138 protein-coding genes, 1 tRNA gene, 18 pseudogenes and 1 other annotated feature (1 of these 158 running past the window's edge) are annotated in these 162,616 nt (G+C 51.8%); of the genes and pseudogenes, 86 read left to right on the top strand and 71 right to left on the bottom strand.

The window, feature by feature from the left end:
• Together AAYN39_RS16745 and AAYN39_RS16740 are read left to right on the top strand one after the other, a co-directional pair.
• Window positions 1-91 (top strand): annotated as a pseudogene (locus AAYN39_RS16745) (hypothetical protein); the annotation flags it as partial.
• Between the two features lie 121 nt (window positions 92-212).
• Entirely contained in the window at window positions 213-1,439 is a 1,227-nt protein-coding gene (locus AAYN39_RS16740) for a DUF3748 domain-containing protein (RefSeq protein WP_000809957.1), read from the top strand.
• A gap of 1 nt (window position 1,440) precedes the next feature.
• Here AAYN39_RS16740 and AAYN39_RS16735 read toward each other — a convergent pair whose 3' ends face one another.
• A complete protein-coding gene (locus AAYN39_RS16735; protein ID WP_001675643.1) occupies window positions 1,441-1,773 on the bottom strand; it encodes a YceK/YidQ family lipoprotein in 333 nt (110 codons plus the stop codon).
• 242 nt (window positions 1,774-2,015) lie between these two features.
• Window positions 2,016-2,089 (top strand) — a sequence feature (ROSE (Repression Of Heat Shock gene Expression) occurs in the 5'-region of heat shock genes and acts as an RNA thermometer to modulate expression.).
• On the opposite strand from AAYN39_RS16735, the gene ibpA reads away from it, so the two are divergent.
• The 6 genes and pseudogenes from ibpA to AAYN39_RS16705 all read left to right on the top strand — a co-directional run bounded on the left by ibpA (window position 2,083) and on the right by AAYN39_RS16705 (window position 6,558).
• A complete protein-coding gene (ibpA, locus tag AAYN39_RS16730) occupies window positions 2,083-2,496 on the top strand; it encodes a small heat shock chaperone IbpA (RefSeq protein ID WP_001532742.1) in 414 nt (137 codons plus the stop codon). Its footprint overlaps the feature before it by 7 nt.
• Before the next feature lie 109 nt (window positions 2,497-2,605).
• Window positions 2,606-3,034, top strand: coding sequence for a small heat shock chaperone IbpB (gene ibpB / locus AAYN39_RS16725; RefSeq protein WP_001766501.1), 429 nt, complete (start codon window positions 2,606-2,608; stop codon window positions 3,032-3,034).
• Window positions 3,035-3,227: 193 nt separating this feature from the next.
• Window positions 3,228-4,889: a putative transporter gene (locus AAYN39_RS16720; RefSeq protein WP_001279783.1), complete on the top strand. Its 1,662-nt coding sequence runs from the start codon at window positions 3,228-3,230 to the stop codon at window positions 4,887-4,889.
• A gap of 442 nt (window positions 4,890-5,331) precedes the next feature.
• A pseudogene (locus AAYN39_RS16715) lies at window positions 5,332-5,679 on the top strand (YidH family protein).
• Window positions 5,669-6,031, top strand: a complete 363-nt coding sequence (locus AAYN39_RS16710) for a DUF202 domain-containing protein (RefSeq protein ID WP_001113457.1) — start codon at window positions 5,669-5,671, stop codon at window positions 6,029-6,031. Before AAYN39_RS16715 ends, AAYN39_RS16710 begins: the two are co-directional and overlap by 11 nt.
• Complete coding sequence (locus tag AAYN39_RS16705) at window positions 6,028-6,558, top strand: radical SAM protein (RefSeq protein ID WP_000147843.1); 531 nt, start codon at window positions 6,028-6,030, stop codon at window positions 6,556-6,558. Before AAYN39_RS16710 ends, AAYN39_RS16705 begins: the two co-directional genes overlap by 4 nt.
• 81 nt (window positions 6,559-6,639) lie before the next feature.
• On the opposite strand, the gene dsdA is transcribed toward AAYN39_RS16705, so the two are convergent.
• Together dsdA and dsdX are read right to left on the bottom strand one after the other, a co-directional pair.
• Window positions 6,640-7,962, bottom strand: coding sequence for a D-serine ammonia-lyase (gene dsdA, locus AAYN39_RS16700; RefSeq protein ID WP_000427786.1), 1,323 nt, complete (start codon window positions 7,960-7,962; stop codon window positions 6,640-6,642).
• Between the two features lie 17 nt (window positions 7,963-7,979).
• The gene (gene dsdX, locus AAYN39_RS16695) at window positions 7,980-9,317 is read right to left on the bottom strand and encodes a D-serine transporter DsdX (RefSeq protein ID WP_000543313.1); all 1,338 of its coding nucleotides are present in this window, start codon (window positions 9,315-9,317) and stop codon (window positions 7,980-7,982) included.
• A 225-nt stretch (window positions 9,318-9,542) separates the two neighbouring features.
• Here dsdX and dsdC point away from each other — a divergent pair, with 225 nt between their 5' ends.
• Together dsdC and AAYN39_RS16685 are read left to right on the top strand one after the other, a co-directional pair.
• A complete protein-coding gene (dsdC, locus tag AAYN39_RS16690) occupies window positions 9,543-10,466 on the top strand; it encodes a DNA-binding transcriptional regulator DsdC (RefSeq protein WP_010989264.1) in 924 nt (307 codons plus the stop codon).
• 63 nt (window positions 10,467-10,529) lie between these two features.
• On the top strand, window positions 10,530-11,615 hold the full coding sequence (locus AAYN39_RS16685) for a cellulase family glycosylhydrolase (protein ID WP_000238915.1): 1,086 nt from the start codon (window positions 10,530-10,532) through the stop codon (window positions 11,613-11,615).
• Here the strand turns inward: AAYN39_RS16685 and emrD are convergent.
• The 4 genes and pseudogenes from emrD to AAYN39_RS16665 all read right to left on the bottom strand — a co-directional run bounded on the left by emrD (window position 11,542) and on the right by AAYN39_RS16665 (window position 14,082).
• On the bottom strand, window positions 11,542-12,726 hold the full coding sequence (emrD, locus tag AAYN39_RS16680; protein ID WP_000828742.1) for a multidrug efflux MFS transporter EmrD: 1,185 nt from the start codon (window positions 12,724-12,726) through the stop codon (window positions 11,542-11,544). The two genes, AAYN39_RS16685 and emrD, sit on opposite strands and share 74 nt — an antisense overlap.
• 202 nt (window positions 12,727-12,928) lie before the next feature.
• Window positions 12,929-13,789: pseudogene (locus AAYN39_RS16675) on the bottom strand (DMT family transporter).
• A 92-nt stretch (window positions 13,790-13,881) separates the two neighbouring features.
• Window positions 13,882-13,971 carry a type I toxin-antitoxin system toxin TisB gene (tisB, locus tag AAYN39_RS16670; protein ID WP_000117642.1) on the bottom strand — a complete coding sequence of 30 codons (90 nt, stop codon included), beginning with the start codon at window positions 13,969-13,971 and terminating at the stop codon, window positions 13,882-13,884.
• Window positions 13,968-14,082 (bottom strand): annotated as a pseudogene (locus AAYN39_RS16665) (hypothetical protein). Before AAYN39_RS16665 ends, tisB begins: the two are co-directional and overlap by 4 nt.
• A gap of 522 nt (window positions 14,083-14,604) precedes the next feature.
• Here AAYN39_RS16665 and ivbL point away from each other — a divergent pair.
• The 3 genes from ivbL to ilvN all read left to right on the top strand — a co-directional run bounded on the left by ivbL (window position 14,605) and on the right by ilvN (window position 16,792).
• Window positions 14,605-14,703, top strand: coding sequence for an ilvB operon leader peptide IvbL (gene ivbL / locus AAYN39_RS16660; RefSeq protein ID WP_001541152.1), 99 nt, complete (start codon window positions 14,605-14,607; stop codon window positions 14,701-14,703).
• Window positions 14,704-14,809: 106 nt separating this feature from the next.
• Window positions 14,810-16,498: an acetolactate synthase large subunit gene (ilvB, locus tag AAYN39_RS16655; protein WP_000168445.1), complete on the top strand. Its 1,689-nt coding sequence runs from the start codon at window positions 14,810-14,812 to the stop codon at window positions 16,496-16,498.
• Window positions 16,499-16,501: 3 nt separating this feature from the next.
• Window positions 16,502-16,792 carry an acetolactate synthase small subunit gene (gene ilvN, locus AAYN39_RS16650; protein WP_001171826.1) on the top strand — a complete coding sequence of 97 codons (291 nt, stop codon included), beginning with the start codon at window positions 16,502-16,504 and terminating at the stop codon, window positions 16,790-16,792.
• A 1-nt stretch (window position 16,793) separates the two neighbouring features.
• Here the strand turns inward: ilvN and AAYN39_RS16645 are convergent, their stop codons facing one another.
• The gene (locus AAYN39_RS16645; RefSeq protein ID WP_000448638.1) at window positions 16,794-17,579 is read right to left on the bottom strand and encodes a DeoR family transcriptional regulator; all 786 of its coding nucleotides are present in this window, start codon (window positions 17,577-17,579) and stop codon (window positions 16,794-16,796) included.
• Window positions 17,580-17,892: 313 nt separating this feature from the next.
• On the opposite strand from AAYN39_RS16645, the gene rbsK reads away from it, so the two are divergent.
• The 15 genes and pseudogenes from rbsK (at window position 17,893) to AAYN39_RS16570 (ending at window position 32,932) form a co-directional block, all read left to right on the top strand.
• Complete coding sequence (gene rbsK, locus AAYN39_RS16640) at window positions 17,893-18,813, top strand: ribokinase (protein WP_000350272.1); 921 nt, start codon at window positions 17,893-17,895, stop codon at window positions 18,811-18,813.
• Window positions 18,814-18,843: 30 nt separating this feature from the next.
• On the top strand, window positions 18,844-20,160 hold the full coding sequence (fucP, locus tag AAYN39_RS16635) for an L-fucose:H+ symporter permease (protein WP_000998359.1): 1,317 nt from the start codon (window positions 18,844-18,846) through the stop codon (window positions 20,158-20,160).
• Window positions 20,161-20,171: 11 nt separating this feature from the next.
• Window positions 20,172-21,185, top strand: coding sequence for an aldose 1-epimerase family protein (locus AAYN39_RS16630; protein WP_000213217.1), 1,014 nt, complete (start codon window positions 20,172-20,174; stop codon window positions 21,183-21,185).
• 153 nt (window positions 21,186-21,338) lie between these two features.
• On the top strand, window positions 21,339-21,929 hold the full coding sequence (gene uhpA / locus AAYN39_RS16625) for a transcriptional regulator UhpA (RefSeq protein WP_000633674.1): 591 nt from the start codon (window positions 21,339-21,341) through the stop codon (window positions 21,927-21,929).
• Window positions 21,929-23,431, top strand: coding sequence for a signal transduction histidine-protein kinase/phosphatase UhpB (gene uhpB / locus AAYN39_RS16620; protein ID WP_001091255.1), 1,503 nt, complete (start codon window positions 21,929-21,931; stop codon window positions 23,429-23,431). The genes uhpA and uhpB overlap by 1 nt, the downstream gene beginning before the upstream one ends.
• A 9-nt stretch (window positions 23,432-23,440) precedes the next feature.
• Window positions 23,441-24,769 carry an MFS transporter gene (locus AAYN39_RS16615; protein WP_000948180.1) on the top strand — a complete coding sequence of 443 codons (1,329 nt, stop codon included), beginning with the start codon at window positions 23,441-23,443 and terminating at the stop codon, window positions 24,767-24,769.
• A 142-nt stretch (window positions 24,770-24,911) separates the two neighbouring features.
• Entirely contained in the window at window positions 24,912-26,303 is a 1,392-nt protein-coding gene (gene uhpT / locus AAYN39_RS16610; protein ID WP_000879212.1) for a hexose-6-phosphate:phosphate antiporter, read from the top strand.
• Between the two features lie 192 nt (window positions 26,304-26,495).
• Window positions 26,496-26,948 (top strand): DUF1198 domain-containing protein, encoded by a 453-nt coding sequence (locus AAYN39_RS16605; RefSeq protein ID WP_001519640.1) that lies wholly within the window; start codon window positions 26,496-26,498, stop codon window positions 26,946-26,948.
• 352 nt (window positions 26,949-27,300) lie between these two features.
• On the top strand, window positions 27,301-28,044 hold the full coding sequence (locus tag AAYN39_RS16600; RefSeq protein ID WP_000854956.1) for a GntR family transcriptional regulator: 744 nt from the start codon (window positions 27,301-27,303) through the stop codon (window positions 28,042-28,044).
• Between the two features lie 17 nt (window positions 28,045-28,061).
• Window positions 28,062-28,535 (top strand): annotated as a pseudogene (locus tag AAYN39_RS16595) (PTS sugar transporter subunit IIA).
• Window positions 28,532-28,819, top strand: coding sequence for a PTS sugar transporter subunit IIB (locus AAYN39_RS16590; protein WP_000041396.1), 288 nt, complete (start codon window positions 28,532-28,534; stop codon window positions 28,817-28,819). The pseudogene AAYN39_RS16595 and the gene AAYN39_RS16590 overlap by 4 nt, the downstream one beginning before the upstream one ends.
• A 75-nt stretch (window positions 28,820-28,894) precedes the next feature.
• Window positions 28,895-30,253 carry a PTS galactitol transporter subunit IIC gene (locus tag AAYN39_RS16585; protein WP_000997823.1) on the top strand — a complete coding sequence of 453 codons (1,359 nt, stop codon included), beginning with the start codon at window positions 28,895-28,897 and terminating at the stop codon, window positions 30,251-30,253.
• Entirely contained in the window at window positions 30,246-31,730 is a 1,485-nt protein-coding gene (locus AAYN39_RS16580) for an FGGY-family carbohydrate kinase (RefSeq protein ID WP_001113563.1), read from the top strand. The genes AAYN39_RS16585 and AAYN39_RS16580 overlap by 8 nt, the downstream gene beginning before the upstream one ends.
• A 62-nt stretch (window positions 31,731-31,792) precedes the next feature.
• Window positions 31,793-32,653 (top strand): annotated as a pseudogene (locus tag AAYN39_RS16575) (class II aldolase).
• A gap of 9 nt (window positions 32,654-32,662) precedes the next feature.
• Window positions 32,663-32,932, top strand: a complete 270-nt coding sequence (locus AAYN39_RS16570; protein WP_000621026.1) for an HPr family phosphocarrier protein — start codon at window positions 32,663-32,665, stop codon at window positions 32,930-32,932.
• A 90-nt stretch (window positions 32,933-33,022) separates the two neighbouring features.
• Here AAYN39_RS16570 and AAYN39_RS16565 read toward each other — a convergent pair whose 3' ends face one another.
• Window positions 33,023-33,346 carry a DNA-binding transcriptional regulator gene (locus tag AAYN39_RS16565; RefSeq protein ID WP_001274842.1) on the bottom strand — a complete coding sequence of 108 codons (324 nt, stop codon included), beginning with the start codon at window positions 33,344-33,346 and terminating at the stop codon, window positions 33,023-33,025.
• Window positions 33,330-33,688: pseudogene (locus AAYN39_RS16560) on the bottom strand (type II toxin-antitoxin system RelE/ParE family toxin). Before AAYN39_RS16560 ends, AAYN39_RS16565 begins: the two are co-directional and overlap by 17 nt.
• A gap of 215 nt (window positions 33,689-33,903) precedes the next feature.
• Between AAYN39_RS16560 and nepI the strand changes: the two are divergent.
• Window positions 33,904-35,097 carry a purine ribonucleoside efflux pump NepI gene (gene nepI, locus AAYN39_RS16555; protein WP_001004798.1) on the top strand — a complete coding sequence of 398 codons (1,194 nt, stop codon included), beginning with the start codon at window positions 33,904-33,906 and terminating at the stop codon, window positions 35,095-35,097.
• Between the two features lie 59 nt (window positions 35,098-35,156).
• Here nepI and AAYN39_RS16550 read toward each other — a convergent pair whose 3' ends face one another.
• Together AAYN39_RS16550 and AAYN39_RS16545 are read right to left on the bottom strand one after the other, a co-directional pair.
• On the bottom strand, window positions 35,157-36,539 hold the full coding sequence (locus AAYN39_RS16550) for a glycoside hydrolase family 1 protein (protein WP_001270464.1): 1,383 nt from the start codon (window positions 36,537-36,539) through the stop codon (window positions 35,157-35,159).
• A gap of 105 nt (window positions 36,540-36,644) precedes the next feature.
• Window positions 36,645-36,938 carry a YicS family protein gene (locus AAYN39_RS16545; protein ID WP_000824217.1) on the bottom strand — a complete coding sequence of 98 codons (294 nt, stop codon included), beginning with the start codon at window positions 36,936-36,938 and terminating at the stop codon, window positions 36,645-36,647.
• 196 nt (window positions 36,939-37,134) lie between these two features.
• On the opposite strand from AAYN39_RS16545, the pseudogene dagR reads away from it, so the two are divergent.
• From dagR to AAYN39_RS16505, 8 genes and pseudogenes are all read left to right on the top strand, one after another.
• A pseudogene (dagR, locus tag AAYN39_RS16540) lies at window positions 37,135-39,934 on the top strand (transcriptional regulator DagR).
• Between the two features lie 221 nt (window positions 39,935-40,155).
• Window positions 40,156-40,581, top strand: coding sequence for a PTS sugar transporter subunit IIA (locus AAYN39_RS16535; RefSeq protein WP_000214106.1), 426 nt, complete (start codon window positions 40,156-40,158; stop codon window positions 40,579-40,581).
• Between the two features lie 10 nt (window positions 40,582-40,591).
• A complete protein-coding gene (locus tag AAYN39_RS16530; protein WP_001284295.1) occupies window positions 40,592-41,077 on the top strand; it encodes a PTS system mannose/fructose/N-acetylgalactosamine-transporter subunit IIB in 486 nt (161 codons plus the stop codon).
• 145 nt (window positions 41,078-41,222) lie between these two features.
• Window positions 41,223-41,972, top strand: a complete 750-nt coding sequence (locus AAYN39_RS16525; protein WP_000380259.1) for a PTS sugar transporter subunit IIC — start codon at window positions 41,223-41,225, stop codon at window positions 41,970-41,972.
• A complete protein-coding gene (locus AAYN39_RS16520) occupies window positions 41,969-42,829 on the top strand; it encodes a PTS system mannose/fructose/sorbose family transporter subunit IID (protein WP_001526325.1) in 861 nt (286 codons plus the stop codon). Before AAYN39_RS16525 ends, AAYN39_RS16520 begins: the two co-directional genes overlap by 4 nt.
• Window positions 42,830-42,832: 3 nt before the next feature.
• Window positions 42,833-43,942, top strand: coding sequence for a D-glucosaminate-6-phosphate ammonia lyase (gene dgaE / locus AAYN39_RS16515; protein WP_000188469.1), 1,110 nt, complete (start codon window positions 42,833-42,835; stop codon window positions 43,940-43,942).
• A complete protein-coding gene (locus tag AAYN39_RS16510; protein ID WP_001186143.1) occupies window positions 43,929-44,672 on the top strand; it encodes a 2-dehydro-3-deoxy-phosphogluconate aldolase in 744 nt (247 codons plus the stop codon). The genes dgaE and AAYN39_RS16510 overlap by 14 nt, the downstream gene beginning before the upstream one ends.
• A gap of 235 nt (window positions 44,673-44,907) precedes the next feature.
• Entirely contained in the window at window positions 44,908-45,849 is a 942-nt protein-coding gene (locus AAYN39_RS16505) for an Rpn family recombination-promoting nuclease/putative transposase (RefSeq protein WP_000749532.1), read from the top strand.
• Between the two features lie 42 nt (window positions 45,850-45,891).
• Here AAYN39_RS16505 and AAYN39_RS16500 read toward each other — a convergent pair whose 3' ends face one another.
• Window positions 45,892-46,794: an EamA family transporter gene (locus AAYN39_RS16500; protein WP_000535970.1), complete on the bottom strand. Its 903-nt coding sequence runs from the start codon at window positions 46,792-46,794 to the stop codon at window positions 45,892-45,894.
• A 505-nt stretch (window positions 46,795-47,299) separates the two neighbouring features.
• On the opposite strand from AAYN39_RS16500, the gene AAYN39_RS16495 reads away from it, so the two are divergent.
• The 5 genes and pseudogenes from AAYN39_RS16495 to cigR all read left to right on the top strand — a co-directional run bounded on the left by AAYN39_RS16495 (window position 47,300) and on the right by cigR (window position 51,734).
• The gene (locus AAYN39_RS16495; RefSeq protein ID WP_000392697.1) at window positions 47,300-47,995 is read left to right on the top strand and encodes an MgtC family protein; all 696 of its coding nucleotides are present in this window, start codon (window positions 47,300-47,302) and stop codon (window positions 47,993-47,995) included.
• A gap of 219 nt (window positions 47,996-48,214) precedes the next feature.
• On the top strand, window positions 48,215-50,941 hold the full coding sequence (gene mgtA / locus AAYN39_RS16490; RefSeq protein WP_000131278.1) for a magnesium-translocating P-type ATPase: 2,727 nt from the start codon (window positions 48,215-48,217) through the stop codon (window positions 50,939-50,941).
• 21 nt (window positions 50,942-50,962) lie between these two features.
• Entirely contained in the window at window positions 50,963-51,055 is a 93-nt protein-coding gene (mgtR, locus tag AAYN39_RS16485; RefSeq protein WP_001082117.1) for a protein MgtR, read from the top strand.
• A 12-nt stretch (window positions 51,056-51,067) separates the two neighbouring features.
• Window positions 51,068-51,154: a magnesium transporter protection protein MgtU gene (mgtU, locus tag AAYN39_RS16480; RefSeq protein WP_252515021.1), complete on the top strand. Its 87-nt coding sequence runs from the start codon at window positions 51,068-51,070 to the stop codon at window positions 51,152-51,154.
• 101 nt (window positions 51,155-51,255) lie between these two features.
• Window positions 51,256-51,734 (top strand): annotated as a pseudogene (gene cigR / locus AAYN39_RS16475) (anti-virulence regulatory inner membrane protein CigR).
• Between the two features lie 322 nt (window positions 51,735-52,056).
• Here cigR and AAYN39_RS16470 read toward each other — a convergent pair.
• Window positions 52,057-52,737: an isochorismatase family protein gene (locus AAYN39_RS16470; protein WP_000106461.1), complete on the bottom strand. Its 681-nt coding sequence runs from the start codon at window positions 52,735-52,737 to the stop codon at window positions 52,057-52,059.
• Between the two features lie 784 nt (window positions 52,738-53,521).
• Here AAYN39_RS16470 and AAYN39_RS16465 point away from each other — a divergent pair.
• Both AAYN39_RS16465 and AAYN39_RS16460 read left to right on the top strand, forming a co-directional pair.
• A pseudogene (locus AAYN39_RS16465) lies at window positions 53,522-54,378 on the top strand (transcriptional regulator).
• Between the two features lie 10 nt (window positions 54,379-54,388).
• Window positions 54,389-54,853, top strand: a complete 465-nt coding sequence (locus tag AAYN39_RS16460) for a hypothetical protein (protein WP_001521985.1) — start codon at window positions 54,389-54,391, stop codon at window positions 54,851-54,853.
• 94 nt (window positions 54,854-54,947) lie between these two features.
• On the opposite strand, the pseudogene misL reads toward AAYN39_RS16460, so the two are convergent.
• From misL to AAYN39_RS16445, 3 genes and pseudogenes are all read right to left on the bottom strand, one after another.
• A pseudogene (gene misL / locus AAYN39_RS16455) lies at window positions 54,948-57,817 on the bottom strand (intestinal colonization autotransporter adhesin MisL).
• A 74-nt stretch (window positions 57,818-57,891) separates the two neighbouring features.
• The gene (locus tag AAYN39_RS16450) at window positions 57,892-58,509 is read right to left on the bottom strand and encodes a helix-turn-helix transcriptional regulator (RefSeq protein ID WP_000984810.1); all 618 of its coding nucleotides are present in this window, start codon (window positions 58,507-58,509) and stop codon (window positions 57,892-57,894) included.
• 756 nt (window positions 58,510-59,265) lie between these two features.
• Window positions 59,266-59,376: pseudogene (locus AAYN39_RS16445) on the bottom strand (transposase); the annotation flags it as partial.
• A gap of 409 nt (window positions 59,377-59,785) precedes the next feature.
• Here AAYN39_RS16445 and AAYN39_RS16440 point away from each other — a divergent pair.
• Window positions 59,786-59,914, top strand: a pseudogene (locus AAYN39_RS16440) (transposase); the annotation flags it as partial.
• Window positions 59,915-60,226: 312 nt separating this feature from the next.
• Here AAYN39_RS16440 and rhuM read toward each other — a convergent pair.
• From rhuM to AAYN39_RS16425, 3 genes and pseudogenes are all read right to left on the bottom strand, one after another.
• The gene (rhuM, locus tag AAYN39_RS16435; protein ID WP_000389730.1) at window positions 60,227-61,255 is read right to left on the bottom strand and encodes a RhuM family protein; all 1,029 of its coding nucleotides are present in this window, start codon (window positions 61,253-61,255) and stop codon (window positions 60,227-60,229) included.
• A 91-nt stretch (window positions 61,256-61,346) separates the two neighbouring features.
• Window positions 61,347-62,177 (bottom strand): annotated as a pseudogene (locus AAYN39_RS16430) (DUF4942 domain-containing protein); the annotation flags it as partial.
• Window positions 62,178-62,325: 148 nt separating this feature from the next.
• On the bottom strand, window positions 62,326-62,922 hold the full coding sequence (locus tag AAYN39_RS16425) for a retron system putative HNH endonuclease (RefSeq protein WP_000173551.1): 597 nt from the start codon (window positions 62,920-62,922) through the stop codon (window positions 62,326-62,328).
• A gap of 561 nt (window positions 62,923-63,483) precedes the next feature.
• On the opposite strand from AAYN39_RS16425, the gene AAYN39_RS16420 reads away from it, so the two are divergent.
• The gene (locus AAYN39_RS16420; protein WP_000120781.1) at window positions 63,484-63,828 is read left to right on the top strand and encodes a hypothetical protein; all 345 of its coding nucleotides are present in this window, start codon (window positions 63,484-63,486) and stop codon (window positions 63,826-63,828) included.
• 317 nt (window positions 63,829-64,145) lie between these two features.
• Here the strand turns inward: AAYN39_RS16420 and AAYN39_RS16415 are convergent.
• Window positions 64,146-64,240 (bottom strand) — tRNA-Sec (locus AAYN39_RS16415).
• Between the two features lie 287 nt (window positions 64,241-64,527).
• Between AAYN39_RS16415 and AAYN39_RS16410 the strand changes: the two genes are divergently transcribed.
• Together AAYN39_RS16410 and yicI are read left to right on the top strand one after the other, a co-directional pair.
• A complete protein-coding gene (locus AAYN39_RS16410) occupies window positions 64,528-65,910 on the top strand; it encodes a glycoside-pentoside-hexuronide family transporter (RefSeq protein ID WP_000834259.1) in 1,383 nt (460 codons plus the stop codon).
• Between the two features lie 11 nt (window positions 65,911-65,921).
• Window positions 65,922-68,240: an alpha-xylosidase gene (gene yicI / locus AAYN39_RS16405; protein WP_000703001.1), complete on the top strand. Its 2,319-nt coding sequence runs from the start codon at window positions 65,922-65,924 to the stop codon at window positions 68,238-68,240.
• Window positions 68,241-68,342: 102 nt separating this feature from the next.
• Here the strand turns inward: yicI and AAYN39_RS16400 are convergent, their stop codons facing one another.
• A complete protein-coding gene (locus AAYN39_RS16400; protein WP_000766661.1) occupies window positions 68,343-70,052 on the bottom strand; it encodes an AsmA family protein in 1,710 nt (569 codons plus the stop codon).
• A gap of 120 nt (window positions 70,053-70,172) precedes the next feature.
• Window positions 70,173-71,564: a xanthine/proton symporter XanP gene (xanP, locus tag AAYN39_RS16395; RefSeq protein WP_000115428.1), complete on the bottom strand. Its 1,392-nt coding sequence runs from the start codon at window positions 71,562-71,564 to the stop codon at window positions 70,173-70,175.
• A gap of 226 nt (window positions 71,565-71,790) precedes the next feature.
• On the opposite strand from xanP, the gene gltS reads away from it, so the two are divergent.
• Window positions 71,791-72,996: a sodium/glutamate symporter gene (gene gltS / locus AAYN39_RS16390; protein WP_000462255.1), complete on the top strand. Its 1,206-nt coding sequence runs from the start codon at window positions 71,791-71,793 to the stop codon at window positions 72,994-72,996.
• A gap of 35 nt (window positions 72,997-73,031) precedes the next feature.
• Here gltS and recG read toward each other — a convergent pair whose 3' ends face one another.
• From recG to gmk, 5 genes are read right to left on the bottom strand one after another with little or no spacing between them, the layout of a single operon-like run.
• Window positions 73,032-75,113, bottom strand: a complete 2,082-nt coding sequence (recG, locus tag AAYN39_RS16385; protein WP_000016758.1) for an ATP-dependent DNA helicase RecG — start codon at window positions 75,111-75,113, stop codon at window positions 73,032-73,034.
• 5 nt (window positions 75,114-75,118) lie between these two features.
• Window positions 75,119-75,808, bottom strand: coding sequence for a tRNA (guanosine(18)-2'-O)-methyltransferase TrmH (gene trmH / locus AAYN39_RS16380; protein WP_001068431.1), 690 nt, complete (start codon window positions 75,806-75,808; stop codon window positions 75,119-75,121).
• 4 nt (window positions 75,809-75,812) lie between these two features.
• Entirely contained in the window at window positions 75,813-77,924 is a 2,112-nt protein-coding gene (spoT, locus tag AAYN39_RS16375) for a bifunctional GTP diphosphokinase/guanosine-3',5'-bis pyrophosphate 3'-pyrophosphohydrolase (RefSeq protein WP_000280498.1), read from the bottom strand.
• 18 nt (window positions 77,925-77,942) lie between these two features.
• On the bottom strand, window positions 77,943-78,218 hold the full coding sequence (rpoZ, locus tag AAYN39_RS16370; RefSeq protein WP_000135058.1) for a DNA-directed RNA polymerase subunit omega: 276 nt from the start codon (window positions 78,216-78,218) through the stop codon (window positions 77,943-77,945).
• A gap of 54 nt (window positions 78,219-78,272) precedes the next feature.
• Window positions 78,273-78,896, bottom strand: a complete 624-nt coding sequence (gene gmk / locus AAYN39_RS16365; RefSeq protein ID WP_000046966.1) for a guanylate kinase — start codon at window positions 78,894-78,896, stop codon at window positions 78,273-78,275.
• A gap of 256 nt (window positions 78,897-79,152) precedes the next feature.
• Here gmk and ligB point away from each other — a divergent pair.
• Window positions 79,153-80,837 (top strand): annotated as a pseudogene (ligB, locus tag AAYN39_RS16360) (NAD-dependent DNA ligase LigB).
• On the opposite strand, the gene AAYN39_RS16355 reads toward ligB, so the two are convergent.
• On the bottom strand, window positions 80,834-81,451 hold the full coding sequence (locus AAYN39_RS16355; protein WP_000924333.1) for a trimeric intracellular cation channel family protein: 618 nt from the start codon (window positions 81,449-81,451) through the stop codon (window positions 80,834-80,836). The pseudogene ligB and the gene AAYN39_RS16355 sit on opposite strands and share 4 nt — an antisense overlap.
• A 247-nt stretch (window positions 81,452-81,698) precedes the next feature.
• The gene (locus tag AAYN39_RS16350) at window positions 81,699-82,583 is read right to left on the bottom strand and encodes an HARLDQ motif MBL-fold protein (RefSeq protein ID WP_001083227.1); all 885 of its coding nucleotides are present in this window, start codon (window positions 82,581-82,583) and stop codon (window positions 81,699-81,701) included.
• Window positions 82,584-82,656: 73 nt separating this feature from the next.
• On the opposite strand from AAYN39_RS16350, the gene AAYN39_RS16345 reads away from it, so the two are divergent.
• Window positions 82,657-83,559, top strand: a complete 903-nt coding sequence (locus AAYN39_RS16345; protein WP_001050861.1) for a LysR family transcriptional regulator — start codon at window positions 82,657-82,659, stop codon at window positions 83,557-83,559.
• 49 nt (window positions 83,560-83,608) lie between these two features.
• Here the strand turns inward: AAYN39_RS16345 and AAYN39_RS16340 are convergent, their stop codons facing one another.
• A complete protein-coding gene (locus tag AAYN39_RS16340; RefSeq protein WP_000621352.1) occupies window positions 83,609-84,472 on the bottom strand; it encodes a YicC/YloC family endoribonuclease in 864 nt (287 codons plus the stop codon).
• A gap of 125 nt (window positions 84,473-84,597) precedes the next feature.
• On the opposite strand from AAYN39_RS16340, the gene rph reads away from it, so the two are divergent.
• Together rph and pyrE are read left to right on the top strand one after the other, a co-directional pair.
• On the top strand, window positions 84,598-85,314 hold the full coding sequence (rph, locus tag AAYN39_RS16335; RefSeq protein ID WP_001247078.1) for a ribonuclease PH: 717 nt from the start codon (window positions 84,598-84,600) through the stop codon (window positions 85,312-85,314).
• 78 nt (window positions 85,315-85,392) lie between these two features.
• On the top strand, window positions 85,393-86,034 hold the full coding sequence (gene pyrE, locus AAYN39_RS16330; protein ID WP_000806169.1) for an orotate phosphoribosyltransferase: 642 nt from the start codon (window positions 85,393-85,395) through the stop codon (window positions 86,032-86,034).
• 77 nt (window positions 86,035-86,111) lie between these two features.
• Here the strand turns inward: pyrE and slmA are convergent, their stop codons facing one another.
• The 3 genes from slmA to coaBC all read right to left on the bottom strand — a co-directional run bounded on the left by slmA (window position 86,112) and on the right by coaBC (window position 88,472).
• Window positions 86,112-86,708 carry a nucleoid occlusion factor SlmA gene (gene slmA, locus AAYN39_RS16325; protein WP_000818596.1) on the bottom strand — a complete coding sequence of 199 codons (597 nt, stop codon included), beginning with the start codon at window positions 86,706-86,708 and terminating at the stop codon, window positions 86,112-86,114.
• 107 nt (window positions 86,709-86,815) lie between these two features.
• The gene (gene dut, locus AAYN39_RS16320; protein WP_000976078.1) at window positions 86,816-87,274 is read right to left on the bottom strand and encodes a dUTP diphosphatase; all 459 of its coding nucleotides are present in this window, start codon (window positions 87,272-87,274) and stop codon (window positions 86,816-86,818) included.
• On the bottom strand, window positions 87,252-88,472 hold the full coding sequence (gene coaBC / locus AAYN39_RS16315) for a bifunctional phosphopantothenoylcysteine decarboxylase/phosphopantothenate--cysteine ligase CoaBC (protein WP_000050173.1): 1,221 nt from the start codon (window positions 88,470-88,472) through the stop codon (window positions 87,252-87,254). Before coaBC ends, dut begins: the two co-directional genes overlap by 23 nt.
• Before the next feature lie 175 nt (window positions 88,473-88,647).
• Between coaBC and radC the strand changes: the two genes are divergently transcribed.
• The 4 genes from radC (at window position 88,648) to mutM (ending at window position 90,862) form a co-directional block, all read left to right on the top strand.
• On the top strand, window positions 88,648-89,313 hold the full coding sequence (gene radC, locus AAYN39_RS16310; protein ID WP_000380129.1) for a DNA repair protein RadC: 666 nt from the start codon (window positions 88,648-88,650) through the stop codon (window positions 89,311-89,313).
• A 217-nt stretch (window positions 89,314-89,530) separates the two neighbouring features.
• Window positions 89,531-89,767 carry a 50S ribosomal protein L28 gene (gene rpmB, locus AAYN39_RS16305; protein ID WP_001519051.1) on the top strand — a complete coding sequence of 79 codons (237 nt, stop codon included), beginning with the start codon at window positions 89,531-89,533 and terminating at the stop codon, window positions 89,765-89,767.
• A gap of 20 nt (window positions 89,768-89,787) precedes the next feature.
• A complete protein-coding gene (rpmG, locus tag AAYN39_RS16300; protein ID WP_001051798.1) occupies window positions 89,788-89,955 on the top strand; it encodes a 50S ribosomal protein L33 in 168 nt (55 codons plus the stop codon).
• A 97-nt stretch (window positions 89,956-90,052) separates the two neighbouring features.
• Complete coding sequence (mutM, locus tag AAYN39_RS16295; RefSeq protein ID WP_001114515.1) at window positions 90,053-90,862, top strand: bifunctional DNA-formamidopyrimidine glycosylase/DNA-(apurinic or apyrimidinic site) lyase; 810 nt, start codon at window positions 90,053-90,055, stop codon at window positions 90,860-90,862.
• A gap of 27 nt (window positions 90,863-90,889) precedes the next feature.
• On the opposite strand, the gene coaD is transcribed toward mutM, so the two are convergent.
• A complete protein-coding gene (coaD, locus tag AAYN39_RS16290) occupies window positions 90,890-91,369 on the bottom strand; it encodes a pantetheine-phosphate adenylyltransferase (RefSeq protein ID WP_001171888.1) in 480 nt (159 codons plus the stop codon).
• An 8-nt stretch (window positions 91,370-91,377) separates the two neighbouring features.
• Entirely contained in the window at window positions 91,378-92,655 is a 1,278-nt protein-coding gene (gene waaA / locus AAYN39_RS16285; protein ID WP_000891584.1) for a lipid IV(A) 3-deoxy-D-manno-octulosonic acid transferase, read from the bottom strand.
• Window positions 92,656-93,063: 408 nt separating this feature from the next.
• Between waaA and rfaQ the strand changes: the two genes are divergently transcribed.
• The 11 genes from rfaQ (at window position 93,064) to AAYN39_RS16230 (ending at window position 103,271) form a co-directional block, all read left to right on the top strand.
• Window positions 93,064-94,134, top strand: a complete 1,071-nt coding sequence (gene rfaQ, locus AAYN39_RS16280) for a lipopolysaccharide core heptosyltransferase RfaQ (RefSeq protein ID WP_071525109.1) — start codon at window positions 93,064-93,066, stop codon at window positions 94,132-94,134.
• Window positions 94,131-95,255 (top strand): glycosyltransferase family 4 protein, encoded by a 1,125-nt coding sequence (locus AAYN39_RS16275; RefSeq protein WP_001261571.1) that lies wholly within the window; start codon window positions 94,131-94,133, stop codon window positions 95,253-95,255. Before rfaQ ends, AAYN39_RS16275 begins: the two co-directional genes overlap by 4 nt.
• Window positions 95,248-96,045: a lipopolysaccharide core heptose(I) kinase RfaP gene (gene rfaP / locus AAYN39_RS16270; protein WP_000229818.1), complete on the top strand. Its 798-nt coding sequence runs from the start codon at window positions 95,248-95,250 to the stop codon at window positions 96,043-96,045. Before AAYN39_RS16275 ends, rfaP begins: the two co-directional genes overlap by 8 nt.
• A 40-nt stretch (window positions 96,046-96,085) precedes the next feature.
• A complete protein-coding gene (locus AAYN39_RS16265; RefSeq protein WP_010989266.1) occupies window positions 96,086-96,469 on the top strand; it encodes a hypothetical protein in 384 nt (127 codons plus the stop codon).
• A gap of 23 nt (window positions 96,470-96,492) precedes the next feature.
• A complete protein-coding gene (locus tag AAYN39_RS16260; protein WP_000526100.1) occupies window positions 96,493-97,161 on the top strand; it encodes a polysaccharide pyruvyl transferase family protein in 669 nt (222 codons plus the stop codon).
• Between the two features lie 59 nt (window positions 97,162-97,220).
• Window positions 97,221-98,300 carry a lipopolysaccharide 1,6-galactosyltransferase gene (gene waaB, locus AAYN39_RS16255; protein ID WP_000704702.1) on the top strand — a complete coding sequence of 360 codons (1,080 nt, stop codon included), beginning with the start codon at window positions 97,221-97,223 and terminating at the stop codon, window positions 98,298-98,300.
• Window positions 98,301-98,305: 5 nt separating this feature from the next.
• A complete protein-coding gene (waaO, locus tag AAYN39_RS16250) occupies window positions 98,306-99,319 on the top strand; it encodes a lipopolysaccharide 3-alpha-galactosyltransferase (protein ID WP_000088491.1) in 1,014 nt (337 codons plus the stop codon).
• Window positions 99,320-99,336: 17 nt separating this feature from the next.
• On the top strand, window positions 99,337-100,347 hold the full coding sequence (gene rfaJ, locus AAYN39_RS16245) for a lipopolysaccharide 1,2-glucosyltransferase RfaJ (protein WP_000376863.1): 1,011 nt from the start codon (window positions 99,337-99,339) through the stop codon (window positions 100,345-100,347).
• 22 nt (window positions 100,348-100,369) lie between these two features.
• Window positions 100,370-101,068 carry a lipopolysaccharide core heptose(II) kinase RfaY gene (gene rfaY / locus AAYN39_RS16240; RefSeq protein WP_000582822.1) on the top strand — a complete coding sequence of 233 codons (699 nt, stop codon included), beginning with the start codon at window positions 100,370-100,372 and terminating at the stop codon, window positions 101,066-101,068.
• 149 nt (window positions 101,069-101,217) lie between these two features.
• On the top strand, window positions 101,218-102,027 hold the full coding sequence (waaZ, locus tag AAYN39_RS16235) for a 3-deoxy-D-manno-oct-2-ulosonate III transferase WaaZ (RefSeq protein WP_000536021.1): 810 nt from the start codon (window positions 101,218-101,220) through the stop codon (window positions 102,025-102,027).
• A 98-nt stretch (window positions 102,028-102,125) separates the two neighbouring features.
• Window positions 102,126-103,271: a lipopolysaccharide N-acetylglucosaminyltransferase gene (locus AAYN39_RS16230; RefSeq protein ID WP_000591814.1), complete on the top strand. Its 1,146-nt coding sequence runs from the start codon at window positions 102,126-102,128 to the stop codon at window positions 103,269-103,271.
• A gap of 56 nt (window positions 103,272-103,327) precedes the next feature.
• Here the strand turns inward: AAYN39_RS16230 and rfaL are convergent, their stop codons facing one another.
• From rfaL to rfaD, 4 genes are read right to left on the bottom strand one after another with little or no spacing between them, the layout of a single operon-like run.
• Window positions 103,328-104,542 (bottom strand): O-antigen ligase RfaL, encoded by a 1,215-nt coding sequence (rfaL, locus tag AAYN39_RS16225; RefSeq protein ID WP_000958453.1) that lies wholly within the window; start codon window positions 104,540-104,542, stop codon window positions 103,328-103,330.
• A 39-nt stretch (window positions 104,543-104,581) separates the two neighbouring features.
• Window positions 104,582-105,535, bottom strand: a complete 954-nt coding sequence (gene rfaC, locus AAYN39_RS16220) for a lipopolysaccharide heptosyltransferase RfaC (protein WP_001264610.1) — start codon at window positions 105,533-105,535, stop codon at window positions 104,582-104,584.
• Window positions 105,535-106,581, bottom strand: a complete 1,047-nt coding sequence (gene rfaF, locus AAYN39_RS16215; RefSeq protein WP_000699210.1) for an ADP-heptose--LPS heptosyltransferase RfaF — start codon at window positions 106,579-106,581, stop codon at window positions 105,535-105,537. Before rfaF ends, rfaC begins: the two co-directional genes overlap by 1 nt.
• 2 nt (window positions 106,582-106,583) lie before the next feature.
• Entirely contained in the window at window positions 106,584-107,516 is a 933-nt protein-coding gene (gene rfaD, locus AAYN39_RS16210; protein WP_000587771.1) for an ADP-glyceromanno-heptose 6-epimerase, read from the bottom strand.
• Between the two features lie 202 nt (window positions 107,517-107,718).
• Between rfaD and kbl the strand changes: the two genes are divergently transcribed.
• From kbl to AAYN39_RS16195, 3 genes are all read left to right on the top strand, one after another.
• The gene (gene kbl / locus AAYN39_RS16205) at window positions 107,719-108,915 is read left to right on the top strand and encodes a glycine C-acetyltransferase (protein WP_001213794.1); all 1,197 of its coding nucleotides are present in this window, start codon (window positions 107,719-107,721) and stop codon (window positions 108,913-108,915) included.
• Window positions 108,916-108,924: 9 nt separating this feature from the next.
• Window positions 108,925-109,950, top strand: a complete 1,026-nt coding sequence (gene tdh, locus AAYN39_RS16200) for an L-threonine 3-dehydrogenase (RefSeq protein WP_000645995.1) — start codon at window positions 108,925-108,927, stop codon at window positions 109,948-109,950.
• A gap of 494 nt (window positions 109,951-110,444) precedes the next feature.
• Window positions 110,445-111,479, top strand: a complete 1,035-nt coding sequence (locus tag AAYN39_RS16195; RefSeq protein ID WP_000798185.1) for a glycosyltransferase — start codon at window positions 110,445-110,447, stop codon at window positions 111,477-111,479.
• Here AAYN39_RS16195 and AAYN39_RS16190 read toward each other — a convergent pair.
• The 3 genes from AAYN39_RS16190 to gpmM are packed head-to-tail and all read right to left on the bottom strand — an operon-like array spanning window position 111,466 to window position 115,269.
• Window positions 111,466-112,428 (bottom strand): divergent polysaccharide deacetylase family protein, encoded by a 963-nt coding sequence (locus AAYN39_RS16190; protein ID WP_001135520.1) that lies wholly within the window; start codon window positions 112,426-112,428, stop codon window positions 111,466-111,468. The two genes, AAYN39_RS16195 and AAYN39_RS16190, sit on opposite strands and share 14 nt — an antisense overlap.
• A gap of 3 nt (window positions 112,429-112,431) precedes the next feature.
• The gene (gene envC, locus AAYN39_RS16185) at window positions 112,432-113,691 is read right to left on the bottom strand and encodes a murein hydrolase activator EnvC (RefSeq protein ID WP_230374039.1); all 1,260 of its coding nucleotides are present in this window, start codon (window positions 113,689-113,691) and stop codon (window positions 112,432-112,434) included.
• A gap of 33 nt (window positions 113,692-113,724) precedes the next feature.
• Entirely contained in the window at window positions 113,725-115,269 is a 1,545-nt protein-coding gene (gene gpmM, locus AAYN39_RS16180; protein WP_000116577.1) for a 2,3-bisphosphoglycerate-independent phosphoglycerate mutase, read from the bottom strand.
• A 247-nt stretch (window positions 115,270-115,516) separates the two neighbouring features.
• Between gpmM and AAYN39_RS16175 the strand changes: the two genes are divergently transcribed.
• The 5 genes from AAYN39_RS16175 to cysE all read left to right on the top strand — a co-directional run bounded on the left by AAYN39_RS16175 (window position 115,517) and on the right by cysE (window position 118,714).
• A complete protein-coding gene (locus tag AAYN39_RS16175; RefSeq protein ID WP_001156179.1) occupies window positions 115,517-115,948 on the top strand; it encodes a rhodanese-like domain-containing protein in 432 nt (143 codons plus the stop codon).
• Between the two features lie 85 nt (window positions 115,949-116,033).
• Window positions 116,034-116,285, top strand: a complete 252-nt coding sequence (grxC, locus tag AAYN39_RS16170; protein WP_001273795.1) for a glutaredoxin 3 — start codon at window positions 116,034-116,036, stop codon at window positions 116,283-116,285.
• A gap of 43 nt (window positions 116,286-116,328) precedes the next feature.
• Window positions 116,329-116,796, top strand: coding sequence for a protein-export chaperone SecB (gene secB / locus AAYN39_RS16165; protein ID WP_000003370.1), 468 nt, complete (start codon window positions 116,329-116,331; stop codon window positions 116,794-116,796).
• Window positions 116,796-117,815, top strand: a complete 1,020-nt coding sequence (gene gpsA, locus AAYN39_RS16160; protein WP_001076596.1) for an NAD(P)H-dependent glycerol-3-phosphate dehydrogenase — start codon at window positions 116,796-116,798, stop codon at window positions 117,813-117,815. The genes secB and gpsA overlap by 1 nt, the downstream gene beginning before the upstream one ends.
• A 77-nt stretch (window positions 117,816-117,892) precedes the next feature.
• Window positions 117,893-118,714 carry a serine O-acetyltransferase gene (gene cysE / locus AAYN39_RS16155; RefSeq protein ID WP_001112114.1) on the top strand — a complete coding sequence of 274 codons (822 nt, stop codon included), beginning with the start codon at window positions 117,893-117,895 and terminating at the stop codon, window positions 118,712-118,714.
• Between the two features lie 82 nt (window positions 118,715-118,796).
• On the opposite strand, the pseudogene AAYN39_RS16150 reads toward cysE, so the two are convergent.
• Window positions 118,797-120,107, bottom strand: a pseudogene (locus AAYN39_RS16150) (MFS transporter).
• A 73-nt stretch (window positions 120,108-120,180) separates the two neighbouring features.
• Window positions 120,181-121,377, bottom strand: a complete 1,197-nt coding sequence (locus AAYN39_RS16145) for an L-talarate/galactarate dehydratase (protein WP_001218254.1) — start codon at window positions 121,375-121,377, stop codon at window positions 120,181-120,183.
• A gap of 318 nt (window positions 121,378-121,695) precedes the next feature.
• Here AAYN39_RS16145 and AAYN39_RS16140 point away from each other — a divergent pair, with 318 nt between their 5' ends.
• Window positions 121,696-122,700, top strand: coding sequence for a LacI family DNA-binding transcriptional regulator (locus AAYN39_RS16140; RefSeq protein ID WP_001537635.1), 1,005 nt, complete (start codon window positions 121,696-121,698; stop codon window positions 122,698-122,700).
• A gap of 67 nt (window positions 122,701-122,767) precedes the next feature.
• Here the strand turns inward: AAYN39_RS16140 and trmL are convergent, their stop codons facing one another.
• The 8 genes and pseudogenes from trmL to AAYN39_RS16100 form a co-directional block, all read right to left on the bottom strand.
• Window positions 122,768-123,241: a tRNA (uridine(34)/cytosine(34)/5-carboxymethylaminomethyluridine(34)-2'-O)-methyltransferase TrmL gene (gene trmL, locus AAYN39_RS16135; protein ID WP_000932331.1), complete on the bottom strand. Its 474-nt coding sequence runs from the start codon at window positions 123,239-123,241 to the stop codon at window positions 122,768-122,770.
• A gap of 64 nt (window positions 123,242-123,305) precedes the next feature.
• Window positions 123,306-124,496 carry an FMN-dependent L-lactate dehydrogenase LldD gene (lldD, locus tag AAYN39_RS16130; RefSeq protein ID WP_000587027.1) on the bottom strand — a complete coding sequence of 397 codons (1,191 nt, stop codon included), beginning with the start codon at window positions 124,494-124,496 and terminating at the stop codon, window positions 123,306-123,308.
• Window positions 124,493-125,269 (bottom strand): transcriptional regulator LldR, encoded by a 777-nt coding sequence (gene lldR / locus AAYN39_RS16125; RefSeq protein ID WP_000636695.1) that lies wholly within the window; start codon window positions 125,267-125,269, stop codon window positions 124,493-124,495. Before lldR ends, lldD begins: the two co-directional genes overlap by 4 nt.
• The gene (lldP, locus tag AAYN39_RS16120) at window positions 125,266-126,921 is read right to left on the bottom strand and encodes an L-lactate permease (protein ID WP_001055299.1); all 1,656 of its coding nucleotides are present in this window, start codon (window positions 126,919-126,921) and stop codon (window positions 125,266-125,268) included. Before lldP ends, lldR begins: the two co-directional genes overlap by 4 nt.
• Window positions 126,922-127,219: 298 nt before the next feature.
• Window positions 127,220-130,123 (bottom strand): annotated as a pseudogene (gene sadA, locus AAYN39_RS16115) (trimeric autotransporter adhesin SadA); the annotation flags it as partial.
• Window positions 130,124-130,216: 93 nt separating this feature from the next.
• Window positions 130,217-130,297 (bottom strand): annotated as a pseudogene (locus tag AAYN39_RS16110) (ESPR domain-containing protein); the annotation flags it as partial.
• Window positions 130,298-130,340: 43 nt separating this feature from the next.
• Window positions 130,341-131,024, bottom strand: coding sequence for a DUF3251 domain-containing protein (locus AAYN39_RS16105; protein WP_000277586.1), 684 nt, complete (start codon window positions 131,022-131,024; stop codon window positions 130,341-130,343).
• A 487-nt stretch (window positions 131,025-131,511) separates the two neighbouring features.
• Window positions 131,512-131,874 carry a YibL family ribosome-associated protein gene (locus AAYN39_RS16100; protein ID WP_000665687.1) on the bottom strand — a complete coding sequence of 121 codons (363 nt, stop codon included), beginning with the start codon at window positions 131,872-131,874 and terminating at the stop codon, window positions 131,512-131,514.
• 290 nt (window positions 131,875-132,164) lie between these two features.
• Here AAYN39_RS16100 and AAYN39_RS16095 point away from each other — a divergent pair, with 290 nt between their 5' ends.
• A complete protein-coding gene (locus AAYN39_RS16095) occupies window positions 132,165-132,371 on the top strand; it encodes a hypothetical protein (RefSeq protein ID WP_001062561.1) in 207 nt (68 codons plus the stop codon).
• A 9-nt stretch (window positions 132,372-132,380) separates the two neighbouring features.
• Here the strand turns inward: AAYN39_RS16095 and mtlR are convergent, their stop codons facing one another.
• The 3 genes from mtlR to mtlA form a co-directional block, all read right to left on the bottom strand.
• Window positions 132,381-132,971: a mannitol operon repressor MtlR gene (gene mtlR, locus AAYN39_RS16090; RefSeq protein WP_000193201.1), complete on the bottom strand. Its 591-nt coding sequence runs from the start codon at window positions 132,969-132,971 to the stop codon at window positions 132,381-132,383.
• Window positions 132,968-134,116, bottom strand: coding sequence for a mannitol-1-phosphate 5-dehydrogenase (mtlD, locus tag AAYN39_RS16085; RefSeq protein WP_000645390.1), 1,149 nt, complete (start codon window positions 134,114-134,116; stop codon window positions 132,968-132,970). Before mtlD ends, mtlR begins: the two co-directional genes overlap by 4 nt.
• Window positions 134,117-134,336: 220 nt before the next feature.
• Window positions 134,337-136,253, bottom strand: a complete 1,917-nt coding sequence (gene mtlA / locus AAYN39_RS16080) for a PTS mannitol transporter subunit IICBA (protein WP_000093287.1) — start codon at window positions 136,251-136,253, stop codon at window positions 134,337-134,339.
• A gap of 474 nt (window positions 136,254-136,727) precedes the next feature.
• Here mtlA and AAYN39_RS16075 point away from each other — a divergent pair, with 474 nt between their 5' ends.
• The 3 genes from AAYN39_RS16075 to selB all read left to right on the top strand — a co-directional run bounded on the left by AAYN39_RS16075 (window position 136,728) and on the right by selB (window position 140,673).
• Window positions 136,728-137,336 carry a glutathione S-transferase gene (locus tag AAYN39_RS16075; RefSeq protein ID WP_000766681.1) on the top strand — a complete coding sequence of 203 codons (609 nt, stop codon included), beginning with the start codon at window positions 136,728-136,730 and terminating at the stop codon, window positions 137,334-137,336.
• A gap of 98 nt (window positions 137,337-137,434) precedes the next feature.
• Entirely contained in the window at window positions 137,435-138,826 is a 1,392-nt protein-coding gene (gene selA / locus AAYN39_RS16070; protein WP_000200188.1) for an L-seryl-tRNA(Sec) selenium transferase, read from the top strand.
• Window positions 138,823-140,673, top strand: a complete 1,851-nt coding sequence (gene selB / locus AAYN39_RS16065; protein WP_000582376.1) for a selenocysteine-specific translation elongation factor — start codon at window positions 138,823-138,825, stop codon at window positions 140,671-140,673. The genes selA and selB overlap by 4 nt, the downstream gene beginning before the upstream one ends.
• A 284-nt stretch (window positions 140,674-140,957) precedes the next feature.
• Here selB and AAYN39_RS16060 read toward each other — a convergent pair whose 3' ends face one another.
• On the bottom strand, window positions 140,958-141,839 hold the full coding sequence (locus AAYN39_RS16060) for an ROK family protein (protein ID WP_001188270.1): 882 nt from the start codon (window positions 141,837-141,839) through the stop codon (window positions 140,958-140,960).
• 168 nt (window positions 141,840-142,007) lie between these two features.
• Here AAYN39_RS16060 and aldB point away from each other — a divergent pair, with 168 nt between their 5' ends.
• Window positions 142,008-143,546, top strand: a complete 1,539-nt coding sequence (gene aldB / locus AAYN39_RS16055) for an aldehyde dehydrogenase AldB (RefSeq protein ID WP_000183998.1) — start codon at window positions 142,008-142,010, stop codon at window positions 143,544-143,546.
• 117 nt (window positions 143,547-143,663) lie between these two features.
• Here aldB and AAYN39_RS16050 read toward each other — a convergent pair whose 3' ends face one another.
• On the bottom strand, window positions 143,664-145,619 hold the full coding sequence (locus AAYN39_RS16050; RefSeq protein WP_001101526.1) for a glycoside hydrolase family 127 protein: 1,956 nt from the start codon (window positions 145,617-145,619) through the stop codon (window positions 143,664-143,666).
• 263 nt (window positions 145,620-145,882) lie between these two features.
• Here AAYN39_RS16050 and AAYN39_RS16045 point away from each other — a divergent pair, with 263 nt between their 5' ends.
• Window positions 145,883-146,695 (top strand): AraC family transcriptional regulator, encoded by an 813-nt coding sequence (locus AAYN39_RS16045; protein ID WP_000891802.1) that lies wholly within the window; start codon window positions 145,883-145,885, stop codon window positions 146,693-146,695.
• Window positions 146,696-146,855: 160 nt separating this feature from the next.
• Here AAYN39_RS16045 and araD read toward each other — a convergent pair whose 3' ends face one another.
• From araD to yiaK, 10 genes are all read right to left on the bottom strand, one after another.
• Window positions 146,856-147,551 carry an L-ribulose-5-phosphate 4-epimerase gene (gene araD / locus AAYN39_RS16040; protein WP_000893174.1) on the bottom strand — a complete coding sequence of 232 codons (696 nt, stop codon included), beginning with the start codon at window positions 147,549-147,551 and terminating at the stop codon, window positions 146,856-146,858.
• On the bottom strand, window positions 147,545-148,405 hold the full coding sequence (locus AAYN39_RS16035) for an L-ribulose-5-phosphate 3-epimerase (RefSeq protein ID WP_001244034.1): 861 nt from the start codon (window positions 148,403-148,405) through the stop codon (window positions 147,545-147,547). Before AAYN39_RS16035 ends, araD begins: the two co-directional genes overlap by 7 nt.
• A complete protein-coding gene (ulaD, locus tag AAYN39_RS16030; protein WP_000089538.1) occupies window positions 148,398-149,060 on the bottom strand; it encodes a 3-keto-L-gulonate-6-phosphate decarboxylase UlaD in 663 nt (220 codons plus the stop codon). Before ulaD ends, AAYN39_RS16035 begins: the two co-directional genes overlap by 8 nt.
• On the bottom strand, window positions 149,057-150,553 hold the full coding sequence (locus AAYN39_RS16025) for an FGGY-family carbohydrate kinase (RefSeq protein WP_000074072.1): 1,497 nt from the start codon (window positions 150,551-150,553) through the stop codon (window positions 149,057-149,059). The genes ulaD and AAYN39_RS16025 overlap by 4 nt, the downstream gene beginning before the upstream one ends.
• A 3-nt stretch (window positions 150,554-150,556) precedes the next feature.
• Entirely contained in the window at window positions 150,557-151,543 is a 987-nt protein-coding gene (gene yiaO, locus AAYN39_RS16020) for a 2,3-diketo-L-gulonate TRAP transporter substrate-binding protein YiaO (RefSeq protein ID WP_000766344.1), read from the bottom strand.
• 11 nt (window positions 151,544-151,554) lie between these two features.
• A complete protein-coding gene (yiaN, locus tag AAYN39_RS16015; protein WP_000301825.1) occupies window positions 151,555-152,832 on the bottom strand; it encodes a 2,3-diketo-L-gulonate TRAP transporter large permease YiaN in 1,278 nt (425 codons plus the stop codon).
• Window positions 152,833-152,834: 2 nt separating this feature from the next.
• Entirely contained in the window at window positions 152,835-153,308 is a 474-nt protein-coding gene (yiaM, locus tag AAYN39_RS16010; protein WP_000832313.1) for a 2,3-diketo-L-gulonate TRAP transporter small permease YiaM, read from the bottom strand.
• Between the two features lie 138 nt (window positions 153,309-153,446).
• Window positions 153,447-154,379 (bottom strand): DUF4862 family protein, encoded by a 933-nt coding sequence (locus AAYN39_RS16005; protein ID WP_000794971.1) that lies wholly within the window; start codon window positions 154,377-154,379, stop codon window positions 153,447-153,449.
• A 23-nt stretch (window positions 154,380-154,402) separates the two neighbouring features.
• The gene (locus tag AAYN39_RS16000) at window positions 154,403-154,867 is read right to left on the bottom strand and encodes a YhcH/YjgK/YiaL family protein (RefSeq protein WP_000576062.1); all 465 of its coding nucleotides are present in this window, start codon (window positions 154,865-154,867) and stop codon (window positions 154,403-154,405) included.
• An 11-nt stretch (window positions 154,868-154,878) separates the two neighbouring features.
• Complete coding sequence (yiaK, locus tag AAYN39_RS15995) at window positions 154,879-155,877, bottom strand: 3-dehydro-L-gulonate 2-dehydrogenase (protein WP_000869006.1); 999 nt, start codon at window positions 155,875-155,877, stop codon at window positions 154,879-154,881.
• Between the two features lie 229 nt (window positions 155,878-156,106).
• Here yiaK and yiaJ point away from each other — a divergent pair, with 229 nt between their 5' ends.
• Window positions 156,107-156,907 carry an IclR family transcriptional regulator YiaJ gene (gene yiaJ, locus AAYN39_RS15990; protein ID WP_000081338.1) on the top strand — a complete coding sequence of 267 codons (801 nt, stop codon included), beginning with the start codon at window positions 156,107-156,109 and terminating at the stop codon, window positions 156,905-156,907.
• 116 nt (window positions 156,908-157,023) lie between these two features.
• Window positions 157,024-157,497: a 4Fe-4S dicluster domain-containing protein gene (locus AAYN39_RS15985; RefSeq protein WP_001078818.1), complete on the top strand. Its 474-nt coding sequence runs from the start codon at window positions 157,024-157,026 to the stop codon at window positions 157,495-157,497.
• Window positions 157,498-157,533: 36 nt separating this feature from the next.
• Here the strand turns inward: AAYN39_RS15985 and avtA are convergent, their stop codons facing one another.
• Window positions 157,534-158,784, bottom strand: coding sequence for a valine--pyruvate transaminase (avtA, locus tag AAYN39_RS15980; protein ID WP_000144384.1), 1,251 nt, complete (start codon window positions 158,782-158,784; stop codon window positions 157,534-157,536).
• Window positions 158,785-158,957: 173 nt separating this feature from the next.
• The gene (locus AAYN39_RS15975; RefSeq protein WP_000761327.1) at window positions 158,958-160,985 is read right to left on the bottom strand and encodes an alpha-amylase; all 2,028 of its coding nucleotides are present in this window, start codon (window positions 160,983-160,985) and stop codon (window positions 158,958-158,960) included.
• A gap of 315 nt (window positions 160,986-161,300) precedes the next feature.
• On the opposite strand from AAYN39_RS15975, the gene AAYN39_RS15970 reads away from it, so the two are divergent.
• Window positions 161,301-162,125, top strand: coding sequence for a protein bax (locus tag AAYN39_RS15970; protein WP_010989268.1), 825 nt, complete (start codon window positions 161,301-161,303; stop codon window positions 162,123-162,125).
• Between the two features lie 60 nt (window positions 162,126-162,185).
• Here the strand turns inward: AAYN39_RS15970 and xylR are convergent, their stop codons facing one another.
• Window positions 162,186-162,616, bottom strand: partial view of a D-xylose utilization transcriptional activator XylR gene (gene xylR / locus AAYN39_RS15965; RefSeq protein ID WP_000459824.1) — the end only. It continues 748 nt past the right edge of the window; 431 of the gene's 1,179 nt are visible here — the last part of the coding sequence; its start codon lies off the right edge, out of view — the gene reads right to left on this strand; the stop codon is at window positions 162,186-162,188.

Genomic DNA, 162,616 nt, shown 5'->3' with positions numbered 1-162,616 from the left:
GGCCTGGGAGATGATGCTGAAGCTGCTGCCGGCGGGTGACGCCCGGCGGGCGGTGATAGAGCGCAGTATCCGGCTGGCGCAGGAGAAATAAGACCCTGACGGCCCGGTGGCGTGGCGCCATCGGGCCTGGCTATCCCAACGATACGCTAAAGCCTGAAAGTGAAGCCCGTGTGCAGTATGATGACGAGCATCGTCTCTTATCAGGACATCCCATGAAACAAATCACCTTTACGCCGCGCCATCACCAGCTTACCAACACCAATACCTGGACACCTGACAGCCAGTGGCTGGTCTTTGATGTGCGGCCTTCAGGCGCGTCATTTACGGGCAAGACTATTGAGCGTGTCAATGTGCATACCGGCGACGTGGAGGTGATTTATCGCGCCGTGCAGGGCGCGCATGTCGGTGTGGTGACGGTGCATCCTGCCGACAATTACTATGTGTTTATTCATGGCCCTGAAAACCCTGATGAGACGTGGCATTACGATTTCCACCACCGTCGGGGCGTTATTGCAACGCCGGGGGGCGTGACTAACCTCGATGCGATGGATATTACTGCGCCGTATACTCCCGGCGCGCTGCGCGGCGGCAGCCACGTCCATGTATTTAGCCCGAACGGCGAGCTGGTGAGTTTTACCTATAATGACCACGTTCTGCATGAGTGCGATCCGGCGCTGGATCTGCGTAATGTCGGCGTGGCCGCGCCGTATGGGCCGGTAACGGTGCCAGTTCAGCATCCGCGCGAATACAGCGGTAGCCACTGGTGCGTACTGGTTAGCCGCACGACGCCTGCGCCGAGACCTGGCAGCGATGACATTAACCGCGCCTATGAAGAGGGCTGGGTGGGCAACCGCCAGATCGCCTTTATTGGCGATACGCTGTCGCTGACGGGCCAAAAAGTCCCGGAGTTGTTTATTGTCGATTTACCGTGTCATGAAAACGGCTGGAAACAGGCAGGCGACACGCCGCTGACGGGAACCGAATCAACAATGCCATCGCCGCCGTTGGGCGTAGTTCAGCGGCGTCTTACCTTTACTCACCAGCGTGTTTATCCTGGACTCACTAACGAACCACGCCACTGGGTACGCAGTAATCCGCAGGCGACGGCGATCGCCTTTTTGATGCGGGACGATAACGGCGTAGCGCAACTGTGGCTGATATCGCCTCAGGGAGGCGAGCCCCGGCAGTTAACGCATCATGCGACCGGCGTACAGTCAGCGTTTAACTGGCATCCGTCGGGTAAATGGCTGGGACTGGTGCTGGAAAATCGGATTGCCTGCTGCGACGCACAAAGTGGGAAGATCGACTTCTTAACCGCCAGGCACGACAACCCGCCGTCTGCGGACGCCGTCGTTTTTTCACCGGATGGGCGACACGTCGCATGGATGGAAGAGGTGAAAGGTTTCCGTCAGCTATGGGTGACGGAAACCGGGCGATAAATCAGGGAGGAGGCATCTTCGCCGGGGGGATGACGGCATTGGTCATTTTCGTCTCCTCCTCGCTTTTCTCGACGCGCGATCTTACCGAACTGTCTTTGCGGAAGATGTCCCACGGCAGAAGGATCGTATCCATCACGGCGGTAAACGGCATATCCAGGATGGCCAACGATTTGGTGCCCCAGTTTGTCTCATCGTTACCGATCATCGTAGCGCTGGCGCGCGTGCCAGGATAAGTACCCTCTTTACCGCCGGTGTGCGACATGACGCTTGAACAACCGCCTAATAAAAGCATCCCATTCCATATTATCAGCGTTAACCACACGTTTTTTATCATCACTCATTCATCTGTTGGTTGTCGTTATTTGCATGATGAGTTATAGCGATCCGTTGCTAAAAATAACATCACCAGTACGTGGCACTGTGGCGGTAATCGCACTTTAACAATCAGTGCTGTCCCAACCAGTCTATGCAATAGCCAATAAACTGCAAAAAAAAGTCGGATTAAAATACTTGAAAAGTACGTATTCAGACCCATTTATAAGACGTAGTGAATAGAAGGGCACGCCTGATGGGTGTTCTGGCAATCCTGGCCTGTCCATGATGGAAGGTCTGACATTCTCGCTGATTTCAGGAGTTTATGATTATGCGTAACTTTGATTTATCCCCGCTGTACCGTTCTGCCATTGGTTTTGATCGTCTGTTTAACCTGCTTGAAAATAACCAAAGCCAAAGTAATGGCGGCTACCCTCCGTACAACGTTGAGCTGGTAGACGAAAACCACTACCGCATCGCCATTGCCGTTGCCGGTTTCGCGGAAAGCGAACTGGAGATTACTGCCCAGGATAATTTACTGGTGGTAAAAGGCGCTCATGCGGACGAGCAGAAAGAACGTACTTACCTGTATCAGGGCATTGCCGAGCGTAACTTTGAGCGTAAGTTCCAGTTAGCGGAGAACATTCACGTTCGTGGCGCAAACCTGGTCAACGGGCTGCTGTATATCGAACTGGAGCGCGTGATTCCGGAAGCGAACAAACCGCGCCGTATCGAAATTAACTGATTCCGTCGGGTCGCGTTGCGCGGCCTGTCATCCCATGCTCGCCGTCAGGGAGCATATTCGCACGTAAAGTGTGAAGGTAAAAACTCGCTTCTTAGAAGGAGAAATGATTATGCGTAACTACGATTTATCCCCACTGTTGCGTCAATGGATCGGTTTTGACAAGCTGGCCAATGCGCTGCAAAACAGCGGCGAAAGCCAGAGCTTCCCGCCCTATAACATCGAAAAAAGCGACGATAACCATTATCGCATTACCTTAGCGTTAGCCGGTTTCCGTCAGGAAGATCTGGATATTCAACTGGAAGGCACGCGCCTGACGGTGAAAGGCACGCCGGAACAGCCGGAAAACGAGCCCAAATGGTTACATCAGGGCCTGGTCATGCAGCCTTTTAGCCTGAGCTTTACGCTGGCTGAAAATATGGAAGTTTCCGGCGCGACGTTTACCAACGGCCTGCTGTATATTGATTTAACCCGTAACGAGCCGGAAACCATTCCGCCGCAGCGTATCGCCATTAACGAACGCTCCGCATTAAATAGCTAATAAGCTCCTTGCCTTGCCCCGCCAGAGATGGCGGGGCTTTTTTGTGCCACGAAAAAGGGTAAGACGTTGCCGAAGTCAGGACGTCTGTGCGGTTTTGTAATATGAGAATGTGCGCCATGCTGTATATATGCCTTAACGGTTCAGTCATAATCCCTATAAATTGAAATGTTACTCACAGGGAAGAGAAGATGAGATGAGTGATATCGCATTGACGGTCAGCGTTCTGGCGTTGGTGGCGGTTGTCGGTTTATGGATCGGCAACATTAAAGTGCGCGGTGTCGGCTTTGGTATTGGCGGTGTGTTGTTCGGCGGTATTATCGTCGGCCACTTCGTCGATCAGGCTGGGGTGACGCTGAGCGGCGATATGCTGCACTTTATCCAGGAGTTCGGCCTGATCCTTTTTGTTTATACCATCGGCATACAGGTGGGGCCGGGGTTTTTCGCCTCGCTGCGCGTTTCCGGGCTACGTCTGAATCTGTTTGCCGTTCTGATTGTGATTATGGGCGGGTTGGTCACCGCGATTCTGCATAAAATTTTCGCTATTCCGCTGCCGGTAGTGCTGGGGATTTTCTCCGGCGCAGTCACCAATACGCCTGCGTTAGGGGCGGGTCAGCAAATCCTGCGCGATCTGGGAACGCCAGTGGATCTGGTAGATCAGATGGGGATGAGCTATGCGATGGCGTATCCGTTTGGCATCTGCGGTATTTTGCTCACCATGTGGCTGATGCGGCTGATTTTTCGCGTTAACGTCGAGGCGGAGGCGCAGAAGCACGAATCCTCTCTCGCTAACGGCCATTCATTAATTCAGACAATGAATATCCGTGTCGAGAATCCGAACCTCAATAATATGGCTATCCAGGATGTGCCGATCCTGAACAGCGATAAAATCATTTGCTCACGCCTGAAACGCGATGACACGCTGATGGTGCCGTCGCCGGGGACGATTATCCAGGCAGGCGACCTGCTGCACCTCGTCGGCCAACCTACCGACCTGCATAACGCGCAACTGGTGATCGGTAAGGAAGTGGACACCTCGTTGTCGACGCGCGGCACGGATTTACGTGTCGAGCGTGTGGTCATCACCAACGAAAAAGTGCTCGGCAAACGTATCCGCGATTTGCACTTTAAAGAGCGTTATGACGTGGTTATCTCCCGCCTTAACCGCGCGGGCGTTGAGCTGGTCGCCAGCAGCGACGCTAGCCTGCAGTTTGGCGACATTCTCAATCTGGTGGGGCGTCCTGCCTCGATTGATGCGGTAGCCAATGTGGTCGGCAACGCGCAGCAAAAACTCCAGCAGGTGCAGATGCTGCCGGTGTTTATCGGCATCGGATTAGGGGTTCTGCTTGGGTCAATCCCGTTGTTTGTGCCGGGATTCCCGGTCGCGTTAAAACTGGGGCTGGCCGGCGGGCCGTTGATCATGGCGCTAATTTTGGGGCGTATCGGCAGCATCGGTAAGCTGTACTGGTTTATGCCGCCGAGCGCCAACCTCGCGCTGCGTGAATTAGGCATCGTTTTGTTTCTGGCGGTCGTTGGACTGAAATCCGGCGGCGATTTTGTCGATACGCTGACACAGGGCGAAGGATTAAGCTGGATTGGCTACGGTATTTTCATCACCGCTATTCCGCTGATTACCGTCGGTTTGCTGGCGCGAATTTTTGCCAAAATGAACTACCTGACGCTGTGCGGGATGCTGGCCGGTTCGATGACCGATCCGCCAGCGCTGGCATTTGCCAACAATCTTCATGCCACCAGCGGCGCGGCGGCGCTCTCTTACGCGACCGTCTATCCGTTAGTGATGTTCCTGCGTATTATCACGCCACAACTGCTGGCGGTGATTTTTTGGGGAATGGGTTAGCGCCTGATGGCGCGTTGCTTATCCGGCCTATGCACTGTGTTAAATCCAGGCTGGATAACGCGCGCCGCACCGGTCACACTTCTGCTCTTCTTCTTATCTCTTTCCTCAATGAACGTGCTAATCAGCGTAATGGCAACGAGCATAATTCCAATTTTTTCAGTTAGTTATCAATCTTCATCGCCTTTTTTTTCGTCGCAACGGGTAGTTTTTCAGCTTTTAATTCGGCAATAATGCCTTTCCTGGCGGTGGCGCTGAAAAAGGTCGCAACTGAAATGAAAAATAGCGGCAATGAGCGCGGTTGCGCCGAAACACGTCACCAGTGAACTACAGTTATTTTGCAATAAGATTCCCTTGCTGCGGGATAATGTGAAGCATATCAGCAACAACGTGAGTGGTATTCTGAAAACGAACGGGAATACATAAGAACGTAAAAGGAGTCGTCATGAAGATTTCCCGCCTCGGAGAAGCGCCGGATTATCGCTTCTCACTGGCAAATGAGCGCACCTTTCTGGCGTAGATTCGCACCTCGCTGGGATTTCTGGCGGCAGGCGTCGGTCTTGATCAGCTCGCCCCGGATTTTGCCACGCCGGTGATCCGTGAACTGCTGGCGCTACTGTTGTGTCTGTTTGCGGGCGGCCTGGCGATTTATGGCTATCTACGCTGGTTACGTAATGAAAAAGCGATGCGCCTGAAAGAGGATTTGCCTTATACCCATAGCCTGTTGATCATCAGCGTTATTTTGATGATTGTCGCGGTGATAGTGATGAGGCTGGTACTGTATGCCGGATAGTCGTAAAGCCCGTCGGCAGAACGATCCGGGACTGCAACCGGAGCGTACGTCGCTGGCCTGGTTTCGCACGCTGCTGGGATACGGGGCGTTAATGGCGTTAGCCGTCAGGCACTACTGGCATCAGGCGGGGTTCTTGTTCTGGGTGTCAATCAGCGTTCTGGCGATAGTGGCGGTGATTCTTTGGCGTTATACCCTGAGTCGTAATTTGATGGATGTCGCGCATAGCGATTTTTCCGAAACTCATGTCATGCGTGACAAATTTTTGATCTCCCTCGCGGTGTTGTCGCTCGCAATCCTGTTTGCTGTTACCCATATTCGCCAACTTATTGCATTTATCGGGGATTTTATATGACAGGACGTCAGGACATTGTCGTGAGTAATGACCAGATTCAGGTCGTCGTAAATCGCCAGAATAGCCAGCGCCCTCAGCAACTGTACCGTAACTTACAACGGCTCGGCATTCGCAATGTCCATTTTATCCCATTGTTGGAACATGACCGGAACGGAATGTTGACCGAGGATTCATTGTGTTCAGCAGACTGGGGGCGGTTTTTAAATAGCGTATTTGATATTTGGGTACGTGAAGATATTCAGCGTATCTCGGTCCGCCTTTTTGATGAGACGCTACAGCAGTGGTGCGGCGGCAGGAATGGCGCTAAAACGCCGGACAAGGCGCCGCTAAGCGCTGAATGTCAGAAGTGCTCTTTATTACGATTTTGCGGCGGCGGATGCCCTGAGCATCGGGATAGCCAGGGGAAAAATCAGCTTTGCGAGGGCTACCAGACCTTTTTTAACTACTCCTCGCCGCATATGCGGGTGATGCGGGATTTACTGAAACAGCATCGCTCGCCGGAGGAGTTGATGGCGATGCTGCGTTAACGTCACAGGCCTGATAAGCGTAGCGCCATCAGGCGATGGCGTGCCGGATGGCGCTGCCGTCTTTCCGGCACTAAGCGAGTATTAGCGTCCTTTTGCCAGGTATTGTTCCATTTCATCCTCCGGCACCATGCCGCCCCCGGTTGCCCATATCAGATGCGTCGCGTTGCCGAGCTGCGTCTGACTGAATCCATGCCTTTGCTGATACGCGACGGAGGCGCAAATGCGCTGTGGCCCGGCCATCCCCGCCAGAGCTGATGGCTCCAGTCGAATTCCTTCCTCCTGCGCCAGCCAGCCCAGCATGTCATACATTGTTTGATCGTCTAAGGTATAGAGGCCGTCAAGCAGACGCTCCATTGCCCGACCAACAAAGCCCGAAGCGCGACCTACCGCCAGGCCGTCAGCCGCCGTCAGGTTATCAATACCGATATCTTGTACTGAGATGGCATCGTGCAGACCGGTATAAACGCCGAGTAACATGCAGGGTGAATGGGTCGGTTCGGCAAAGAAACAGTGGACGTTGTCGCCAAACGCCAGTTTCAGGCCAAAGGCGACGCCGCCAGGGCCGCCGCCAACGCCGCACGGCAGATAAACAAACAGTGGGTGGCTGGCGTCAACGACGCGTCCCTGCTGCGCGAATTGCGCTTTCAGACGCTGACCCGCTACCGCATAGCCCAGAAATAGCGTGCGAGAGTTTTCATCATCGATAAAGAAACAGTTTGGATCGGATTGCGCTGCTTTACGACCCTGCTCAACCGCCACGCCGTAATCATCTTCGTATTCCACGACCGTCACGTCGTGGCTACGCAGCTTCGCCTTTTTCCAGGCGCGGGCGTCGGCAGACATATGTACCGTCACTTTAAAACCGATGCAGGCGCTCATGATACCGATCGATAGCCCCAGATTGCCGGTTGAACCGACGGCGATACTGTACTGGCTGAAGAATTGTTTAAATTCCGGCGAAAGCAACACGCTATAGTCATCGTCGGTGGTTAACAGACCCGCCTCCAGCGCCAGTTTTTCCGCGTGCGTTAGCACCTCGTAGATGCCGCCGCGCGCTTTAATGGAACCAGAGATTGCTAGGTGACTGTCTTTTTTTAATAGCATTTCACCGTCGATCGTTTGCCCATACTCTTTTTCCAGCCGTTTTTGCATGGCCGGAATAGCGACCACGTCAGATTCGATTATGCCGCCAGCGGCAGCGGTTTGCGGAAACGCTTTTGCCAGATACGGCGCAAAGCGCGCCAGACGGTCATGGGCGGCGTTTACGTCCTGCTCCGTCAGGCCGACATACGGTAGACCTTGTGCAAGAGAGGTGGCGCCCGGGTTAAACCAGGTGGTTTCTTTGAGGGCGACCAGATCCTCGACCAAAGGATACCGGGCGATGAGCTTTAGTATGTTTTCCATAGTACGTCTCTTTACGATCAGATGATAAAGGAAAGCAGGAATGTGCCAGCCAGTGCAACGACAGATGCGATAAACGTGGCCGTCGTATAGTATTTAAACGTTTCATTCAGCGTAGCGCCGCAATACTGCTTGACCAGCCAGAACAGGGAATCGGTCACGATCGTGCAGCCAATGGTGCCGGAACCGATGGCAATAGCGATGATCTCCGGGCTAACGTCAGGATAGAGCGGCAGCATGGGCGCAACAATCGCGGTGGCGCCCATCATCGCCACCGTCGCAGAGCCGACCGCCGCGTGCAGAATCAGCGCTACCAGCCATGCCAGCAGAATCGGGTGCATATGCATATTTGAGAGGATCACCGCCAGCGTGTCCGCCAGTCCGCTACTTTTGAGAATGGCGTTGAACGCGCCGCCCGCGCCGATAATCAGCAGGATGTTCGCAATGGCGCCAAAGCCGTTTTCGGTGTGGGTAAGTAGCGCGCTCATACCCATATGCTGGCGCAGACCGAGTATGTAATACGCCACAAAGACAGCGATAAACATCGCGGTGATCGGATTACCGATAAACTCCAGCAGCGTATACAACGTGCCGTCTTTCGCCATATTCAGTTCAGCGACGGTTTTCACCAGCATCAGGCCAATCGGCAGCAGAACGGTAAACAGCGTTGCGCCCAGCGACGGCAGGGTGTTTTCGGCACGCACTTCAAGATCCGCAAACTCTGTCGGTACGGGCTTGAACGGCAGACGATTACCCAGAAACTTTAAGAACAGCGGGCCGCCGACCAATGAGGCCATCAGTCCGACCAGCAGACCGTAGACAATCACCGAGCCGATATCCGCCCCCAGTTTATTTGCGACAAACAGCGCAGCCGGATGCGGCGGTACCACGCAATGGACGGCCATCAGCGCGGTACACAGCGGAATGGCCAGCTTCAGCAGCGAGGTATGGGTCTTTTTAGCGATAGAAAACGCCAGTGGGATGAGCAACACGACGCCCACTTCCACGAACAACGTGATTCCGCAAATCAGCCCCACCAGTACCATGATCACGTCAGCAGAGAGCCAGCGGCAGCGCTGGAGCGTAAGCCCGATGCGTTCCGCCGCGCCGGAAACCTCCATCATTTTGCCGAGGATGGTGCCAAGACCGATAACGGCGGCCAGAAAACCGAGCGTACCGCCTATTCCGTTTTCTATCGCCGTGACCATCTCCAGCGGCCCTATGCCCATCATCGCGCCGACAAAGAAACTGGCGAGCAGTAACGCCAGGAAGGGGTGGAATTTAAACTTCACGATGGTCAATACGATTAACACGATGCTGATCAGCAGCGTGCTCACTACCCAGATTTGAGCGTGCATATCTCACCTACCCTGTGATTAATCTGTTCTTATTGGACAGAAAAACAGCACACCCTGACAAACGATATAATTTGCCATTCACATGATGTAAATTGAATCAACTATGTGATTTCCATCTAATATTGCCTTTATTTTGCGATATGGTTCATTTTACTTCATCTATGTGCGGATTTTTTCAGCGCGTTTTTTTACACTTCGGGAAATTAAAAGATGACTGAGGTTGCCATGGAACCCCTTCGCGATACCCGAAACCGCTTACTCAACGGCTGGCAGTTATCCAAACTCTATACTTTTGAAGTCGCGGCCAGACACCAGTCCTTTGCTCTGGCGGCAGATGAGCTGTCGTTAAGCCCCAGTGCGGTAAGCCATCGTATCAATCAACTGGAAGCCGAGTTGGGAATCCAGCTATTTGTCCGCTCTCACCGTAAAGTGGAGCTTACCCATGAAGGCAAACGGGTATTCTGGGCGCTGAAATCGTCGCTGGATACGTTGAATCAGGAAATCCTCGATATCAAAAATCAGGAACTGTCCGGCACGTTGACCGTGTATTCACGCCCCTCTATCGCCCAGTGCTGGCTGGTGCCCGCGTTGGGGGACTTTACCCGTCGCTATCCGTCAATTTCTCTCACTATGCTGACCGGCAACGATAACGTTAACCTACAGCGTGCCGGCATTGACCTGGCTATCTATTTTGACGATGCGCCGTCGGCGCAGCTCACGCACCATTTTTTAATGGATGAGGCGATTTTGCCCGTTTGCAGCCCGGATTACGCCCGTCGTTTCGCCTTGCAGGACAACCTGAATAACCTGCGGCACTGTACGCTCTTACACGACAGACAGGCGTGGAGTAACGATTCTGGCACCGATGAGTGGCACAGTTGGGCGCAGCATTTTGCGGTAAATTTGCCGGATTCATCCGGCATTGGCTTCGATCGTTCTGATTTAGCGGTGATTGCCGCGATGAACCATATTGGCGTGGCGATGGGACGTAAACGACTGGTGCAAAAGCGTCTCGACAGCAGTGAACTGATTGCGCCTTTTGGTGACATGAGACTGAAATGTCATCAGCATTATTATGTCACCACTCTGCCTGGCAGGCAGTGGCCGAAAATCGAGGCATTTATTCGCTGGTTGCAGGAACAGGTGTGAAGATTTATTACGCTTTGCCGCTACACCTGCCGGGAGTGAATATGCTAAATACGTGCTATCACCGTGGTAAAAATTTTAGGGGGCGTCGTGTTTAAACCGCTTATTGCCTCTCTCATACTGACCAGCGCGGTCGTCTATGCGAAACCGATGCCTTTGACGGCGGCGCGCTATGCGCAGCAGCTTGGCGTTGGGATGGATGTTGACTGGGCGCGAACGGAACGGGGTATTCGCGAGTTTGATCCGTTGGTCGTGCGGGATTTTAAGGCAAAAGGGTTAACGCATGTCCGTATTCGTGTGGCAGGCGCGCCGACGGAAGCGCGCCTCATCCATTTGCGTAAGCTGGTAGAGGCCTGCGAATACTATGGCGTCATACCCATTATTGCCTATCAGGCGGATGCGTATAAAACCGATCCCAGCGCCAGCCATGAAAAGGAGCTGATCAACTGGTGGAGCGTGGTCGCGCGCTATTTTGGTCAGACATCCCCGCTTCTGGGGTTCGATCTCATTTATGAGCCTGCCGACAAACTTAATCATAATATGGCGTCGCTGAATCGCGTATATGACAAAACCATCCGCCTGATTCACGCCATTGACCCACAGCGGATGATTTTCGTTGCCCCCCGCATGCGCGCCGCGCCGGAGGATTTATCGGCGCTTAAACTGCCGGCGCAAAGCCAGAACTATGTACTGGCGGAGTGGCACATCTTCCCGTGGGGACCCCTGAAAAGCGGCGGTAAATATCCGTGGACGTCAGGCACGACGGCGGAAAAAGCGGCGATTCGGGCACGGATTAATGCCGCGGTTCGCTGGCAGCATAAGACCGGCCATGCAAGCTGGGTGGGCGGATGGGCGCCGGGAGAGTCGATAAAAATGACGCCGATCGCTTCACAGTTCGCGTTTGCCCGTTTTATGGCCTGCGAGCTGAAAAAAGCGCATATTCCGTATGCGATAAACGCGGACACTCAGTTTTATGACGGCGAAGAAGGAGCGTGGCGTCCGGCGCAGGAGCCCCTGCTCAATGCGATGATCGCGCCGGAATGTGAAACGCCCGGCAAAAAGCCGGGCGAGGGGAATGTTAAACCGTCTGTCCCTGATGCGATATCCGTGACGCCAGCGGCAGCCAGCACGCCAAGATCAGCAATCCCATAAGGGTCATCAGCAATCCCAGACTGCCCTGACCGGTTTGCGGCAGCATTGCCGAAAGCCACGCCAGTACGCCGGAACCAATATTTTGCAGCCCGCCGACCAGCGCGCCAGCGGTGCCTGCGAGGAACGGAAACGGCTCCATCGCGCCGCTGGTGGCCAGTGGAAATAACATCCCGGCGCCGAAGAAAAACAGCGCAGCGGGGATGAGTAGCGTCCAGACGTTCATCACGCCAAACCAGCCGGGAATCCACATCATAAGGCCTGCCAGCAGACAGCAAATAACTGACTGCCACATCAGGGCTGAGAAGCGTTTATTCGGGCGTCCGGCAAACCAGGCGCCGAAGAACGCCGCCGGAATCGGCAGAATAAACAGAATGCTTACCACCATACTGCTGAGACCTAATACTGCTCCCATCAGCACGCCGGAACAGGCTTCAAAGACCGCAATGCCAGCCAGCCCGCCGATTAGCATCAGCAGGTAACAGTTAAATGCGCCGTTGCCAAACAGCGTCTTATAGCTGGCGATCAGCCGCGTACGCGGCGCGCCGGCGGGGCGGGTTTCCGGCATCCAGCGCGCCATGCTGAAGGTGACGCCAGCGCAAAGCACCAGCAGGAAAGCGTAACACGCGCGCCAGTTCCACAGGGTATCCAGCAGGCCGCCAATCAGCGGCGCTAACAGCGGGCTGACCAGAATCCCCATATTTAACAGGCTATTGGCATGACGAAGTTGCGTTCCTTCATACAGATCGCGCGGGAGCGTTCTCGCCATTACTCCGCCAACGCCGGTTCCCATCCCTTGCATGGCGCTGGCGGCAATCAACACCGTCAAACTATGCGTGGTCATGGCGATCAGAGTCGCTACCATAAAAATAGACATGCCGACGAGGATTACCGGGCGGCGCCCAACCCGGTCGGAAAGCGGGCCGTAAAACAGTTGCGAGACGCCGTAGGTCAGGAGGTAAGCAGCCATTACGCTCTGGACGGCGCCTTCCCGGACGTTTAGCGCTTGTGCCATATCGGCGATGGCGGGAATATAAATGGTTTGCGCCATCTGCCCTACGGCCACCAGTAACACCAACATCAACAACAAATTGACGTTTCTCTGCCTTTTCATTTCGCTGATTACTTTTCAAAAAAAGAAAAAATAAGAATAACTTGCTGCGCATTCCCATAAATGCGAGAGGAATCTATCACACCAGAAAAAGAAGGCCAGACAGCAACCAGCAATGGCAGACGAAGGAACGGCAGGATATGTAAACAAAAGCGGCAACAAATGTTGCCGAGAATGTGTTACGTCTGCAGCTGTTATTGGGCAATCATGACAGACGGAGTAAAATCGCCCCGAGGGCAATCCCGCCCGCCGCCACCAGACGTAGCCCGGCCACTTTCTCTTTAAGCAACAGCCAGGCTATCAGCGCGCCGAATAAAATCGACGTCTCACGCAGCGCGGCGACCACCGCCAGCGGCGCCTGGGTCATGGCCCATAGCGCCAGCCCATAAGATCCCATAGTGCCAATCCCGCCAAAAATGCCTTTTTTCCACTGTTGCGCCAGATAACGCGACGCTTCCCGCCGCCGCGCAATCATCGCCCAAGTTAACAGGCAGGCGCCGTTGAGAAAAAATGACCATAGCGTATAGCCCAGCGCCGTTTCGGAGAGTCTTACGCCGGTCCCGTCCACCAGCGTATATCCGGCAATAAAACAGGCGTTAGTTAATGCCAGCACGACACCACGTTGAGAGCTGGCGCGGCCATTACAGGCCATCCCAAGTATCGCCATGCAGATCACTGCGATGCCGACCTAGGCCATCGACGACAGGCTGTCGCCAAGAAACAGAACGCTAATGAGCGCCACCAGCAGCGGCGCGGTGCCGCGCATAAGAGGATAGGTCTGGCTCATGTCCGAGACCTGATAGGTTTTCGCCACCAGGACGGTATACACCACCTGGAGCGCGGTAGAGGCCGCTAAAAAAGGGATACTGGCGTGAGCTGGCTGCGGCGAGAAGGGCAAAAGGATCAATGCCATGACCGCCGCGGAACCGCTGACGCCGATCGCGGCGTAGAGCTTATCGTTTCCCGCTTTGACAATGGCGTTCCAGCTGGCATGTAGCAGCGCGGCGAACAGCAAAATGCAGAAAACGGAAAGGGTCATAGCATCAGGCGTCGTTGAGGGTGTCATAAAAACGTAACATACCCGGGAAGCGAAAGACCAGCGGATAAGGTGAAAGGGGAGCGGTTGCCCGCTCCCCTTCGGTGCGGCTTGAATCTGAATTACTTAAGGTATTTCAGAACAGCATCAAGCAGTTGCAGTGCTGCAACAATGAGTTTCAGGATAAGAATGGTGATATCCACTACGCTCATACGCGTCTCCTGTGGTTAAGGAGCACTGCCAGCCGACGTACCTTTCCGCTGCCTGTTGCCAGCTGTTGCGCACGCGATCCCTTTTGCGAGGAATAGTGTGCGTGTTGACATAACACAGTGTGCTCACGAGGGGGTTAAGGCGCTGACGGCACCACCCGTTTCAGCCAGGACTTCGTTGCGCCGGTTTACGATGCGGCCCCCGCATAACACATTGTGTCAAAGACATTATAGTTAAGTGCTGTATAAATGAACAGTAATTTATAGACAGAACGGAGCTTCTGATCCATACTCAAATTCATCAAAATTCGCGCCGAAATTGCGCGTTCTGCACAGAACGCGTATACTTCTGCTGTTGACATAACACAGTGTGCTTCGCGGCTACCACCCGCATTACGCTGTAAGAACCTCGCTTCGGCGAGGTTTTTTGTTTTCAGGCATTGTGAAACGCGTGATCATCAATCCCGGCGATTACCGGAGGGCGCTACGCTTATCACGCCTATACTCAAAGCGTGTAAATTCGTAGAAAAATGTGATCGCTGACGCATTTTTGTGCAGATGAAAATTTTTCCGTTGTCATGCTGAAAGCGCTGTGCTTGTATAAAACGTGTTAATAACAAACAGACAAGGCCCCTAATGAACCCTTCCATGCTGAACGCGACCCTACTAACAACTGCGCCATCTCGCGCAGTGGTCGTCGTGCGTGTGGTGGTGGTCGTCGGCAATGCGCCGTAGGGTCCGGAACACACACGATTCCAAAACCCCGCCGGCGCAAACCGGGCGGGGTTTTTTGTTTAAGACACCTTCCCGGAACGTCGGCTCAGAATAAAAGGAATGGAGCATGGCAAGTTCGGGCACAACATCTACACCTCAGCGCTTTACGGGCGCGGAATTTATAGTTCATTTTCTGGAGCGCCAGGGGATTCGTATCGTCACCGGCATTCCCGGCGGTTCGATCCTCCCCGTTTACGACGCGTTAAGCCAAAGCACGCAAATCCGTCATATTCTGGCGCGCCACGAACAAGGCGCGGGGTTTATTGCGCAGGGGATGGCGCGGACGGAGAGTAAACCTGCTGTTTGTATGGCCTGTAGCGGGCCAGGCGCGACCAATCTGGTCACGGCTATTGCCGATGCGCGCCTGGATTCCATTCCGTTAATCTGCATTACCGGGCAGGTTCCGGCGTCCATGATCGGTACTGACGCGTTTCAGGAAGTGGATACCTACGGTATCTCTATCCCCATCACCAAGCACAACTATCTGGTCAGAAATATCAATGAGCTGCCTCAGGTGATGAGCGATGCTTTTCGTCTGGCGCAGTCGGGGCGTCCTGGCCCGGTGTGGATAGACGTTCCTAAAGATGTGCAGACGGCGACCATTGAGCTGGATGCGTTGCCGTCGCCGGCGGAAAAATCACCCCCGCCGGAGTTTAGCGCGGAGAGTATCCGCGAGGCCGCCGCAATGATTAACGCGGCGAAGCGTCCGGTGCTGTATCTGGGCGGCGGCGTGATCAATGCGCCGACACGCGTGCGCGAACTGGCGGAAAAAGCGCAACTGCCGACGACAATGACCTTAATGGCGCTGGGAATGCTGCCTAAGGCGCATCCGCTGTCGTTAGGAATGCTGGGAATGCACGGCGCGCGCAGTACCAATTTTATTCTGCAAGAGGCCGATTTACTGATTGTTCTGGGCGCGCGTTTTGATGACCGGGCGATTGGCAAAACGGAGCAGTTTTGTCCGAACGCCAAAATCATCCATGTGGATATCGATCGCGCCGAGTTAGGCAAAATTAAGCAGCCGCATGTGGCTATTCAGGCGGATGTCGATGATGTACTGGCACAGTTAATTCCCCATATCGAGGCACAGCCGCGGGAAGCATGGCATCAGTTGGTGGCGGACTTGCAGCAAGAATTCCCTTGCGGTATTCCCCAGGAAAATAACCCGCTTAGTCACTATGGGCTGATTAACGCGGTCGCAGCCTGTGTGGACGACAACGCGATTATTACCACTGACGTAGGTCAGCATCAGATGTGGACCGCGCAGGCTTATCCGCTCAACCGTCCGCGTCAGTGGCTGACTTCCGGCGGGCTGGGCACCATGGGGTTTGGTCTGCCCGCGGCGATTGGCGCGGCGCTGGCGAATCCGGGCAACAAGGTGCTGTGTTTTTCCGGCGACGGTAGTTTGATGATGAATATTCAGGAGATGGCTACCGCCAGCGAAAACCAGTTGGATGTGAAAATCATCCTGATGAATAACGACGCGCTGGGACTGGTGCATCAGCAACAGAGTCTGTTCTATAAACAGGGCGTTTTTGCGGCAACCTATCCGGGAAGCATCAACTTTATGCAGATTGCCGCCGGGTTTGGTCTGGACACCTGTGATTTGAATAACGAAGCCGATCCACAGGCGGCGTTGCAGGCTATCATTCGTCGTCCTGGACCGGCGTTGATCCACGTGCGCATTGATGCAGAAGAAAAAGTGTATCCGATGGTGCCGCCGGGTGCGGCAAATACAGAGATGGTGGGGGAATAAGCCATGCAGAAACAATCACATGATAACGTTATTCTGGAGCTGACCGTTCGCAACCATCCTGGCGTGATGACCCACGTCTGCGGGCTGTTCGCCCGACGCGCTTTCAACGTTGAGGGTATTCTCTGTTTACCGATTCAGGGTAGCGATCAGAGCCGCATCTGGCTTCTGGTCAATGACGATCAGCGGCTTGAACAGATGATAAGTCAGATCGATAAACTGGAAGACGTGGCGAAGGTGGTACGAAACCAGTCCGATCCCACCATGTTCAATAAAATTGCCGTCTTTTTTGAGTAAGTTATTCACTTTCCGAATCAGGCGTGATGACTTTGACGGAACCATTCCGACAGTGAACGGCATAATCTGTCGGTAATGGGCGATCGCTAATCAGGACATCAAAGGCAGAAAGCGGACCAATGCTGGCAGGCGCGACCTCATCAAACAGGGCGTGACGCGCCAGCAAAATTTTGCGCAGACCGCGCTCCATCGCTTTACGTTTGGCGGCAAGATCATCCGGGTTAAACCAGCTCACGCCAAAATGTTCATGTACGCCGCTGGCGGAAATAAACACTTTGCGCGGATTAAGCGAATCCAGCGCCGAAGGATTATTGGCATCATAAAAGGCATCGCTCTTGGCCCGATAGGTGCCGCCGCACAGAATCGCTGTGGCATTAGGCTTTTCATTCAGCGCGATAAATACCCGATGCGAGTAGCAAATCCCGGTAAAGGTAATATCATCCGGTATCATGCTGATGACTAATGGCATTTCCGGACCGTTATCAAAAAAAACCAGATCGTTTTCACGCACCAGGCCGGCGGCCAAGATCGCAACGGGAAGGTCGTCCCGATGATGCGTCTTTTTCGCCGGCAGCGGCATATTGGTTGAAGACGCAGGCTTATTTACCATGACGATATAGCCGCCGAGCAGCGTCAGCGGTAAAGGGTCATCATCCTGGCTGAGATCGCGGCGAATGGTCATCACCGAAACTTCCAGCATCCGCGCGGCGTCTTTCAGATGGATTCGATCGGTCTTTTTCAGTAACTCCATCAAGCGTCGGATACGTTCTTTTTGCTTGGTCTCCATTCACCCTCTCCGCAAATCATGTTGTTATGTTCCATCAGTAACATTTATGTGTTTCTGAGAACATTACAGTGTGGCACTACTATACGTCTGGCCGTCAGGAAATAAAAGTGGGTTTATTCGCGTTTTATAACAATAAATAGTTAATTTTCAGTAAATTGTAACCCTAAAAATGATTTGTTCCGCCAGGGGTTGTTCACGAAGTAAATGGCAAAATGATCCTCTAATCGCGATCATAGTCACAAATGATACGGAAGTAACATGATAATGTTATTTTAATATCATTGTCGTGTGACGATTTCTGAGAGGGAGTAAAATGGATATCGCGGTTATTGGCTCTAACATGGTGGACCTTATCACCTACACCAACCAGATGCCCAAAGAAGGGGAAACTCTGGAAGCGCCGGCGTTTAAAATCGGCTGCGGCGGAAAAGGGGCGAACCAGGCCGTGGCGGCCGCTAAGCTCAATTCAAAAGTATTGATGTTGACCAAAGTGGGCGACGATATTTTTGCCGACAACACCATTCGTAATCTCGAATCCTGGGGGATCAATACGACGTATGTAGAAAAAGTACCGTGTACCAGCAGCGGCGTAGCGCCGATTTTCGTCAACGCCAACTCCAGCAACAGCATTCTGATCATCAAAGGCGCTAACAAGTTTCTCTCGCCGGAAGATATCGATCGCGCGGCGGAAGATTTAAAAAAATGCCAGCTTATTGTTCTGCAACTGGAAGTTCAGCTTGAAACGGTTTATCACGCAATAGAATTTGGCAAGAAACACGGGATTGAAGTGTTATTAAACCCTGCGCCAGCATTACGGGAATTAGATATGTCTTATGCCTGTAAATGCGATTTCTTTGTACCTAATGAAACCGAGCTGGAAATATTAACCGGTATGCCAGTGGATACCTATGACCATATTCGCGCAGCGGCACGTTCGCTGGTAGATAAAGGGCTGAACAATATTATTGTCACCATGGGCGAGAAAGGCGCGCTGTGGATGACGCGTGACCAGGAAGTCCATGTTCCGGCGTTTAGAGTGAACGCTGTTGATACCAGCGGCGCGGGCGATGCCTTTATCGGCTGTTTCGCGCATTACTACGTCCAGAGCGGGGATGTGGAAGCCGCCATGAAAAAAGCCGTCCTCTTTGCCGCTTTCAGCGTCACCGGGAAAGGCACCCAATCCTCTTATCCAAGCATTGAGCAATTTAATGAGTATCTTTCGTTGAACGAATAACAATCACCCTGCACTGTTAAAGGTAGCACTATGAACGATAAAAACATCGTTCAGATGCCCGACGGGTATCTGAATAAGACACCTCTGTTCCAGTTTATTTTGTTATCCTGTTTATTCCCGTTATGGGGATGCGCAGCCGCGTTAAATGATATTCTGATTACGCAATTTAAAAGTGTATTTTCGCTGAGCAACTTTGCTTCGGCATTAGTACAAAGCGCCTTTTATGGCGGTTATTTTTTAATTGCTATTCCGGCCTCGCTGGTCATTAAAAAAACCAGTTATAAAGTGGCGATACTTATCGGCCTGACGCTATACATTGTCGGCTGTACGCTCTTTTTTCCGGCGTCGCACATGGCGACCTACACCATGTTCCTCGCGGCGATTTTCGCCATTGCGATTGGCCTGAGTTTCCTGGAAACGGCGGCGAATACCTACAGTTCGATGATCGGGCCGAAAGCCTACGCCACGCTGCGGCTGAATATCAGCCAGACCTTTTATCCGATCGGCGCGGCGGCAGGCATTTTATTGGGTAAGTATCTGGTCTTTTCCGAAGGGGAAAGCCTGGAAAAACAGATGGCGGGCATGAATGCCGAGCAAGTCCACAACTTCAAGGTGTTGATGCTGGAAAACACTCTGGAACCCTATAAGTACATGATTATGGTTCTGGTAGTGGTGATGGTACTGTTCCTGCTGACGCGTTTTCCGACCTGTAAAGTTGCGCAAACCGCGAGTCATAAACGTCCCTCGGCGCTGGATACGCTACGCTATCTCGCCAGTAACGCCCGCTTCCGTCGCGGTATTGTGGCGCAGTTCCTGTATGTGGGAATGCAGGTGGCGGTCTGGTCGTTCACTATTCGTCTGGCGCTGGAGTTAGGCGATATCAATGAGCGCGATGCCTCAACCTTTATGGTCTACAGCTTCGCCTGCTTTTTTATCGGCAAGTTTATCGCCAACATTCTGATGACGCGCTTCAACCCGGAAAAAGTCCTGATCCTTTACTCTGTGATCGGCGCGCTGTTCCTGGCCTATGTGGCGCTGGCGCCCAGCTTTAGCGCGGTATACGTGGCGGTGCTGGTCAGTGTTCTGTTTGGCCCCTGCTGGGCGACCATTTATGCCGGAACGCTCGATACCGTCGATAACGAGCATACCGAAATGGCGGGGGCGGTCATCGTGATGGCGATTGTCGGCGCGGCGGTGGTTCCCGCGATTCAGGGCTACGTGGCGGACATGTTCCACTCGTTACAGCTCTCATTCCTGGTTTCCATGCTGTGCTTTGTTTACGTTGGCGTTTACTTCTGGCGCGAAAGCAAAGTGCGCGGCAACCTGGCTGAAGTCGCCGCGTCCTGAGGAGATCAACCATGACAACACGTATTACATTATGGCGGGAGCTTTTTAGCGAGCAGCCGCGTATCTTGCTGGAAAATGACGATTTTACGGTTACGGCGTTTCGTTACGCCAGCGGCGTGGAAGGACTGAAAATACAAAACAGCCGCGGTCATCTGGTGATTCTGCCCTGGATGGGGCAGATGATTTGGGACGTGCAGTTTGACGGTCATGATCTGACTATGCGCAACATGTTCCGCCAGCCGAAGCCGGCTGCGGAAGTGGTGGCAACGTATGGTTGCTTTGCTTTCCATTCCGGACTATTGGCGAATGGCTGCCCGTCGCCGGAAGATACACATCCGCTGCACGGCGAGATGCCCTGCGCTGCTATGGACGACGCCTGGCTGGAGTTAGAGGGCGACAGTCTGCGCGTGACCGGGCGCTACGAGTATGTGATGGGGTTCGGTCATCATTATCAGGCGCAACCTGCGGTGGTAATGCGTAAATCAAGCGCGCTGTTTGATATTCAGATGACCGTGACTAACCTGGCTTCAGTCGCCATGCCGCTACAGTACATGTGCCACATGAACTATGCCTATGTGCCGAACGCCACGTTCCGCCAGAATATCCCGGATACCGCGCTGAAGCTACGCGAGTCGGTGCCAGCGCATGTCAAACCCACGGCGCAGTGGCTGGCGTTTAATCAACGACTTTTGCAGGGTGAAGCCTCGCTGGCAACGCTCAACGAGCCTGGCTTTTACGACCCGGAAATCGTGTTCTTCGCCGATGAACTGGACAAGTACACGGATACCCCGGAATTCAGTATGATCGCCCCGGATGGCACCACGTTCGTGACACGTTTCGCCAGCGCGGAGCTGAATTACGTGACCCGCTGGATTCTTTATAACGGCGATCAGCAGGTTGCCGCCTTTGCCCTGCCCGCGACCTGTCGGCCTGAAGGTTTTCTCGCGGCGCAGCGAAATGGAACCTTGCTTCAACTGGAACCGCAGCAAACCCGGACGTTCACCGTCACGACAGGCATTGTCTGACCGCTCAAGGCTTGAACACCCAGGCACTTATCGTTAAGGTAAGTGCTTTTGCCGGATGGCGGCATTAATGCCTTATCCGGCCTACAACGGCACCTGCCCGTAGGCCTGATAAGCGCAGCGCCATCAGGCATGTCTTAGCGCCAGGATGAACCCATGATTACCGTTGCCCTTATCGACGACCACCTTATCGTCCGCTCCGGCTTTGCACAGCTACTGGGGCTGGAACCCGATTTGCAGGTGGTCGCCGAGTTTGGTTCCGGGCGCGAAGCGTTGGCAGGCTTGCCGGGGCGCGGCGTACAGGTGTGTATCTGCGATATCTCGATGCCGGATATTTCCGGACTGGAGCTGCTAAGCCAACTGCCAAAAGGGATGGCGACGATCATGCTCTCGGTTCACGATAGCCCGGCGCTGGTGGAACAGGCGTTGAACGCCGGCGCGCGCGGTTTTCTCTCTAAACGCTGTAGTCCGGATGAGCTGATCGCCGCGGTGCATACGGTGGCGACGGGCGGCTGCTATTTGACCCCCGATATTGCCGTGAAACTGGCGGCGGGTCGGCAAGATCCGCTGACCAAACGCGAGCGTCAGGTGGAGGAAAAACTCGCCCAGGGTATGGCGGTAAAAGAGATTGCCGCCGAGCTGGGGCTGTCGCCAAAAATGGTGCATGTCCATCGCGCGAATCTGCTGGAAAAATTAGGCGTCAGCAATGACGTTGAACTGGCGCATCGCATGTTTGACGGTTGGTAATGAACACCTTTTTTTCCCGTTTAATCACCGTTGTTGCCTGCTTTTTTATCTTCTCCGCCGCGTGGTTCTGCCTGTGGAGCATCAGCCTGCATCTGGTAGAGCGCCCGGAGCTGGCGGCGCTACTCTTTCCCTTCGGCCTGCGCCTGGGACTTATGCTGCAATGCCCGCGCGGATACTGGCCAGTATTGCTGGGCGCGGAGTGGCTGCTGGTGTACTGGTTGGCGCAGGAAGTTGCGCTGGCCCATCTGCCGCTTTTGATGATCGGTGGTGTGTTGACGCTACTGCCCGTGGCGCTGACTTCTCGTTACCGCCATCAGCGCGACTGGCGCACGTTATTGCTTCAGGGCGCGGCCCTCACCGCCGCGGCGCTACTGCAATCCCTGCCCTGGCTGGGGCAGGGGGAAGCGGCATGGAACGCGCTACTGCTGACCCTCACGGGGGGACTGACGCTGGCCCCCATCTGCCTGGTTTTCTGGCACTATCTCACCAGCACTACCTGGCTGCCGCTGGGACCATCGCTGGTATCGCAGCCGGTAAACTGGCGCGGGCGGCATCTGATCTGGTATCTGCTGCTGTTTATCGTCAGTCTGTGGCTGCAACTGGGGTTACCTGCTGAACTTTCGCGCTTCACGCCGTTCTGCCTGGCGTTGCCGATTATCGCGCTCGCCTGGCATTATGGCTGGCAGGGCGCGCTCATTGCCACACTGATGAACGCTATCGCGCTGATCGCCAGCCAGACCTGGCACGATCATCCCGTCGATTTATTACTTTCGCTGTTGGCGCAAAGCCTGACCGGGCTACTGCTTGGCGCGGGCATTCAGCGCCTGCGCGAGCTGAACCAGTCGCTGCAAAAGGAGCTGGCGCGCAACCATCGGCTGGCGGAGCGTCTTCTGGAGACCGAAGAGAGCGTACGGCGCGATGTTGCGCGTGAGCTGCACGATGACATCGGACAGACCATCACCGCGATTCGAACCCTGGCGGGCATTGTGCAACGACTGGCGGCGGATAACGGCGGCGTGAAGCAGAGCGGGCAACTTATCGAGCAGCTTTCGCTGGGCGTGTATGACGCCGTGCGTCGCCTGCTGGGGCGCTTGCGCCCGCGCCAGCTAGACGACTTAACGCTGGCGCAGGCCATCCGTTCGCTGCTGCGCGAAATGGAGCTGGAAAGCCGCGGTATTGTCAGTCACCTCGACTGGCGAATTGACGAAACGGCGCTAAGTGAAAGTCAGCGCGTGACGCTGTTTCGCGTCTGTCAGGAAGGGCTGAATAACATCGTAAAACATGCCAATGCCAGCGCGGTGACGCTCCAGGGCTGGCAGCAGGATGAGCGGCTGATGCTGGTGATTGAGGATGACGGCAGCGGCCTGCCGCCGGGCTCTCACCAGCAGGGCTTCGGCCTGACCGGAATGCGCGAACGCGTGTCGGCGCTCGGCGGGACGCTAACCATCTCTTGTACCCACGGTACGCGGGTGAGCGTCTCGTTGCCCCAGCGTTACGTTTAAGGAAGGATAATGCTTTCGTTTTTAAAAGCCCCGGCCAACGCGCCGCTCATCACCGATAAGCACGAGGTTGACGCCCGCTATCGCTACTGGCGGCGGTATATCCTGATCACCATTTGGTTGGGTTACGCGCTGTTCTATTTCACCCGTAAAAGCTTTAACGCCGCCGCGCCGGAAATCCTTGCCAGCGGTATTCTGACCCGCAGCGATATCGGCCTGCTGGCGACGCTGTTTTACATCACCTACGGGGTGTCGAAATTTGTCTCCGGCATCGTTAGCGATCGCTCTAACGCTCGCTATTTTATGGGCATCGGGCTGATTGCGACCGGCGTAGTGAATATTCTGTTCGGCTTCTCGACCTCGCTGTGGGCCTTTGCGCTGCTATGGGCGCTGAACGCCTTTTTCCAGGGGTTTGGATCGCCGGTTTGCGCCCGTTTGCTGACTGCCTGGTACTCGCGTACCGAGCGCGGCGGCTGGTGGGCGTTATGGAACACCGCGCATAATGTCGGCGGGGCGCTGATCCCTCTCGTTATGGCCGCTGTCGCCCTGCATTATGGCTGGCGCGTCGGGATGATGGTGGCCGGATTGCTTGCCATCGGGGTGGGCATGGTCCTCTGCTGGCGGCTGCGCGACCGTCCGCAGGCGATTGGTTTACCGCCGGTAGGCGACTGGCGGCACGATGCGCTGGAGGTCGCCCAACAGCAAGAGGGCGCGGGACTAAGCCGCAAAGAAATCCTCGCTAAATATGTGCTGTCGAATCCCTATATCTGGCTGCTTTCGTTGTGTTATGTCTTAGTGTACGTGGTGCGCGCGGCGATCAACGACTGGGGCAACCTGTATATGTCCGAGACGCTGGGCGTGGATTTGGTCACGGCCAACACGGCAGTATCGATGTTTGAGTTGGGTGGATTTATCGGCGCGCTGGTGGCGGGTTGGGGCTCGGACAAACTCTTCAACGGCAACCGCGGACCGATGAATTTAATCTTCGCTGCCGGGATTTTGCTCTCTGTGGGTTCGCTGTGGCTGATGCCGTTCGCCAGCTACGTCATGCAGGCGGCCTGTTTCTTCACCACCGGTTTCTTTGTCTTCGGCCCGCAGATGCTCATTGGCATGGCGGCGGCGGAGTGCTCGCATAAAGAGGCGGCGGGCGCAGCCACCGGCTTTGTCGGCCTGTTCGCCTATCTCGGCGCGTCGCTTTCCGGCTGGCCGTTAGCGAAAGTGCTGGAGATCTGGCACTGGACCGGTTTTTTTGCGGTCATCGCCATCGCGGCGGGGATCTCCGCGCTATTGCTGCTGCCATTTCTGAACGCCCAGGCCCCACGCGAGACCCACGAAGCGTGATACACCTCACCTTTTTGCGCTGAATGGGGCAAAACTAAGAAATTTTCCCGGTTTTGCCTGGACGCTGTCGCAGGCCCCTTTTCCTGTGGATTTTTACAATGCCTGCCATTCGCAGGTATAAAAATTAGCTCAGGAGTAATCCATGCTGGCCTTCTTAAACCAGGTGCGCAAGCCGACCCTGGATCTGCCGCTCAATGTGCGGCGTAAAATGTGGTTCAAGTCGTTCATGCAGTCCTATCTGGTGGTTTTTATCGGCTACCTGACCATGTACCTGATCCGCAAAAACTTTAACATCGCGCAGAACGACATGATCTCTACCTACAGGTTGAGCATGACCGAGCTGGGGATGATTGGCCTGGGCTTCTCGATCACCTACGGCGTGGGGAAAACGCTGGTTTCCTACTACGCTGACGGTAAAAATACCAAGCAGTTTCTACCGTTTATGTTGATCCTCTCCGCTATCTGTATGCTCGGCTTCAGCGCCAGCATGGGCGCGGGGTCAACCAGTCTGTTTCTGATGATCGCTTTCTATGCCCTGAGCGGTTTCTTCCAGAGTACCGGCGGATCGTGCAGCTACTCGACCATCACCAAATGGACTCCGCGTCGTAAACGCGGCACCTTTCTCGGCTTCTGGAATATCTCCCACAACCTCGGCGGCGCGGGCGCGGCAGGCGTGGCGCTGTTCGGCGCCAACTACCTGTTCGACGGTCACGTCATCGGCATGTTTATCTTCCCGTCGATTATCGCGCTGATTGTTGGCTTTATCGGTCTGCGTTTCGGCAGCGACTCCCCGGAATCTTACGGTCTGGGTAAAGCTGAAGAACTGTTCGGCGAAGAGATCAGCGAAGAGGATAAAGAGACTGAAGAAAACGAAATGACCAAGTGGCAGATCTTTGTTGAATATGTGTTGAAAAACAAAGTGATCTGGCTGCTGTGTTTCTCCAATATCTTCCTGTATGTGGTGCGTATTGGTATCGACCAGTGGTCAACCGTCTACGCCTTCCAGGAACTGAAACTTTCTAAAGAGGTGGCGATTCAGGGCTTTACCTTGTTTGAAGTGGGCGCGCTGGTCGGCACGTTGCTGTGGGGCTGGCTCTCTGACCTGGCGAACGGTCGTCGCGCGCTGGTAGCCTGTGTGGCGCTGGCGTTGATCATCGCTACCCTCGGCGTCTACCAGCACGCCAGCAACCAGTATGTCTATCTGGCCTCGCTGTTCGCGCTCGGTTTCCTGGTGTTTGGGCCGCAGCTATTAATTGGTGTGGCGGCTGTCGGTTTCGTACCGAAAAAAGCCATCGGCGCTGCGGACGGTATCAAGGGCACCTTCGATTATCTTATCGGCGATAGCTTTGCTAAGCTGGGTCTGGGCATGATTGCCGACGGCACCCCCGTTTTTGGTCTGACCGGTTGGGCGGGTACCTTCGCCGCGCTGGACGCTGCCGCGATCGGCTGTATCTGCCTGATGGCGATGGTCGCCGTGATGGAAGAGCGCAAAATCCGCCGTGAGAAAAAAATTCAGCAAGTCAATATCGCTTAAATGTGTGCATTTGGTAACGTTTTGCCCGGCTTAACGCCGGGCTTTTTTATGCCTTGCGTTCGTCAGACAGGACATCCGGTGTCTGGCGTAAATGAAGACAGGCGTTAATAAATCACATCCTGACAGGCCAGAACGTCGACAGTTATAAATTTACCGTTATGATGGGCATCCTGTTTGGTGACGGATGTGCGCATGATTTGGTTGATTCTGGCCACGTTTGTGGTGGTGTTTATTGTGGGTTTTCGGGTGCTGACATCGGATACCCGCCGGGCGATTCGCCGTCTGAGCGAACGTCTGAATATTGATGTAGTGCCGATAGAATCGATGATTGATCAGATGGGTAAAACGGCGGGCGGTGAGTTTTTACAGTATCTGCATCGCCCTGATGAATCGCATTTGCAAAATGCCGCTCAGGTGTTACTGATCTGGCAAATGGTGATTGTCGATGGCGGCGATCAGAATTTGCAGCGGTGGCATCGCTTGCTGCAAAAAGCGCGTTTAGCCGCGCCGATCACCGACACACAGGTACGGCTGGCGCTGGGCTTTTTGCGCGAAATGGAACCCGATATGCAGGAGATCAACGCGTTTCAACTGCGCTATAACGCCTTTTTTCAGCCGGAAGAGGGTGTCCACTGGCTGCATTGATACTCTTCACTATCTCGTTAACAAAAGACGAGATGAATGAGGCTGGCAAGGGCGGCGAGCCACGATTAACGGCCGGATGGCACGATTCATCGTTAGCCAAATAAAGCGTAGCCGCCATCGTAGTTGCTAAGGGTGAACCACAGAAGTAACGCACCGAATAACCGCTAACGACGCCAAAACATCAGAGACTTATAGCTCATCATTTCTGTGACATATATCACGGAAATGTGATCTTGTTTTGAACACCAAAACTGTGACTCCTTGCCATACCTCCTGTCTCAAAATTTCTTATCATAAACTCGAAGTTGTACATGATTGTCTATAGACAACTCTAAATGTTTAGGCGCGCACTATGAAAACATTGAGTAAAAGTTCACACATCCCACTGTATCAACAGGTTGTGGAGTGGATAAGGGAAAGTATTTATAGCGGAGAATTGGTTGAGGATGACCGGATACCTTCAGAGTTTCAAATCATGGATATGCTGGAGGTGAGTCGCGGTACCGTTAAAAAAGCGGTTGACCAACTTGTCCGGGAAGGTGTTCTTGTGCAAGTGCAGGGTAAAGGAACTTTCGTAAAGAAGGAAAATGTTGCTTACCCACTGGGTGAAGGTTTGCTCTCCTTTGCTGAAGCCTTAGCCAGCCAGAAGATAAACTTCACAACCAGCGTCATAACCTCCCGACTGGAACCCGCTAACCGCTTTGTAGCAGAGAAACTGAGTATCAAACCGGGACAAGATGTTTTATTTCTTAAACGCCTTCGTTGTATTGGCGATGAAAAAGTCATGTTGATTGAAAATCGTATCAACATTGATCTCTGCCCCGGTATTATTGATGTAGATTTTACCAGGGAGAATTTATTTTCAGCAATAGAAAGATTATCTGATAAGAAAATAAGTTTTTCTGAAAGCCGTTACGCAGCTAAATTAATTGGTAATGAGCGAGGCCATTATCTTGATATTGGTGAAGACGCACCTGTTTTGCATTTGGAACAGTTGGTATTTTTCTCTAGAGGATTGGCCATTGATTTTGGTAACGTCTGGTTAAAAGGTAATAAATATTATCTTGGCACTATTTTACAGCGCCTGGATGCCTGACTAGCAAAGAGGAATCTATGCAGGATATTCATTTTCGCCGTCATTATGTTCGCCACCTCCCTAAAGAGGTGAGTCAGAATGACATAATCAAGGCTCTTGCCAGTCCGTTAATTAACGATGGTATGGTTGTATCTGATTTTGCCGATCACGTCATTACGCGAGAACAGAATTTTCCAACGGGTCTACCGGTTGAGCCTGTAGGTGTCGCTATTCCACATACTGATCACAGGTATGTTCGCCAAAACGCCATTAGCGTTGGAATACTGGCAGAACCCGTCAATTTCGAAGATATGGGCGGGGAACCAGATCCCGTACCTGTCAGGGTGGTGTTTATGCTTGCTTTAGGTGAAAGCAATAAGCAGCTCAACGTACTGGGTTGGATTATGGATGTGATCTAGGATGAGGATTTTATGCAGCAGTTACTGGTCATGAATGATGATGAAATTTATCAGTCAATTTACACACGCATATCTGAAAGAGGTGAAGTATGAGTAAAATGATACTATTTGTTTGCGCAACGGGTGTTGCTACTTCCACGGCTGTGGCAGAAAAAGTAATGGAATATTGTAAAGACAATGGGCTTGATGTTAATTATTCCCAAACTAATGTAGCCTCATTGCCAAACAATACCGATGGTGCAGCTTTGGTTGTATCAACAACGAAAGTTCCTTATGAACTGGATATTCCGGTTGTTAGTGGTCTGCCAATCATTACCGGAGTAGGTGAAGATAAAGTTCTTGAAAAAATAGTTTCAATCCTTAAAGGCCAAGCCTGATTTCATAAATAAAAAACAGATAAATTACCCAGGCGCTAACGCGAGGTCTGGTCACATCTGAATAAGAGGTCGGATATGAATGATATAGCACATACTCTCTATACCGTTGTGCAATATGTCCTGGGATTTGGCCCAACGGTTTTATTGCCGCTGGTCCTTTTTTTCCTGGCATTGTTCTTCAAAGTAAAACCCGCTAAAGCACTTCGCTCATCGTTAATTGTCGGAATAGGGTTTGTCGGAATTTATGCCATCTTTGACATACTTACCAGCAACGTAGGCCCGGCTGCACAGGCAATGGTTGAGCGAACTGGTATTAGTCTTCCTGTTGTCGATTTAGGCTGGCCACCATTGGCCGCAATTACCTGGGGCTCACCAATCGCCCCCTTTGTCATTCCGCTGACGATGCTGATTAATGTCGCCATGCTGGCCCTGAATAAGACACGTACTGTTGATGTCGACATGTGGAACTACTGGCACTTTGCCCTGGCGGGAACGCTGGTTTACTACAGCACAGGGAGTTTTGTTTTGGGTCTGTCCGCAGCCGCTATTGCCGCGATCGTGGTTCTCAAACTGGCGGACTGGTCAGCGCCATTAGTGGCAAAGTACTTCGGTCTGGAAGGTATTTCACTTCCGACCCTGTCATCTGTCGTCTTCTTTCCAATTGGATTGCTGTTCGACAAAATTATCGACAAGATCCCGGGTGTTAACCGTATTCATATTGATCCGGAAAACGTTCAGAAAAAAATGGGAATCTTCGGCGAGCCTATGATGGTGGGTACTATTCTGGGGGTCTTGTTGGGCATCATTGCCGGGTATGACTTTAAACATATCCTGTTGCTGGGGATCAGCATTGGCGGTGTCATGTTCATTCTTCCGCGTATGGTACGAATTTTGATGGAAGGTTTATTACCTCTGTCTGAAGCCATTAAGAAATATTTGAATGCCAAATATCCTGGCCGTGATGATCTCTTTATCGGACTGGATATCGCGGTAGCAGTAGGTAACCCAGCCATTATCTCTACAGCACTGATTCTGACACCCATCTCTGTCTTCATTGCATTCCTTCTTCCTGGCAATAAAGTCCTGCCACTCGGAGACCTTGCGAACCTGGCAGTCATGGCTTCCATGATTGTACTGGCATGTCGTGGCAATATTTTCCGGGCTGTGATAACCGCAATTCCTGTTATTATCGCCGACTTGTGGATTGCGACCAAAATTGCGCCATTTATTACCGGTATGGCTAAAGATGTCAATTTCAAAATGGCTGAGGGGTCAAGTGGTCAGGTATCAAGCTTCCTTGATGGCGGTAACCCCTTCCGTTTCTGGCTGCTTGAAATTTTCAACGGAAATATTATTGCTATCGGGCTGATTCCTGTGCTTGCGCTGGTTATTTATGGTGTTTTTCGCCTGACAAAAGGAACGGTCTATGCCTGATTACCACGCAGCGCTTGTCATTGACATTGGTACAACTAACTGCAAAGTCAGCTGCTATTCCTGTCATGACGTGTCAGTTCTGGAAGTCCGCAAGTTTCCGACGCCAACAATATCGTCGGACAAAGGCGAGGTAGATTTAGATATCGAAGCGCTGTGGCAGGCACTGCGACTGGTAATGGCTGAACTGGTGGCTTCAGTACCGTTTCCGGTAAAAAATATCAGTATTGCGAGTTTCGGTGAGTCTGGCGTCTTTGTGGATAAGGAGGGCGTCATTCTTACCCCGATGCTGGCCTGGTATGATCGACGTGGTGAATCTTATCTCTCGTCATTAAGCAAGGCAGAGGCTGAAGAACTGTATTCTATAACGGGATTGCCACCTCACAGTAATTACTCAGCATTTAAAATGAGATGGTTGCTTGATAACTACTCCTTGCATGAAAGAAAAGATATCTGCTGGTTACATGCTCCAGAAGTGTTGTTGTGGCGAATGACAGGTGCGAAAAAGACGGAAATATCCCTGGCCAGTAGAACGTTGTGTCTGGACATTGCTCGCCGTACCTGGTCTCGTAATGCTGCCGGGATTCTCGGCATACCGTTCGGTGTACTGGCTCCGTTGATAAAGCCGGGTGAAGTGGCTGGATGGGTGACGGCAACGCTCAGGCAGGAGTTGGGATTACCACATGAGGTAAAAGTTACCCTGGCCGGACACGATCATATGGTCGGTGCCCGCGCATTACAGATGCAACCGGGCGATGTGCTGAATTCTACCGGCACGACAGAGGGTATTTTACTGCTGAATACACAGCCAACGCTTGATGTGCAGGCTCGCAGGGATAAGCTGGCAAATGGTTGTTACTCCGATGGTGAATTTTTCACGCTTTTCGCTTCTCTGCCTGTCGGCGGTTATGCGCTTGAATGGGTGAAAAAAACCTTTCGTTTAACTGATAAGGAAATAAGCACAGGCCTGGAAAAAGTCATGGAGCAATACCTCAAACCTTCCTGGTCTGTCGAGCATGTGCCGGTATTTATTCCTCATTTGCGGGGCTCGGGTTCGCCACATAAAAACCAGCACACTCGTGGCCTGCTTTTTGGTCTGACGGATTCACTTCCTCCGGAGTCTCTGCTTGAGAGTGTCTTTATCGGCCTGGCGATGGAGTTTGCACACTGTCACGGGTGCTTTAATATCCCGGCAGGCAGGACAGTAAAAGTCATTGGCCCTGCGGTGAAAAACCCATACTGGCTCCAGTTGAAGGCTGACATCCTCCAGTGTCCAATTGAGGCCATTGCTTTTGATGAAACCGTCTCCCTTGGAGCATTGTTGATAGCCTGTCCGAATGTTGTCCCCCCGACTGTTCCTGTGGCTGAGCGATATTTTCCTGACGCGGTTCGTTCTGCAAAGTTGAAAATATATCAGCAGCAATGGCTGTCATTTTACCAATTTAAACTGCGGCAAGAAGGGGCGTTTATTGGTGAATAACTGTGATAACTCAATAGTTCGATAATTTACTTATACTGCTCACATAAATATCTGGAGTTAATATGTCTTTAGTCAATGGTAGGATCCTGCTCAATTGTATTCAGGAAAAACATGTCCTTGCGGGGGCATTTAATACAACGAACCTGGAGACAACAATTTCCATTCTTAATGCAATAGAACGTTCCGGATTGCCCAATTTTATTCAAATTGCTCCTACTAATGCACAGCTTTCAGGTTACGATTACATTTATGAAATAGTGAAGTGACATGCCGATAAAATGGATATTCCTGTCAGCCTGCATCTGGATCATGGGAAAACTCTGGAAGATGTTAAGCAGGCTGTCCGGGCCGGATTTACCTCAGTAATGATTGATGGCGCGGCGCTACCGTTCGAAGAAAATATTGCATTTACCCGAGAAGCTGTCGATTTCTGTAAATCATTTGGTGTTCCCGTCGAAGCGGAATTAGGCGCTATTCTGGGTAAGGAAGATGATCATGTCAGCGAGGCTGACTGCAAAACTGAACCTGAGAAGGTTCAGCGCTTTGTTGAGGAGACAGGGTGCGACATGCTGGCAGTGTCAATTGGTAATGTACATGGTCTTGAAGACATCCCACGCATTGATATCCCGCTATTACAACGCATCGCGTCTGTCAGTCCGGTACCTTTGGTTATTCATGGAGGTTCTGGTATTGACGCGGATATTCTTCGCAGCTTTGTTAATTACAAAGTAGCCAAAGTGAATATTGCGAGTGATTTGCGCAAAGCCTTTATTACTACTGTTGGTAAGGCTTGGGTAAATAATAACAACGAGGCTAATCTGGCGCGTGTCATGGCGAGCGCAAAACAGGCAGTTGAGGATGATGTTTATTCTAAAATTAAGATGATGAATAAACATCACTCAGCACTCCGCAAAGTCTCTTAAGGAAAATATATGATTAGACAAAAAGTACGCGTTATGAACAGTACGGGGCTTCATGCGCGGCCAGCCGCTACACTTGCGAAAATTGTCAAAAAATACCAGTCTTCATTAACGCTAGTTAATAATGACAAAGAAATTCCCATTAAAGGAATGATGAGTATTTTGGGGGCTGGCGTAAAGGGAAACACAATGATTGATTTAATTTGTGATGGACAGGATGAACTGGCTTTTATGGATGAATTAAAATCCGCATTTGCTGATGGCTTTGGTGAGTCAGTATAGTGCAATTCCCGTCAAACGGCGCAGGAAGTTGTAGAGGCTTCCTGCACTCATTATCGTATGAATAGCCTTAACAGACCATCGGTAAAACCCTCATACCAGCACCTTTAGCCCGTGTTTTTGGACAACATTAAGTAGTTTCAGTGACATCCCGCTGGGACGCTTGGCGCCGCTTTCCCACTTTTGAACCGTTGATACGCTGGTATTCAGGTACCGAGCGAAAACCGACTGGCTAACGTTGAGTTCTTCTCGTAACGCTTTTATTTCAAGTGGCTGCAGGTCTTTGATGCTGCTTAAGCAGGCCGTGTCAAAACTGCGCATTGTCTCCTGGGGAATGGCATCCACGCTAAATAATCCAGATGCCGCGCTATGAATCGCTTCAAAGGCAGGGCTTTTGAATTTAGTTTTTGCTGACATGGCGCACCTCTACCAGTTCTTTGTTATTAATGAGTGCCGTTATCTGATCTTCGGTCAGGCAAGCATAGTGTTTTGCTAACTCACGGAAACCCGCAAGTTCGCGATAGCGAATGTTGGCCATATTCTGTTTGGTATACAGGAAGGTGTAAAACCAATGTTCGCCTCCCTTTGCCAACACGATTGCGCGATCGCGGTTTTAATTGAGACGTTTTTATAAACTCCGCCGCCAAGATTATCTGCTTTTCCTTGCAGTACGGCGTTGATGGCCTCGCTTAACTCGTCATCTTTTATCGTGTGGGACTTCGCTTCTCTGTTAAACCACCTGGTTTTGAAGATTCGCATCAGGTTGACATCCTGTAATCTAAAGTATAGCACCAGGTGATACACTATGTCTTACCTTTTGGTTTTACACGCAGCGAGAGAAGATAATTCTCAACGCTCGACCAGCCTCGCAAAATGCAGCGCAACAATGTCAGTTGCTAAAACGTTAATCAGATCACATTTTGTAATGTTACACTGCGTGGATTTTCCGCACTAAAACGACGCAGGTAACCACAATGAATGAAAATATCGCAGAAAAATTCCGCGCTGATGGGGTTGCCAGGCCTAACTGGTCAGCCGTTTTTGCCGTGGCGTTTTGTGTCGCCTGCCTGATTACCGTTGAGTTTTTGCCCGTTAGTCTGTTGACGCCGATGGCGCAGGATCTGGGGATCTCCGAGGGCGTCGCCGGTCAGTCGGTCACCGTTACGGCGTTTGTCGCGATGTTTTCCAGCCTGTTCATTACCCAGATTATTCAGGCGACCGACAGGCGTTATATCGTTATTCTGTTCGCCGTTTTGCTGACGGCTTCTTGTCTGATGGTCTCCTTTGCCAACAGCTTTACGCTGCTATTGCTGGGCCGCGCCTGTCTTGGGTTGGCGCTGGGCGGATTCTGGGCGATGTCGGCGTCGCTGACCATGCGACTGGTTCCCGCGCGTACCGTGCCGAAAGCGCTGTCGGTGATTTTTGGCGCGGTCTCCATCGCGTTAGTGATCGCCGCGCCGCTGGGCAGTTTTTTGGGCGGTATTATTGGCTGGCGTAATGTCTTTAACGCCGCTGCGGTGATGGGCGTACTGTGCGTCATCTGGGTGGTGAAATCACTGCCGTCGCTGCCGGGCGAACCTTCTCACCAGAAACAGAATATGTTTAGCCTGTTGCAACGCCCTGGCGTGATGGCCGGGATGATCGCCATCTTTATGTCTTTTGCCGGGCAGTTCGCTTTCTTTACCTATATTCGCCCGGTCTATATGAATCTGGCGGGCTTTGACGTTGATGGTCTGACGCTGGTGCTGCTAAGTTTTGGTATTGCCAGCTTCGTTGGCACTTCTTTCTCCTCTTACGTCCTGAAACGTTCGGTAAAACTGGCGCTGGCCGGTGCGCCGCTGCTACTGGCGCTGAGCGCGCTGACGCTCATTGTGTGGGGAAGCGACAAAACCGTGGCGGCGGCAATAGCGATTATCTGGGGACTGGCGTTTGCGTTGGTGCCGGTGGGATGGTCAACGTGGATCACTCGTTCTCTTGCCGATCAGGCGGAAAAAGCCGGTTCCATCCAGGTCGCGGTGATTCAACTGGCAAATACCTGTGGCGCGGCGGTGGGCGGTTATGCGCTCGACAATTTCGGGCTGCTTTCGCCGCTGGCGCTTTCCGGCGGTCTGATGCTGTTGACGGCGTTAGTCGTGGCGGCGAAAGTCCGTATTACGCCAATGAGTTGATATTGCTGCCATTTGTAGGCCGGATACGACGTTAGTCGTTATCCGGCAATAATAAACGCTTAATCAAAACCGTTATGCTCTGCGGTGGCGGCAAACCATTCTCCGCTTTTTTTCACCGTGCGCGTTTGGGTGGCTAAATCCAGTTGTACAAAACCATAGCGATTTTTATAGCCGTTCAGCCATGACCAGTTATCGATAAAGGTCCACATGTGGTAGCCAAGACAGTGACAGCCCTCGCTAATGCCTTTATGCAGCCATTTAAGATGCTCAGAGATAAAGTCAATCCGGTAATCATCGTGAATCTGTCCCGCTTGCACAAAACGCTGCTCGTTCTCAACGCCCATCCCGTTTTCGGAGATAAAACAGCGCGGATTGCCGTAATTATCCCGCAGGTTGGTGATGATGTCGTAAATTCCTGGCGCGTAAATTTCCCAGCCGCGGTAAGGGTTCATCTTGCGCCCCGGCATGTCGTAATAGTCAAATAACCACTCCGGCATAAACGGCGCTTGCGGATTCACCGCTGTATCACGGCATTTCACGCGGCGCGGCTGATAATAGTTAATCCCCAGTAAATCGATTTTGCCGTCGGCAATAAGCTGACGGTCGCCTGGCTGACAGGCAGGCAGCTGGTCATAGGTTTTCAGCAGCGCCACCAGCTCCGCCGGGTATTCTCCCTTTAATACCGGGTCAAGAAAACTGCGGTTGAATAACAGATCCGCATGATGCGCGGCTTGCACATCGGCGGGATGCTGCGAGCGTGGGTAGGACGGCGTCAGATTCAGCACTACGCCGATTTCACCGTCGTAGCGCCCGGCGCGCCAGGCGCGCACGGCGGTCGAGTGCGCCAGCACGGTATGGTACGCCACGGTGGCCGCACGTTTAAAATCCACCACATTGGGATAGTGGAAGTCGTACAAATAGCCGCCTTCCACCGGCACAATCGGCTCGTTAAAGGTAAACCAGTGCTTCACGCGGTCGCCAAACAAGGTAAAACACGTTTGCGCGTACCGACCAAACGCCTCTACGACGTCGCGATTTTCCCAGCCGCCTTTCTCCTGCATGACCATCGGCATATCAAAATGGAACAGCGTAATAAACGGCGTGATGCCCTGCGCCAGTAGCTCGTCGATGACGTGATTGTAGAAGCTCACCGCTTGTGGATTCACCTCGCCTACACCGTCTGGAATGAGCCGCGCCCAGCTTAGCGAGGTGCGAAAACTGTTGTGTTTTAACTGTTTCAGTAGCGCGATGTCTTGCTTCCAGTGGCGATAGAACGTTGAGGTTTCCGCTGGACCGATGCCCTGATGAAAACGATCAGGCTGGCGCTCGAACCACACATCCCACGTGGTCTGGCTTTTACCACCATTCAGACTATCCCCTTCGGTTTGCAACGCTGAGCAGGCGCTGCCCCACCAGAAGTTATCGGGAAAACGGTATCGCATTGTCGTACTCCTTGATCGCGTAAATTCGCTCCAGAATATGCGCTTTTGGCGAACAGAAACCGGTTACAGTCCGCATTTTCGCGACCAAAAAGCGGAAAAGCTGTGCTACATCTCCGGGCATTCCACCTTGCCGAGAGCCTGCCAGTAGTTATGCTGATTGTTGCGCTCTATCGCGATCATCGCCTCCCGAATATGCTGCTGGTTCCCCTCGCTTGCCATGATTTTTTTCTCCCAGGCTTCATCGGTTAGCGCGCCTTTGGGCGTACACATTTTGCGCAAATCCTTTAAAATCGTATTTTTTTCATGCGCCGACTGGAGTGAGCTAAACGGAGAGTCGGCATACGTGACGCCCGGTAGCGCGACAAGTGTGGCAATAAGCAGAAGCGTTTTTCGTTTCATAAACGGTATCCTTATCGGTTTGCACTTTTTCAAGAGTAAGTGTAGACCGTGCGACGTTCACTCATCGGGGCGTGCTATCCGTTGGCGTTGAAGTCAGGCAAAAGTGGGAAGGCGGTTTCTCGCTGCGCCTTCACTTTCTTGCGTGGCAGAATAGTGTATGTTCTGACTACTCTTTTATTTCGTAAGCGGTAGTGTAATGAGACGTATTGAGATCGTACTGGGAGAGCTGGAACGGCTGACGCGCGGGCTATGCCTTGCCGATTTGGCGCAGGAGACGGCGTTTACGGCGGAGGCGATAGGTTTCAATCTTGGGCTGGCGCGTAACTCCGTCAGCAAAGATCTCAATCAGTTATGGAATGACGGCCTGGCAATCAAAAGCCGTGGCCGCCCGGTCTATTTTTTGGCATCGCCAGGCGCTGGAAACGTTGCTGGGACGTCAGCTGGAAGAGTCTGAACGCGAGGTGCGGTCGGTGGCGGATGTGCTGCCGCATGAAGAGCATTACGCGCCCGACGATCCGTTTACCAGCCTGATTGGTTACGATCGCAGCCTGCGCGATGCGGTAGAAAAAGGCCGTGCGGCGGTGCTCTATCCGCACGGTTTACACGTTCTGCTTACCGGGCCGTCCGGCGTCGGTAAAACCTTTTTTGCGGAACTGATGCACCGTTTCGCCTGTGAACAGGCGAGCGGCGCTATCCCGCCGCTGGTCTACTTTAACTGCGCGGAATACGCCCATAACCCGGAACTGCTCTCCTCGCATCTGTTTGGTCATCGGCAGGGGGCGTTTACCGGCGCGAATGAACATAAAACAGGCCTCGTGGAGCAGGCGGACGGTGGTTATCTGTTGCTGGACGAGGTGCACCGTCTGTCTTATGAAGGGCAGGAAAAGCTGTTTTCTATTCTGGATAAAGGCGAGTACCGTCCGCTCGGCGTGAGCAGCCAGCCGCGATCAATTTCGGTACGCCTGATTTGCGCCACTACCGAACCGGTCGGGTCGGCGCTGTTACGTACTTTCCAGCGGCGTATTCAGGTATGCATTGATTTGCCGGGCATTCGCCAGCGCTCCGTTGAAGAACAGATCGAACTGATCGTGGGGTTCTTACAGCGGGAAAGCCGCAAAATAGAACGCACGGTCAGCATTGATAAACCGTTGTTGCTCTGGTTGCTGAATAAACCCCTGGAAGGCAATATCGGTCAGCTAAAAAGCGATATTCAGTTTCTTTGCGCTCAGGCGTGGGCATCGGGAATGACCGAGCATAACGACACGCTACAGCTGGATAAACGGCTGGCGGAGATGTCGGTTAACCCGACGCCGGAACAGCGTCTATTGGTGGATACTCTGTTTGACGGTAAAGCGCGGCTAAATATAGACGCGCGCACGCTGCCCGCATTGAAGACGTCGCTGGCGACCGGGGCGGAAATTGAAGAGAGCGACCTCTTTTACAGCTTCCTGACGCGCGAGTATGTTAATTTGCGCAACAGTAACGTCCCCCCGGCGGAGACGCTGGCGATCCTGAAAAATAAACTCAGCTCGATTTTTGAATACGGTCTCTATAGCCGCGACAGCGTGGCGCATCCGCCGCGCTATGGCGACCAGATTGAAGAGCGCGTGACGCTGCTGATTGGCTGCGTAGAGCAGGTGTTGGGCTTTTCGCTGCCGGAAAATCTGGTTAACCCACTGCGTAAACACTTCCTGGCGCTGATAGGCTACGTGCAGCGCGGCCTGATCCCGCAGCTTTACTCTTCCAGTTTGATCCTGGATCGCTGCAAAGACGAATATGACAACGCCACGCTGCTGTGTCGGAAAATCAACGAACTGCTGCATATACAGTGTCCGGCGACGGAAGTGGTCTGGCTATGCCTGTTCCTGAAAGAGTGCCGCCATTATCGTCAGCGTATCGATGCCAGCCCCGACTGCGGGGTCATTTTGATCGCTCACGGCGCGACCACCGCCACCAGTCAGGCGCAATATGTCAACCGCGTGCTGGAGCGCGAGCTGTTCAGCGCCATCGACATGCCGTTTGAACAGTCGGTGCATGACACGCTGGAAACGCTGACCCAAATGATTCAAACCCGCCAATATCGGCGGCTTATCCTGTTGGTGGGCATCGGTTCATTGATCCATTTCGGCAGCACCATCAGTAAATTATTCCAGATAGATGTTTTGCTCATGCCGAATATCACGCTGACCAGTCTACTGGAAGTCGGGCTGGATTTAAGCTATGAAACCAGCGACTTACCACAGTTGACGGCGCTCCTGCAGAGTAAAAATATCCCCTGCCAGCTTTGTACGCCGCAGCAGGAGAACGGCGGCAAAGTGCTGGTCATCTCCTGTATTACCGGCATGGGAACGGCGGAAAAAATCAAAAAGGTGCTGGAGGAGAGCTTTGGCGAACTGATGTCGCAGGACACCAGGATGGTGATCCTTGATTATAACGAGGTACGAAGTCTGGAGCGCGTTCAGCAGGCATTGAATGCCAGCGAGCGGCTGGCGGGGATTGTCGGCACTTTCCAGCCGGGGCTGCCGGATATTCCGTTTATTTCGCTGGAAGAGCTTTTCTCCGAACAAGGGCCGGAACTGGTGTTGAGCCTGTTAACGCCCGATCTGTCCAACGCTGAACGCCGTCTGGAGATGGAGCGCAGCGCGATGCGCTTTATCAGCGCGCTAACGATGGAGAGCATCATCAACCATATTTCTGTGCTTAACCCGCAGCGTATTCTGAAAGAGATGGAGGGCGTTTTTAACCATCTGACGTCTTCGCTTTCCCTGAAACCAAGCCGCCAGGTGACACTGCGCTTCCTGATCCACTGCTGCTGTATGGTAGAGCGTATTGTGATTAACCGAAAACCGTTACAGATGGCGCTGGAACGTCAGCCGAATCTGGACGCGCGCGCGTTTAGTGTCATCAAATCCGCTTTTCTGCCGATCGAAGACGCGTACGCCATCCGTTTATCGGATGCGGAATATTTTTATATCTACGAACTGCTCTATAGCTAATCCTTTTACTGGCGGGGCTTCGCGCCTCGCCAGACCTTTCTTCTTCCTCGCGTGACACAAATTCTGGCACAACCTTTGCTCTTCTGATGATGCGTTATGCCGGATAGCGGCGTAAACGCCTTATCCGGCCTACCGGGAGTGTCCTGTCGGTCCGGTAAGCGCAGTGCCACCGGGCAATATATGCCGGTGTTCTCATGTAATTGCGCCAGGAGGCCATTATTTTGACTACCACACAACCGTTGCCCCACATCCTGCTGCTGACGCATGGCGGCTGGGGACAACCGCTTTGCAACAGCCTGCGTATGGTCACGGGCGAAATTAAAGGCGTGACGGAAATCGCGCTAATGCCTGTCGATACGCTGGGCGAGTTTTATCAACGCGTCGAGGCCGTGGTGAAAACGCTGCCGGAAGGCTCGCTGATCCTGACGGATTTTGTCGGCGGCACGACGTCCAACGTCGCGGCGCGGCTAAGCGCCGATTATCCGGTGGCGGTGATTGCCGGATTGAATGCGTCGCTACTGCTGGAGGCGCTGGACAGGCGCGAACAAGGGATGCTAACCGCCTGCGTGGATGAGTTAGTTGAGGCCGGGCGCAGTAGCTGCCTGGATGTGGTCGCCCATGTACGTCAGCTACAACAATCACTCTAAGGAAAACATCATGGCCAATATCGTTTTATGCCGCATCGACAGCCGTCTCATTCATGGACAGGTTGTCACGAAGTGGGTCGGACAATCTCAGGCGAACCGGATAGCCGTTGTGAGTGATGAACTGGACGCCGATCCGTTTATGAAAAATATCTACCTGATGGCGGCGCCGCCAAATATCAAAGTGGATTGCTTCGGCAACCAGAGTTTTGCCGCTGCATGGAAAGAAAATCAGCTTGGCGACGGTAACGTGCTGGTGCTTTTTCCCTCACTGGCGGCGGTGCAGGACGCCATACAATTGGGCTTTGACGTCACCCGCATTCAGGTTGGCGGTCTCGGCGGCGGGCCAAACCGCAAGGCGGTTTTTCAGAATATTACGCTGGATGAAAAAGACGTCGGCATTCTTAACGACCTGAAAAACCGTGGCGTTCAGGTATTTTTCCAGACCATTCCGGAAGATAAGCCGCAGCCGCTCGACGATATCCTGAAAAAATTCTAACCCTTTAATAGACACAAAATCATTCTGGATGCATCGAGGCGGCAACTGAGTGAATCCCCTGGAGCTTACTAAAGTAAGTGACTGGGGTGAGCGAAGGCAGCCAACAAAGAGGCAGCCTGAAGGATGAAGTGTATAGGATAACACTATGGATACCTTACTCTTTGCAAGCCTGATGGGGTTGTATTACTGGTTTGCCCGTTTACGCCTCGGCTACACCTTCTCCGCGATGCTGTTACAACCGGTGGTGATCGCGGTATTTGTCGGGCTTTTGCTTGGCAATATGCAGACCGCGATGATCATCGGCGCAGGGATGCAGCTCGTTTATTTGGGCGTGACCTCAACGCCGGGCGGCAACGTGCCGTCGGACCCGGCGCTGGCGGCCTGTATCTCCATTCCTATCGCGGTGAAGGCCGGTATGGACCCAAACCTGGCGATCGCGCTGGCAATCCCGTTTGGCGTGATTGGCGTGTTTCTCGATCAGCTGAGGCGCACGCTGAACGCCGCCTGGGTGCATATGGCGGATAAACACGCGGAAACGGCAAACATGGCGGGCATCATGCGTTGCGCCTTTCTTTACCCGGCATTGCTGGGGCTGGTGCTGCGCTTCCCGGTGGTCTTTGCCGCTAACTACTTTGGCCAGGATGTGGTGGAAAGTTTCCTTAAACTGATGCCGCACTGGTTAACCCACTCCTTTGAAATCATGGGCGGCATTCTGCCGGCGCTGGGCTTTGCCATCACCATTATGGTGATCGGTAAAAAGAGCCTGTTGCCGTGGTTTATCGGCGGGTTCTTCGCGGTGTTATACCTCAAGGTCGACATCATGGCGATGGCCATCTTCGGCACCTGTGTCGCCTTCTTGATTAAAGGCCTGGCGAAAAATGAAGGAGCAGCATGATGAGCAGTGACGTAATGCAACATGAACTGGTTGAGCGCGCGCGGGAAAGCGGGGCGCTGACCAAAGCAGATATCACCAAAGCCTGGTTTATCTACTGGCTGGGCGCCGAGGTTTCCAGCTCCTATGAGCGCTTACAAAGCCTGATTTTCTGCGCCTCGATGACGCCGATCATCAAAAAACTTTACCCACAAAAAGAGGAGCAGGTAGAAGCGCTAAAACGCCACCTTAACTTCTTTAACTCCGAGCAGACCTTCGGCGCGGTGATTCAGGGCATCTCTATTGCCATGGAAGAACAAAAAACGCGCGGCGAGCCGATTAACGACTCGTCTATCACCGGCATTAAAACGGGCCTGATGGGGCCGCTTGCCGGGATGGGCGACTCGATTATCTGGGCGGCGGTGATGCCGCTGTTGATAGCGATCTTTATTCCGTTCGCGGCAAATGGCAGCGCGATGGGCGGTATTATCCCGCTGATTCTCTACCCGGCGATCACCCTGGCGATCAGCTACGGTATGGTCCACAAGGGATATACACTGGGGCGTGATTCGATTATCGGCCTGCTGCAAGGGGGGCGAATCAAAGAACTGATCTACGGGGCCAACGTGCTGGGTTTGATCATGATGGGCGCGCTTTCCGCCAGCTACGTCAAAATCACCACGCCGTTAAAAATTAGCGCCTTGAAAGGATCTGAAGTGGTGGTTCAGCAGATCCTCGACTCTATCGCGCCGGGCTTACTGCCACTGGCGGCGGTATTCGCCATCTACTTCTATCTGGTAAAAAAAGGGCCGCGCTACACCACCATTTTGCTGTCGATTGTCGCACTGAGCATAGTCTGTTCGTTGTTGGGAGTGCTGTAAATCATGACGCCGAATATCTATCAACAACTGGGGTTGAAAAAGGTCATTAACGCCTGCGGCAAAATGACCATTCTGGGCGTCTCAAGCGTCGCGCCGGAGGTCATGCAGGCCACCGCGCGCGCGGCTTCCGCTTTCGTCGAGATTGATGCGCTGGTGGAAAAAACCGGCGAACTGGTATCTCGCTATACGGGTGCTGAAGATAGCTATATCACCTCGTGCGCCTCGGCGGGTATTGCCATTGCCGTCGCTGCCGCTATCACCCACGGCGATCGGGCGCGCGTCGCCCTGATGCCGGACAGTACCGGTATGGCCAATGAGGTAGTGATGCTGCGCGGGCATAATGTGGACTACGGCGCGCCAGTCACCAGCGCCATTCGTCTTGGCGGCGGGCGCATAGTGGAAGTGGGGTCGAGCAATCTGGCGGCCCGCTGGCAACTGGAAAGCGCCATTAACGAAAAGACCGCCGCGCTACTGTATGTGAAATCACACCATTGCGTACAGAAAGGCATGTTGAGCATTGACGATTTTGTACAGGTGGCGCAGGCTAACCACCTGCCGTTGATTGTCGATGCCGCGGCGGAAGAGGATTTGCGCGGCTGGGTGGTGAGCGGCGCGGATATGGTTATCTACAGCGGCGCGAAAGCCTTTAATGCGCCAACCTCCGGGTTTATCACTGGTAAGAAAACGTGGATTGCCGCCTGCAAAGCGCAGCACCAGGGGATTGCCAGGGCAATGAAAATCGGCAAGGAAAACATGGTTGGGCTGGTGTATGCGCTGGAGAATTACCACCAGGGCCAGACGACCGTGACCGCAGCACAGTTACAGCCGGTCGCGGAAGCGATTTCTGCCATCCATGGGCTTTATGCCGATATCGAACAGGATGAGGCCGGGCGTGCAATCTGGCGTATTCGTGTGCGGGTGAACGCATCAGAATTGGGGCTGAACGCGCAGGACGTCGAAGCGCAGTTGCGCGGCGGCGAGATAGCGATTTACGCCCGCAAATATCAGCTTCATCAGGGGGTTTTTAGCCTCGATCCACGCACGGTAGCTGAAGGGGAAATGGCATTGATTGTGGCGCGACTCAGGGAGATTGCAGAACATGCAGCAGATTAATTTTTATCGTCAGCGGGTAGCGATTAACGTGCTGGCAAAGGATATCGCCAACGCGAAGGCTATCTATGAAGCCGCCGAAGGCCATGCGGTCATTGGTGTACTTTCCGCGCAGTTCGCTACGGTAGAAGAGGGCGTGCCGGAGGTGAAACGCTGGATGGCGGAGGTGCCGTCTATCTCGGTGGGGCTGGGCGCAGGCGACCCGGCGCAGTACTACAAAGCGGCGATGATTGCCGCCCATACTCACCCGGCCCATGTCAACCAGACCTTTACCGGCAGCGGCTTCGCAGCGGGCGCACTGGCGGCGACAGGCGGTGAGCAAACACATATTAACGCCCTGGTCAGCCCGACGGGAACGCCTGGCGAGGTGGTGATTTCTACCGGCGTCAGCAGCAGCCAGGGAATGCCAGCCCGCGTTTCCTGTGAAGCGGCGGTACGCATGATGCAGGATATGGGCGCACATGCGGCGAAGTTTTTCCCGATGGGCGGCGAAAAGTCGTTACCGGAACTCTATGCGCTGGCGACAACCGCCGCCCGCCACGGCATGACGCTCATCGAGCCGACCGGCGGTATCTCACTGGATAATTTCGGTATTATCCTGCAAACCTGCCTGGAGGCAGGCGTGCCGCGCGTCATGCCGCATGTTTACAGCTCGATTATCGATCCGCAAACCGGCAATACGCGCCCCGAAGACATCATTCAGTTGATGGAGATAGTCAAAGCGCTGGTGTGAGATTTATCGCCGAAGAGCGCTACGTTTACCTGGCCTACAGATGACGTGTATTTGTAGGCCCGGTTAGCGTTACGCTACCGGGCGATAATGCGTAGCAGGCTGAGCAAAAATGTACGTATTGCAGCCGTCAGTGATTCCCTTTCGAGCCTCCTCGCAGGGTTAAATTTTCCTGAATGCTGTCTGTATTTTTGGCGAGTACAGTGGCGTCATCTTATTCCTCAGGTGACGGATCGCCATGAAAAAAAGCCCCACGTCCACGCCTCATGATGCGGTATTCAAAACGTTTTTACGCCATCCGGATACCGCGCGGGATTTTCTCAATATTCATCTTCCCCATTTGCTAAGAATACGTTGCGATCTGACGACGTTGAAACTGGCGCCGGACAGTTTTATCGAGAAAAATTTACGCGCGTTTTATTCCGACGTCCTTTGGTCGCTAAAAACGTGTGAAGGTGACGGTTATATCTATGTCGTTATCGAGCATCAGAGTACGCCGGACGCGCATATGGCGTTCCGGTTAATGTGTTACGCGACTGCCGCGATGCAGCGCCATCTGGATGCTGGCCATAAAACGTTACCGCTGGTGATTCCCATGCTGTTTTACCATGGCGCGAAAAGCCCGTATCCCTTTTCGCTTTGCTGGCTGGATGAGTTTGGCGATCCTGCACTGGCGCGTCAGCTTTATGCGACGGCATTTCCACTGGTAGACATTACGGTGGTGCCGGATAACGAGATTATGCAGCATCGACGTATCGCGATGCTGGAACTGGTACAAAAGCATATACGTCAGCGCGACCTGATGGGATTGGTCGAGCGTTTAGCGGTACTTCTGATTACGGGAAACGCTAATGACAGTCAGCTAAAAGCGCTGTTTAATTATTTGCTAATACAGCATGGCAGCACGCCTCGTTTTGGCAAGTTTATCCGCGAGGTGGCGCGTTGTGTTCCCCAACACAAGGAGAGATTAATGACGATCGTAGACAGAATACGTGAATCGGGGCGCAGAAAAGGTAAGCGTGAAGGCGTGCAACAAGGCATACAGCAAGGTATACATCAAGGTAAGCAGGAGGAAGCCTTGCGTATTGCGCATACGATGCTGGAACAGGGGATCGAGCGAGAGATGGTGCTGATGATTACCGGGCTTTCTGACGAAGAGATTAAGGCAAAGCGCCATTAAACTTTTCCCTCTTCCGCCCGGTCATCGTGATTATCAACGGCGTTAAGCGGCCCGCGCGCGTCGACGGGAATCGAGGGAGATCAGAATCACTGACGAGAGAATGAGCAGCGTGCCCAGCCAGTCCGGCAAGGTAAAACTAATCCCCAACAGCAGCAGCGACAGCAGGGCGCTGCTTAACGGTTCCGCGCAGCTTAAAATGCTGGCTTTGGGGCCACCAATCAGCTGCGCGCCTTTCAAATACAGGCTGAACGTCAGCGACGTACCGATCACCACCAGGTAGAAAAAGGCCAGAATCAGGCTGCCGCTCACCGCAAAGTGCGTTCCTTCTTTAGCGTAGAAGGGCAGCAGAATAAGGCCGCCAAAGGACATACTCCAGCCGACCACTGGCAGCGTGCCGTATTGGGCGATTAGCCTGGAAGGCCAGGTCGTATAAAAGGCGGCGGCAAATGCGGAGGCGATACCCCAGAACAGCGCGCCTGAAGAGATCGACAGCGATGTTGGATTGCCGTGAGTCACCAGTAAAAAGGTGCCGATAAGCGATGTAAGAATGGCGGTTAAGACCAGAATGCCTGGTCGTGTTCTTCGCGCTAATGCAAACCACGCGACAATAATGGTCGGCGATAAAAATTGCAGCACTGTCGCGGTGGCGGCATTGGATTTTTCAATCGTGAGCAGGAAGGTTAGCTGAACGGTGAGCGCGCCCACCACGGAGAAAATCAGCAGACTCAGTGCATCTTTGCGGTTTTTAAGAATCGAAAATATCTTATCGCCGTGCATAAAGGAGAAGGTCACCAGTATCAGCCCGGCGAATAACAAACGTATCATCGTCAGGAACTGTGACGACATACGGCTTTGCTCCATGATGTACTGCGCGCAAACGCCTGAACTCCCCCACAATACGGCGGCAATCAGGACGTTTAGCATCCCTTTTCTGGTGGAACCCATTTTTTCCTCGTCATGTTGTTTTATTTTTTTACGTGCAGGCATCATAACAGAGCTATCGCCGGCATTAAGCAGGAATTTATTGTTTAATGATTTCAGACGAGCCTGTTATTGACATAATATTGTCATTTTTTTGTCACGGGAAATATCAAACAAACTTAAACAAATCGTCACTATCCCCGCCTTTGCACTTTACAGAACATATTGACTGACTATAATAAGCGCAAATTCATGCAGGAGTAATATGTTGGACAGTCACTTTTACGTAAATCATCTGGCAAGTTAACGCACGCTATTCCTGCGCTGCTTGCCGAACCGGTGGGCAGCAATCTCCCCTTGTGACGATTGTCATCCCAATAATGTTACAACACGCGCATTGTCGCGAGGTAATCGTCATGTTCATGTTTAAACACGCTTTATTTCCTCCGCCGTTAACACGACGCTAATTGCCTCAGGGCAGAAATTTGTCGTGTGCTAAATATAGCACGTACTTATTCTTCCAGAAAAAATGGAGGAACGTATGTTAATGTTTCCTTATATTTTAAATTTACTGGCCGCTATGCTGTTGGGCGCGCTGATTGGCGCGGAAAGACAATGGCGTCAACGTATGGCGGGATTACGCACTAATGCGCTGGTGGCGACAGGCGCCGCCGTTTTTATTCTGAGCTCCATGACGACATCGCCAGACAGCCCCGGGAGAATTGCGGCGCAGATTGTCTCTGGTATTGGCTTTCTGGGGGCGGGCGTCATCATGCGCGAAGGGATGAATGTGCGCGGACTGAACACTGCGGCAACGCTATGGTGTTCGGCGGGCATCGGCGTGTTATGCGGCTTAGGGCAGTTCAAAAATGCACTGGCGGCGACGATCATTATTCTTTGTGCCAATATTTTATTGCGTGAAGCGGCGCAGCGTATAAATCAACTCCCGGTATCCGCCGAGGCAGAAAAACGTTATATCCTGAAAGTAACCTGTAATAAAGAAGATGAGAGCGCGGTTCGTCAGTGGTTACTGAATATCGTAAAAGAGGCCGCGATCTGTTTACAAGGGTTAGGTTCGGTCCCCGCTCAGGAACAGGGCTATAAAGAAATTCGTGCCGAGCTCGTGGGTCATGCTGATTATCGTAAAACGCGAGAACTGATTATATCCAGAATAGGTGATAACGATAATATCACCGCAATTCACTGGAGCATTGATAGTCAATAATAGTTTTTTATTCAATTGCAACATTACGCCAGGCGTATAAGGAGGGAATGATGGATATTCCCGAGTCGATAAAATAAAACCCACTCAAAATAGTGAGTAAGCAATAACCTTTTTTATGCATAGATAATTCTCCCGGGGCATTCACCTTCAAATCGTGAGTTTACTATTCCCTGGGCGTGATATGCAGGAAACACTACACCTTAATTTTGGGGATTCATCATGACTGACATGAACATTGAAAACCGGAAACTCAATCGCCCGGCGTCAGAAAATGATAAGCAGCATAAAAAAGTATTTCCGATCGAAGCGGAAGCTTTTCATAGCCCGGAGGAGACACTGGCGCGGCTGAACAGCCATCGTCAGGGCCTCACGATAGAAGAGGCCGGCGAACGGTTGAAAGTGTATGGGCGCAATGAAGTGGCGCATGAGCAAGTTCCTCCGGTGCTGGTTCAGCTTCTGCAGGCATTCAATAACCCGTTTATTTACGTTCTGATGGCACTGGCAGGGGTCAGTTTCATCACGGATTACTGGCTCCCGTTACGCCGTGGCGAAGAGACCGATCTCACCGGCGTGCTGATTATTCTGACGATGGTCAGTTTGAGCGGGTTATTGCGTTTCTGGCAGGAGTTTCGCACTAACAGAGCAGCACAGGCGCTGAAAAAGATGGTGCGCACCACCGCCACGATGTTGCGTCGTGGGCCGGGCAATATAGGCGCGGTGCAGGAAGAGATTCCCATTGAAGAACTGGTGCCGGGCGATGTGGTTTTTCTGGCCGCAGGCGATCTGGTGCCCGCCGACGTCCGTCTGCTGGCGTCGCGCGATCTCTTTATCAGCCAGTTAATTCTTAGTGGTGAATCATTACCCGTAGAAAAATACGATGTTATGGCTGATGTGGCAGGTAAAGACAGCGAGCAATTGCCTGACAAAGATAAGAGCCTGTTAGATTTGGGCAATATCTGTCTGATGGGAACCAATGTAACCAGCGGCAGAGCGCAAGCGGTCGTGGTCGCGACGGGAAGCCGTACCTGGTTCGGCTCGCTGGCGAAATCCATTGTGGGTACGCGTACCCAGACGGCTTTCGATCGCGGAGTCAACAGCGTGAGCTGGCTGTTGATACGCTTTATGCTGATCATGGTGCCGGTTGTCCTGCTGATCAATGGTTTCAGTAAGGGAGACTGGGTAGAGGCTTCGCTGTTCGCGCTGGCGGTTGCGGTTGGGTTGACGCCGGAAATGTTGCCCATGATAGTCAGTTCCAACCTGGCAAAAGGCGCGATTGCGATGTCGCGGCGCAAAGTGATCGTCAAGCGCCTGAACGCTATTCAAAACTTCGGCGCGATGGATGTGCTGTGTACAGATAAAACCGGCACCTTAACCCAGGACAATATTTTTCTGGAGCATCATCTGGATGTGAGCGGTGTAAAAAGCAGCCGGGTATTGATGCTGGCCTGGCTGAATAGTAGCAGCCAGAGCGGCGCCCGGAATGTGATGGATCGCGCCATACTGCGTTTTGGCGAGGGGCGAATCGCACCATCGACAAAAGCGCGCTTCATTAAACGCGATGAACTGCCATTCGACTTTGTACGTCGCCGGGTATCGGTCCTGGTGGAGGATGCGCAGCATGGAGACAGATGTCTGATCTGTAAAGGCGCCGTTGAAGAGATGATGATGGTAGCCACCCATCTTCGCGAAGGCGATCGTGTGGTGGCGCTGACGGAAACACGCCGCGAGCTGCTGCTGGCGAAAACCGAAGATTACAATGCTCAGGGATTCCGTGTATTGCTGATAGCGACACGTAAGCTGGATGGTTCCGGGAACAATCCGACATTAAGTGTGGAGGATGAGACCGAACTTACCATCGAAGGGATGCTCACTTTTCTCGATCCGCCGAAAGAGAGCGCCGGAAAAGCTATTGCCGCGTTGCGGGATAACGGCGTGGCGGTCAAAGTCCTCACCGGCGATAATCCGGTCGTGACGGCGCGTATCTGTCTGGAAGTGGGTATTGATACGCACGATATCCTGATCGGAACCCAGGTTGAGGCGATGTCGGATGCCGAACTGGCGTCTGAAGTGGAGAAACGCGCAGTATTCGCCCGGCTGACGCCGTTACAAAAAACGCGTATTTTGCAAGCGCTACAGAAAAATGGTCATACCGTTGGTTTTCTTGGAGATGGGATCAACGACGCGCCCGCGCTTCGTGATGCGGATGTGGGAATTTCCGTCGATAGCGCCGCCGATATTGCTAAAGAGTCATCAGATATTATTCTGCTGGAAAAAGATCTCATGGTGCTTGAGGAAGGCGTTATCAAAGGGCGGGAAACCTTTGGCAATATCATTAAATATCTGAATATGACCGCCAGCTCTAATTTCGGCAATGTTTTTTCGGTACTGGTAGCCAGCGCGTTTATTCCGTTTCTGCCGATGCTGGCGATTCATCTGTTGATCCAGAATTTGATGTACGATATTTCGCAGTTGTCGTTGCCGTGGGACAAAATGGATAAAGAGTTCCTGCGTAAGCCGCGGAAATGGGACGCGAAAAATATTGGTCGTTTTATGCTATGGATTGGCCCAACGTCTTCTATTTTCGATATCACAACCTTTGCGCTGATGTGGTACGTTTTTGCGGCTAATAACGTAGAGGCGCAGGCGCTCTTTCAGTCCGGCTGGTTTATTGAGGGGCTGCTCTCGCAGACACTGGTCGTGCATATGCTAAGGACGCAGAAAATACCGTTTATCCAAAGTCGGGCGACGTTGCCGGTATTATTGACGACCGGCTTGATTATGGCGATAGGCATTTATATTCCATTCTCACCTCTGGGCGCGATGGTTGGACTGGAGCCGCTGCCGCTGAGCTACTTCCCGTGGTTGGTGGCGACATTATTGAGCTACTGTCTGGTGGCGCAAGGCATGAAACGCTTTTATATCAAACGCTTTGGCCAGTGGTTTTAATAATGTTTGAGGATCGCCCAGATGAATCGCTCACCCGATAAAATCATCGCGCTGATATTTTTACTGATTAGCCTGTTGGTGTTGTGTTTAGCCCTCTGGCAAATCGTTTTCTAACGAGGTGACGCCATGCAAAAAAGAGGGTTGGACAAAATTTTTTATCAGGTTGTCCTGATAGCAATCATCCTGATTTTACTGACTATCTGGATACGATAAGCTGCCGTTGGCGAGCCCCGCTTAAAATAAGAATCGATGTAGTTGTTCTTTTTATGGCGGGGCGCTATTTTCATGGTATCCCACATGAGAAGGGCAATATCATGAATAATCGTCGTGGTTTAACCGCCGTCCTGGCGACGTTGATTACGTTTTCCCTGAGCGCTACGCCTGTGCTGGCGAATCCGGGAAATGGCAATGGCGGCGGACATGGTAATAACGCGGCTAATCAGGGTAATAACGGTAACGGACATAAAGGAAATGCCGGGCAAAAAACGGAACACCGTAAAAATGGCGGTAAACCGGATCACGTCGAGTCGGACATTAGCTACGCTGTCGCCAGGCAACTGGCAGTGAATTTAGGGCTGACGGGTTATCAGTCTTTACCTCCGGGGATTGCGAAAAATCTGGCGAGAGGAAAACCGCTGCCGCCGGGAATCGCTAAAAAACGGTGCCGGCGTCTATGCTGGGACAATTACCTTATTATCCGGGCTATGAGTGGAAAATCGTTGGGGATAATCTGGTGCTGATCGCGCTCAGTACCGCGGTGGTCACGGCGATTATTAATGGCGTATTTGATTAAGAGCCTATCCCACCAGGCGTTATTGGCGCAGCCAGTTTGGACACGGACAGCGCGCAAAAACCGGAGCGTACACGTAGTACGTGAGGTTTGACTCGCTACGCTCGCCCTTCGGGCCGCCGCAAGCGGCGTTCAAAACGCTAACGCGTTTTGGCGAGCACTGCCCAGGTCCAAAATGGCAAGTAAAATAGCCCCAATGGGATAGGCTCTAAGCGTGTTGTAGTCCGATGACATGGCGCTCATCTACTGGTTGTAGGCTGAATAAACAGGCGATAGATAAAATAGCCCCATTAAATGGGGCTATTTAGCCGCTTCAGGGCGTTATTTATGCGCGTTGAGAATCCAGCAGTTCATTATTTTTTACTACTTCCTGCGCTTTGGTATAACTTTCAATCAGTAGCTGATAGGCCGGGAATATTTTGGTATATACATCCGCCCATTCTGCGGCATCTTCCCGATTCCAGGTACGTTGCAGCTCAGAGGCTACCGCCGCGGTATCCATTGGTACTACGCCCGCCTGCACCACGCGGGCCATCGTAATTTCCTGCGCCATTTTACTGTACGTACCGGAGGCATCAATTACCGCAAATACCTTGTACCCTTCCGCGACGGCGCTGATGGCTGGAAAAGCCATGCAGACACTGGTAATAGTACCGGCGATGATCAGCGTTTTACGGCCTGTCGCTTTTACCGCCTGTACAAAATCGGCATTATCCCAGGCATTAATTTCCCCTTTACGCGCGACATATTGCGCGTGGGGCGCATTCGCATGGATTTCCGGAATCAGCGGACCATTTGGTCCCTGTGGTACGGATGCGGTAGTAATGACCGGCATATTGCATAAGGTAGCGATTTTAGCCAGCGCCGCGGCGCGCGCGCGTAATTCCGGCATCGGCATGTCGCCGACGGTCTGAAACAGGCCACTTTGGTGGTCAATCAGCAGCATGACTGCGTCGTTAGCATCAATGGCAGGGCGTTGACCGTTAAAATTCGCGGGTGTAGACATAATTCATTCCTTGTTGTTGCCTTTCACTGATAGTCACTATCAGTGTTAAAGTCATTAATCGCCGGGGCGATTTCCGTTTTTAAGCTGATGACAGTAATCCGTTGCCGATTCTGGATTACCCTGTTGAGTTCTTTCTGAAGGAATATTCATCGGCATCACCTTCAGTCAATTTACTTTCACGCGAATCGGTTATCACAACAATATTCATATTATGATTAAATGTTTCTATTTTACATGTCAGAGAGGATTATTGATTGAAAAAACAGGCTATATCCCTACAAATTGTTTCTGATGGATAGTTTTAAAATTATTTAGTATAAGTTTGAAATATATCAATTAAGAGTTAACTTATTTATATTTAAATAACATAAAGCACAGCTTAAATATTAAGTGGGAAGCGTGTTGTTATTAAGTATGGCTACTGCAACTCTTAATAAATTGGAAACTATCCCTACATAACGAGTGCTGCTTTTTTGGATATTACAAGCCATTATAGAGAACACGTTCAATAAAACCCTGTCTTTCATATGATATAGATTTTCAGGATATATTTTCTCATGATTTATATATGAGATATTAAAGCGTAGTGGCACAGTAAATTTGGCTACTTGATTAAAGGTGATATTCTCACCTCAATACAAAACAGGAGGCTTAACGAACAAGAAAACCAAACGTACTTTCACCCCTGAGTCTGCTATAATGAGAAAAGCGGTGTCTACGCTTACCTGTTAATGTCTTATGCCTCTCGCTCTTCTATATGATCGGTATGTGCAGGGGACAATCCATGTCCTGCTACGCAGCCACAGCATCAGACTATACTCAGTGGTGTCTATTAACCCTCTCCAACTACGTTATGTTTTGGCATGGTAACAATGCGATGTTATGGATAATTAACGATAATATTGAATTTAATCCAGAAATGAATCGCCTGGCGTCATTATCGAGGCCAGATCTCAACATTATTCTGACAACGCCCGCCAGCCGCTGCTTGCGCCTTCTGCTGGAAAACGCCCCCTCCGTCGTCTCACAACAAACATTCTTTCAAAAAGTATAGGAAGAAGACGGCATGGTGGTGTCGGCAAATACGCTTTATCAGAATATCTCCATTATTCGCCGCGGATTACGTACCGTTGGCGAAAATGAAGATACGCTGATAATCACGGTTCCGCGTAGAGGCTTTCAGATTGAGCCTGGTGTGAGCCTCATGACCATCCGCAAAGACTTCGCTCAGACAATAGAAAAAAGGGTGAGGCGCCACCGCGTATGTCAGGGCGTTGGTTTAAACATTATGTACCTGTACTTTGGATGACCGGGACATTTGCTGTCGGTATTTTGCTTGGCACTATCAGCTGGCAAACCGTTCCTGATAAGGATTTTTATGATCGCTACACGCTGGTTGAAACAACTCAGGGCTGTCATTTTTTCTCGCGGAATGAAGATATCGAAAGCGGTAGCCGCTTTGCAGGCTATAAGTTAATGATTCTAAAAACCGGTATGGATTGTCAGAAATACCCATGGGTCTATTTCCCTTCCAGCAGTCGCACCCCAGCGGTTACGGCATTGATTTGTCAGCAACCTTATAAAACGCGCGGTGATACAGGCTGCGTGACGCTTTTTTTCCGCGGGGTGACACATGGGTAAAAAGGCACTGATGTTAGCCTGCCTGACGCTACTGTTTCTGGGTGTAGGGCTTGGGCATCTTTTTCATTTATATACGGAAAAGAACCGGGATCCAGAGAAATGTACGGCGCCTGTGATTGTGTTTTATAACAACACTCAGGCTAACCTGACGCTGGACTTTATGTATTCGCTGAAAAAACGCACTGGAGTGGTTTCCATCAGCGGAACGTATTACGTCGATAATAAAATGAGCGGCGTGATCCGCCGTGATGTTTCCTATGTATGGAGTGAAAATAAAGACAGCACCCATTTTATATCGACGGATATCAACAAAGTCACGCGTGACGAAACACTGTCCGATGCGGTTATCGAGACGGTTTTACCCGATTTTTATGTCTATCCAGGGAAAAGTATCAGTTACACCATCCTGACTCAGGGTCATCGTGGCTTTATGTTCACCATCGGGAAACGCCCGATATTTTTCTGTACACATTAAGCGGTTTTGGGAGCCGTTCATGGAACGTATCAGCCAAATGAAAGCGCTTCCGGGTAAAAGCCGCTGAAGATCAGCGGCTCTGTTGTTACCTGAATCAGAAACTGTATTTAACCCCCAGTAGGCCTTGGGTATTACTATAGCCCTGGTCACCTACCTGTTGCGCCACGTTACCCCATACGTTCAGGCGCGGGGTAATTTGTCCTTCAATACCCACTTTCAGTTCACCAATATTTTTCGTACCACGCATATCGCTGCTGACATCGTCCATCTTCACGCTGGCAGGCTGCGTATTATGGATCCAGTTCGCTTCCACGAATGGCTGGAACTCTCGAGATTTATTGTCATCAATAGCATTGTGGCCGTTAATATAGGCTTTTACGCCCATGCGGGTTAGCAGATTACCGGCGGTATCATCCTTGACGAGGGTACCATTGGCTTCGCGATGGTCGTTAGCCTGCACGCCCATCCATACCACCTGCGCTTTGGGCTGCAACCAGTAGCTTTGATGCGCGCTTTCACCTAACCTGAAACTGTAACCGGCTTCAACCGAGGCGGTAATTCCTTTGGATTTATATTTCTCAGCGGCCTGATCCTGACCCATGACCTTGTTATCAAACCAGTTGTACAGCATCCAGGTATCCACATAAGCCCCAGACCGATCGATATTGTTAGCATACCAGGTGCCGTAAAGGCCGACGCTGTAACCGGTGACTTGACCACGGGAATGATAGTCACTCACGGACGACTGCGTGCGGTTCTGGCTGTTGGCATAACCTGCCATTGCACCAATATGCCAACGGTCAAGACTGTCAGTGCTCCACTGTGCCAGATCGCCTCCCAGTTGTAACACATAGCTGTTGATGCGGGTTTTTAGCTGCCCGCTGCCATCGTTGAAGCGAGTATGGGCGCCGACGTTACGCATCCACAGGCTGGTGACCTTCTTCTCACCCGTCAGCATGTCGGTGTACTGGGTTTCACCCAGACGGTCATGGAGACGCGTCATGAACAGCGTATTTGCCGCATAGTTGTTGGCAAGATAGCTGCCCACTTCCGGACGGAACTGATGTTCTGTTATCGGCGGTGTGTCAGATTGTCCTATGTCAGGAATGACCGGATCAGGGATGACCGGGTCTACTGGATCAGGGTCTACTGGATCAGGGTCCACCGGATCGGGAATAACAGGGTCAGGGATAACCGGGTCTACTGGATCAGGGTCTACCGGATCGGGAATGACAGGGTCAGGAATAACAGGGTCTACCGGATCAGGAATAATCGGTTCGTCCGGCTCAATGTAGCTGGTCAGATACCAGTTTTTACCTTTCTGCACCACGTTGTAGTCATAGGCTCCGGCAACAATACGACTTGCTTTTTCGAAAGTACCGTTGGAATTGCCAGCAACGTTAACAATTTCAATACCTTCAACGGTTTGAGCCCCGGCTCCTCCAATATTATTTACTGCAACAAATGTGTTGCCTGAAGTATTGCCGAGAACCTGCAGCCTGTCCGTTTCGGAATCATCATCGTTGAGCACAGTATTAAAGACCAGCTTACCGCCGTTGCCTACATAATCTTCATTGATGGTGAGCGTTTGCCATGGTTCGCCATCTTCATGGCTGAAGTTAATGATTGCGCCACTATTCAGCGTCAGGTCAGTGAGCGTTGAGCTGCTGGTCATATTCCAGGTCGCATCGCTCATTTGTACAGAGATAACGCCTGTGCCCGCCGTAGCGCTGGTGATGTACGACGCCCCGTCCCATCGCGAGTTGTCCGTCATATTGAGCTTAATCGTACTGTTCTGCTGCGGTAGCGTACCGCTGGCAGCGGTGGCGCCAGCAGCACGAATATCACCGTCGATGACGAAACGACCTCCTGAAGAACCGTCAACAATGCCGCCAGTTTCCGTGCTGATGGCGTAACTTTCGCTACTGTTATCGCCCGCCATAGTAATAGCCGCACCGCCTGCCAGATTAATGGCGCCTCGGGAGAGGGCGTATAAACCGGCAGGGGCTTTACTATAGGATGCAGCCTTACTGGCGCTGTTAACGCTAATAGTGGCATTCTCTCCCAAATTAACGGTAGCGTTAGTTGCATATACCGCGTGTGCGCTGGCACCGTTCACCGTAATAGTAGTGTTGTTGCTAAGCTCGGTTCTGGAGGAGGATGCTGCGTAAATCCCCGTTGAGGATGCGCCGGAGGTTTCGATGGTTGCATCGTCACCCAGACGAATCAACGAACCGCTTTGTCCGGTACGCAGCCCCTCCGAACTGTCGCCGGTAGTAACTATATGTGCACACGATTGCCGACGACAATCGTATTTTTGGCACGTGACGCATCCCGCATGGCGTTAGCTGTAATTCCACGTCCCTGGCTACCGGTCGTTTTGATATACAGATCGTCGCCGACGTAAATATTGGCCGATCCGGTCCAACCCTGGCCCAGTGAGTTATATCCGGCGTTAATACCGTCACCATCCTGACCATCCACGTAGATGTTGGTACGGTCACCGGTAATAATAAATACCGGGTTATCCGGAGTATTTGCGCCGTGAGTACGGATGCCATCGACGTCTCTACCATTATTCGCGGCATTCGCCGACTGCGTCCGAATGGTCAGGTCGTTGCCAAAAATCACGCCCGGACTTCCCGTCCCGCTGTTCTGAATAACCGTGACAGTGTGTTCAAACGCCTCCGCACCCGGCCCATTAAGCGTGAGGCCATTGCCATAAACCGGGATGGTGCCGGTGTTCCACTGATAAACGTAGTTGGGCATGGTACCGACTTTGGTGAAACCGGTACTGGCCTGAGCGGGAATAATAGCCTGTAATTCCGGCGGCAGCTGGCTGACCAGCCCACTGGATGGCAGACTATCAACGTCAACCCAGGCCGCCTGGGAGGGAAATACCATAGAGGCTAATGCTGCTGATACCGCTATGGCGATGAATGAGTAATTTTGGGGAGTTGGCATTCTGCCTCCTGCATTATGGCGTAAAGCGTCTTCCACATCGCAATAATATGGAAATAATAAAAATGGAAACGGATCTATAAAATATTTGATATTATTTTATGAATGCTATGCCCTAGCTTATTTTCAAGCCGCAGCTTATGCACATAAAGTTTCTTAATATCAATATTGTCAATATTTACAATCTGCTGAATACTTATTCCTGATACAAAGTGCTTCAGTAATATAAATTCCGTATAGTTAAGCGTTCGTCCACGTTTACTGTTGGCAAGCCGACCGGTAAACAAGCGGTGCATCTTTTGCTGTTGCACAATATCATCGTCATCGGAATAAATAATTCCTTGTATTTTATTGCTTTTCAAAATCCAGTAATTGGCCAGCGGAGTTAAACTTCTGTCAGAAATCAGGACAATATGCATACCACTGTTTGCCAGACTGTCAGCCCATTGTAAATCGGTAAATCGTCGAAGATTCGGGAAAGAAAAATCAACAAAGATAAAACCGCTGGATAAATGGTTGTGTCTATCAAGCAATAACTTTTCAATAAACCCTTTTTTCAGGAAAGCATTACCATCTGGCCAGATGGAAAATGCCGCATTATGACAGTATTGCACCCGTACTGCGCTGTCAGGGAATAATTGACAGGATAAATCGCAACTAATGCAATGGACAATTTGTGAAGGCTTTCTCATCATCCTGAACGACTCCCGTCGATGTTTCTATTAATATTTCATTGGTAAATAAATGTGTCAATCCAGATAATATACAGTGCTACGGCTGTCAAAAGTCGCGAATTATTGTCAGTGTCATAAACTCCTGGAAAGACCTAAAATACAGCTTTAAGGAACCATGACAGATCCGACAGTCGTAATACATCATTTCGGATTCGTATTTCACCCATTGAGATTTTTATACATAATCTCCAATATCATAAAAAATCTTAAAACAGCACTATTTGCTAAATTATGAGGATGATAAATAACGGTTCTCAATACCATCTGTCTGCTGCCCTCGTCACTATCGGGGTGATGTGATGAAATATAAAAGTAAATCCTGTCAACCTGTAATGAATTCTTATTATTAAAACCTAATTTAAGATTTTTTCTTTTATTGCATTGTTATTCAATGACTTAATGGTGAAATTTGTGCTCTCATCAACTTCTTATATACAAATTTAAGACTATTTTATAGAGACGCATGTAAACTTTAAGGGGGTGTAATGCTAATGCCATGGGAAAATCTTGTAACTTAACGCCGGGAGTCATACCTTGCCAATAAGTTGATCTGACTTAATTCTGAACGTGACAGTGTGAGCAACCGACAGACTTATCGGTCGAAGCAACTTCAGCTTCTGGCTTCTCTTTTCAATTGCTCATTTGATGAAAACTCTTTCCCGGAGCACATTAGTGAGAAACAGGATGTGGTCAAACCCAATGTCCATAGATGTCGTCAGTCACTTCAGAAATATCCGCCTCCTGGCAGATATCTTTAACCGCTCGTCCAGCTTCGACCAACTTAATTACGGCGATGTTCTGATGCTCAGTGAGACGGGCTTTACGCATAGAGATTCCTTCGTCAGCAGATCGATGACGTGATCTCTAAATGTGAATAGCACGATTATGTGGGATACGTACAAAAAATTAAACTAACTGCCAGTAATATGAGTACTTGGTATAAGAATGTATACGGATATATTACTACTGAAATATAATAATGGGAGGGGTTAAGAATAAACAGGACGTATGGGAGAACAAGGGTATAAAGATGAAATGCTTGCAGTATCTAATAGATAACAATGAAAAATCAGGTAACTGAGAAACTATTCAGTGTTTAGGTTGATGTGATATTGAGTCATTCAGCCGCTACAGCACATTATCAGGATAATTTCGTCTGGATAAAACGGAGGAATGAATCGCCACAGGTTTAACAGACACCGCTGAGTCATTTAAGATGACTTAAAGAGAGAAGCCCATGAGCGGTAAACGTTATCCCAAAGCGTTTAAAATTAAAGCGGTAAAACAGGTTATTGAGCGCGGCCATTCTGTTTCCAGCGTCGCAACACGTCTTGATATTACTACCCATAGTCTTTACGCCTGGATAAAGCCGCCACATTCACGACGGCATCATGTTGACCTGAATCTGACGGGGCATACAGGCAGTTCTGGCTGGAATCGGGCTGTGTTTATGGCTATCGCAAGATCTGTCTCGATCTGCGGGATATCAGGAACAATGCGGTGTAAGCAAAGTCTGGTGGTTGATGCAACGTGTGGGGATAAAGGCTCGGGCGATCACAGGAATCGTATTTGAATGTTAACTTATTGATTTTATGTTTATATTTTGTATTGGATAAATGAGTAACCCCCATAAGCACCCCCAAATGATTTTGCTTGTGGGGTTTGGGGACATCCTGAGCTACTTTTTAGGCTCTGTTTTCCACTGTAACAAAGCGGCGATATCTTTCTCACCTTCGGCTTCTTTTAAACGCCGTTGTTGCTCGGCAAACTGGCTATATTCCGCCTGCGCTTTTTCATCGGCCATTTTCTTACTGACTTTACCTGCCCCTTGCAAAACCTCACGGTCGTTAAATTGCAGGAACTGATCCAGCTTATCCTGCCAGTCGCGTAAAAAGACCTGTTGACGACGACGGGCCTGATCTTCGGCGAAATCCAGCCACATGTTAACTACGCGGTTAAGCTCGCTGACTTCATCCTGAGTGAGATAATTTTTTGCCACCGTCACGTCACATTTGCGCACCTCTTCACCTTTATAGCTGGTCAGCCCCATATGCGGCTGGCAGGCGTCAGCACGCTGATGAATGAGTTCAGCGGCGGTATACCCGGTACAGGCAAAATGTAACTTGTTCTGGATGGTTTGAAAAAACTGCGTGGTTTCTTTGAGGGACGGTTGATAATCGGCGGCCAGAGCAAAGATCTCGCGTACCCGCAAATAAACCCGACGTTCGCTGGCGCGGATATCGCGGATACGCTCCAGCATCTCATCGAAATAGTCGGGTACAGCCGATGAACCCACGGGCGGATTTTTCAGGCGCTCATCGTCCATCACAAAACCTTTGATCAGGTATTCCTGGAGCGTCTGGGTTGCCCACTGGCGGAACTGCGTGCCGCGCGGGGAGCGAACGCGGTAGCCGACAGCGAGTATCAACGGCAAACTAAAGTATTGAATCTGATAATTTTTCCCATCACTGGCAGTTGTTCGGTAAAACCGAACAACTGAATTTTCTTCAAGCTCGCCATCTGCAAAGATGTTCTTTATATGCTCACTGATGGTGGCTTTAGCTTTACCGTATAGTTCGCAGATCATTCCCTGAGAGAGCCACAGTGTATTGCTTTCAAAGCGGCATTCAACACGCACTTTCCCGTCACCGCTGGCAAACATAATGAATTCACCTGCCGGGGATTGGGTTAAGTATTTATCTTCCATGTCGCCTCCACTTACATCTGACTCGTGATGCTGTAATCCGCTTAGTATGCCAGAAATTCCTGGTGAAGCTCATTACGCAGATAGCGTTTATTTTGGCGGGTAGCGCCCCCGGATAGTGTTTCATCACGATATCATTCATCTTCTCCACCAGATCCAGACGCTTAAACGTGATATGCCCACTGCCTTTCTGAAAGTAGTGCATAGAGAATAAATCATCCTCAAAAACCTGCTGATGCGGGTTATCACGAATGAAGTCCATCAGTCGGATAGTCACATCGTGTCGGTTATCGGGAATGGTTTTACCATCCAGCAGGAACAACATGCGCTCCAGATCCGCAATCTGGTCACGCCGTCAGCCCCAATTCAGGCTGTAGCCCCATCGGTCGTGCTTTACCAGGCCGTTAACGATGATCCGCTTACCGAAGCAGCAGGGATTATTGGTTTTATAGTCCCAGCTTAGCCCTTTAAATACATTGATAATCCCACGTTCGAAAACATCCTGTTTATTGTGGTGGAGTTGTTCAAAGGTGCTCAGGATGTTGGCTTCGCTGATGGCCGGAAGATCTCCTCCTTCGAGATTTTTAGCCCACTGGCTGCGGGCTTCAGCGTCCATTAAGGTCAACATCCCGGACTTCAGCATCAGATCGCGCCAAATGCTGCGGTCAATATTACGGGTGATCACCGGCATCGCTTTATCAACCGGTTGCATCAACCAGCAGTCAAAGGAATGGCGCTGTCGCATCGCCCAATGCTCCGCTACATCACCACCGATGCTGGAGGTAAGCCGCGAGATGTCATCAAGCTTATGAATCAGGATTTCTATCAGGCTCAGCGCAGCGTCGCGCCCTGTGACGATGCATTCAATACTGGTCGAGCAAATTAGCTCATTATGGTCAGTTAAGACTTCAGCTTCTGTTTGCATATTTTTGGTCCATATAAAAGCAAACGCGCCTGCCGGGAGTGGCAGGCGCATTATGCGGTGAAATAAAGGTGAATAAATATTGAGGGTGTAAATCAGGAAGGCGACTCGCAATAAATCATGCTGTCGCCCTGAATCAGGAATAGTGGTGTTAAATTAATGCAGGGGCGTGGCTCTGTAATACCTGTTCAGCTTCTTGCTGGAAAAACTGGCGTGTAATGCTGAAGAATTCATGCAGTTTATGATCTGGCGAAGGGACCAGATCAAGCTGAAGTAATTGGTGCAGATCCCAGTCTTTCTCAATATGTTCTTCAAAAAGCTGTTCCAGCTCTTCCCAATGATTACGACGCTCCGTTTGAAGGAATCCGCTGTTCAGGTTCAGGTGATCAATGGTGTACTGTGCGTACTCAGCTTCCTGCTCAGTTAAATCTATTGAAGGAACCACATGCCCATTAGATAAATAGGCAAAATAACGAGAACAGTCAGGGAGGTGGCAATGAATAAACTGTGCCATATCCACAGATTTATTCTTTCCCTGTACATGACCACCGAACGTGTTGATGCCAAGCTGGGGCAAACCATTCTCAGAGTCTAACGCGCTGGCTGCGAGATTTTGATAATCGAAGGTTCGCCCTGGCTGCTGGCTTTTATTTTCGACGTGTTCAATGTGATAGCCGAGGCCACGCAAATCAGCACGGATTTCGCTGTAACAGCAAAGATGATATTGCTCATTGAGCAGAAGCGTCACTAAATCTGCTTTGTCTCGTCTAAAGTTTCGCCAGCGACGGGTCGATTGATCCGAATCTTGTGGTGGATTTTCATTTGCAGTGAGTAAGGCATCTGTCCCCGGCGAGTTTTGATCACATGCCTCATTGTGCCTTCCCTTTCAGAAAGTTACGGCATCGACAAACGTAGCGCCTGCGTTAATAAACGTAAGGCTATAGTGCCTTCAAGTAGATGAGTAAGCTGCGACGTTACTGCTCGTATGAACACCATCCACCCTTATGATGTGAGCCCGTACCCCCATGTGGATGTTGACCCTTTGGGCAGGCAAGCGCACCGGATGATGCCGTGACGGTAATAAAAGCGATAATCATCGCTGTAAATAATCTCTTCATATATAACTCACATTAATAAATTGGAACATATTACTACCTACTACAGAATACGCATACTTGATACGGACTTAGGGGATAATATAACGTGTACTTTAGTTTAAATTCTATCCTTCATGTGGCATAGGTTATCAGGATAGGTTTTCGTTATGAATTTTATCTGGGATATTGAAGCAACATATTGTGGGGGGGATATGAGTTATAAATATGTTGGTAAGCATGGCTGTGATGTTGCATTGCGGATGGGCTATAAAGAATACCCCGATGAAAATGCTTATGGTGATGCCTATTATATTAAAGATGGGTTAAAATGGATATTTAATATAACAGGCTTAAAAAAACGGCTTGGCGTATACAGCGACGACGATCTCCGTAAACAGAACTATGATGTAGATACCTATTATCGGGTTGAAAACCAACAGGAAGAAAGTGCAGATGATGAAATGCAATCGCTATATCATAATTTAGCGGTAGAAGAAGGAGAACCCGTGTATCTGGAGGGAGGCATGTATCTTTATCCGGATGGCTCTATACGTTGATCTCATAATTTTGGTCTGGTAAGCGTTATCTCTTTTGAGAAAGGATGAGTCTGTAAGTATGACCCACAAGCTCGTTTGGTGATTAGTTAAGTCCCGCCCGCGTTAGTCCTGGCGTACTTTTATCCCTTCTTTGCGGACGATATCCCACAATAAATGGACGTTCGGTTTTAGCAATCGGTAAATGGTGATTAATAAAATAATATTCCACTTTCTCTCTCCACCTTTCCTTTCGTATTATATGCAAGAACTAGTCTTAATAATAAGCAAATACTTTGTCCCGAAATAGAGGACGAATGGTGGGCATGAGAGAAGGATTTTGGCGGAAGATCACAGGAGTCGAACCTGCCCGGGACCGCTGGCGGCCCCAACTGGATTTGAAGTCCAGCCGCCTCACCGGAGACGACGATCTTCCGCGCCTCGATTGCTACATGGAGGCGCGCGCATTATAGCTACTTCCTGGCGTTTCCACATCCCCTCCCGTGCTTTTTTAACTTCCCTTTCCTTCTGCCATGATCGGTTTCATATAAACCCCCATAAAATCCATTAGTTACATTTCATCACACTTTTTGGCGCTACCCTGATCACAGAAAACAAGAATCGTAATTTGATAACCAAATAACGGAATATTCACGCTCGCAGGGAAGGTTTACAAAAACTGTAACCGGTATCAGTGAGCGTTGTGAGCGTTAAGGATGCGTAATGAAAAGTGAAATTCTCTCCGTTAAGGAGAAGATTGGCTATGGTATGGGCGATGCCGCCAGCCACATCATCTTTGATAACGTCATGTTATATATGATGTTCTTCTATACCGATATTTTCGGCATTCCCGCTGGTTTTGTCGGCACCATGTTTTTACTGGCGCGTGCGCTTGATGCCATCTCCGACCCTTGCATGGGCCTGTTGGCCGACCGTACCCGCTCTCGCTGGGGCAAATTCCGACCCTGGGTGCTGTTTGGCGCGTTGCCGTTTGGTATCGTTTGTGTGCTGGCTTATAGCACGCCGGATCTCAGTCTGAACGGCAAAATGATTTATGCCGCCATCACCTACACGTTGCTCACCCTTCTGTATACTGTGGTCAACATCCCTTACTGCGCGTTGGGTGGTGTAATAACCAATGACCCAACGCAGCGTATCTCCCTGCAATCCTGGCGCTTTGTGCTGGCAACGGCGGGCGGAATGCTCTCTACCGTACTGATGATGCCTCTGGTGAAACTGATTGGCGGCGAGAATAAGGCGCTGGGCTTCCAGGGGGGGATCGCGGCGCTCTCGGTGGTGGCGTTCCTGATGCTGGCGTTCTGCTTTTTTACCACCAAAGAGCGCGTTGAAGCGCCTGCCACCCATACCTCCATGCGTGAAGACCTGCGTGATATCTGGCACAACGACCAGTGGCGCATAGTCGGCCTGCTCACCATCCTGAATATTCTGGCGGTATGCGTGCGCGGCGGGGCGATGATGTATTACGTCACCTGGATATTGGGCAAACCGGGCGTGTTTGTCGCCTTCCTCACCACCTATTGCGTCGGCAACCTGATTGGCTCGGCGCTGGCAAAACCGTTGACCGACTGGAAATGCAAAGTGAGCGTTTTCTGGTGGACCAACGCCTTACTCGCAGTAATCAGCGTGGCGATGTTCTTCGTACCGATGCACGCCACGATCGCTATGTTCGTCTTTATCTTCGTGATTGGCGTATTGCACCAGTTAGTCACGCCTATCCAGTGGGTGATGATGTCTGACACCGTCGACTACGGCGAATGGTGTAACGGCAAACGCCTGACGGGGATCAGTTTTGCCGGCACGTTGTTCGTGCTGAAACTGGGTCTTGCCCTCGGCGGGGCGCTGATTGGCTGGATGCTGGCAGGCGGCGGTTACGACGCGGCGGCGAAAACGCAAAACAGCGCCACGATCAGCATCATCATCGCTCTGTTCACTATCGTCCCGGCCATCTGTTATCTGCTGAGCGCCGCGATCGCTAAACGCTACTACACCCTGAAAAGCCCGTTCCTGAAAACCATTCTGGAACAACTGGCGCAGGGCGCACACCGCAACGAACAAGAATTTACCCATAAAGAATTGCAAAACTAAAGGAACAGACTATGAAAATTAGCGACGGAAACTGGCTGATCCAGCCTGGCCTTAATTTGATTCACCCGGTTCAGGTGTTCGACGTTGAACAGCACGGGAATGAGATGGTGGTCTATGCCGCGCCGCGCGATGTCCGCGAACGAACCTGGCAACTGGATACCCCGTTGTTTACCCTGCGCTTTTTCTCGCCACAGGAAGGAGTGATAGGTGTACGGATGGAACACTTCCAGGGCGCTTTGGATAACGGCCCACATTATCCGCTCAATGTCTTGCAAGATATCAACGTGGAGATGCAGAACAACGCCGAATTTGCCGAACTCAAGAGCGGCAGCCTGAGCGTGCGTGTCACCAAAGGCGAGCTCTGGTCACTGGATTTTCTGCGCAACGGTGTACGTATCACCGGTAGCCAGTTGAAGAATAACGGCTATGTGCAGGATACCAACAGCGGGCGCAACTACATGTTCGAGCGTCTGGATCTCGGCGTGGGCGAAACCGTCTACGGGCTGGGCGAGCGCTTTACCGCGCTGGTGCGTAACGGTCAGACGGTGGAGACCTGGAACCGTGACGGCGGCACCAGCACCGAGCAATCGTACAAGAATATCCCGTTCTATATCACCAACCGTGGCTACGGTGTGCTGGTGAATCATCCGCAGTGCGTGTCGTTTGAAATTGGCTCCGAGAAAGTCTCCAAAGTCCAGTTCAGCGTCGAGAGCGAGTATCTGGAATACTTCGTCATCGACGGCCCGACTCCGAAAGACGTGCTGAACCGCTATACCCAATTTACGGGTCGTCCGGCGCTGCCGCCCGCCTGGTCGTTTGGCCTGTGGCTGACCACCTCATTTACCACCAACTACGACGAAGCGACCGTTAACCGCTTTATCGACGGTATGGCCGAGCGCAATCTGCCGCTGCATGTCTTCCACTTCGACTGTTTCTGGATGAAGGCCTTCCAGTGGTGCGATTTTGAATGGGACCCGGTGACTTTCCCCGATCCGAAAGGGATGATTCACCGCCTGAAAGCGAAAGGGCTGAAAGTCTGCGTGTGGATTAACCCCTACATCGGCCAGAAATCCCCGGTTTTCCAGGAGCTGAAAGAGAAAGGGTATTTACTTAAACGCCCGGACGGCTCCTTGTGGCAGTGGGATAAATGGCAGCCGGGACTGGCGATTTACGACTTCACCAACCCGCAAGCCTGCGAATGGTATGCCGACAAGCTGAAGGGCCTGGTGGAGATGGGAGTGGACTGCTTCAAAACTGACTTCGGCGAACGCATTCCAACGGATGTGCAGTGGTTTGATGGTTCAGATCCACAGAAAATGCACAACCATTATGCCTACATCTACAACGAACTGGTGTGGAACGTGCTGAAAGAGACCGTGGGCGTTGAAGAGGCGGTGTTGTTCGCCCGTTCCGCCTCGGTGGGCGCGCAACAGTTCCCGGTGCACTGGGGCGGCGACTGCTACGCCAATTACGAATCGATGGCGGAAAGCCTGCGCGGCGGGCTGTCCATCGGCCTGTCAGGGTTTGGCTTCTGGAGCCATGATATTGGCGGATTCGAGAATACCGCGCCGGCGCATGTCTACAAGCGTTGGTGCGCATTCGGCTTGCTCTCCAGCCACAGCCGCCTGCACGGTAGCAAATCCTACCGGGTTCCGTGGGCCTATGACGACGAGTCCTGTGACGTGGTGCGCTTCTTCACCGAACAGAAGTGCCGGATGATGCCGTATCTGTATCGGGAAGCGGCGCGCGCCAACGAAGCCGGTACGCCAATGATGCGGGCGATGATGCTGGAGTTTCCGGACGATCCGGCGTGTGATTATCTTGATCGCCAGTACATGCTGGGAGATGCGGTCATGGTAGCGCCGGTATTTAGTGAAGCGGGCGACGTGGAGTTCTACCTGCCAGAAGGCCGCTGGACGCACTTGTGGCGCAACGATGAAGTGCAGGGCAGCCGCTGGCATAAACAGCAGCATGACTTCCTGAGCCTGCCAGTGTACGTGCGTGACAATACACTACTGGCGCTGGGCAACAATAGCCAGAAGCCCGATTACGCCTGGCATGAGGGTACGGCCTTCCAGTTATTCCATCTGGATGACGGTTGCGAAGCGGTCTGCGAAGTCCCTGCTACGGATGGTTCGACAATCTTTACGCTGCAGGCGAAACGCACAGGCAATACCATTACGGTGAGCGGCGAAGGCGAGGCGCGCAACTGGACGCTGTGTCTGCGTAATATTACGCAGATTAGCGGTACCAAATGCGGCTCATATGCGGGAAGTGAACTGGGCGTAGTGGTCACCCCGCAGGGAAATGAAGTGGTGATTACGCTTTAAATCTGAATCGCCGGATGGCGCCGTGAGCTGCGCTTATCCGGCCTACAAATGAGCAAGAACCGTAAGCCCGGTAAGCGCCAGCGCCACCGGGCAAGCCCTCAATTACAGCGCTGGCTCCGTTGACGTAACTTCCCCGCCGGACACCACACCCGCTTGCATCGTTTGCATTATCTGCTGCTTTTGTGCGTTGACCGCGTGTAATTGCCCGTTTACCGTCGGTTTCAACGGCGCATCGGCCTGAATATTGCCGCTGGCCGTGAACTGAATATTGCCATCGCCAGCAATCGGTAATGCCGGCCAGCCCCACTGTTGTAGCACATCCATTGGTACGCCGCGTCCGTTCAGGCTGATTTGCGTCTGACGCTGCGGCTGTTGTGATACGCTGGCAGTGGCTTCCAGTATCCCTTTTTCAGTAAACGCGCTCAGATCACTGATGTTGACCGTGCTGGCATTCGCCGTCAACGACAGCGACGGGCGGCGCACGTCCACACGGTTAAAGGTTGCCGCTGCGGCGTTGAGGGTCGCATTGCCGCTCCAGACGCCCCATTGATGATGTTGTACCAGCTCCAGGTTTGCGCCGTAGCCGTCCAGAGCGGTGATTTGCCACGGGAAGGTCGGGTCGATATCGATCACCAGATTGCGGCTGGCGCTGAATTTTTTCAGCGTCAGGCTGTTCAGCCAGTCGGGCAACGGCTTCATCCATAACTGCTTCCAGTTTTCCGGCAGCGTATACTCCAGCCCGGCGATAGCGGTATCGTCCAGAATCAGCGCTTTGCTCTCGCGTAACCAGGCGCCGGAGGTTCTGACCATACCGCCTTCCCAGCGGGTGGTGAACTGGCGTAGCGCAACGCCCTGTGGTGAAAATTCGGCGTTCAGGATTGGATCGAGCAAGTGCAGCGAGCCGTAAATAAACTCGCTGGCATTCATCGATAATTTACCTTCCTGACTTTGCCAGTCTTCTTTGCGCAGAGTCAGATTGCGCAAACTCAGGTCAAGATCGGTGACTGCCCAGTCTGGTCCTTGCAGGCTGGAGTCCGTCACTTCAAGACGACCAATCTGCAAAGATGGAACCGTAGTAAGCGGCGCGAAAAACTCGCTCAGGGATTTATCGCTTTGTAACCGGATATCATTCAGCCGCAGATTTTCAACGACCCAACTACCATCAGCGTTACGCCGGGCGACGCCGGTTAACGCTCCGCGCGCCATATCGGCGCCGACGGTGTTTAACATCATCTGATCATGGTCAATACTGCCTTCAATAAGCACATTCGTGGCGGGAACGTCGTTTAACGTCAGCGAACCGGCGCTCAGTTGGATCTGGGCTTTATTGCCCAATACCCGACCGGCTTCGGGGCGCCAGGGCATAACGCCGCCGTTAACGCGCTGGGCGCTCAACCGCCATTCGCTGCCGGGACTATTGAGCGCCATATTGCGAAGTTGCAGGCGGTCGGCCTCAAACGGGAAAGGGGCGGTTTGCACTGAAATATTCAGCGTGCCGTCCTGTAACAGAATCGTGTCGACATGCAGCGGCGCGGTTAACTGGCGAATGCTCAGACCGATATCTACGGTTTTCGCGACCAGGGTAGCAGGCTGACCATCACGACCAAAGGTCACATTCTCCAGTAAAAGATGGGATGGGGCGGAAAAACGATGATCCATCACGTCGAATGTGAGGTGATAGCCGCTGTTCTCTGATACCCAGTTGCTGACATGATCTGCGCCCCAGCGCGTTTGCAGCAGAAAATAAAAGCCGAAAATCACCACTAAACAGGCGATCAGCACGTAGAGAAGCAACCTCCCAATCAATTTCATGGTCTTCCATCCCGTGAAATGCACATAGGGGATTTATGCACGATTTGCGTGCAATCCTCAAGACAGGAATGGTGAAAGAGCGTTACAGCAGCGGCGAATCGTGTCGCCGCCGCAGGGTTTTTACGGTTTTTCCGGCGGGAGAATCAGGTTCAGCACGATAGCCGTGATGCCGCCAGCGGCAATTCCGGATGAGAGCAGATTTTTCACCCATTCCGGCGCGAACTGCAGGATCTGCGGCTGTTGCGAGACGCCAAGACCCACGGCCAGCGACAGGGCGATAATCAGAATCGCGCGGCGGTTCAGCGGCTCACGCGAGACAATACGCACCCCGGAGGCGGCAATGGTGCCGAACATCACCAACGTGGCGCCGCCGAGCACCGGTTCCGGGATATGTTGCACAAAACCGCTTACCGCCGGGAACAGGCCGAGCACAATCAGCATCAGCGCGACGACAAATCCCACATAGCGACTGGCGACGCCGGTCAACTGAATGACGCCGTTGTTCTGACCGAAACAGGAATTCGGGAACGTATTAAATACCGCTGAAACAAATGAGTTCAGGCCGTTAGCCAGTACGCCGCCCTTTAGCCGTTTCATGTACAAGGGGCCGGATACCGGCTGCTCGGAGACATCAGAGGTGGCGGTGATGTCTCCGATGGTCTCCAGCGACGTAATCATAAAGACCAGCATCAACGGCAGTAACAGGTTCCAGTCAATGCCCAGACCATAATACAGCGGGGTCGGCACCATCAGGATGTCCTGCGAGACCGGCGCGTTATTCTCAGGCAACATGCCCATAAACCAGGCCAAAAGATAGCCTGCCGCCATGGCAATAACCAAAGAAGCCACGCGCAGGTAGGGATTACGTTGCCGATTCAGCAGGATGATAATGGCCAGGACGACGCCGGCCAGTAACAGGTTTTTCGGTGCGCCAAAGGTGTTGTCGCTCATGGCGGCATAGCCGCCGCCGATGGAAGTTAGCCCCACCTGAATCAGCGACAGGCCAATAATCATTACCACGACGCCGGAGACTAACGGCGTGATAATCCGGCGCGCCAGATGTAGAATGCGAGAAAGCACCATCTCGGTGCAGCTTGCCAGCATCAGCGTGCCGAACAGCGCCGCCATCATCGTCGGGACATCCGCGCCGCCGGTTTTCAGCGCGGTACCGCCCATAATCAGCGGGGCGACAAAGTTAAAACTGGTTCCCTGGATGGATAACAGCCCCGATCCTACCGGCCCCCACGCTTTGATTTGAATAATAGAGGCTACGCCGGAGGCGAACAGCGACATGCTGATAATGTGCTGAGTATCCTGCGCCGGTAAACCCAACGCCTGGCAGATTAACAGCGCTGGCGTAATTACCGCGACAAACATGGCCAGCAGATGCTGACAAGCGGCAAAAAGGGTTTGAGGGAGCGGCGGGCGATCTTCAAGACGGTAAATTAATTCGCTGTTTTGCGTCTGCGCAACCGGTTGCGCATCTGCCGGCTCGATGGCGTTAACGGACATCAGGGACATTCTCGTGGTGGAAAAGCGGTGATTTTATCTGACCAGGTGGTAAAAGCAAACGATTGCGAGCGAATATTCTTAATATTTAAAAAAGATAAATGCACCTTTTATATAACTTTTTGCCTTTTTCTGCTTAAAATCCATGCCGAAGACTCGCAAAGAGCTAAAAAACTGACTCAGGAAATGATTTGTGCGCACATGTCACAGCGCACTACAGGAGCTTTAAATGTTTGAACTCGATACCTTATCGACCCTTGTCGCCGCCACGCTGGTGCTGCTACTGGGTCGCAAGCTGGTCCAGTCTGTCTCCTTACTGAAGAAATATACGATTCCGGAGCCGGTGGCGGGGGGGCTACTGGTCGCGGTTGCTCTGCTGGTGCTGAAAAAAAGCGTCGGTTGGGAGGTCAACTTTGATATGACCCTGCGCGATCCGTTGATGCTGGCGTTTTTCGCGACGATCGGCCTTAACGCTAACCTTGCCAGCCTGCGCAAGGGGGGACGCGTTGTTGGCGTCTTCCTGGTCGTCGTGGTCGGATTACTGCTGATGCAGAATGCCATCGGTATCGGCATGGCGAGTCTGTTGGGGCTGGACCCGTTAATGGGGCTGATTGCCGGGTCAATTACGCTGTCCGGCGGACACGGTACCGGCGCGGCGTGGAGTAAACTGTTTGTCGAACGTTATGGTTTTGCCAGTGCCACCGAAGTTGCGATGGCATGTGCAACCTTTGGCCTGGTGCTGGGCGGGTTGATTGGCGGCCCGGTAGCGCGTTATCTGGTGAAACACTCCACCACGCCGGATGGAATGCCTGACGATCAGGCCGTGCCGACAGCCTTTGAAAAGCCGGATGTGGGTCGTATGATCACCTCTCTGGTGCTAATCGAAACTATCGCCCTGATTGCTATCTGTCTGACCGTGGGCAAAATCGTAGCGCAGCTACTGGCGGGAACGGTGCTTGAACTGCCGGTCTTCGTTTGTGTGCTATTTGTTGGGGTGATCCTCAGCAATGGCCTGGCGCTGGTGGGTTTTTATCGCGTATTTGAGCGTGCTGTTTCGGTGCTGGGGAACGTGAGTTTGTCACTGTTCCTAGCAATGGCGCTGATGAGCCTGAAGCTGTGGGAACTGGCGTCACTGGCGCTGCCGATGCTGGCGATTCTGGTGGTACAGACCATCTTCATGGCGCTGTACGCGATCTTCGTCACCTGGCGCATGATGGGGAAAAACTATGATGCGGCGGTGCTGGCGGCGGGTCACTGTGGTTTTGGCCTGGGCGCAACGCCGACCGCCATTGCTAATATGCAGGCGATTACCGACCGTTTTGGCCCCTCGCATATGGCGTTCCTGGTGGTGCCAATGGTCGGCGCGTTCTTTATCGATATCGTCAATGCGCTGGTGATTAAGCTGTACTTGATGTTACCGATTTTCGCGCAATAAGGGTTTGTACGGCGGCATTAAAGCCGCCGTGCTCACTAGGCGTTAGAATAACGTTCGGTTTCCGGCATCCAGCGCTCAATCAGCGCTTGTGCCTGCTGCGGATAACGTTCGTGAATATGACGGGCAATACGCTGAACTTCGGGAATCATGGCTTGATCGCGCAGCAAATCAGCTACTTTAAATTCGGCGTTACCCGTCTGGCGCGTGCCCAGTAATTCCCCCGGGCCGCGAATCTCTAAATCTTTTTGTGCAATCACAAAGCCGTCGTTGCTGTCGCGCAATACCTGTAAACGCTTCTGCGCCGTTTTCGACAGCGGCGATTTATAGAGCAGCACGCAGTGCGATGCGACCGCGCCACGGCCAACGCGCCCTCTGAGCTGGTGTAATTGCGCCAGGCCCAGCCGCTCCGGGTTTTCAATAATCATCAGGCTGGCGTTAGGAACATCGACCCCCACCTCAATCACCGTTGTGGCGACCAGCAGATGCAGTTCACCCTGCTTAAAGGCCTGCATCACCGCCTGTTTTTCGGCGGGCTTCATGCGGCCGTGTACCAGGCCGATATTCAACTCCGGTAACGCCAGCTTGAGCTCCTCCCAGGTGGCTTCCGCCGCCTGCGCTTCCAGCAGGTCGGACTCTTCAATCAGCGTACAGACCCAGTAGGCCTGACGGCCTTCGGTTGTGCAGGCGTTGCGCACACGATCAATGATTTCATGGCGACGGGTATCCGGAATCGCAACGGTAGTGACAGGGGTACGGCCCGGCGGTAGCTCGTCAATCACCGAGGTATCGAGATCGGCGTAGGCAGTCATCGCCAGGGTGCGCGGTATGGGCGTTGCGGTCATAATCAACTGATGCGGATGAAAGCCCTGCTGCTGGCCTTTTTCCCACAATGCCAGCCGCTGGTGGACGCCAAAGCGGTGCTGCTCATCGATAATGACCAGCGCCAGGCCGTTGAACTGCACCTGTTCCTGAAAGATAGCGTGGGTGCCGACAATCATCTGCACCTGACCGCTGGCAATAGCCTCTTGCTGCGCCTGACGCGCTTTACCTTTTTGCTTACCCGCCAGCCAACCCACTTCAACGCCCAACGGTTCGAACCAGTTGCGGAAATTATTTGCGTGCTGTTCAGCCAGCAGTTCGGTCGGTGCCATCAACGCGACCTGCTTACCGTGGGCAATAGCGCGCAAGGCGGCAAGCGCCGCAACCAGCGTTTTCCCTGAGCCGACGTCGCCCTGAACCAGACGCATCATCGGCACATCCAGCGCCATATCACGTTCGATCTCTGCTACCACCCGCGCCTGCGCGCTGGTGGGTTTAAACGGCAACGACGCCAGCAGCTTGTCTTTCAATATGTTGTTGGTACTTAGCGGCTGAGTGTGGTAGCGCTGCGCGCCTGCGCGAAGCGCCAGCATACTGAGGTTATGCGCCAGTAGCTCTTCAAGAATAAGCCGCCGCTGCGCCGGGTGTTTGCCGGTTTCTAAATCGGCGAGCTGGAGTGTCGGCGGCGGGCGATGCAAGGTACGTAGCGCTTCCGGCAGGCTCATCATACCCTGCGCCAGTTCCGGCGGCAGTAGTTCGGCAATGGCGCAGGTGTCGAGCAACTCCAGCGCCTGATCGGTAAGCTTGCGCAGTGTCGCTTGCTTCACGCCCTCGGTGGTCGGATAGACGGGGGTGAGCGTTTCCTGAAGTTCCGGCGTGCTGAGATCGCCCTGCAGGCGATATTCCGGATGGATCATCTCTGCGCCATACTTGCCGCGCTTCGCTTCCCCGTAGGCCAGCACACGCCGCCCCGTCGCCAGGCTGTTTTTCATCGCCGCGTTAAAATTGAAAAAGCGCATGGTAAGAATGCCGGAACCGTCGCTAATCTGGCAGGTCATCATCCGGCGACCGCCGAAAGTGATATTGCAGTTCAGCACTTCACCTTCAACGGTGGCGTAGATGCCAGGCAGCAGTTCGCCAATGGGGTAGAGATGGGTACGGTCTTCGTAACGCAGAGGAAGATGTAATAGTAAATCCTGGACGGTATGCAGGCCAATTTTCGCCAGTTTACTGCTTTGCGCTGCGCCGACGCCTGTCAGGGAATTGAGCGGAACAGCGTCTAACAAGCGGCCTGACATGGTGATTACCCTGCCGCCTGCATCGTCGCCCACCAGTCAGCATCGGCGTCGATTTCGCCCTGCTGATTGACGCGAGGATAAGGCAGACCTTTACGTTTAGCGACTTTCGCCAGCACCGGATAACCACCCTCAAACAGCAGGCGCTGCTGTTCATCTTCCGGCAACATGCTATTTTCACGCAGATACATGCCCGCGTTCTGTCGCTGGCGCTGGGCTTCATAAAGAATGAGCGCGGAGGCGACGGAAACGTTCAGCGACTGTACCATGCCGATCATCGGAATGATGATGTCCCGATCCGCCAGGTCTAATGCTTCCTGAGTAATACCGGTTTTCTCCTGACCCATCAGAATACAGGTCGGGCGCGTGTAATCAATCTCGCGAAAGTCTACGGCCTTATCAGAAAGATGGGTGGCCAGAATCTGCATTCCCCGTCCTTTCAAATGGGCTACCGCATCGTCAATGGTACGGTGAGTTTTCACCTGTACCCAACTGTTGCTGCCCGCCGCCGCGGAAGCCATGGTGCGCATCCGGCTACCAGGCCAGATGGCATGGACTTCATGGACGCCAACGGCATCTGCGGTACGAATGATTGCAGAAACGTTATGAGGTTTGTGGACTTGCTCCATGCAGACCGTGAGATCAGGCTGACGCCTGGCGAGCATTTCGCATATACGCGCATAACGTTTTGGATTCATAGCGCTAGTTTCGGTTACGGGTGACTTTAATAACGTCTGGCATCACGCGGATTTTGCGCATGATATTCGCCAGATGTACGCGATCGCGTGCGGTAAGGCGAATAAAGGTACTATAGACGCGACCATCTTTTTCTTCAGTATTCAGGCTTTGAATATTGGAGGTGGTGGTATTAATCGCCGCCGTCAGGTTAGCCAGCGCGCCCTGATGGTTAAACATTTCCACCTTGATTTCGGTAATGAATTCCTGCTCCGTCTCTTTGTCCCATTCGACCGCCATAAATTTCTCTGGCTCTTTCTGGTATCCACGGATATTACGGCAGGATTCATGGTGGATCACCAGTCCTTTACCTGGGCTGACGTGAGCGATGATCGGGTCGCCTGGGATCGGACGACAACACTTCGCAAAGGTGATAAGCACGCCATCCGCGCCTTTAATCGGCAGGTGGCCGTGATTCGATTGCGCAACGGTCGGCACCACGGCTTCGCCTTGCTGCAGATTTTTCGCGACCACTACGCTCATCGCGTTGCCGAGACCGATTTCCGCCAGCAGATCGTCAAGCGTTGCCAGCTTCATACGATCCAATTCGCGCTGAATATTTTCCTGCGGAATTTCCGCCAGCTTACGACTGCCGCCTAAAGCATGGTTAAGCAGACGACGGCCCAGGCTTACGGAGTCATCACGTTTGAGGTTTTTCAGCAACTGACGAATTTTAGCGCGCGCTTTAGAGCTGACGACAAAGTTCAGCCAGGCGGCGTTGGGACGCGCGCCCGGCGCGGTAATAATTTCGACGGTCTGACCGCTGCTAAGCGGCTGTGACAGCGGATAAGGCTGCCGGTCGACACGCGCGCCGACGCAGGCGTGGCCGATGTCGGTATGCACTGCATAGGCAAAATCCACCGGCGTAGCGCCAGCGGGCAGTTCGACAATGCGCCCTTCCGGGGTGAAAACGTAAATCTCATCCGGGAAGAGATCGGATTTTACGCTTTCGATAAATTCAAACGAACTACCGGCGCTCTGTTGTAGCTCCAGCAGGCTCTGCATCCAGCGCTGGGCGCGGATCTGCGCCGTGGTGCTGGTCTCACCGTGCTCTTTATACGCCCAGTGCGCCGCAACCCCCATTTCCGCCATCTGATCCATGTCTTCGGTACGGATCTGGACTTCAACAGGAACGCCGTGCGGGCCGATCATCGAGGTGTGCAAAGACTGATAGCCGTTCGCTTTGGGAATGGCGATATAGTCTTTCACGCGTCCCGGACGCGGCTTATAGAGACTGTGCATCTGGCCGAGTACGCGATAGCAGGTATCGGAGTCATGAACGATCACGCGGAAAGCGTAAATGTCCATGATCGAGTGAAAACGCTGCTCTTTGAGCACCATTTTGCAGTAGATCGAGTAAAGATGTTTTTCGCGACCGCTAACGCGACACGGAATTCCCGCCTCTTGCAAACGTCCTTCGATTTCAGAGAGGATTTTTTGGATCATCTCTTTACGGTTGCCGCGCGCCGCTCTTACCACTTCTTTAATGACGCGGTAACGATTGGGATACAGCGCTTCAAAACCCAGCTCTTCCAGCTCGGTTTTAATATGATGAATACCTAAACGGTGCGCCAGCGGGCTGTAGATTTCGAGGGTTTCACGGGCAATACGACGACGTTTATCCGGGCGTAACGAGCCCAGCGTGCGCATGTTATGGGTACGGTCAGCAAGCTTAATGAGGATGACGCGGATATCCTGCACCATCGCCATAATCATTTTGCGAAAGTTTTCGGCCTGCGCCTCTTTCTTATCGCGGAACTTGAGCTTATCAAGTTTCGACACCCCCTCTACCAGCTCGGCAACGCTTTTACCGAAAAGCTGTTCCATGTCCTGATAGGTGGCGGGGGTATCTTCAATCACGTCATGCAGCAGAGCGGCCATCAGCGTTTCGTAGTCGAGTTTCATCTCGGCCAGAATACAGGCCACCGCTACCGGGTGCGTGATATAGGGTTCACCGCTTGAACGTGTCTGGCCCTCGTGAGCGTCACGTGCAACGAGATACGCCTGCCGAAGACGCTTAATCTGGTCTTCCGGCAGGTAGGTTTGAATCAGTTGATTCAGGCTTTCAAACAGATACAAGGGCGACCCGCTTTGTGATTAACGACGACCTTCAGCAATAGCGGTAACGGCTTGTAATTCAGCGGCTTCCTGCTCTTGCTGTTCCTGGCGCTCGCGGACGTCGAGGATCTGGTTGTTAATCAGACCTTCTTCGATTTCGCGCAGCGCGATAACGGTAGTTTTATCGTTTTCTTCCGGTACCAGCGGATCCTTTCCGCCTACCTGCATCTGACGAGCGCGACGCGCGGCGACCAGTACCAGGTCAAAACGGTTACCAATTTTCTCTACAGCGTCCTGAACAGTTACGCGTGCCATACTTAAAATGCTCCACAGGTGAAGAAATGACTGGGCATGATACTGAAAGTGGGTTCAGTCTGCCAACAATTTGCTGATTAAAGCGTCATGACGCTGCTTTTGGCGGCTCATACGCAGACGTTCAGCGCGAATGATGGTTTTCAAGTCGCTTAACGCGGTATCAAAGTCGTCATTCACAATAAGATAATCATATTCGGCGTAATGGCTCATTTCTGCAACCGCTTGCGCCATTCGTTTGGCAATGACTTCTTCGCTATCTTGCCCGCGGCCGCGTAAACGGCGATCCAATTCGATCTTTGATGGCGGCAAAATAAAAATGCTGCGTGCTTGCGGCATCTTTTCGCGAATTTGCTGGGCGCCCTGCCAGTCGATATCCAGAAAAACATCAACGCCAGTTGCCAGCACTTGCTCAATGGTTTCGCGCGAAGTGCCGTAGTAATTGCCAAACACTTCCGCGTGCTCCAGAAACGCCTCCCTGCCAATCATGGTTTTAAACTCATCATGATTTACAAAGAAATAGTGCTCACCGTGCACTTCACCCGGACGCGGCGCGCGCGTGGTATGTGAAACGGAAACCTGAGTGTCGTACAACGGTTGGGTTTTTAATAAAGCCTGAATCAGGCTGGATTTACCCGCGCCACTGGGGGCAGAAACAATATAAAGCGTACCTTGAGCCATGAGTATCTTACGTCTGTGATTATCGAAATAGAGCCTTGATACGGGCTTATTATACACATCGCCGTTATGCGACGTAGTCTTTGTCACACTTTTTGCGCCAGATTATTGCATTTTGCGTCCCTTTTTCCGCTTTTATCGCGTCGTTGCAGCAACCCACCAAAAAATCTGGAAAGCGGCTCGGATGGTGCATTTTTACCTGTCGGTTTTTATTCACTAAAGCGCTATACCTGCCGGGCAATGTGCGCAGGAGGTTGTGATGAGATTATGGAAAAGTATGGCGTGGGGAATTTTATTGTGGCATTCGCAGAGTGGGGCGCTTTGCCCGGCCTGGCCGCCAGCAAGGGCCGCTGAAGAAATCACCCGTTTACAGCAACAGCTCGCTGACTGGAATGACATCTACTGGAAACAAGGTGTTAGCGCGGTTGACGATAGTGTGTACGACCAACTCAGCGCAAGGCTGGTTCAGTGGCAACGCTGTGTTGGTCAGGATGTTTCATCTACTCCGGTTTCACCGCCGTTAAACGGTACAACAATGCACCCTGTTGCGCACACGGGCGTACGTAAACTCGCGGACCGACAGGCGTAGAACAGTGGATGCGCGGGCGCAGCGAGCTTTGGGTACAGCCAAAAGTGGATGGCGTAGCGGTAACGCTGGTTTATCAAAACGGTAAACTGACCAGGGCCATTAGCCGGGGTAACGGACTACAAGGCGAGGACTGGACGCCAAAAATTCGCCTGATCCCCTCTATACCGCAGACAACACAAGGCGCGCTAGCTAACGCGGTGTTGCAGGGCGAAATCTTTCTACAGCGCGAGGGACATATCCAGCAACGGATGGGCGGGATGAATGCGCGCTCGAAAGCCGCAGGAATGTTAATGCGCCAGGATAACGCCTCCGCGCTAAATTCGTTGGGTATTTTTATTTGGGCGTGGCCGGACGGTCCGGCAAATATGCCCGAAAGATTAAGCCAACTTGCTAAGGCTGGATTCAGTCTGACGAAGAAATATTCTCTGGCGGTAAAAGATGCCAGCGAGGTCGAGCGGGCGCGCCAGTCATGGCTGACGTCAGCATTACCCTTTGTGACGGATGGCGTAGTGATACGCATGGCTAAAGAACCCGCGTCACAATACTGGCGACCCGGGCAGGGCGACTGGCTGGCAGCATGGAAATATCCGCCAGTAGCGCAGGTCGCGCAAGTGAGCGCTATTCAGTTCTCGGTGGGGAAAAGCGGCAAGATTACCGTAGTAGCGTCGCTTGTCCCCGTTATATTGGATGATAAGCGGGTTCAGCGGGTCAATATCGGTTCTGTGAAGCGTTGGGAAGCGTGGGATATTGCGCCGGGCGATCAGATCCTGGTGAGTCTGGCCGGGCAAGGCATTCCTCGGCTTGATGAGGTCGTCTGGCGGAGTCGTGAGCGGAGTAAGCCTGTGCCGCCAGGTAGCCATTTCAACTCGCTGACCTGCTTTTACGCGTCGGCAACGTGTCAGGAACAGTTTATCTCCAGGCTGGTATGGCTGGGGTCACGGTCGGCGTTGGGTCTGGACGGAATGGGTGAAGCTAGCTGGCGGGCTTTGCATCAGACGCATCGCTTTGAGCATATCTTCTCCTGGCTTGCCCTGACGTCAGCGCAAATAGCCAACACGCCAGGCGTTGCTAAAGGAAAAAGCGAGCAGATATGGCGGCAATTTAACCTGGCGCGCCGGCAGTCATTTACCCGCTGGATCATGGCGATGGATATCCCCTTAACGCAGGCCGCATTACAGGCCAGCGGTGATCGCTCATGGGAGCAGTTATTAATGCGAACAGAGCAACACTGGCGGCAATTGCCAGCGACGGGCGAGCGCCGTGCCGGGAGAGTTATCGACTGGCGGAATAATCCGCAGATCAACGCGCTGAGCAGATGGCTGGCTACTCAGCATATTCCCGGATTTGGGTCTTAGTGTCCTTCATGACGGTAATAAAATACCGGCAGGCCAAGTTTAAGACGTAGCGCTAATAACCTTGCTGTAAAGCCAAACAGTAGCGTAGAGATAACGACGACATCCGGATTCATGACGTAATGTTGTAGCGCAATATAGAGCACCGCCGAGGCGAACGAAATGCCGGCATACAGCTCTTTTTGAAACACCAGTGGAATGCGTTTGCAGAACATATCGCGGAGCACGCCGCCAAAGACGCCGGTAGTGGCGGCGGCTACCACGGCGATAATTGGCCCTTCGCCCATATCAAGGGCTATCTGAGCGCCAATAATAGAGAAAACCACCAACCCCAGCGCGTCAAGTACCAGGAAAAGCTTGCGTAAATAGGGCATGACGGGAGCAACAATGGTGGTCAATACGGCGGCAGTCGCCACAATAATGACATATTCGGGATGCTTCACCCAACCCAGCGGATAGTGACCGAGCAGAATGTCGCGAACCGAGCCTCCACCAATGGCGGTGGCGGTAGCAATAATAATTACGCCGAATGTATCCATGCGACGACGACCCGCAGCGAGTGCGCCCGTCATGGCCTCGGCAGTGATGCCAATTAAATAAAGAACGTGCAACAGCATGATTTCCCCCTAATTTACTGGGGGCGAAGATTAACGATTTGTGCGCTGTATCACGATTGAGATTTTCTAAGGCATTACACGATTAATAAATTTTAGTAATGATTCTAAATTTATGATTAATAATTATTTATTATAAATATCAATAAATTGAACATCATTTTTGTGGTTTATTGTATACGAGGTTTTTCTGTTTTGACTTAGATAAATTACCTGAACGGCGCCCTGGACGCGCCGCCGGTGAGTCATTTCATTGTGGCTGCTGTGCGGTAAGTTGTGTGATGAAGCGCTGACGCGAGCGTTCCACATACTGTTGCAAGCCATTGGAATCAAAGAATGCCTGTGTATCGCCGTTGCGAAGTTGCTGTCGTTTCTCCAGTAGCCCGAAGCGGTCACCTTTGTTGGCAATAAAGATATCAACATGCTGGGCGGCCAGTGTTTTAAAGCTGCTCTGAATATCAGTAACCAGGTCAGGGTAATTTTTGTTGTTAATCAGCAGATAGTCAGGTGTGGCGAGACTATCTGCGTAAATTAGCGTCTTGCCGTTGCGGAGCGTTACGCGCCAGGAGGTTGAGCCGGGCAGATGTCCAGGCGTGAATAGTGCTGTCACGGTTACCCCTCCGAGGCTGATGCTTTCCTGGTTGTGGATAATTTTATCAGTGGTGACGAGCGGGAAGGGGAGCGCATCGCCAAGCGCAAAATCCTGTCGTCCACCCCTCGCCATCTGATCGGCGTTGGGTTGACTGGCGACCAATTGTGCGCCGCTCCACGCTTTCAAACGTGCCATGCCCCCCGCTTGATCCAGCCGCGCATGGCTGCTCAACAGATAGCGCACGTCAGTGAAGCGAAATCCTGCCGCTTCAATATTCGCTTTAATTTGCGGTGCGCTTTCATCCAGCCCCGCATCAATAAGAATATGCCCTGCCGGAGTGGTCAGCAGAATAGAAGAGAGATTTTCCGTACCGACATACCACACGCCTTCTGTGATTTGAAACGGCTTCATAGGCTTAGCCCACGCTTTAAACAGTGATAACGGAGGCGCGGGTGATAACGGTTGTGAAGGATCTAATGCCGCCATGGCAGGAAGTGCTGATGTTGAAAATATACATACAAAGAATAATACATAGCGATTCATAATGTTCTCCTGATTGAAGCGCCCGCAGTATACCTGGCAGTAATTTAGTCAGGTTCAATAAGAGAGACGTTTAATGAACTTGCTGCAAATGGATATGAACCTGTTAAAAGTACTGTATGTGCTGCTGGAGACGAGCTCTACGGGGAAAACGGCGCAAAAGCTGGCTTTGTCGCCTTCTGCGGTGAGTCATGCGCTAATGAGATTGCGCGATGCGCTAAACGATCCGTTGTTTCGACGGGAGGGGAACCGCCAGATTGCTACGCCTTATGCGCAGGCGCTGCGTGACAAGTTGGCGCCTGTGTTTGTTTCGCTTAATGAGGAGCTGTTTGGCGATAAAGAGAACGGCTCCCGTTGTTTCCGGGTGGTACTTCCTCCCGCATTGAACGCGCTGCTTACGCCCGTTCTCGCAGAGAAAGGTCATCTTCATCAGGCGGTGATCGAGTGCCTTCCTTTTGCCCGCCGACCCTGGCGTGATGAACTGTTGGATAGCTCGGTTGATTTGGTGCTGGCAATTGGCGACCATCAAAAGCAGGTCAGCGCTCTGCATTACGAGCGGGTGGGGACGACGCGTTTGATCGCGGTTTATGGCGCGCCATTGCGTTCACGTCTGGAGAATGCCGCAGCGTTGAATTTTGCTGATCTGCAGCATTATCAACACATTTACTGTTTGCCGTGGACAAAAGAGAACAACGAACTGGACAGGCAGCAGGCTCGTGCCGGGTTTGAACGTCCGTTGGCGTTTGTTTGTCATGATTACAGTCAACTTGCGCCTGCTGTCCAGTCGGCGCCGCTAATGGCGATTGTACCGCGCCCCTGGTATGAAAATTTATCCGATAAGCGCGGTCTTTTTGTCCTGCCGCTTGCCGGGGAGCAGGCGGAAGGCGCTATTTTTATGCAGTATCGGGCTTCGACGGTAGAGTGGAAGCGACGCCTTATCGACGCTATTCGCCGGAAATTAAAAACGTACTACCGATAAACGCGAGAGCCCGCATAAGGCGGACTCTGTGACATATTGAGCGCCAGAATTATTCAATATTCTGGATCTGCTCGCGCATTTGCTCGATCAACACTTTTAATTCAATAGCGGAGTTAGTTACATCAGCGTTGATGGATTTAGAGGCCAGGGTGTTCGACTCACGGTTAAATTCTTGCATCATGAAGTCCAGACGGCGACCTACCGCCTCTTTTTTCTTCAGAATGTTGTAAGTCTCTTTGACGTGCGCTTCGAGACGATCCAGCTCTTCCGCCACATCAATGCGCTGCGCCATCATCACCAGCTCTTGCTCCAGACGGTTGTTTTCCAACTGAACCTGAGCATCTTCCAGCTTCGCGACCAGGCGTTCACGCTGCCATTGCAGGATTTCCGGCATATGCGCGCGGACTTTCGCTACTTCGGCGCTGACGCCTTCCAGACGTTGTTCAATCAGCGCTTTCAGCGCCTGGCCTTCCGTTTCGCGCGCGACGATAAAGTCATCCAGCGTACCGTCCAGTGCGGCTAAAATTTCTGCGGCAATCGCGTCCAGATCCTGCTCTTGCGCCGCCATGACACCTGGCCAGCGCAAAATATCAACCGGATTGATTTCCCCTTCGTCGCTCTGCATTTTGACCCAGTTTGCGGCGCTAACTAATTGTTTCGCGAGCTTTTCATTCAGAATAAGCTCGCCTTGCGCGCTGGCATCGGGTTCAAAACGCAGCATACATTCGACTTTGCCGCGCGTCAGGCGTGTACGAATGCGTTCGCGCACGACGGGTTCAAGACTACGGAACTGTTCCGGCAGACGAAAGTAAGTTTCCAGATAACGCTGGTTTACCGAGCGCATTTCCCAGGTCGCGCTACCCCATTCACCCTTGATTTCACGCCGGGCGTAGGCGGTCATACTGCGGATCATAGATGTTCCCGTTTTTAAAGGAGAGATGAGGGGATTATAGCTATCCATGCCTTGTCAGGATAGGAATAACCATCGGAAGTCCGTATAATGCGCAGCCACATTCGTTTTAAGCCGGAGATCTCAATATGCGTCCAGCAGGCCGTAGCGCTAATCAGGTGCGTCCCGTAACCCTGACCCGTAACTATACAAAACACGCTGAAGGCTCGGTACTGGTCGAATTTGGAGATACCAAAGTGTTGTGCACTGCCTCCATTGAAGAAGGCGTTCCACGTTTTCTGAAAGGACAAGGCCAGGGGTGGATCACCGCAGAGTATGGCATGTTACCTCGCGCTACCCATACCCGTAATGCGCGCGAAGCGGCAAAGGGTAAGCAGGGCGGTCGTACTATGGAAATTCAGCGTTTGATCGCGCGTGCGCTGCGTGCGGCGGTCGATCTGAAAACGCTCGGCGAATTTACCATTACGCTGGACTGCGATGTAATCCAGGCAGATGGCGGTACGCGTACAGCGTCTATTACCGGTGCCTGCGTGGCGTTGGCGGATGCGCTGAATAAATTGGTTGCCAACGGTAAGCTGAAAACCAATCCGATGAAAGGCATGGTGGCGGCGGTTTCCGTAGGCATCGTTAACGGCGAAGCGATCTGCGATCTGGAATATGTTGAAGATTCCGCCGCAGAAACCGACATGAACGTCGTGATGACTGAAGACGGCCGCATTATTGAAGTTCAGGGTACCGCGGAAGGCGAGCCGTTCAGCCATGAAGAACTTCTCACTTTGTTGGCGCTGGCCCGAGGGGGAATTGAATCCATTGTGGCGACGCAGAAGGCGGCGTTAGAAAATTGATTTTAAGGCGACTGAAAAGTCGCCTTTTTTTTGTCCGTAAATTTCGTAAATGATGAAAGTAAGAAAAGGAGCGAATCCATGAAACCGTATCAGCGCCAGTTTATTGAGTTTGCGCTTAACAAGCAGGTACTAAAGTTTGGCGAGTTTACGCTGAAATCCGGGCGCAAAAGCCCCTATTTCTTCAACGCCGGGCTGTTTAATACCGGGCGCGACCTGGCGTTGTTAGGCCGTTTTTATGCCGAAGCGCTGGTGGATTCCGGTATTGAATTTGATCTGCTGTTTGGCCCCGCGTACAAAGGTATTCCGATCGCGACGACGACGGCGGTTGCGCTGGCGGAACATCACGATAAAGACCTGCCGTACTGCTTTAACCGCAAAGAGGCAAAAGATCATGGCGAAGGCGGGAGTCTGGTGGGCAGCGCGCTACAGGGCCGCGTGATGCTGGTGGATGACGTGATTACCGCAGGTACGGCGATTCGCGAGTCGATGGAGATTATTCAGGCGCACAGGGCTACACTGGCTGGCGTACTGATTTCGCTGGATCGTCAGGAACGTGGCCGCGGCGAGATTTCCGCGATTCAGGAAGTGGAGCGCGACTATGGTTGTAAGGTTATCTCCATCATTACGCTGAAAGACCTGATTGCCTATCTGGAAGAAAAACCTGATATGGCTGAGCATCTGGCGGCTGTGCGAGCATACCGGGAAGAATTTGGCGTGTAAGCGAATTGCCCGGTGGCGCTTTACCGGGCCTATATTTCTGTCGCCTGGATAAGGCGTGAGCCACTATCCAGTCAGCGTTACTGCAACTGCGCGGCAATGAGCGGCCAGCGGGCGTCGAAATCGTCCGTTGGGCGGTATTTAAATTCGCTACGCACGAACCGTGAAAGCATACCTTCACAGAAGGCTAACAGCTGGCTTGCCAGCAGATTTTTATCCGTCGTGTAGCCTTCGCCTTCACGCATTCTTTTTTCTCGTAGCACCTGGCGGAGCTGCGCTTCGATGCGTTCAAAAAGCTGATTAATGCGCCCCTGCAGGCGATCCTGTTCAAACATCAGCGCATGCCCGGTAAGAATGCGCGTCAGGCCAGGGTTGCGTTCGCCAAAACCCAGAATCAGTAACACAATCAGGCGCAAACGCGTGCTGGTGTCTTTTTCATCTTTTAAAATCAGATTGATACGGGTAATCAGACTATCTTCGATAAACTCAATCAGGCTATCGAACATGCGGGTCTTGCTGGGAAAATGGCGGTATAGCGCCGCTTCGGAAACGCCGACCGAGGCCGCCAGTTTTGCCGTCGTGATGCGTTGGCTTCCATCGCTGGATTCAAGCATCAGCGCCAGTGACTGAAGTATTTCTTCGCGACGATTCCTTTTCGCAGTTTGTTTTTCTGCCATGTTACAAAATACCCCTGAAAATAAGCACTTGCCAGGCGAGCACCCACGCTATAACCGCAAACTCAGCGCTTGCGGCAGTATTATGACGTTATGGGGATGCGTAAAATTTACTTACGGCCAGAATGACCGAAGCCGCCCTCGCCACGTTCGGTGGCGTCAAATGCTTCCACCAGATTAAATTCGGCCTGAACGACCGGAACAAACACCATTTGCGCGATACGTTCGCCCGGTTCAATGGTAAAACTGTCCTGACCACGGTTCCAGATCGAAACCATCAGTTGCCCCTGATAATCGGAATCAATCAGCCCGACCAGGTTGCCCAGCACGATACCATGTTTATGGCCCAGGCCAGAACGCGGCAACATGACTGCCGCCAATGATGGATCGGCGATATGAATGGCCAGTCCGGTAGGCACCAACGTCGTTGCGCCAGGCGCCAGTTCTACGGCGTCGTCGAGACAGGCGCGCAGGTCAAGCCCGGCAGAACCAGAAGTAGCATAAGTCGGCAGCGGAAACTGCTGACCAACACGCGGGTCCAGAATCTTAACGTCGATTTTTTTCATCATAACGGGTCACGATCTCGTCGAGTAATAATTGGCCCAGGAGTTCTTTTCGCTCAAGCGGTAAGACTTTATCTCCATCCTGCCAGAAAAGGTGTAAAGCGTTTTTATCGCTATTAAATCCCTGATTTGAAAGAGAAACATCATTTGCACAAATCAGGTCAAGGTTCTTACGGGTACGTTTTTGCCGGGCGTATTCTTCCACATTATTCGTTTCCGCGGCAAACCCAACAACGTAGGGGCGATTGTCACTGAGTGCGGCCACCCCGGCGACAATGTCCGGGTTTTTGACCATTTTTATTATTAATTCATCACTTTGCGCCGCCTGTTTTTTGATTTTTTCACTGGCAATAGTCTCTGCGCGATAGTCAGCCACGGCGGCGCAGCTAATGAAAATATGCTGCTGTTGAACGGCGGCCTGAACAGCGGCTTCCATGTCCAGCGCGGTTATGACATCAACCCGTTTTACAAAAGGCGGCATCGGTAACGAAACGGGACCGGAGACCAGCGTGACATTTGCGCCGCGACGCGCTGCGGCCGCCGCAATAGCGAAGCCCATTTTACCGGAGCTGTAGTTGGAAATATAACGCACCGGGTCGAGCGGTTCGCGCGTCGGGCCTGCCGTAATCATGATATTAAGATGTCGCAGATCGTTGACGGCAGCGAAATGCGCGGCGGCCTTATCAACGATAGCTAATGGGTCCAGCATTCGGCCTGGGCCTACATCGCCGCACGCCTGACTGCCGCTATCCGGCCCCCAAATGAACAGGCCGCGAGAGGCGAGCACCTCCAGATTATGTTGCGTGGCGGCAGCGCGGTACATCTGTTGGTTCATGGCCGGAAGAACGGCCACCGGGGCTGGCGTCGCCAGGCAGATGGTGGAGACTAAATCATTAGCCATACCCGATGCTACACGGGCGATCAGATCGGCGGTCGCGGGGGCAAGAATCACCAGGTCGGCCCATTTCCCCAACTCGATATGCCCCATCGCAGCTTCGGCGGCAGGGTCAAGCAGACTGTCGGATACGGGATAGCCCGACACGGCCTGTAAGCTCAGGGGGGTAATAAAGGCTTTTGCCGCCTCGGTCATTGCCACGCGCACGTCAGCGCCGCGCTCACGTAAACGGCGCACCAGCTCCGGCGTTTTATACGCAGCGATACCGCCGCTAACGCCGAGAACAATTTTTTTACCGGCCAGGCTCATCATGTCTTTCCTGTTGGGTGACTTTGAAAGGCGGCTATTTTATCACAATCTCTACGGCGTCGTGTCTTTGCCTGCGCTCCACTTTGCGAGGCGCTACGCAAGAACAAAATCGGGGCGTCGATCTCTCCCAAAGGCTGTGCCACTATGCCGCTTCCTTAAAAAAGGAGGTGCGCGTATGGATACGTTGGACGAATTATTGCCGCGTGAAAAAATGCTCAGATCCGGCATTGCTTCCCTCAGCGACGTGGAACTGCTGGCGCTTTTTTTACGTACCGGCACGCCGGGAAAAGATGTTATGACGTTGGCAAAAGAGATATTGCAGCACTTTGGGTCGCTGTATGGCCTGCTGTCGGCGGACTTTGCGCAGTTTCGCGGCGTAAACGGCATCGGCCTGGCGAAATTCGCGCAGTTGAAAGGCATTGCTGAGCTGGCAAGGCGCTATTACAGCGTGCGCATGAATGAGGAAAGTGCGTTGCTGAGTCCGGAAATGACGCGGGAATTTCTGCAAAGCCAACTGACGGGCGAAGAGCGTGAGATCTTTCTGGTGATCTTCCTAGATGCCCAGCACCGGGTGCTTCAGCACAGCCGCCTGTTTTCCGGCACGCTTAACCACGTAGAGGTGCATCCGCGTGAGATTGTTCGGGAAGCGATTAAACTCAATGCTTCAGCGGTCATTCTGGCGCATAATCACCCTTCAGGCTGCGCAGAGCCAAGTAAAGCAGATAAACTTATCACTGAGCGCGTGATAAAGTGTTGCCAGTTTATGGATATCCGGGTGCTCGATCACCTGATAATTGGGCGCGGAGAGTACGTTTCTTTTGCCGAACGCGGCTGGATTTAAGATTCTTTGCGCGATCCATCGGGATCTTTGTCTGTTCGGGACTTGAGCATATCGCCGGGTCAGCGTATACTACGCCACCTTTGAGAATCTCGGGTTTGGCATTTGGGCCTGGCAATCGAGAGTTCAATAGAACTGCGCGATGACCAGGCTGTAAAGCCTGACGAGGCGCCGATACCCCATACGAAGCTCGAGCTAATTTGATTTTTGGAGAATAGACATGTCCCGAGTCTGCCAAGTTACTGGCAAGCGTCCGGTGACCGGTAACAACCGTTCCCACGCACTGAACGCGACTAAACGCCGTTTCCTGCCTAACCTGCACTCTCACCGTTTCTGGGTTGAGAGCGAGAAGCGTTTTGTCACCCTGCGTGTATCTGCTAAAGGTATGCGTATCATCGATAAAAAAGGCATCGAAACAGTTCTGTCTGAACTGCGTGCCCGTGGCGAAAAGTACTAAGTACTAAGAGGAAATAAATCATGGCTAAAGGTATTCGTGAGAAAATCAAGCTGGTTTCTTCTGCTGGTACTGGTCACTTCTATACCACTACGAAGAACAAACGTACTAAGCCGGAAAAACTGGAACTGAAAAAATTCGATCCAGTTGTCCGTCAGCACGTGATCTACAAAGAAGCGAAAATCAAATAATTCTCGCTTTGATGTAACAAAAACCTCGCTTCGGCGGGGTTTTTTGTTTTCTGGCCGTCCCCATATTAATGAGACCTGCCACACAGCCGGAGACGTTATGCCTGAATTACCCGAAGTTGAAACCAGCCGCCGGGGTATTGAACCTCATTTAGTTGGCGCTACTATCCTGCACGCCCATATCCGTAACGGTCGTCTGCGCTGGCCGGTTTCAGACGAAATTTATCGTCTGAGCGACACACCCGTCCTTAGCGTTCAGCGTCGTGCTAAATATCTACTGCTGGAGTTGCCTGACGGCTGGATAATTATTCACCTGGGGATGTCGGGAAGCTTGCGGATACTGTCGGAAGCGCTGCCGGCGGAAAAGCACGACCATGTCGATTTGGTGATGAGCAATGGCAAAATTCTACGTTATACCGATCCTCGCCGCTTTGGCGCCTGGTTATGGACCAAAGAGCTGGAAGGACATAACGTACTGGCGCATCTGGGACCGGAGCCGCTAAGCGATGAGTTTAATGGCGAATATTTGCAACAGAAATGCGCGAAGAAGAAGACGGCGATTAAACCCTGGCTGATGGATAACAAGCTGGTGGTCGGCGTGGGGAATATCTACGCCAGCGAGTCGCTGTTTGCCGCTGGTATTCACCCTGACCGCCTGGCGTCGTCACTCTCGACAGAGGAGTGCGACCTGCTGGCGCGGGTGATTAAAGCCGTTTTGCTGCGCTCTATTGAACAAGGCGGGACAACGCTGAAGGATTTTCTGCAAAGCGATGGGAAGCCGGGCTATTTTGCCCAGGAGTTGCAGGTGTACGGGCGCAAAGGCGAGCCGTGTCGGGTATGCGGTACGCCGATAGTCGCAACGAAACACGCACAGCGCGCGACGTTCTATTGCCGTCACTGTCAGAAGTAAAATGCCAGGCCCGGCAAGGAAGGAAACTTATTTCAACTTATCCATTAGCGCCTGATGCACATTGTCGGGCAGAAAGTGGGTCACATCGCCCTGATGGCGCGCCACTTCTTTGACCAGCGACGATGAAATAAACGACCACTCTTTGGACGGCATCAGGAAAACGCTTTCCAGTTGCGGCATCAGATGGCGATTCATATGCGCCAACTGCATTTCATATTCAAAATCCGCCACCGCGCGCAGACCACGAATCAGGATATTCGCCTGTCTGTCGCGGGCGAAATTGGCCATCAGGTCGCTAAAACCCACCACCTCTACGTTACCCAGGTGTGCGGTCGCTTTTTGCGCCAGCGCCACACGTTCGTTCAGGGTGAACATGGGTTTCTTGCCGGGGCTGGCGGCGATGGCCAGAATGACATGGTCGAACATCTGCGTTGCGCGCGTCACAATATCGAGATGACCGTTAGTAATCGGATCAAACGTGCCTGGATAAATCGCCCGTTTTTGCATGACAGCCCTCAATGCGTTTTCGGTGGCAGATAAGGTTCCAGCAGTTGCAGCAGACGCTGGAGCGCGCCCTGATTTTGATACAGCACTTCAACTGCGTGACGTCCGTAGAAATTACGATAATCAGCGTCGGTCAGTAAAGAGGAAACTTCTTTTGCCAGCGTAGCCGCATCGGTAATCGTGATAAGCCCGCTCGCCTGCTCCAGACGGGCGCAAATATCTTTAAAGTTAAAGGTATGCGGACCCATCAGTACCGGAATCGCATGAGCGGCGGCTTCCAGCGGGTTGTGACCGCCGCGTTCAACCAGCGAACCACCAACAAAGGCGAGATCGGCAATGCCATAGAGCAACATTAATTCGCCCATGGTATCGCCTACCACGACCTGGGTGCTGGCGGACGGCACTTCGCCCGAAGAGCGAGTGATGTAGCTTAACCCTGCCTGACGCACAAGATTGATAGCATCCGGGAAACGCTCCGGATGGCGGGGCACCAGAATCAGTAATAAATTCGGGAATTGATGTAATAACGCCTGGTGAGCGGCGATAACGATACTCTCTTCGCCATCGTGGGTGCTGGTGGCAATCCAGACCGGACGGTGCGGCGCCCACTGGCTACGTAGCGTAACGGCTTTAGCCGCCAGTTGCGGTGTAACTGAAATATCAAATTTCAGACTGCCGGTGACCGTGACCTGATTGTTCTTCGCGCCCAATGCCACAAAGCGTTCGCCATCTTCTTCGTTTTGCGCGGCAATCAGGGTGATACGGCGCAGGAGCGTACGGACAAACTTGCCAAGCTTCGCATAACCCGCGGCGGAGCGGGCGGAAAGCCGCGCATTAGCGATAACCAGCGGAATATGACGTTTGTGCAGCGCAGCAATCAGATTTGGCCAGAGCTCAGTCTCCATGATCAATACCAGCTTAGGATCAATCTTATTGAGGAAACGATTGAGCGCATCGGGCAAATCATAAGGTAAGTAAACGTGCTGAACATCGTTGCCAAAGGCGGACTGGACGCGCTCCGAGCCGGTCGGCGTCATGGTCGTTACGGTAATAGGCAGATCGGGATAGCGATGACGTAGAGCGCGGACCAATGGGATGGCCGCCAGAGTTTCGCCCACCGAGACGGAATGCAGCATGATTCCGCCCGGTTTCAACGGACGGCGGTAGAATCCGTAGCGTTCACCCCAGCGCTTACGATAGGCCGGCGCTTTACGTCCACGCACCCAAAGCCGTATCCAGATCAGAGGCTGAATAAGGTAGAGAAGAGCGGTGTAAAGCAATTCGAGCATAGTAAATAGCTGACTTATGGATGTGCTGGGGATTCTATGTATTTAGCCTGGGCTTTACCATTACTTTTCCCATTTTTGCGCCAAATTGGCTCAGAAGGGAGGATTCCAGGCGCTGAACCCCATTATTTTTGCATTTTTACGCAATCCATTGAAATTTGCCGCCCTTGTCGCCCCAGACAATGGGAATGACCATTCACAAGAGGGGGATAAATTATTATCTCTTTGAATTTATAATTAAAAAAATGATTGTGTATAAAAATTATTCGTATCGGATTGCTGCGAAAGAAGTGTTACACTAGCGCATCTAAAATGAGTGCGGTATTAGCCATCGGGTTGCTGTGAAGCCTGGGGCGGTAGCGTGCTTTTTTCTGCTTATTTATCCGGACAATTTCAACCAAAGAGTCGCTTGTGGAAAAGCCATTTCGAAGAATTCTGATTATAAAAATGCGTTTTCATGGAGACATGTTACTTACCACTCCTGTCATCAGCACGCTGAAGCAGAATTATCCCGATGCAAAAATCGATGTGCTTCTTTACCAGAACACCATACCGATATTGTCGGAAAATCCGGAGATTAATGCACTCTACGGCATCAGTAACAAAGGCGCAGGAACAAAAGAGAAGATCAAAAACGCGCTATCGTTAATCAAAAAATTGCGTGCTAACTCGTATGATCTGGTCGTCAATCTCACCGATCAGTGGAGCGTGGCGCTTATTGTGCGTTTTTTAAACGCAAAAATAAAAATCTCGCAAGATTTCGGTAATCGTCAGTCTGCTTTATGGAAAAAAAGCTTTACACATTTAGTACCTTATGCGGGAGAACATGCTGTTGAGCGCACATTATCCGCGCTAAAGCCGTTAGCGCTAAAACAGTATGTCACGGAAACCACCATGAGCTATCGCCCGGAACATTGGGAAAACATGCGACAACAGCTCAAACAACTTGGTGTGACCCGACAATATGTTGTTATTCAGCCTACGGCACGGCAGCTATTTAAGTGCTGGGATAATGATAAATTCTCGCAGGTTATTGATGCCGTGCAGCGCCGCGGTTATCAAGTTGTACTGACGTCAGGCCCGGCCGCAGACGAGATGGCCTGCGTGGATGCTATTGCATGCGGCTGTGAGACAAAACCGGTTACTGGTCTGGCGGGTAAAACTCGCTTTCCTGAATTGGGCGCATTGATTGACCATGCGGATCTCTTTATCGGCGTTGATTCGGCCCCCGGTCATATTGCCGCAGCAGTCAAAACGCCGGTCATTTGTCTTTTTGGCGCGACGGATCATGTATTCTGGCGTCCCTGGACCGACGACATCATTCAGTTTTGGGCAGGAAATTATCAGCCGATGCCTGAACGGCATGAGCTTGATCGTAATAAAAAATACCTTTCCGTGATTCCGGCTGAAGATGTTATCGCCGCGACGGAAAAAATGCTGCCGCATGAGGCACGCCCCATAGATTTGGACAGCCTGCTATGAGAGTTGCCTTTTGCTTATATAAATATTTTCCTTTTGGCGGTCTGCAGCGTGATTTTATGCATATTGCTCAAACCGTGGCGGCGCGAGGTCATCAGGTTCGTGTTTATACTCAGTCATGGGAAGGGGAATGCCCGGATAACTTTGAATTAATCCGCGTGCCGGTTAAATCCCGGACGAACCACGGTCGTAACGCAGAATATTATGCCTGGGTGCAACACCATTTGCGCGACCATCCTGTCGATCGGGTGGTTGGGTTCAATAAGATGCCAGGCCTTGATGTGTATTACGCCGCAGACGTGTGTTACGCCGAAAAAGTCGCACAGGAAAAAGGATTTTTCTATCGCCTGACATCACGCTATCGGCATTATGCTGCTTTTGAACGCGCCACGTTTGAACACGGCAAGCAGACGCAACTATTAATGCTGACGAATAAGCAGATTGCTGACTTCCAAAAACATTATCAGACTGAAGCGGAGCGTTTTCATATTCTTCCTCCGGGGATTTACCCGGATAGAAAATATAGCCAACAGATCCCGAACAGTCGTCAAATTTATCGTCAGAAAAATGGTATCTCAGAACAGCAAAAATTACTGTTGCAAGTAGGGTCTGACTTTACCCGTAAAGGTGTGGATCGCTCTATTGAAGCGCTGGCATCGCTACCCGAATCTTTACGGCAAAATACGGTGCTCTGTGTTGTCGGGCAGGATAAGCCGAAGAAGTTTGCAGCACTGGCTGAAAGAAGCGGCGTCGGCACGAATGTGCATTTTTTCTCCGGACGTAATGATATTGCGGAGTTAATGGCGGCAGCCGACCTTTTACTGCATCCAGCCTATCAGGAAGCTGCTGGTATTGTTTTGCTGGAAGCCATTACTGCTGGTTTGCCGGTGTTGACAACCGCGGTGTGCGGTTATGCACATTATATTGTGGATGCAAACTGTGGCGAAGCGATGACGGAACCTTTCCGCCAGGATGCGCTAAATGAGGTTTTACTCAGAGCGCTGACACAGCCTTCCTTACGCAGCGCCTGGGCTGAAAATGCGCGGTATTATGCTGATACCCAGGATTTATACAGCTTACCGGAGAAGGCCGCAGATATTATCACAGGTGATTTAGATGGTTGAGCTGAAAGCGCCGTTAACCACACTATGGCGCGGTAAAGATGCTTTTGAGGAAGTGAAAACGTTACAGGGCGAAGTGTTCAGAGAACTGGAGATGCGTCGAACATTGCGGTTTGAGCTGGACGGCAAAAGCTACTTCCTGAAGTGGCATAAAGGCACTTCGCTGAAAGAAATTGTGAAGAACCTGATTTCGTTACGTATGCCTGTTCTGGGCGCTGACAGAGAATGGCACGCCATTCATCGTCTACATGAGCTGGGCGTTGATACGATGCACGGCGTTGGTTTTGGTGAAAAAGGCGTAAACCCGCTAACCAGAACATCATTTATTATCACCGAAGATTTAACGCCTACCATTAGCCTTGAAGACTACTGTGTTGACTGGGCTGTTAATCCACCGGACGCGCAGGTGAAGTGGATGATTATTAAGCGTGTTGCGACTATGGTACGTAAAATGCACGCCGGGGGAATTAACCATCGCGACTGTTATATTTGCCACTTTCTTCTGCATTTACCTTTCACTGGTCGCGAAGAGGATTTAAAAATCTCCGTAATCGACCTGCATCGCGCGCAGATACGTCAGCACGTTCCCCTTCGCTGGCGTGACAAAGATTTAATTGGGCTTTATTTTTCTTCAATGAATATTGGCCTGACTCAGCGAGATATATTCCGGTTTATGCGTGAGTATTTCTCACTCCCCCTGCGAGAGATTTTGCAAAAAGACTCGGGGTTGATTCATCAGGCGGATGTTAAAGCCGCTCGAATTAAAGAAAGAACAATAAGAAAAAATCTTTAAATTATTATACTGACTTATTATTTGATTTGGACTACATGTCATGAAAGTATTAATTATAAATGATACAGGTAACTCTTATCATTGGGGATGTTATGGAACATCGACTGCGATAAAAGAAAGTTTAAGGTTTCGTGGTATTAATGAAATAGTCACTTTCTCGTGCGAAGAAGGTAGTAAGATAGAAAACTCACCCAAAAAAATTCTGCTTGTGTACAGTAAGAATAAGTTAATAAGGAGGTTAGCTAGCCATTATTATAGCAAACATCTTCGCAGGAAATTACCTGATTTATGGGATTCATTATTAAAAAGTGATTGCGTTATAATAAATGGTGAAGGAACTATTAATAGTATTCATACGGCAACAAGATTTATATTTTTTATAATTCACGTTGCAAAAGATATACTTAAAAAAAGGTTTATCTAATAAATCACTCTTGTTATCCTAAATTGGGTAATGAGAAACAAATTTATTATTATAAGTGTGCTTATTCACGATGTAATTATGTTGCGGCAAGAGAAAAAAAATCGCATGAATTAATTACTAATATATTAGGCATTGATGCTACTTTATCTTTTGATAGCTTGCCGTTACTTGTCAAAAAGGTTGAAAGCGAAATTCCAGAAAGTTTGTATAAAGAAAAATACGTATGTTTATCTGGTGCGGTTAATTATAATAAAGAAAATTCATCTTTTATAGCTGGTGAGATTTTAAAGAAATATAAAAATCACAAATTAGTTTATCTTGTCGGCTCTCCATCTGGTATGAATAATGAGGAGCCAGATGTAATCGAAAGCCTGAAGAAATTTATGCCTGAACTAATTATTCATGATGCGAAGTCTTTTACTGAATGGCTATCTGTTATTAAGAACTCAGTAGTACTAATCTCAGGAAGGTACCATTATTCTATTGCGGCAATGTGTTTTGGTACACCAACAGTATGCTTTTCATCTAATACACCAAAATTGGATGAAATTAATAAGATGTTTAATTTACCAGGCTGTGTCAGAACACATGATGAATTTACTAAAGCGCTTAACGAAATTGACAATTTAACATGGCAACCACTTTCTAAAGAGATGTCTGACTTAGCTGAATACAACTATAATTTCCTTTAATTTATTGAGGTTGATTAATAGGTTATTATAATATTAACTTTCTAATTCATAAGAATATTATGAAAATAACGTTTGTTGGCGAAGCGGTATCTGGCTTCGGAGGGATGGAAACCGTTATTAGCAACGTTATCCATACGTTTGAAAATAGCTCTCCGAAAATCAACTGTGAAATGTTTTTCTTTTGTCGTAATGACAAAATGGATAAAGCATGGCTAAAAGAGATTAAATATGCGCAATCATTCTCAAATATAAAATTAAGTTTTCTTCGTCGATCTAAGCATGTTTATAATTTTAGTCAGTGGCTGAAAGAAACGTCACCGGATATTGTGATATGTATTGATGTCATCTCATGCCTTTATGCCAATAAAGCACGTAAGAAAAGTGGTAAACAGTTTACTATTTTCTCGTGGCCGCATTTTTCGCTCGACCATAAAAAACATGCAGAATGTATAACGTACGCGGATTATCATCTGGCCATCAGTAGTGGTATTAAAGAACAGATGATGGCACGGGGGATCTCAGAGCAAGATATTAGCGTCGTTTACAATCCTGTCTCTATTAAAACAATCATTGTGCCGCCGCCTGAGCGCGATAAACCCGCTGTATTTCTCTATGTAGGGCGTCTTAAATTTGAAGGGCAGAAAAGAGTTAAAGATTTATTTGATGGCTTAGCTCGTACGACAGGGGAATGGCAGCTACATATTATTGGTGATGGCTCAGATTTTGAAAAGTGCCAGGCCTATAGCCGGGAGCTTGGTATTGAGCAGCGTGTGATCTGGTATGGTTGGCAAAGCGCGCCGTGGCAAGTCGTACAGCAAAAAATAAAAAATGTTACCGCGTTACTACTTACCTCTGCATTTGAGGGATTTCCTATGACTCTGCTGGAAGCAATGTCATATGGAATTCCATGTATTAGTTCTGATTGTATGTCTGGTCCGCGCGATATGATTAAACCCGGTTTGAATGGTGAGCTTTACACTCCGGGTGCTATAGATGATTTTGTAGGACACCTTAATCGAGTCATTTCCGGTGAAGTAAAATATCAGCATGATATTATTCCCGGCACGATTGAGCGATTTTACGATGTGCTATATTTTAAAAATTTTAATAATGCGATATTCTCGAAATTACAAAAGTGATCACTATGAGCAGAAAATATTTTGAAGAAGAAGTCATTCAACAGACTTTAGATTATAACTATGCACAACATAGTGATGCTAATAAATTTAATATAGCTTATGGGATTGATAAAAACTTTCTTTTTGGCTGTGGTGTCTCTATTGCATCGGTTCTCATTGCTAACCGTGAGAAGGCGTTAGCTTTCCATGTTTTTACCGATTTCTTTGGCCCTGAAGATCAGCAGCGATTTGATGCATTAGCAAAACAGTACGCTACGCAGATTGTTGTTTATCTCATTGACTGTGAGCGATTAAAATCGCTACCCAGTACCAAAAACTGGACCTATGCAACATACTTTAGATTCATTATTGCCGACTATTTTTCAGATAAAACAGATAGAGTGCTTTATCTGGATGCAGATATTGCATGTAAGGGAAGTATTCAGGAACTTATTGATCTTAATTTCGCTGAAAATGAGATTGCGGCGGTTGTTGCTGAAGGCGAGTTGGAGTGGTGGACTAAGCGCTCGGTTAGCCTGGCAACGCCTGGGTTGGTTTCTGGCTATTTTAATGCCGGTTTTATTTTAATTAACATACCTCTTTGGACCGCAGAAAATATCTCTAAGAAAGCGATTGAAATGCTAAAAGATCCGGAGGTAGTACAGCGCATAACGCACCTTGATCAGGATGTATTAAATATATTGTTAGTGAATAAAGCGCGTTTTGTTGATAAAAAATTTAATACGCAATTTAGTCTTAACTATGAATTAAAAGATTCAGTTATTAATCCAGTTGATGCTGAGACTGTATTTGTTCATTATATCGGACCAACGAAGCCCTGGCATAGTTGGGGGGCTTACCCCGTGTCACAATATTTTTTACGGGCTAAGAGCAACTCACCATGGTCTCATTGTGCACTTTTAAATCCAGTCACTAGCCATCAGTTACGTTATGCGGCAAAGCATATGTTTAATCAGAAGCATTATACTTCGGGTATAAATTATTATATAGCCTACTTTAAACGTAAACTTCTTGAATAAAACCCATAGGTGATGTAATGGATTCATTTCCTGAGATAGAGATAGCTGAATATAAAGTTTTTGATGAAAGTAATAATAATGATGATAACGTATTAAACATTTCTTATGGCGTCGATGAAAACTATCTTGATGGTGTGGGGGTATCAATCGCTTCCGTTGTATTAAACAATAATATCCCGCTTGCTTTTCATATTATTTGTGACTCATACTCCCCGTGTTTTGTAAAATATATAGAGCGTTTAGCCGTACAGCATCACATTAAAATTTCTCTTTATCTTATTAAAGTAGAAAGCCTTGAAGTATTGCCCCAAACTAAAGTATGGTCGAGAGCAATGTATTTTCGTTTATTTGCTTTCGATTATCTCAGCAAGAAGGTAAACACCTTACTTTATTTGGATGCCGATGTTGTATGTAAAGGATCTTTGCAAGATCTTCTACAGCTTGATCTGACAGAGAAGATTGCTGCGGTAGTAAAAGATGTTGATTCCATCCAGAATAAGGTAAATGAGAGATTAAGCGCTTTTAATTTACAAGGTGGTTATTTTAACTCCGGCGTGGTTTTTGTTAACCTGAAATTATGGAAAGAGAATGCCTTAACTGAAAAGGCATTTTTACTTCTGGCAGGTAAAGAAGCTGACTCTTTTAAATATCCCGATCAGGATGTTTTGAATATTCTCCTACAGGATAAAGTTATTTTTCTACCTCGACCATATAATACCATTTATACTATCAAAAGTGAGTTGAAAGATAGGTCACATAAAAAATATAGCAATATAATTAATGATAATACTATTTTAATTCATTATACGGGCGCTACAAAACCATGGCATGCCTGGGCAAATTATCCTTCAGTTATCTATTATAAAAATGCACGACTGAACTCGCCCTGGAAAGATTCTCCTGCAAAAGATGCGCGTACCATAGTTGAATTTAAGAAGCGATATAAACATCTTCTCGTGCAGGGGCATTATTTTAAAGGCCTTCTGGCTGGAAGCGCATATCTTTATCGTAAACTTTTCCACAAATAATTCCCTTCCCTAAATCTCCATTATGATTATTGAAAAAAAGGTTAAAAACTATACCGTCTTTGTCAAAAAAGACGGTGAAAAATATATTGAGATATTCAAAGATTTTCTATCTTATAATCATCAGGTTATTAAAGTCTTCCGTAATATAGAAGATACAAAAGTTGTATTGATTAATACAGACTACGGAAAATATATTCTCAAAGTATTTAGTCCAAAAGTAAAAAGTACTGAACGCTTTTTCAAATCGTTAGTAAAAGGAGATTACTACGAAAAGCTTTTTCATCAGACAGATCGCGTGCGGCGTGAAGGGTTTGCGGCGCTTAATGATTTTTACCTGCTGGCGGAGATTAAAACATTACGCTATGTAAAAACATACGTGATGATAATTGAGTATATTGAAGGTATTGAACTTGTTGATATGCCAGAAATTTCTGACGAGGTGAGAGGGAAAATCAAACAGTCGATATATTCTCTGCATCAGCATGGTATGGTTTCGGGCGATCCCCATAAAGGTAACTTTATCCTGCAAGGTAATGAGATCAGAATTATCGATTTGTCCGGAAAAAGACCTTCCAGGCAACGAAAAGCAAAGGATCGTATTGATTTAGAAAGACATTATGGTATCAAAAATAATGTGAGAGATATTGGATTTTACTTATTGATTTATAAGAAAAAACTTCGAAATTTCTTGCGTCGTATTAAGGGTAAGGAAAAGCGCTGATCAATGTAGCACGTTTGGTTTAATTTAAGGGGCTGACTGACTTTTATTTGCTGCAGCGTTATGACATACTTGAGAGAATTTGAGATGTAATATTAGCTATTGAATATAACATTTATTTATAGGTTGCATGATAAACATACGAGTTTTTTATGGGCAGCGTTAACTTCATAACTCACGCCGATGTTCTGCAACTTATTGCGAAAAGAACGGCTGAAGATTGTATTATTTTTCTTTCTGGCCCTACGTCCAGAAAGACGCCGCTGTCCTTGTTACGAATGAAAGATGTCATTGCAGTCAATGGTTCTGTTCAATATTTGCTAAACAATAACGTCAAGCCATTTTTGTACCTTCTGACGGATGTTCGCTTCCTCCATCGCCGGCGCGAAGATTTTTATAACTTTAGCCGTAACAGTCAGTTTACTATCGTCAATCTTGATGTGTACGAACAGGCTTCAGTGGATGATCAAAAATATATTGAAGAAAACTGTTTAATTATTCGCTCCTTTTATCGCCGAGAAAAAGGGGGCTTTTTAAAGAAAATTAAATTTAATATCCTCAAGCGGGTTCATAAAGCATTACTTATTTCAGTTCCTCTTTCGAAAAGAGGACGACTGGCTGGATTTTGTAAGGATATCAGCATCGGGTATTGCTCTTACCATACTATTGCTTATACCGCTATTCAGGTTGCCTATTCCCTCAAGTATGGCCGTATTATATGTTCTGGGCTTGACTTAACAGGGAGTTGCCCACGTTTCTATGACGAATCTACCAGCCCTATGCCATCTGAGCTTAGTAAAGACCTGTTTAAAATACTGCCATTTTTTACTTTTATGAGAAAAAATGTGAGTGATTTAAATATCTTTAATTTATCAGATGATACTGCAATTCATTACGATATTATTCCATATATTACAGCCTCGGAACTTGAAGATGAAATATATTACGATAAAATTGTCTAGACACTAGATAAATCATTATTTTGCGTTGCTTCGGCACGCATTTCTTTTTCTATAATATATCTTTTCTATAAAGTTAACTATTCTGGATTATAGCTATTATGATTAAAAAAATCATATTTACTGTTACTCCTATATTTTCAATTCCTCCTCGTGGCGCGGCTGCGGTAGAAACCTGGATTTACCAGGTTGCAAAACGATTATCAATACCGAATGCTATTGCTTGTATAAAGAATGCCGGCTATCCTGAATATAATAAAATAAACGATAACTGTGATATTCATTACATTGGGTTTAGTAAAGTTTATAAGCGTCTTTTTCAGAAATGGGCTCGTCTCGACCCACTACCCTATTCCCAGCGCATCCTTAATATTAGAGATAAAGTGACTACCCAGGAAGATAGCGTCATTGTTATTCATAATAGTATGAAACTGTATCGGCAGATCAGAGAGCGCAATCCGAATGCAAAACTGGTTATGCACATGCATAACGCATTTGAACCAGAACTTCCTGATACGGATGCAAAAATTATCGTGCCCAGTCAGTTTCTTAAAGCGTTTTATGAAGAAAGATTGCCCGCCGCTGCTGTTAGTATTGTGCCTAATGGTTTTTGTGCTGAGACTTATAAAAGAAACCCACAAGATAATCTTCGTCAGCAATTAAATATTGCGGAAGATGCCACCGTTCTCTTATATGCCGGGAGAATTTCGCCTGATAAAGGCATCCTGTTGCTTTTGCAGGCGTTCAAACAATTACGTACCTTAAGAAGTAATATTAAACTTGTCGTTGTTGGCGACCCTTATGCAAGCCGCAAGGGTGAAAAAGCAGAGTATCAAAAGAAAGTACTGGACGCCGCAAAAGAGATTGGAACTGATTGCATTATGGCTGGAGGGCAATCACCTGACCAGATGCATAACTTCTATCATATAGCCGATCTGGTTATCGTGCCATCTCAGGTTGAAGAAGCATTTTGCATGGTGGCTGTAGAAGCGATGGCAGCAGGAAAAGCGGTTCTTGCCAGCAAAAAAGGGGGGATTAGCGAATTTGTGTTAGATGGCATAACGGGCTATCACCTCGCAGAACCTATGTCGAGCGACAGTATAATTAATGATATTAACCGTGCGCTTGCTGATAAGGAACGCCACCAGATTGCCGAAAAAGCAAAATCCCTGGTGTTTTCAAAATACAGTTGGGAAAATGTAGCGCAGCGTTTCGAGGAACAAATGAAAAGCTGGTTTGATAAGTGATTGAGTCCTGATGATGGAAAACGCGCTGATACCGTAATAAGTATCAGCGCGCTTTTTTATCTATTTCTTAGCGCCAGCAGAAAACCGGTAATGATACCAATTTGAGCAATATCGACCTGTTCAAAATTGCCACGAACGATATAAAAACCGACGAAAGATAAAAATAGCAAGAGATGAGCATTGTAGGGGCTTATCTCTACTTTCCTGAAGGTAGAGCTGGCTGTTTCCCTGATGATAGCGCCATATAAATAGGCCAGGCTCGCCAGACCCAATATGCCTGCACTAAACCAGATGTACAGAATGGTATTATGCGGACCGATAGATTCTTTAAAGGTCCACGTTGGATAATCGACAACGCGTTTATTATAAACACTATCATACACATCATTACCATAGCCGTAGCCCTTGATCGGGTTTTCCTGAATCAGTATCCACGCGGTGCCCTGGGTTCCGTTAGTATAACGATATGAGCTATCTGTCTGCTGTAATTTATAAAGTAAATGTTCTGGGTCTGGTTTGTTAGTATGTTGAGTGATAACCAAAGCGCCGATAATGGCTAATAAAATGGCACCAACTCCTATTAACTTCCATTGGCGATTCAGTATTGCCCATAGAACACCTACTATGAGCACTGCCAACCATCCCCCTCGCGATAGGGTTCCCAGGATAAAGAAAAGGTAGATAGCGCTAAGCACCAAAAAAACCAACTTAATTGAATTTTTTCTAAACAACCAAATATTCAATAATGCTGGAAATAAGAAAACCATGGAATCGGACATATGTCGATGCGCATAGCTTATGAATGGCATAATCCCTTTATTATAGTCCTCGATATACAGAATACTCTCTGCAAGGCAGCGAAGTCCTAAACTTGTTAAAAAGGAGAAAAGTACTATTTTCGCAATCGTTTCTTTTGTTTCATCTTTTAATAGTACGGGAATTAATAAAGTATATAATAAGAAACCCTCCAGTACCGTATTTTCAAATTCTTTGAAACTTTCTTTCATATCTGGCGATATGAGTATGGAATAAACAAGGATTAATGATAATACTGCTGCGCTATAAAATACGCTATTTTTGAAAAGAGGGGGGAAACTTTTCGGTGAGCGTGAGACCTGATAAATCGCGGTGATAACCATAAGTATGATTATCAAATGTTTATAACGCGTAATACCATCCAGAAAATACGTGGCAACAAAAAGAAAAACCAGCGCTTTATTCCAGATCGGCTTCCATTTCTCTTTATTTAACGTTAATGATGTGGTTAGCATCTTTTCTCCACAATAGGTTTGGGATGAGACAGAGTCTCTTTAATGAATCTTTCCAAATACGCTTGTGGCATCTAAATTCGCCAGGTTTTGTTCTGGTGAGCAGCATGCCATTTGGTTCTTCCCATAACCTCCAATTAACCCAGGGTCCGTTGGGCCATATAGCGTAATATTCGGTCTGTCGAGCGCGGCGGTGAGATGGCTCAGGCCGGTATCAACCGATACGACAAATTTTGCGCCAGCCAGCACTCTAGCGACCTCCTCCAGGCTCATGCGCGGTAACACATCCACATAGTCAAAGCCTTCGGCCAGTCGTTTAGCACGAGCCTCCTCATGAGGCGCGCCCCAGGGAAGTTTTATCCGTAATCCGGTGTTGCCCACCAGGCCGATAAGCTCGCGCCAGTTTGCTTCCGGCCAGTGTTTATCATCGCGGGTCGTGGCATGTAAAAACACCGCATACGGATCGCTAACCGCCTGCTGGCAATGCAGAAAATGTTTTGCGATGGCATAATCGCCCTGCGACTGCGGTTTATCGTATCCCAGGCTTTTGGCGAACAGCTCGCGCGTCCGTTCAACCGCATGTTGTTGCTTTGCGATATGGTGTTTACGGTTATAAAACAGGCTGGCCAGCGGTTCGCGGGCGGTACTCCAGTCCATACCGTGCTTTATCCCATGCGCCAGACGCGTCACCAGCGCCGCGCTTTTTACCAGCCCCTGCGCATCAATCACAGCGTCGTATTGGTATGCGCATACCGCCCGATGAAAGGCTATGCGTTCCGCTTTAATGGGCGCGGAAAACCAGGCCTTGCGCCAACGGCGAATAGCGACGGGAATCACGCGATCGACAGCACTGTGCCAGGACGGAATTTGTGCAAACCCTTCTTCGACAACCCAATCAAATTGAATCCCCGGAATCGCCTGTTGCGCGTCGGTAAGCGCAGGCAGGGTATGTAATACGTCGCCCATCGATGATGTTTTAACGATCAAAACTCGCATTAAACGCCCTCTTCCGACAACAGCGAATGAAGCTCTTCCAGAACCCGCTGCGGCGTGATATCGATCAGGCTCTGGTGATAGCCTTGCGCCGTATCGCCTTTACGCACTTTGTGGTAACCCGTAATGAGACGAATCACCCGGGCCTTATGAGACAGCGGCGGCGTGAAATCCGGGCTACTTGGGCCATACAACGCGACCAGCGGGCGGTCGAGCGCCGCCGCGACGTGCATCAGCCCGGAATCGTTAGTGACGATGGCTTTACAGGCGGCTATCAGAATGACGGCCTGTTCCAGCTGGGTTTCCCCTGCCAGGTTGCGACACCATGCCTGTTGCTCGCTATTCAGCGCCGCCAGGATCTCATTTCCGGCTTCATGGTCTTTTGCCGAGCCAAACAGCACGACCTGATACCCTTCGTTAATGAGCTGCTTTGCCAGTTCGGCGTAGTGATAGTGCGGCCAACGTTTTGCCGGGCCAAATTCTGCTCCGGGGCAAAAGCCGATTAGAGGACGTTCAGAAGATAGCGAAAAATCGCTGTACATCAGCGATTTTTCACCCTCGCTAACCTGGAGCTGTGGCCAGAGCAGCGGCTGCGGCAGATCTTTCGCCGTGCGCATCACGCCCTTGTCATAGGCCAGCGCCACGTAGCGCTCCACCATCAGCGGCCAGGCGTCTTTATCAAGGACGCGCGCATCGTTCAGCAGGCCATAGCGCATTTCGCCACGCCAGCCGGTACGGTGCGGGATATTGGCAAAGAAAGGAATCAGCGCCGATTTAAACGAATTTGGCAGCACCCAGGCGCGATCGTAGCGCCTCTCTCGCAGGCTATGGCCCAATCTGCGGCGCTCGCCGATTTCCAGCGCGCCGTGGCCCAGCGGCATGGGTATCGCCTCGTTAACTTCCGGCATACGCGATAACAACGGACGGCACCAGGCTGGCGCCATCACGTCGATTATCGCCTGGGGATAGCGCGCTTTAAGCGTGCGATAGAGACTTTGCGACATCATCATGTCGCCCACCCAGGACGGGCCAATGACCAAAATTTTCATACTTACGCGTCGCGGTTCAGCCAGGCCATATACTCCGTGACGCCTTCGGCGACGGTCTTAAAGGGTTTGTCGTAGCCCGCGTTGCGCAGATTGGTTAAATCCGCCTGCGTAAACGCCTGATAGCGACCTTTCAGCTTATCCGGGAACGGAATGTATTCAATGCTGCCTTTTTTATGGTATGCCAGCGTCGCGTCGGCGACGGCCTGGAAAGATTCCGCGCGGCCTGTGCCCAGGTTAAAGATGCCGGACTTGCCGCTTTCCAGGAACCACAGGTTAACGGCGGCCACATCGCCCACGTAAACGAAGTCGCGCTTGAAGTTTTCGCTGCCTTCAAACAGTTTCGGACTTTCGCCGTTGTTTAACTGTGTATTCAGATGAAATGCCACGCTTGCCATGCTGCCTTTATGGCCTTCACGTGGTCCATAGACGTTGAAATAGCGGAAACCGACAATCTGCGAGTTCGCTTCTGGCAGGATCTGGCGCACGTATTCATCAAACAGGAATTTAGAATAGCCGTAAACGTTAAGCGGTTTTTCGTATTCACGCGATTCGATGAAATCAGACGTGCGACCGCCATAGGTGGCGGCAGAAGAGGCGTAGAGGAACGGGATTTCGCGCTCAAGACAATAGTGCAGCAGCTCTTTGGAGTATTGATAGTTATTATCCATCATATACTTGCCGTCCCACTCGGTGGTGGAAGAGCAGGCGCCTTCATGGAAAATAGCTTCGATATCGCCGAGCTCTTCTCCGGACATAATCTGGATCAGGAAATCTTCCTTATCCATATAGTCAGCAATGTTCAGATCCACCAGGTTTACAAACTTGGTGCCGTCTTTCAGGTTATCCACCACCAGAATATCGGTGATACCTTTATCATTCAGGGCCTTAACGATATTGCTGCCGATAAAGCCCGCGCCGCCGGTAACGATGATCATAACTGTAACCTTTGAATTATGGTGTCAGAGACTGTCTCAGACATGAATGCTTTTATCATATCACTATTCATCCATTCACTGATAACTCGTGAGGATACGCGTGATTTATGCTGCATTTTAAAGAAGTGATGACGCGTCATCTCGTATCACCGTATAGCTTTGGGTAATATGTGCTGAAATTTGCCCAGTCTGGAGAATCGCAATGCGTGGGGATTTTTACAAACAGTTAACCAACGATCTGGAAACCGCCCGGGCGGAAGGATTGTTTAAAGAAGAGCGCATTATTACGTCTGCGCAGCAGGCGGATATCACCGTGGCGGATGGAAGCCACGTTATTAACTTTTGCGCCAATAACTATCTCGGGCTGGCGAATCACCCTGAGCTGATTAATGCCGCAAAAGCGGGCATGGACAGCCACGGTTTCGGTATGGCGTCCGTGCGTTTTATCTGCGGCACCCAGGACAGCCACAAAGCGCTGGAGCAAAAGCTGGCAAGCTTCCTCGGCATGGAAGATGCGATTCTGTATTCCTCCTGTTTCGACGCTAACGGCGGCTTGTTTGAGACGTTGCTGGGCGCGGAAGACGCTATTATTTCCGACGCGCTGAACCACGCGTCTATCATTGACGGCGTGCGTTTGTGTAAAGCGAAGCGCTATCGCTATGCCAACAACGATATGGTAGAGCTGGAAGCTCGGCTGAAAGAGGCGCGTGAAGCCGGCGCGCGTCATGTCCTGATCGCCACCGACGGGGTGTTCTCAATGGATGGCGTCATCGCCAATCTGAAAGGCGTCTGTGATCTGGCCGATAAATACGATGCGCTGGTGATGGTTGATGATTCTCACGCGGTAGGCTTTGTCGGCGAAAACGGTCGCGGTTCCCATGAATACTGCGACGTAATGGGCCGCGTAGATATTATTACCGGTACGCTGGGCAAAGCGTTAGGCGGCGCATCCGGCGGCTATACCGCGGCGCGTAAAGAGGTCGTTGAGTGGTTGCGTCAGCGTTCCCGCCCATATCTGTTCTCCAACTCCCTGGCGCCGGCAATCGTGGCGGCTTCTATTAAAGTGTTGGAGATGGTGGAAGCGGGCGCAGAACTGCGCGATCGCTTGTGGGCGAACGCCCGGCAGTTCCGTGAGCAGATGTCTGCCGCGGGATTTACGCTGGCAGGCGCGGATCACGCCATCATCCCGGTAATGCTGGGAGATGCGGTTGTCGCGCAGAAATTTGCCCGCGAACTGCAAAAAGAGGGCATTTACGTTACCGGTTTCTTCTATCCGGTCGTACCAAAAGGTCAGGCGCGTATTCGTACCCAGATGTCTGCGGCGCATACGCCTGAGCAAATTACGCGTGCGGTAGACGCGTTCACGCGTATTGGTAAACAACTGGGCGTGATTGCCTGAGGATGTAAGATGAAAGCGTTATCCAAACTGAAAGCGGAAGAGGGCATCTGGATGACCGACGTTCCGGAACCGGAAGTCGGCCATAACGATTTGCTGATTAAAATCCGTAAAACAGCCATCTGCGGCACTGACGTTCACATCTATAACTGGGATGAATGGTCGCAAAAAACCATCCCGGTTCCGATGGTCGTGGGGCATGAATATGTCGGCGAAGTGGTCGGCATCGGTCAGGAAGTGAAAGGCTTTAAAATCGGCGATCGCGTCTCCGGCGAAGGTCACATCACTTGCGGTCATTGCCGCAACTGCCGTGGCGGTCGTACTCACCTGTGTCGCAACACCACCGGCGTGGGCGTCAACCGTCCCGGCTGCTTCGCGGAATACCTGGTCATCCCGGCATTCAATGCGTTTAAAATCCCGGATAACATTTCTGATGATTTAGCCTCTATTTTCGACCCGTTTGGTAATGCGGTGCATACGGCGCTGTCTTTCGATCTGGTCGGCGAAGATGTACTGGTATCGGGGGCGGGGCCAATCGGCGTAATGGCCGCCGCGGTGGCGAAACATGTCGGCGCGCGTCATGTGGTGATTACTGACGTCAATGAATACCGTCTGGAGCTGGCGCGCAAAATGGGCGTCACCCGCGCGGTCAACGTCGCGAAAGAGAGCCTGAACGACGTCATGGCGGAGCTGGGAATGACCGAAGGGTTTGATGTGGGTCTGGAGATGTCCGGCGCGCCGCCGGCGTTTCGTACCATGCTGGACACCATGAATCACGGCGGTCGTATTGCGATGCTGGGGATTCCGCCATCAGATATGTCTATCGACTGGACAAAAGTCATCTTTAAAGGCTTGTTCATTAAAGGTATTTATGGTCGTGAGATGTTCGAAACGTGGTACAAAATGGCGGCGCTGATCCAGTCCGGTCTGGATCTGTCACCGATTATCACCCATCGTTTCTCTGTTGATGATTTTCAGAAAGGTTTTGACGCCATGTGTTCAGGCCAGTCAGGAAAAGTCATTCTGAGCTGGGATTAATATGTATATACCCAAAATAATTCGAGTTGCTTAAAGGCGGCAAGGGAGTGAGTCCCCAGGAGCATAGATAACTATGTGACTGGGGTGAACGACAAATCTGCCGGGAGCAGATTTGAACGTCGCGTGCGACGGCCCGTCAGGGCGAGGCCCATAGATGGGCCGAGTAATCCGTAGCCAACACATAAGCAACTTGAAGTATGAAGGGTATAGAGACCCAATGATATTTATCGGGTCTGATATACGTTTCATCGTAAAAGGTTGGTGTCATTCGCCAACCTTTTTTGTTAGGGAAAATCTGGAAAGCTGTAAAGAATTGTCATAGACATCAAGCATTCGTAATTGCGCTTTAATCTTATTTTACTCGCTAACGTCACGCCCTACTCTGAGTTTTGTGCTTGCTTTTTACTGTAAAAATTAATTATGGCGGCTTAATAGTTTCTTAATAGAGCCACAGTATAAAGGCAGGGTAAATTAAGGTTTTTCTGGTAATCGTTATGAAAAATAGTAAAACCAAAGTGAGTATCATTATCCCGTTATATAATGCGGGAGCGGATTTTAATGCTTGCATGGCGTCGTTAATCGCGCAAACGTGGTCGGCGCTGGAAATTATTATTGTGAATGATGGATCGACAGATCATTCCATTGAGATAGCAAAACATTACGCGGAACATTACCCGCACGTTCGACTGCTTCATCAGGCCAATGCTGGCGCATCTGTCGCCCGTAATCTTGGTTTGCAAGCGGCGACCGGAGATTATGTCGCCTTTGTCGATGCGGATGACCTGGTCTACCCGAAGATGTATGAAACGCTGATGACTATGGCGCTTAACGATGATCTGGACGTTGCGCAGTGTAATGCGGACTGGTGCGTCCGAAAAACCGGGCACGCCTGGCAATCTATTCCGACCGATCGTCTGCGTTCCACCGGGGTATTAAGCGGACCGGATTGGTTGCGTATGGCATTGGCCTCGCGACGCTGGACGCATGTTGTCTGGATGGGCGTTTATCGACGTGCGTTAATTACCGATAACAATATTACTTTCGTTCCCGGACTACATCATCAGGACATATTATGGTCGACGGAAGTTATGTTTAATGCCACGCGCGTACGTTATACCGAACAATCATTATATAAATATTTCCTGCATGATAATTCGGTAAGCCGTTTGCAAAGACAAGGCAATAAAAATCTTAATTATCAGCGGCATTATATTAAAATTACGCGGTTATTAGAAAAGCTCAATCGTGATTATGCCCGGCGTATTCCGATTTACCCGGAGTTTCGCCAGCAAATTACCTGGGAAGCGTTACGCGTTTGTCATGCGGTGCGTAAAGAACCTGATATTTTGACCCGCCAGCGTATGATTGCCGAAATTTTTACTTCTGGCATGTATAGACGGATGATGGCTAACGTCCGCAGCGCGAAAGCGGCTTATCAGACGCTGCTCTGGTCCTTCCGGCTGTGGCAATGGCGCGACAAAACCTTGTCGCACCGTCGTATGGCCCGTAAGGCGCTCAATCTGTCTTAGCGCTCATGTTTTTAGGCGCGGCGATTTTCCCCCAGCCTTGCCACTGGTGCTGAAACCAGACAATCACGGAACTTTGCGTAATGCTCTCGCCGATGACGCTGAAAAAGCGCGTAGCGTAGACTGGTTGCAGCGGTTTTTTCGGCTTGCACATCTTCACGCCGCGAAAGGGATTGCGCGGCGCGTCAATTTTCTGCGGCGTCAAATCAGGTCGAGACGTATCTACCTGCGGTTCGTTGAGCAGGCTGCCTGGACGTACCAGGGTGATATCTGCCGGCAGGCGATAAACCATCTGTTGCAGCACGCGAACCGTTGCGGGATGCGGATGACCAATCGCGATAGCGGAACCGTTGCGACGGGCCAGTTCGATAGTGCGATTAAACTGACGACGGATATCCGCCTCGTTTTGCGTATCGTCGAGGAACACTTTGCGCTTGATCACTTTCACACCCGTACCGGATGCCGCGCGCATCGCCTGGCTATTGCCAATCGTCATGCTGTCGAGAAAATAGAGATTGTAATGTTCCAGCGCCTGCATAACTTTTTGCATACCGAACAGGCTGGAAGTCATTGCGCTGCCCATGTGGTTATTAAGCCCAACGGCATACGGCACGTTGTTTACCGCCTCGCGGATAATGCGCTCGATCTCATCGCTGCTCATATCTGGTCGCAGCGTATCCTTCTCCAGCGGCTGTTTGCTTAGCGGCGCCATCGGCAGATGGATTAACACCTCATGCCCGCTATTGTGCGCTTTAGTCGCCATTTCGCGCGCGTGCGGCGCGTTGGGCAGTACAGCGACGGAGATGTTTGGCGGCAGCGCCAGAACCTGGTTTTCCGTGTGCGGGCGATAGCCAAAATCATCAATCACGATGGCGAGCTTGCCAGCGAAAACGGGATGTGCAAATGCCAGCAAAGTGGCCAGCGTGAGAATGGAGCGACGAAACTGAGGCAAAACTTATCTTCCCAACCACGGCTGTGGATTGACGGCCTGACCCTGGCGACGAATTTCGAAATAAAGCGAAGGTCTGCCCTGACCGCCGCTACTGCCCACAAGGGCGATAGGTTGTCCGGCGCGCACCTGCGCGCCTACGCTGACCAGCGCGCTCTGGTTATAGCCGTAAAGGCTCATATCACCTTTACCATGCTCCACGACCACCACCAGGCCATAGCCTTGCAGCCAGTCCGCCAGAATCACCCTGCCGTCGGCGATGGCTTTGACCTCGGTGCCTTCCGACGCGCCGATCACCATCCCCTTCCAACGTAGCTCACCCTGCAGCCGTTCGCCATAACGATGCAATATCGGGCCACGTACCGGCCAGTATGCCTGACCGCGAGGCGCGCCCAGACCGCCGGTGCGGGACATTAGCGAGCGCTCGCTTTCCGTCGGCTTATAGGTGCTGCCTTTACGCGAGGCTTCCTGCTGCTTATCGCGTACCGCCTGCGCTTCGCGGGCTTCACGCTCCGCTCGCGCTTTGGCCGCCGCTTCCGCCCGCGCGATACTGTTGCGTAGGCGTGATTCGTTGGCGCGTAGTTCGCTTAACTGTTGCTGGCCTTGCTGAATAGACGACTCCAGTCCGGCAAGCGTTTTCTTACGTTCATTACGCGCCTGTTCCAGCTTCGCCTGCTGAGCGCGCTGTTCATACAGCAACGTTTGTTGTTGGCTTTGCTTCTCTTCCAGCTCGGCTTTTTGCGTGGCGACCTGTTCGCGAGTCTGTTTCAGTTCGGCGATAGTCTCCTGGCGCGCCTGGTTCAGATAGCCGAAGTAGGCCTGCAGGCGTTGCCCACGCTGGCTCTCTTCTCCGCTAAGAATAAGCTGAATGCCGGTGTGTTCGCCCTGGCGGAAAGCGGCGTCCAACTGCGCAGCGAGATTACGCTCCTGGCTGGCTTTTTGCTGCTCCAGTTTGGCAATTGAGGCGTTCATCTCATCAATTTGCGCGTTTAACTGATCCAGAGTGCTTTGCGTTTCGCGCAGCTTACGCGCTGCGGCCGAGATGGCCTCTTCCTGGGTTTTCAGTTGTGCCAAGAGGCTGGCGCGCTGTTGCTGCTGCTGGCGTACGTCGCGTTCTTTCGCGGCGATATCGGCCTGAATAGATTTGAGTTGATCACGGTCATCCGCGTGGGCGGAAAAGGCGCACAACAATACGCCAGCGCTAAGTACGCTGGCGTAGAACAAAGGCCTGACTGAAAACGTTCTTGGTTTCACGGCCTGTTGAATGGTGTTAATCGCCTTTCCCCTCATGGGGAGGGATTATTCCACGATGAACAGCGGCTTACCAGTCATCTCTTGCGGGATTTCCATCCCCATCAGCGACAGCATGGTAGGCGCAATGTCTGAAAGTTTGCCGCCTTCGACCGCCTTCACGTTTTTCTCGCCGACATAAATCAGCGGCACCGGCAGGTTGGTGTGGGCGGTATGCTCCTGACCGGTCGCCGGATCGCGCATCTGCTCCGCGTTGCCGTGGTCCGCGGTAATCAACAGTTGTCCACCAACGGACTCAACCGCTTTTGTTACCTGTTCAATGCAGTTATCCAACGCTTCCACCGCTTTGATGGCGGCTTCCATCACGCCGGTATGACCGACCATATCGCCGTTTGGATAGTTACAAATGATGGTGTCGTACTTACCGCTTTCGATCGCCGCGACCAATTTTTCAGTCAATTCTGCAGAGCTCATTTCCGGTTGCAGGTCATAAGTGGCCACTTTCGGTGAGTTGATCAGAATACGCTCTTCACCAGCAAACGGTTCTTCTACGCCGCCGTTAAAGAAAAAGGTTACGTGCGCATATTTTTCCGTTTCGGAAATACGCAGCTGAGTTTTGTCGTTTTTCGCCATCCATTCGCCAAAGGTATTCGCCAGCGACGCTGGTGGGTAGGCAACGGCAGTTTTGATATCGGCGGCGTATTCGGTCAGCATCACGAAGTTCAGATTAACCACTTTCTTACGCGCAAAGCCGTCGAAATCAGCATTAACGAAAGCGCGGGTAATTTCGCGCGCGCGGTCAGCGCGGAAGTTCATGAAAATCAGCGTGTCGCCGTCTTCCATCGCCGCATCAGCCTGGCCCTCGGCGCGGATAACGGTCGCTTTGACAAACTCATCGTTTTCATCACGAGCGTAAGCGGCCTGCAGGCCAGCCACAGCGGTATCCGCCTGGAATTCGCCCTGGGCCAGGGTCATCAGATCATACGCTTTTTCCACGCGATCCCAACGGTTGTCGCGGTCCATAGCGTAGTAACGACCGACGATAGACGCCACGCGACCTTTGCCCAGCGCGGCGAATTTGTCTTCGAATTTTTTCAGCGAGGCTTCAGCGCTGCGCGGCGGCGTGTCGCGACCGTCGAGGAAGGCGTGCAGATAGATTTTTTCTGCGCCGCGCTCTGCGGCCAGCTCCACCATCGCCATAATGTGATCTTCGTGGCTGTGGACGCCGCCCGCGGACAGCAGACCCATAATATGAACCGCTTTACCGGCGTTTTTCGCCTGGTCTACCGCATTGGTCAGGACTGGGTTAGCAAAGAAAGTACGTTCTTTAATTTCAACGTCCAGACGCGTCAGGTCCTGATAAACGATGCGGCCTGCGCCCAGGTTAACGTGGCCCACTTCGGAGTTGCCCATCTGGCGGTCAGGCAGACCCACTTCCAGACCGGATGCGTCGATCAGGGTATGCGGACGTTTTGCCCACAGAGCATCCATCACCGGGGTTTTGGCGTTTAAGATAGCGTTATCCTGCTGTTCTTCACGGTAGCCGTAGCCATCCAGAATCACCAGTACCATAGGTTTTTTAGAAACCGACATTGCGACAACCTCATACTCAATAGACAAAATAATTGCGTAATTTTACTACAGCTGAATCGATAAAATAGCCTCAGAAGATCAAAGAAAGGGATCGCGCTGGCGTGAGAAGGCAAGTAATAGCGTGATTTTTTTTCGTAGCGCCCCGCAAAAATGCATTCCAGTGCACGCTCTGGCTGTATTTGCGCCACTGCGCAGGTATACTCCTTTCCTGGTTTTTTAATCACTACGTCGGGAGTTGTTACCCCCCATGCAAGAAATTATGCAATTTGTTGGCCGTCATCCCATACTGAGTATCGCCTGGATTGCGTTACTGGTGGCGGTTTTATTTACCACGTTCAAAGGTCTGACTTCAAAAGTTAAGGTGATTACACGCGGCGAAGCCACGCGCCTTATCAACAAAGAGGACGCCGTTGTTGTGGATTTACGTCAACGTGACGATTTCCGTAAAGGCCATATCGCTGGCGCGACCAATTTGCTGCCGAGCGAAATCAAAGCCAACAATGTTGGCGAACTGGAAAAGCACAAAGACAAGCCAATTATCGTGGTCGACGGTTCTGGTATGCAGTGCCAGGAATCCGCTAACGCGCTGACAAAAGCCGGCTTTGAAAAGGTCTTTGTGTTGAAAGAAGGCGTAGCAGGCTGGAGCGGCGAGAATCTGCCTCTGGTGCGCGGTAAGTGATTACCCGTCGTTTTCATGACGCAAGGGGAATGACTTGCCCTTGCGTCGACATGAAATCCATCGGGTAAAAAACAGGAGCGAAGTCATGGCCAATATTGAAATCTACACCAAAGCAACCTGCCCGTTTTGCCATCGTGCAAAGGCGCTGTTAAACAGCAAGGGCGTGAGTTTCCAGGAAATTGCGATTGACGGCGACGCCGTGAAGCGTGAAGAGATGATCAAACGTAGTGGCCGAACGACGGTTCCGCAAATTTTTATTGATGCACAGCACATTGGCGGTTGTGACGACTTGTATGCGCTGGATGCGCGTGGTGGACTGGATCCGCTGTTGCGTTAAGGCGTACTCAAGTATTTAAGGACAACACTAAAGGGTTTTACACATGTCAGAACAAAATAACACTGAAATGGCTTTCCAGATCCAACGTATCTATACCAAGGATGTTTCTTTCGAAGCGCCAAACGCACCGCATGTTTTCCAGAAAGATTGGCAGCCAGAGGTTAAACTAGATCTTGATACGGCATCTTCCCAACTGGCGGATGACGTTTATGAAGTTGTGCTGCGTGTTACCGTAACGGCTTCCCTGGGGGAAGAAACCGCGTTCCTGTGCGAAGTTCAGCAGGCCGGTATTTTCTCCATCAGCGGTATTGAAGGCACTCAGATGGCGCATTGCCTGGGAGCATACTGCCCGAACATTCTGTTCCCGTATGCTCGCGAGTGCATCACCAGTCTGGTTTCACGCGGTACGTTCCCGCAACTGAACCTTGCGCCGGTCAACTTTGATGCGCTGTTCATGAACTATTTGCAGCAGCAGGCTGGCGAAGGTACTGAAGAACATCAGGATGCCTGATGAACCAAAGTAATGCGTCAATGACAGTCATCGGTGCCGGCTCGTACGGCACCGCTCTCGCCATCACTCTGGCGAGAAACGGCCACCAGGTTGTCCTGTGGGGCCACGACCCAAAACATATCGCGACCTTGGAGCACGATCGCTGCAACGTCGCGTTCCTTCCCGATGTGCCTTTTCCCGATACGTTACACCTGGAAAGCGACTTAGCAACCGCGCTGGCGGCCAGTCGTAACATTCTGGTGGTGGTGCCAAGCCATGTTTTCAGCGACGTGCTGCGGCAGATTAAACCGCTGATGCGTCCGGATGCGCGTCTGGTATGGGCGACCAAAGGCCTGGAAGCGGAAACGGGGCGCCTGTTGCAGGATGTCGCTCGCGAGGCGTTAGGCGATCAAATCCCGCTGGCGGTGATTTCCGGTCCGACGTTCGCTAAAGAGCTGGCGGCGGGTTTGCCGACGGCAATCTCGCTAGCCTCAACCGATGAGACCTTTGCCGACGATCTCCAGCAACTGTTGCACTGCGGAAAAAGTTTTCGCGTCTATATCAATGCGGATTTTATCGGCGTGCAGCTTGGCGGCGCGGTGAAAAACGTGATTGCGATTGGCGCGGGGATGTCTGACGGCATCGGCTTCGGCGCGAACGCCCGCACGGCGCTAATCACGCGTGGACTGACCGAAATGTCGCGGCTTGGCGCAGCGCTTGGTGCCGATCCCGCCACCTTTATGGGGATGGCGGGTTTAGGCGATCTGGTGCTGACCTGTACCGACAACCAGTCGCGCAACCGTCGTTTTGGCATGATGCTTGGCCAGGGCATGGACGTTAAAGGCGCGCAGGATAAGATTGGCCAGGTGGTCGAAGGCTATCGCAATACGAAAGAAGTTCGTGAATTGGCGCACCGTTTTGGTGTTGAAATGCCAATAACCGAGGAAATTTATCAAGTATTGTATTGCGGAAAAAACGCGCGCGAGGCAGCATTAACGTTATTAGGTCGCGCCCGCAAGGAAGAGCTGAGTCGCCACTAGCCGTAAGGAACTGTTTGCATAAACGACCCAACCCGCACAGAACGGGTTGGTCGTTTTCTGCCCGTCTGGAGTAAGCCATGCCGTGTGAAGAACTGGAAATCGTCTGGAAGAATATTAAAGCTGAAGCCCGCGCTTTAGCTGACTGTGAGCCTATGTTGGCCAGTTTTTATCACGCCACGCTACTCAAGCATGAAAATCTGGGCAGTGCGCTGAGCTATATGCTGGCAAATAAACTGGCTTCGCCCATCATGCCCGCTATCGCTATCCGTGAAGTAGTTGAAGAAGCCTATGCCGCCGACCCGGAAATGATCGCGTCGGCAGCCTGCGATATTCAGGCCGTGCGCACTCGCGATCCGGCGGTGGATAAATACTCCACGCCGCTGTTATATCTGAAAGGCTTTCATGCGCTACAGGCCTACCGCATTGGTCACTGGTTGTGGAATAAAGGTCGCCGCGCGCTGGCTATCTTCCTGCAAAATCAGGTTTCGGTCTCGTTTCAGGTGGATATTCACCCGGCAGCGAAAATTGGCCGCGGGATTATGCTCGACCATGCCACCGGTATTGTGGTGGGGGAGACGGCGGTTATTGAGGATGATGTGTCGATCCTGCAATCCGTCACCCTGGGCGGTACCGGGAAAACGAGCGGCGATCGCCATCCTAAAATCCGCGAAGGCGTGATGATTGGCGCGGGCGCGAAAATTCTCGGCAATATCGAGGTGGGGCGCGGCGCGAAAATTGGCGCAGGCTCCGTCGTTTTACAGCCTGTCCCGCCGCACACTACCGCCGCAGGCGTTCCGGCGCGTATTGTCGGCAAGCCGGGCAGCGATAAGCCGTCGATGGATATGGACCAGCATTTCAACGGGCTACACCATACGTTTGAGTATGGCGACGGCATCTGAATTGCGCGGTACAACTAAAAAACGCTGTTCCGATGGAGTGCAATCCCGGAACAGCGGAGCGAAGAATTCGCAATGTGGACAATCAGGCTGCGGATGATGTCAGCGTGATGCGATCCAGCGGGCCGACGATAAACAGATATGAAATGAGACCAATAAGTCCCATCGAGCCAACGTATAAAATGGCAAAGTCGAACGACTGAGTATTGGCAAGAATCACGCCGATGACCAGTGGCGTAACGATGCTTGCCATATTGCCGCACATGTTAAATACGCCGCCAGCAATACCCAGAACTTCCTTCGGCGAGGTGTCGCTGAGTACGCACCAGCCCAGGTTACCAAACCCTTTGGCAAAAAAGGCCAGACTCATCGCCGCAATGACCACAAATTCTGAAGAGGTGTAGTTGGCGATCACAATTACGCAAGAGAGCAACATACCGCAGATAACAGGCAGTTTCCGCGCGACGGTAAGGCTATAGCCGCGTTTGAGTAGCCAGTCGGAGAACACGCCGCCGAGCAGGCCGCCAATAAAACCGGCAATGGCTGGAATACTGGCCACAAAACCGACTTTCAGAATCGACATGCCTTTCGCCTGGTACAGATAGGTCGGGAACCAGGTCAGGAAGAACCAGGTGATAGAGGTGACGCAGAATTGCCCGATGTAAACACCGATCATCATCCGGTTAACACAGACGGTTTTAATCTGCGCGAACGTTATTTTCTGCGGCTCCTTTTTACAGCCCAGAGAGGGCTCGCCACCACCGCTACGAATATAGTCAATTTCCGCTTGATTAACTTTTGAGTGGTGCATCGGATCTTTGACTTTCATTAACCAGAATATACCGAACATCACACCAATGGCGCCAATATAATAGAAGACAAAATGCCAGCTTAAATTATGCAGAATGATCGTCATTAGCGGGGTGATAATGCCCAGCGAGATATATTGCGCAGCCTGATAAACTGAAGTAACGAAACCTCGTTCATTATTGGGAAACTATTGTACGCTTAAACGACTGTTCGCCGGAAAGGCAGGCGCTTCAATCGCGCCCATCAGCAGACGTAGAGTAACCAGTACAATTAATGGGCTGCCATACAGATAGATCGTTCCCTGAAACATGGTTACTAACGACCAGCCAATCAATGCGCAACCGTAAACCAGTCGTGAACCGTAGCGGTCTAATAGCCAACCGCCGGGTAGTTGCATAATGACATAGGCAATACCAAATGAGGAGAAGGCCAGGCCCATCGCTTCCGGATCAAAACCTAATTCTTTACTCATTATTGGGGCAACTACGGATAGAGTTGCGCGATCCGCATAATTAAATACGGTAGCAAGAAATAAAAATATAAGAATGGTATGACGCACTTTTGTGCACTTTATTATTGTGTTCATTATCTACTCCTCAGATAAGGGCAGAATGCATCCTGTAAGGTAAGAGAGGCGGGACGGATTCCCGCCAGTCGGGTTAAGGGCGTTTGCCAAATTCACATGTTAATTGTGTCCAGCGGCGCGCTTGTTCACTGAGCGTGAAACCCAGACCATGACGATCGGAAATCCACATGCGGCCATCGCGCAGCTCAAGTTGCTCGTTGAATAATGGGTTCAGCCACTCGAAATGTTCCAGCCACGGCTCCAGGGGATACGCTGCGGAAAGGTGCAGGTGTACTTCCATCGCAAAGTGCGGCGCCAGCTTACGCCCGTGTTTCGCCGCCAGATCCATAATCTTCAGGAACGGAGAGATACCGCCGACACGCGGCGCATCTGGCTGAACGAAATCGCTGGCATTGCCCAGAATCAACTGCTCGTGTTCCCGGAAACTGGTCAGCATTTCCCCGGTGGCGATAGGCGTATCCAGCGCGGCAGCAAGCTGGGCGTGGCCTTCGATGTCGTAAGCATCTAATGGTTCTTCAATCCAGATAAGATTGAACTGTTCCATTTTACGCCCCATGCGGATAGCCGTTTCGCGATCCCACTGCTGGTTAGCGTCAACCATTAACGGGAACTCATCCCCAAGCGCTTCACGTACTGCGGTTAAGCGGCGAATATCCTCAGCGCAGTTGGGTTGTCCGACTTTCAACTTAATACCGCCAATGCCATTTTCGCGGGAAATCACCACATTTTTCAGCACTTGATCGAGCGGTGTATGCAAGAACCCCCCTGAGGTGTTGTAACACTGAACGGAGTCGCGGTGCGCGCCCAACAGTTTTGCCAGTGGCAGACCGGCACGTTTAGCCTTCATATCCCATAAGGCGATATCGATAGGGGAGATAGCCTGTACCGCCATCCCGCTACGCCCCACCGAGGCTCCGGCCCACAGCAGCTTGGTGTATATTTTGTCGATATCATTGGGGTCTTCGCCCAGTAGATTGTCGGCTATCTCTTTGGCGTGAGCATAAATACTCTGGCCGCCAGCACGTTTGGAGTAGCTAAAACCAACGCCCTCAAAGCCATCGCGACTGCGGATTTCGGCAATGATGATTGCCACTTCGGTCAAAGGTTTCTGGCGACCGGTCAGTACCTTCGCGTCACTCACTGGCGTCGCCAGCGGTAGAAAAGCCAGTGATAGCTTCACCCATTCGATACGATCGCCGGTTTCTGCCGCGGTTCTGGTATTCGCCGCTTTTGCATACGTTACGGCGTCGGAATTCGCGCTTAAAGCCATTTTTTTTCTCCTGATAAACACAAAATGATTGCGCTAACATTTTTATTATTAAGCGAACGCAGGATCCAGAAAGTTGATGTTGATTTGAACATTTGATCACATATGTCGTATAAAAAGCAGGATTTATTGCAAAATGGATCACGATCCAAAAATATCTGGGGAAATGCATAATACAAAATGATGTCGCTATCATTTTGTAATGACTGAGCTTGATAAGCTACTGTATTTACGGCCTTTCCTGATGCGAAGCTGGCAATAGCCGCAGGCATGATGAATAATGCGCGGATAAATCAGCCAATCTTTGCAGGGGCATCAGACGTGAAGAGAACCAAATCACCTCGTGCGCCGACGCTGGAAGATGTAGCACGTAGCGCCGGGCTGTCTCCGATGACAGTCAGCCGGGCATTGAATTCGCCACAACTGGTTCGCCCCAAAACGGTTGAGAAAGTCATGCAGGCGGTTCGCGTCACAGGCTACATACCCAACGCGTTAGCCGGTGGTCTGGCGTCGCGACGGAGTAAATTAATCGCTGTCGTCGTGCCGCAAATTAACAACAACATGTTTGTCGATACCATCCAGTCACTGAGCGATGAACTGGCCCGACGCGGATATCACATATTGCTGTGCGTGGCGGGATATACCGAACAAACGGAAGCGGAGTTGGTGGCGACACTGCTTTCCCGCCGCCCCGATGGCGTGGTGCTTACCGGGATCCATCACACGATAGAACTGAAAAAGGTCATCCTGAACGCGGCTATTCCGGTGGTGGAAATTTGGGACTTAACGCCCACGCCGCTTGATATGCTGGTCGGTTTTTCCCATGAAAAAGTCGGGCAGGCGACGGGGGAGTATCTTCTGAGTAAGGGCTATCGTCGTCCCGGCTTGTTGTGGACCGCCGATCGCCGAGCCGCGCAACGTAAGCAGGGGTTATGTAGTGTTCTTCAACGCCACGCTATTCATGCCGTACCGCAGGTGGATGTCCCCCTTCCGGCATCGCTTTCGCTGGGGCGTAGCGGTTTAAGCCAGCTTTTTGACGAAGGGACGTTTGATGTCATTGTTTGCAGTTCTGATACCCTGGCACAGGGGGCGATGATGGAGGCGGAAAGCCGTGGTTTGCGCATCCCGCATGATTTAGCGGTTATTGGTTTTGGCGACCTTGATTTTGCCGCCAGCAATCGACCGTCAATTACTACCGTAAGCGTTGACAGACGCGCCATTGGTCAGCGCGCCGCTACGCTGTTGGCCGATCGTATTGAACAGAAACCGTGCGCAGAAGCTATTGTGGATATTGGCTTTCATTTGATTGAGCGAGAGTCCGCATAAACGGGAACATGCCATCGGGATCGGCCAGGCCGGATCAGGCGTTAGCCGCCATCCGGCATTGAATATATTACGACCGCAATACCGCGCCGGGGTATCCTAACTGGCGCCACGCTTCATACACCACCACCGACACCGCATTCGACAGGTTCATGCTACGGCTATCCGGCATCATCGGAATGCGAATCTTCTGCTCTTTAGGCAACGCATCGAGAATGCTGGCGGGCAGGCCGCGCGTTTCCGGGCCAAACATCAAATAATCGCCATCCTGATAGCTTACGGCGCTATGGGCGGGCGTGCCCTTTGTCGTCAACGCAAACAGGCGCTGTGGATTTTCGGCGGCGACAAAGGCGGCATAATCGTGATGGCGCTGAACCGCGGCGAATTCGTGATAGTCCAACCCTGCGCGGCGTAAGCGCTTATCATCCCAGGCAAACCCCATCGGTTCGATGATGTGCAGACGAAAGCCGGTATTGGCGCAAAGACGAATGATGTTGCCGGTATTCGGCGGGATTTCTGGTTCGAAGAGTACGATGTTAAGCATGATGCCCCCTTAAATGCGGGGGGCAGAATAGCAGAAATTTACCGGGCTCTCACGCGCCAGACGTTCAGGCGGCATCGCCTTTGCTCATTGGCGCCAGCGCGGCGGGCAAACTTTTCCCCAGTTCCTGCACCAGTGAATCGCCACTGATTTCGCTAATGGATTTCGCGCCGGTCAGGGTCATGGCGACTTTCATCTCTTTCTCGATCAGGTCCAGTAGGTTAGCGACGCCAGTTTTTCCTGCCGTCGCCAGCGCGTAGAGATAGGCCCGACCCAGCAGTACGGTATCGGCCCCCAGCGCAATCATACGCACGACATCCAGCCCGTTACGAATCCCGCTATCCGCCAGAATGGCGATATCGCCTTTCACCGCATCGGCAATGGCGGGCAGGGCGCGGGCGGAAGAGAGCACGCCATCGAGCTGGCGGCCGCCGTGATTCGACACCACGATACCGTCAGCGCCGAAACGTACCGCATCGCGGGCATCTTCTGGATCGAGGATCCCTTTGATCACCATTGGGCCGTCCCAGAATTCGCGTATCCACTCCAGATCTTTCCAGGAGATGGACGGATCGAAGTTATTTGCCAGCCAGCCGATATAGTCCTCAAGGCCGGTCGGTTTACCCAGATAGGCGGAAATATTGCCTAAATCATGCGGGCGACCGTTCAGGCCGACATCCCACGCCCATTTAGGGTGCATCACCGCCTGCCAGTAACGGCGCATGGCCGCGTTTGGGCCGCTCATCCCGGAGTGGGCGTCACGGTAGCGCGCGCCCGGCGTCGGCATATCCACGGTAAAGACCAGCGTGGAGCAGCCCGCCGCTTTTGCTCGTTCCAGCGCATTACGCATAAAGCCCCGGTCACGCAGTACATAAAGCTGGAACCACATCGGGCGTTTAAGCGTGGGGGCTACTTCTTCAATCGGACAGACGGAGACGGTGGAAAGGGTGAACGGAATGCCCTTTGCGTCTGCGGCGGCGGCGGCCTGTACTTCGCCGCGACGGGCGTACATGCCGCACAGACCTACCGGCGCTAATGCCACCGGCATCGACAACGTTTCGTTAAACAGGGTCGTTTCCAGGCTTAAATCGGACATATTTTTCAGCACGCGCTGGCGCAGAGCGACTTGCGACAGGTCTTCCACATTTCGGCGCAGGGTATATTCCGCATACGCGCCGCCGTCGATGTAGTGGAAGAGGAAAGGAGGCAACGTGCGCTGAGCTGCGGCGCGATAATCGCTGGTTGCTGAAATAATCATGATTTATTCTCCCTGGTCATCTCATTATGGTCGCCGGGCAGGCGGGTAATGCGCGCCTGGCGGGCCTGGTCTTCATCAAATCGTTTAATCGTGGTGTGGACAAAACTGAGGTGCGCCATCATCGCTTTACGCGCGCCCTCGGCGTTACCGTCCAGAATGGCGTCCAACACCGCCTGGTGTTGTTCCGTCAGCTTTGAGAATACGGGCGGAACGAGATACATACGCTGGCGACTCTGTTTGACGGAGGATTGCAGGACGTCGAAGAAACCGCGCATGGTTTGCAACAGCACCACATTATGCGAGGCTTCCGCGATCGCCAGATGAAAGCGCACGTCGGCCTGGGAGGCGAGATCCGGGTCTTCGCTGAGCGTCGCATCAAAGCAGAGTCTGATTTTCTCTTTGTCGGCGGCGGTGGCACGCATGGCGGCGTGCCAGGCCGTACTGGCTTCAATGGCGTGGCGGGCTTCCAGAATGTCGAAACTGTAGTCCGGATCGTTCGCCATCAGCATTTTCAGCGGTTGCACGATATTCTGTTCAGACCAGGTTTCGTGCTGCCAGCGGACAAATGTCCCGCCGCCGCGACGGCTCACCAGCACGCCTTCGCTGACCAGCTTCGCCAGCGCTTCGCGTAAAGAGTTGCGTGATACGCCAAGCTGTAGAGCCAACTGGCGCTCGGCGGGCAATTTCATGCCCGCTTCCAGGTTTTGTTCTTCAATCAGCGCCCGCACGCGAGAGGCAATCTCGTCTGACAGGCGTTTTGGCATCACAATCACGGAATCATCCAGGTTAAAACATAGGCCTGAAGCGTAGTGATCACGCCCACCATACAGGTGAAGATCAGGCTGTGTTTGACGGTAAAACGGAACAGATCGGACTCTTTCCCTACCAGTCCCACCGCCGCGCAGGCGATGGCGATAGACTGCGGCGAGATCATCTTCCCGGTTACGCCTCCAGTGGTGTTCGCCGCCACCATCAGTACATCAGAGACGCCGATTTGCTGCGCCGCGGTAGCCTGTAGAGAGGCAAACAGCGCGTTAGATGAGGTATCCGAGCCGGTCAGGAAGACGCCCAGCCAGCCGAGGAACGGCGAGAAGAACGTGAAGGCGCTGCCGGTGTGCGCCAGCGCTAACGCCAGCGTGGAGGAAAGCCCGGAATAGTTCGAGATAAACGCGAACGCCAGCACCATGCCGATGGAGTAAATCGGCAACGCCAGCTCTTTCAGCGTGCTGCCAAAGGTCTGGATTGCGGCTGAGGGTTTCATTTTCAGCCAGACAATAGACAACAGCGCGGCAAACAGGATCGCAGTGCCGGTGGCGGAGAACCAGTCAAATTTATACACCGCCGCGTAAGCGGTCGCTTCGTGTACGACCGGCGGCATACGGGCGACCAGTTTATCGAGATACGGTACCGGAACGTTAATTACCCAGTCATACAGCGCGCCGCCGGGGGCAAACAGCGCTTTGAACGGCGGTATGCTCCAGAGCGTGACCGTGGCGGTCAGGAACAGGAACGGCGACCAGGCGCGAACAATTTGTCCTGTCGTATAACGGGTGCGGGCCAGCGTCTGATCGACCTGCGACGCGCCCATATCGCCGAAGCGGAAGATGCGTACCGGCTGCCAGCGTTTGAGGAACAGCGTCAGACACACCAGAGACACCAGTGAAGAGATGATGTCCGGCAGTTCCGGCCCGATAAAGTTGGAGCTGAGATACTGGGCGATAGCAAACGAGCCGCCAGCGACCATCACCGCAGGCCAGGTTTCTTTCACGCCGCGCCAGCCGTCCATAATCGCCATAATCCAGAACAGCACGATAATGGTCAGGAACGGCAACTGGCGGCCTACCATCTGACCGATTTCAAAGCTGTCCAGGTCCGTGACCTGTCCGGCAACCAGAATCGGAATACCCATCGCGCCAAAGGCGACCGGCGCGGTGTTTACAATCAGGCACAGCCCTGCCGCATACAGAGGGTTAAAGCCCAGGCCCACCAGCAGCGCAGCGGTTATCGCCACCGGCGCGCCGAAACCCGCCGCGCCTTCAAGGAACGCGCCGAAGCAGAAGCCGACAATCAGCATTTGCAGACGCTGGTCGGGGGTAATCGACAGAATTGACGAGCGAATAATGTCAAACTGCCCGGTCTTGACCGAAATTTTATAGACAAAGACCGCGGCGATGATTATCCAGGCTATCGGCCATAGCCCGTAGAAGAAGCCATACACGACCGATGCCAGCGCGTGATCGACCGGCATTTTATAGAACAGCAGCGCGACGGCGAGCGCGATAACCACCGTCCACGAAGCGGCAACATAGCCTTTCAGCTTGAGTTTAATCAGGGCGAAAAAGAAGAACAGGATTGGGAGCGATGCGATCAGGCTGGAAAGCCAGATATTACCCGCCGGGTCATAGTTTTGTTGCCAGAGGTTCATTGCAGGTCTCCTGAGAACCACACGCATAATGGGATGAATCTTTGCTCATCTAGTTGAAGTCACATTATGTGTAAAAGTGGTCCTGCCAATATTGTTGTGTATGGATAATGACAACAAATAGTTAACCGGATGTTATTTATTGGCAACGATATTGTAGAGTTAATTTAGTGAAATGTGAGTAGGCTGTGGTAACTGGCTAAAATTGGTAGGGCCAATTGAGAGGAGAGGACCACAAAGGGAAGTGAAAAGGCAATGGCATTATGCCATTGCCTTTGATGTCGGGAGTGTTGTTACTTCATTACCACTGGAAGCCCGCGCCAATGGCTGCAGAGTAATCGCCCTGGCTGTTGCTGGTTCCTTGCAGTTTATACACCCAGCCCCCGCTTTCACTTACCATGGAGACACCAATGGCGACGGCACTTTCACCATTAAACGTACCGCCAGCAATCGAGGTCATGTTGGCGCCCGGGGCGTAGGCTTGTGGCAGACCGGCCATCGCCATCGCTGAAGCGATACCGCCGCTCATCTTGTTTTCTATGCCTTTGATTTTGCTGTTCATTTCCCCCATTTTCTGGTCGGTATAGGTGTTTGCTTCTTCGACGCTGCGTTTCAATTGCGCATAGTTAACCGCATCCGTATCATTCACCGCCGCTGAAACATTGCCGATCCGAGTGGTGCCGCCACTCCCGTCTCCCAGGTTGAGCACGCTATAGTTAACCGAGCCATCTGCATTGGTTTCATAACGCACGGAGCCTGCTTCTGAGGCTTTCAGTTGCGCCACATTAACCGCGTCAGTGTTGTTCACCCCTGCGGCAACGTTGGTAATACGGCGTTGTTGAGTAGAAGAGCCGACAGACACAGTATTAGCTTCATCTGCGACGGAATTTGTGCCTAACGCCACGCTGTTTTCAGCGGCAGCAATAGAGCCAGAGCCAATCGCGACGCTGTCCGCACCCTGGGCATTTGCATCTGCGCCATCGGTGTTGGTCTTGAAGTACTTGGTGCTACCGGTAGTGACGATATCGCCAATGCCGTTTTCGATATTGGTGACGCGGGTATCCAGATTCGATACCTGAGTATTCAGGTTAGTAATGCTCTGGGTATTCCTGGAAACCTGCGCGTCCGTTACTTTCAATTGACCAACGTTAACGGCATCGGTATCTGCCGAACCCGCCGCGACGTTAGTGATCTGACGTTGACCGTCTTCACTGCCGACAGAGAACTCACCGACAGAGTTCTGCGGTGTGTCCATGTTGTAGGCGGTGTAGTCAGTCTGTGCACCGCGAGTGGTCTGAGAACCATTACCCATTGCAATACTGTTTGCATGGTTGGCGCGTGCGTTAGAACCGATAGCAATCCCGTTGATGGCATCAGCCATCACCAGTGTATTCAGACCAATACCAATACCTGCATCAGCATTGACGATAGTCTTCGCACCCATTGCCAGTGAGTCAGTTCCGACAGCCAGTGAATCTTCTTCCGTTGAGTTTGCGTGGTAGTACTTGGTCGGTGTAGTAGTGACCGCACCAATGGCATTTTGTAACTGACGAACTGTTACCGCATCTTGCGCTTCAGAGCCGTCAGCAACGTTGGTAATTTGACGATAGCTTTCTCCATCCGTCCCCAATGACAACGCGCCCAGCAACTCTCTGTCTGTTGTATTGTAGCCAATCACCACGCCATCGCTTGTTGCGCTCGTTTCTCGTATACCGGTTGTAATAGCGCGGTTAGAGGTGGAGCCACTGCCCAAAGCGATACTGCCCTCAATGCTGCTGCTGCTGTTTTGGCCAAGAGCCAGACAGCCAGCGCCAGAGGCGACGGCGTCGTAACCTACTGCCGTTGCGCCGTTACCCGTTGCGTATGCATCCTGGCCTTCAAGCCCGTTATCATTCGTACGGATGTATTTCACGCCGGTACCATTTTCCGTGATATAGGTTTCGCTGGTATCGCCGGCTAGTTGGCTAATAGATTCATTATACTGAGAAATCAGCATGTTAGTTTCATAGAGCTGAGAGCCATTAATGGCGTCAGTACTGTCACTGGCGATTTCACCTGCTGCTACATTAGTTATCTTATTGGTACCGCTGGTACCGTGGCTGGCGCTGAACGCACCCTCTTCGTCATCCCAGCTCAGTGCATCGGTACCAAGGTTGGTGATGGACGTATTGATATCCGCGATAGCAGAGGTGTTTTGATCCACCTTCTGGTTGGTTTCATACAACTGTGATCCGTTTACCGCGTCTGTACTGTCCTCAGAAAGCGCCCCGGCGGCGACATTGGTTATTTTACTGGTGCTTCCACCGTGGTTTGCGCTGAAAGCGCCGGTGTCTTCGTCCCATAACAGAGCGTTATCAGTGAGGCCGGTAATGGACGTATTAATGTCGGAGACAGAAGTATTCAGGTTCTCAATCGCGGTGCTGTTCTGAGTGATGTTGGTGGTATTGGCGGCGATATCGGTCGTGTTCTGATCCACTTTTTCATTGGTTTCGAACAACTGCGATCCGTTAACCGCGTCGGTACTTTCTTCAGACAGCTCTCCGGCAGCAACGTTGGTGATTTTGTTTGTCGTACTACTTCCGTGGCTGGCAGAGAACGAATTCGTTGTTTCATTCCAGCTCAGGTTGTCAGAGCTAAGATTGGTGATGGACGTATTAATATCTGCGATAGCAGAGGTGTTTTGATCCACCTTCTGGTTGGTTTCATACAATTGTGAGCCGTTAACGGCGTCTGTACTGTCCGCGGCCAGGGTACCCGCCGCCAGATTGGTGATTTTGCTGGCGCTTCCGTTACGGCTGGCGCTGAATGTGCCAGAGTCAGCATCCCATAACAGGGCATCGTCGGTGAGCGTGGTGACGGAGTTGCTCAGATTGTTGATACTGGTGGTGTTGGTGGCAATATCAGTGGTGTTCTGATTGATGCTGTTGGTATTGGTGGTGATATCAGCGGTGTTCTGATCCACTTTCTCGTTCGTATCAAACAACTGGGAGCCATTAACCGCATCGGTGCTGTCCGCGGCCAGGGTGCCTGCCGCCAGATTGGTGATTTTGCTGGCGCTTCCGTTACGGCTGGCGCTGAATGTGCCAGAGGCTGCATCCCAAAGCAGGGCATCATCGGTGAGCGTGGTGACGGAGTTGCTCAGATTGTTGATACTGGTGGTGTTGGTGGCAATATCAGTGGTGTTCTGGTTAATGCTGCCGGTATCGTTCCCTGCATTGGCCAGCGCATCTGCAGAGACCATAATACTGCTAAGACCGACGAGTGCGGAAACCGCCAGCTTTCTGCGGCCGCTTTTTTTTCCGCGGCTTTTTGCCGTCTCGCTGGTGACAATAAATGTTCCCGTAGCGGCATTCCAGAGGACTTTAAATATTCTGTTCATGAATAAGTGCTTTCCTTTTCTAAAATAGTTGTATCAATGGCTATTATTTTTTTGGCTTCTTTTTCGTATCATTAATAGGTTGTATGCTGTCGAATATGACATTCTCCATGTCAATACCTATTTTTAGATACTTAAGATTATTGGGCGATACGCCTTTTAATGTTAGCGTGACGTTTGTCCATGCTCCCGGTAAGAGTTCGATTGTCGAGTCCATTTTCGTGTTGAGCAGGAGTTGTCGCCAGCGAGGCAGATCTTTTGCCTCGGAAGGTTTTTTCGTACCCCATGTCATATTAAACGCAAGGTTTGATACGGGAATGCTGAGTAAGTTAACTAAATCAAGATGAATAACACTTCCATTATCTATTGGCTCAATAGATAGAATACGCCCGGCTAATCCGATATTGCCGTTGTTAATAATAAAATAGTGCGTTTGTGATGGGTCCAGTTCTGTATAGTCGAATAGCCGTTGTTTGCGTTCAACGCGGCCAACGACTTCGGCGATCTTTTGAGTCGTGTTGATAACCGTAGTTTGTTGTTTTTCTGGCAAATTTATCTTTACTTCTTGTTCTTTTTGTTGTTTTTCTAACAGGTTTATCTTTGCTTCTTGTTCTTTTTGTTGTTTTTTCAGTTCTTCAACAAGGTGCTTATCTGCGAAGTAATCACAACCAGACAAAAAAAATGTGAATCCCAAAGCAAGCAGGGGGATAAATTTTCCATTTTTGTACATATAAAATATCCTTGTTAATAATTTATATAATATAAATAGTTAACCTATTATTTATACAGCCAACTCATCATTTTGCGGGCATTGCCAATAGCCATTAACGTATGGTTATAATGAAAACATTCATTGCTTCTATAGGAGTGTGCAAATACCCGACGTTGTTTATCAATTACTCATAACAATGCTTTATAAAAATATAATTATAATATTTATGTATGAGCATTTTTTTTCATGGATGATAATGTTATTTAATTTCGCGGGTCAATTATATTCTGCGGGTTATGAGAAAAGAGGATGAAAAAATTCATTGTATAAATACAAACAGGCACGATAGTGGAATTTTTTATCCTGAAAAAGCAGGGATTGCCGTTAAAAATGAACTTGTATATAAACGATGTAAATACTTCTAGGAAAAATTCGGAATATAGCCCGATGCATTCAAGACACCCTCCGTACAACGGGTGTCTTGAGAGCCTGGGATGCGGAAGGTTTAGAACTCGCTCTTCGCGAAACCTGTCATCTCTTTGAGTCCCATTTCCCGGCCCAGCGCCGTCATCGGGTGCACTACGATCAGACCACGCACGCTTTTCTTCAACTTGCCCATATCGGCCTGCTCTTTTTTAGTGATAGCGCGGCGAAACGGCAGGTTCATCAGCTTCTGCGCTTCTTTACTCAGTTTCTGGCTGTGTACTTCGCGCAGACGGATAATTTCTGCTTCCAGCGTCTCTTTTTCTTTTTCCAGCTCCGCGTATTTATCGGCGGATTCAACCAGCGAGAGACCTGCCTGCTGGTGGCGAATAGCGTCAAGACGATCGCTCAGGCGTTTAATTTCGTTTTTTTCGACTTCTTTCATGGGATAGCTTCTGATAGAAATGGGATAGATACCCTATAGTATGCGCGCAGTGGGTGATTCTTCACAACTCATGGCGTAACGATAATCAATTATGGTAAATATTACACCGCTAATTATTTATTTATCCATTTGAAAATAAAGTGCTTTTTTTCGAAAGAAAAGATGAAACGCCTTTTTGTCGGCAAGAAAAGCAATTAAGCACATTTTCCTCAATGATGACGCTAAATCGATCCTAAACTCAAATAAGCGGCCGCGGGAGTCAGACGCGGATCACACATGGAGGATCTATCATGGCAAAAATAGGTGAGAACGTACCACTTCTTATTGATAAAGCCGTCGATTTTATGGCGTCCAGCCAGGCGTTCCGTGAGTACTTGAATAAAACGCCGCCGCGTGATTATGTTCCTTCCGAAGTGCCGTCGGAGAGCACGCCCATTTATTTGCAGCGTCTGGAATATTACCGGCGGCTGTACCGACCAAAAGAAGAAAGAGGTTAACGGCGGGATTTACTTTTGAAAGGCCTTTTTTAAGCTGATTTTAGAAATCAGCTCGGTCAGAGAGAGAACCATCGTCGAACGCACCGCCTGCTGGTAGCGCTGAATTTGCATGGCGTATAGCGCCGCGTCGGATGTATCAAAATGTGGCGGCGGCGGCAGCGCCATGACGCAATGCAGTTCGCCAAACGGCCCGAGGATTTCATCGTCGGTAAAGGCGTACTCATTGCCGTCGTGATTCAGCTCTTCGCGCAGCGCCATTAACAGCTCCGCATCTTCATATTCGGTGCGGCTGAGTACGCCCAGGCCATAGATAAGTTTCAGACGTACCGAAAGATCGCCCAGCGGCCCGTCGCCGTCCAGCAACGGTTCCACAGCGTATTTCACGGCATAGTCGTCTTTGCGAAACACCTGAAGCACCAGAATATTCACCGCCTCGGTCAGTAACTCGACGGCGGTAATCAGGAAGCTCCGTACGGTTTTGCCAGCATTCAGACGCTCAAGCACACGATTTTCAAAGGCCTGGGTTTGTTCCATTATTGCCTGCATATCTGACAATCTGTTATTTGGGCGCAGGCTAACCTGCGCCGGGTTCTGCGTCATTTGGTCGCGTTATATGCGTTAACCGCCTCCGCCACCACATCGCTATTGGCATCCAGCCCGGAAATTTGCGCCAGCGCGGCCTGCGGGCCTTTTTCGGTAATCAGCGCCGCCAACTCTTGTGCCTGCGGATCTTCATCGCTACGGAAATGCATCGCCGCCGCGATCCCTTTCACCAGATTCACATGCGGCAGACCATATTCCAGGGTGCCAAGCAGCGGTTTGATCAGACGGTCGCCCGCGCTGAGTTTGCGTAGCGGCTGACGGCCTACGCGTTCGACGTCATCTTTCAGATACGGGTTTTCAAAACGACCGAGGATTTTCTGAATGTATGCCGCATGTTTGTCGGCATCAAAACCGTAGCGTTTGATCAGCACCGCGCCGCTTTCTTCCATCGCGCCTTTCACCACCGCGCGAATACCCTCATCGAGAATGGCGTCGCGAATGGTTTGATGACCGGCTAATTTGCCGAGGTACGCGGTTATAGCATGACCTGTGTTCAGCGTGAAGAGTTTACGTTCGACAAATGCCATCAGGTTATCCGTTAACTCCATCCCCGGAATGTTTGGCAACGCGCCTTTAAACTGGGTTTTATCGACGATCCACTCGCTGAAGGTTTCTACCGTCACTTCCAGCGGATCGTTGGTCGCAGAAGCAGATGGCGGCACAATACGGTCAACGGCGGAATCGACAAAACCGACGTGCTGTTCAACCCAGGCTTTATCGCCATCCGCCAGCGCGTTCATTACGTGGCCTTTCAGCTGCGTGGTGCCGCGCACCATATTTTCGCAGGCGATGATATTCAGCGGGGCATCCACGCCCTGCGCCTTACGTTTTACCAGCCCTTTAGCGATAGCCGGTGCGATACGCTCAAGCACCACCGGGCCCACGGCAGTGGTGATTAAATCAACGTGGGCAATCAGGTCGACAACATCATCGCCGATGCTGCTGACAGCGTTGACGCCGGAAACGGTATCCACCTGCTCATTTTCACCCACAACATGAACCTGATAGCTATGACGGGCATTCAGGGCATCGAGTACGACCTGGTTTACATCCGCAAACGTCAGTTGTATCCCCGCGTCAGCCAGCAATTTGCCGATAAAGCCACGACCGATATTACCTGCGCCAAAATGTAATGCTTTCATAGTATTAACCTTCATTAATGTTTTTACCCGAGAGGGCTGGGGTGAGGCTTTTCCCTCAACCTAACCCTCTCCACAAGAGAGAGGATATCGCCTTCATATTTAGAACTGCAGATGCGTTGGCTCTCCTCGCTCACCCCAGTCACGTACTTATGTACGCTCCTGGGGATTCACTGCGTTGCCGCCTTCCTGCAGCTCGAACTATTTTGGGGATACTTAACTGTTAAGCTTTTTTACCTGCCAGCAGTTCCAGCACTTCATCCACGCTGGTGGTGTGCGCCAGACGTTCGATCACGGATTCATCATCCAGCGCGTTGGTCAAGCTGGTGATGACCTGGATGTGCTCATTGTTACGTGCGGCGATACCAATGACCAGACGGGCAATATCGTCTTCTTCTTCACCGAAGCGTACGCCTTCCGGATACTGGCAGAACACCACGCCGGTTTTCAGCACGCGGTCTTTAGCTTCTACGGTACCGTGCGGTACCGCGATGGATTCACCGAGGTAAGTCGGCGTCAGCTTTTCGCGGTCCAGCATCGCCTCGACGTATTCCGGCTCAACATAGCCGCCTTTCACCAGTTGTTCACCGGCAAAGCGAATCGCCTCTTCTTTGTTAGCGGCTTTACGGCCCAGGAAGATATTCTCCGCGCCCAGCTTGAACAGGTTGTTATCGCCCTCTTCAAAGCTATCTTTCAGATGATCGCGGACTTTCTCTTCATTAGTATTGTGGCGCTGTGCGGCAACCAGACGTTCGGTCAGGCTGGTGTACAGGCCGCTATCCAGGAAGTTGGTCAGCGAAATATGCTGCGCCTGCGGTACCTGACGCATAGCACGTTCGGTCAGGTCGCGGTGAGTAATGACCAGATCCACATCCGGCGGCAGATTGTTAATGGCGCTGTTGGTGACGGAAATCTGAGACAGACCCGCATCCTGTACTTTCTTACGCAGTACCCCTGCGCCCATCGCGCTGGAACCCATACCGGCATCGCAAGCTACGATGATTTTACGCACATGGCTGAGGTCATTGGTGACGTCGCCAGCCGCCAGCGGAGAGGCGCCTTTAGATTCCGCTTTCATGTCATGCATACGACGGGTGGCCGCTTCAATATCATCTTCTTCTTTCACTTTGCTGGTTTTCAGCAGAATTGCAGACACCACGAAGGAGACCGCCATTGCCGCCACGATGGCCGCGATGTTAGCGAAGTAAGCGCCTTTTGGCGTCATCGCCAGTACCGCCAGAATGGAGCCTGGAGACGCCGGAGAGACCAGACCGCCGTTCAGGATGGTCAGGGTGAATACGCCGGTCATACCGCCGAGAATCACCGCCAGAATCAGGCGTGGGTTCATCAGCACGTACGGGAAGTAAATTTCGTGGATACCGCCTAGGAAGTGGATAATTGCCGCGCCGCCCGCAGACTGTTTAGCGCTGCCGCGACCGAAGAACATGTACGCCAGCAGGACGCCCATCCCCGGACCCGGGTTAGCTTCAATCAGGAAGAAGATGGATTTACCCATCTCATGGGACTGCTGGATACCCAGCGGTGAGAAGATGCCGTGGTTAATCGCGTTATTGAGGAACAGGATTTTCGCCGGTTCAACAAAAATGGACGCCAGCGGCAGCATATCGTGCGCCACCATGAAGTTAACGCCCGCCGCCAGAATTTTGGACAGGACTTCAACCGCCGGACCAATACCGAGGAACGCCAGGATGGCGAGGATCATACCGATGATGCCAGCGGAGAAGTTGTTCACCAGCATCTCAAAACCGGATTTGATCTTACCGTCTACCCAACTGTCGAATTTCTTAATGCAGTAGCCGCCTAATGGACCGGCGATCATCGAGCCGAGGAACATCGGCATATCCGCGCCGACAATAACGCCCATGGTAGTAATAGCGCCTACCACGCCGCCGCGTTCGCCGCCAACCAGACGACCGCCGGTATAACCGATGAGCAGCGGCAGCAGGTAGGTGATCATCGGACCAACCAGTTTCGCCAGCGTTTCGTTAGGCAACCACCCTGTTGGAATAAATAATGCGGTGATAATACCCCACGCGATAAACGCGCCGATATTAGGCATCACCATATTGCTGAGGAATCGACCAAAGCTTTGCACTTTGATCTTAATATCGGATGACATAAAAACACCCCTTCTTATGTTGCTGTCGCGCAGGCTGAAAGCCCGAGGTTTGTTAATGTAGCGGCAGAGGTAGCCGGACCCTGTAGTGTAGATACTGCGCAATCTGGCACTGAATCGTTCAACTGTCCAGACAAGGATAATTTATGTGATTTGCGTCACATAAATATAGGGGTAGAGAGGTAATTTATGTGATATTGATCACAAAGTTACTGTGTAAAAAAACAACGAATCTCATTTTTAGCCCTTAAAAGGCTATTTTATGTGAGATATTTCACACTTTTATTTTGGTGCTTTGTTGAATTTTTGTGATCCTCTTCACATGAAATTTTAAGCCCGGGTAACGTCAATACGATCCGACAAACATTTTGTCGCGAGCCCTCTCACGTTATGTCATTCAGCAACTTCCTTTTGTGTCTCTTTTCGTCTTATTTGAGCCATACTATGATTTTTACTGGTTGGCAAAAAGGACACGGCATGAAACTCATCGGTAGCTACACCAGCCCTTTTGTGCGCAAAATCTCTGTTCTGCTGCTCGAAAAGGGTATTACCTTCGAATTTATTAATGAACTACCTTACGAGGCGGATAACGGCGTGGCGCAATACAACCCTCTGGGTAAGGTGCCAGCGCTGGTGACGGAGAAAGGGGAGTACTGGTTCGATTCGCCGATCATCGCGGAATATATTGAACTGCTGGATATCGCGCCAGCGATGCTCCCGCGTGACCCGATGGCAGCGCTTAAAGTTCGCCAGCTTGAAGCGTTGGCTGACGGCATTATGGATGCAGCGTTGGTGTCTGTACGCGAACAGGCGCGCCCGGCGGCGCAACAATCGGAAACGGAACTGCTGCGCCAGCGGGAAAAAATCAACCGCAGCCTGGATATGCTCGAAAGTTATCTGAGCGACGGGACGCTAAAAACGGATACGGTCAATCTGGCGACTATCGCGATTGCCTGTGCGGTAGGCTATCTCAACTTCCGCCGGGTCGCGCCCGGCTGGTGTGTTAGCCGCCCCCACCTGGTCAAACTGGTCGAAACGCTTTTTCAACGCGAAAGCTTTGCCCGCACCGAAGCGCCAAAGGCTTGACGCGCATTATGTCCGCCTGAGCAAACTCACGTTACAATCCCCCTTATGTCGATATCCCTCTCCCGCCAGGAGAGGGCCACCAACAGCCAGGCATTTTCATGACAAGCGAAACGCGTACACTCTACAGCCAGCTTCCTGCTATCGATCGTTTATTGCACGATAGCGCCTTTCTTTCTCTGCGCGATCGGTATGGCCATACCCAGGTGGTTGATCTGCTTAGGCGGATGCTTGACGACGCGCGCGACGTCATACGGAATACGCAAACGCTTCCCGACTGGTACGCAGACTGGGCGCAAGAGGCGAAACTCCGGCTGGAAAATGCGGCGCAAAGCGCGCTGCGCCCGGTGATTAACCTGACGGGGACGGTGCTGCACACCAATCTTGGCCGCGCATTGCAGGCGCAAGAAGCGATTGAGGCGGTAACGCAGGCGATGCGCGCGCCGGTGACGCTGGAATACGATTTAGATGGCGCCGGGCGGGGGCATCGCGACCGGGCGCTGGCGACGCTGTTATGCCGTATCACCGGGGCGGAGGACGCCTGTATCGTCAATAACAATGCGGCGGCGGTATTGCTGATGCTGGCGGCGACCGCCAGCGGCAAAGAGGTGGTGGTTTCGCGTGGCGAACTGGTCGAAATCGGCGGCGCGTTTCGTATTCCGGATGTTATGCGCCAGGCGGGCTGTACGCTGCATGAAGTGGGCACCACCAACCGGACGCACGCGAAAGATTACCGTCAGGCGGTAAATGAAAATACCGGGCTGTTGATGAAGGTGCATACCAGTAATTACAGCATTGAGGGCTTTACCAAAACGGTAGAGGAAGCGGAACTGGCGGAAATCGGGCGAGAGCTGGATATTCCGGTGGTGGCGGATCTGGGCAGCGGTTCGCTGGTGGATTTAAGCCAATATGGCTTACCCAAAGAGCCGATGCCGCAACAGCTCATTGCCGCAGGCGTCAGCCTGGTAAGCTTCTCCGGCGATAAGTTGTTGGGCGGGCCGCAGGCCGGGATCATCGTCGGCAAAAAAGCGATGATTGCCCAACTGCAAAGCCATCCGCTGAAACGCGCTCTGCGCGCGGATAAAATGACGCTGGCGGCGCTGGAGGCAACGTTACGTCTGTATCTGCACCCGGAAGCGTTGGCGGAGAAATTACCCACCCTGCGTCTGTTAACCCGCAGTGAAGCGTCGATTCGCGAACAAGCGCAGCGGTTACAGGCGCGGTTGGCGGCACGTTACGGCGATGAATTTGCGCTGGAGGTTAAACCCTGTCTGTCGCAAATCGGCAGCGGTTCATTACCGGTAGACCGCCTCCCCAGCGCCGCCATGACCTTTACCCCGCACGACGGGCGCGGTAGTCGGCTGGAGGCGCTGGCGGCCCGCTGGCGCACGCTGCCTGTACCGGTCATTGGCCGAATTTATGATGGCCGTTTATGGCTGGATATGCGCTGTCTTGAAGACGAAAGCCGGTTTATGGAGATGATGCTGAAATGATTATTGCAACTGCCGGACACGTAGACCACGGTAAAACGACGTTGCTCCAGGCGATTACCGGCATTAATGCCGATCGCCTGCCGGAAGAGAAAAAACGCGGGATGACTATCGATCTGGGCTACGCCTATTGGCCGCAGCCGGATGGTCGTGTGCTGGGCTTTATCGATGTGCCTGGGCATGAAAAATTCCTCTCTAACATGCTGGCGGGCGTAGGCGGTATCGATCACGCTTTGCTGGTGGTCGCCTGTGATGACGGCGTTATGGCGCAAACGCGCGAGCATTTACAGATCCTACAGCTGACGGGCAATCTCCAGCTCACCGTCGCGCTGACCAAAGCCGATCGCGTGGACGAGGCGCGTATCAGCGAAGTACGTGAAGAGGTGCTGGCGGCGCTCGACAACTATGGCTTCGCCGATACCGTTTTATTTGTCACCGCCGCCAATGAAGGACGCGGTATTGCAGAACTTCGCGCTCATTTACAGCAGCTTCCTGCACGTTTACACGCCGCGCAGCATCGCTTCCGTCTGGCTATCGACCGTGCGTTTACGGTGAAAGGGGCGGGACTGGTGGTGACCGGAACGGCGTTGAGCGGAGAGGTAAACGTGGGCGATACGCTATGGTTGACCGGCGTTAATACGCCGATGCGCGTACGAAGTCTACACGCGCAAAATCAGCCTACCGACCATGCGTATGCCGGGCAACGTATTGCGCTCAATATTGCGGGCGATGCGGAGAAGGAGCAGCTTAACCGCGGCGACTGGCTGCTTTCCGATGCGCCGGCGGGGGAGGCTTTTTCCCGGGTGATCGTTTCTCTGGCGCTTCATGCGCCGCTTTCCCAATGGCAACCGCTACATATTCACCATGCCGCCAGCCATGTGACCGGTCGCGTCTCTTTGCTGGAAGGCGCGCTGGCCGAGCTGATCTTTGATACGCCGTTGTGGCTGGCCGATAATGACAGACTGGTATTGCGTGATATTTCCGCACGCGCCACCCTTGCCGGCGCACGCGTGGTGACGCTTAACGCGCCGCGCCGCGGTAAACGTAAGCCAGATTATTTGCACTGGCTTTCAACGCTTGCCGATGCGCAGGACGATAGCGCAGCGTTGGCCATTCATCTGGAACGCGGGGCCGTCAACCTGCCGGATTTCGGTTGGGCGCGTCAGCTTAATCCTCTCGGTATGCGTCAGCTTATTGAGCAACATGGTTTTATCCAGGCCGGAGACAATCTGTTAAGCGCGCCCGTCGCCGCCCGCTGGCAGCGTAAGATTCTTGATACGCTGGCGACCTACCACGAACAGCACCGCGATGAACCGGGGCCGGGACGCGAGCGTTTACGCCGCATGGCCCTGCCAATGGAGGATGAAGCGCTGGTTCTGATGCTGATCGAGCGGATGCGCGACGAGGGCCTGATTCATAGCCATCACGGTTGGTTGCATCTGCCGGATCATAAAGCGGGATTTAGCGATGAGCAGCAGGCCGTCTGGCAAAAAGTCGAACCGCTATTTGGCGATGAGCCCTGGTGGGTACGCGATCTGGCGAAAGAGACCGGAACGGAAGAACAATTGATGCGGCTGGTGCTGCGGCAGGCGGCACAGCAAGGCATCATTACCGCGATCGTAAAAGATCGGTACTATCGTAACGATCGGATTGTCGCTTTCGCCAATATGATCCGCGAGCTGGATCAAGAGAGAGGATCAACCTGTGCGGCGGATTTTCGCGACAGGCTGAATGTAGGGCGGAAACTGGCCATTCAGATTCTTGAATATTTTGACCGGATTGGATTTACACGACGTCGTGGGAATGATCATTTATTACGTGATGCGTTATTATTTCCGCAAAAAGAATGAAATGGTTAAATTAAATAACAAATGAAGCAATACAATTATTGCGTTGCTTTATAAAAAGCACATCAGCAAATGAACCTGATGTGCTTTTTATTTTTCTGGCTTCTTAAAATAGCCATCGTGAGCCTATTATCAGAATAGTTTTGCCCATATTCTTTGCGCCTTATTCAGGCGACTCACGACGAGATTGTGGAACTTTATCGCGCGGCGATGTAACGCCTTTGCCCGGTGGCGCGGACGCTTACCGGGCCTGCGTAGACGATGCAGGCCGGATAGGGCGTAACACGTTATCTTCGGTCGAGCTTTTGCTGCGCCAGCCAGACGGCGCCCAGCCTGCCTGCCTGATTTCCCAGTTGGCAGGGCTGAATCGGCACCTGGAGCGCCTCCCACATTTCAAACGTTTCAAGATGCCGCGTCAGGAGCGGGTAGAGCTTTTCCTGTTCGCTTATTCCTCCGCCGATCAGCACCACGCCCGGATCAAACATAGAGATCACGCTGTAAACGCCGCGTGACAGATAACGCGCCCAGTCATTGACCGCCTCACGCAGATGAACATCGGTCGCCATTCGTTCGAAGATCACATCCGCAGGCGGCATCTCTTCTGCAGGCAGCGCCAGAGCCTGGCGGCACGACGCCATTAATCCGCTGGTTGACGCGATTTTATGCATACTTTCGCCATTATTCCCGACCGGCATGACGCCGAATTCACCGGCGTGGAAATGTGCGCCGCGATACAGTTCTCGTCCGACGATAATACCGCCGCCAATGCCGGTTCCAATGGTGATACAGACCAGATTGTCATAATGCTGCCCGGCGCCTCGCCACATTTCGCCCAGCGCCGCGCAGTTCGCGTCGTTCTCCACGACCAGCGGCAGATCGGTTAGCCCGCTGAACAACTCCATCAGGTTGACGTCATCCAGGTATGCCAGCGCGCCCGCTTTTGCCGCATGACCGTTATGGGGATTAATATGGCCGGGGAAACTGACCCCGATTGCCGCAATGTCATAGTCCTGCTGGCAACGCGCCACCACATCCTGCCATTTGCGGGTAAACGTGGAGGCGTCCTCTGGCGTATCGAATTGATGATGGGTTAATTCTTCGCCGTCACTGTTAATCACGCCATATTTGACGTGAGTTCCTCCCACATCAATACCGATATATTGCTGCATAGTGTTCTCCGTACGTTAAACAGGCACCTGTTTAGTATGGCTAAAACCAGACGGAGAAACGTAAAGGAAAGTAATTCGTGATTGCTGTCGTAAAGCGAGAAACCATTGGCGAAAAATTCACCAGTACCGTCTACCCTTGTGGAGTACCTTTACAATAAGGAGTTGGTCATGACGAACAATCCCCCTTCAACACGTATTCAGCCAAGTGAATACGGGTACCCACTGAAGTTAAAAGCCCGCTATGACAATTTTATTGGCGGTGACTGGGTTGCGCCCGCCGACGGCGAATATTATCAAAACCTGACGCCAGTGACCGGCCAGCCGCTATGTGAAGTCGCTTCCTCCGGTAAAAAAGATATCGATTTAGCGCTCGACGCCGCGCATAAGGCGAAAGATAAGTGGGCGCATACGTCAGTACAAGACCGTGCCGCTATCTTGTTTAAGATCGCCGATCGGATGGAACAAAACCTCGAACTGTTGGCGACAGCGGAAACTTGGGATAACGGTAAACCGATTCGTGAAACCAGTGCCGCCGACATACCGCTGGCGATCGATCATTTCCGCTATTTCGCCTCCTGTATACGTGCGCAGGAGGGCGGGATCAGCGAAGTTGATAGCGAAACCGTGGCCTACCATTTTCACGAACCGCTTGGTGTCGTGGGGCAGATAATCCCGTGGAACTTTCCGCTGCTGATGGCAAGCTGGAAAATGGCGCCAGCGCTGGCGGCAGGTAACTGCGTGGTGCTTAAACCGGCACGCCTGACGCCGCTTTCCGTTTTACTGTTAATGGAAGTCATTGGCGATCTGTTACCGCCGGGCGTTGTCAACGTCGTGAACGGCGCGGGCGGCGAGATTGGCGAATATCTGGCGACCTCAAAACGTATCGCGAAGGTGGCGTTTACCGGTTCGACGGAAGTGGGTCAACAGATCATGCAGTACGCCACGCAGAACATTATTCCGGTGACGCTGGAGTTAGGCGGCAAGTCGCCCAATATCTTCTTCGCCGACGTGATGGATGAGGAAGATGCGTTCTTTGATAAAGCGCTGGAGGGATTTGCCCTGTTTGCCTTTAACCAGGGCGAGGTGTGTACCTGTCCAAGCCGTGCGCTGGTTCAGGAGTCCATCTATGAGCGCTTTATGGAGCGCGCTATTCGCCGGGTGGAGAGCATTCGCAGCGGGAACCCGCTAGATAGCGGTACACAGATGGGAGCGCAGGTCTCTCACGGCCAGCTTGAGACTATCCTCAATTATATCGATATCGGTAAAAAAGAGGGGGCCGATATTCTGACCGGTGGGCGACGCAAGGAACTGGATGGCGAACTTAAAGAGGGCTATTACCTTGAGCCTACCATTCTGTTTGGTAAGAATAATATGCGCGTCTTTCAGGAGGAGATCTTTGGCCCGGTGCTGGCGGTAACCACCTTTAAAACCATGGAGAAGGCGCTGGAAATCGCTAACGATACGCAATATGGCCTGGGTGCTGGCGTCTGGAGCCGCAACGGCAATCTGGCCTATAAGATGGGGCGCGGCATTCAGGCCGGGCGCGTATGGACCAACTGCTATCACGCCTATCCGGCACATGCGGCGTTTGGCGGCTATAAGCAGTCGGGCATCGGGCGCGAAACCCATAAGATGATGCTGGAACACTACCAGCAAACCAAGTGCCTGTTGGTGAGTTATTCCGATAAGCCGCTGGGGCTGTTCTGACGCAAGAGGTAATGCCCGATGGCGCTGCGTTTATCAGGCCTACAAGAATTTATCGCAATATACTGATATTGCAAATCTTGTAGGCCGGATAAGGCGCAGCCGCCATCCGGCACAGTATTACCGCTCGTTAATCCAAATCCGCATTTCGCCCTCGCCACGGTTGGCCCAGCTAAACCACGGAATGAATGTTAGCGTCTGCGGCTGACGCGATGACGGCGCGTTATCGTAGTGCCACAACGCCTGATGCTGCGCATCCGCGGCGCTTTGCTTCTCGCCTTCGGCCTGAATCAGCATCTTATGCGCAAAAAGCCCTTTGCCCTCAAAGACCCGGAACTCACTCTCTTTCGGTAGCCACAGATTATGCAGTTCTTCGCCGTTATCGGCCTGCTCAAGGCAATAGACCAGCGGCCCGCGCTGAATAGCGACCTTACCGGCGACGTGACGCGCCAGCGGATTGCCATACACGCGGCGAACCGGCATCGGCAGCGTCAGGCTTATCGTATCGCCCTCCTGCCAGGTTCGACGGATATGCAGATAACCTTTGCGAATATCCTGCTCCACTTCCAGCCCGTTGAGCGTCACTTTTGCCTCAGGGCACCAGTCCGGCAGACGTAGCGCCAGCGTGTGACGTACCGGCTGCACAGAATCGATGGCGATCTTCACCTGCTCATGCCACGGGTAGTTCCCGCTGATTCGCAGTTTGAGCGCGCCATTTTCAACCGGTATTTCCATGCTGTTACCCACGTACATATTGATGTACAGCGCATCCGCACGCGGCGTGTAGATGTAGTGACCAATGGACGTGAGTACGCGGGCGATATTCGGTGGGCAGCAGGCGCAGCCAAACCAGCGCTGGCGGATGGGTTTAACGTGATCGTAGATATGGTTGAATTTTAACGATTTTGGATGCACTTCCAGCGGGTTGACGTAGAAGAAATGCTTGCCGTCGAGCGCCATACCGCCGAGGACGGTGTTGTACAGCGCGCGCTCCATCACGTCGGCGTACTGGCTATCGGCTTCCATTTCCAGCATCCGGCGGGCGAACATCATCAGGCCGATTGAAGCGCAGCTTTCCGCATAGACCGAATCATTCGGTAAATCGTAATCGCTGCTAAAGGCTTCGCCGCTGCTTTGTGAACCGATGCCTCCGGTGATATACAGCTGACGCTGCGCCATATTTTTCCACAGGCGCAGGCAGTCCTGGCGTTTGCCTTCATCGTTGCTCAGGCGAGCGAGATGCGCCACGCCAGTCATCAGATAGACAAAACGTACCGCGTGGCCGATTGCCGTCTGCTGCTGCGAAATTGGCAGATGCGCCTGGCTGTAGGCTTTGTCTTTGACCATCCACGCCGGGCCGTAGGTATGCCAGTAAGAGGTTTGGCCGCGTTTTTCGTACTCTTCGTCGTAGAAGTGCGGTTGGGCGCCGCGCTGCCCGATAAAGTAACTTGCCAGCGTCATATAGCGCGGCTGCTCTGTTACCTCATACAGACGCATCAGCGCCAGCTCAATTTCCGGGTGGCCCGGATAACCGTGCAGCTGATTTTCGCCAGGGCCGAAAGTGCTGTCGATATGATCGGCCAGACGACAAACGACGTCTAGCAGCCGACGCTTGCCGGTGGCCTGAAAGAAGGCGACGCCCGCTTCAATCAGATGCCCGGCGCAATAAAGCTCATGGCACTCCGCCAGGTTGCTCCAGCGTTCTTGCGGGGCTTTTGCCGTAAAGTACGTATTGAGATAGCCATCGTCACACTGCGCGGCGGCCACCAGTTCAATCACCTCATCGGCGGTTTTCTCAAGCTCTGGGTCGGGTTTTTGGCACAGTGACCAGGCAACCGCTTCCAGCCATTTCGCCACGTCGCTGTCCTGAAAGACCATGCCGTAAAAGTCGCCCGTCTGCTGGCCTGCGGCAATGCGGAAATTTTCAATGGCATGGCTGGGTTCAGCCTCTGGAATACGATCGTTTAACGCATCCCACTGGTAAGGAATAACCACATCGCGAACCAGTTGTTGATACTGTCCGAGTAACGGATCGCTGACCGTCAGTTTATGCAGATCGACTTCCAGTACGTTCATTTCGTGCTCCTTAAGGCTGTAGAGGTCATAGATATTCCTCGCTGACGGGGTATTTTATGGCAGTAATTTTTATTTTCGCGTTATGACCTGATTCATTTTGCCCAGATAGCGGTGAGCGACAAGGCGATAAAAGAGTAAAAAAAGATGACGATTCCGACTCGTATTTAAAAATGTGAGATGGATCGAGTGAAATGACTATTTTTAGTTAATAATCAAAAAGTAATATGAAATACGGTGCTGAATGAGCGGGAAATAACATATTAATGCTCGAATTATCCATAACATTACCGATTAAAGTCCAAAACGGCGGATTATTTATTTCTCGCGGCATTGGGCGTCATCCTGCCAGGCGTCTGCAATCGTGGGAAATTATATTTGTGGAAAAAGGCTGCCTGAAAATTCAGGAAGAATGTGTTTTCTGTGTCGAAGCCGGGGAAAGCCTGTTGCTTTGGCCGCATCGCCGCCATATTGGCGTTGAGGAGTTTCCCGCCGATCTTAAATTTTACTGGCTCCATTTTGAGGTCAAAGCGCCGGACAGCGACCCGCGCTGGCTGACGCATCTTTCCGTGCCGCAGCATACCCAGGTTGCCGATCCGCAGGCGCTGATTGCGCTTTTTCGCCAGTTTATGAACGAGCAGGAAAAGCACCAGCGCAGTCCGGCGCTGGAGTTCATCGTGCTGCTGATTTTGCAGCAGCTCACCGTTGACGCCCGGCAGAATGAAAACGCCGAGGCCGCTGGCGTGTCGCTGGCCTGGAAAGCGCAGCAGCTGATTCGAACGCACTATCACCTGCCGCTTTCCAGCGCGGTTCTGGCGAAAGAACTGCATTGCAATGTGGATTATCTGGGACGCGTTTATCGGCGGGTATTTCACCTTACGCTAACGGAAGCCATCCACCGCCAGCGGGTGCGCGAGGCGGAAAAGTTGCTGATTAGCGACGCGCGTTCGTTAAAAGAGGTGGCGGAGCGGTGCGGTTTTAATGACGTTGGTTACTTTCGCCAGATCTTCCGCAAGCACACCGGCCTGACGCCTACCGCCTGGAAGCGGCGCTACAGTAAGGAACACGTTAATTCTTGAGTATAATCTTTGGCCCTCTGACAACGCGGTTGCAAACTGAATGCCCGATGGCGCTTTGCTTATCGGGCCTACAAGAGTTCATCACAACGTATTGATATTGCAAATCTTGTAGGTCGGATAAGGCGCAGCCGCCATCCGACACAGGCTGTGACTGCCGATATTACTGCCCGTAATAGGCGTTCGCGCCATGTTTACGCAGATAGTGTTTATCGAGCAATTCCGGCTGCATATCCGGTAGCTGCGGGGCCAGCTGGCGCGAGAACAGCCCCATATAGGCGCACTCCTCAAGCACCACGGCGTTGTGGACGGCATCGGCGGCATTTTTACCCCAGGCAAACGGGCCGTGTGAATGAACTAATACCGCCGGGATTTGCGCCGGATCGAGACCGCGCTCTTCAAAGGTTTTAATAATCACCTCGCCGGTCTGATACTCGTACTCGCCGTTAATTTCCTCAACGGTCATCAGCCGGGTACAGGGGATCGCGCCATAGAAATAGTCGGCGTGGGTGGTGCCCCAGGCGGGCAGATCGAGCCCGGCCTGCGACCAGATCGTCGCATGGCGGGAATGGGTATGCACGATCCCACCGATCTGCGGATAGCGGCGATAGAGCGCCAGATGGGTCGCGGTATCGGACGACGGTTTTTTGTTGCCTTCAACGACCTTACCGCTGGCGATCTCTACCACCACCATATCGTCGGCGGTCATCACCTCATATTCGACGCCGGAAGGCTTAATGACCATCAGCTTGCGCGTCTCATCGACCGCGCTGACGTTGCCCCAGGTAAAGGTGACCAGCCCGTGCGCCGGGAGGGCCAGGTTGGCCGCCAGCACCTCGGCTTTCAGTTGCTCTAACATGTGAAACCTCCTTCCTGCATCCGTGATTCAATCCAGCGGCGGGCCTGGATAATTTCCAGCACCGGCTCGCTGGCTTTCTCTGTCCACATCTCAATCAGAAATGAACCGCGATAGTTCAGCTCATGCAGCGTTTTGAAGATGCTGACAAAATCAACGCATCCTTCGCCAAACGGCACGTCGCGGAACTGGCCGGGGTTGTCACCGGTCACCGGCAGCGTGTCTTTCAGGTGGATCGCGGCGATACGGTCGATACCCAGCTTCAGCTCGGCGGTCACGTCGTTCCCCCAGGCGCTGAGGTTGCCGACGTCTGGATAAACGGTGAACCACGGTGACGAAAGCATCTCGTCCCACTTTTTCCACTTGCTGATGGAGTTCATAAACGCGGTATCCATGATCTCCACCGCCAGCATCACCTGCGCCGCTGCGGCCTGTTCCACCGCCCACGCCAGCCCTTCGGCGAAACGTTGCTGGGTGCCTTCGTCGTGCTCTTCGTAATAGACGTCGTAACCTGCCAACTGGATGGTGCGGATCCCCAGGTCGCGCGCCAGGCGAATGGCTTTGGTCATGATTTCACGCGCCCGCTGGCGTACCGCTTCGTCGCGGCTGCCAAAAGGGAAGCGACGATGGGCGGAGAGGCACATCGACGGGATGGCGACGCCGCTTTCCAGCATCGCGTTCACCAGCGAAGCGCGTTGGGCCGAGGTCCACTCCAGGCGTGAGAGACGTTCGTCGGTTTCATCCACCGACATCTCAACAAAATCAAAACCGCAGCTTTTTGCCAGCACCAGCCGCTCTGGCCAACTGAGATCTTTCGCCAGTGCTTTCTCGTAAATACCTAATGGATGATTACGCATGCTTTTCTCCCCAAATGGCGTCAATTTGGGCGTGGAATTCGGCGGCGACCTGCGCCGGATGGGCGGCACCTGCCAGCGCACGTCCGGCGATAAATGCCTTAACGTTAATGTCGCGGAACAGCGGCAGATCCGCTGGGGTAATGCCGCCGGTAATCGATAGTTCAAGGCCGATGTCGGACAACGCCTTCATACGCGCCAGGTCCGCTTCTCCCCACTGCTGCCCGCTGGCCTGCGCATCGTGTCCGCGGTGGTAAATCGCCTGGCGAACCCCGACGCGATACCAGTCTCGGGCGTCGTCCAGCGTCCAGTTGCCGAACAGTTCCATTTGAATTTCACCGCCGCAGGATTGCGCGACGGCATGGCCTTTCTCGACGGTCGCGAGCGGCGCGGCGCAGATGATAGTCATCCAGTTAGCGCCAGCGCTAAAAGCCTGCTGCGCCAGGGTTTCACCGGCATCGGCCACTTTCCAGTCGGCGACGATGATTTTTTCCGGGCACTGCGCTCGCAGGGCTTTCACCGCGCTAAGGCCTTCGGTTAAACAAAGGATGGTTCCGGCCTCAACGATATCGACATGATCCTGTAGCAGGGCGACATCGCGCTGGGCTGCTTCCAGACTGGTGTGGTCGAGCGCCAGTTGCAGTAATGGTCGGCTCATAATGCGTGCTCCTTAATACGGGCGTGATAGCCCTGTAGTGCTTCAATCAAATCCTGGTATTGGCGGTATTTGCGCTGGTAGAGGGCGTGCGCGGTCATGTCCGGCAGCAGCGTGCGTACCGGGTGCTGCAGGTCGCGTTGGGCCTCGTGGAAATCGCGATATACGCCGGTGCCGACGCGGGCTGCCAGCGCCGCGCCGAAGCAGCCGGTCTCCTCCACCTGCGGCAGCTCGATGCGTAACCCGCTGACGTCCGACAGCATCTGCATCCAGACGTCGGAGTGGGCCGGTCCGCCGGTAACGCGCAGGGCGCAAACCTCGGTAAAGCGTTCACGCATGCGGTTGAGGTGGGTCATATGGCTGAAGACCACGCCTTCATAGAGCGCCTGTAGCAGGTGCGCGCGGTTGTGCAGCGCCTGCATGCCATAAAAGCCGCAGGTCATCTCCAGCCCGGCATTGCTGCCGTAGAGAAACGGGAGAAAAAAAAGGTCGCTACCGGCTTTCGGCAGGCTGGCAACCGCCTGGTTGATCTCGTCAAAAGAGAGGTAGCCCCACTGGGCGGTGAACCATTCAAGGTTGCCGGAAGAGGTCGGGCTGGCTTCGTGAACGATATACTGCCCGTCATTGACGTAGCGGCCATAGACGTAAGGATGGGCCTCATGGTCGCGCAGACCGTGAGCGATGCCGCTGGTGACGGCCCAGGTCCCCATCACCGCATTGAGCGTTGATTCATCCTCAATACCGGCGCAAAGGGCGGTGGAAACCACGTCAAACAGGCCGCCGACGACGGGGGTACCCGCCGCCAGACCGGTGATAGCGGCCGCCTGAGCGGTGATCTCCCCGCATATTTCGGCTGAACCCACCACGGGGGGCAGCGCGCTATCGATTTCACTGATGCCCAGCCATTCGGTCAGGCGCGGGTCGTACTGGCCCGTCGCCATGTTGTAGAGGTTGGACTCGGAGATATTGCTCTCCTCACAGCCTTTCACGCCGGTTAAGCACCAGCGCAGATAGTCATGCGTCATCATGACGCTGCCTATCTGCGCGTAGCGCTGCGGCTCATTCTCTTTTACCCAGCGTAAAAGGGAGACCGGATGCCCGGTCCACAGGGTTTGCCGGGTCAGTGGGTAGAGTTTTTGCGGAACCGCTTCTTTTTGCCAGCGCTGGACAATTTCCATGGCGCGACGATCGGAAGAGAGTATCGCTTTACCTAATGGCCGATCGCTTTTATCTAACAGGAACAGGCCTTTCCCTTGGGCTGAAATACCCAGACCGCGGATTTGTGAGCCGCTCACCCCCGTGTGCGTCAGCAGTTTGCTGATGACCGAAGCGCACTGTTGCCACAGTTCGGTCATATCGCGTTCAACCCAGCCTGGCTGCGGGCTTAAAGCGTGCAGCGGCAGGCGTTGCACCGCTACTTCCCGGCCTGCGCCATCGTACAACCCGGCTTTTAGCCAACTCCCACCACAATCTAACCCCAGCCAGTAATTGCTCATGACTTATTGCACCTCGTCCACGGCTTTCAGGAGGTCGGCGCCCTGCGGGTTGTCTTTCAGGAACATATCGCGCACCTGGCTGCCCAGCGCATCACTGAAGGCTTTACGGTCGATATCGGTCAGGACTTCAACTCCGGCTTCTTTCATGCCATCGATAATTTTTTGCTGATCTTCGGCGACCAGTTTGCGCTGGTAGTCCCCCGCTTCTTTGGCGGAACTCAGCAGTGCCTCCTGGAACTGCGGGCTTAAAGCGTCGAATTTGGCTTTATTGATCACCAGCAGCAGAGGCGAATAGGCGTGATGAGTGAGGGAGAGGTATTTCTGTACCTCATAGAATTTCGCTGACCACACGACGTTGATAGGGTGTTCCTGGGCATCAATCGTACGGGTTTCGAGGCCGGTATAGACTTCGGAGAATGGCATCGGAATAGGGTTCGCGCCGAAGATTTTAAAGGCCGCGATATTCATTGGACTGTTGTTAGTGCGGATTTTTAAGCCTTTCAAATCGCCCGGCGTTTTTACCGGCGCGCGGGAGTTGGTGACGTCGCGCCAGCCGTTTTCCCAGTAGGCGAGGACTTTTAACCCTTTTGAATCGAGTGATTTTTTCAGTTCATCGCCGACTTTACCGTCGAGCGTTTTATGCGCATGCGAGGTATCGCGAAACAGGAAGGGGACATCAAGTAAGTTGAATACAGGGGCCAGGCCGGTGAAATTGTTCGAACCGGACATTTCCATATCAATAGTTCCGCCGCGCACCCCGCTGATCATTGCCTGAGCGTTACCTAATGTGCTGTCAGGAAAGAGTTTTAGCGTTAATTCGCCGTTGGTTTTTTCTTTTAATAATTCGTTAAATTTTTTCGCGGCAATATGTTGGGAGTCAGTTTGCGGTGTTTCATAACCAAAACGTAAAGATTGCGCCGCCAGAGACGACACGCTGAAAACCGTCAGACCAGCTATCAATAATGAACGAGCAATAACGTGTAATTTCATAATATTATCCTTTAATTAATCCATTTAAGCGGTGTGATAATTAGCTCGGGAATAAAAATAAATAAAACCAGCAGCGACATCAGTACGACAACGTAAGGGAATACGCCTCTTACCGCGTCATCAAATTTCAATTTTGCTACCCCGGAAATAACGTTGAGGACGTTGCCAACGGGCGGTGTGATTAATCCAATAGAGCAGTTAATAATGAACATGACGCCGAAATAAATCGGGTCAATATTGGCTTCTTTAACTAATGGCAATAATACAGGGGTAAGAATTAACACCGTTGGCGTCAAATCCATCACCATACCGACGACCATAATTGAGATCATAATGACGATAAATAAGAGTCGCGGAGAGTCGACCAGCGGCTGCAGCAAATCTGACACTATCATGGGTAATTCCGCGATCGTAATCAGCCAGGCGGATACCTGGGCCGCGGCCACCAGAAACATGACGACTGACGTCGTTTTGGCGGCATTGACCAGCACGTGGTAGAGACTGGAAAACGTTAATTCCCGATAGATAACCACGGCGACAAAGAGGGCGTAAAACGCGGCGACCGCCCCTGCCTCCGTTGGCGTGAAAAGTCCGGAACGGAAGCCGCCGATGATAATCACCGGTAAAAACAGCGCCCAGATACCTGAAACCAATGAATACCAGATTTCACGCGGTGTTGCTTTAGGCTGAGAAGGGAGATTTAATCGCCCGGCCTGCCACCACCAGGTGAGCATAAGCGCCGCGCCCATCATGATGCCCGGTGCGATCCCGGCCATAAACAGCTTGCTGATCGACAAGCCGCTGGAAACGCCGAAGATAATAAAAGGAATCGAGGGGGGAATAATTGGCGCAATGATCCCGCCGGAAGCGATTAACCCAACGGAGCGGTTGATCGGGTAGTTTGCGGAGCGCATCATCGGCACCAGCAGCGCGGCGACCGCAGCGGTATCTGCTACCGCAGAGCCGGAAAGGCTGGCCATAATCATTGCCGCAATAACGCCCACGTAGCCCAGGCCGCCGGGCTTATGGCCGACCAGCTTCATCGGCAGGTCGACAATTCGCTTTGACAGGCCGCCCGCGTTCATGATTTCACCGGCCAAAACAAAAAAGGGAATGGCCAGTAGGGAGAAACTGTCCGCGCCGTTAACCAGGGTTTGCGCCATAATCTGCACGTCAAACATATCCAGGTATGCCATCAGAGCAGCGCCGCAAAGCAGCAGCGACCAGGCGATGGGTAAACCTATCGCGATCCCGCCGAGCAGGCAGCAGAGAAATATCACCACGGCCATGATTAGGCTCCTTGCTGTGGTTGTTGAAAGGAATCGTTACGCGTTATTAAGTGATAAAGCCGACGCAGCTCGATTAACGCGATGGCAACGCTTGTGGGCAGACAGGCGATATACATCAGGCCGATCGGTAAACCGAGGATTGGCGAGTGATCGCTCCAGTCCTGCAACGCTTTTTGCAGGCTGCCCCAGCCTAATGCGATGCATAACAATAAAATCAGCGAATGTGTCAGCAGCGAGAGTCGACGCTGATTCGCTGGCGAAAGTTTTTCCACCACAAAAGTGACCTGAACGTGAGCGTTATCCATAAATGCAACGATGGCGCCAATAAACGTCAGCCATACAAATAGATAACGTGATAGTTCATCTACCGACAAAATACTGCTCTCAAAACCGTAACGTAAAATAACGTTAATAAATACAATGCAGGAAAGTACGGCAATTAATACCGCAAGTATGCCCTCAAGTACCCGCTTCATAACGACTCCATCAGGTTATAGAAACTTATTTCTTTCGATGCTGAATAGTGGAACTTAATTTCTTATGTTTGGTTTATATTAGGTCGGCGCAACGTTGAGTTGCAGGCCGAGAATTAAGGTGATGATGTTTAATTCAGGTTAGCGGCGTGTGGCCTTTTTCATCATGTTAATACCATCGCGTAATATATTTATGCGGTGATTAATATCGGCACTGGCATTGATTTCCAACAATTTAATACCGGTAAACTGCAACAGTTCGGGAGCGGCGGCGGTAATCAGTTCTTTAACATGTTTCTCCGTCATCAGACTTTGTGGACAGAAAGGTGCAAACGGAGCATGGAGGTCCTGCCATTCGCCGTATTCTCCATCCAGCGTTGTACCGGAGAACATCAGCGCCCCGAGTTTTCCAGCCTGTTTGGCCTGCTGCGTGTGGATCAGCGGTAGAGAGGTATCCCGCCCTTCAATAGCCGAGCGCGCCCAGTTAATGCAGACGCTTATGTCATAGTCGGCAATAGTTTCCAGTACGTTTACCAACGGTAAGAATCCTTTGCGCGGTGCGGGGCCGGTCATCGCGTCGCAGTGTTCAAGCACCAGGTCGCAGGACCAGTCCCAGTTGGCAATCTCTTTTAATGAGCGCGCAAAGGCGTCGGTTGCCTGCGCCACGTTCGGATTGCCCGCCAGAGGAGCGGCATGAAGCTCAAGGGCTATGACTTTGCCGGTATTGTTCCCATTGATTTTATTGATCTTCTGATGCAGATGACGATAGTACTCCACGCAGGCTTTACGCTGTTCCTCGTCACTGGACGCTAATCCAAAACCGCCGTTTTCGCTACGGCGACGCATGGTTTCCATTATCGCGGTGACCACGATTTGCCAGTTTCCCGGTGTATGGCGCAATAACCACTCGTCGCCGAGCGGGTGAAGATGTTCAAGACAAGGCTGCTCCAGCCCCCGGATATCCGGAGTATCAGAGAGTTGCCGCCAGAATTCCGTCTCTTCCTCTTCACTCTTCTGGTGAAATGAGGGTGCACAAGGGTACGCACCGATAATATAACCGGTATTATTTTTCATTTTGTGCTCCAGTAAACTCTATTTTATAAAACGTCTATGGCGACTTTTACGACTATTTTCCGTATCGGCGTAGCAATGCTTTTATTACAACCGGGACGATGAACATCCTGCGGGAAAAACAGGGCATAACTTCCCGGTATCATTTCAATGAATGATTCATGTTCACTGTCGTGATAAAAAATAATATCGCGCTGTTCTAATAATGACTCGCTGATTTGATTATTACCGGTATCAATGGCAACCCCAATTTTCTCTTCACCCCATGCCAGAAACTGAATATCCAGATAGCGGCGATGGACTTCCGGACGATTTTCAGCAGCATCGCGGGTGGTCATATCGATAATCTGCGCGAAGGTATTTTTGCCGTCGATTTCCACTACGCCGGGTTCCAGCGTGCGAAAGTCGGTGGTACGTAAAAAGTGAAGCGCTTTCTCGATCGCGGCTGGCAAATGACATGGATTTGGCTGCGCGATATGTCCAAAAATCATGATGTGGCTCCTTACAGCGCCTGGATTTTAGCCCAGACGCTGTCGTCAATGGTGATACCGTTACAGCGGCTGTCATCCAGCAATTTGGTAAATTCGTGGCCGGGCAGCCGAATCGCGACGTTGTCGTCAGCACGTTCAGCAGTGGTGATGAAATCCATAATCCGCTGCAGTTTGGCATCGCGGGTTGCGCCATCGATCAGCTTATCCACTTCTATGGCGATGAAAATCTGCGAAACGCCATACTCATCGCTGTTTTCCTGGGTCACTTCGGCAACGGAAGAGCCGTTGGAAAGCAGGGTGGCAATCATGTCCAGCACAATCGACAGACCAGATCCTTTCCAGTAACCCATCGGTAAAATGCGGTGATTTTTCTCGATCACGCCCGGTTCTTTGGTCAACTGACCGTTATCGTCGAAACCGCCGTCCACCGGCAGTTCGCGGCCCGCCAGACGGTTAACTTCTAACATCCCGTAGGAGAACATCGACATCGACATATCTACCATCGTGATCGGCGTAGACGGGATGGCGACGATCAGCGGATTGGTACCGATACGGCACTCTTTCGCGCCCCACGGCGGCATGACGGCGATGGAGTTGGTCCAGCAAATGCCGATATAGCCTTTTTCCGCCGCCTGCCAGCCGTAGCTGCCGCCGCGCATCCAGTGGTTAGCATTACGTAACGCCACCAGGCCAATACCATGATCGGAAGCCAGCTCGATGGCCCGGTCCATCATCTTTTTCGCCGTCAGGTTGCCGATAGCGCGCTGAGCATCCCACTGTTCGATGGCGCCGAGGCTGGTAACCCGCTGCGGTTTAGCATCAGGAATAATGTCGCCGTTATCCAGTTGCTGGATGAAGCGGGGAAAGCGGTTCACGCCGTGGGAATAGACACCGGACTCGGTGGTGCGAGCGAACATTTCCGCGCAGGCGTCGGCGGTATCTTCCGCAATATTCCGCGACCGCAAGACGCGGTAGAAGGCCCCTTTTAACTCTTCGAAAGTTACTTTCATCCCTGTTCTCCTGGTCGATTGTTAGAAATTTTAGTATGTTTTTTTGTCGATAAATTTCATAATGCGAAATGTAGTTCCAAATATATAGATCAAAAATTGACATGGCAACGCCAGAGAAGCTTTTTAAAAACGATTAAAATCATCGGGTTATGTTTTTTATGCTGATATCGTGAACTGCAACACACTTTGAGCTACCATCTGATCGCCCAAGAAAGGAGAGAGTTTTCTGATGAGCCAGAACAACGATAAAGAGAAGCCTGCGGGGAGTCAGAGCCTGTTTCGTGGCCTGATGTTGATAGAAATTTTGAGTAACTACCCGAACGGTTGCCCACTGGCGCACCTGTCGGAGCTGGCGGGGTTGAACAAGAGTACCGTCCATCGTTTGTTGCAGGGGCTTCAATCCTGCGGATACGTGACGCCAGCGCCGGCGGCCGGAAGCTACCGTCTGACGACAAAGTTTATTGCCGTCGGCCAAAAAGCCCTGTCATCGCTGAATATCATCCACGTTGCGGCACCGCACCTTGAGGCGCTCAACCTGGCCACCGGCGAGACGGTGAATTTTTCCAGCCGTGAAGATGATCACGCTATCCTGATTTATAAGCTGGAACCGACCACCGGTATGCTGCGCACGCGTGCCTACATTGGCCAGCATATGCCGCTGTACTGCTCGGCGATGGGGAAAATTTATATGGCGTTTGGTCAGCCGGATTATGTGGCGTCTTACTGGGAAAGCCATAAAGATCAGATCCAGCCGCTGACTCGTAATACCATTACCGATTTACCAGCAATGTACGATGAGCTGGCGCAAATTCGTGAAACCAGCATGGCGATGGATCGCGAAGAAAATGAACTGGGCGTTTCCTGTATTGCTGTGCCTGTGTTTGATATTCACCATCGAGTGCCTTACGCCATTTCTATTTCACTGTCGACGTCACGGCTAAAACAGATCGGCGAGAAAAATCTGCTCAAACCGTTGCGTGAAACCGCACAGGCTATCTCTAATGAGCTGGGATTTACCGTTCGCGAATAAGACAGCTCGCCAGGTTTTATCAGGCATCTGACAAAATTTGTCCGTTTGCGTAGTGGGATCAAAGCGGCGGGGAATGGCTCTCTGGCATTCTGGCGTTTTAACGCAGGGGGAGAACAATGAACCGGTTTATTATGGCGGATGCGTCGGCGTGTATCGGGTGTCGTACCTGCGAGGTCGCCTGCGTGGTGTCGCACCAGGAACAGCAGAATAGCGCGGCGGTGACGACGGCGGACTTTGTGCCGCGTATCCGGGTGATAAAAGAGGATAGCTTCACCACGGCCACGGTCTGCCATCAGTGTGAGGACGCGCCGTGCGCGAATGTCTGCCCGGTACAGGCGATTCGCCGTGATCGGGGGCATATCTTCGTGACGCCATCGCGCTGCATTGGTTGTAAAAGCTGTATGCTGGCTTGCCCGTTTGGCGCGATGACTGTGGTGGCGTCCGCGTCAGGCGCGCAGGCGATTAAATGCGATCTTTGCTGGCATCGGGAAGCGGGGCCGGCGTGCGTGGAAGCCTGCCCGACCAGTGCGTTACAGTGCGTTGACGCAACACACGTGCAGCGCCAGCGCCTCTATTCTCAACCTTTCTGAACATCGTTCCGGCCTGCATAATGGCCGGAATAACCGTCAGCCTTCACGCCAGGCGCGTTCTATCTCTTCTGCCAGAATTTTTACGCCCGCCTCGATTTTATCCGGTTCAGGCACGTAGTTCATCCGCATACACTGGTGTGTGTGCGGCCAGGGTTTATCCAGTCCGGGAAAGAAATAGTGGCCCGGCACCATCAGCACGCCGCGCGCTTTCAAGCGTTGATAGAGTAGCTCGGTGGTAATCGGCAGATCTTTAAACCACAGCCACAAAAATATTGCGCCTTCTGGTTTATGAATCAGGCAGCGTTCTTCGGATAAATAGCGACGAATGATCGCGATCGTCTGTTGAACGCGCTGATAGTAGAAAGGTTTGATAACCGTTTCCGACAGCCGCAGCAGATCGTTACGCTTAATCATTTCGCACATCATCGCCGGGCCCATGCCCCCGGGCGCAAGGCTGATGATGCCGTTCATGTTGGCAATGGCGGTAATCGTCTTATCATTGGCGATGATAATCCCGCAGCGGGAACCGGGCAGCCCCAGCTTTGAGAGGCTCATGCATAGGATAATATTGGGGTTCCACAGCGGGCGCGCCTCGCTAAAGATAATGCCCGGAAACGGTACACCGTAAGCGTTATCAATCACCAGTGGGATGTTGTGCTGATTCGCCAGTCTGTCCAGCTTCATCAGCTCTTCGTCGGTGATAACGTTACCGGTTGGGTTGGTCGGGCGCGAGACGCAAATCATCCCCGTTTCTTCGCCGATGTGCAGATGCTCAAAATCGACGTGATACTTAAACTGGCCTTCCGGCAGCAGCTCAATATTCGGGCGCGCCGAAACGAAGAGGTCGTCTTCCAGACCGGAATCCGCATAGCCGATGTATTCCGGCGCAAGCGGGAATAGTACCTTTTTCGTACTGCCGTCGGCGCGACGTCCGGCGAAGAGATTAAATAAGTAGAAAAACGCGCTCTGACTGCCATTTGTTAGCGCAATATTCTGTGGTTCGATATCCCATCCCAGCGTTTCACGTAGCAGTACGGCCAGTGCATTCAGTAGCGCCGTTTTTCCCTGGGGACCGTCATAATTACAAAGCGCATCAGCGGCTTTGCCGCTTTCTACCATCTCTGTCAGTAGCGTCTGGAAATAATCCTGCATTGCAGGGATGTGTGCCGGGTTACCGCCGCCAAGCATGATGGCGCCTGGCGTGCGTAAGCCGTCGTTGAGATCCTCCATCAGGCGGGTAATGCCTGAATGGCGGGTAAATTTATCGCCGAAAAGTGAAAATGTCATAACGGGTGATCTATCGAACTGTCTGTCAAAGTGGATAACCATAACGCTACAAATGGCGGGGCGCAAATGGGGGACAGGCGGTGGTATTGATGTTTTATGCTACAAATTTTTATCAGTTTAGTTTTTTATTTTGAAGAGGTTACCGGTACGCGAGGGGACCGGTAGCGCCACGATTAGCGGCGGCCCGCCCAGACGACCATCACCGTATCGTCGCCGTACTGGCGTACAAAACCGTACCCGTGTTTTAGCGTCAGCGTGGTTTGTTGGCCTGCGCCGATGGCGGGATGTCTGGCGCGGAACTGGCTAATACGCTGCCAGTGCGCGACGGCTGCGGCTGACTTTCCGCTCACGTCCTGCCAGTTCATATCAGAACGGGTGCCTTGCAGCGGGTCGGAGCCGGTGGGGCCGAAGGGACGAGCGGATTCATCGCCGTAAAAGATCTGCACCGCGCCTGGCGAAAGCAGCAGCAGTTCCGCCGCCTTATCACCGCCCTCACGGAAAAGGCGCGTATCATGCGAGGAGAGGTAACTTAATACGTTGAAATCCTGCATTTTATCCGCCATCTGCTGCCAGACTGGCCCCATTTCCGCCAGGCAATCGACCGCTTTCGCCGCCTGCTCCTGATAATCAAAATTGATCATCGCGTCGAAACCATAGCGATAATAATCACTTTTCATGACGCCGTGGCCCCACGCTTCGCCAGTCATCCAGAACGGGCTATCATCCAGCGCTTTGTCCGGATTGGCCTGCTTCCATTCATGTAACGCCGCGCTGGCCTGGGTTTTTAGCTGTTGCCAGGCAGGAAGCTCAACGTTTTTGGCAGTATCGATCCGGAACCCGTCAATGCCGTAATCATGCACCCACTGGCTTAACCAGTGAGTCAGATAATCCCGTGGCGTATAGCCCTCAATGAACTTTGCTTTAGTATCGGGTTTGTTGGCATAGAACACGGGTAGGCCGGAAGGCGTGGTAGATTCCGTTTTTATATCCGGCAGGAAGGCCAGCGACAGGGTTAAATCGTCAAATCCCGGACTGTCGTAGTCGCCAATATCGGTACGAATCCACTTTTTCCCCCACCATTTTTCCCAGGCGGCGCTGTCGCTGAAGTTGATGTAGTCGTTAAAGCTGTGCCAGCTTTGTCCGGCGGCCGGTCGCCAGTTTGTCCAGCGATCGCCGAGAATTTTTTGCCGTTCCGCGCCGGATAAATAGAGCGCGCCGAACTGATACTCCTGCATATCCGCCAGCGTGGCGTAACCGGCATGATTCATTACTACGTCAAATAAAATACGGATGCCGCGCTGGTGCGCGCCGTCGACCAGCGCGCGGAGATCGGCTTCGCTGCCCATATTGGCATCCAGCGTCGTCCAGTCCTGAGTGTAATAGCCGTGATAGGCGTAATGAGGAAAATCGCCTTTTGTTCCGCCGCCGACCCAGCCGTGGATCTGTTCAAACGGCGAGCTTATCCACAAGGCGTTCACGCCTAATTGCTGTAGATAGTCCAGTTGACTCGTCAACCCGCGCAAATCGCCGCCGTGGAAAGTGCCAATCTCTTGCATACCATCCTTATGGCGACCATAACTGTGGTCGTTGGTTGGATCGCCATTGCGAAAGCGATCCGTAAGCACAAAATAAACGGTGGCGTTGCGCCAGTTAAAAGGCGCTGACGCATGGGTTTCCGCGCGTTCCAGCAATAAAAGCCCGTGGCTGTCGGCAGGTAGCAGCGTGATTTTTCCGTTTTGGACGGTATCGATTTGACCACTGTAATAATCGCGCACTACCGTCCCTTCCGGAAAGGTTTGGCGAACATCCAGCGTGAGCGGCGAACCATCCCAGACGGGACACTGGTAGGCGAGCTGCGTGGTGCGTTCAGGTTCAGTTTTTATCGATAACAACAGGGTCGGCGTACCGGATCGGGTATCTACCGTTATCGTATAGTCGCCATCTTTAAACAGACGCCATTGCGGCGGCGCGCCTTCGCAGGGTTTTAACGACAACATTTGGTTGAGTTTTATAGCGCCGGAGGGCTGCCAGCACTGCTGGTCAATATGGAGCGTTAACGCGCGTGTACCTTTTGTTAATGCAGCATGGCTGGTAAAGCGTCCGGTTTCCTGCGTCGAGAGCGTCGGAAAACCGGGCGAGGTCCATGATGAGGCGATCGCGATACCGGGTATCAGCGTCAGAGCGAAGGCGGCAAGTTTCATCACGCTATCCTTTGTGGGCAATATTCATCAGCTTGCCTGGTTTTTAGGCGAATGAACTCCTCCCCAGCAGAGAGTCGCGCAGGAGGAGGCGCGAGGGTGAGCGACGAGGCGCAAAAAAACGCCTCTATTTGCGATAAACGCCGCATTTTATTGGCATTATTGCTGTCTGTTATCGTTAATAGTTGACATAGTTTCGGATTAAGACTATTCCCTGAGGTGCTTTTTAAGCCTATTTTTGCTAGAATTTGGGGTTCAAACCTCAACTTCGTGAAAAATAAAAGGTGTTGGAATGTATCAATCCGACCAGGAGACCTAATGATATTGACTCCCATGCGACGATATGGGGCAATGATTCTTATGTTACTCACCATCGCATTTTCGGGTGAGGTGCTGGCAAAGACGCGCGCAACACAAACGAGTCAAAAGTCCCACATAACTGAGACAAGTTATAAACAGGTTAGCAGTAAACAAGAGTATTCTCGCAATAGTGCAAAGAGCAGTTCACTTCCTGATTTGCGAAAATACCCTTCCGGAACCCCCAGAAAAAAAGCGTTTCTCCGGACCGTTATGCCTTACATCACCAGCCAAAATGCCGCGATTACCGCGGACCGTAATTGGCTGATCTCAAAACAGTACCAGAACCGCTGGTCGCCGTCTGAGCGCGCGCGTATGAAAGATATCGCGAAGCGCTATAAAGTGAGCTGGTCCGGCAACACGCGTCGTATTCCGTGGAATACGTTGCTGGAGCGCGTCGACATTATCCCAACCAGCATGGTGGCGACGATGGCGGCGGCGGAAAGCGGCTGGGGAACCTCTAAACTGGCGCGTAGCAACAATAACCTGTTCGGCATGAAGTGCACGAAAGGGCGTTGTACCAATACGCCGGGTAAGGTGAAAGGTTACTCGCAATTCGCGTCGGTTGAGGAGTCGGTGAGCGCGTATGTCGCCAACCTGAACACGCATCCGGCTTATTCTTCTTTCCGCAAGTCGCGCGCCCAACTGCGTAAGGCGGATCAGGAAGTCACCGCCACGGCGATGATTCATAAGCTAAAGGGTTACTCTACCCAGGGGGCGCGCTATAACAACTACTTGTTCGCGATGTACCAGGACAACCAGCGTCTGATCGCCGCGCATATGTAATTCTGTGTGCCGGATGGCGCTACGCTATCCGGCTTACAAGGCATCTGTAGGCTGGATAAACTACAACAACGCTTCACTATGCTGGTCGCGATACTCCTTAGGCGTAGTGACGTACTCCTTTTTAAACACCGAATAGAAATATTGCAGCGACGGGTAGCCGCACATTTGCGAAATTTCGTTTATCGCCAACGTGGTGGAAATCAACAAACTACGCGCTTTTTCCAGCTTTTCGGCGTGGATCAGCGCATGTATCGTCTCGCCAACTTCTTCCTTAAAACGTTTTTCCAGGTTTGAACGTGAAATCCCAACCGCGTCCAGCACCTGCTCGACTTTAATGCCCTTACAGGCATGGTTACGAATAAAGTGCATCGCCTGGATAACCGCCGGATCGGTCAGGGAGCGATAGTCTGTCGAGCGGCGCGCAATGACGCGCACCGGCGGCACCAGAATGCGCTGTAACGGCATCTCTTCGCGCGCCAGCAAACGGTGCA

The sequence above is a fragment of the Salmonella sp. K21076 genome, from assembly GCF_039650795.1.
In the GTDB taxonomy this organism is placed as follows: Bacteria; Pseudomonadota; Gammaproteobacteria; order Enterobacterales; family Enterobacteriaceae; genus Salmonella; species Salmonella enterica.
This window is presented reverse-complemented; position numbering and strand designations above follow the sequence as displayed.

Excerpts from the sequence above, each read along its gene's own strand:
- AAYN39_RS16740 (WP_000809957.1), top strand. The coding sequence starts at position 213 with ATGAAACAAATCACCTTTACGCCGCGCCATCACCAGCTTACCAACACC.
- AAYN39_RS16735 (WP_001675643.1), bottom strand. The coding sequence starts at position 1,773 with ATGATAAAAAACGTGTGGTTAACGCTGATAATATGGAATGGGATGCTT.
- ibpA (WP_001532742.1), top strand. The coding sequence starts at position 2,083 with ATGCGTAACTTTGATTTATCCCCGCTGTACCGTTCTGCCATTGGTTTT.
- ibpB (WP_001766501.1), top strand. The coding sequence starts at position 2,606 with ATGCGTAACTACGATTTATCCCCACTGTTGCGTCAATGGATCGGTTTT.
- AAYN39_RS16720 (WP_001279783.1), top strand. The coding sequence starts at position 3,228 with ATGAGTGATATCGCATTGACGGTCAGCGTTCTGGCGTTGGTGGCGGTT.
- AAYN39_RS16710 (WP_001113457.1), top strand. The coding sequence starts at position 5,669 with ATGCCGGATAGTCGTAAAGCCCGTCGGCAGAACGATCCGGGACTGCAA.
- AAYN39_RS16705 (WP_000147843.1), top strand. The coding sequence starts at position 6,028 with ATGACAGGACGTCAGGACATTGTCGTGAGTAATGACCAGATTCAGGTC.
- dsdA (WP_000427786.1), bottom strand. The coding sequence starts at position 7,962 with ATGGAAAACATACTAAAGCTCATCGCCCGGTATCCTTTGGTCGAGGAT.
- dsdX (WP_000543313.1), bottom strand. The coding sequence starts at position 9,317 with ATGCACGCTCAAATCTGGGTAGTGAGCACGCTGCTGATCAGCATCGTG.
- dsdC (WP_010989264.1), top strand. The coding sequence starts at position 9,543 with ATGGAACCCCTTCGCGATACCCGAAACCGCTTACTCAACGGCTGGCAG.
- emrD (WP_000828742.1), bottom strand. The coding sequence starts at position 12,726 with ATGAAAAGGCAGAGAAACGTCAATTTGTTGTTGATGTTGGTGTTACTG.
- tisB (WP_000117642.1), bottom strand. The coding sequence starts at position 13,971 with ATGAGCGTAGTGGATATCACCATTCTTATCCTGAAACTCATTGTTGCA.
- ivbL (WP_001541152.1), top strand. The coding sequence starts at position 14,605 with ATGAACCCTTCCATGCTGAACGCGACCCTACTAACAACTGCGCCATCT.
- ilvB (WP_000168445.1), top strand. The coding sequence starts at position 14,810 with ATGGCAAGTTCGGGCACAACATCTACACCTCAGCGCTTTACGGGCGCG.
- ilvN (WP_001171826.1), top strand. The coding sequence starts at position 16,502 with ATGCAGAAACAATCACATGATAACGTTATTCTGGAGCTGACCGTTCGC.
- AAYN39_RS16645 (WP_000448638.1), bottom strand. The coding sequence starts at position 17,579 with ATGGAGACCAAGCAAAAAGAACGTATCCGACGCTTGATGGAGTTACTG.
- rbsK (WP_000350272.1), top strand. The coding sequence starts at position 17,893 with ATGGATATCGCGGTTATTGGCTCTAACATGGTGGACCTTATCACCTAC.
- fucP (WP_000998359.1), top strand. The coding sequence starts at position 18,844 with ATGAACGATAAAAACATCGTTCAGATGCCCGACGGGTATCTGAATAAG.
- AAYN39_RS16630 (WP_000213217.1), top strand. The coding sequence starts at position 20,172 with ATGACAACACGTATTACATTATGGCGGGAGCTTTTTAGCGAGCAGCCG.
- uhpA (WP_000633674.1), top strand. The coding sequence starts at position 21,339 with ATGATTACCGTTGCCCTTATCGACGACCACCTTATCGTCCGCTCCGGC.
- uhpB (WP_001091255.1), top strand. The coding sequence starts at position 21,929 with ATGAACACCTTTTTTTCCCGTTTAATCACCGTTGTTGCCTGCTTTTTT.
- AAYN39_RS16615 (WP_000948180.1), top strand. The coding sequence starts at position 23,441 with ATGCTTTCGTTTTTAAAAGCCCCGGCCAACGCGCCGCTCATCACCGAT.
- uhpT (WP_000879212.1), top strand. The coding sequence starts at position 24,912 with ATGCTGGCCTTCTTAAACCAGGTGCGCAAGCCGACCCTGGATCTGCCG.
- AAYN39_RS16605 (WP_001519640.1), top strand. The coding sequence starts at position 26,496 with ATGATTTGGTTGATTCTGGCCACGTTTGTGGTGGTGTTTATTGTGGGT.
- AAYN39_RS16600 (WP_000854956.1), top strand. The coding sequence starts at position 27,301 with ATGAAAACATTGAGTAAAAGTTCACACATCCCACTGTATCAACAGGTT.
- AAYN39_RS16590 (WP_000041396.1), top strand. The coding sequence starts at position 28,532 with ATGAGTAAAATGATACTATTTGTTTGCGCAACGGGTGTTGCTACTTCC.
- AAYN39_RS16585 (WP_000997823.1), top strand. The coding sequence starts at position 28,895 with ATGAATGATATAGCACATACTCTCTATACCGTTGTGCAATATGTCCTG.
- AAYN39_RS16580 (WP_001113563.1), top strand. The coding sequence starts at position 30,246 with ATGCCTGATTACCACGCAGCGCTTGTCATTGACATTGGTACAACTAAC.
- AAYN39_RS16570 (WP_000621026.1), top strand. The coding sequence starts at position 32,663 with ATGATTAGACAAAAAGTACGCGTTATGAACAGTACGGGGCTTCATGCG.
- AAYN39_RS16565 (WP_001274842.1), bottom strand. The coding sequence starts at position 33,346 with ATGTCAGCAAAAACTAAATTCAAAAGCCCTGCCTTTGAAGCGATTCAT.
- nepI (WP_001004798.1), top strand. The coding sequence starts at position 33,904 with ATGAATGAAAATATCGCAGAAAAATTCCGCGCTGATGGGGTTGCCAGG.
- AAYN39_RS16550 (WP_001270464.1), bottom strand. The coding sequence starts at position 36,539 with ATGCGATACCGTTTTCCCGATAACTTCTGGTGGGGCAGCGCCTGCTCA.
- AAYN39_RS16545 (WP_000824217.1), bottom strand. The coding sequence starts at position 36,938 with ATGAAACGAAAAACGCTTCTGCTTATTGCCACACTTGTCGCGCTACCG.
- AAYN39_RS16530 (WP_001284295.1), top strand. The coding sequence starts at position 40,592 with ATGGCCAATATCGTTTTATGCCGCATCGACAGCCGTCTCATTCATGGA.
- AAYN39_RS16525 (WP_000380259.1), top strand. The coding sequence starts at position 41,223 with ATGGATACCTTACTCTTTGCAAGCCTGATGGGGTTGTATTACTGGTTT.
- AAYN39_RS16520 (WP_001526325.1), top strand. The coding sequence starts at position 41,969 with ATGATGAGCAGTGACGTAATGCAACATGAACTGGTTGAGCGCGCGCGG.
- dgaE (WP_000188469.1), top strand. The coding sequence starts at position 42,833 with ATGACGCCGAATATCTATCAACAACTGGGGTTGAAAAAGGTCATTAAC.
- AAYN39_RS16510 (WP_001186143.1), top strand. The coding sequence starts at position 43,929 with ATGCAGCAGATTAATTTTTATCGTCAGCGGGTAGCGATTAACGTGCTG.
- AAYN39_RS16505 (WP_000749532.1), top strand. The coding sequence starts at position 44,908 with ATGAAAAAAAGCCCCACGTCCACGCCTCATGATGCGGTATTCAAAACG.
- AAYN39_RS16500 (WP_000535970.1), bottom strand. The coding sequence starts at position 46,794 with ATGGGTTCCACCAGAAAAGGGATGCTAAACGTCCTGATTGCCGCCGTA.
- AAYN39_RS16495 (WP_000392697.1), top strand. The coding sequence starts at position 47,300 with ATGGAGGAACGTATGTTAATGTTTCCTTATATTTTAAATTTACTGGCC.
- mgtA (WP_000131278.1), top strand. The coding sequence starts at position 48,215 with ATGACTGACATGAACATTGAAAACCGGAAACTCAATCGCCCGGCGTCA.
- mgtR (WP_001082117.1), top strand. The coding sequence starts at position 50,963 with ATGAATCGCTCACCCGATAAAATCATCGCGCTGATATTTTTACTGATT.
- mgtU (WP_252515021.1), top strand. The coding sequence starts at position 51,068 with ATGCAAAAAAGAGGGTTGGACAAAATTTTTTATCAGGTTGTCCTGATA.
- AAYN39_RS16470 (WP_000106461.1), bottom strand. The coding sequence starts at position 52,737 with ATGTCTACACCCGCGAATTTTAACGGTCAACGCCCTGCCATTGATGCT.
- AAYN39_RS16460 (WP_001521985.1), top strand. The coding sequence starts at position 54,389 with ATGTTAGCCTGCCTGACGCTACTGTTTCTGGGTGTAGGGCTTGGGCAT.
- AAYN39_RS16450 (WP_000984810.1), bottom strand. The coding sequence starts at position 58,509 with ATGATGAGAAAGCCTTCACAAATTGTCCATTGCATTAGTTGCGATTTA.
- rhuM (WP_000389730.1), bottom strand. The coding sequence starts at position 61,255 with ATGGAAGATAAATACTTAACCCAATCCCCGGCAGGTGAATTCATTATG.
- AAYN39_RS16420 (WP_000120781.1), top strand. The coding sequence starts at position 63,484 with ATGAGTTATAAATATGTTGGTAAGCATGGCTGTGATGTTGCATTGCGG.
- AAYN39_RS16410 (WP_000834259.1), top strand. The coding sequence starts at position 64,528 with ATGAAAAGTGAAATTCTCTCCGTTAAGGAGAAGATTGGCTATGGTATG.
- yicI (WP_000703001.1), top strand. The coding sequence starts at position 65,922 with ATGAAAATTAGCGACGGAAACTGGCTGATCCAGCCTGGCCTTAATTTG.
- AAYN39_RS16400 (WP_000766661.1), bottom strand. The coding sequence starts at position 70,052 with ATGAAATTGATTGGGAGGTTGCTTCTCTACGTGCTGATCGCCTGTTTA.
- xanP (WP_000115428.1), bottom strand. The coding sequence starts at position 71,564 with ATGTCCGTTAACGCCATCGAGCCGGCAGATGCGCAACCGGTTGCGCAG.
- gltS (WP_000462255.1), top strand. The coding sequence starts at position 71,791 with ATGTTTGAACTCGATACCTTATCGACCCTTGTCGCCGCCACGCTGGTG.
- recG (WP_000016758.1), bottom strand. The coding sequence starts at position 75,113 with ATGTCAGGCCGCTTGTTAGACGCTGTTCCGCTCAATTCCCTGACAGGC.
- trmH (WP_001068431.1), bottom strand. The coding sequence starts at position 75,808 with ATGAATCCAAAACGTTATGCGCGTATATGCGAAATGCTCGCCAGGCGT.
- rpoZ (WP_000135058.1), bottom strand. The coding sequence starts at position 78,218 with ATGGCACGCGTAACTGTTCAGGACGCTGTAGAGAAAATTGGTAACCGT.
- gmk (WP_000046966.1), bottom strand. The coding sequence starts at position 78,896 with ATGGCTCAAGGTACGCTTTATATTGTTTCTGCCCCCAGTGGCGCGGGT.
- AAYN39_RS16355 (WP_000924333.1), bottom strand. The coding sequence starts at position 81,451 with ATGCTGTTGCACGTTCTTTATTTAATTGGCATCACTGCCGAGGCCATG.
- AAYN39_RS16350 (WP_001083227.1), bottom strand. The coding sequence starts at position 82,583 with ATGAATCGCTATGTATTATTCTTTGTATGTATATTTTCAACATCAGCA.
- AAYN39_RS16345 (WP_001050861.1), top strand. The coding sequence starts at position 82,657 with ATGAACTTGCTGCAAATGGATATGAACCTGTTAAAAGTACTGTATGTG.
- AAYN39_RS16340 (WP_000621352.1), bottom strand. The coding sequence starts at position 84,472 with ATGATCCGCAGTATGACCGCCTACGCCCGGCGTGAAATCAAGGGTGAA.
- rph (WP_001247078.1), top strand. The coding sequence starts at position 84,598 with ATGCGTCCAGCAGGCCGTAGCGCTAATCAGGTGCGTCCCGTAACCCTG.
- pyrE (WP_000806169.1), top strand. The coding sequence starts at position 85,393 with ATGAAACCGTATCAGCGCCAGTTTATTGAGTTTGCGCTTAACAAGCAG.
- slmA (WP_000818596.1), bottom strand. The coding sequence starts at position 86,708 with ATGGCAGAAAAACAAACTGCGAAAAGGAATCGTCGCGAAGAAATACTT.
- dut (WP_000976078.1), bottom strand. The coding sequence starts at position 87,274 with ATGATGAAAAAAATCGACGTTAAGATTCTGGACCCGCGTGTTGGTCAG.
- coaBC (WP_000050173.1), bottom strand. The coding sequence starts at position 88,472 with ATGAGCCTGGCCGGTAAAAAAATTGTTCTCGGCGTTAGCGGCGGTATC.
- radC (WP_000380129.1), top strand. The coding sequence starts at position 88,648 with ATGGATACGTTGGACGAATTATTGCCGCGTGAAAAAATGCTCAGATCC.
- rpmB (WP_001519051.1), top strand. The coding sequence starts at position 89,531 with ATGTCCCGAGTCTGCCAAGTTACTGGCAAGCGTCCGGTGACCGGTAAC.
- rpmG (WP_001051798.1), top strand. The coding sequence starts at position 89,788 with ATGGCTAAAGGTATTCGTGAGAAAATCAAGCTGGTTTCTTCTGCTGGT.
- mutM (WP_001114515.1), top strand. The coding sequence starts at position 90,053 with ATGCCTGAATTACCCGAAGTTGAAACCAGCCGCCGGGGTATTGAACCT.
- coaD (WP_001171888.1), bottom strand. The coding sequence starts at position 91,369 with ATGCAAAAACGGGCGATTTATCCAGGCACGTTTGATCCGATTACTAAC.
- waaA (WP_000891584.1), bottom strand. The coding sequence starts at position 92,655 with ATGCTCGAATTGCTTTACACCGCTCTTCTCTACCTTATTCAGCCTCTG.
- AAYN39_RS16275 (WP_001261571.1), top strand. The coding sequence starts at position 94,131 with ATGAGAGTTGCCTTTTGCTTATATAAATATTTTCCTTTTGGCGGTCTG.
- rfaP (WP_000229818.1), top strand. The coding sequence starts at position 95,248 with ATGGTTGAGCTGAAAGCGCCGTTAACCACACTATGGCGCGGTAAAGAT.
- AAYN39_RS16265 (WP_010989266.1), top strand. The coding sequence starts at position 96,086 with ATGAAAGTATTAATTATAAATGATACAGGTAACTCTTATCATTGGGGA.
- waaB (WP_000704702.1), top strand. The coding sequence starts at position 97,221 with ATGAAAATAACGTTTGTTGGCGAAGCGGTATCTGGCTTCGGAGGGATG.
- waaO (WP_000088491.1), top strand. The coding sequence starts at position 98,306 with ATGAGCAGAAAATATTTTGAAGAAGAAGTCATTCAACAGACTTTAGAT.
- rfaJ (WP_000376863.1), top strand. The coding sequence starts at position 99,337 with ATGGATTCATTTCCTGAGATAGAGATAGCTGAATATAAAGTTTTTGAT.
- rfaY (WP_000582822.1), top strand. The coding sequence starts at position 100,370 with ATGATTATTGAAAAAAAGGTTAAAAACTATACCGTCTTTGTCAAAAAA.
- waaZ (WP_000536021.1), top strand. The coding sequence starts at position 101,218 with ATGGGCAGCGTTAACTTCATAACTCACGCCGATGTTCTGCAACTTATT.
- AAYN39_RS16230 (WP_000591814.1), top strand. The coding sequence starts at position 102,126 with ATGATTAAAAAAATCATATTTACTGTTACTCCTATATTTTCAATTCCT.
- rfaL (WP_000958453.1), bottom strand. The coding sequence starts at position 104,542 with ATGCTAACCACATCATTAACGTTAAATAAAGAGAAATGGAAGCCGATC.
- rfaC (WP_001264610.1), bottom strand. The coding sequence starts at position 105,535 with ATGCGAGTTTTGATCGTTAAAACATCATCGATGGGCGACGTATTACAT.
- rfaF (WP_000699210.1), bottom strand. The coding sequence starts at position 106,581 with ATGAAAATTTTGGTCATTGGCCCGTCCTGGGTGGGCGACATGATGATG.
- rfaD (WP_000587771.1), bottom strand. The coding sequence starts at position 107,516 with ATGATCATCGTTACCGGCGGCGCGGGCTTTATCGGCAGCAATATCGTT.
- kbl (WP_001213794.1), top strand. The coding sequence starts at position 107,719 with ATGCGTGGGGATTTTTACAAACAGTTAACCAACGATCTGGAAACCGCC.
- tdh (WP_000645995.1), top strand. The coding sequence starts at position 108,925 with ATGAAAGCGTTATCCAAACTGAAAGCGGAAGAGGGCATCTGGATGACC.
- AAYN39_RS16195 (WP_000798185.1), top strand. The coding sequence starts at position 110,445 with ATGAAAAATAGTAAAACCAAAGTGAGTATCATTATCCCGTTATATAAT.
- gpmM (WP_000116577.1), bottom strand. The coding sequence starts at position 115,269 with ATGTCGGTTTCTAAAAAACCTATGGTACTGGTGATTCTGGATGGCTAC.
- AAYN39_RS16175 (WP_001156179.1), top strand. The coding sequence starts at position 115,517 with ATGCAAGAAATTATGCAATTTGTTGGCCGTCATCCCATACTGAGTATC.
- grxC (WP_001273795.1), top strand. The coding sequence starts at position 116,034 with ATGGCCAATATTGAAATCTACACCAAAGCAACCTGCCCGTTTTGCCAT.
- secB (WP_000003370.1), top strand. The coding sequence starts at position 116,329 with ATGTCAGAACAAAATAACACTGAAATGGCTTTCCAGATCCAACGTATC.
- gpsA (WP_001076596.1), top strand. The coding sequence starts at position 116,796 with ATGAACCAAAGTAATGCGTCAATGACAGTCATCGGTGCCGGCTCGTAC.
- cysE (WP_001112114.1), top strand. The coding sequence starts at position 117,893 with ATGCCGTGTGAAGAACTGGAAATCGTCTGGAAGAATATTAAAGCTGAA.
- AAYN39_RS16145 (WP_001218254.1), bottom strand. The coding sequence starts at position 121,377 with ATGGCTTTAAGCGCGAATTCCGACGCCGTAACGTATGCAAAAGCGGCG.
- trmL (WP_000932331.1), bottom strand. The coding sequence starts at position 123,241 with ATGCTTAACATCGTACTCTTCGAACCAGAAATCCCGCCGAATACCGGC.
- lldD (WP_000587027.1), bottom strand. The coding sequence starts at position 124,496 with ATGATTATTTCAGCAACCAGCGATTATCGCGCCGCAGCTCAGCGCACG.
- lldP (WP_001055299.1), bottom strand. The coding sequence starts at position 126,921 with ATGAACCTCTGGCAACAAAACTATGACCCGGCGGGTAATATCTGGCTT.
- AAYN39_RS16105 (WP_000277586.1), bottom strand. The coding sequence starts at position 131,024 with ATGTACAAAAATGGAAAATTTATCCCCCTGCTTGCTTTGGGATTCACA.
- AAYN39_RS16100 (WP_000665687.1), bottom strand. The coding sequence starts at position 131,874 with ATGAAAGAAGTCGAAAAAAACGAAATTAAACGCCTGAGCGATCGTCTT.
- AAYN39_RS16095 (WP_001062561.1), top strand. The coding sequence starts at position 132,165 with ATGGCAAAAATAGGTGAGAACGTACCACTTCTTATTGATAAAGCCGTC.
- mtlR (WP_000193201.1), bottom strand. The coding sequence starts at position 132,971 with ATGACGCAGAACCCGGCGCAGGTTAGCCTGCGCCCAAATAACAGATTG.
- mtlD (WP_000645390.1), bottom strand. The coding sequence starts at position 134,116 with ATGAAAGCATTACATTTTGGCGCAGGTAATATCGGTCGTGGCTTTATC.
- mtlA (WP_000093287.1), bottom strand. The coding sequence starts at position 136,253 with ATGTCATCCGATATTAAGATCAAAGTGCAAAGCTTTGGTCGATTCCTC.
- AAYN39_RS16075 (WP_000766681.1), top strand. The coding sequence starts at position 136,728 with ATGAAACTCATCGGTAGCTACACCAGCCCTTTTGTGCGCAAAATCTCT.
- selA (WP_000200188.1), top strand. The coding sequence starts at position 137,435 with ATGACAAGCGAAACGCGTACACTCTACAGCCAGCTTCCTGCTATCGAT.
- selB (WP_000582376.1), top strand. The coding sequence starts at position 138,823 with ATGATTATTGCAACTGCCGGACACGTAGACCACGGTAAAACGACGTTG.
- AAYN39_RS16060 (WP_001188270.1), bottom strand. The coding sequence starts at position 141,839 with ATGCAGCAATATATCGGTATTGATGTGGGAGGAACTCACGTCAAATAT.
- aldB (WP_000183998.1), top strand. The coding sequence starts at position 142,008 with ATGACGAACAATCCCCCTTCAACACGTATTCAGCCAAGTGAATACGGG.
- AAYN39_RS16050 (WP_001101526.1), bottom strand. The coding sequence starts at position 145,619 with ATGAACGTACTGGAAGTCGATCTGCATAAACTGACGGTCAGCGATCCG.
- AAYN39_RS16045 (WP_000891802.1), top strand. The coding sequence starts at position 145,883 with ATGCTCGAATTATCCATAACATTACCGATTAAAGTCCAAAACGGCGGA.
- araD (WP_000893174.1), bottom strand. The coding sequence starts at position 147,551 with ATGTTAGAGCAACTGAAAGCCGAGGTGCTGGCGGCCAACCTGGCCCTC.
- AAYN39_RS16035 (WP_001244034.1), bottom strand. The coding sequence starts at position 148,405 with ATGCGTAATCATCCATTAGGTATTTACGAGAAAGCACTGGCGAAAGAT.
- ulaD (WP_000089538.1), bottom strand. The coding sequence starts at position 149,060 with ATGAGCCGACCATTACTGCAACTGGCGCTCGACCACACCAGTCTGGAA.
- AAYN39_RS16025 (WP_000074072.1), bottom strand. The coding sequence starts at position 150,553 with ATGAGCAATTACTGGCTGGGGTTAGATTGTGGTGGGAGTTGGCTAAAA.
- yiaO (WP_000766344.1), bottom strand. The coding sequence starts at position 151,543 with ATGAAATTACACGTTATTGCTCGTTCATTATTGATAGCTGGTCTGACG.
- yiaN (WP_000301825.1), bottom strand. The coding sequence starts at position 152,832 with ATGGCCGTGGTGATATTTCTCTGCTGCCTGCTCGGCGGGATCGCGATA.
- yiaM (WP_000832313.1), bottom strand. The coding sequence starts at position 153,308 with ATGAAGCGGGTACTTGAGGGCATACTTGCGGTATTAATTGCCGTACTT.
- AAYN39_RS16005 (WP_000794971.1), bottom strand. The coding sequence starts at position 154,379 with ATGAAAAATAATACCGGTTATATTATCGGTGCGTACCCTTGTGCACCC.
- AAYN39_RS16000 (WP_000576062.1), bottom strand. The coding sequence starts at position 154,867 with ATGATTTTTGGACATATCGCGCAGCCAAATCCATGTCATTTGCCAGCC.
- yiaK (WP_000869006.1), bottom strand. The coding sequence starts at position 155,877 with ATGAAAGTAACTTTCGAAGAGTTAAAAGGGGCCTTCTACCGCGTCTTG.
- yiaJ (WP_000081338.1), top strand. The coding sequence starts at position 156,107 with ATGAGCCAGAACAACGATAAAGAGAAGCCTGCGGGGAGTCAGAGCCTG.
- AAYN39_RS15985 (WP_001078818.1), top strand. The coding sequence starts at position 157,024 with ATGAACCGGTTTATTATGGCGGATGCGTCGGCGTGTATCGGGTGTCGT.
- avtA (WP_000144384.1), bottom strand. The coding sequence starts at position 158,784 with ATGACATTTTCACTTTTCGGCGATAAATTTACCCGCCATTCAGGCATT.
- AAYN39_RS15975 (WP_000761327.1), bottom strand. The coding sequence starts at position 160,985 with ATGAAACTTGCCGCCTTCGCTCTGACGCTGATACCCGGTATCGCGATC.
- AAYN39_RS15970 (WP_010989268.1), top strand. The coding sequence starts at position 161,301 with ATGATATTGACTCCCATGCGACGATATGGGGCAATGATTCTTATGTTA.